This is a genomic window from Acinetobacter sp. ANC_7553 (assembly GCF_056779895.1).
This window is the reverse complement of the sequence record NZ_JBWYIV010000007.1, coordinates 1-170,127: the sequence shown is the minus strand read 5'-3', so window position 1 is coordinate 170,127 and position 170,127 is coordinate 1. Positions and strand designations below refer to the sequence as shown.

139 protein-coding genes, 1 tRNA gene, 1 rRNA gene and 1 riboswitch are annotated in these 170,127 nt (G+C 39.7%); of the genes, 73 read left to right on the top strand and 68 right to left on the bottom strand.

Annotated features, from left to right (window positions below):
- The first annotated feature begins 128 nt into the window (after positions 1-128).
- The 5 genes from rrf to AC1M9I_RS07495 all read left to right on the top strand — a co-directional run bounded on the left by rrf (position 129) and on the right by AC1M9I_RS07495 (position 4,584).
- Positions 129-243: ribosomal RNA gene (gene rrf / locus AC1M9I_RS07515) — 5S ribosomal RNA — on the top strand.
- A gap of 232 nt (positions 244-475) precedes the next feature.
- On the top strand, positions 476-1,726 hold the full coding sequence (locus AC1M9I_RS07510) for an esterase-like activity of phytase family protein (protein WP_481610870.1): 1,251 nt from the start codon (positions 476-478) through the stop codon (positions 1,724-1,726).
- 372 nt (positions 1,727-2,098) lie between these two features.
- The gene (locus AC1M9I_RS07505; protein WP_092767403.1) at positions 2,099-3,448 is read left to right on the top strand and encodes an aromatic acid/H+ symport family MFS transporter; all 1,350 of its coding nucleotides are present in this window, start codon (positions 2,099-2,101) and stop codon (positions 3,446-3,448) included.
- A 93-nt stretch (positions 3,449-3,541) separates the two neighbouring features.
- Positions 3,542-4,216 (top strand): hypothetical protein, encoded by a 675-nt coding sequence (locus AC1M9I_RS07500; protein WP_481594788.1) that lies wholly within the window; start codon positions 3,542-3,544, stop codon positions 4,214-4,216.
- 56 nt (positions 4,217-4,272) lie between these two features.
- Positions 4,273-4,584, top strand: coding sequence for an ankyrin repeat domain-containing protein (locus AC1M9I_RS07495; protein WP_481594787.1), 312 nt, complete (start codon positions 4,273-4,275; stop codon positions 4,582-4,584).
- A 40-nt stretch (positions 4,585-4,624) separates the two neighbouring features.
- On the opposite strand, the gene AC1M9I_RS07490 is transcribed toward AC1M9I_RS07495, so the two are convergent.
- Both AC1M9I_RS07490 and AC1M9I_RS07485 read right to left on the bottom strand, forming a co-directional pair.
- Complete coding sequence (locus tag AC1M9I_RS07490) at positions 4,625-5,167, bottom strand: type 1 glutamine amidotransferase domain-containing protein (protein WP_481594786.1); 543 nt, start codon at positions 5,165-5,167, stop codon at positions 4,625-4,627.
- A gap of 489 nt (positions 5,168-5,656) precedes the next feature.
- Positions 5,657-6,682 (bottom strand): alpha/beta fold hydrolase, encoded by a 1,026-nt coding sequence (locus AC1M9I_RS07485; protein WP_481593210.1) that lies wholly within the window; start codon positions 6,680-6,682, stop codon positions 5,657-5,659.
- Between the two features lie 326 nt (positions 6,683-7,008).
- Here AC1M9I_RS07485 and AC1M9I_RS07480 point away from each other — a divergent pair, with 326 nt between their 5' ends.
- Together AC1M9I_RS07480 and AC1M9I_RS07475 are read left to right on the top strand one after the other, a co-directional pair.
- Positions 7,009-9,405 (top strand): YgiQ family radical SAM protein, encoded by a 2,397-nt coding sequence (locus AC1M9I_RS07480; protein WP_481594791.1) that lies wholly within the window; start codon positions 7,009-7,011, stop codon positions 9,403-9,405.
- 428 nt (positions 9,406-9,833) lie between these two features.
- Positions 9,834-10,379, top strand: coding sequence for a DUF2726 domain-containing protein (locus AC1M9I_RS07475; RefSeq protein WP_092767397.1), 546 nt, complete (start codon positions 9,834-9,836; stop codon positions 10,377-10,379).
- Positions 10,380-10,423: 44 nt separating this feature from the next.
- Here AC1M9I_RS07475 and AC1M9I_RS07470 read toward each other — a convergent pair whose 3' ends face one another.
- From AC1M9I_RS07470 to mdtD, 5 genes are all read right to left on the bottom strand, one after another.
- The gene (locus AC1M9I_RS07470; RefSeq protein ID WP_481589192.1) at positions 10,424-10,777 is read right to left on the bottom strand and encodes a RidA family protein; all 354 of its coding nucleotides are present in this window, start codon (positions 10,775-10,777) and stop codon (positions 10,424-10,426) included.
- Between the two features lie 364 nt (positions 10,778-11,141).
- Positions 11,142-12,203: a DNA polymerase IV gene (dinB, locus tag AC1M9I_RS07465; protein ID WP_481610869.1), complete on the bottom strand. Its 1,062-nt coding sequence runs from the start codon at positions 12,201-12,203 to the stop codon at positions 11,142-11,144.
- Positions 12,204-12,245: 42 nt separating this feature from the next.
- Positions 12,246-13,256, bottom strand: coding sequence for an MBL fold metallo-hydrolase (locus tag AC1M9I_RS07460; RefSeq protein ID WP_481610868.1), 1,011 nt, complete (start codon positions 13,254-13,256; stop codon positions 12,246-12,248).
- Positions 13,257-13,355: 99 nt separating this feature from the next.
- Positions 13,356-14,120 carry a glycoside hydrolase family 25 protein gene (locus AC1M9I_RS07455; protein WP_481589189.1) on the bottom strand — a complete coding sequence of 255 codons (765 nt, stop codon included), beginning with the start codon at positions 14,118-14,120 and terminating at the stop codon, positions 13,356-13,358.
- A gap of 88 nt (positions 14,121-14,208) precedes the next feature.
- The gene (mdtD, locus tag AC1M9I_RS07450) at positions 14,209-15,600 is read right to left on the bottom strand and encodes a multidrug transporter subunit MdtD (protein ID WP_179998909.1); all 1,392 of its coding nucleotides are present in this window, start codon (positions 15,598-15,600) and stop codon (positions 14,209-14,211) included.
- A 163-nt stretch (positions 15,601-15,763) separates the two neighbouring features.
- Between mdtD and AC1M9I_RS07445 the strand changes: the two genes are divergently transcribed.
- Positions 15,764-17,605, top strand: a complete 1,842-nt coding sequence (locus AC1M9I_RS07445; RefSeq protein ID WP_481589188.1) for a choice-of-anchor I family protein — start codon at positions 15,764-15,766, stop codon at positions 17,603-17,605.
- Between the two features lie 89 nt (positions 17,606-17,694).
- Here AC1M9I_RS07445 and AC1M9I_RS07440 read toward each other — a convergent pair whose 3' ends face one another.
- Positions 17,695-18,321, bottom strand: coding sequence for an LOG family protein (locus tag AC1M9I_RS07440; protein WP_481589187.1), 627 nt, complete (start codon positions 18,319-18,321; stop codon positions 17,695-17,697).
- A gap of 349 nt (positions 18,322-18,670) precedes the next feature.
- On the opposite strand from AC1M9I_RS07440, the gene AC1M9I_RS07435 reads away from it, so the two are divergent.
- The 4 genes from AC1M9I_RS07435 to niaP all read left to right on the top strand — a co-directional run bounded on the left by AC1M9I_RS07435 (position 18,671) and on the right by niaP (position 22,949).
- A complete protein-coding gene (locus tag AC1M9I_RS07435) occupies positions 18,671-20,257 on the top strand; it encodes a TerC family protein (protein ID WP_035268121.1) in 1,587 nt (528 codons plus the stop codon).
- A gap of 51 nt (positions 20,258-20,308) precedes the next feature.
- The gene (locus AC1M9I_RS07430) at positions 20,309-20,779 is read left to right on the top strand and encodes a YchJ family protein (RefSeq protein ID WP_481593217.1); all 471 of its coding nucleotides are present in this window, start codon (positions 20,309-20,311) and stop codon (positions 20,777-20,779) included.
- Between the two features lie 61 nt (positions 20,780-20,840).
- Positions 20,841-21,485: a trimeric intracellular cation channel family protein gene (locus AC1M9I_RS07425; protein ID WP_035268119.1), complete on the top strand. Its 645-nt coding sequence runs from the start codon at positions 20,841-20,843 to the stop codon at positions 21,483-21,485.
- A 144-nt stretch (positions 21,486-21,629) separates the two neighbouring features.
- On the top strand, positions 21,630-22,949 hold the full coding sequence (gene niaP / locus AC1M9I_RS07420; RefSeq protein WP_481593218.1) for a niacin transporter NiaP: 1,320 nt from the start codon (positions 21,630-21,632) through the stop codon (positions 22,947-22,949).
- A 34-nt stretch (positions 22,950-22,983) separates the two neighbouring features.
- Here niaP and AC1M9I_RS07415 read toward each other — a convergent pair whose 3' ends face one another.
- Positions 22,984-24,714 carry a hypothetical protein gene (locus AC1M9I_RS07415; protein WP_481593219.1) on the bottom strand — a complete coding sequence of 577 codons (1,731 nt, stop codon included), beginning with the start codon at positions 24,712-24,714 and terminating at the stop codon, positions 22,984-22,986.
- A gap of 244 nt (positions 24,715-24,958) precedes the next feature.
- On the opposite strand from AC1M9I_RS07415, the gene parC reads away from it, so the two are divergent.
- Positions 24,959-27,175, top strand: a complete 2,217-nt coding sequence (parC, locus tag AC1M9I_RS07410) for a DNA topoisomerase IV subunit A (RefSeq protein WP_481594782.1) — start codon at positions 24,959-24,961, stop codon at positions 27,173-27,175.
- 150 nt (positions 27,176-27,325) lie between these two features.
- Positions 27,326-28,999, top strand: coding sequence for a long-chain-fatty-acid--CoA ligase (locus AC1M9I_RS07405; protein WP_035268112.1), 1,674 nt, complete (start codon positions 27,326-27,328; stop codon positions 28,997-28,999).
- Between the two features lie 39 nt (positions 29,000-29,038).
- On the opposite strand, the gene AC1M9I_RS07400 is transcribed toward AC1M9I_RS07405, so the two are convergent.
- Positions 29,039-29,422 carry a hypothetical protein gene (locus tag AC1M9I_RS07400; protein ID WP_035268065.1) on the bottom strand — a complete coding sequence of 128 codons (384 nt, stop codon included), beginning with the start codon at positions 29,420-29,422 and terminating at the stop codon, positions 29,039-29,041.
- A 100-nt stretch (positions 29,423-29,522) separates the two neighbouring features.
- Between AC1M9I_RS07400 and AC1M9I_RS07395 the strand changes: the two genes are divergently transcribed.
- Complete coding sequence (locus AC1M9I_RS07395) at positions 29,523-29,921, top strand: MAPEG family protein (RefSeq protein ID WP_035268067.1); 399 nt, start codon at positions 29,523-29,525, stop codon at positions 29,919-29,921.
- Between the two features lie 121 nt (positions 29,922-30,042).
- The gene (gene ppa, locus AC1M9I_RS07390) at positions 30,043-30,579 is read left to right on the top strand and encodes an inorganic diphosphatase (RefSeq protein ID WP_005233448.1); all 537 of its coding nucleotides are present in this window, start codon (positions 30,043-30,045) and stop codon (positions 30,577-30,579) included.
- A gap of 101 nt (positions 30,580-30,680) precedes the next feature.
- Here ppa and AC1M9I_RS07385 read toward each other — a convergent pair whose 3' ends face one another.
- A complete protein-coding gene (locus AC1M9I_RS07385) occupies positions 30,681-32,003 on the bottom strand; it encodes an OprD family outer membrane porin (RefSeq protein ID WP_092767367.1) in 1,323 nt (440 codons plus the stop codon).
- Between the two features lie 688 nt (positions 32,004-32,691).
- On the opposite strand from AC1M9I_RS07385, the gene AC1M9I_RS07380 reads away from it, so the two are divergent.
- Entirely contained in the window at positions 32,692-33,432 is a 741-nt protein-coding gene (locus tag AC1M9I_RS07380; RefSeq protein ID WP_180028850.1) for a TorF family putative porin, read from the top strand.
- A 43-nt stretch (positions 33,433-33,475) separates the two neighbouring features.
- On the opposite strand, the gene AC1M9I_RS07375 is transcribed toward AC1M9I_RS07380, so the two are convergent.
- Positions 33,476-34,960, bottom strand: a complete 1,485-nt coding sequence (locus AC1M9I_RS07375; RefSeq protein WP_481610867.1) for a YifB family Mg chelatase-like AAA ATPase — start codon at positions 34,958-34,960, stop codon at positions 33,476-33,478.
- Between the two features lie 89 nt (positions 34,961-35,049).
- Positions 35,050-35,277, bottom strand: coding sequence for an accessory factor UbiK family protein (locus AC1M9I_RS07370; RefSeq protein WP_035264082.1), 228 nt, complete (start codon positions 35,275-35,277; stop codon positions 35,050-35,052).
- A gap of 272 nt (positions 35,278-35,549) precedes the next feature.
- Here AC1M9I_RS07370 and glnK point away from each other — a divergent pair, with 272 nt between their 5' ends.
- The 7 genes from glnK (at position 35,550) to AC1M9I_RS07335 (ending at position 41,711) form a co-directional block, all read left to right on the top strand.
- Entirely contained in the window at positions 35,550-35,888 is a 339-nt protein-coding gene (glnK, locus tag AC1M9I_RS07365; RefSeq protein ID WP_004650081.1) for a P-II family nitrogen regulator, read from the top strand.
- A 59-nt stretch (positions 35,889-35,947) separates the two neighbouring features.
- A complete protein-coding gene (locus tag AC1M9I_RS07360; protein ID WP_035263878.1) occupies positions 35,948-37,342 on the top strand; it encodes an ammonium transporter in 1,395 nt (464 codons plus the stop codon).
- 138 nt (positions 37,343-37,480) lie between these two features.
- On the top strand, positions 37,481-37,945 hold the full coding sequence (nrdR, locus tag AC1M9I_RS07355; protein ID WP_035263879.1) for a transcriptional regulator NrdR: 465 nt from the start codon (positions 37,481-37,483) through the stop codon (positions 37,943-37,945).
- A gap of 31 nt (positions 37,946-37,976) precedes the next feature.
- Entirely contained in the window at positions 37,977-39,074 is a 1,098-nt protein-coding gene (gene ribD, locus AC1M9I_RS07350; RefSeq protein ID WP_481594780.1) for a bifunctional diaminohydroxyphosphoribosylaminopyrimidine deaminase/5-amino-6-(5-phosphoribosylamino)uracil reductase RibD, read from the top strand.
- Positions 39,071-40,363 (top strand): DNA adenine methylase, encoded by a 1,293-nt coding sequence (locus AC1M9I_RS07345; RefSeq protein ID WP_180028158.1) that lies wholly within the window; start codon positions 39,071-39,073, stop codon positions 40,361-40,363. The genes ribD and AC1M9I_RS07345 overlap by 4 nt, the downstream gene beginning before the upstream one ends.
- 28 nt (positions 40,364-40,391) lie before the next feature.
- Positions 40,392-41,051, top strand: coding sequence for a riboflavin synthase (locus AC1M9I_RS07340; protein ID WP_092767353.1), 660 nt, complete (start codon positions 40,392-40,394; stop codon positions 41,049-41,051).
- Positions 41,052-41,162: 111 nt separating this feature from the next.
- Positions 41,163-41,711 (top strand): VTT domain-containing protein, encoded by a 549-nt coding sequence (locus tag AC1M9I_RS07335; RefSeq protein ID WP_481593222.1) that lies wholly within the window; start codon positions 41,163-41,165, stop codon positions 41,709-41,711.
- Between the two features lie 44 nt (positions 41,712-41,755).
- Here the strand turns inward: AC1M9I_RS07335 and AC1M9I_RS07330 are convergent, their stop codons facing one another.
- The 4 genes from AC1M9I_RS07330 to AC1M9I_RS07315 all read right to left on the bottom strand — a co-directional run bounded on the left by AC1M9I_RS07330 (position 41,756) and on the right by AC1M9I_RS07315 (position 44,569).
- Positions 41,756-41,974, bottom strand: a complete 219-nt coding sequence (locus tag AC1M9I_RS07330; protein WP_481593223.1) for a hypothetical protein — start codon at positions 41,972-41,974, stop codon at positions 41,756-41,758.
- 109 nt (positions 41,975-42,083) lie between these two features.
- A complete protein-coding gene (gene blhA, locus AC1M9I_RS07325; RefSeq protein ID WP_481594779.1) occupies positions 42,084-42,692 on the bottom strand; it encodes a cell division protein BlhA in 609 nt (202 codons plus the stop codon).
- A 30-nt stretch (positions 42,693-42,722) separates the two neighbouring features.
- Complete coding sequence (locus tag AC1M9I_RS07320; protein WP_092767347.1) at positions 42,723-43,130, bottom strand: DNA polymerase III subunit chi; 408 nt, start codon at positions 43,128-43,130, stop codon at positions 42,723-42,725.
- On the bottom strand, positions 43,130-44,569 hold the full coding sequence (locus AC1M9I_RS07315; RefSeq protein WP_481593225.1) for a leucyl aminopeptidase: 1,440 nt from the start codon (positions 44,567-44,569) through the stop codon (positions 43,130-43,132). Before AC1M9I_RS07315 ends, AC1M9I_RS07320 begins: the two co-directional genes overlap by 1 nt.
- Positions 44,570-44,712: 143 nt before the next feature.
- Here AC1M9I_RS07315 and lptF point away from each other — a divergent pair, with 143 nt between their 5' ends.
- From lptF to AC1M9I_RS07295, 4 genes are all read left to right on the top strand, one after another.
- Complete coding sequence (gene lptF, locus AC1M9I_RS07310) at positions 44,713-45,813, top strand: LPS export ABC transporter permease LptF (RefSeq protein WP_035263893.1); 1,101 nt, start codon at positions 44,713-44,715, stop codon at positions 45,811-45,813.
- Complete coding sequence (lptG, locus tag AC1M9I_RS07305; RefSeq protein WP_481593226.1) at positions 45,813-46,883, top strand: LPS export ABC transporter permease LptG; 1,071 nt, start codon at positions 45,813-45,815, stop codon at positions 46,881-46,883. Before lptF ends, lptG begins: the two co-directional genes overlap by 1 nt.
- A gap of 123 nt (positions 46,884-47,006) precedes the next feature.
- Positions 47,007-48,551 (top strand): 2,3-bisphosphoglycerate-independent phosphoglycerate mutase, encoded by a 1,545-nt coding sequence (gene gpmI / locus AC1M9I_RS07300; protein ID WP_035263895.1) that lies wholly within the window; start codon positions 47,007-47,009, stop codon positions 48,549-48,551.
- A gap of 20 nt (positions 48,552-48,571) precedes the next feature.
- Entirely contained in the window at positions 48,572-49,747 is a 1,176-nt protein-coding gene (locus tag AC1M9I_RS07295; protein WP_228143113.1) for a S41 family peptidase, read from the top strand.
- Positions 49,748-49,775: 28 nt separating this feature from the next.
- On the opposite strand, the gene AC1M9I_RS07290 is transcribed toward AC1M9I_RS07295, so the two are convergent.
- The 3 genes from AC1M9I_RS07290 to gacA are packed head-to-tail and all read right to left on the bottom strand — an operon-like array spanning position 49,776 to position 53,434.
- A complete protein-coding gene (locus AC1M9I_RS07290) occupies positions 49,776-51,191 on the bottom strand; it encodes a sigma-54-dependent transcriptional regulator (RefSeq protein WP_481593227.1) in 1,416 nt (471 codons plus the stop codon).
- A 17-nt stretch (positions 51,192-51,208) separates the two neighbouring features.
- Positions 51,209-52,780: a sensor histidine kinase gene (locus tag AC1M9I_RS07285; protein WP_481593228.1), complete on the bottom strand. Its 1,572-nt coding sequence runs from the start codon at positions 52,778-52,780 to the stop codon at positions 51,209-51,211.
- Between the two features lie 18 nt (positions 52,781-52,798).
- Complete coding sequence (gene gacA / locus AC1M9I_RS07280) at positions 52,799-53,434, bottom strand: response regulator transcription factor GacA (protein ID WP_092767334.1); 636 nt, start codon at positions 53,432-53,434, stop codon at positions 52,799-52,801.
- 217 nt (positions 53,435-53,651) lie between these two features.
- Here gacA and AC1M9I_RS07275 point away from each other — a divergent pair, with 217 nt between their 5' ends.
- Positions 53,652-54,713 carry a serine hydrolase gene (locus AC1M9I_RS07275; RefSeq protein ID WP_481593229.1) on the top strand — a complete coding sequence of 354 codons (1,062 nt, stop codon included), beginning with the start codon at positions 53,652-53,654 and terminating at the stop codon, positions 54,711-54,713.
- Positions 54,714-54,761: 48 nt separating this feature from the next.
- Here the strand turns inward: AC1M9I_RS07275 and thrC are convergent, their stop codons facing one another.
- From thrC to xerD, 4 genes are all read right to left on the bottom strand, one after another.
- Positions 54,762-55,901 carry a threonine synthase gene (gene thrC / locus AC1M9I_RS07270; protein ID WP_092767330.1) on the bottom strand — a complete coding sequence of 380 codons (1,140 nt, stop codon included), beginning with the start codon at positions 55,899-55,901 and terminating at the stop codon, positions 54,762-54,764.
- Between the two features lie 60 nt (positions 55,902-55,961).
- The gene (locus AC1M9I_RS07265) at positions 55,962-57,266 is read right to left on the bottom strand and encodes a homoserine dehydrogenase (protein WP_035263907.1); all 1,305 of its coding nucleotides are present in this window, start codon (positions 57,264-57,266) and stop codon (positions 55,962-55,964) included.
- Positions 57,267-57,390: 124 nt separating this feature from the next.
- Positions 57,391-58,206, bottom strand: coding sequence for a DsbC family protein (locus AC1M9I_RS07260; protein ID WP_481593230.1), 816 nt, complete (start codon positions 58,204-58,206; stop codon positions 57,391-57,393).
- 109 nt (positions 58,207-58,315) lie between these two features.
- A complete protein-coding gene (gene xerD / locus AC1M9I_RS07255; RefSeq protein ID WP_092767326.1) occupies positions 58,316-59,233 on the bottom strand; it encodes a site-specific tyrosine recombinase XerD in 918 nt (305 codons plus the stop codon).
- Positions 59,234-59,403: 170 nt separating this feature from the next.
- Here xerD and AC1M9I_RS07250 point away from each other — a divergent pair, with 170 nt between their 5' ends.
- The 5 genes from AC1M9I_RS07250 to ftsW all read left to right on the top strand — a co-directional run bounded on the left by AC1M9I_RS07250 (position 59,404) and on the right by ftsW (position 64,494).
- Positions 59,404-59,655, top strand: coding sequence for a FeoA family protein (locus tag AC1M9I_RS07250; RefSeq protein WP_092767423.1), 252 nt, complete (start codon positions 59,404-59,406; stop codon positions 59,653-59,655).
- A complete protein-coding gene (feoB, locus tag AC1M9I_RS07245; protein WP_092767324.1) occupies positions 59,652-61,508 on the top strand; it encodes a ferrous iron transport protein B in 1,857 nt (618 codons plus the stop codon). Before AC1M9I_RS07250 ends, feoB begins: the two co-directional genes overlap by 4 nt.
- Positions 61,509-61,532: 24 nt before the next feature.
- On the top strand, positions 61,533-61,781 hold the full coding sequence (locus AC1M9I_RS07240; RefSeq protein WP_481589173.1) for a DUF6587 family protein: 249 nt from the start codon (positions 61,533-61,535) through the stop codon (positions 61,779-61,781).
- 150 nt (positions 61,782-61,931) lie between these two features.
- On the top strand, positions 61,932-63,287 hold the full coding sequence (gene murD / locus AC1M9I_RS07235; RefSeq protein WP_481610866.1) for a UDP-N-acetylmuramoyl-L-alanine--D-glutamate ligase: 1,356 nt from the start codon (positions 61,932-61,934) through the stop codon (positions 63,285-63,287).
- A 10-nt stretch (positions 63,288-63,297) separates the two neighbouring features.
- Positions 63,298-64,494, top strand: a complete 1,197-nt coding sequence (gene ftsW / locus AC1M9I_RS07230; protein ID WP_035263915.1) for a putative lipid II flippase FtsW — start codon at positions 63,298-63,300, stop codon at positions 64,492-64,494.
- Between the two features lie 16 nt (positions 64,495-64,510).
- On the opposite strand, the gene AC1M9I_RS07225 is transcribed toward ftsW, so the two are convergent.
- From AC1M9I_RS07225 to AC1M9I_RS07195, 7 genes are all read right to left on the bottom strand, one after another.
- Positions 64,511-64,765 (bottom strand): zinc-ribbon domain-containing protein, encoded by a 255-nt coding sequence (locus AC1M9I_RS07225; RefSeq protein WP_035263916.1) that lies wholly within the window; start codon positions 64,763-64,765, stop codon positions 64,511-64,513.
- Positions 64,766-64,844: 79 nt separating this feature from the next.
- A complete protein-coding gene (gluQRS, locus tag AC1M9I_RS07220) occupies positions 64,845-65,708 on the bottom strand; it encodes a tRNA glutamyl-Q(34) synthetase GluQRS (protein WP_481610865.1) in 864 nt (287 codons plus the stop codon).
- A 59-nt stretch (positions 65,709-65,767) separates the two neighbouring features.
- Complete coding sequence (dksA, locus tag AC1M9I_RS07215; protein ID WP_035263919.1) at positions 65,768-66,289, bottom strand: RNA polymerase-binding protein DksA; 522 nt, start codon at positions 66,287-66,289, stop codon at positions 65,768-65,770.
- A gap of 206 nt (positions 66,290-66,495) precedes the next feature.
- Positions 66,496-67,302: a 3',5'-cyclic-AMP phosphodiesterase gene (gene cpdA, locus AC1M9I_RS07210; RefSeq protein WP_481610864.1), complete on the bottom strand. Its 807-nt coding sequence runs from the start codon at positions 67,300-67,302 to the stop codon at positions 66,496-66,498.
- Between the two features lie 3 nt (positions 67,303-67,305).
- The gene (locus tag AC1M9I_RS07205) at positions 67,306-67,932 is read right to left on the bottom strand and encodes an NUDIX domain-containing protein (RefSeq protein WP_035263922.1); all 627 of its coding nucleotides are present in this window, start codon (positions 67,930-67,932) and stop codon (positions 67,306-67,308) included.
- Between the two features lie 73 nt (positions 67,933-68,005).
- A complete protein-coding gene (thiC, locus tag AC1M9I_RS07200) occupies positions 68,006-69,901 on the bottom strand; it encodes a phosphomethylpyrimidine synthase ThiC (RefSeq protein ID WP_035263924.1) in 1,896 nt (631 codons plus the stop codon).
- Between the two features lie 87 nt (positions 69,902-69,988).
- Positions 69,989-70,108: riboswitch (TPP riboswitch) on the bottom strand.
- A 40-nt stretch (positions 70,109-70,148) separates the two neighbouring features.
- A complete protein-coding gene (locus tag AC1M9I_RS07195) occupies positions 70,149-71,201 on the bottom strand; it encodes a hypothetical protein (RefSeq protein WP_481594775.1) in 1,053 nt (350 codons plus the stop codon).
- 279 nt (positions 71,202-71,480) lie between these two features.
- Between AC1M9I_RS07195 and abuO the strand changes: the two genes are divergently transcribed.
- The gene (gene abuO / locus AC1M9I_RS07190; RefSeq protein WP_092767312.1) at positions 71,481-72,821 is read left to right on the top strand and encodes a multidrug efflux outer membrane protein AbuO; all 1,341 of its coding nucleotides are present in this window, start codon (positions 71,481-71,483) and stop codon (positions 72,819-72,821) included.
- A 96-nt stretch (positions 72,822-72,917) separates the two neighbouring features.
- Positions 72,918-73,643, top strand: coding sequence for a phosphate signaling complex protein PhoU (phoU, locus tag AC1M9I_RS07185; protein WP_035263928.1), 726 nt, complete (start codon positions 72,918-72,920; stop codon positions 73,641-73,643).
- Positions 73,644-74,033: 390 nt separating this feature from the next.
- On the opposite strand, the gene AC1M9I_RS07180 is transcribed toward phoU, so the two are convergent.
- From AC1M9I_RS07180 to ompR, 3 genes are all read right to left on the bottom strand, one after another.
- Positions 74,034-75,551, bottom strand: a complete 1,518-nt coding sequence (locus tag AC1M9I_RS07180) for an acetyl-CoA hydrolase/transferase family protein (protein ID WP_092767310.1) — start codon at positions 75,549-75,551, stop codon at positions 74,034-74,036.
- A gap of 208 nt (positions 75,552-75,759) precedes the next feature.
- On the bottom strand, positions 75,760-77,220 hold the full coding sequence (locus AC1M9I_RS07175) for an ATP-binding protein (RefSeq protein WP_481610863.1): 1,461 nt from the start codon (positions 77,218-77,220) through the stop codon (positions 75,760-75,762).
- 108 nt (positions 77,221-77,328) lie between these two features.
- Entirely contained in the window at positions 77,329-78,093 is a 765-nt protein-coding gene (ompR, locus tag AC1M9I_RS07170; protein ID WP_035263934.1) for an osmolarity response regulator transcription factor OmpR, read from the bottom strand.
- 482 nt (positions 78,094-78,575) lie between these two features.
- On the opposite strand from ompR, the gene AC1M9I_RS07165 reads away from it, so the two are divergent.
- Both AC1M9I_RS07165 and AC1M9I_RS07160 read left to right on the top strand, forming a co-directional pair.
- Complete coding sequence (locus AC1M9I_RS07165) at positions 78,576-80,942, top strand: Tex family protein (protein ID WP_481597459.1); 2,367 nt, start codon at positions 78,576-78,578, stop codon at positions 80,940-80,942.
- 195 nt (positions 80,943-81,137) lie between these two features.
- Complete coding sequence (locus AC1M9I_RS07160) at positions 81,138-83,333, top strand: bifunctional SulP family inorganic anion transporter/carbonic anhydrase (protein WP_481593242.1); 2,196 nt, start codon at positions 81,138-81,140, stop codon at positions 83,331-83,333.
- A gap of 58 nt (positions 83,334-83,391) precedes the next feature.
- On the opposite strand, the gene AC1M9I_RS07155 is transcribed toward AC1M9I_RS07160, so the two are convergent.
- The 4 genes from AC1M9I_RS07155 to AC1M9I_RS07140 all read right to left on the bottom strand — a co-directional run bounded on the left by AC1M9I_RS07155 (position 83,392) and on the right by AC1M9I_RS07140 (position 86,645).
- Positions 83,392-83,709 (bottom strand): hypothetical protein, encoded by a 318-nt coding sequence (locus AC1M9I_RS07155; RefSeq protein WP_092767300.1) that lies wholly within the window; start codon positions 83,707-83,709, stop codon positions 83,392-83,394.
- 113 nt (positions 83,710-83,822) lie between these two features.
- Positions 83,823-84,122: a hypothetical protein gene (locus AC1M9I_RS07150; RefSeq protein ID WP_481594771.1), complete on the bottom strand. Its 300-nt coding sequence runs from the start codon at positions 84,120-84,122 to the stop codon at positions 83,823-83,825.
- A 116-nt stretch (positions 84,123-84,238) separates the two neighbouring features.
- On the bottom strand, positions 84,239-85,126 hold the full coding sequence (locus AC1M9I_RS07145) for an SDR family NAD(P)-dependent oxidoreductase (RefSeq protein ID WP_092767298.1): 888 nt from the start codon (positions 85,124-85,126) through the stop codon (positions 84,239-84,241).
- Positions 85,127-85,367: 241 nt separating this feature from the next.
- On the bottom strand, positions 85,368-86,645 hold the full coding sequence (locus AC1M9I_RS07140) for an O-acetylhomoserine aminocarboxypropyltransferase/cysteine synthase family protein (RefSeq protein WP_035263942.1): 1,278 nt from the start codon (positions 86,643-86,645) through the stop codon (positions 85,368-85,370).
- Positions 86,646-86,943: 298 nt separating this feature from the next.
- Between AC1M9I_RS07140 and ettA the strand changes: the two genes are divergently transcribed.
- Positions 86,944-88,605, top strand: a complete 1,662-nt coding sequence (ettA, locus tag AC1M9I_RS07135; RefSeq protein WP_035263944.1) for an energy-dependent translational throttle protein EttA — start codon at positions 86,944-86,946, stop codon at positions 88,603-88,605.
- A gap of 51 nt (positions 88,606-88,656) precedes the next feature.
- On the opposite strand, the gene AC1M9I_RS07130 is transcribed toward ettA, so the two are convergent.
- The 5 genes from AC1M9I_RS07130 to AC1M9I_RS07110 form a co-directional block, all read right to left on the bottom strand.
- Positions 88,657-88,962 carry an SEL1-like repeat protein gene (locus AC1M9I_RS07130; protein ID WP_051586493.1) on the bottom strand — a complete coding sequence of 102 codons (306 nt, stop codon included), beginning with the start codon at positions 88,960-88,962 and terminating at the stop codon, positions 88,657-88,659.
- 158 nt (positions 88,963-89,120) lie between these two features.
- Positions 89,121-89,462 (bottom strand): zinc-ribbon domain-containing protein, encoded by a 342-nt coding sequence (locus AC1M9I_RS07125; RefSeq protein WP_481593244.1) that lies wholly within the window; start codon positions 89,460-89,462, stop codon positions 89,121-89,123.
- A gap of 105 nt (positions 89,463-89,567) precedes the next feature.
- A tRNA-Glu gene (locus tag AC1M9I_RS07120) sits at positions 89,568-89,643 on the bottom strand.
- A gap of 114 nt (positions 89,644-89,757) precedes the next feature.
- The gene (gltX, locus tag AC1M9I_RS07115; RefSeq protein ID WP_481589160.1) at positions 89,758-91,266 is read right to left on the bottom strand and encodes a glutamate--tRNA ligase; all 1,509 of its coding nucleotides are present in this window, start codon (positions 91,264-91,266) and stop codon (positions 89,758-89,760) included.
- A gap of 127 nt (positions 91,267-91,393) precedes the next feature.
- A complete protein-coding gene (locus tag AC1M9I_RS07110; RefSeq protein WP_481610862.1) occupies positions 91,394-91,708 on the bottom strand; it encodes a DUF4179 domain-containing protein in 315 nt (104 codons plus the stop codon).
- 404 nt (positions 91,709-92,112) lie between these two features.
- Between AC1M9I_RS07110 and AC1M9I_RS07105 the strand changes: the two genes are divergently transcribed.
- From AC1M9I_RS07105 to AC1M9I_RS07065, 9 genes are all read left to right on the top strand, one after another.
- Positions 92,113-93,087, top strand: a complete 975-nt coding sequence (locus tag AC1M9I_RS07105; RefSeq protein WP_481591513.1) for a sulfate ABC transporter substrate-binding protein — start codon at positions 92,113-92,115, stop codon at positions 93,085-93,087.
- A gap of 239 nt (positions 93,088-93,326) precedes the next feature.
- Positions 93,327-94,343: a sulfate ABC transporter substrate-binding protein gene (locus tag AC1M9I_RS07100; RefSeq protein ID WP_481589159.1), complete on the top strand. Its 1,017-nt coding sequence runs from the start codon at positions 93,327-93,329 to the stop codon at positions 94,341-94,343.
- A 184-nt stretch (positions 94,344-94,527) separates the two neighbouring features.
- Positions 94,528-95,451, top strand: coding sequence for a 16S rRNA (cytosine(1402)-N(4))-methyltransferase RsmH (gene rsmH / locus AC1M9I_RS07095; RefSeq protein ID WP_481591473.1), 924 nt, complete (start codon positions 94,528-94,530; stop codon positions 95,449-95,451).
- The gene (gene ftsL / locus AC1M9I_RS07090; protein WP_035263955.1) at positions 95,451-95,795 is read left to right on the top strand and encodes a cell division protein FtsL; all 345 of its coding nucleotides are present in this window, start codon (positions 95,451-95,453) and stop codon (positions 95,793-95,795) included. The genes rsmH and ftsL overlap by 1 nt, the downstream gene beginning before the upstream one ends.
- Positions 95,796-95,804: 9 nt before the next feature.
- Positions 95,805-97,634: a penicillin-binding protein PBP3 gene (gene ftsI / locus AC1M9I_RS07085; RefSeq protein ID WP_481593246.1), complete on the top strand. Its 1,830-nt coding sequence runs from the start codon at positions 95,805-95,807 to the stop codon at positions 97,632-97,634.
- Positions 97,635-97,641: 7 nt separating this feature from the next.
- Complete coding sequence (locus AC1M9I_RS07080; RefSeq protein ID WP_481610861.1) at positions 97,642-99,138, top strand: UDP-N-acetylmuramoyl-L-alanyl-D-glutamate--2,6-diaminopimelate ligase; 1,497 nt, start codon at positions 97,642-97,644, stop codon at positions 99,136-99,138.
- Between the two features lie 9 nt (positions 99,139-99,147).
- Complete coding sequence (locus tag AC1M9I_RS07075; RefSeq protein ID WP_481593248.1) at positions 99,148-100,551, top strand: UDP-N-acetylmuramoyl-tripeptide--D-alanyl-D-alanine ligase; 1,404 nt, start codon at positions 99,148-99,150, stop codon at positions 100,549-100,551.
- On the top strand, positions 100,552-101,670 hold the full coding sequence (gene mraY / locus AC1M9I_RS07070; protein ID WP_092767279.1) for a phospho-N-acetylmuramoyl-pentapeptide-transferase: 1,119 nt from the start codon (positions 100,552-100,554) through the stop codon (positions 101,668-101,670).
- A gap of 70 nt (positions 101,671-101,740) precedes the next feature.
- Entirely contained in the window at positions 101,741-102,547 is an 807-nt protein-coding gene (locus AC1M9I_RS07065; RefSeq protein WP_179998864.1) for a putative RNA methyltransferase, read from the top strand.
- 31 nt (positions 102,548-102,578) lie between these two features.
- Here the strand turns inward: AC1M9I_RS07065 and ponA are convergent, their stop codons facing one another.
- Positions 102,579-105,104, bottom strand: a complete 2,526-nt coding sequence (gene ponA, locus AC1M9I_RS07060; RefSeq protein ID WP_481610860.1) for a penicillin-binding protein PBP1a — start codon at positions 105,102-105,104, stop codon at positions 102,579-102,581.
- A gap of 168 nt (positions 105,105-105,272) precedes the next feature.
- Here ponA and AC1M9I_RS07055 point away from each other — a divergent pair, with 168 nt between their 5' ends.
- The 11 genes from AC1M9I_RS07055 (at position 105,273) to AC1M9I_RS07005 (ending at position 120,815) form a co-directional block, all read left to right on the top strand.
- Entirely contained in the window at positions 105,273-106,331 is a 1,059-nt protein-coding gene (locus tag AC1M9I_RS07055; RefSeq protein ID WP_035263966.1) for a pilus assembly protein PilM, read from the top strand.
- Entirely contained in the window at positions 106,331-106,957 is a 627-nt protein-coding gene (locus AC1M9I_RS07050; protein ID WP_035263969.1) for a PilN domain-containing protein, read from the top strand. The genes AC1M9I_RS07055 and AC1M9I_RS07050 overlap by 1 nt, the downstream gene beginning before the upstream one ends.
- Positions 106,954-107,682 (top strand): type IV pilus inner membrane component PilO, encoded by a 729-nt coding sequence (locus tag AC1M9I_RS07045; protein ID WP_481610859.1) that lies wholly within the window; start codon positions 106,954-106,956, stop codon positions 107,680-107,682. Before AC1M9I_RS07050 ends, AC1M9I_RS07045 begins: the two co-directional genes overlap by 4 nt.
- On the top strand, positions 107,682-108,209 hold the full coding sequence (locus tag AC1M9I_RS07040) for a pilus assembly protein PilP (protein WP_481589152.1): 528 nt from the start codon (positions 107,682-107,684) through the stop codon (positions 108,207-108,209). Before AC1M9I_RS07045 ends, AC1M9I_RS07040 begins: the two co-directional genes overlap by 1 nt.
- Positions 108,210-108,228: 19 nt before the next feature.
- Complete coding sequence (locus AC1M9I_RS07035; RefSeq protein ID WP_481610858.1) at positions 108,229-110,718, top strand: type IV pilus secretin PilQ; 2,490 nt, start codon at positions 108,229-108,231, stop codon at positions 110,716-110,718.
- Between the two features lie 36 nt (positions 110,719-110,754).
- Positions 110,755-111,294, top strand: coding sequence for a shikimate kinase AroK (gene aroK / locus AC1M9I_RS07030; RefSeq protein WP_481610857.1), 540 nt, complete (start codon positions 110,755-110,757; stop codon positions 111,292-111,294).
- Positions 111,295-111,319: 25 nt separating this feature from the next.
- The gene (aroB, locus tag AC1M9I_RS07025) at positions 111,320-112,399 is read left to right on the top strand and encodes a 3-dehydroquinate synthase (protein ID WP_035263978.1); all 1,080 of its coding nucleotides are present in this window, start codon (positions 111,320-111,322) and stop codon (positions 112,397-112,399) included.
- A 14-nt stretch (positions 112,400-112,413) separates the two neighbouring features.
- A complete protein-coding gene (locus AC1M9I_RS07020; RefSeq protein WP_481596119.1) occupies positions 112,414-113,259 on the top strand; it encodes a hypothetical protein in 846 nt (281 codons plus the stop codon).
- Positions 113,260-113,673: 414 nt separating this feature from the next.
- Positions 113,674-118,149, top strand: coding sequence for a glutamate synthase large subunit (gene gltB, locus AC1M9I_RS07015; RefSeq protein WP_481610872.1), 4,476 nt, complete (start codon positions 113,674-113,676; stop codon positions 118,147-118,149).
- A 72-nt stretch (positions 118,150-118,221) separates the two neighbouring features.
- The gene (locus AC1M9I_RS07010; protein WP_481594764.1) at positions 118,222-119,643 is read left to right on the top strand and encodes an FAD-dependent oxidoreductase; all 1,422 of its coding nucleotides are present in this window, start codon (positions 118,222-118,224) and stop codon (positions 119,641-119,643) included.
- Between the two features lie 281 nt (positions 119,644-119,924).
- Positions 119,925-120,815 (top strand): metal-dependent hydrolase, encoded by an 891-nt coding sequence (locus AC1M9I_RS07005; RefSeq protein ID WP_481589148.1) that lies wholly within the window; start codon positions 119,925-119,927, stop codon positions 120,813-120,815.
- A gap of 31 nt (positions 120,816-120,846) precedes the next feature.
- On the opposite strand, the gene AC1M9I_RS07000 is transcribed toward AC1M9I_RS07005, so the two are convergent.
- From AC1M9I_RS07000 to AC1M9I_RS06935, 14 genes are all read right to left on the bottom strand, one after another.
- Positions 120,847-121,233 (bottom strand): Na+/H+ antiporter subunit G, encoded by a 387-nt coding sequence (locus AC1M9I_RS07000; RefSeq protein WP_092767413.1) that lies wholly within the window; start codon positions 121,231-121,233, stop codon positions 120,847-120,849.
- Positions 121,234-121,248: 15 nt separating this feature from the next.
- Positions 121,249-121,524 (bottom strand): monovalent cation/H+ antiporter subunit F, encoded by a 276-nt coding sequence (locus tag AC1M9I_RS06995; RefSeq protein ID WP_092767266.1) that lies wholly within the window; start codon positions 121,522-121,524, stop codon positions 121,249-121,251.
- The gene (locus AC1M9I_RS06990) at positions 121,521-122,045 is read right to left on the bottom strand and encodes a Na+/H+ antiporter subunit E (protein WP_481610871.1); all 525 of its coding nucleotides are present in this window, start codon (positions 122,043-122,045) and stop codon (positions 121,521-121,523) included. The genes AC1M9I_RS06995 and AC1M9I_RS06990 overlap by 4 nt, the downstream gene beginning before the upstream one ends.
- Before the next feature lie 3 nt (positions 122,046-122,048).
- Complete coding sequence (locus tag AC1M9I_RS06985) at positions 122,049-123,860, bottom strand: monovalent cation/H+ antiporter subunit D (protein WP_481610856.1); 1,812 nt, start codon at positions 123,858-123,860, stop codon at positions 122,049-122,051.
- Positions 123,860-124,225 carry a Na+/H+ antiporter subunit C gene (locus tag AC1M9I_RS06980; RefSeq protein WP_092767259.1) on the bottom strand — a complete coding sequence of 122 codons (366 nt, stop codon included), beginning with the start codon at positions 124,223-124,225 and terminating at the stop codon, positions 123,860-123,862. Before AC1M9I_RS06980 ends, AC1M9I_RS06985 begins: the two co-directional genes overlap by 1 nt.
- Positions 124,226-124,228: 3 nt before the next feature.
- A complete protein-coding gene (locus AC1M9I_RS06975) occupies positions 124,229-127,066 on the bottom strand; it encodes a monovalent cation/H+ antiporter subunit A (RefSeq protein WP_481610855.1) in 2,838 nt (945 codons plus the stop codon).
- A gap of 314 nt (positions 127,067-127,380) precedes the next feature.
- The gene (locus AC1M9I_RS06970; RefSeq protein WP_481610854.1) at positions 127,381-128,748 is read right to left on the bottom strand and encodes an AAA family ATPase; all 1,368 of its coding nucleotides are present in this window, start codon (positions 128,746-128,748) and stop codon (positions 127,381-127,383) included.
- Positions 128,749-128,775: 27 nt separating this feature from the next.
- Positions 128,776-130,269, bottom strand: a complete 1,494-nt coding sequence (locus tag AC1M9I_RS06965; RefSeq protein ID WP_481610853.1) for a UvrD-helicase domain-containing protein — start codon at positions 130,267-130,269, stop codon at positions 128,776-128,778.
- 164 nt (positions 130,270-130,433) lie between these two features.
- Positions 130,434-131,216 (bottom strand): bifunctional phosphoribosyl-AMP cyclohydrolase/phosphoribosyl-ATP diphosphatase HisIE, encoded by a 783-nt coding sequence (gene hisIE / locus AC1M9I_RS06960; RefSeq protein WP_092767251.1) that lies wholly within the window; start codon positions 131,214-131,216, stop codon positions 130,434-130,436.
- A gap of 91 nt (positions 131,217-131,307) precedes the next feature.
- Complete coding sequence (locus AC1M9I_RS06955; RefSeq protein ID WP_481593255.1) at positions 131,308-132,393, bottom strand: patatin-like phospholipase domain-containing protein; 1,086 nt, start codon at positions 132,391-132,393, stop codon at positions 131,308-131,310.
- A gap of 58 nt (positions 132,394-132,451) precedes the next feature.
- Positions 132,452-134,071: an ABC1 kinase family protein gene (locus tag AC1M9I_RS06950; RefSeq protein ID WP_481593256.1), complete on the bottom strand. Its 1,620-nt coding sequence runs from the start codon at positions 134,069-134,071 to the stop codon at positions 132,452-132,454.
- A gap of 19 nt (positions 134,072-134,090) precedes the next feature.
- The gene (locus AC1M9I_RS06945; protein ID WP_092767245.1) at positions 134,091-134,747 is read right to left on the bottom strand and encodes a ubiquinone biosynthesis accessory factor UbiJ; all 657 of its coding nucleotides are present in this window, start codon (positions 134,745-134,747) and stop codon (positions 134,091-134,093) included.
- A 19-nt stretch (positions 134,748-134,766) separates the two neighbouring features.
- Positions 134,767-135,711, bottom strand: coding sequence for a bifunctional demethylmenaquinone methyltransferase/2-methoxy-6-polyprenyl-1,4-benzoquinol methylase UbiE (gene ubiE, locus AC1M9I_RS06940; protein WP_481593257.1), 945 nt, complete (start codon positions 135,709-135,711; stop codon positions 134,767-134,769).
- A 224-nt stretch (positions 135,712-135,935) separates the two neighbouring features.
- The gene (locus AC1M9I_RS06935; RefSeq protein ID WP_481594758.1) at positions 135,936-136,646 is read right to left on the bottom strand and encodes a DUF8198 family protein; all 711 of its coding nucleotides are present in this window, start codon (positions 136,644-136,646) and stop codon (positions 135,936-135,938) included.
- Between the two features lie 195 nt (positions 136,647-136,841).
- On the opposite strand from AC1M9I_RS06935, the gene pap reads away from it, so the two are divergent.
- Positions 136,842-138,296, top strand: coding sequence for a polyphosphate:AMP phosphotransferase (pap, locus tag AC1M9I_RS06930; protein WP_481593259.1), 1,455 nt, complete (start codon positions 136,842-136,844; stop codon positions 138,294-138,296).
- A gap of 64 nt (positions 138,297-138,360) precedes the next feature.
- Here the strand turns inward: pap and AC1M9I_RS06925 are convergent, their stop codons facing one another.
- Positions 138,361-138,873, bottom strand: a complete 513-nt coding sequence (locus AC1M9I_RS06925) for a hypothetical protein (protein ID WP_092767239.1) — start codon at positions 138,871-138,873, stop codon at positions 138,361-138,363.
- A 187-nt stretch (positions 138,874-139,060) separates the two neighbouring features.
- On the opposite strand from AC1M9I_RS06925, the gene AC1M9I_RS06920 reads away from it, so the two are divergent.
- The 5 genes from AC1M9I_RS06920 to AC1M9I_RS06900 all read left to right on the top strand — a co-directional run bounded on the left by AC1M9I_RS06920 (position 139,061) and on the right by AC1M9I_RS06900 (position 150,701).
- Positions 139,061-142,729 (top strand): exodeoxyribonuclease V subunit gamma, encoded by a 3,669-nt coding sequence (locus AC1M9I_RS06920; RefSeq protein WP_481610852.1) that lies wholly within the window; start codon positions 139,061-139,063, stop codon positions 142,727-142,729.
- Positions 142,726-146,445 carry a UvrD-helicase domain-containing protein gene (locus AC1M9I_RS06915; protein ID WP_481610851.1) on the top strand — a complete coding sequence of 1,240 codons (3,720 nt, stop codon included), beginning with the start codon at positions 142,726-142,728 and terminating at the stop codon, positions 146,443-146,445. Before AC1M9I_RS06920 ends, AC1M9I_RS06915 begins: the two co-directional genes overlap by 4 nt.
- An 87-nt stretch (positions 146,446-146,532) precedes the next feature.
- The gene (recD, locus tag AC1M9I_RS06910; RefSeq protein ID WP_481593262.1) at positions 146,533-148,302 is read left to right on the top strand and encodes an exodeoxyribonuclease V subunit alpha; all 1,770 of its coding nucleotides are present in this window, start codon (positions 146,533-146,535) and stop codon (positions 148,300-148,302) included.
- A gap of 607 nt (positions 148,303-148,909) precedes the next feature.
- A complete protein-coding gene (locus AC1M9I_RS06905; RefSeq protein WP_481593263.1) occupies positions 148,910-149,197 on the top strand; it encodes a hypothetical protein in 288 nt (95 codons plus the stop codon).
- 43 nt (positions 149,198-149,240) lie between these two features.
- A complete protein-coding gene (locus tag AC1M9I_RS06900; RefSeq protein ID WP_481593264.1) occupies positions 149,241-150,701 on the top strand; it encodes a S8 family peptidase in 1,461 nt (486 codons plus the stop codon).
- Between the two features lie 64 nt (positions 150,702-150,765).
- Here the strand turns inward: AC1M9I_RS06900 and AC1M9I_RS06895 are convergent, their stop codons facing one another.
- Positions 150,766-152,061, bottom strand: a complete 1,296-nt coding sequence (locus AC1M9I_RS06895) for a serine hydrolase domain-containing protein (RefSeq protein WP_092767411.1) — start codon at positions 152,059-152,061, stop codon at positions 150,766-150,768.
- 249 nt (positions 152,062-152,310) lie between these two features.
- On the opposite strand from AC1M9I_RS06895, the gene rpsO reads away from it, so the two are divergent.
- From rpsO to AC1M9I_RS06880, 3 genes are all read left to right on the top strand, one after another.
- Positions 152,311-152,580: a 30S ribosomal protein S15 gene (gene rpsO / locus AC1M9I_RS06890; RefSeq protein WP_035264047.1), complete on the top strand. Its 270-nt coding sequence runs from the start codon at positions 152,311-152,313 to the stop codon at positions 152,578-152,580.
- Positions 152,581-152,822: 242 nt separating this feature from the next.
- Positions 152,823-154,910, top strand: coding sequence for a polyribonucleotide nucleotidyltransferase (gene pnp / locus AC1M9I_RS06885; RefSeq protein ID WP_180028184.1), 2,088 nt, complete (start codon positions 152,823-152,825; stop codon positions 154,908-154,910).
- A gap of 106 nt (positions 154,911-155,016) precedes the next feature.
- A complete protein-coding gene (locus tag AC1M9I_RS06880; protein ID WP_481593265.1) occupies positions 155,017-156,249 on the top strand; it encodes a magnesium transporter CorA family protein in 1,233 nt (410 codons plus the stop codon).
- An 82-nt stretch (positions 156,250-156,331) separates the two neighbouring features.
- On the opposite strand, the gene AC1M9I_RS06875 is transcribed toward AC1M9I_RS06880, so the two are convergent.
- From AC1M9I_RS06875 to AC1M9I_RS06850, 6 genes are all read right to left on the bottom strand, one after another.
- The gene (locus AC1M9I_RS06875; RefSeq protein ID WP_035264053.1) at positions 156,332-156,595 is read right to left on the bottom strand and encodes an HP1242/YdcH family protein; all 264 of its coding nucleotides are present in this window, start codon (positions 156,593-156,595) and stop codon (positions 156,332-156,334) included.
- Positions 156,596-156,671: 76 nt separating this feature from the next.
- On the bottom strand, positions 156,672-156,998 hold the full coding sequence (locus AC1M9I_RS06870; protein ID WP_179998835.1) for a chaperone modulator CbpM: 327 nt from the start codon (positions 156,996-156,998) through the stop codon (positions 156,672-156,674).
- Complete coding sequence (locus AC1M9I_RS06865; protein ID WP_481593266.1) at positions 156,995-157,918, bottom strand: DnaJ C-terminal domain-containing protein; 924 nt, start codon at positions 157,916-157,918, stop codon at positions 156,995-156,997. Before AC1M9I_RS06865 ends, AC1M9I_RS06870 begins: the two co-directional genes overlap by 4 nt.
- 154 nt (positions 157,919-158,072) lie before the next feature.
- On the bottom strand, positions 158,073-158,948 hold the full coding sequence (gene hslO / locus AC1M9I_RS06860) for an Hsp33 family molecular chaperone HslO (protein ID WP_092767221.1): 876 nt from the start codon (positions 158,946-158,948) through the stop codon (positions 158,073-158,075).
- A gap of 50 nt (positions 158,949-158,998) precedes the next feature.
- Entirely contained in the window at positions 158,999-160,879 is a 1,881-nt protein-coding gene (locus tag AC1M9I_RS06855) for a monovalent cation:proton antiporter-2 (CPA2) family protein (RefSeq protein WP_481610850.1), read from the bottom strand.
- Between the two features lie 110 nt (positions 160,880-160,989).
- Positions 160,990-163,212: a primosomal protein N' gene (locus tag AC1M9I_RS06850; protein ID WP_481610849.1), complete on the bottom strand. Its 2,223-nt coding sequence runs from the start codon at positions 163,210-163,212 to the stop codon at positions 160,990-160,992.
- A 152-nt stretch (positions 163,213-163,364) separates the two neighbouring features.
- On the opposite strand from AC1M9I_RS06850, the gene gspF reads away from it, so the two are divergent.
- The 3 genes from gspF (at position 163,365) to AC1M9I_RS06835 (ending at position 165,668) form a co-directional block, all read left to right on the top strand.
- Positions 163,365-164,570: a type II secretion system inner membrane protein GspF gene (gene gspF, locus AC1M9I_RS06845; protein WP_481610848.1), complete on the top strand. Its 1,206-nt coding sequence runs from the start codon at positions 163,365-163,367 to the stop codon at positions 164,568-164,570.
- A 58-nt stretch (positions 164,571-164,628) separates the two neighbouring features.
- Positions 164,629-165,054, top strand: coding sequence for a type II secretion system major pseudopilin GspG (gspG, locus tag AC1M9I_RS06840; RefSeq protein WP_228143111.1), 426 nt, complete (start codon positions 164,629-164,631; stop codon positions 165,052-165,054).
- A 281-nt stretch (positions 165,055-165,335) separates the two neighbouring features.
- Positions 165,336-165,668: a hypothetical protein gene (locus AC1M9I_RS06835; RefSeq protein WP_481591450.1), complete on the top strand. Its 333-nt coding sequence runs from the start codon at positions 165,336-165,338 to the stop codon at positions 165,666-165,668.
- 63 nt (positions 165,669-165,731) lie between these two features.
- On the opposite strand, the gene lnt is transcribed toward AC1M9I_RS06835, so the two are convergent.
- Positions 165,732-167,291 carry an apolipoprotein N-acyltransferase gene (gene lnt / locus AC1M9I_RS06830; protein ID WP_481610847.1) on the bottom strand — a complete coding sequence of 520 codons (1,560 nt, stop codon included), beginning with the start codon at positions 167,289-167,291 and terminating at the stop codon, positions 165,732-165,734.
- Complete coding sequence (locus AC1M9I_RS06825) at positions 167,288-168,127, bottom strand: HlyC/CorC family transporter (RefSeq protein WP_035264074.1); 840 nt, start codon at positions 168,125-168,127, stop codon at positions 167,288-167,290. Before AC1M9I_RS06825 ends, lnt begins: the two co-directional genes overlap by 4 nt.
- Positions 168,128-168,327: 200 nt before the next feature.
- Here AC1M9I_RS06825 and tusA point away from each other — a divergent pair, with 200 nt between their 5' ends.
- Complete coding sequence (gene tusA / locus AC1M9I_RS06820; protein WP_035264077.1) at positions 168,328-168,585, top strand: sulfurtransferase TusA; 258 nt, start codon at positions 168,328-168,330, stop codon at positions 168,583-168,585.
- A gap of 107 nt (positions 168,586-168,692) precedes the next feature.
- On the top strand, positions 168,693-170,127 hold a 1,435-nt coding region (locus tag AC1M9I_RS06815), incomplete at its 3' end, for a type VI secretion system Vgr family protein (RefSeq protein WP_481610846.1).

The following is a 170,127-nucleotide window of genomic DNA, read 5'->3' as shown; positions in this document are numbered from 1 at the left end:
TTAGTTAGATAAAACGCTAAACTGCACAAATTAAAGAAACTCAAATAGCTGTTAATAACTTCTTTGACCAAGCAAAGGCACGCAAACAATACATGCGAATAAGACCTAAGCAAAGTCACAACAGTTGTGCTGGCGACAATAGCAAGAGTGAACCACCTGATCCCTTCCCGAACTCAGAAGTGAAACCTCTTAGCGCTGATGGTAGTGTGGGGTTACCCATGTGAGAGTAAGTCATCGCCAGCTCATTATTCTAAACACCCCCTTCAATAGAAGGGGGTGTTTTTTTATGCAGTAAAGAAAAAAATAAAGAATTAAATATAAAGGGAAATGTATCTTAGAACTCACTGATAAAGATTTTTATATAGTGAGGAACTAATAATAAAAGCCTTCATCAAATCTTCATTGATCTGTCAGAGGAATGACACCATCATGCCGTTTAATCATGAGTCCTTAATTAAGTGATACATATGGATTTATGAACAAGACACTTTTAAGCACAGTGCTATTGTCATTTTTAGCCCTTAGCGGTTGTAATGATTCTGATGATAAGATCACCTCAGATCAACAAAATCAAATAAATGAACCTACACTTGTTTCATTTGCAAAGCTTGATGTGGCTACCTATGCCGATGGACCAGATTCAGGACTTTATGTTAAAGGTGCAAATGGTATTTATCCACCATTTAAAGGTCAGCCAGTTCAAGGATTTTCTGGGGCATTAAAAAATGCTGATGGAACGTATCTTGTAATGTCTGATAATGGATTTGGTGCACAAGATAACTCAGCAGACTATCTATTACGTCTTTATAATATTTCAGTAGATTTTAGAACTACTAAGACCAACTCAAATAACGTTAAAGTACTGTCTCATATACAGCTTCGTGATCCGAATAAGTTAGTACCATTCAAAATTGTCAATGAGAGTACGCCAGAACGACTTTTAACAGGTGCTGATTTTGATCCGGAATCTATACAGCGTGATAAAAATGGCGATATTTGGATCGGAGATGAATTCGGTCCATTTTTACTGCATTTTAGTGCTGATGGTGTCTTAAAGAGTGCTCCGATTGCATTGCCTCATCCTGAAAAAGAAGGAGAAGAGCTTCGATCTCCACAAAATCAACTTCATCAAAGTGCGGCTGAAATAGAAAATGCGCTCGTGCAAAGAAGTGGTGGATTTGAAGGTATGGCTATTTCTCTAGATGGTCAATATTTATATCCAATGCTGGAAAAACCATTAAGCAAGAATGCGCAAAGACATTTATTAATTTCAAAATTTGATATTGCTAAAAAAGCGTATACAAATGACCATTACTATTTTGAGCTCGATCCTAAAGCAACAGCAATTGGTGATTTCCAGTTATTTAGTCAAAATGAAGGTGTTGTGATTGAGCGCGATGATTCTGAAAATAATATTGGTGGTTTCAAGAAATTAGTTCGCATACAACTGAATGAACCGAAGAGGTTGGTTAATAAGACTGACTTGGTCAATTTAATGGATATTGCGAATCCAAATCTATTATATGGTACGCCACGTGAGGGCGATATTATGACGGGTGAGCGTTTCGGTTTTCCATTCTTTACCATTGAAGATATTGTGATTGAAGGACCTGATTTAATCACAGTTCTGAATGACAATAATTTCCCGGGTTCGAGTGGACGTAATGCAAAACTTGCAGATGATAATGAAATTATTCAGATTAAATTAGACAAAAAGTTATATTAATTGTTCGAGACCTCATGGATTTTGATCTATGAGGTTTTTTATTAAATTAAGTGAAAAATATCATAATGAAATAAGTAATTTAATAAATTCGTATTTGAGCGAGATATCATCATTACTCACCAATAAAATGATGGAAACACTGATTTTCATAAGTCAAACCAACTTTGGTCTAATGCGATATTTAGATAAAAAACCTAATTTTGATTGGATTTTAGACTAACGTTCAATTTTTATTAACACAGAATTATGTGAAATTTACCTCACAGACTTTAAGCACACAATTTTGATGCGTCGCTCACAACAATTAAATTCAAAGTTGGTTGGATCGTGCTTAAAGATTATTGAAATACGATCTCTCACAGGAGGTGAGGAATGTCACAGCAAGCAATGAACGTCAATAAAATTATTGACCATGCTAAATTCACACCATTTCACTTCAATGTTGTCGCTTGGTGTTTACTCATTATCCTGTTTGATGGTTATGACTTAGCAATTAATGGCGTAGTTTTACCATTATTGATGGATGAATGGGGTTTAAGTGCTGTTCAAGCAGGCATGCTCGCAAGTACTGCACTTGCAGGGATGATGTTTGGCGCAATGATTTTTGGTTCTTTAGCAGATAAGATTGGCCGTAAAAAAGTCATTATGATCTGTATTATTTTATTCAGTGGATTAACCTTTGCGGGTGGTTTTGCATCCAATCCAACTGAGTTCGGTATTTTGCGTTTCTTGGCAGGTTTAGGGATTGGTGGTGTTATGCCAAACCTTGTGGCTTTGACCTCAGAATATGCACCTCAAAAAATGCGTAGCACCTTGGTAACTACTATGTTTAGTGGTTATGCGGTAGGTGGTGTGATGGCTGCATTATTAGGTTCTTGGTTTACACCAAGTTTTGGTTGGGAAATCATGTTCTTTATCGCAGGTATTCCATTACTTTTACTTCCAATTATTTGGAAATTCTTACCTGAGTCTTTAACTTTCATCGTAAAAGAAAATCGTCAGGAAGAAGCTCGTCAAATTGTGGCGAAGATTGAACCTAAAGTAAAAGTTGAGAAAGATACAACTTTCGAGCTTGATCAAGTAGATGAGCCTGAATCGGCAACTGTTGTCAGCTTGTTCCGTCGTGGTCGCGCTGTAAATACATTGTTGTTCTGGGTTGCATTCTTTACATGCTTATTAACCATGTACGCTCTCAGCAGCTGGTTACCGAAATTGATGATGGCTGCGGGCTACTCAATGGATAATAGCTTGATGTTCATGATGGTCATGAATGTTGGTGCGGTAGTGGGGATCGTTGGCGGTGGTATCTTGGCAGACCGTTACCATTTAAAACCTGTATTAATGTTCTTAGGTTTAATGGGTGCGATTGTGATGAGCTTAATGGGCTTCCAGTCGAATATGCTGTTACTTTACATTTTGGTGTTCTTGGCAGGTGCTGCATCGATTGGTTCACAGATGTTGTTATACAGCTACGTAGCTCAGTACTATCCATTGGCAGTTCGTTCAACAGGGATTGGCTGGTCATCTGCGATTGGTCGTATGGGAGCAATTGTTGGTCCAATCTTGATTGGTGGCTTATTAGGGATGAACTTACCAGCGCATTTTAACTTTATGGCAGTAGGTTTACCTGTGTTAATTACCGCAATTGCAGTGGCTCTGATTATGAATGAAAGTGAATCTGAAAAGATTGGTTCAAGTCAGCCAAGTATTGCCAAAGCTTAAATAAATGAATGTTTTAAAAGCCTCCGTAAGGGGGCTTTTTATTTTATTAATATCGAATAAAATAAGATCTAATTTTCAATGATTTAATGATAATTGGATAATACAAAAAAAGGGGTACACTGGTTAATCAGCTTCATAATTTTCTTTGCTGCTTTAGGTTACATCTATGAATTTAGCTATTTTTATGAACTCAATGTAAAAGTTGCGGATGTTTTAAATTTTAGACATTACCTTATGAGTGGTTTTTATCATATTGGTATACCACTAATCTTTATAAGCGCAATAAATCAACTCATTAAATTTTTTAGTAAAGATATAAGTAGAAGTGAGTGGGATGTAATTGAAGAAAGAATTAAAAATGAAGATATAAACTCTGTAATCTGGTTTGCAAGAGGAGGCTTAATACTGGCAGTGATTTTCTGGTTACTTACAAAATATGAAAATCATTTTTTTATGCAGCCTACTATCTTTTCCGCATATCTTTATATATTAATGTGGGTATCTGGTCTTTTTTTGCTTCCTATGCTAAAAGCATCAAAGTCAGCTCTTAGTTCAATAATATTTTGTTTTCTAGTATCTTTGGGATTAGTATTTTCTGCAGCAGGCATAGGCTACAGTAGAACTGATTTACTACGAATAAATACAGAAAACATTATTAGAGACGATGCAATTGTATTAATAAAGAAACTTGATGACGGAACATATCAATGTGTTGCAAAAGATATTAAGTTCCCTAGATTTTTAGAGAAAGTTTTAGAAAATTTTTGAGTAGTTCTAATTTTAAGATTAAGGCAATATATCTTATTCATCAAGAGAGCAAGAAAATGAACTTTAATTCCATCTCCCCACTCCCTGACGATGATAGCGAACTTCATCTTCCTGAACTCATCTATTGGGCTTCATTAGGCGAAATCACAGAAGTTGAAACAGCTTTAAACAACGGAGCTGATGTAAACCAAATTGATGATGAAGGTTATAGCGCACTTCAAGCAGCCGCAGAGAATGGGTACTTAGATGTAGTACAACTGCTAGTCGCAAAAGGTGCAAATGTGGCTTACAAAGGTCAATTTACGGCCTTAGAACTTGCTGAAATGGCAGGCGAGCAAGAAATCGTAGATTACTTAAAAAGTCTGTAAAACATGCAAAATAAAACCCCTAAAAAGGGGTTTTAATCTTTTAAGACTGCGTCAATTCTTTATAAATGGCTTCATTAAATGCAGGAATATCATCAGGGCAACGAGATGTAATGAGCGGCCAGCCGCCAGTATTACAACGATGCACCTCTTCATCAACCCATTTACCGCCTGCATTTTCTAAATCAATTTTTACTGACTTATAAGACGTCAAATTTTTATCTTTGATACGTTGTGCATCAATTAACGTCCAAGGCGCATGACAAATAGCTGCGATTGGTTTTTGATGGTCAGCAAAACTTTGAATCAATTTTTGAACCTGTGGATGAATTCGCAAGTTATCCGCATTCACCGTTCCCCCAGGAATAATCAGGATGTCATAATCGTCTGCGATGACTTCCTCGAAGCTTAAATCAGGTTGAACTTGATCAGAAGGCTCTTGATCCCCAACCACAGTCTGAACAGATTTCTTTTCTTCAGCAGCATGATAGGTTTCAATCCCTTTTGATTTTAAAAATGCTAAGGGTTTGATTAATTCATCTTTTTCAACACCAAAATTTGCAGTAATAAATAAAGCTTTTGCCATGTTCACATCCTCAATCTTTAAAATTTTGTATGTAAGCGGTTTGCTCTAGGCTATTCCGTGTTGTAGGAACAGGATAAGTCGCTTGCACTTTGGAAATTACAGTAAGAGTTGTTGCGTGACACACTTTAAAGCTAACAAATAGAATGCATGAAAGTGTTGTGAAAGCGAAAAAGCATGATGCATAATTGTTTTACAAGCGTGACAACGTGTAGTGTGCTTAAAAAATTTTATGTGTAAGAAAAAGAAAAGCCCATCTTCCTGATGGGCTTTTCTTCGTATCGGCTGCTTTTAGGTATAACTCCTGTCGTACCTCACGTCCTGATGCTCAAACTTATTATTGTTGTTTTTTGTTTGGGAAACTTCCTGTTTCCTGATGGTTTAAGAATAGTCCAGTGTCGTTGATATGCATAGCCGACAATGGAAGAGATGATTGTAGGAAAATGCTTACAAAACAATCTAAGTGATTCATTTATCGTTCAATAGATCAATTTAGCGTTTTATATTTTCACGAATGAATTGATCACTGTATTTTACCAGCTGATCTAATGCAGGTTGCTCAACAGGGTAGTGCCCACCATTTTGTAAACTCATCACACGATAAGGTACTTTCAACTGTGTCAAAACAGGTTGACTCAATTTTAAAGGAGTCCATTGATCCTGTTCAGGTTGAGTCAGTAACACAGGTGCTTGATTAAACTGAGTCAAAGGATATGGTTTTTGGTAATGCATATAGCTGTTTAAAAACTCCACGCTCATACTATTACCTGCAGATGTTTTGTCAGCCAGCATGATGCGTAGGGCTTCAGGGTCATTGGTGAGTTTTGACATCTTTGAGACCAAGGACATAGGTAAGGTGATTTGCTTCAAAGGGGTATGTGCAACTGCTTTCATACTTGGCAAAAGAACAGGGCTTAGAGCACTAAAACGCATGGTTCCTTTTTGAACGTCTTTAAACTCTTGATCGAGAAAGGTCATTCCGATGATGCCATCGACATGTTTATTCTGCATGGCCACATGTAGCGTGAGCATTCCACCTGCTGAGAGTCCGTAAAGGAAAATAGGACGATCATCTTTTTGCGCTTGTTCGTTCACAAAATCATTGACCAATTTCACCCAATGATCATAACGAATTTCTTTTTTTGAAGGATATTGTGTCAGACCATAACCGGGTAAATCCAATGCGAAGGTTTCATATCCTTTTTGGGCAAGTGGACGCCCAAGAATTAAACTCATCTGACGACCATTTGTACCTACGCCATGTAATAAAATGACTTTGGCTGGCGCTTTAGTATTGGGATAAGCATCGACATGTACACGGTAATCATTCCAACTCCAGTAGTACTCATGTGGTTTGTTTTGGTCGTTGATACGAAACTTCAAAGGGAGGCTTTGTTGTAATTGTTGCCAAGCTGCTTGTTGCTGGTAAGACTGTGGAATTTTAGATTGAGTCCAAGCCAAATTAGAAAGTAATAAAGCCATCATAGTGGCAACGGTTGTGAGTATTATTTTGAGCACGCTTAAACGCCTTTCATTTTTTTCAAACACTATAAAAATGAAAAGCAACTTTGTTTATTACCCAAATCATCAGTCGTAAAAGAATTGAGTCAATTGTTAAGCTTAAGTTGCTGAAATTAAATGCATATTATTTTTTGTTTAGATTTGGTTGTATGTTAAATGTACAAAAATAGGTCTTAGGTCATCAGTGATGAATAGAAAATTTAAGCAGTTGTATTTGATTGTTTTTTAATCAAGCAAGTTGAGTTGAATTCATGGTAAAATTATCGGCTTTCATCTTTGATCTAATTTTTGATCTTCCATCTGCCAGCCGAGAATTGCTAGCCATGTCTACTGCTTATACCGCTCAGACTGCGCCAAAAGCGTTGTTTGATTACGACAAATATTGGGCGTCTTGTTTTGAACCCGCGCCTTTTTTGCCGATGTCACGCGAGGAAATGGACCAACTCGGTTGGGATAGTTGTGACTTTATTTTTGTTTGTGGTGATGCTTATATCGATCATCCATCATTTGTAACCGGTATCATTGGCCGTGTGCTTGAAGCGCAAGGTTTCCGTGTTGGTATTATTGCCCAACCAGACTGGACGAATGTTGAAGCATTCCGTGTACTTGGTAAACCAAATATTGCTTGGGGCGTATCGGCAGGTAACATGGACTCTATGATCAACCGTTATACGGCTGACCGTAAGATCCGTTCAGATGATGCTTATTCTCCAGATAACCAACCGAATAAACGTCCTGACCGTGCAGCAACAGTCTATTGTCAACGTTGTCGTGAAGCGTTCCCTGATGTTCCTGTTCTGCTAGGCGGTATCGAAGGTTCATTACGTCGTATCGCGCATTATGACTATTGGTCTGACAAAGTTCGTCGTTCTATTTTAATGGATTCAAAAGCAGATCTATTAATGTATGGTAATGGTGAACGCTCAATCATTGAAGTGATGCACCGTCTAGCCAAAGGCGAAAAAATTACAGACATTACTGATGTTCGTGGTACTGCATTTATTATTAATAAGCATAACCGTGCAGCAAAAGCCAAGTTTGTTGAGATCGCATCAAATGATGTCGATACCATAGGCCGTGTTGATCCAATCATCAATCCATATGTGATGACCGAAGATATTGATGGCTGTGAAATTGAGAAAGACAAAGGCAACAGCTTAACGCAGTATCAGAATTTCCAAAAAGAAGTGGTCAGTAATCCGATTGTTCGTGAAGGCGACAATTTGGATGCAGATACGCAAATCGTGCAGTTACAGCCATCATCTAAGGCGATTAAGCATAAGTTGCCACCACGTGAATTGGCTGTGATTCGTCTACCTTCTTTTGAAGAAGTTGCCAATGATCCTGTGCTGTATGCCCATGCAAACCGTATTTTGCATCTAGAAACCAATCCAGGGAATGCGCGCGCACTCGTGCAGAAGCATGGTGAGCGTGATGTCTGGATTAATCCACCGCCAATTCCATTAACCACAGAAGAAATGGATTATGTGTTCGACTTGCCTTATGCACGTCTACCACATCCATCTTATGGCGATGCGCGTTTCCCAGCGTTTGACATGATCAAGTTCTCTGTGAACATCATGCGTGGTTGTTTCGGTGGTTGTACCTTCTGTTCGATTACGGAGCATGAAGGTCGAATTATTCAAAACCGTTCTGAAGAATCGATCTTACGTGAAGTTGAAAAGATTCGTGATACGGCGCCGGGCTTTACAGGCATTATTTCGGACTTAGGTGGTCCAACAGCCAATATGTATCATTTGGCATGTAAAGATCCAGAAATTGAAAAGAACTGTCGTAAGCCATCGTGCGTGTTCCCGGGTGTTTGTCAAAACTTGCATACTGATCACGCACCTCTTACGCAGTTATATCGTAAAGCTCGTGCTTTACCAGGTATTAAAAAGATTTTGATCGGTTCGGGTCTACGTTATGACCTTGCAGTATTGAACCCTGAATATGTCAAAGAATTAGTCACGCATCATGTCGGTGGCTACTTAAAGATTGCACCTGAACATACCGAAAAAGGCCCTCTCAATAAAATGATGAAGCCGGGTATTGGGACGTATGACCGCTTTAAGCAAATGTTTGATCGTTTTAGTAAAGAAGCAGGTAAGGAACAATATCTTATTCCTTACTTTATTGCGGCGCATCCGGGTACAACCGATTACGACATGATGAACCTTGCAATTTGGTTGAAAAAGAATGGTTTCCGTGCTGACCAAGTACAAACCTTCTATCCATCACCAATGGCAACTGCGACCACCATGTACTACACCGGTAAAAATCCGCTTGCGAAAGTGGCACGTTATACTGAAGATGTCGACATTGTAAAAGGTGAAAAACGCCGCCGTTTACATAAAGCTTTCTTACGTTACCATGATCCAAATAACTGGCCTTTACTGCGTGAAGCTTTGAAAGAAATGGGTCGTCAGGACTTAATTGGTAATTCTAAGCAACATTTGATTCCGACGTATCAGCCTCAGGGCACGGATGGTCAATATCAATCTGCACGTAAGAAAAATTCAACTGTTGCAGGTGATTCACAAAAACGTACGGGTCAAACCGCTAATCGTGGTCAATCACAAGGACAAAATAATCGTCCGAAGAAAGGCCAAATCTTGACACAGCACACTGGTTTGCCACCACGTGAGACTGGAGATCGCAAAAAACCTTTTGGCGAGGGGAAACCTAAGGGTAAATCCAAACCCAAGTCTCGTGCATAAATGATAATTTCTTTCAAAAGGACGCTGCGGCGTCCTTTTTTGAACATTTTCTATACAATATTTTCGATGATGCTCATTTTATCGGAATATTGGGCTTGATTTGGGTAAGTCTCTTTTTTATTTTAAAATAATCATTTAAATTAGTGGTTTAGTGAGGTTTTGAGTTTTTCATTTCAGGTGATATTGTATTATCTTCAAATGAAATTTTCATCATTGTCCAACAATTATGTAATAGTGTGATGTGGTTCATGTTTTAAACTATAGCCAATAAGTGCAGAACATGTTTAATATAAGCTTGGTCTGGAGCGCTTTTCACTTGGACTATGCGATGTTTAACATCAGCATAATGAAACAATAATAAAAGTTGTGTTTTTTGAAGTAGTTTAAAAAAGAAATTAACGATAAGAATTCAAATAAGGATACTAGTCATGGATATCATGATCATCGCGAGTGTGATCATACTCGCTGTGGTGTTGTTCATTGCTTATAAAGGATTAAAGCATCAACAACCCTCTGATAGCATGCTCCGTCAAAGAGCAGTGTTTAGCCCCTATCAGCAAGTAACTTTCAATCGTCTTAAAGAAATCATGCCAAATGCGCATATTTTGGCACATGTCTCTTTTGACGCCTTACTGACCACAAAGTTACCGCGTACACGCCGTAAATATGAGTCAATGTTTGCTGATTTTGTGGTGATGAATAAGGATTGTAAAGTTCTTGCCATTGTCAGTTTAGAAGATAAATTTTCATTCAAGCGTGGACATACTTTACAGTTTCAAAATGCATTACTTGAAACCGCGGGATACAAAGTGATCTCTTACCATGCTGTCCCAGAATATGTGCAGTTAAGACGTGATTTTTTGGATGAATACACTGAGGATATGCCAATTGAATGGGGAGATGAATCCGTGATTGAGCATAAATTAGAAAAGTATAGTGCTGGGCGATTGGCAGATATTCGCGCATTTAGCTAATCATCTTTGAAATAAAAAAGCATGCTCAGGCATGCTTTTTTTTATCAAGGTTTCGCGGCAATTACCGTTAGCTCAACAAGAACATCGGGATGATACAGTTTAGCCTCTACGCATGTACGCGGTAGAGCTTGAATATCAGAAACCCATGCATCCCAAACTTCATTGAATGCTGCATAATCTTTTTCAATATCTTTTAGATAAATTGTCACAGACATGATATGGCTTTTATCTGTACCTGCTTCAGCCAATAAACGGTCAATAATGTCAAAGGTTTGTTGTGACTGTCCACGAATGTCGAGCGACGTGTCTTCTGCTAACTGACCTGCCAGATGAACGAAGTGACCAAAAATAGCGACCTCAGAAAAACGTTTTTGAACGTGTAAACGTTGAACAGACATAAAACTCATCCCTTATAGATATAAATATAGATTATGAAACGCAGTATAGGATTCAGAAAGTATAGGGGAATTGGAACTATGAATTCGGTTTAATTGCTGTATCTCTGAAAGTTTATTTTTATGGGAGGAGATCAGAAATATTTGGAGGAAAAAGACATTGTACCCATTCAGATTAGAGTGCCCTGTAATATTCGGATGGATTGTCACGCCAATCACAGGACAAATGTGTTAGATATAGGTCTTCTAACAACATCTCAGCAGACACATGGGTAAATGTATTGCGCGATTAGATTACTCTAAAAAGGAAAAAAAGGCGAAAAAAATTGACTTAATTTTGTTCTTTTGCATGAAAACTAGACGAAATTTACAATCCGAATAAATTGAGTTGCGTGTCTTGTTGTTTTTCTGAAAGTTGATACACCCCAACACCAATGAGTCTAAACTGATATTCATCAGGAATATTCATTTTCATTAACAATAATTTGAGTGCCAGTTGCAAATCCTCTATGTGATTGAAAGGTTGTTTAAAGCTTTTAGAGTGTTGTAAAACTTGAAAATTTTTAAGTTTGAGTTTGACGCTGATACCTCTAGCGATCATTTCCTTGTTTTGAAGGTTTTGCCAAACACGAGAAAGCAGTGAAGTCCAAAATTGATCACATTGGTTTAAAAAAAGATCTTCATCAAACGTGGTTTCTTTAGAAATTTGCTGTCTTTGGCGTTCGCTTTGAACAGGTCGCTCATCAATCCCTTGAGCATAGAGAAATAATTGTTTGCCATATTTTCCGAAATGATGAGTGAGAAATTTTTCTTCCACCTGCTGTAAATCCCCAAGTGTTTCGAGTTGCAAAGCTTTTAATTTTTCCTGTGTGACCTTTCCTACACCAGGGATTTTTTTGAGTGGAAGATCATAGATAAACTGTTGCACCTGATTGGGTTTGATCACACAAATGCCATTCGGTTTATTCCAATCAGATGCAATTTTGGCTAAAAACTTATTTGGTGCAACGCCTGCTGAGGCGGTCAATCCAGTAAGCTGAAATATTTCATCACGAATATGCATCGCAACTTCAGTAGCGCTTGGGATCTGCTGTAAATTTTCAGTGACATCCAGATATGCTTCATCCAGCGATAAGGGTTCGATGATGCTGGTATATTTTTGAAATATCTCATGAATTTGGGCTGACACATGTTGGTATTTAGAAAAATTTGGCTCAATGACGATCACTTGTGGGCAAAGTTTTTTGGCTTGTGTCATCGACATGGCCGAACGTAAGTCATACTCACGAGCTGGGTATGATGCTGCTGCAACGACGGCCCGTGGGTGATGAGATGCAATGACCACAGGTAAGTGTTGTAATTCTGGACGCTCTCTAAGCTCCACAGAAGCGTAAAAAGCATCCATATCGATATGAATTATCTTTCGCAAAATGTTCAATCAATCATGAGATGCCTTAATTTTAACCCATAATTAAGGCATCGTTGAGCTGATTATTGGGTATGCGTAAGGCTCCGTCAGTAAAGTCACCTTTCGACCTTGATGCTGTGCATGATCAATCACGAGTTGTAGGCTTTTCGGAGAATGATCTGCTATTCGTGGTAGAAACTCTAAAGGTTGTGAAAGTGGTTTAAAGAAATTGTCCCAATGAATTGGTATGACTTCTTTCGGTTGTAACTGATCAATGGTTTCAGCGAGATACTGTTGTTGAAACTCGGGTGATTGTTTTGAAAGCTGAGCAATTCCTAAAAACAAGACATCTACATTTAACTTCTGAAATTGATTAGGAAGTGCACCTGTGCTGGCTTTAACTAAAATTTTGTGATTATTGTGCTCAATCAAGTAGTCAAAGCTACCGCCTTCTTTAAACTCATAAAAACGTGCTGGCTGAGGCAGTGGATGCAGAATCTCTTCACCTAAATCATTGTTCACTGCTGTAGGTGGCGTATGTTGTGAGGGAATCGGCGTAATACGAAATGCACCCAATTGTAGTGCTTGAAAAGGCACAGCCAGTTTCAATTGATGCTCAGGCACTTTGCCGCCTCGTGCTATATTTAATGTACTCAACGAACCAATGATGTGAGTTTTGGGGAGTGAACTTCCGAGTACTGAGATATCCAAAGCATGATCATAGTGACTGTGGGTCACCAATATGGCTTTGAGGCGTTTAAGCTCATGGTCCTGAATCATATTGTGAAGCAGTGTTTGATCACTGGAAAGGCGTTGTAAAGCAATGGTCATGAGAGACGGTCGACTAAAAAAACCATCAATTAGAATTTGTGAATTACCATCATCAAATAGCAATGTGGAAACGCCAAAAAAACGAACATTTAATTTTTGTTCACTGACGGGTTGGTCTATTTTAGCCTTCCATTGATTAAATTCGGAGAGCTTTCCTGATGGTTGCCATAAATAAAAAAACGCAGCCATGAGCGTGACAGCCAAAAGACTAACCACCGTTAAAATCCCTTTTTTAAGCGACATCATGTCATCCTTATAAAGCGTAACTCGCTTGCTTGAGCCAAGTTGCACTCTATTTTTTAGTTAGATCTCTTTAGTTGTAACGTACTGACTGCTTAAGATTTATGGCTCAATTTGATTTAATTTTAGAAATTTTATCCAGTCGTTTTGATCGCCATTAAATACATTCAAATCCACTGGTGTAGAAATACCCTTAATTTTACCTTTATTGGTGTATTGCCAAAAGATCCAATCTGGATTGTCTTTTAATTCAGGTTGAGAGGTGTATTCACGTACCCAGAGTGGGGTATTCGTAAAAGCACCCGCAAGTACGATGTTATAGAAGGCTTTAGAAACATAAAAGATAGGTTGTTTGCCATAATGTTGATGCAGCAAATCGTGCATAACATCGATTTCATGTAACAGTTGTTCTTTGCTATAGGTATTGATGCAATTGCTGTCGTATTCCAAATCAATGACTGGGGGAAGGGCATCTTCTTTACGTGGCACAGAATCAATGAAATTTAATGCCTGAACTTTTCCATCACGGCAAAGTCGATAGAAATGATACGCTCCGACTTTAAAACCATGCTCGCGTGCTTTAAGCCAATGATCCTGAAATTTTCGATCTTTAAAGTCGCCACCTTCTGTTGCTTTGAGGTAGACAAATTGATATTCCTTTTTTGGAATTTGCGACCAGCGAATCTCTTTTTGATGATGTGAGACATCAAATCCTTTGATTGGATACTCTTGAGCTGTTGCTGGTTGAAACGGCAAAAAGAAAAAGCTCAATAATCCGACCATGAGTGCGATCAGGGCTGCACCTAAAAGGGAGGTCCACAAGATAATCTTCTGCGAATAGATATGCTGCTTATTTTTTGAATTCATGAGCACTTAAAGATTGGTGCGAAATATGATTAATATCATAACGCGAATAAACGTAAATGATAGCGACAGTATCTAGAATCCATATTCATTAGTCATCATCCATTTCTTTCGGAATTTTCCAAAAAATAAACATGGTAATAATATTAATTGAGCCCATTAAAATTAATGTCCATTGGAAGGCCTGTTGCATTTGTGCAGTACCAAGATAAGCGGTGAATACATTGACCAGTGTACCTGCAAGCGCTACACCAATACTCATGGACACCATCATAATCATCGAGAGAAAACTGTTACCACTACTAGCATCTTGTTGAGGCAAATCCTTTAAGGTTAGCGTATTCATAGAAACAAATTGCAGTGAGTTCAACATACCAAAAATGAAGAAATGTAATGTTCTTAGCCATAAAGGTGTTTCGGCTGAGGTGAGGGCAAAACTTGCAATACATAAGCCAATAAGGCAGGTATTGACTAATAACACCCGACGATACCCAAATCGTTGAATAATTTGGCGAATGATCGGTTTTGATGCCAGTGAACCCAATACCGTTGGAATCATAAGTAAACCGGTAATAAATGGTTCAAAACCAAAAGCAACTTGTAGCATTAAGGGGATAAGAAAAGGCATCGCATTGCCGCCTAAGCGGGCAAAAAAGTTGCCTACAATACCAATCGCGAAAATTTGATTTTTGAATAGTTTCCCACGAAATAGAGCATTTTGGTGGGTATGGGCATGCACCATGTACCAAGCACTTGCAGATAAACCAAACACAATAAGAACAATACTCCACCATAGTGGAAGATAGGGGCTAGCAAAATTTTCAATCCCTAAACTTAAGCCAACCATCGCGATGACTAATAACAAGAAGCCAAAAAAATCAAATTTAGCAACATGGGTCTCGGTCACATTTGGCATGGCTTTAAATGTGAGAAAAACTCCAATGAGTCCAATAGGAATATTAATTAAGAAAATCCACTCCCAAGTCACGTACTCCACTAGCCATCCGCCAAGAGTAGGACCGATTAAGGGGCCAATCAGACCTGCAAGACTCATCAGAGACATGGCTGCAAGGAATTGGGTTCTAGGAATGATTTTCAACATTGCAAGACGCCCAACTGGAAGCAGTAAAGCACCTCCAATCCCTTGAATCACTCGGAAAAATAAAAGCTCATTTAAATTAGAAGAAAATGCACATCCGAGCGATGCCAAAGTGAAAATGATAATTGCAGAAAAATAAACATTTCGGACACCAAATCGGTCAGCCAGCCAACCACTGAGTGGAATACAGGCTGCGACTGACAATACATAAGCCACCACGACACTATGCATGTGTAGAGGATCTTCATTGAGGTGATGAGCGATTGCAGGAATCGCAGTATTGATGATAGTTGTGTCTAGACCTTGCATAAAAAAGCCGATCGAAACCAAAAACACCAATAATCTAAACTCAGGCTGTAAGGGTTGGTGTGCTGTGCTGCTCATCTTGTAGGATCATATTAGTAAGTTAATATTTTAAAACAGTTTCTCAGTATCACTTGTGGTTTATTTACGAAGGATTTGCAACAAAATTGCAATCTAATGGTCACAGCATTGTCATCGCATGGTCATAGAGTTGTTGCCAACAACATCATAAGACGATTAAAAAATGAAGCTAAAGTCTAACGCACTTGTGATCGCAATGTGTGCATTGGGGCTAGGGGCATGCAATGATGACACTAACAATATCACATCAGTACCAGATATTACGCCTGAATCGATTGAACTCACCTATCTCAGTCGTACAGACAGTCGTGGTTTTGCGGTCAGCGCAGCAGAGATACCTGCCTATGATGCACAAAGCCAAAGATTGTTTGTTGTAAACGCAAAAGAAGGCGTGGTTGATATTTTTGATTATCGCCAACCTCAGCAACCTAAATGGATTGGCTCTTTAGATGCTAAATCATATTTAACAGACTCAGAAGTAAATAGTGTTGCTGTAAAAAATGGAATTGTTGCCTTGGCTGTACAAGCCAAAGATAAAACAGATCCAGGAATCGTGGCACTTTTTAATGCCAATGATTCGAGCTTTATTGCCCAAGTTCCAGTGGGTTCTCTACCCGATATGCTGACCTTTAGTGCAGATGGTAAAACCTTATTGGTGGCGAATGAAGGAGAGCCATCTCATGATTATGCGATTGATCCCGAAGGTTCGATTTCAATCATTGATCTCTCAAATTTGAACAAACCAGTTGCAAAAACAGCTGACTTCAAAGCCTTTAACAGTCAAGCACAGCTATTACGTAATCAAGGTGTGCGAATTTATGGTCCAAATGCAACAGTAGCGCAAGATTTTGAACCTGAATACATCACACTCAGCGCAGATGGCAAAATTGCATGGGTCGCATTACAGGAAAATAATGCCTTAGCTAAGGTGGATGTTTTAAATGCCAAAGTCATGGCTGTTTATCCGCTCGGTTTTAAAGATCATGGCTTACAAGGTCATGGTTTAGATGTCAGTGATGCCGATGGTGAAAATGGTCTTGCGAAGATCAATATTCAAACTTGGCAGCATGTTCGTGGCTTATATATGCCAGATGCGATCTCAAGTTACGAAGTCAATGGTAAAACGTATATTGTCACTGCCAATGAAGGGGATGCTCGTGCTTGGGGTGAAGATGATCCTGAATATTGGGGAGAAAAATTAAAGGATAATCCGAGTGCTCAAGGTAATATTAAAAAGGGTTTTGTTGAAGAATGGCGTGTGAAGCATCTAGTCCATAAAGATGGTTTCGATAGACGACAAGGGGAAGATCTGCCACCACAATTAAGAGCACTGGCGAAAGGTGCTGAATTGAATCCTCTGCATTTTGCATATTGTGGAGCGATCGATGGAGATGCTAAAGGATGCCGTGAAGACAAGATGCTTGGTCGTTTGAATATCACTTGGACTGAAGGTTATCAAAAGAATACTAATGGCACACCTAAACTCAATGCTCGAGGCAATTTGGTTTATGATCATTTATATAGCTTCGGGGCACGATCTGTCAGTATTTGGACAGAAAATGATGCACAAACAGGATTAGAGCTGGTTTGGGATTCGGGTGATGATTTTGAACAATATATTGCTCAGCACCATCCTGAGATCTTTAATGCAAACCATGAAGAAGCAGGGATCGATAATCGTAGTGACAATAAAGGCCCAGAGCCAGAAGGCGTGGTGATAGGTCAAATCGGTCAGAAAACTTATGCATTTATTGGTTTAGAACGAGCTGGAGGCGTGATGGTATATGACATCTCCAATCCTGCCCAACCCCAATTTGTGCAATATATTCATTCACGAAAACTTGATGCAACCACTGCCGATATCGAGGCAGGTCAGGCAGGAGACTTAGGTCCTGAAGGATTAACCTTTGTTTCAGCAAAAGAATCTCCAACGGGTATGCCTTTACTGATTGTAGGGAATGAAGTCAGTGGTACTACAGCAACGTATCAGATCACGTTGAAATAGAGCCTGATCGTGTAGATGTATGATAAAAGAGCCATATGGCTCTTTTATTTTTTACTCGTCATGCGTAATGCTTTAAAGTCTTGTTGAATTTAGACCACGAATTGTTCAGGGCATTTCAAGTTTGCGATGGCATTGATGATTTGATGTGAATGCTCGCATACGATGATTTTTGCACGATGTTGAGCAGGTAGAAAACCTTCTTGTACTGCATGATCGAGTTGTGCAATCAAGGCATTATAGAATCCATTGACGTTATAAATAATCATTGGTTTTTGGTGTTGATTTAACTGTCCCCAAGTTGCGATTTCTAAGATTTCTTCAAATGTACCTAAACCTCCCGGGAGCGCAACAAAAGCACTAGCACGTTCAGCCATCATGGCTTTGCGTTCATGCATTGTTCTTACCACGTGAAGTTCTGTTAACTGATTATGGGCAACCTCGTAATCAAGCATAAATTCAGGAATAACACCAACAACTTCACCATGGTTTTCAATGACTGTATCTGCGACTTGTCCCATTAATCCGATACTTGCACCACCATATACGATGCCAAATCCTTGCCTTGCAATTTTTTCAGCCAAAGCAATGGCTTTTTGTTGGTAAATAGGATTATTGCCAAAACGAGAACCACAATAAAGTGCAATAAGGCATTGAGTTGCTTTTGATTTAACTGATGTATCGGTCTCTAAGGTGTTATTAAGAATGCTTGTATTCATATTTATTTACTCACCTTTTTTAAATTAACTTCATCATGTAGTTTAATCTAAGCAAGAAAGGTGACAACTGTATAGATAAATAAGATTTTTTTGAAATATTTTGTAGTTTCATTCCAAAATGATTGATAAAGCCAATCTTGATTCACCGAAAAAATAGTGAATTGCAATAAAATCTTTTCTATACTGAAAATCTGTTCGGCAACCAATACATCAATATGAGTAGTGATCGACATCGCTCAATAGAACAAAATATTATTTATTTTCTAAATTTAAATACTGCATTTATAACTTTGCCTCATCACTTTGGTTTAAATGAATCCCATCTTCCTGAAACGTGGGAGTGTAACTCATGATTTTTGAATGGATGTCTGATCCTTCCGCATGGGTGGGACTCTTAACTTTAATTATTTTAGAAATTGTTCTCGGGATTGATAATCTCGTCTTTATCGCGATTTTGGCGGAAAAACTGCCGCCTGAGCAACGCAATAAAGCCAGAATTTTAGGCTTAACGCTCGCGCTTGGCATGCGCCTAATCCTTTTGGCGTCAATCGCTTGGATTATCACGTTAACGAATCCATTATTCCATATCTTTGATCATCCGTTTTCAGCCCGAGATCTTATTTTGATTTTTGGCGGTATTTTCTTGTTAATGAAGGGAACTTTAGAACTACATGAACGTCTAGAAAGTAAAGTTCATGTTAAAGAAGAAAATCCTGTTCATGCTGCATTTTGGATGGTCATTGTACAGATCGTGGTATTGGATGCAGTGTTCTCACTCGACAGTGTGATTACAGCAGTCGGTATGGTCAAAGATCTTTCGGTCATGATGATCGCCGTAATTATTGCGATAGGAATCATGCTATGGGCCTCTAAAGCCCTCATGGACTTTGTGAATAAGCATCCAACTGTGGTGATTCTGTGTCTATGTTTCTTGATGATGATCGGTTTCTCATTGGTTGTCGAAGGCCTAGGCTTCCACATTCCGAAGGGTTATCTATACGCTGCAATTGGTTTCTCTGTCCTGATTGAGTTTTTAAATCAATTGATGCGCCGTAACCAAGAAAAAACGGTAACAACGACTGATTTACGTTTCAAAACAGCATCTGCCGTCATTCGTATGCTTGGTGGTAAGTCAAAAACGGCAGATGCTCAATCGGCAAATACGGATGATGTTTTGGCTACCCAAGCGTTGGTAGAGGAAATGTTCTCGGATGAGAATGCTGTATACCAAAGCGTGATGTTGCAAGGAGTATTAGGTTTATCTGAGCGACCAGTCAAATCATTAATGACCCCACGTCCAGAACTCGAATGGATCGATTTAGATGACGATCCTGAAAGTATTAAACATCAAGTGCTTTCTATGAAACATTCACGTTTGATCGTTGCACATGGCGAGCTAGACAATATTGCTGGGGTGGTGCTCACGCATAACGTTTTGAATGACTATATTGAATCAGGCGATTTTAATTTCGAAAAACACATTCGAGAGCCTGTCATTGTCCATGAAAGCGCTCAAGTCTTAATGGTGATGGATCAATTGCGTCAGGCACCCTTACAAATGGCGATTGTGCTCAATGAATATGGTTCCATTGAGGGTATTGCAACACCGATTGATATTTTAGAAGCGATTGCCGGTGAGTTCCCGAACGAAAATGAAATAGAAACTGCAGTTGAAAGCTTAGAGGATGGTTCACTCATGCTCGAGGGTTCAACTGATATTCGTCATATTTCATTATTGCTTGATCGTGATTTAGTTGATGAGTCAGAACAGTATTCTACGCTGTCTGGTTATATCTTATTCCATTTAGGACATTTACCTGAAAATGGAGAAACCTTTGAAGCAGAAGGATATCTATTTGAGGTGGTTACAATGGATGGTCATAAAATCGAAAAAGTACATATTGTACCCATCGTAAAACAAGACCCATCAGAATGATTTAAACTCAGTTAAAATAGCATCTGATTAGGTGCTATTTTTTTTGGAATATTGATGTCCGAACTCAATTGTCCTTGCGGGCGTGGAATTTATACACACTGTTGTGAACCTTTACATCGTGGTCAGCGTGATGCAGAAAGTGCTGAACAGCTCATGCGTTCTCGCTATAGTGCATTCGCTAAACATGAAATCGACTATATTGTGAGTACCACAGCATCAGGTCAGCAAAGTCATTTAGACATTGCTGCCATTCGGGATTGGGCGATGAGCAATCAGTGGTTAAAATTAGAGGTTATTCAGCATTTACCTCGTCTGGATAAAACCCATGCTCAAGTTGAATTCAAAGCACATTACCAACATGTCGATCAGGTACATGTCCATCATGAAACCTCAAATTTCGTATTCATCAATAGACAGTGGCATTTTTTAGACCCAACGACAGATCAAACTGTGACGATGAAGCAGCCTTGTATTTGTGGATCAGGAAAAAAATTTAAGCAATGTTGTGCGCGATTTCTCTAGAATTAATTTTTAATTAACTTAGAATATTGCGCATTAAAAACCCTCATTTGGAAGTAGGGCAATGTTACTCACCGTTATTTATATTATTGCGATTACTGCGGAAGCGATGACAGGCGCCTTGTCTGCAGGTCGACGAAGTATGGATTGGTTTGGTGTCATTATTATTGCCTGTGTGACTGCTTTGGGCGGAGGATCAGTTCGTGATGTTTTGCTAGGGCACTATCCTTTAACTTGGGTGAAACATCCTGAATATCTAGTACTTACATGTTGTGCAGCATTATTTACGATTTTTATCGCAAAATGGATGCGACATCTACGTTCGGTATTCTTACTTCTAGATGCCTTAGGTCTGATAGGTTTTACCATTATTGGTTGTCAAATTGCGATTCAAATGGAACAGGGTTTCGTGGTTTGTGCAGTGGCAGGTGTATTGACAGGCGTTTCAGGGGGTATTTTACGAGATATCTTATGTAACGATGTGCCTTTAGTCTTCCGTCGCGAACTTTATGCCAGTATTTCTTTTGTTGCGGTCATTTTCTATTGGGGCTGTATCGAAGTCGGTTTTTCACAAGATATCACCATTATTTCTACTCTTGTTTTTGGTTTCACATTGCGTTGTATCGCAATTTACTTTGGCCTTGAAATGCCAAAATTTATTTATAAAGATGATGATGAACAGTCGGCGTCATCAAAAGATGTAAATTAAACTTTTTACACTCATCTTTCAAAATGGCCGATAATGTGATCGGTCATTTTTATATGGTTCTTTAGAAAATAAAAAAAAAGCAGTGTTGAGAAAACAGCGATTGTCATTGGTTGTATTTAAATCACTCCTCACAGAGAGCATGCTATGGATTTAATCTCACGAATACAGCGTTTACCTATTGGTAAATTTCACTACACCTTGTTGTGGGTGATTGGATTAGGCTGGATGTTTGATGCAATGGATACTGGACTAATTTCCTTTATCTTGGCGAAGATGGCTGAAGACTGGCAAATGACGCCTGCTGAAAAAGGTTGGGTTGTATCCATCGGCTTTGTGGGAATGGCGATAGGTGCAGTATTCTCTGGTGGACTGGCGGATCGAATCGGGCGTAAAGCAGTATTTGCTACAACTTTGGTCATCTATAGTATAGCAACAGCTCTTTGTGCTTTCGCACCAAATTTAACATGGTTATTAATCTTTAGATTTATTGTAGGTTTAGGCTTAGGCGGACAGTTACCAGTTGCCGTGACTTTAGTGAGTGAATACATTCCAGCCCATGTTCGTGGTCGCTTTATTGTGTTACTTGAAAGCTTCTGGGGGCTAGGCTGGTTATGTGCTGCACTGGTTTCGTATTTCGTCATCCCTAAATTTGATTGGCATGTTGTATTTTTATTGGGTGGTTTGCCTGCACTTTATGTCTTCGTTATTCTAAAAAAAGTTCCGGAATCTATTCCTTACTTGATCAATCGAGGTCGTATTGATCAAGCGCACGCGATTGTACAAAAAATCGAGCGGCAGTGTGGTGTTGAAGTCATCGACAAAATTGAAGTGAAACCAGTTTCAACACATTCAAATGTCAGTTTTGGTCAGTTATGGTCAACCGGTTTCGCAAAGCGCAGTTTAATGTTGTGGTTAATTTGGTTTGGGATTGTTTATTCGTATTACGGTATTTTCACGTGGTTACCAAGTCTTTTAGTCAAAGAGGGATATACCATTGTGCAGTCTTTTGAATATGTTCTCGGGATGATTTTAGCACAATTGCCAGGTTATATTGTCGCGGCATGGCTCGTCGAAAAGTTAGGGCGTAAAGCGACGCTTTCAGGCTTTATTGCAATGTGTGCAGTATCAGCATATTTCTTTGGGCAGGCTGATACCGTAGCGATGATCATGTTCTGGGGATGCTTGATGTCATTCTTTAATCTTGGTGCATGGGGCGTTTTATATACCTACACGCCTGAACAATATCCTGCAAATATTCGTGCTTTCGGATCAGGTTGGGCAGCAGCAATTGGGCGTATTGGTGGGATTGTTGCACCTTTAGTGGTTACCCATATGATGGTGGCTTCAAATGGATTTAGCCAAGTATTTATGATGTTTACCGCTGTATTATTGGCAGTTGCAGCCGTGATCTTGGTGCTCGGTGAGGAAACCAAAGGTAAGACACTTGAGTCTATGGGGATGTAAATCTGTGAAAAAAGAGGAGCTAAGCTCCTCTTTTTTAGACCCATTTTTGACGTGCTTTAGTTAAGTCAAAATGTAATGTGTTCGACACTTGCTGAAGATTGAATTTTTCTTTATCTTCAGGGAGTTGAATTAAAATAGGCAAGGCTGATACCCCATTGTCGCCATTGACAAAAGCATAGTGACGCTCAGTCTGATTAATTGAAATCAAACTTTCAAACTCAAGGTACACCGTCGTTTCATCATGTTTTTTAGGCACTTTCACGAGATCTAAATATGCAATTCGTCGATTATTAATTCCAGCCAATTTAAGCGCTTCAAGCTCCGATTTTAACTTTTCAGTTTTATCAAACATTTTTTGAAAGAATCCTTTGTTTGATTGGCTTTCGAGTTCTCTTTTTTTCTGATTGAAAGCAATTTGATTGACTTTATGTTGGTCTAGAGCATCGGCAATAATCGTTTTGACTTGCTCAATCGCTGCTTGAGATTTGCTATGACTTGCCGCATAAGACTCTGCATCTAAACTCACAAAAATGGTATGACGGCGTTTTTCCATCAATTTTAAATAGGATAAAATTTTATATTCGAAAATTTGAGCTTGAGTATTGAAGGCAATAATGGGTTCACTTGAAAAGTCTTTATAAAAACTCGCAATATCAGAGAACAGACGATGCATACTGATAAAACAATAATCAAACTCATCAGGGTGACGAATTGAATGACGCAGTGCATATTGAAAAGGTTGCAAGATCTCAAGAGTTAAAGCTTTTTCGAAATCTAAAAGGCGCTCGTTAATGACTTGTTCGACTGAAAATCCAGAAGCATCGAGCGGTTTTTTGAGTAACGGTAATAACAGATCAAAATTGACGTTATGAAATTTTTCCATCAGATCCAAAATAGGAGTCGTGATCTGTCGTTGAATCGTAATAATTCGACTGACTTGCCATTTAAATTGTTCTAAATAACTTGGATCATTTAAACGTTTCTTATCCAACACCACGCCATTTAGGTAAACACGATCTTCAAGACCTAGCTTTTCTTCCATTAAAAAGCGGCGGATAGAATATGGGTTCTGTCTAAAGTCATGAATGGTCGCGACCAGATATAAATACTGACTGCTTTCAATCACATCAAAATCACGAATTTTTTGTTCTTGAATAATAAAGTCCTGGAATAATGGATGGCTAATTTGCTTCAGTTGTCTCGGGAGGATGGTTTTGAACCAATAGCCTAAAATTTGATGTTTAATATGAACTTCAAGAATAAAAGTACGAATTTCTTCAGCTGTTAAATGTCGGCAATTATCAGGAACATTTAAGTCGAGTGTTTTGATGATATTTGCAGCATCATATAAAAAAGTTTTTCGTAGGAGTTGTTTGTCTCTAAGAAAACTTTGATCTTCTTCTGTTTCAATACGATCAATTTGATTTTGTACAGTTTCTAAGTAATCGGCGATTTTAATTACGTCTTGATATGATTTAAGCGTTTCTAAAGTGGCTGCGATCTTTTCAGCCAAAGTTCGCATTTTCGGTGAGATTAAATGACTGCTTAAATCCTGAAGACCAACAATGCCCTTAAAAGTGAATGATTGTCGATGTTGATCCCAGTAAATATTCTTCGCAGTCAGGAATTGTTCCTGGATCAGACCTTGTATTGGTGCGGGAACACTATTAAAAATATTTTTTAAACGCGTTTGCCAATGAACATCTAGATTAGGGTCAATTTGAAATAATTTTGAGCGAAGATCATAAGGAATGTAATTATGCATGTTTGTTCCGTTCATACGATGAGCGTATGTAAAAGCATTCGTTATAAAGTTGTGTTTTGATTATTGTATATTCAATAAAATTAATTGGATACAAGAAAAAAGTCCAATTTAAAATGAAATAAAACCAACTGGCCTTTTTTTTGTTATTTTATCTTTACAAAGTGTCCAACCTTGCTTGTTCTTCGCAGTTTGGGAGACTAGCATACACCCTTAAACTATTCATTCATTAGGATTTCACGATTCAATGACAAGCCTTGCGCACCAAGCGACAGAGAATCGTTCTGTAGCAGAATTTACAGAACAAGCTTACCTAAACTATGCGATGTACGTGATTATGGATCGTGCATTGCCTCATATTAGTGACGGATTAAAACCTGTACAACGCCGTATCGTATATGCGATGAGCGAGCTTGGTCTAAAGCATAGTGGTAAACCCAAAAAATCAGCACGTACAGTTGGTGATGTTTTAGGTAAATATCATCCGCATGGTGATTCTGCTTGTTATGAAGCAATGGTCTTAATGGCACAGCCATTTAGTTATCGTTATCCATTTATTGAAGGGCAGGGCAACTGGGGGTCACCAGATGATCCAAAGTCGTTTGCTGCAATGCGATATACCGAGGCCAAACTATCACAATATAGTGAAGTCCTGCTCTCTGAGTTAGGTCAAGGAACTGTCGACTGGCAAGATAACTTTGATGGTTCATTAAAAGAGCCTGTAAATTTACCAGCACGCGTACCGAATATTCTTTTAAATGGTACGACGGGAATTGCGGTGGGAATGGCAACAGATATTCCACCACACAATTTACGGGAAGTTGTTAAGGGTACCATTGCACTGATTCGTAACCCGAATTTGTCTGATGAAAAAGTTGCTGAATATATTCCTGGTCCAGACTTACCGACTCAAGCAGAAATTATTACACCTGCTGATGAATTACTGAAATTACAAAGCACTGGGCGCGGCAGTTATCGCATGCGTGCGGTATATTCGGTTGAAAAAAATGAAATTGTCATCAGTGAATTACCATATCAGGTTTCTGGCTCTAAAATTATCAGCCAAATTGCTGATCAAATGCAGGCAAAAAAATTACCGTTGGTAAGTGATGTACGAGATGAATCAGATCATCAATGTCCAACACGTTTGGTAATTGTCTTGCGTTCAAATCGTATCGATGCAGATGCGGTCATGAGCCATTTATTTGCCACGACCGATCTTGAGTCGAGCTACCGCGTCAATATGAACATGATTGGTGCTGATGGTCGTCCACAAGTAAAATCAATCCGTCGTATTTTATTGGAATGGATTGAAATTCGTAAAACGACTGTGACGAGACGTTTGCAATACCATTTGAATAAAATTGAAAAACGTCTACATATTCTGGCGGGACTTTTAATTGCGTATTTAGATATTGATACGGTAATTCGCATTATTCGTGAGGAAGATCATCCGAAAGAAGTGTTAATGTCACATTTCGGTATTGATGAAATTCAAGCCGAAGCCATTCTAGAGCTTAAATTACGTCATTTGGCGCGTCTCGAAGAAATGGAAATTCGCCGTGAACAAGAAGAGCTTGAAGGTCGAGCAGCCGTGATTCGAGAGCAATTGGCGAATCCTGAATCTTTAAAAAATCTGATCATTTCAGAATTAAAAGAAGATGCGAAAAAGTTTGGTGATGATCGCCGATCTCCAATTGTTCAGCGTGAAGAAGCGACCGCGATTAGTGAACAAGATTTGATGCCAGCTGATCCTGTCACTGTCATTTTATCGGAAGCGGGTTGGATTCGTTGTGCGAAAGGACATGAGATCGATCTAGATAAAGTCAATTTCCGTGCAGGAGATCAATATTTAAGTCATGCACAAGGTAAATCTAATCAAAAAGTGTATGTATTAGATCAATCTGGTCGAAGTTACGCATTACCAATTACAGGATTACCTTCAGCGCGCGGCTTAGGTGAACCATTAAGCTCGAAATTATCGCCAGCAAATGGAGTAAATTTCCAACAAATTCTGATTGCTGAAGATGAGGTGGAAATATTAGCGATCAGCTCCAAAGGATATGGTTTTAAAACACAAGCGAAACAATTGGACACCAATGCTAAAGCGGGTAAAGCGTTTTTAACGCTTGCAGATGATGCAAGCGCAATGCCATTGCAACAAATTGATGGTACACATATCGCTGTACTCAGCAGTTCTGGACGATTATTACTGACAGAGCTGACAGAATTACCAATGCTCAATAAAGGAAAAGGTAATAAATTGATGCAGTTGGATGCAAAGGAACGCATTGTGTCTATGACAACACTTAACTTGGATGATGTGCTTCAGGTCGTTGCTGGACAACAACAATTGAAATTAAAAGGTGATGATCTGCTGAAATACATCGGTAAACGTGCTTCAAAAGGGCAGGTATTACCACGAGGTTATCAAAAAGCAAATAGACTCTTCATTCAAAGATAAAGCTAGCATCTAGTCGACAAAATACGTTATATATGAAATGTATTTATGGCTATGGATGCTTTATTGAGCAATAAATTAAATAAGATGCTCAATACATTATCGAAAATAAGAGTTTAAAACCAAGTATTACTAATTGGAGAATATGGCATTATGGAAAAGATTTGGTTCGCTGAATACCAAAAAACTGGAATTCCACAAACAGTAGAATTACCACCAGAAAATACCTCTCTTGTTGATATTTTTGAGAGAAACTTCCAGAAATTTGGTTCGCGTGATGCTTTTATCTTTATGGATAAAACATTAACGTTCAATGAACTTGATACGGCGAGCCGTCAATTTGCAGCCTATCTTCAAAGCCTTGGTTTAGCAAAAGGTTCTCGCGTAGCGGTCATGATGCCAAACGTACTGCAATATCCAGTGGTAGCACTTGGTGTATTCCGTGCGGGCTTAGTTCTTGTAAACGTGAACCCACTTTACACAGCTCGTGAACTTGAGCATCAATTGAATGACTCAGGCACTGAAGCGCTTGTGATTATTGAAAACTTCGCTTCTGTTTATCAATCAATTCTTGGTAAAACGCCAGTTAAGCATGTGATCGTGGCGACAGTAGGTGATATGTTAGGTACCTTAAAAGGTACACTCGTGAATTTTGTTTTACGTAAAGTGCGTAAGCAAATTCCAGCTTGGAGTATCCCAGGACATGTTAAATTTACGACTGCGATGTCTAAAGGCAGTTCTGCACATTATAAGCGTCCAGCAACAACGTTGAGCGACACTGCTGTATTGCAATATACAGGTGGTACAACAGGCGTATCAAAAGGTGCGGAATTAACACATCGCAACCTTGTGGCAAACTTAATGCAAGCAGATGGTATTTTCCAATCTAAATTTGGTGCTCAAGATGGTGCGAGCGACGATCGCATTTTCTGTGCATTACCGCTCTATCATATCTTTGCATTCATGGTTTGTGCACTTTATGGTATGTACAAGGGTCAAGCAAACGTATTGATTCCTAACCCTCGTGATCTCCCTGCAGTCATTAAAGAGCTACGCAAATATCAGCCTGGTTTCTTCCCAGCTGTGAATACTTTATTCAACGCACTCGTTCATAATGAAGAATTCAAACAACTTGACCATAGCAAATTAAAAATGGCGATGGGAGGTGGTATGGCTGTATTACCTTCAACTGCTGCAGCTTGGAAAAAAATCACAGGTACAAATATTATTGAAGGCTATGGTCTTTCTGAAACTTCACCTATTGCAACGGCAAACCCACCGGCATCTGAAGAGTTTAGCGGTACGATTGGTATCCCATTACCTTTAACGGATGTCGCTGTATTGGATGACGATGGCAATGAAGTTCCACAAGGTGAGCAAGGTGAGATTTCAATTCGTGGTCCTCAAGTCATGAAAGGCTATTGGAACCGACCAGATGAAACAGCTAAGGTGATGACCGCAGATGGTTTCTTCCGTACTGGTGATATCGGTATCATGGATGCTCGTGGTTACTTCAAGATTGTTGATCGTAAGAAAGATATGATCTTGGTATCAGGCTTTAACGTATACCCATCTGAAATCGAGGAAGTAATTGCAACACATCCTAAAGTACTCGAGGTTGCAGCGATTGGTGTGGCTGATGAAAAATCAGGTGAAGTGCCTAAGTTGTTTGTTGTGAAGAAAGATCCATCACTAACAACAGAAGAAGTGTTAGCTTTTGCGAAAGAAAACTTAACAGGATATAAGCGTCCTCGTTATGTTGAATTCATGGATGAATTGCCAAAATCGAATGTCGGTAAAATCCTTCGTAAAGATTTACGCAAATAATTCAAATAAAAAAAGCGCCGTAAGGCGCTTTTTTTTATTTTATTCTTTCATTAGCCAACGGTCGATATAAGGTCGCGCTGTTGCAATAATAAATGTGAATGTCAGCATTGTACCTAAATGACGTCCTACAGCAGAACTCGGTAACTGTCCTGAATAACTGAAGTAAATATCAACTAAGCTATATACTGAAATAATGCTCAGCCAGATCCATTTATTTGCTCGTTTAATCCCTACCGCGATAAAGGCGATGATGAGAACCAGCAATGTGCCGAGAGTCGATTGCCAATTCATATTGGCACAAATTACGCTGATCAAGAAAGCCATAATCGGAAGAACGATATAAAGCACACGATCGACACGTTTTTGATGTTGCTTTTGTAACTCGAGAACATCAAATAACTTTTTTTGGTCAGAATTGGTCATGCCATTACTCAGAATTTTAATAAACAAAATAATTTAACTAAAATTATCGCACAAACATCATGCTAAGATAAAACCAGCTTAAATCATTGGACTGAAATCCATGCACGGTATTGAAGGTGTTATTTACCTTATTTTAATTGCTTGTTTACTCCCTTATTTATTTACAGTCATTGCTAAAATTGCAGGTGGTTTCAAAGGGCAGGATAATCAAAATCCGCGTGAATTCATGTCTAAAACCACAGGCTTAGCGGCTCGAGCGAATGCTGCGCAGCAAAATAGCTTTGAAAGTTTGCCATTATTTATTGCGGCAGTTTTGATGGCTGAGTATATGGTTGTTCAACAACAATTAGTGATTTTATTAGGTTCGGCGTATATCGTCTTACGAATCATCTATGGGATTTGTTATTTATGTAATTGGGCGACCCTTAGATCAATTGTTTGGTTCTTATCAATGCTTTGTCCGATCTTATTGCTTTTATTAATTATTCGATTGCTCTAAGAAAAACAGACTAACACCATACCTAAAATACATCTTCAGCTTGTATAATCGAATGATGATTGCTGAATAAAGCGTTATAATCAACCCCATTTTAATGAACACTGACAGTAAAGAGTTTGCTATGAGCTACAGTAATATCCCTGCAGGTAAAGATGCACCAAACGATATCTATGTAATTATCGAGATCCCTGCAAATGCAGCACCAATTAAATATGAAATTGATAAAGATTCAGATGCACTTTTCGTAGATCGTTTCATGGGTACTGCAATGTTCTACCCAGCAAACTACGGTTATGTACCAAATACATTATCTCTTGATGGCGATCCATTAGACGTATTAGTTGTTACTCCACATCCTGTAGAACCAGGTTCGGTTATCCGTTGCCGTCCAGTGGGTAAATTAAATATGGAAGATGATGGTGGTGTTGATGCGAAACTTGTCGCTGTACCACACGATAAATTAACGCCAATCTATAAAGATGTTCAAGAATATACTGACCTTCCTCCTTTATTGATTAGTCAAATTGAACATTTCTTCCAACACTACAAAGACTTAGAGCCAGGTAAGTGGGTCAAGTTAAGTGGTTGGGAAGGTGCAGATGTTGCTAAACAAGAAGTGTTAAGCTCAATTGCTGCTTATGCAGAAGCAAACAAATAATTTGCCTGATGTATAAATAAAGCTACAAACTTTGATCTTGTAGCTTTTATAAAAAACCTGCACAAAGTGCAGGTTTTTTTATTGATCTTTTTAGTTGAAAATTAGAATAATTTCACTGGGATGTCTAACCAAATACGCCATTCGTTGGTGTCCCCAATTCCTTCACTTGTGAAATTAGGGTTATTAAATGAGTCACTGCCACGCAAGTATGAATGACGCAAACGTAAACTAGCATCTTTCAAAGCACCTGTTTGGATGGTATATTTAATTTGATTGAAGAATTCATGTTCCTCAGCTTGATCGATAATTTGAGTACGGTTATCTCGATCGGCTAAATCAATGTCCCAACCATACACAAAAGCAGTCGTCCAATTCAGACCAGCTAAACCATGATTTTTGAAATTGTAGTTATATTGAAGACCTATAGATTTCTCATCATTACTATTAAAGTCAGATAAATACGAGTTAGGAACCCAAATACTTTGTAAGCCATCTTTGTTATAAGCATAGTCATAGCCTGTGTTTCCAGCATTGTCTTGATAAGCTATCATGACATTGTGAACATCTTTACTGTAAGTAGCTGAGACACCCCAAATTGTATTTTGACGATCTTTTAGATCATTGGTTAAATGTGATCCAGTAGCTGCTTGAGCAGCCCATTTAGTATGATATCCCATAGCATCGAAAACTAGTGATGAATCATTTTTTAAAGGTTGGGTATAGCTTATATTCGCATAATGGCGGTCTAATTTATTTTTAACATCAACGCCATAATACGAAGTATTTAGTTGATCATTAAACTTATATTTAGCGCCCCAATAGACTGCACGATCTAATTCTTGTTCATCAGAACTAATCTCGTTAGACCACTGATTTTTTGTAAATTTTCCAGCATATAAACTTAAGTTTTCAATTTCGTTACTAACGATGGAGAGACCGGTGTAATATTCAGGAGTTAAACGTGCTGTATTACTTGCGATTACAGGAATTTCAGAAACTTGAGTGCCGTAAGTTGCAGTAGTGTTTGATACTCTAGCTTTTATAAATGCACCACCTCTAGCCCAGTGATCATATGCATCTTTAGTGCCATCTGAATTTAACTGATCTTTAACAGGAATCATTTGATTGCCTGTGTGACCATTTTTTCCTATTTTGAAAGAAGCATCACCAATAACACCAACACCGAAACCAACGATACCTTTCGTGAAACCAGACTCAATTTTAACCATGGCTGTTTGAGCTGCTGAGCTGGTATCTTCGACACCGTTCTTTTTATCACGATGCAAGAAACCTGTACGGAATAATACTGATCCTTCAGCATCTTCTACGAATCCCTTTGATTCACTTTGCTCACTCGCAAATGCAGTAGAAATTAAAGCAGTTTGAATAAGAACTGCTAAGCTTAGTTTTTGGAATTTTTGCATTGGGAGAGAGCCTCATACAAAATGATTATGGTTAATGTTTAGTATTTGTATACGTAATGTATAACAAAATTGGCTCTATTATTCACAATTTCGCACCTAAAGTCATAAGCAAAAAGTATATAAATTAAACTAAGTTGTGAATTATTAAAGATTAAAATTATTATAAAATTAAATTTAACTATTAATAACATATATTTATTTTTAACCTGATATTCTTTTTTTTATTTAATTTAGTCAATCTGGCACGTTTTTTTTTGTAACTCTAGAAGCAGACAAGGATGAATAAAGGATTTTAAATAAGAATGATAGTTATTCAGTTCATTTTTATTTAATTTTAATGTGCTTCAGAGATCACTTGCTTTTTGTGACGCACTAAATTGATACTCCAACTGTAAGGTTGATTAAAAAATAGCCTTAAAATGAGGCAAGTTGTAAATGAATGTGTGATCTAAAAAGATATGTCTTTAACTCAGGTAAATCGTCAAAAAAAATTTCTTTGAATATTTTTAAAAATAAGAAATTTAAACAAATATAATAATAAAATCATTAATTTAAATTATTTTATCTCGTTATTTTAATTCCTTTGTATCTAAACACCTTTAACTTTGGCATAGCTATTGCTAATTCACATATGAGTTCAACAAATAAACCGAAAAAGCATCTAATCATGATGTGGGGGAACATAAATATGAAATTAGCAATTCAAGCATTGGGTCTAGCAGTTGTAGCATCTGCATCAACATTTAGTTTTGCTGAGGTACCAACTTCACCGCATTCTGTATCGGGTAATATCAGTGTTTTATCAAGTTATATATTGCGTGGTAATACGGCAGCTCCTGAAAATACTGAAGCTACATTACAAGGTGGATTAGACTATAGCCATAGTTCTGGATTGTACGCAGGGTGGTGGACATCTACGTTAGGTACAGATGCTTACGGTACTACCAATCCAATGGAAAATAATTTTTATGTGGGTTACAACGGTTCAATCAATGAAAACACTGGTTTTACTGTAGGTACAACTTATTACTATTATTATGACGTTGAAACGTCAGTTTATGATGGCTTTGAATTATTACTTGGTCTGAATTACAAAGATGTTGGAGTAACTGCTCAAACTTTGTTGGAAGATACAGGTTGGGGGAACGCTGGAGACACATATTTAAAAGCTACATATAGTTATCCTCTACCAAACGATTTTAGCTTGGACACAGCTTTGGGTTTATATGTTTATGAAAAAGACGGTAAGTATGTTGCAGAAACACCAGAGTCAGAAAGTTTTAATTTCCGTCACTTTGATATTGGTCTAAGTAAAGCTTTAGGGGAAACAGGTGTCACAGCAAGCATGAATTATATTATTGGTGGTGATGATCGTTATGGAAACAATTTAAAGAATAAAATGGTATTAGCATTGGGTTATAGCTTCTAAACTCAACTCAAATAAAAAAAGCGACTCAACTGAGTCGCTTTTTTTATTCCTGTTTACGATAAGAGAGTGCTTCGGTTAAGTGAGCTGTTTGTATATGTTCAGAACTCGCTAAGTCAGCAATTGTACGAGCGACACGTAAGATTCGGTGGTAAGAACGTGCTGATAAATTCAAACGTTGCTGAGCCATAGCGATAATCTTTTTTGCAGAATCATCTAGTTGAGCCACTTGATCAAGCTGTTGAGAACTTAGATTTTGATTTGTCACACCTTGTCGTTGAATTTGCAACTCATAGGCCTGAATCACCCGTTTTCTGACTGTTTCAGAATTCTCCATCGGTGTAGTGCTTTGCATGTCTTGGGGAGGTAAAGGTGGCACATCAATATGTAAGTCAATCCGATCTAGTAAAGGGCCAGAAATTCGATTTTGATAGCGCTTAATTGATTCAGGTGAACATTGACAACGACTGTCTTGATTGAAGGCATATCCACATGGACATGGATTCATTGCAGCGACAAATTGAAAATTAGCTGGGAAAGTAATTTGTCTTGATGCTCTGGAAATGACGATTTCTTTCGACTCAAGAGGCTGCCTCAATACTTCTAAGACTTTTCGGTCAAACTCAGGTAATTCATCGAGAAAAAGTACACCTAAATGGGCTAAGGTGATCTCACCTGGTCGAGGGTGTGATCCACCACCAACCAAGGCCACAGCGGATGCCGTATGATGTGGCGCTCTAAAGGGGCGATGACCAAATTGATAAGGTGTATTTGCAATGGAGTAAATACTTGCGACCTCTAAGTGTTCTTGATTGGTTAATGGGGGCAAGATGCCAGACAATCTTGAGGCAAGCAGTGTTTTACCAGTGCCTGGCGGGCCTTTAAATAAAATCGAATGTCCACCAGCTGCTGCGATTTCTAAGGCACGTCTTGGACGTAATTGACCTTTGACATCAGCGAGATCAAATCGATTTTTTTGAGGTTGGATCGTTTTATTCGCTAATATGGGTTGAATTGGACTCGACTGATCAAAGTGCTGGCAAACATCTTTTAAAGATTTGGCTGTATACACCTCAAAATTGGGAAGAAGTGCTGCATCATCCAAATTACTCACAGGAATCATTAACTCATGACCTGCGGTTTGACATGCCATTGCGATTGTCAAAGTTCCAGTTACAGGTCTTAACAGACCATCGAGTGCCAATTCACCTATAAATTCAAAACGGTCAATACTTTGATCATGTAGTTGCCCTGAAGCGATTAAAATCCCCAAAGCAATAGGTAAATCAAGCCTTGAACTATCTTTGGGTAAATCAGCAGGGGCTAGATTGATCGTCAGCCGTTTGGTTGGAAATTGAAAACCGCTATTAATGATTGCAGAACGGACACGATCCTTACTTTCTCGAACAGCAGCTTCTGGAAGACCTACAATGGTGAGTGAAGGTAATCCTTGGCTGACATGAACCTCGACTTCAATCAGTGGTGCATGTAAACCAAGAAGACCTCGGGTATAAATTTTTGCAAATGACATAAAACTGAACCATTATTATATTATTTTTAGAATTGCTTTATTTTTAATCACTGACTTTGTGTTTAAGCACTGTATTGGTGCAATGTTGCTTATTTTTGATCGGAAATTAAGCTTTCTAGTGATTTTAATTGCGTTTGAAGTTCTGTTAAACGGGAATTGGCATTGTTTAGTGCAGTTTTCTGACGTTCGATTTCTTCTTTAGAAACCAAATCCATTTTACTAATCGCTTCGTTTAACAACGCTCTCACATTTTTTTCTAAATCTTTTTTGGGTTGGTCAACCTGTTCTAAGATTGCCTGTAATAAAGTTTCAATCATAGTTCTTCCGAATAATAAGTCATCAACATTGAAGTTTAACATCCGTTTTGGATTGACCCTAGTGTTAACTACATTTCATAGGTTAAACCAATAAGAACATAAAAAAAATCCATCAAAATTCCCAATATTTTTAGAACATAAGACCGTGTAGGCGTATAAAATAGGTTATAAATAAGTTCATGCTGGCTGATTAATATCCCCAACCATTATGAAGTTTGGCATGAAATTTGAACATAAAACCTTACTGGTGAAAAAAGCCGAAGGAAAACAACATGAAACTCGTAACAGCAATTGTAAAACCATTCAAATTAGATGACGTGCGTGAAGCACTCTCTGAAATTGGCGTTCAAGGGATCACCGTAACTGAAGTAAAAGGTTTTGGTCGTCAAAAAGGTCATACTGAACTTTATCGTGGTGCTGAATATGTGGTTGATTTTTTACCTAAAGTAAAAATTGAAATCGCAATCAGTGACGAAATGGTTGATTCAGTGATTGAATCAATTACACGTGTAGCTAGTACTGGCAAAATTGGTGACGGAAAAATTTTCGTGACGAATCTAGAACAAGTTATCCGTATCCGTACTGGTGAGACTGGTGCTGACGCAGTTTAATTTGGCATGAAGTTTGCTGAGTAGCGAATAACTCACAAAAACTAGGTTGGGGGATACGAATGAAAAAAATGCTAATGGCGCTGAGCTTGTCTGGCGCACTCTTAGGTGGTTCTGTCGCATGGGCTGAAGAAGCAGTGTCAGAACCAACTTCTACTGAAGTTGCAGTTGTTGAAACTGAGGCTTCATCTACAGATTCTAATTTGGTTGAAACATTACCAGCAGCTCCAGAAGAAGCTCCTGCTGAAGAAGCCGCAGTTCTTGATACGGGTGACACTGCCTGGATTTTAGTTTCAACTGCACTCGTTTTACTCATGACCATTCCTGGTTTAGCGCTGTTCTACGGCGGTATGGTACGTAAAAAAAATGTCTTAAGTACCATGGCACACAGCTTTGTCGCTGCTGCGGTGGTCAGTATCGCTTGGGTAGTGGTTGGCTACACACTTGCTTTTGGTGAAGGTAATGCCTTTATTGGAAGTCTAGATAAATTTATGTTGTCTGGTATCACTACAGAAGCATTGAGTGGAACAATTCCAGAAATTTTATTTGTCATCTTCCAGATGACATTTGCAATCATTACCGTTGCCATTATCAGTGGTTCTATTGCTGAGCGTATGAAATTCAGTGCTTTTGTTGCGTTTATCGCAATTTGGGTGGTGGTTGTCTATGCTCCTATTACACATTGGGTATGGGGTGGTGGTTGGTTAGGTAACGATGGTGCACTTGATTTTGCAGGTGGTACTGTTGTTCATATTAACTCAGGTGTTGCTGGTTTAGTTGCGGCGTATATGCTTGGTAAGCGTATGGGGCTAGGCAAAGAATCAATGGCACCACATAACCTTACATTGACTGTCATTGGTGCGAGTTTAATTTGGGTCGGCTGGTTTGGTTTCAATGGTGGTTCTGCATTAGGTGCAAATGGTTCAGCAGGTTATGCATTAGTTGTAACTCAAGTTGCTGCTGCCGCTGCTGCCATTTCATGGTTAATCACTGAAAAAGTCGTTCGTGGCAAAGCTTCAGTGTTGGGTGCGGCATCAGGTGCGGTAGCTGGTCTGGTTGTGATTACGCCAGCTGCTGGATTCGTGACAGTAGGTGGTGCTTTGGCCATGGGCCTTATTGGTGGTGTTGTGTGCTTCTGGGGTATTACTGCATTAAAACGTGCATTGAAAGCGGATGACTCATTAGATGCCTTTGGACTTCACGGTGTTGGTGGTATCGTCGGTGCAATTCTAACCGCATTCTTTGCAAGTGAGTTCATCATGGGCGATGCAGCACCTACAAACGTATTAAGCCAATTATGGGTACAAGTTGAAGGTGTTCTTGCAACAATCGCTTATTCAGCAATCCTGACATTCATCATCTTAAAAGTCATTGATCTAATCATCGGTATTCGTGTTGAGTCAGACGATGAGCGTATGGGTCTGGATTTAAGTCAACATGGTGAGCGTGTTGAATAACGATTAAACACAAAAATCAATATATAGTGTGAAACAGCCCTTTGGGGCTGTTTTTTTGCTATATATTGATGAAAGCTCAACATGAGCAGAATTTTTTGATACACTTGGTGTAAATAGAATTTGTTCAATTAAACTGCTATGCATTGTCCATTTTGCAACGCCGCTGATAGTAAGGTGATTGATTCACGTTTAGCTGCTGAAGGCTGCCAAATTCGCCGTCGTCGTGAATGTATTAGTTGTAATGAGCGTTTTACAACTTTTGAAAGTTTTGAAGTGGTGATGCCTCGTGTCACTAAGTCCGATGGTAAAAATGAACCTTATGATGAAGCGAAACTTCGTCGTTCACTCATGCATGCTTTACAAAAACGTCCCGTGACACAAGAACAAATTGAAACGGTGGTCAGTGATATTCAACTTCAAATTCGTCGACTAGGTGAACGTGATGTGCGTTCGCGTACTATAGGCGAAATTGTAATGAAGGCTTTATTTGCACTCGATCATGTCGCATACGTACGTTTTGCCTCTGTATATCAAGATTTCCAAGATGTAGAAGCGTTCCGCCGTCAAATCGAACAAATGCAACACCGAGATCAAGAACATTAATCTCGCCCCAAATTCAACTTCAAGGTTATGAATGTCTGAGTTCTCGCAACAAAAGATCGATCAAGATCAAATGTGGATGCGTCGTGCAATAGCATTGGCGAAGCAAGGTCAATATTCGACAAAACCAAATCCTAATGTAGGTTGTGTCATTGTCAAAGACGGACAGATTATTGGTGAAGGCTTTCACCCCCAAGCTGGGCAACCACATGCCGAAGTGTTTGCACTTCGTCAAGCAGGGGAGCAAGCACAGGGTGCAACCGCGTATGTCACATTAGAACCTTGTGCGCATTATGGTCGTACTCCTCCTTGTGCGAAAGGTTTGGTCGAAGCGGGCATTGCAAAAGTGATAGTGGCTTGTTCAGACCCTAATCCATTGGTTGCTGGTAAAGGTGTGGCTATCCTACAACAGGCAGGTATAGACGTTGAAGTCGGGATCTGTGAGTTGGAAGCGCATCCTTTGAACTTAGGCTTCTTTAAAGCTATGTCTAAGGGATTACCTTATGTACGTTTAAAGGTCGCGTCGAGTTTCGATGGTCGTACAGCAATGGCTTCAGGGGAGTCGAAGTGGATTACAGGTGAATTGGCACGTCAGGATGTTCAACATTGGCGTGCAATTTCTGGTGCGGTGATCACGGGTATTGAAACAGTGTTGGCTGATGATTGTCAGTTGAATGTCCGAGCTTTACCGAATATTCAATTAGAACGAGTTGTGCAGCCTAAACGTGTGATTTTAGATCGTCAAGGTCGCTTACCTTTAGATGCTAAAGTGTTAGAGAATCCTGATACTGTCATGGTCATGGGGCCATTTCGAGCAGAGCTTGCACAACTTGGCGTGATTCAACTCGAAGTTCAGCCCTTAGTTGAGTTGCTAAAAGTTTTAAAAGATTTTCAAATCTATGATGTGATGGTGGAAGCTGGTGCAACCCTATCTACTGCATTTTTGCAGGAAAATTTGGTAGATGAATTGATTAGTTATATTGCGCCTACACTATTAGGTCAATCAGCTCGTCCAATGTTTAATGCTGAATTTAAACAAATGACAGAACAACTCCGTTTTAAACTTCAAGATGTAACTCAGTTAGGTGATGACATCCGTTTAAAATTAATCCCTGATCAAGAGTCGCTATGAGTACAGAGTCAACGGTTTATCATAAACGTCGCCATGCAGCACGTACGACAGATGAGTATTTGTTTAATCAACTTGTGCCTTATTTAGGCAACAAGCGTCGTTTATTACATTTGATTCTTGAGGCATTAGAAAGCACTGGAACTTTGAATACGAGTTCAGGTCGAGCGCCTATCTTTGCGGACTTTTTTGCTGGAAGCGGTGTGGTTTCTCGTTTGGCTCGTCAAAATGGCTACCGAGTAATAGCGAACGATTGGGAGCCTTACAGCCACGCACTTAATCATGCCATATTGTCATGTACTGAAGCTCCTGCTTTTAAAGAATTAGGCGGATATCAGAAAGCAATTGATTATCTTAATCGCTTGCCTGAAGTTAAAGGATGGGTAACACACAATCTCTGTCCTCGTAATGATGAGATCTATGATCCTTCACGAGACCGTTTATTCTTCAAACGTCGAAATGGCATGCGGATTGATGCAATTCGTCAACAAATTGCAACTTGGCAAGCTCAAGGTGCAATTGATGATGTGGAAATGAGCGCTTTACTTGCACCTTTATTGTATTCAGCAAGTTTTGTGAGTAATACGTCAGGCGTATTTAAGAGTTTCCATCACGGCTGGGGCGGTAAAACTCAGACGGCTTTAGAGCGAATTGAATCATTACTATGGCTGACCCCAAGTCGTTTTTGTGAAAATTCAAATCTGACAGGCCCAGCAGCTGAAATGTGGTGTGTGGATGCTCAACACTTAGCAAACCAAATGAGTGGTTTCGAAGTCGATGTGGCATATTTGGATCCACCCTATAATCAGCATGCGTATAGTAGCAACTATCATGTATTGAATGCTTTGACTTTATGGGATCAGGTAGATTTACCAAGTCCAGATACTAAGGGTTTCAAGAGCGGAATCGACCGTGCTTGGCGTAAAGAACGACCAAGCCCATACAATTCTTCTAAACATGCCAAAGAAGCGTATGAAAAGCTTTTGCAAACCATTAATGCACGCTATATTTTGACCAGCTATTCAACAGATGGAAATATTGAGGCTGGTGATTTACTTAAAGCGAATTTAGAGCGTGGACGAGTCACCATTTTGACTCAAGATGTTCCAAGATATCGTGTGAGTAAGCAGCGTCAGTCTGAGCGTGCGCGCGTTCTTGAGTTTATCGTGATTACAGACACGCACGCAAAATCAGGACCGCCAATTCGACAGTTACTTGGTCAGTTACACCACTATGCTGAATTGGGTGGTGTTGACACTACAGGCGTCGCTGAACAATTGGATTTATGGTAAAAATAGAACAAATTTAAGAGTACCCATTATGTTTACAGGCATTGTAGAAAGTTTAGGAAAAGTCGAAAGTTTACAAAATGTAGGTGGTGATATCCGCTTGCGTATACAGACTGATCTTGATATGTCTGATGTTCACTTGGGTGATTCTATTGCGACTAATGGCATCTGCTTAACTGTTATTGCATGGGGCAATCAATGGTACGAAGCAGATGTGTCACTTGAAAGTATTCATCGTACAACTTTATCGAGTTGGAAGGTTGGGCAAACCGTCAATGTAGAAAAAGCGATGTTACCAACAACTCGCTTTGGTGGTCATATTGTTAGTGGACATGTAGATGTAGTTGGTGAAATTACGGTGCAACGTCAAGATGCACGTTCACTCTATTTTGAGGTAACGGCCCCGCCTGAAATTGCAAAATATTTAGCGGAGAAAGGTTCCATCACAGTTGATGGAATTAGTCTTACAATCAATCATCTACGTGGCAATGTGTTGAGTTTAAATCTTATTCCTCATACTGCAGAGCGGACCAATATTAGTACGTGGAAAGTTGGGACTAAAGTAAACTTAGAAGTCGATGTACTTGCACGATATATTGAACGTTTATTGCTTGGGGATAAGGCTGCTGAACATAAACCTGAGTCTAAATTGAGCATGGAATTTTTAGCACAGAATGGCTTTTTACGTTAAAAAATGATTAAAATAGAAAACAGCCTAAATTTTTAGGCTGTTTTTTTGTTTAAATAAATTAGGTATACAATCTATCTAAAGGAGAAAGCAACATGCTCAGAGAACTTCAGAATGATTGATTTTTTACTGCATTTGGAGCAGCTTTTACCGAGTTTATTAGAGCAATATGGCGTATGGATTTACGCAATTTTATTTTTAGTGATATTTGCGGAAAATGGTTCCGTTTTCATGTTTTTTTTACCTGGGGACAGTTTGCTCATTGCCATCGGTGCTTTATGTTCGACCACTGAGTTGATTCATTTGCACTATATGGGATTGTTATTATTTATCGCCTCAGTCCTAGGTTATATTCTCAATTTCTATACAGGGCGATGGCTTGGTATTAAATATTTTAGCGAGCACTCACGTTGGTTAAAACCTGAGTATATTGCCAAAACCAATGCTTATTTCGAAAAACATGGTGGTAAGACCATTTTAATGGCGCGCTTTATCCCTTTTGTACGTTCTTTCGCACCATTCGCTGCTGGCTCTGGATATATGAGCTATAGCAGTTTCATGTTTTACAATATTATTGGTGCTTGGATTTGGATCGCACTTTTACTAGGTATGGGGTATGGCATGGGAAATATATTCTCAGCCGTTTTAGATTTTTTTGCTTAAATTGATACTTCAAACCTGATAAAAAAAGCTCTCAGTGGGCTCTTTTAAATTTTATTAATGGTGAGTGATGTGCGATCAAACCAATTCTCTACCAAAGCTTCATCTTGAATTAAAAAGTCGCCTTTTTTTGACTCATGTTTTAAATACACTAAAACCGATTGAAAATCTGCTCGACTAATCAATAGTTCTTGAGCACTGATCGTGACATGTTCGCCAGATTTCAAATGAGTGATTCGTTCAGAGATGTTGCTTAAAAGATCCATGGTGATACTTTCCTCATGTCCGTCAAATCGCAGAGAGCATTTAAATCACATTCATGGTGTGACAAATATGTTTCATTTTGATGACACTAAGCATCCACCGTTCGAGCCTCTAAGAGGGTAGAGATGTATTTTTTAAAATAAGTTCGATCTCTTCTTTTGCTGCTGCTTGGAGTTTTGATTTAAAAATTTGTACGGCATCTTCAATCATGGTTTCAGCTTCAAGCTCGAGACGTAAACGAATCGTATCTAAATCTTGATGAATTGATAAATGCGCGGGAGAGTTTCCTGAAAAGTCCCGATGGGGTGTAGTCACTTTTTGGTATTTTTCAGTATATTCATCGATTTCTGCATCAATCACTTGTCGTAACTGTACGAGCGAATCGGTTTGTTGTTGAAATTTAAGATATTCATCTTGTAGAAGCTTTTGATTATAAGCCTCTTGCAGTGCACGTTTTTCTGCTAATGATTTTTCTAAAGCCATTTGCTTACGAATACGAGCTTCTTCAATTAATCGTGCTTTTTCATCTGCATAAGCCTGTTCAACCTTCAATTGAGCCACTTGCTGGGCACGATTATCATGGTCTAACCATTGCTCTGGTTGAGTTTGAGGTTCGAGTAAATCACTGATGCGATTAAGGTCGTCGATAAAAGCTTGGCGAACCGCTTCTGGCGCTTTCAACCAACGTTTTTTAAAATCTTGACCGACATTAATGGCCACCGTGATTCTCCTTTTTCCAATGACAACGCGCTAAAGTTTATGTGTTTGAGGTGAGATACCTAATTTTCGATAGGTTTTATATTTCTCTCGTCCAATTTCTTTGGCAGCTTCGTTGTTTTCAATAATTTCGATAATGTGACTGAAACGTGAAGGATCTTCAAGTGCATGAATGTGAAAATTAAACACGATCCATTCCTGAGTTTCAGGGAGCTTAGACGAAATACAAATAGCTGCTGATTGATCATCAATGCCATGTGTCAAAAAACTCTGCGGATCGAAACTCCAAAGTAAATCATCGAGTTCGTTTTGAATGCTCAATTCTGGACAATGAATCCATATTTTTGCAGGGTGACGCAGAATTTTTCGACATAAACGACAGGCACTTTGGACCTGTCGTTCTGGACTCTTTTCAAATAAGTAGAAGCTGATTTTAGACATTAATTTACGCGATTTGCGAGAAATTGAACCAATAATGGAACTGGGCGACCAGTTGCACCTTTTGCTGCGCCAGATGTCCAAGCTGTACCAGCAACATCTAAATGTGCCCAACGATATTCACGCGTGAAGCGTTGCAAGAAGCAAGCAGCTGTAACAGCACCAGCTTTTGGACCACCAATATTGGCAATATCGGCAAATGGAGAGTCAAGCTGTTCTTGGTAGTCATCATAGACAGGCATACGCCATACACGGTCAAATGATTGTTCACCAGCTTGAGAAAGTTCATTTGCCAGTTCATCATCTGGTGTGAACATACCTGTTAAAACAGAGCCTAGGGCAACAACACAAGCGCCTGTTAATGTTGCGATATCAATTACAAGTTCTGGGTTAAAGCGTTTGACATAGGTCAGCGTGTCACAGAGGACTAAGCGACCTTCGGCATCTGTATTTAGAATTTCAACAGTTTGACCACTCATCGTGGTGACGATATCACCTGGTCGAGTTGCATGACCTGATGGCATGTTCTCAGCCGCCGCAATTGCACCTACAACATGAATTGGAAGGCGAGCTTCACAGAGTGAGCGCATGGTTCCTAAAACTGAGGCTGCACCACCCATATCGTACTTCATTTCATCCATGCCTAAACCTGGTTTTAATGAAATACCGCCCGTATCGAAAGTGATCCCTTTACCCACGAGGACGATAGGAGCTTGTTCAAGTTGACCTTGATATTCTAGAGTAATGATACGTCCAGGGCGATCTGAACCTTTGCTGACTGCAAGGAATGCATTCATGCCAAGATCAGCAATTTGCTGTTCATCTAGTACGGTTACTTTTAATAAATCTGGGAATTCTGCTGCCAATGCAACTGCATGATCCGCTAAATATTCAGGAAAACAAATATTTCCTGGACGATTTGCTAAATCACGTGCAACGTTTTGACCGCTTTCAATTGCTTGAATTAAGTTGAGTTGATTTGACGTTAGCGTAGAGTTTGATGCAATTAAATGAACTTGTTCGAGTATAAAGTCATTTTTTTTCGACTTAAACTCGTCAAAAGCATAAGCAGATTGAGTGAGTTTAAGTGCAAATAAGTAGTGCAATTCATTCGGCAAAGCTGAAATATCAACACTGATTTGTTTGAATTTTTTTTGTGAAGCTTTGATAATAGTTTGTGCAATTTTTGCTAATTTTGCAGCTTTAACTTCTTGTGCATTACCTAAGCCAAGTAAAATGCTATTCGGTTGATTTTCAATTTGACCCAATAACGATAAAGACTCATTGAAACCTGCTTTGAATTGAGCTGCTTCAGTTAGGCTGTCTAAATTGTTGATTTGATAGTTGCTTTTAACTGCATGGGTGTTTTCAGAGTCGACTAAAATAACCAAATGTTGGCTTTCTGAAATTTGTGCTAATGATGTATTAATTGAAAGTTTCATATGCTTGTTGTGTGCCTATTGAGACCGTTTAAATCATTAAACCATTGAAACACTACCAATGATAGAATTTCAATGAGGTTTTATATTTTTAACATTCGGGTAAACTAGCGCTAGCCGATTTAACCTAATTTTGGAAGATTACTTTGATTATAAGACGTTACCTCGTCAAACAAGTGGTATCTACCTCTGTGGTTGTGATTTCATTGCTTACACTCATCATGTTGGGTGGGCGTTTGATCAAGTATTTTGGCGTGGCAGCTCAGGGTCGAATGGATGCAAGTATTTTATTTAGCATCATTGGCTACCGTCTTCCAGAATTTTTGACATTGATCTTACCTTTAGGTTTTTTCATTGGTCTCATGTTGGTGTTTGGCCGACTGTATGTAGATCATGAAATGGCGGTTCTCAATGGCAGTGGTGTTAGTCGTAATCAATTGGCTCGTTTATTGTTACCTCTCACAGCCATTTATTTGGCCATTCAAACGGTATTAATGGTATGGATGTCTCCATGGGGTATACGTGAATTTGAAAAGCTTACGACGACCCAAGCGGTTCGATCAGGCTTTGATTTGGTACGTCCAAAAGAGTTTATTTCCTCAGGTCCTTATACCATTTATGCTGGTGCACTTTCGGAAGATCGTAAAAACTTAAAAGAAATTTTCTTCTATCAGCGTGCAGATAAGCCTGAAAAACCTGACATCATGATTTTAGCGAAAGAAGCGACACGTGTTGAAATGGTCGGTGAAACAGCGAGTGTTGTTGATTTAACCCAAGGTCGTCGTTACGAAATTTATCAAGATAGTCCGAAATATAGTCATACCGAGTTTGCTTCATATCGTTTGCGTCTTGAAAGTGATAAAGAGGCGAAATTCGAAAGTGGTGATGTAGAAGCGTTACCAATTTCGAAGTTGATTGAAACTCGTGAAGACCCTGTAGTAGCCAGTGAATTGGGCTGGAGAATATTTGTGCCATTTACATTGATTGTGGCATTGATGTTAGCAACGGCATTGTCTGAGGTTACTCCACGCCAAGGACGATATTTAAAATTATTTCCTGCACTCTTAATTTTTGCCAGTTTGATTGTGGCATTAATGGCGATTAAAACCAGAATTAGTAAAGATGAGATTGGTATTTGGGCTTATCCCGCTATCTTGATTGTTTATGCAGTGGGTGCGGCGATTTTCTCGCGTAAACAAAAACTAGCGCCTAAGTTAAAAAAACGAATTGAGCAGGTGAAATCATAATGTTGGCACGTCGAATTGTCGCAAAACATGTGACGAAAACCACAGCGCTGGCGATGTTGGGTGCTACAGCGATTTTATCAGCCCTTCAAATTCTTTTTACCTATATGGGTGAATTAGGCAGCCTCAAAGAAGGGTATGGAGCTTGGCAAGCGCTTCTTCATGTTCTATGGGCTTCACCGCAATATTTATATGAAATTTTACCTATTTCAGCATTGATTGGTGCAGTGCTCGGTTTGGGTTCAATGGCTTCAAATAGTGAGCTGATTGTTATGCGCGCTTCAGGGATTAGCCTGTGGCGTATTGTGGGTTGGGTCATGCGCTCAGCAATGCTCTTGGTATTGCTTTCATTTTTACTCAGTGAATATGTTATTCCTTACACCAATGAGCGGGCGGAAAGTATTAAAGACCGTCGTTCTGTTGCTGAGCTTGGCGAAGTCAAAGGGTATTGGACTAGAGAAGGTCAACGATTTATTTATATTGACTATGCAAATGCGCAAGGGCAGTTACGTCAAGTTGAGATGATGGACTTTGATCAAGATTATCGTCTGAAGTCAGTCTTGACTGCGAATCAAGGTCAATTTGTACAAAATGGACAATGGTCTTTAATTGAAGCCAGTCAGATGGATATTTTTCCTGAAGGCTATTCGAGACTGATTCAAACTCCTCAGCAGGATGTTGCTTTAGCGCTTCAACCTAAATATGTTCATATGGTGACGATTGATCCTGAAGATTTAGCTCCAAGCCAATTGATCAGTTTTATGCGCTATATGGATGAATATAGTCAAGTTCCTAAAACGTATTTACTTGCATTCTGGCAAAAAGTGGCTTCGCCATTTGCATTGTTGGCACTCGTACTGATTGCTTGCTCTTTTATTTTTGGCCCTTTAAGGCAACAGTCTATGGGTTTTCGTTTAGTGATTGCGTTATTTGTAGGGCTTGGTTTTTACTACCTACAAGACTTCTTAGGGTACGCGAGTTTGGTGTATTCACCATCTCCCGCTTGGTTTGTTTTTCTGCCAATTGTGCTTATCTTTGCGGTAGGTAGCTATTTGCTATATCGAGCGCGCTAGAGAATTTTTAAATTGAAAAATAGATGGTCTAGATCAATCAAAGCCATCGTGTTCAGATAGAGTCTTAATGAAAAATTCGTTAAGATACGTTGATTAATTTGTAAACAGAAAAGAGTGTATATCATGACGGATGCAACTGCTGGCAAAATCCCTCACGTTTTAGTCATTATGGATGGTGTGGGTCATCGTGAAGCGGTCGAAGATAATGCTTTTCTTGCAGCGAAAACACCTAATTTAACTGCAATGAAACAGAATCATCCACATGGTCTGATTTCAGGTTCAGGTGAAGATGTTGGTCTTCCAGATGGCCAAATGGGGAATTCAGAAGTTGGTCATATGAATCTTGGTGCTGGACGCGTGTTGTATCAAGATTTCACTCGTATTACCAAAGATATCCGTACTGGTGATTTCTATAAACATGAAGTATTGGTTGATGCTGTAGAAAAAGCAAAAGAAAATCAAAAAGCAGTACATATTTTTGGATTGTTGTCTGAAGGTGGTGTTCACTCTCATGAAGACCATATTGTTGCTATGGCAGAGTTGGCACTAAAAAGAGGTGCTCAAGTCTATTTACATGCTTTTTTAGATGGTCGTGATACTCCGCCAAAAAGTGCACAGCCGTCTTTAGAGAAATTAGATGCACTATTTGCCCAATATCCAGGTCAGGGTCGAATTGCAACGATGATCGGTCGTTATTTCGCAATGGATCGTGACAATCGTTGGGATCGTGTCGAACAAGCATATCGTTTATTAACAGAAGGTGAGGCTGTTCGCGTAGTTGAGTCTGCTGTGGAAGGTCTCGAACAAGCGTATGCTGCTGAAGAGTCAGATGAGTTTGTGAAAGCAACACGTATTGGGGATGTAGCCGCAGTACAAGATGGCGATGCTGTTGTTTTTATGAATTTCCGTGCAGATCGTGCTCGCGAATTGACAAAAGCATTTGTTGAACAAGGCTTCGATGGTTTCGAGCGTAAAGTTGTGCCTCAGCTTGCGAAATTTGTCATGTTAACGCGCTATCAAGCGACAATTAATGCGCCGGTGGCATATATGCCAGAACCGTTGGTCAATTCAATTGGTGAATACCTGTCTAATTTAGGTAAAACTCAATTGCGTATCGCGGAAACTGAGAAATATGCCCATGTGACTTTCTTCTTCAGTGGTGGTCGTGAAGATGAGTATCCAGGTGAAAAACGTATTTTGATTCCATCACCAAATGTTGCAACCTATGATTTAAAACCAGAAATGAGTGCTTATGAAGTCACTGATGAGTTAGTGAATGCAATTAATTCAGGTGAATTTGACTTACTCGTTGTGAACTATGCAAACGGCGATATGGTTGGACATACAGGGGTATTCGATGCTGCCGTTAAAGCAGTAGAAGCAGTGGATGTCAGCTTAGGTCGTGTCTATGATGCAGTGATGGCGAAGAAAGGCCATATGTTGATCACTGCGGATCACGGTAATGTTGAACAAATGCAGGACTATGAAAGTGGTCAAGTCCATACTCAACATACAACTGAGCATGTGCCATTTATTTATGTAGGTCCAACTCAAGCAAAAATTGCAGAGGGTGGGGTGCTTGCAGACGTTGCACCGACATTATTGAATTTAATGCAGTTGCCTGTTCCTGCTGAAATGAAAGGTCGCAATTTAGTGACTTTAGTTTAAAAAATAAGAAGGAATTCAGTATGAATCCATTGTTATTCAAACTCATGTTAGGTCTAGCTTTAAGTTTGAATGGGGTTCATGCTTTCGCTGCTGGATCTAAGGGTCCAGCAGTTGATCCATTAGAAGAAGACTGGTCATCAAACAGTTCAGAAGTTCCGATTGAATCTATACAGCAGTTTGTTCAGATTTACGGTACAGTAAAAGAAAACTATGTCACTGAAGTCACTGACGATCAGTTATTTTTACAAGCGATCCAAGGTTTGGTGAGTGGGCTAGATCGTTACTCTCGCTATTTATCTCCAGAAGATTATCGCCAACTCCTCAAATATACCGAGGAGGATTTAGCGAGTATCGATTTTGATCTTAGCTTTGATACCTCACGAGGTTTATGGCAGATCGAAAATTTAGATCCCGATAGTGACTCGGCAAAATTAGGATTGGCCAACGGCGTTACACTTTACAAAATTGATGGACAAGAGCTTAGATTGTTAAACCAAGATCAAGTCAAAGACTTGCTCAGCGGCTCGATTGGATCAACCATCAGTTTACAAAGATCACCGAACTCATCTCCAATTATTTTAGTGAGAAATCAAAAACTAGATGTTGCCGATATACAAGCACATATGCTGAGTAATCAAGTTTTACTATTAAAGGTGAAAGTTTTTCAGCAAGATACTGCGAATGAAATAAAACGTTATATCGATGAGCATCATAGCCAACAACTCAAAGCTGTTTTAATAGATCTAAGAAATAATCCGGGTGGATTATTATCTTCTGCTGTGGAAACGGCAGATTTATTTTTAAATCAGGGTTTGATTGTATCTACACGTAGCCGTTCAGAAGGTGATCAACAATTCCAAGCTTTACCTGGACATGAATTTACAGGGCTTAAAGTCGGAGTATTGATTAATCAACGTTCGGCTTCTGCAGCAGAAGTATTTACGGCAGCAATGAAAGATCATCAACGCGCCGTAATCATTGGTGAAAAGAGTTATGGTAAAGGTGTTGTGCAAAAACTCTTTCCACTTGAAAATGGTGCGGCACTACAAATGACAGTATCTCATTACTTAACACCGAATGGTGTCGAGATTGATGGGCAAGGCATAGCCCCTAATATCGAATATCCTTGGCCGCAGGATATGAAGGAGGAGGTTTACCTCCAACACGCAGCCGATTTGTTGTTAAGAAGCCGTTAAATATCATCAATATCGGGGTGATGCTAAGTTATTCATCTTCAGTATCTAAACCAAATTTTTTTAAACGATATCGTAATGAGCGGAATGTCATTCCCAATTTTTTGGCGGCCAGGGTTCTGTTCCAATGCGTTGAGTTTAACGCATTAATTAAAACTTCCTTTTCTACTTTCTCAAGGTATTGCTCTAATCCCTCTTCGGGCAAACCTTTGGGTGTCTGAGAAGGTAAATCAGTAGTTGCTTCAATTGGACTATTTGGTTGTTGTGCTAAAGGTGGGGATGTTAAGCTTAATGAAGGGCTTTTTACATGCTCGACTGCGATGAGCTTATCATCGCAAAGTGTAAGTGCACGCTCGATGATATTTTTAAGTTCGCGTACATTCCCTGTAAATGGTTGTTGTTTAAGGAATTTTATCGCCTCTTGAGACAGTTGAGGGGCTTCAATACGCCATTCACTACTGATTTTATCAATAAAATGTTGAGCTAGAACGGGAATATCTTTGGGTCTATCGCGGAGTGGGGTAAGACGTAAATCCATCACATGAATTCTAAAAAATAGATCTTGTCTAAATTTGCCTTGCTGAACCAATTGCTCAAGATTTTGATGGCTTGCACTGACAATTCTAAAATCAACATCAAGCTCTTTATCACTGCCAATCGGACGTATTTTCTTTTCTTGAACTGCTCGTAGCAATTTAGCTTGCATGGCGAGTGAAAGCTCTGCAATTTCATCTAAAAATAATGTTCCACCGTCAGCTGTTTGAATTAACCCTTGTTTGTCTTGGTCAGCACCCACAAAACTGCCTTTGATATGACCAAATAATTCACTTTCCATCAGGTCTTCATTCATCGCACCACAATTGATCGCGACAAAGGCATGATCATGACGATTACTGAGTTGATGAATAAGATTCGCAACGATTTCTTTACCAGTCCCTGATTCACCTGTAATAAAGACGGGTGCTTGTGATCGAGCTATTTTTTTGATTGCTGTACGAAGCTGTTGAGTTTGTTCTGAGACACCAATCAGCAGTTGTTCCTCAAGTGGAAGCTGATTGAGATCATCATCCACTGCAGGGGTATGTAATGCTTTCTTAAGCAATTGATGCAAATGTTGTTGATTAATGGGCTTACTGACGAAATCGAAAGCGCCTGCTTTTAAAGCGGAGATTGCCAACTCCATATTGGCATAGGCGGTCAGTACCGCGATGGGCGTCTTCGGATAGTGCTGGGTGACGTATTTAACTAAATCGATGCCATTGCCATCTGGTAAATTGAAATCGGTGATACACGCATCGTATTTATATTCTCTTAGAAAATGTAGCGCTTGTTTCAAATGATGTGCCATATGCGTTTTAATGCCCATCCGAGAAAGGGTCATTTGCATCAACATACATAAATCAGGTTCATCATCGACTAAAAGTACTAAAGGTTGTTGCTTTACCATAACCTGATCTTATCCATCTAAACGTCTGTCTTATGGCATGTAATACGAAAACATGCACCTTGCTGTTCTTGCTCGATATAACTCAATTTTGCTTGGTTAGCTTCACAAATACTTTGTGATAAATATAATCCTAAACCAGTTCCATTGGTTTCAGTACTAAAAAATGGTTGAAATAATTGAGATAAATCATGTTGTTGGATGCCTTTGCCAAAATCGATAACATCAATAAAAATTTGATTTTCTGAATGACTACTTCTGACAAAAATGTATTCTGCGGTCGGATCGTTATGTCGAATAGCATTACGAATTAAATTAATCAGAACTTGTCGCAGTTGGATTTCATCAAAATAAACTTCAAGATTAGCTTCAAGCTGTAATTGAATATGAGAACTGATATCTGCTAAATCTTGGTGAATAAGATCATGCATAAACTGTTCAAAATGAATTAGTACACCAGCAGTTTTTTTATTCTTTGCCATATCCAATGTGTCTTTGACAATTTTATCAATACGTTTTGCTTGCTTGGCAATCATTTGATTGAGCATACGTTTTTGTTCTTCATCCGAATCATCATTAAGTTCATTAGCTTGTACGATTGCCGCTAAAGGATTACGTATTTCATGTGCAATACTGGCTGATAATTGACCAAGAGAAGCTAATTTCATTTGTTGAACTTTCTGATTAAGCTTTTGCGCATCTTCCAAAATTAATAGCGTGAGCGCTTGTTGAGGTGTAACCAGTTTTTGAATGCGAATATCAACCGTATAGGATGATTGATGCGATTCAAATTGAAAGCGCTCTCCATGAGCAACTAATGTATTTTTGAGAATTTCATAGAGATCTGGTTGAAAATTTGCAAGATTATATTGTTCATGAGCATAGAGTGGCGAAATACCGAGTAGGGAACATGCAGCAGGATTGCAGACGATAATTTTACAGTGATCATCTAAGACCAGATAACCAACTTCGATTTGCTCAAGAATATAACGATTAATATTTTGTAATTTAAAGAGTTCGTTAGCTTGATGTATATTGACCGATTCGAGTACTTGAAATCGTTGTATTGATACTTGACCAATGCCATGAACCACAAAAAATAAAAAAGCAAGAAAGGCACTGTCACCAATATTATTTAGACTTTCAATGGAGAACAAACTACCAAAAAACTGTTGATATACGACCCCAATCACCGCGACCAATGTGATGAATAAGGCTTGGTTTTTACTGAGTAAAAAATTTGCTGCAAAGACGGAAATGACAAACAATAACCCAATTGCGATATTGGGACCACCGAGTGCAAAAGTAAGGGTATTTAGAAAGAGCAGGTCAACTGCAAATAAGGTGATAATTTGTTTAGAAATGGCTTGTGGTAAGTATTTTAAAACGATCGTTTGTACGATGCTGCTTGCAACATAAAGGAGTAAAGCGTAAAAATAGATTGATTCATATTGATAAAAATAACGTTCAGAATCAATCGTCAGTAGGAATATGAGCGTTAAGCTTAGGGCGATAATGACACGATAACTTGAATATAGTGTTCCAAGACGGTAGATCGTTTGGTAAATAGAAATTGAAGCAGCAGACGTCATTGGAATACTCAGATCAAATTAAGGCTTAATCAAACCATAACGAATTGCCAAATGAGTCAGTTTGACATCACTATCGATTCCTAATTTTTCAAATATACGATACCGATAAGTATTCACTGTTTTTACGCTAACGAAAAGTTTGTCTGAAATTTCTTGGGCACTAATACAATTCACAACCATCATCGCGACTTGCATTTCACGTTCAGAAAGTGCGTCAAAAGGAGAGGTTTGTGTATCAGATAAATAAGAACTCGCAAGCTGTTCAGCAATATCTGCACTGAAGTATTTACCACCTTGCATGACTTTATTAATTGCACGCACCATTTCTGTGATCGGAGCTCCCTTCGTGATATAACCACGAGCCCCCGCTTTTAACAGTAGTGATGGATAGGGTTCTTCCGCTAGGCCACTGACGGCGAGAACTTTGGTGTCAGGTGCTGTTTGTAATAAACGGCGAGTGGTTTCTACGCCACCGATACCAGGCATATTCACATCGAGCAAGACGACATTAGGGTGGTGTTGACGAACAAGACTAATGGCTTCTTCACCGGACTCTGCTTGACCAATGACTTGAATATCTGCTTGATCTTCAAGCATACGACAAATACCTGTACGAACTAACTCATGGTCATCTACCACTAATACCGTGATCACAAACACCTCCTCTGAAATCTATTCTTACTTTTTTGTTACATGATGCAAAAATTGCTTGCATTGGACTAACAAAAATAGCAATGCTATTCCTAATCTTTACTAAAATACTGTGCATAATCACGTGGTTTAATATTAATCACGTTTGTACCTAAATGTAAGTCATATTTGAGGTGATTAGCAATGATGCAAAATGCCTCCGTAAGATGAGTAAGTTATCGTGAAAAAACAGAAATTAACGCTAATGCATGTGCTGACTACATCAGTACTACTCTCTATGAGCTCATTGAGCTTTGCAGAATTAATTAATCATGCTAATTCTGCACCGGGGCAGGCGAGCATCAGTTGGTCATCTGAAGATGCAAGCCAATTCTTAAATAATGATAGTCTCAAAGCTTCTACTTCCTCTTCAGAAGAGTATACCCCTCAAGCAACAACCACGATTACAACAACAATTCGTAAATCTACAGGCCCTGCGACCTCAACATCACCAACCTCTCAGATTCTTGATAACAGTCGCTATAGTAATCAACCTTCTGTGAACGCGCGTGCAGCATTGGTCATGGATGCAAATACGGGTGAGGTCTTATTTAGTAAGAACACGAATACTGTTCTACCGATTGCGTCTGTTACAAAATTAATGACAGCTGTTGTGATCGCAGATGCACAATTAAATATGTCTGAAAATATTACGCTGCAAAGCATTGATTTTGCAGGTGCGGGTGGTAAAAACTCAAGCTCGACATTGCGTGTAGGTGACACAATGAATCGTGCTGAAGCCTTATTATTCGCTTTAATGAAATCTGAAAACCCTGCAGCTGCGGCTTTGGCTCGAACATATCCAGGAGGTCGTGCGGCTTTCGTCTCTGCTATGAATAATAAAGCACGTGCCTTAGGGATGCATTCATCTAAATTTACTGAGTCTACAGGTCTAGATCCTCGCAATGTTGCTTCTGCGCGGGACTTGGGCATCTTGGTGAGTACCGCATCACAGTACGGTCTTATTCGTCAATTTTCTACGACGCCAACCTATGATTTTAACCTCGGTTATCGTGTGTTGAAATCGAACAATACGAACTCTCTCGTTCGTAACGGTGGCTGGAATATTAACATTTCAAAGACGGGATTTATTAATGAGGCTGGGCGTTGTGTGGTGATGCATACGACTTTGAATAATCGTCCAGCTGTAGTTGTGCTTTTAGGAGCAAGCAATACTCAAGCTCGTAATGATGATGCTGTTCGCTTAATGCGTTGGACCAGTCAGTTACCACGTGCGATCTAGACCATAAATAAAAAACCCTGCAGATGCAGGGTTTTTTATGATGCAATCTTACATATTAGACAAAATTGAATCGCGTACTTGATCCATCGTTGCATCTATTGAAAGCATGACTGCATCAGAACACTGTTTGATAGCAGTATCAGGATCTTTAAGACCATTACCTGTTACAGTACAAACAATGACTGAGCCTTCAGCAATTTTGCCCGCTTTAATATCGCGGATTGCACCACCAATCGAAGCTGCAGAAGCAGGCTCAACAAATACACCTTCATACATAGAAAGCAAACGTTGAGCTTCTAAGATTTCAGCATCTGTTAATTCATCAAACCAACCTTGAGAGTCACGTACTACCGCTTTCGCATGGTTCCAGCTTTGTGGGTTACCAATACGGATTGCTGTTGCAACAGTTTCAGGGTTTTGAACAGGTGCACCACGTAAGAATGGTGCTGCGCCAGAAGCTTGATAGCCAACCATCGTCGGTAAACCTTCAGGTTTAGGACCAGTGAACTGATCAGTTTCAGCATCATAAATTACTTGCTCAAATTGATCCGCAGGTTGGTTTGCAACAGCTTCAGTATAACCCATCCAGTGTGCAGTGATGTTACCTGCGTTCCCTACTGGTAAGCAGTGATAGTCAGGTGCACGACCTAATTCATCAACGATTTCGTATGCAATCGTTTTTTGACCTTGCAAACGGTAAGGGTTGATTGAGTTTACGATAGTTACAGGTGCTTGGTCAGCAACTTCTTTAACAAGGCGCATACCGTCATCGAAGTTACCACGAATTTGCATTGTGATCGCACCATACATCATTGCTTGAGCCATTTTACCCATTGCAATTTTGCCTTCTGGAATTAAAACAAATGCTTTAATACCAGCGCGAGCAGCATAAGCGGCAGCGGCAGCAGAGGTATTACCTGTAGATGCACAGATAATCGCTTTAGAGCCTTCTTCAACAGCTTTAGTGACTGCCATGGTCATACCACGGTCTTTAAATGAACCAGTCGGGTTTAAGCCTTCGTACTTCACATAAATTTCAACATTTTTGCCAATTAAACGTGGAATATTCGCAAGCTTAATCAGTGGTGTATTACCTTCGCCTAGGGAGATTGCACGAGTAGTTGCAGACACTGGTAAACGGTCGCGATAACGGTCAACTAAACCAGTGTAACGATTGGCATTAGACATGATGATGTTCCAATTGTGTGTAGAGCTGGAGAGGGCAGCAGTACCCTCTACCCGAGATGATTAATTATCAAGCGATTCTAAACGAATTCGTACAATTTCGCCATGGATGACGGGTAATGCTTGAATTTGTGAAAGCGCTTCATCCATTTTTGATTCAACAATAGGATCTGTCAGAATCACGATAGGAATAAGGTCTTTTAAGCGAGGTTGCTGCATAATGGCATCAATACTGATTCCTGCACGACTCAAGATCGTAGTAACTTCAGCAAGTACGCCTGTTTGATCTTCAGCATTAATACGGATGTAGTAACCCGTTGTCATTTCTTCACGACTTAGAATTGGTAAGTCTGTGAGTGCTTCAAATGCTAATTGTGGAATAGTTCCAGCACCGTCTTCAGTATAAGAAATGTCACGAACGATATCGACAACGTCAGCGACTACGGCAGAAGCAGTTGGACCAGCACCAGCACCAGCACCATAATATAAAGTTGGGCCGACTGCGTTCGCTTGTACGAGAACAGCATTTTTAACGCCGTTTACATTTGCGATCAACTGGTCATCTGGAATGAGCGTTGGGTGAACACGTAGTTCAATGCCTTTTTCTGCACGACGTGCAATACCTAAATGCTTAATACGGAAGCCAAGATCTTCGGCGTACTTCACATCTTGAGCAGTAACTTTGCCTATTCCTTCAGTAAAAACTTTATCAAATTGAAGTGGAATACCAAATGCACAAGATGCAAGAATGGTTAACTTGTGAGCAGCATCAATCCCTTCTACATCAAAAGTTGGATCTGCTTCAGCATAGCCAAGTTCTTGCGCTTCTTTCAAAACGTCCGCAAAAGCACGTCCTTTTTCACGCATTTCACTTAGGATAAAGTTGCCTGTACCATTAATGATGCCTGCAAGCCACTCGATTTTATTGGCAGCTAAGCCTTCACGAATTACTTTGATAATTGGAATACCGCCAGCAACAGCTGCTTCATAGGCGATCTGCACAGCATTGTCTTCAGCAAGTTTAAATAATTCGTTACCATGTTCAGCTAAAAGCGCCTTATTGGCAGTGACAACTTGTTTGCCATGAACAATTGCTTCTTTGATGACTTCATAAGCAGGGTGAATACCACCCATGACTTCAACAACAACATCAACATCAGGTTGACGAACGATATCAAGAAGGTCGGCACTTTGTTTAACTGAGTCTGGAAGATTTAAATCTGGGCGAGGGCGACGAGTACCCACATAAGTAATTTGAATTTCACGACCGGTGCGACGTCTAATTTCAGCAGCGTTTTCTTGTAATAGTTTAAGGGCACCACCACCTACGGTTCCTAGACCGAGTATTGCCAGACGAACTGGTTTCACGTCACACTCCAAAAAATATGTAAAATTTTATTGAACCTAGATCATAGCTAAAAAAAGAGGCAGACTCTAGGGTCAATCGAGTTAAATATTGATGTATAAAAAGCAGTAATTTATCTCATAAATATTAGTTATTTAAGCTACTTAGTATTTCATCTGCTGTCATGTATCCACCAAGATAAACACCTTCTGAGCTGTAAATTGCAGGCGTTCCATTGACACCCATTTTTAAACCCATTTGGTACTGATCTTTAACAGGATTTTCACAGTTGGTATTGTTTAATTGTTGACCTGCAATAGCTTGATCAAATGCAGTTTTACGATTTTTACTACACCAGACACTTTCCATTGCTGGGAAATACTGTTCTCCACGTGGCCACGCGATATAACGAACTTCAATTCCTTTAGAATTGATTTCATCCATATGTTCATGCAATTTATGGCAGTAAGGGCAGCTGATATCTGTAAAAACGTAAACGATATGTTTGGTTTTAGATTTAGCTGGATAAATAATGAGATCTTCAGCTTTTAACTGGCTTAGTAACCCTTTACTCAATGCCGACTGGAAGGATTGTCCAATATCTTCAACTTTTTTATTACCTAAACGTAGTAAATCACCTTGGAAAATATATTGACCATCTGCAGTAGTGTATACCGCAGTCATACCCTCTAAATTGACCCAGTAAAGATTTGGTACTTCGGTTGGTTTAATGTCGATAATTTTGGCATTGATATTTGCGGTTTTAAAATTTTTCTCTAACTTTTGAATCAAGCGTTGTTGCGCATTTCGCTCAGTTAAATTTGATGCTTGGCCGGTTGCTGGAGCAGTTGCCGTTAAAGTACCATCTGATTTTTGTGTGTCTTCAGATTTGGAGCATGCACTCATAAAAAGCGTCGTTGCAAGGGTAGAAGCGAATAAAATTTTCGAACGGGTAAATAACATAAACAACCCTTTTAAAGTTTTCAGCATTATTTTTACTGCGCTAAGCATAACAAAAAATATTCTCAAATCGTAAATTATAGCTCAGTGCTACAAAATTCAGATCGATGACTTAGCCACGGGGATGATGCTGAGCATGAAGCTGTTGCATGCGAATTTGTGCAACATGCGTATAAATTTGTGTTGTCGATAAATCACTATGCCCGAGGAGCATTTGTACCACTCGGAGATCTGCACCGTGATTGAGCAGGTGAGTTGCAAAAGCATGTCTTAATGTATGGGGGGATAGCTCTGTCGCTATACCTGCTTGGAGGGCATAACGTTTGATGGCATACCAAAAGTTTTGACGGCTCATAATCCCGCCATGTTGGGTCAGAAATAAGTAATCTGTAGCACTTTTATAGAGTTGTGGACGAGCTTCTGCTAAATATTTTTCAATCCATTCCACAGCAATTTGCCCCAAAGGAACTAAACGTTCTTTATTTCCCTTGCCCAAGATTCGCAAAAAACCCTGATTGAGATTGATGTGATCTATTCTTAAATTAATCAGTTCGCTCACGCGTAAACCACAAGCATAAAGGACTTCAAACATCGTGCGATCACGCAAGCCTAACGCTGTGTTTGTATCTGGTGCTTGAATGAGTGATTCAACATCTTGCTCAGATAAATCTTTAGGTAACGCTCGTCCTAACTTGGGTGTTTTATGTGCGGCTATAGGATTATCTGTTCTTAAATTTTGCTCTCTTAAAAATTTATAGAAAGACCGAAGTGCCGATAAAGTGCGAGCAATTGATCGAGGACTTTTCCCTTGTTTGGTGAGCTCAATCAGTACATCTGAAATATCATCATGTGACCATAAGGTCATGGGGCTGGTTAACAGAGTACTGCATTGGACTAAATCTGTGAGATAGGCATTTCGGGTGTGTGGGCTAACAGACTGAGCGATTAAATAATCTCGAAATCCGTGTAAGAACGAAAGTTGTTCTGGAATTTGAATGGGTGCAGGAACTCGAGGTTTCTTATTAATCATAGGGATATTCAATTGGGAAATTCGATTGATTTAATTGAGATTATCTAATGTAGTGTAATTTTCTATGCATGTCGATGTGTTATAAGAAGATGCGAATCATTCTTGATGAGAGTGCGGTAATAATTCTCATTTGTATGTATACTGTTCAAAATTTTTTAGGGTTAGGTACGGTGCGTTTATCTGATTTGAAAGTCAAACAATCTGCCATCATTACGCAAGTGCATCGCACTGTAGATGGTACTTCTACAGATATGGTGGCAAGTCGTTTAGAAACGCTAGGATTTGTTTCCGGAACTAAAGTACAAGTCATTACGAAAGGACTGTTTGGCGGTGATCCAATTCTCATTCAAGTGGGTTTTACTCGCTTTGCCTTAAGAAAAAATGAAGCACAAAAAATTGAAATAGAAGGAGTGTCGGCATGAGCGATGCGTTGCGTGTTGCCCTTGTTGGTAATCCTAACTGTGGTAAAACTTCATTATTCAATCATTTGACTGGAACACGCCAAAAAGTAGGTAACTATGCAGGTGTAACCGTTGAGCGAAAAATTGGTCACTTCACGCTAAACTCAGGTAAAGCGGTTCGTGTTTTAGACTTGCCAGGAACGTATAGTTTAGACGCAACTAGTCCAGATGAAGAAATCACCCGTGATGTTGTTTATGGGAAAATTGCGGAAGAAGGTCATCAAGATGCATTTTTATGCGTTGTTGATGCAACCAATCTGAAGTTGCACCTTGGTTTAGTTTTGGAGTTGATCCAATTGGGTCGTCCAATGCTACTCGTACTTAACATGATGGATGAAGCTCGTCGTCGTGGAATGCAAATAAACACCCAAAAGCTTTCTGAGCGCTTAGGCATTCCAGTTGTAGAAACGGTTGCTGTGCGTCGCTCAGGTATTGAAAACCTGATGAATGCGCTAGATCATGGCAAATATGCTGTTCCTCAAACTGAGCTGACAGGTTTGAAAGGATCTGATCACGACAAAGTTGAAGCGATTGTCAAAGATGCCGTTCAATTTGTTGAATTTGATGATAAACGTTCAGTTTTTCTCGATAAAATCTTTCTGCACCCAGTACTTGGTCTATTCAGTTTAGCGGTGATGATGTTCATCATTTTCCAAGCAGTTTTTGCTTGGGCGGCACCCTTCATGGATGGTATTGAGACGTTCTTTGGCTGGTTGGGTGAAGTCGTTGGTGAGAATATTGCACATCCATTACTCAATAGTTTAGTGGTTGATGGAATTATCGCGGGTGCAGGTGGTGTAGTTGTCTTTTTGCCTCAGATTCTCATCTTATTCTTCTTTATCTTGGTGCTTGAAGAATCAGGTTATTTACCCCGAGCGGCATTCTTACTTGATAAGTTGATGTATAAAGCAGGTCTTTCGGGACGTGCATTTATTCCATTACTGTCGAGTTTTGCGTGTGCAATTCCTGGAATCATGGCATCACGGACTATTAGTGATCCAAGAGACCGTTTGACCACGATCTTTGTTGCGCCATTGATGACTTGTTCAGCTCGTTTACCCGTCTATGCGTTGTTGATTGCAGCTTTTGTGCCTTCTCAAACGGTTTGGGGACTATTTAACCTTCAAGGTTTAGTGCTGTTCGGTCTATATATGGCAGGGATTGTGAGTGCACTGATCGTATCGTTTGTGTTGAAGTTTTTCCAAAAAGATAAATCTCAACATATGTTATTGATGGAACTTCCAAGCTATCGTTTTCCAGATTTGAAAAACGTGTGGATTGGCTTGCTTGATCGAGCAAAAATCTTTTTGAAGCGAGTCGGTGGAATCATCTTTGCGCTTTCTATTTTATTATGGTTCTTGTGCACATTCCCACAACCACCAGAGGGTGCAACATTACCTGCGATTGATTATTCATTTGCGGGGATGTTAGGTCATTTGATGCAACCAATCTTTGCGCCATTAGGCTTTAATTGGCAGATTTGTATTGCTTTAATTCCAGCCATGGCTGCGCGTGAAGTTGTCGTTGCTGCTTTAGGCACCGTGTATGCTTTGTCTGCTGTTGATGAGGATGCGATGTCGGAAGGCTTGGCATCACTGATTAGTAGTGGTGGGGATTTGGGCTGGTCTTTAGCAACAGGATTATCACTTTTGGTCTGGTTCATTTATGCACCACATTGTTTGGCGACATTAGCGACAGTGAAACGCGAAACAGGTTCTTGGAAGACAGTTGGCTTTATGACCGTCTATTTATTTGGTTTAGCGTATTTTATGTCGTTTTTAACCTATCAAGTCGCGACCAGCGTGTTAGCTTAAATCTGAAGAGTTGAGGAGACTGAGATGATTGAAATTCTAATTATTACGGCATTGGTCCTTTGGAGTGCATTGGTCGTGTTCAAAAAGGTTTTTCCACAGACGTCAAATTCAGCCTTTATGAAACTGTCAGATGCCACGGAAAGAAAAGGGTGGAAGGCACTATCAAAGTGGCTTAAACCCAAAATGACTGCTGGTTGTGGCGGAAATTGCGCTTGTCCTGTTTCAGACAAGGAAACACCCAAGTTAAACCCTCAAGCTGTGAAATGGAAGTAGTTTACTTCAATAAAAGAACCGCCTAAATTGGCGGTTTTTTTACGCATGGACACAAAATAATGTCAAGATTATGAAATCAAAAAAAGCATTCAAAGCAGCAAAGTGCTAACATTTCGGCAGTTTCTAATTAGACTAAAATATGGGGCAGAAATGTTAATACAGCGTGGTGGATTAAAAGTTGTCGCAGGACTCGGAATTTCGGGTGTTGCTGCGGTAAATTTTCTACATGAAAAAGGCTATCACGTTGCAGTAACAGATTCGAGGACCTCTCCACCTGGACATGATCAAATTCCACCTGAAGTCCAAACTAGCTTTGGGAAATTTGACGAAGAAATGTTGTTGTCTGCTGAGGAAATTATTATCAGTCCAGGGCTTGATCCTAAACTGCCAGTGATTCAAACAGCGCTTGCACAAGGCATTCCTGTTGTCAGTGAAATTCAAATTTTAAGACGTGCGACTGAAAAGCCTATTGTTGCAATAACAGGTTCTAATGCAAAAAGTACAGTGACCACCTTGATCGGCTTAATGGCGAAAGATGCAGGCAAAAAAGTCGCTGTAGGGGGGAATTTAGGACGTCCAGCCTTAGATTTAACCAAAGATGATCCAGAGCTATATATCTTAGAACTATCCAGTTTCCAATTAGAAACTACATCGAACTTAAATGCTGAAGTTGCTGTCGTCTTAAATATGAGCGAAGACCATCTCGATCGTCATGGCGATATGATGGGATATCACACGGCCAAACATCGTATTTTTCAAGGTGTCAAGAAAGTGGTCTTCAATCGTGATGACTCTTTGACACGTCCCTTAGTACCTGATGCAACGCCAATGCAGAGTTTTGGGCTCAATGCACCAGATATGAATCAGTATGGTGTACTCAGAGATACTGATGGCACGATGTGGCTAGCAAGGGGGCGTGAACGTTTATTGAAAAGTTCTGAGATGTATATTCAAGGGACACACAATGTCGCAAATGCACTTGCGTGTTTAGCTTTAGGTGAAGCGATAGGTCTACCATTAGAGGTCATGCTGGAAACTTTGAAAACCTTCAAGGGGTTGGAACATCGCTGCGAATTTGTCAAAGAAGTGCAAGGTGTTCGTTATTATAACGACTCAAAAGGTACAAATATTGGGGCAACATTAGCAGCATTAGATGGCTTAGGTGCGGCGATCGCAGTACAGAAAGCTAAAGTTGCCATCATTTTAGGTGGTCAAGGTAAAGGGCAAGATTTTACTGCTTTAAGAAAATCATTAACGGAATTTGCAAAACTCGCGGTACTCATTGGTGAAGATGCGCCAGTGATTGAACAAGCAATTCAAGGCACAACCACAATTCTTCATGCTACATCATTAGAAGAAGCAGTAAAATTATGTCAAGCAAATACACAGCAACATGATGTGGTATTGCTTTCGCCGGCATGTGCAAGTTTTGATATGTTTACTGGCTATCCACAACGCGGACATCAATTTGTTGCTTGTGTGAATGCGCTGCACGAAAAACAATAAGGACGAAGATATGGCTGAGTCAGCTCAGACAACGATTGATAAAGTGAATAAAATTTACCAACGTTGGTTACCACGTATTCCAAGTGAAATTACATCAAGGAATGTTCTAATTTTTTGTGTGATTGCACTGCTCTGTATTGGAACGGTGATGGTTGGTTCAGCTTCTATGCCTTACGCAGAAAGATTGCATGAAAATCCATTCCACTATGTCATCCGCCATGCCATATCCATCGTGGTTGCGTTTGTCGCAGCAATTTTGGTTTATCGTGTTTCGTTAAATACCTGGTTTAATAACACATTTCCGTTATGGATGATGACTATGGCATTGCTTGTCGCGGTGTTATTAGTCGGTTCGGAAGTGAACGGTTCGACGCGTTGGATTCGAATCGCAGGATTTACCTTCCAGCCTACTGAAGCTGCGAAAGTGATGATGGCTATTTTTACTGCAGATTATGTTGTCCGTCGGGCAGAAGAAGTGCGGAATAATGTGAAAGGGCTGGCACGATTAGCAACAGTAATGCTATGTACAGTTGGTTTGATTATTGCTGAACCTGACTTAGGTGCAACGGTAGTGGTTGCCTTAACGATGTTAGGGGTGTTCTTTCTTGCAGGTGCGCCACTAATCCAGTTTGGTATTGCATTGGGTGCCATTATCATGGCATTTGTAGTGCTGGTTGTGTTCGAGCCTTATCGTTTCGAGCGTTTAATGTCTTTTACCAATCCATGGGCAGATCCTTTAGGTTCTGGTTATCAGCTTTCAAATGCGCTTATGGCCTTTGGACGTGGTGAATGGTTAGGGGTAGGCTTAGGCCATAGTATTCAAAAAATGTCTTATCTACCTGAGGCGCATACGGACTTTATGTTGGCTATTTTGGCAGAAGAGTTCGGTTTCATGGGCATTACGGTTGTTCTCGCACTGTCATTTCTTATGGTGGGTGCGTGTATTCGAATAGGGCATCGTGCCATTCAGCATCAATTTTTGAGAGCGGGTTATTTGGCTTACGGGATTAGCATTATTTTTGTTCTGCAAATTATGGTAAATGCTGGCATGAATATGGGGCTGCTCCCAACTAAAGGTTTAACTTTACCATTTATTAGTTATGGTGGTTCATCTCTGATTATGTGTGCTGTCATGGTCAGTTTAATGCTGAAAATTGAAGCAACAACCCAAGAAAAGAATCAGGCCAAGGAAGTATCTAGTTTTTAAAATACACGATTGTATCTTAAGCATTCAAATCTGATGATGGTGGAGTACTATTTTGCTGCAACACCATCGTTGGCATATGTGTGCCACAGTTTAAACAGGTGACTTGACCAGATTTGGGTTTTGATAGTGGAATCAATGGAATAAAAAATAAAGAAAAATAATTGCGTTGTTGTTTAATTTCATAATTGCTATATGTACGACAGACTGGGCATAGAAATTGCCCTTTTTCCGTTTTGATGGTTTTAGGTCCTACCCCAAAAATAAAAAACATAATGAACTCCTGATTAATCTATCTAAATGGAATTCAAAAACATTTTCAGCTGAATAACAAGCATGATTCTGTATGGACACTATTCAAAAACACCTTGTATGGTGGTGCCAACTGGAATTTTCTTACGATCCCATTGTTGAATTGCCTGTAGAAGCATGCGATTTGGTTGATCTAGATCAACTGGATCTTGTCCTAATGCGTGAATAGCTTTGTTCAAGAGTTGGGGGGCTTGGGTGAGATCAAGTGCTACAGCTAAATTTTGCTTAGAAAGCTTTGTACCATCTTTATTCATTGCTAGGGGCAAATGCATATACTGAAGTTCAGGGTAGCCCAATAATCGCCCTAACCAAATTTGTCGTTCAGTGTTATCTAGCAAATCAGCACCACGCACAACATGAGTCATTCCTTGTAGATAATCATCCACAACCACGGCGAGCTGATAATTAATAATACCGTCGCGACGTTTAAGAACAAAATCTCCTAATTCATTGGTCAAATTAGAGCAATGCTGACCTTGTAAAAGATCCTCAAAACAAATCAACTCGTCTGATGTTTTAACCCGAATGGCTTGTTGATCGTGTGGTAGTTTTAAATCGCGGCAAGTACTGCTATAGATATGATTAGAGCCTAAGATTTTGCGTGTACATTGGCAGGCATAGGTGAGGTCACGTTGCTGAAGATCATTTAAGACAGATTCATAGATGTTTAAACGGTCTTTTTGAAAGATAATGTCGTCATCAAACTCGAAACCGAAAGCTTCAATACATGACAAGATATGTTCTTCACTACCAGGATATATGCGAGGGATGTCTGTATCTTCAATTCGTACAACCCATTTGCCTGCATGAGATCTTGCTTCACAATAGCTTGCAACAGCTGTAATGAGTGATCCAAAATGAAGAGGGCCGGTTGGCGATGGCGCAAACCGACCCACATAAGCCATCCTGTTGTCCCCCTCCTTTATCAAAGGAGGGGTTAGGGAAGGATTATTAAATAACATGATTAACCGTTATTTTGTTTCTCTTTAATTTCAGCTAAAGTTTTGCAATCAATGCAAAGCGTCGCTGTTGGACGAGCCTCTAAACGACGTAAGCCAATTTCGATCCCACAGGTTTCACAGAAACCATAGTCATCATTTTTGATTGCTTCGATAGATTGTTCAATTTTGCGAATTAACTTGCGTTCACGGTCACGAGTACGAAGCTCAATCGCAAACTCTTCTTCTTGCGTTGCACGGTCATTTACATCAGGCAATGCAGTATTTTCATCTTGCATTGTATTTAATGTTCGATCCACTTCTGACATTAACTCGTCTTTCCATGCCAATAAAATTTGACGGAAATGCTCAAGTTGACCTTCAGACATGTATTCTTCATTTTTTTTCGGCTGATAAGGCTCGATGCCAAATAGACTCGCTGTAGTACCGCCTTCGGAAGTCTTTGGCTTGGTCTTACGCACGCGTTTTACTTTTTCAGCAACTACGTTGTTTTCTTCCAAGACTTGATTTTGGTTGTCATTCGCCATAAAGGGCATTCCTCATCATATGCGTGTTTGCGTACGCAAAAAATATGGTGATATGCAAGTGTTTTTATCGCTTCCGATAGATTGTTGCTATCGGGGGCGTCATCATATAGATTTTTTATCAAAGATGAAAGCTATGAATATCTGTTTTGGACTGTTCAGATTCCATTCGGACAGATAACTTAATCCAAAACACTTTAAAAGAAAAGCTAATAACCTGAAATTTCTTTATTAATATTTTGCGCAAAATTTTGTAGGCGATGAACACGTGTTTCAAAGCTACCATCAGCTTTCAATAGCAGGCTGCGATAGCCTGGTGCAAGGTCATCAAAGGCAAAATCTTCAGTCTTTGGTTTAAACTGAACAGAGGTAGAAGGCGTTGATAAAAATTGAATATTTTTCCAGTCATTCAACGAATCTTGGTGCACATGTCCAAAGATCACTGCTTGAATGTGTTGATATTCTGCCATGATCTGTGTCAATTGATCTGAATTTTTTAAGATGTGTCGATCAATCCACTTGGAATTCATTTCAAGTGGGTGATGATGACACGCCAAAATGACTGGGTGCTGCTGTGTTTCCTGAAGAATCATTGATAAATGATTCAATTGTTCTGCTTTAATCCAACCATCTACTTTGTGGGGCACAGCACTATTTAATAGGACGATTTTCCACGTTCCGAAAGTTAACACGGCCGGTATAGGGTCAGGCGCTGCAAAAGGAAAATATTCGGCATCATCATGATTGCCTGGAATTTGATAAAACGGAATATTCAAATTTTTCATGAAACTCAAATATCGCTGATAAGTTGCCTCATGTGGTACCTGTGCCAAGTCACCTGTATGAATAATCGCATCAATGTCTTGATAGCGATTTAAAATATCATTGATCACTGCATGAAAACTTTGTTCAGGATTTATCTGAACAAACGGCGTGTCAGGATGATCCATGAGATGGGTATCGGTAATTTGGATAATGAGCTGATCATTTTTATTCTGTTTGATTAAAGGCGTCATAAATTACCTCAGCGCTATAGAGGTAGTGGCAATGTGCTGTTTGAGCCATTGCAGAGCCATGATGACAGGTGCATTACACAATCGTTTGGATGCCAATAATGGTTCAAGATCTGAATAAGCTAAGATATGCAGTTGGATATTCTCACCTTCATCTGGCATACCATGAATACCGCCTTGCTCAGGAAGATCTGCTTCTGCAACATACAAATGAAAAACTTCATCGCACGCACCAGCAGAAGGGTAGAAGGTAAATAAATGTTCCAGATTACGAATTTCACAACCAGATTCTTCTAAACTCTCACGCTGAATACATGTTTCAGGTGATTCATCGCCATCTAATACGCCTGCAATGATTTCTAGTTGCCATGGGGAGATAGGATCATCGATTGCACCAATTCGGAATTGTTCAATCAGTGCAAAGCGCTTGAGCGCATCATTGTAGATGAGTACACCAGCAGCTTCTTTACGATGCACTAATTCACGATGAATTGTTGGGGTATAAGTATTCTCACCAAATAAACGATGTGTGATGCTCACTTTCTCTATACGAATGAATCCTTGATAAAGGGATTCGCGAGAATGGACCTTAAAATCTTTATTATTGTAGGTGGCTTTTTCAAGAATTTTCATTCGTATACGTTAGGACAAAAATTTATTTCATCCTAACTGAGATTGCATTAAAGAAAAACAGGTTTTTTAATTTTTACAGCTTCTGATACAACTTTTGTCCTTGCTTATGATACTCATTTTTCATCGCGTTGAGACCTGATTCAATCTCTTGATTTAACTTGAGATCTAGATTATCAGACTGCTGATTTTGAGCGTATTCACGCACATTTTGGGTAATCTTCATTGAGCAAAATTTAGGTCCACACATCGAACAGAAATGCGCTGATTTATGTGCCTCTTTAGGCATGGTTTCATCATGCATACTACGTGCTGTATCAGGATCTAAACTTAAGTTAAATTGATCTTCCCAACGAAACTCAAAACGTGCTTTTGAAAGCGCATTATCACGGACTTGAGCACCTGGGTGTCCTTTGGCGAGGTCTGCAGCATGTGCTGCAATTTTATAGGTAATAATGCCATCTTTGACGTCCTTTTTATTGGGTAGACCTAAATGCTCTTTAGGTGTTACGTAACAAAGCATCGCTGTTCCATACCAACCGATCATGGCTGCACCAATTGCTGAAGTAATATGATCATAACCAGGTGCAATATCTGTTGTTAATGGTCCTAATGTATAAAAAGGTGCTTCTTTGCAAACCTCAAGTTGTAAATCCATATTTTCTTTAATCATATGCATAGGAACATGACCAGGACCTTCGATCATGACTTGTACATCGTGTTCCCAAGCTCGATGGGTTAATTCTCCTAATGTACGTAGTTCGGAAAATTGGGCTTCGTCATTGGCATCTTGAATGCACCCAGGGCGTAAACCATCACCTAAGCTGAATGAGACATCATAGGCTTTCATGATCTCGCAGATTTCATCAAAATGGGTGTATAAGAAATTTTCTTTATGATGTGCAAGACACCACTGTGCCATGATTGAACCACCGCGTGAAACGATGCCCGTTAAGCGATTGGCTGTGAGAGGAACATAGCGCAATAAAACACCAGCATGAATCGTGAAGTAATCAACCCCTTGCTCAGCTTGTTCGATTAAAGTGTCTTTAAAAATTTCCCATGTAAGATCTTCTGCGATTCCATCCACCTTTTCTAATGCTTGATAAATTGGAACAGTTCCAATAGGTACAGGAGAATTTCGAATAATCCACTCGCGTGTTTCATGAATATTTTTACCTGTAGACAAATCCATGATGGTGTCAGCACCCCAACGTGTTGCCCATGTCATTTTTGCTACTTCTTCATCAATGGATGAACCCAGTGCTGAGTTGCCAATATTGGCATTGATTTTCACTAGGAAATTTCGTCCGATAATCATCGGTTCGAGTTCAGGATGATTGATATTGGCAGGAATAATGGCACGACCTGCAGCGACTTCTTGGCGTACAAATTCAGGTGTAATTTCTAATAAATTTTTTGCACCAAAGTTTTGACCAACATGTTGGCGAGTATCCACACCTTCGCGTTGCTTTTGGTTTTCTCGAATCGCAATGTATTCCATTTCAGGCGTGATAATACCCTGCTTAGCATAATGCATTTGCGTAACGTTATGTCCTGGTTTAGCTCGACGAGGTTTCTGGATATGTGCGAAACGAATGCCAGCTGTACGAATATCTTGAAGACGTTCTCGCCCAAATTTTGAGCTTAATGTCGCGAGTTGTTCTGTATCTGCGCGCTCTTCAATCCATGTATCTCTGAGGTTTGGTAGGCCTCGATTTAAATCAATTTGAATCTCAGGGTCGGTATAAACACCTGAAGTGTCATACACCATGATGGCAGGATTATACTCACCGCCTAAGCCCGTTGGTGTATCGGAGAGTGCAATTTCACGCATGGGTACGCGAATATCTGGACGAGAACCTTGAACATAGACTTTTTTCGACGCTGGTAAAATGCGGGTAAGATCTTGAGCATCTTGCTCATGTTGAGCAGAGAGATCTGTATTTGAAAGATTCGTTAATTGGTTCATTGCAATGATCCTTATGAATGACATCAACGAATCAAGCACGACCAAAAACGGTGGCGGAATTATCCTGAATGAATAATCTAGAACAAAGTTTTTAGATGGCTTGATTCCTACGCAGGTATTAACCTGATCAGGTTCAACGGTACTCACCATCAAAACAATGTTTTAGGTGATCTCAGCGAGTTATTACTCGCGCTCCGTCAAGCGATGCCAAAATATTAACATATAAAGTCAGATTAAAGTCATCAGACTAGGATGCATAACAAATTGCGTCTTTAAAGCAATTACGACGATTTTCAAGATCAACAGTTTTTAAGTTTAAATAGTGACTTAGCTGTATAAGAACTTGCGGATTTTGATCAGTCTGATTTGAAGTTAATTTACTTTTTTGTTGTGAATCCAGTTCGATAAATTTTAAGAAAAGTCTCGCTTGATCTGCTAAGCGACTATTTTTCATATTTGCGAGTTGATCGATTTCAGCTAAAGCATCGGGTGCAATTTCAACACGTCCTTCAAAATCATGAGAAACAGGATCATGTTTGAGACCTTTAAATAATAGATTTGAATAAAAATGATAAAGGTACTCTGCATCTAAACGGAAACTGCTTTGAGGATATTTTTTTAGATAATTTTCCCAATACTGGGCACGTCTAGAAATCTCTTGTGCTTCAAGATGAAAATGAGGATCTTCAAATTGTGCTTGCTGATTTTGTTCAGCAAGTTCTTGCATAAATGCTTGTTCTGCCTCAGGGAAATAGGGGGCAAATACTCGTGCTAAATAGTATGGGTTTCTTTGGTAAGTTGCTTGGTGGTTAATATCGACGAGATCAATATACGCTTGACCCTTATGCCGAAGTAAATATTGATCTCGTGGATGTAATTTTTCAATTTGTGATTGTTGAATCGTCGGAAATTGCGACTGGTCATGAGCATATAAATCAAAAGCTTTCTGCTGATCAGCTGATCGATCTATACTTAAGAAATTTCTATACATGATGTCTGCCAAACCGATCAATTCTTTCTGTTCCTGAAATGGCATTAAGGGAAGACAAAGTCGAATATCTTGATTGATTTGCTCAATGGCGAATGTAGTCCGTTGAGCAGTTATCCCGAGCATTTCTTTTTTGAGTTTTTGACAAATGAGGTTGAGATCAGGTGTGGTGTTCTGGTTTTGGGTTGGGTTTGGAGATTCAGTAGGTATTTCTTCGGAAATCGGTTTTTGACACGCAGTTAAGCCAAGACTTACGACCATAAGAGTCAATAATTGACGAATAGGCTTAAACGTGTGCAAAAATGACTTCATTGAGATATCAAAATACAGTTAAAGTGTGAAATGAGGCGCAAATAGATTTTCACTTATTTTAAAACCGTACAGTGAAATTTATTGTAGTTGCTTCGCAATCAAGCGTTAAAATAATGTATGAAAAACATACATCAATGTGCATAATTCAAAATAATTCTCCGGATTAAATGAAAAAATAATAAAATTGATACGTAAAAAGTTCGATTAAAGATTATATTTGCAACATCCTATTCTAATTACTTGTTATTCAAATGCTTAAGGTACTGTGAAGTCATTATCATGAAAAAAACTCTACTTGCAGTCAGTTTAATTGCGCTTAGCCCGATGAGCTTTGCATTGAACCTCGTTGAAGCCTATGAGCGAGCAAAGCAAACCGATCCAAATTGGCAAGCCAACGTTTTGCAGTATGAGGCTGATCAGTTAAATATAGGTTTAGCAAAAGGTAATTTGCTGCCGACAGTAACTGTTTCAGGAAATGTGACGCGTAAAAACCAAGATGTAAATCGTTCAAGTACAGAATCGAATCCTTTTTTTAATAGTTCTGACCTGTTGGCATCGACATCGACCACTCGTCAAATTGCGATTACTGCACGACAACCCATTTTCAGAATGGATGCTTGGCAGGGATATAAACAGGTAAAAACCTCAGTTCAACTGAGTGAAGTCACTTTAAAACAGCAACAGCAACAACATATATTAAATGTCTCTGAAGCTTATTTTAATGTACTACGTCAACAGGCTTTAACGCTCACTAACGCTCAAGAAGAAAAAGCATTATTCGAGCAGCTCAATATGATGAATGCCAAACTCAAAGAAGGTTTAGTTGCTGAAAGCGATGTCAGCGAAGCGAATGCACAATATCAAAATGCGCGAGCAAATCGAATTGCGACAGGTGTTCAATTAATCTTGGCACAAGAGCAACTTGCTCAGTTGATTGGACCTTACCAAGAAAAGCTCGCTGTTTTAAGTGATGATTTCGAGTATCAAAAGCCTGTACCGAATATCATGAGTGAATGGACCAAATTGGCTCAAGAACAGAATCTTGAAATTCTACAAGCGCGTTTGCAACGTCAATATGCCAATGATCAGCGACGTGTAGAGCAAGCGGCGCTTTATCCTCAAGTCGAAGCAGTAGCCACTTATGGTTATAGTGAACAGTCACCACAAACAGCTATATCAAGTGATGGGAAATTTGATCAGGTGGGTGTAGAAATGAACTGGAATGCCTATACCGGTGGACGAACTAAAATTAATATTGATAAAGCGACAAAAAATGTTGAAAAGTCGGAACGCCAATTAGAAGCTGCGATACGTAAAGCAACCACAGATGCTAAAAAATCTTACCTACAAATTGATATGGATAGTGCTACATTGCAAGCGCGCAAAGCTGCCATGGATTCTTCAGCATTAGTCGCGAAAGCATCCCAAGCTCAGTATGATGAAGGGCTTAAAAGTATGGTTGATGTGTTGCTTGCGCAAAGAAATGCTTTTGCAACACGATTAGATTTTGTGAATGCTCAATATGATTATGTGTTGAATGTGTTGAGGTTGAAGGCTTCTGTGGGTCAATTGAATGAAAATGAGCTTCGTCAAATGAATGCATGGTTAGTTGAAAAATAGAATGAATTGATTGTTTTGTCATCAAACATTCACAATTGATATGCTTTAATATGGCAAAAATTTCAATCCATTCACGCTGTGTGGAGTAATAAGACTTTGAGCTCTAATAATCCTGTACTTAGCCACCATATTTCTTCTCAATTTAACGAAGATTTGCAAGATGTCCATACCAAATTTATGGCAATGGGTGGTTTGGTTGAGCAACAAGTTGCTAATGCCATTCATGCTCTTTTAGATACAAATGTAAATTTAGCTGTAGATGTCCAATTTCAGGATAATACGGTAAATCGCTATGAGCGTGAAATTGATGAAGGTTTGACTTTGATTTTAGTGCGTCGTCATCCTGCTGCAAGTGATCTGCGTATGGTGATTGCAATGAGCAAGGCCAATACCGATTTAGAACGTATTGGTGATGAAGCAGCTAAAATTGCACGTATAGCCCAAAATCTATGTGAAGAAGGTGAATCACCTCGTGGTTATATGGAAACACGTCATATCGGTAATCAAGTGCGAGTAATGATTCATGATGCATTGGATGCATTTGCACGTGTTGATGCAGAGCAAGCACTTAAAGTTTTGTTGGCTGATGCAGATATCGATCGTGAATATCAATCTGCTACACGTACATTAATGACCTACATGATTGAGGATCCTCGTCATATTTCTCGTGTTCTGAATGTCATGTGGGTACTGCGTTCTTTGGAGCGTATTGGTGACCATGCGCGAAATATTTCTGAACAAGTGATTTATATGGCTAAAGGCTATGACGTACGACACACCAGTGTGGAAGAGATTGAAGAAAAAGTTCAAGGTAATCATTAAAATAGAATTCATATCATACACAGGAACCTCGAATATCGAGGTTTTTTTATGTGGACACTAAACTTGAGTTCTGTAAAACATATAGACAAAAAAATTCCTAGATTTTGGGGGAAATCTAGGAAGGAAAACTGATGAAACAGTACGCTGTTATTATTATTTGTTCACTCATAATCTTGCTATGAAATAATAATATTTAAATTATGTGTAAAGTTCAGCTGATAAAGTGTGATTTTGTGTAATTTAATATTTGTAAAATGTAAAACTTATCACACTTTAGTATCCTATCCAATCCTGCCTATTTCATTAGTTTATGTCTATGATGATCTAAAAGTATTTTAGAATCTTTTAAATAAAAAAAGCCCTGATATTCAGGGCTTTTTTAAGTCATACTTATGCAGATTTTGCTTCTGCAGGTGCAGATAACATATGACCTGTTTCTTCGAAATTAGAATGCCAAGAGAGCGCTTCTGTAAGTAGGTGAGGAGTTTGTCCACCTTTAGCACATGCACGATCGAAATAGTCGTTTAATGCATCTTTATACAATGGGTGAACACAGTTATCGATGATTGCACGTGCACGTTCACGCGGTGCAAGACCACGTAAATCAGCAAGACCTTGTTCAGTCACAAGAACGTCTACGTCATGACCTGTGTGATCTACGTGAGATGCCATCGGCACTACAGATGAAATGTCACCGCCTTTAGCGATTGATTTAGTCACGAAGATTGCGATATGTGCATTACGTGCGAAGTCACCTGAACCACCAATACCATTCATCATTTTTGAACCACATACGTGTGTAGAGTTCACATTGCCGTAGATGTCAAATTCAAGCGCAGTATTGATCCCGATAATTCCTAAACGGCGTACCAATTCTGGGTGGTTTGAAATTTCTTGAGGGCGTAATACAAGTTTGTCTTTGTATTGCTCAAGATTATTGAATACTTTTTCACCATAACGTGCAGAAAGTGTAATTGATGAGCCAGAAGCGAATTTCATTTTACCAGCATCAATTAATTCAAAAGTACAGTCTTGAAGTACTTCTGAGTACATGATGAGATCTTCAAAATTCGATTCTTTAAGACCCGTTAATACCGCATTGGCAATTGAACCAATACCTGCTTGTAATGGACCTAAATTTTTAGGAAGACGTTCTTCAGCGACTTCTTTTTCAAAGAATTCGATTAAGTGGTTTGCAATTGCTTGAGTCTCATCATCTGGTGCAGTCACTGTTGATGGAGAATCATGGAATTCGCTGTTAAATACGATGCCAACAATTTTAGCTGGATCGATATTAATTGCATGTGTACCAATACGCTCATCGACTTGAGTGAGTGGAATCGGCTGACGTGTCGGACGATAAGATGGGATATAAATATCGTGCAAGCCTTCGAATGCTGGGCTTAAATTTGTGTTAATTTCAACAATTACTTTTTCTGCAAAGATTGCAAAGCTTGCTGAGTTACCTACTGAAGTCGTTGGAATGATGCCACCATCTTCAGTAATTGCTACAGCTTCGATGACTGCAATATCAGGCTTTTTCAATTGTTTATTACGCATTTGTTCAACAGTTTCTGACAAATGCTGATCAATAAACATTACTTCGCCTTTATTGATCGCCTTACGCAAAGTATTGTCGACTTGGAAAGGTAGACGACGAGCCAATACGCCAGCTTCAGTTAACTGTTTATCTAAGTCATTACCCAAAGACGCACCTGTGATTAAAGTGATCTTTAAAGGGTTTGTATGAGCGCGTTTTACCAATGCCAATGGAACTGCTTTAGCTTCACCAGCACGCGTGAAACCACTCATACCTACGGTCATGCCATCTTCAATAAACGTTGAAGCTTGTTCAGCTGAAATGACTTTTTCATGAAGTGACTCTAAACGAATGCGATCTAAAGACATGGTTTACTCTTCTCTTGATATTCTGGATCTGGCACCGATTGTACCGATCAAGCGAGCCATTTTGCATACCTGTTAGGCTAAGGTCTAATTTTTTCAAAAAATGCGGATATAAAGATATATTATGGTTTATAAGATATTGTTTTTTATATTTAATTTTCATTGTGGTGAATAATTAAACCAATTCAACCGTTCAACTATTCACCATTCATCAAAATCGTTCGGTGATGGTTTGCCTGATTTTATCTAAGGTACTATTGGTTGAAATATCAGCAACTTGAGGTGTTGAAAGGGGCAGTAGAATGACCGCTTCAAGACCTCCTTCAGGACGATTATGAATTTTTAATTCACCTTCATGAATATCGACAATTCGTTTCACAATGGCTAAACCAAGACCACTCCCTTGGATTGTTCGTGCTTCATTACCACGTACAAAAGGTTGCATAAGATCTTCAATTTGATCTTCTGGGATTCCAGCACCGTGATCAGCAACACAAATTTTTAGATGATCTCCCTCGACTTTCGCACTTAGCTCAATGGGTTCAGCACCATAACGCTTAGAATTATTAATTAAGTTACCAATTAAGCGCTTGAGGGAAAGCGAACGAGCAGTAATTAGTGGGAGTTCTTCTGGTTCAAAGCGAATATCCAGGGGTTTAAACTGAATAACTAATTCTTGCAAAAGGGTATTGATATTGGTTTCTTTTAGGTCTTCATCTGAACCATCACGCATGTAAGAAATAAACTGATTAAGAATGGCATCCATATCATCCACATCAAAGATTAAGCCTTCTTTCAAGAAGTCATCATCTGACATCATTTCGGCACTCAGTCGAATTCGAGTGAGCGGGGTTCTTAAATCATGTGAAATACCAGCCAACATAATTTGACGATCACGCTCAGTGAGCTCTAATGTATAAATCATATGATTAAAGGCTTGGTTGACTTGGCGGATTTCCAAAGGTCCGTGGTTCGTCTCAAGATAGGGGGCTTTTCCAGTTTTACTATAGCTATTTGCTGCATTTTGAAGTCGGCGTAGTGGGCGATTGAGCTGTCTCACTAAAGTTAAGATAATCATGGCTGAAATCAGCGGTACGCCAAGAAACCATGCCAAAATCAATTCGGGGCTATAATTTGCATAAGTTTTTAAAGGTTCTTGAACCCAATTCCCGTTCATTTCTGGGGTTTGAATCCAAATACGTGGGCTGGGTTTAAATTGGAAATAGACAGTGACTTCAGGTACATCGAGTTCTTTGGCTAATCGTTTTTCAACTTGATTCGTAAAGAATTCAGCAATGACTTTGTCACGCTGGTTGGGGAACGCAGCAGGGTCTGTAACGTATTCAATTCCAACACGCTGTTTTAACCATGTGTCAACATCAAGTTCAGTGTCACCATGAAAAATTCGAAGGTCAGGGTTGTTGATAATTTCGAGTTCAACCGCAAGGTAGCGTGCATGCTGTTGAATCTCTGGCAAATAGAGGGTTTTCCAAAAAAACCAAAGTGACATAAACAGACTAAAGAACACCACAAAAACAACCAAAACTGTTGTTCTCATTGCAGCGGAGCGCGGCTTGATTTTGTCAAGAAAGCGTTCCCATTTCGTTCGTTTTCGCTCTGAATACGCAACAAACTCATTAAATTTTTGTGGGTCAATAGAATCAAGTTTCACGGTCTAACCTGAGAGTTTGGGCTGAAAAAGAATAAGTGCATGTAATTGTTCAATACATAAAATAAAGACCCCGACATCATTAATGGCGGAGTCCATTGTTTAAAAAAATTATTCTGCACCATCTGGTACGAATACGTATCCCACACCCCACACCGTTTGAATATAGCGTGCGCGCGCTGGATTTTCCTCGATTAAACGACGTAAACGAGAGACTTGAACATCAATAGAACGTTCCATTGCTCCCCATTCACGACCACGTGCCAAATTCATTAATTTATCACGTGTCAACGGTTCACGAGGATGTTGCACCAATGCTTTGAGTACTGCGAATTCACCAGTAGTTAAGGTCACTACTTGACCCTCACGAGTCAATGTTCGAGTCGATAGATCGAGTGACCAAGGACCAAATGAAACCACTTCAACATTCTGGCTTGGTGCCCCAGGAACCTCACGCACTTGTCGACGTAGTACAGCTCGGATACGAGCTAACAATTCATTTGGGTTGAACGGTTTTGGTAGATAGTCATCAGCACCTGCTTCAAGCCCTGCAATACGATCAGAGTCGCTACCACGTGCAGTGAGCATAATAATAGGCGTGTCGATGTTAGACTGCCTTAAACGACGACAAATGCTCAAACCATCTTCTACAGGAAGCATAAAATCTAAAACGATGAGCGAGAAAAGTTCACGTTGTAATAACCGATCCATTTGCGTGGCATCATGTGCGGTTTTAACCACAAAACCTTTATCTTCTAAAAACCGTTGTAAAAGGGTACGAAGACGCACATCATCGTCGACGACCAGAATGCGCTCAACTCTGTCAGTGTCATTGTGTACTACATCAGTATTTTCAGCAGGTACAACTAAACTCATGATGCACTCCCTTAAAAGTTGTATTTATAAATAGTCATTTGTCTCAGTATAATGCCTAAGTTCTTGTTAAGACTATGTATCAAATTGCTCAAAATTACAATTTTAAGTGTGTTCTGAAACCAAATCACAACATGTATTGACCTGTTTTTAAGCAAATAATTTAAAATAAAATCGCTATTCAATATGAAGCTAATTTGAAGTGGTATTGAAAGCAAAAAATTTACATCAAAATCAGAAAAATAAAGTGATTATAAAGAGTTAAATGTTTTAGTTCATTGTCAAAGTGATGACACAATGACGCATTACACTCAAATAATTGATCAGAGATCTCACTAGAAGCTTTTTCTCTGGGAGATAAAACTAGAAAAATTGAGACTTTTATTTAAAATTTCATTGCAAATATTCAAAACAATTGTGGATTTTATAGTCTCGGTCTTTATAATCACTAACTTTTAGTCCTTATCCTTGTGGAATTTAACACGATGACTGACTTAGTTCAGCAGTTGGCAAGTGAACTTGCCGTACGTCCAAACCAAGTAGAAGCTGCCATTAAGCTGATTGATGAAGGTTCTAGTGTTCCATTTATTGCACGTTACCGTAAAGAAGTAACTCAAGGCTTAGACGATACGCAGTTACGTCAACTGGATACCCGATTAACTTACCTTCGTGATTTATTTGAACGCCGTGAAAAGGTCATTGAATCACTGAAAGAACAAAATAAACTCACGGATGATTTGTTAGCTCGCGTCAATGCCGTTGAAACAAAAAATGCATTAGAAGAAATTTACGCACCGTATCGTCCAAAACGTACGAGTAAATCATTTAAAGCAAAAGAGGCTGGTTTAGGCCCAATCGCTGAAAAAATCTATAATGAAAATGTTGAACCTGCAGAAGCTTTAGAAGGATTTAATCATGAAGATTATCCTGATTTAGAGAGTCAATTAGACGCTGTTCAGCATATTCTCATTGATGACTGGGCACAAAATATTGCACTCACGACAGAGCTTAAAGCGATGTTTGCAAAAACAGCAGTGTTAAAAAGCTTAGTTGCTAGTGAAGAGAAAAAAGAAGTTGGTAAAAAATTCCGTGACTACTTCGATTTTTCTGAAAATTTAAACAAAGTTCCATCACATCGCTTATTGGCAATGTTACGTGGACGTCAAGAGAATGTACTCGGTCTAAAAGTTGATGGTGAAAATGATGCTCCTTTGGCGCGCATTGAAACTGAATACAATCTTGATCAAGTTCAACCTCAAGCCCGTCAAGATTTTCTGAAGCAAACTGCAAAATTATTCTGGCTCGGCAAAGTCCGGCCTACAATTGAGCATTCACTTCTGACAGAAAAGCGTTTGGCTGCTGAAGCAGAAGCAATGCAAGTATTTGCAGAAAATTTACGTCATTTACTTTTATCTGCACCAGCAGGTTCACGTACTACTTTAGGTGTGGATCCTGGTATCCGTACAGGTGTGAAATTGGCTGTCGTGAATGCATCTGGAGATGTATTGGCACACAGCACGATTTATCCATTCGCACCTAAAGAAGATAAAGAAGGGTCGATCAATGAATTGGCACGTTTATGCCGTGAATTCAATGTTGAGCTAATTGCTATTGGTAACGGTACCGCGAGTCGTGAAACAGAAGCTGTTGTTGCGGAAATGATGGCTGCCCATGCTGATCTTAAATTAACGCGCGTGTCTGTATCTGAAGCAGGTGCTTCAGTATATTCAGCATCTGAATTGGCTTCACAAGAATTACCAGATTTAGACGTATCGATTCGTGGTGCAGTATCTATTGCGCGTCGTTTACAAGATCCATTGGCTGAACTTGTGAAGATTGATCCTAAATCAATTGGTGTAGGTCAATATCAACATGATGTGAATCAAACAGGCTTGGCAAAAACGCTCGAAGCTGTAGTGGAAGACTGTGTGAACTCAGTCGGTGTAGATGTAAATACAGCATCTTCAGCGATTTTGGGTTACATCGCAGGATTAAACAAATCTATAGCACAGCAAATTGTAGACTACCGTAAAGAGAATGGTCGTTTTGATAATCGTCAAGATTTGAAAAAAGTACCACGCTTAGGTGAGCGTACTTTTGAGCAAGCTGCAGGTTTCTTACGTATTCAAGATGGTTCAGAACCATTGGATGCATCAGCAGTTCATCCTGAGTCTTATGGTTTAGTCAACAAGATTGTTGAAGCGAAAGCGACCACTGTAAAAGATATTATTGGTAATACTGAAATCATTCGTCAGGTTAAACCTGAAGAGTTTGTTGATGACAAATTTGGTTTACCAACGATCCAAGATGTTTTGGCGGAGCTTGAAAAACCAGGTCGTGATCCACGTCCAGAGTTCCGTACAGCGAAGTTCCGTGATGACATTACTGAGGTTTCACAACTGACTGAAGGCTTAGAGCTTGAAGGTGTAGTGACCAATGTAACGAACTTTGGTGCATTTGTTGATGTTGGTGTTCATCAAGATGGTTTAGTTCATATTTCAGAACTAGCGAATGAATTTATTTCTGATCCACATAAGTTTGTGAAACCAGGGCAAATTGTTCAAGTGCGTGTGTTACAAGTTGATGTGGAACGTAATCGTGTTAATTTATCGATGCGCCCTGCAGGATCTGAAGCACCTGCGAAGGCACCGCGCCAGCCACGTCGTGAAACTCATGGCCAGCAAGAGCAACGTGGTGAGCGTAAACCACACGCGAAGCGTCCTCAGCAAGCACGTCCACAGGGTGATCGCCCACAACATGCGAAAAAACCTCAGCAGCAGAAACCACAAGAACAGAAGATTGGTGGTTTAGGTGCATTATTATTACAAGCAGGGGTTAAAGGTTCGAAGTAATCTTTAATCAGGTAAAAAACCTCCCATATGGGAGGTTTTTTTATGCTTATGTTTTTAAATAAATGAAGAACATCAAGGTGATTTATTTTAAATGTAAACTTTAAGATGGTATAAAACAATAAGAAAAACTTAATAATCAATTCACTTCAAAATTATTTTTAACTTTATAAGTCATATAATTAAGAGAAATTAAACATGAGTATATCTCAAAATAAAGAGCTGAAACCTCGATTTTATAGTCGTGATTTGCTCTCAGGTCTGGTTGTTTTCCTTGTTGCACTTCCGCTTTGTTTGGGCATAGCTCATGCATCAGGTGCACCACTCATTTCAGGCATTATTGCTGGCGTGATTGGTGGAATCGTTGTTGGTTTTTTTAGTGGCTCACATATCAGTGTATCTGGTCCCGCTGCAGGCTTAGTGGCGATTGTATTGACCCAAATTGAATTACTACAAGGTAATTATCAAGCCTTTTTGTTCACATTGTTTTTAGCTGGAATTTTACAAATATTATTTGGTATTTTTAGGTTAGGTGTTTTCTCAAATTTCGTACCCACCAATGTGATTTTGGGATTGCTTGCCGCGATTGGTCTGCTACTGATTATCAGTCAATTACCTAAATTGATTGGTTTAGATGTCAAAGGCTTTGTTTTGATTGATCAATGGTCAATTCTATCTGTACTGAGTCATATTGATATTGGCTCAGGATTAATTGGTCTAAGTTGTATTGCGTTAATCCTACTGTGGGATAGTAGTAAATTAAAAAAACTGCCGCTGCCTTCAGCCTTGATTGTGGTGATATTTGCTGGACTTCTTAACTTTATCATGTTGAAAATCGGCTCTCCATATGCAGTAAACCCTCAACAATTGATTAATCTTCCGAATATCTTTTCTGGTTCAGAAACGATTTTCCAGTTTCCAGATTTTTCGTATTGGAATAATAGTTTAATTTATACGGGTGCAATTACATTAGCGGTGGTAGCTTCTCTTGAAACACTATTGAATTTAGAAGCTGCCGATAAGATGGATCCACAAAAGCGCTCATCACCACCGAATCGTGAATTATTTGCACAGGGTGTTGGAAACTCTATGTCAGGATTGATCGGTGGTATGCCGATTACCTCAGTCATTGTTCGTAGTTCAGTGAATGCAACCAGTGGGGCTAAAACCAAATTTTCTGCAATCTTTCATGGTTTTTTACTGATTGTTGCAGTGGTGGCGCTCACCCCATTAATCAATGCGATACCGCTATCTTCATTGGCAGCAATCTTAATCTTGACTGGATTTAAATTGGCAACACCAAGCCTATTTAAACGGATTTATGCGCAAGGTTGGAAACAATTTTTACCTTTTATTGTCACGGTAGTTGCAATCATTGCAACTGATTTACTGAAAGGCATCATGATTGGTCTAGTGATCAGTTTATTGATTATCTTACAGAGTCATTTACACCGTGGTGTACGTGTGATCCATGAAAAACACTTGCATGGTTCACTTACCCGTATTGAATTAGCACCGAATTTAAGTTTTTTAAATCGTGCCGCACTCGTCACCGCTTTAGAAAAAGTTAAACCGCATGAAAATGTGCTAATCGATGCATCCAATACCTATTATATTGATCCAGATATCTATCAAATTATTAAGGACTTTCAAAGTGAAGTGGCGGTAAAGCAGGGGATAAAAGTTAATTTACAAGGTTTTAAAGCACATTATCCTGAAATAAAAGAGGACGAGCTCGATCTTGATGTGAGTACGCAAGAACTCCAAAAACAGCTCAGTCCTGATCAAGTTTTACAGATGCTAAAAGACGGGAACTTGCGTTTTATTAATCATCAGCGTTTACACCATAATATTGCTCGCCAAATTCAAGTTACGTCAAATGCAGGGCAACATCCTATTGCTGCAGTGTTGGGTTGTATGGATTCTAGAGCACCGACAGAGCGCATTTTTGATGTAGGAATCGGTGATTTATTCAGTTTGCGTATTGCTGGAAATATTGCTGGTCAAAAAGTCGTGGGCTCTTTAGAGTTTGCATGTAAAACCAAAGGTTCAAAACTGATCGTGGTATTGGGGCATACGGACTGTGGTGCGGTAGGATCTGCTTGTCATTTATTTGAGCAAAAGGTGGATTTGAGTCAACTAAAAGATACACCGAACGTTCAGCATTTTTTGAAGCCGATTATGCAGGCGGCGGAAACAGTCAAAAATGATATGAGTAATTATCAACTTACAACCAATTTTATTGATGCCGTAACTGTGTTAAATGTGCGAAATAATATTAATTATATTATTAAAAATAGTGACACGTTAAGAGACATGATTGAGCGTAAAGAGATTGGGATTGTTGGCGCAATCTATGATGTGAAATCTGGTCAAGTCAACTTTTTATCTTAAATGATCTCATTTCATCAGTAAGTGATATTAAAAACCTCCCAAATGGGAGGTTTTTAATTTATCCATTAATCATGGGGACAATCCAGCTGGTTAAGATCAATAAAATCCCGAGATGACCTAATTTTCGTGAAATTTTTACGAATTTTGGAACTGATTGTTCGATCTTTTGTGCATAGTCTTGTAGGTTGGCAGCTTTAGTTTGGCGGCTATGCCACAAGAATACGGCAAGATCGATACAGATGAGAATAGTTCCTACATCTGCGACTACGTCTAAAACTTTAAATTCTTGAGTATAAAAACCGAGAGTAACTTGATAAATGAGGAATATCGCAAATGCGATGGCTGCACATTGCAGCACTAAAGCTAAACCACGCATAAGTACAAAGCATAAAATCAATAAGATGCAAGGTTTATAACATAACTCTGCCGCCTAACGAATGATCTCAAAATTTTTTTTACGCCTAGATTTGAACCCAATCATGATTAGCACTAAATAAGATTCGGTAAGATCAAGCTGAATGCAATAGTGCCTAAACCTATTTTTGACAAATGATATGCATAAGACTTTGGTGCTTTGGCATGATTCATCTGCTGTTGATCCAATTCAGTTTTATTTTGAGCATCGGCTGGTTTTATGTTGAATCCCAGCTCAAGCAAAATTAAAAATAAACCTAGCTGTAATAAGGTGTCGAATGAGTAATGTTGCTGAATAATCATGCTCATGATTTGAGTAAAAATCAAAACAGCAACTGCTAGAAAAAATAATTTAAAAAAATAAATTTGAGCCATGACAAACTCCTATTTTATGTTTTGATCATGGCATTTAATTCTTAAAGAATAATTAAAATCACACAGTGAAAATGTAACAAGATCATCTCACAAAGTACTTAAATTAACTTGTTCGATCACCAATGTTCGCCAGGAAATAGTCGGGCATATGCACGCTGTACAATGTTTAATTTCTCTTGGCGACCGACAGAAGCAGTAGAGCTTGGAAATAAATTAAATCCAATCGACATCAATTTATTATTAATATCAGGTGCAATTGCATAAGTAATTGATGCAAGTTTTCCAAGACCAGTCGCTACCTTTTTTGGACGGTTCACAATAGCACCAGCGATTAAATCTGCAGCTTGATTCGGTGAAAGTGCTGGCACGTATTTATATATTTTAGTTGGAGCGATCATCGGCGTTCTGACCAAAGGCATGTAGACCGAGGTGATAGCGATATTATGCGCATGGACTTCAGCTGATAGGCAACGGCTAAATGCATCCAATGCAGCTTTTGAAGCGACATATGCAGAGAAGCGTGTAGCATTGGCTAATACACCAATTGAACTAATATTAATAATATGTCCACGTTCACGGTCTATCATATGTGGAAGGATATTTAAAATGAGGCGAACAGCACCAAAATAGTTGAGTTGCATCGTGCGTTCAAAATCGTGAAAACGGTCGATGGACTCATGGACTGCACGGCGAATCGAACGACCTGCATTATTAATTAAAATATCAATATGTGTGACGCTATTGAAGATTTGTTGCGTTACAGCATCGATTGAACTCATATCATTCAAATCACAAGGAAAAATGTCAGCTTTTCCCCCTTTTTGCTCAATCTCATATTTTACTTGTTGTAAAGTTTCCTCAGTTCGTGCCACCAATAATACATGCGCACCTGCCGCAGCCAATTGATGTGCAACAGTTAAACCGATACCACTGGACGCGCCTGTAATCAGAATATTTTTTCCATGGACACGTTTTTTAAAACGCTGTTCTAATTTTTTATTCACTTCATTCTCCCTGTAAATGCAATGAATTGTGGAACACGTATTTTTAAACGTGTCATACAAATCAGCATAGTGGAAAAATGAAAATAAACCATGGCATAAGTTTATGAATTTATTGTAAAAATTAGAGTAAATGCTCTAATTTTTTATTGTGGTAATACGAATAAAATAATTGAAAAAGACGATATGGTAAATGAGGATAAAGCCCCAGTCATGAGGCTTTATTTCTAATGTATTACCAAGATTAAACTTGAGCGAGCGCTTGTTCTAGGTCGGCGATTAAATCGTCAGCATGTTCGATTCCAATAGATAAGCGAACCATATCCGTAGAAACGCCAGCAGCTTTTAACTCTTCTTCATTCAGTTGGCGATGCGTTGTAGTTGCTGGGTGACATGCTAAGCTTTTTGCGTCACCGATATTCACCAATCGTGTGAATAATTGTAGGGCATCTATAAAGCGAGTTCCGCCTGCTAAGCCATCCTGTACACCAAATGAAAGAATTGCTGAAGGTTTGCCCTTAACGTATTTCTGAGCTAAAGCATGTTGCGGGTGATCAGGTAGTCCTGCGTAATTTACCCATTTTACTTTTGGATGAGCTTGTAAATATTGAGCAACTTTTAAAGCATTTTCAGTATGACGTTCCATACGTAAACTTAATGTTTCTAAACCTTGCAGGATTAAGAAAACATTTTGTGGGCTAATCGCTGCACCTGTGTTGCGTAATGGCACGACACGAGCACGTGCAATATAAGCTGCTTCACCAAGCGCTTCGACATAGTTCACGCCGTGATAGCTTGGATCGGGCGTATTTAATGCTTTAAAACGATCTGGATATTTACCCCAAGGGAATTTACCGCTGTCAACAATGATACCGCCGATCGAATTACCATGTCCGCCGATGTACTTGGTTAGAGAGTGAACAACAATATCTGCACCAAATTCAAAAGATTTTTGAAGCACTGGTGTAGCAACTGTATTGTCCACAATTACAGGAATGCCAAGTTCATGTGCAAGCTTAGAAATCGCTTCTAAATCAATAATATTGCCGAGAGGATTACCAATAGACTCAACGAAGACTAATTTAGTTTTTTCATCAACAAGTGCTCGCAAACTTTCTGGATTTTGATAATCGAAGAAGCGCACTTCGATCCCTTGTTTTGGTAGCGTATGTGCAAATAAATTATATGTACCACCATAAAGTGTAGATACAGAAGCGATATTGTCCCCAGCTTCAGCAATGGTTTGAATGGCATAGGTAATGGCTGCCATACCTGATGCAAGTGCTAATGCGCCGATCCCACCTTCGAGTGCTGCAATACGTTGTTCAAGCACAGCAGTCGTTGGGTTCATAATCCGTGTATAAATATTCCCAGAGACCTTTAAATCGAATAGGTCTGCGCCATGTTGCGTATTATCAAATGAGTAAGACGTCGTTTGATAAATGGGTACCGCAACTGCTTTAGTCGTTGGTTCAGGTGAGTATCCAGCATGGATGGCGAGGGTTTCGTCCTTATATGTCATTTTGAGATCTTCTTGTGGTTTAAAAATTGTTCAATGAGAATATAGCACCCTAATCATATTATAAAATTTATAAAATATTGAAAAAGTTATCTAAAATTCTCATATGTTGCTCATTTAAAAGCCATATTCTTGTGCACTTTGAATGGTGAATTTGATGAAAAAATAATCTTGTAACATTCCTTGCAAGTTCGGGCGTATGGCTTATGTTTTTATCGTATTCATCGTATAATGCTCCCTAATTATTTGTCCGCGATTTGTATTTACAGCGGATTTTGTTTTTTTTATAGAGGAGTCCTACGTGGCCCAATATATTTACACGATGAACCGTGTCTCTAAGATGGTTCCGCCTAAGCGCGAAATCCTTAAAGACATCTCTTTATCATTTTTCCCGGGCGCTAAAATTGGTGTTCTTGGTTTAAACGGTGCAGGTAAATCTACCTTGCTTCGTATTATGGCTGGCGTAGATAAAGATTTCTCTGGTGAAGCTCGTGCACAACCAGGTATCAAGATCGGCTACCTTGAGCAAGAGCCGCCATTAGATGAAACAAAAGACGTTCGTGGCAACGTTGAAGATGGCGTTCGTGAAGCACTTGATGCATTAGCTCGTCTTGATGAAGTTTTCGCTGAATATGCAGCTGAAGATGCCGACTTTGATGCACTTGCAAAAGAGCAAGAAAAGCTTGAAGCAATTATTCAAACTTGGGATGCGCATAACTTAAATAACCAGCTTGAACAAGCAGCGGCAGCTTTAAACTTGCCAGCTTGGGATGCTGATGTCACTAAATTGTCAGGTGGTGAGCGCCGTCGTGTGGCACTTTGCCGTTTGCTCTTGTCTAAACCAGACATGTTGCTTCTTGACGAACCGACGAACCATTTGGATGCATCATCTGTTTCATGGTTGGAACGTTTCTTAAAAGATTTCCCTGGTACAATCGTTGCGATTACGCATGACCGTTATTTCTTGGATAACGTTGCTGAGTGGATTCTTGAGCTTGACCGTGGTATGGGTATCCCTTATCAAGGTAATTATTCTTCTTGGTTAGAGCAGAAAAATGCCCGCTTAGAGCAAGAACAGAAGCAAGAAGAATCTTTTGCTAAAGCATTGAAAAAAGAACTTGAATGGGTTCGTTCTAATGCAAAAGGTCAGCAAAAGAAAAATAAAGCACGTATGGAACGCTTTGAAGAGCTTAACTCTCGTGAATTCCAACAACGTAACGAAACGTCTGAAATCTACATTCCACCTGGTCCACGTCTAGGGAACAAGGTTGTGGAAGTTGAAGGTATCAGCAAATCGTTTGGTGATCGTACGCTTTACAAAGATTTATCTTTTGTTGTTCCACCTTGTGCGATCGTGGGTATCGTGGGTGAGAACGGTGCGGGTAAAACCACACTATTCCGTATGATGACAGGTGAATTACAACCTGATACAGGTACGGTAACGCTAGGTGAGTCAGTTAAAGTGGCTTACGTGGGTCAGATTCGTGACACCTTAGATAACAATAAAACGGTTTGGGAAGAAGTTTCTGGCGGTTTAGATATCTTACGTATTGGTGAATATGAAATCGCATCACGTGCATATATTGGTCGTTTTAACTTTAAAGGCCAAGATCAGCAGAAGCGTGTAGGTCAATTGTCAGGTGGTGAGCGTAACCGTTTACAACTTGCGAAAATTCTACAAATGGGCGCAAACGTTATCCTTCTCGATGAACCATCGAACGACTTGGATATCGAAACTTTACGTGCGCTTGAGGATGCAATTTTAGTATTCCCAGGTACTGTAATGGTCATCTCGCATGACCGTTGGTTCCTAGACCGTATTGCAACGCACATCTTGTCATTCGAAGGTGAAACACCAGAATTCTTCACAGGAAACTATGCTGAGTTCGAAGAATACCGTCGTAAACGCGATGGCGATGATCTAGTGGCTAAGCGCCAAAAATATCGCAAAATTGGTGGTTAATTCCATCTAATAAAAAACCAGCCTTCAGGCTGGTTTTTTTATGAATTAATTTTATGAAAATGCTAAAAGACTATAAGCTTGAAGTAGAGTTCTTTTTGCATTTTCATTTCCAGCATTCGCTGATTGGTTCAGCCATTTTTCAGCAATTTGATAATTTCGATCCAAACCTAGTTCACCATTTAAGTAACTCAGACCTAATTGATATTGTGCTTCAGCATTCCCACGTAATGCATCACGTAGGTATAACCACATTTGATTTCGAGGGTTTAAGGATGTGGATGGCTCGAGATTGGATAAATTAGCCGTTCGAGTACGTTTTAGATCAAAGAATAGTGATTGAAATAGTTTTATTATCATTATGGTTCTCCTTGCTTATCCATGCAAAAATGAGATCTATTTCATTAAATTATGCTCTTTTGAAGGTTTTGTCTACTACTCATATATAAAATTTAAATTTATTTAATTTTAAGTCCTAAAAGCTCAAATGAGCTTTTAGGACTGATGAAAATAAACAATTAATTTTCCCATTCGTGATTACATTCACGGCATTTCCATTTCTTTTGAGATTGCATGAAGGCTTGCATCGAAATTTTGAAATCTGGTAAATCTTTCCAGAACATCACACCCGCTATCACTGCAATTAAAAATACGATCACAGTTGCAATTTGAAGTGTCTCACCAGCACCATTACTAAAAATCATCAATACAAGGCTAATAATGACCAATAATAGGAGTAAAAATAGAGTGGGTACGAGGATAATTAAGCTTTTAGGAACATTTGGTCGTACAGCAGGTGCATTGGCACTTGCTAAAGGAAGAATTTTACGACTTTGACATTTAGGGCATTGGTACTGCATGAGCGCTCCGTATTTCTTTTGCTTAATTCTATAACATCGAAACTAAAATCAAAAATGTATAGATGAAAAAAAACCACTGATCGAGGTCAGTGGTTTTTTAGAATTTGGCGTCCCTACGGGGATTCGAACCCCGGTTACCGCCGTGAAAGGGCGATGTCCTAGGCCTCTAGACGATAGGGACTTATGAGGCAACACAGTTAATGCTATAAAAGCAATCTAGGTATCAAGCTAAGTGCTCAATCTGTGTGAGCGCTATATTAGGGATATAACACTCATGCGTCAATAAAAAATTTAATTAAGCTTCATCAACTGCATCATTTTTCGGCAATTTTAAGCTTTCATTCAATTTTTCCCATACTTTAAGCTCTTTTTTACTTGGACCGCCAACGATTTCGAGTGCATGACGCAGGCGAGCAAAAGTCAAATCAGGACCAATGGTCACCATGGTTTGCATCACTGGCGTTGAAGCAGTAGAACCCGCAATGGCAATAAAGAACGCAGGCATAAAGTCACGTAATTTAATTTCCATTTGTGCAGCTAAATCCATTAGCGTTTGGCTAACAGTGTCATTATTCCAAGTAAATAAGCTTTCTAAGCGCCAAATTGCAAATTGTAGGCTTTGACGAACTTGCTCTTCAGATAACTTTTTACTTTCGAATTGTGCTTTAGACAGTGTAGGGAAGTGATTAAAATAATGTGCTGACCAATTCACTGCTTCAGACAATAGGTTAATACGTGGTTGAATTGCCGCTGCAATTTCTTCTAACTTGGCACGATCTGCCTTCCACGCCAATAAAGTATCTAAAAGCTCAGCAGGGCTAAGTGCTTTGATCCATTGCCCGTTTAACCAATTGAGTTTTTCTACATCGAAAATTGGACCCCCAAGCGATACACGTTGGATGTCAAAATTCTCGATCATCTCAGCCAAATTGAACTTTTCGCGTTCATCTGGCATTGACCAACCCATACGACCCAAATAGTTTAATAATGCTTCTGGTAATACACCGATATCTTTGTAGTAATTGATTGAAGTTGGGTTTTTACGTTTAGATAGTTTTGATTTATCAGGGTTACGTAAAAGTGGCATGTGGCAAAGCACAGGCATTTCCCAACCAAAATATTGATAAAGCAATTGGTGTTTAGGAGCAGATGGAATCCATTCTTCACCACGAATCACGTGAGTGATTTCCATTAAATGGTCATCAACAACGTTTGCTAAGTGGTAAGTTGGTAGGCCATCGGTTTTCAGCAGAATTTGCATATCAACTTGTGCCCATGGGATTTCTACTTCACCACGCAGTAAGTCATTAAATTTACAAATCCCTTCTTCAGGTACTTTCATGCGAATAACATGCGGTTCGCCAGCCGCTAAACGTCTTTCAACTTCTTCTGGCGTATGTTTTAGACCACGACCATCATAACGAGGAGATTCACCACGTGCTTGTTGTTCTGCACGCATTTGATCTAATTCTTCAGCAGTGGCAAAACAATAGAATGCATGACCTTTTTCAACCAGTTCTAACGCATATTTTTTATAAATATCCATACGTTCAGATTGACGATATGGCGCATGAGGGCCACCCACATCTGGACCTTCTGACCAATTTAAACCTAACCAGCGCAATGAATCGAGAATCATTTTTTCTGATTCAGGTGTTGAACGGAGTTGGTCTGTATCTTCAATACGTAAGATAAATTCACCGCCATGCTGTTGAGCAAAGCATAGGTTAAATAATGCGATATAAGCAGTACCTACATGGGGGAAACCTGTAGGAGATGGTGCAATACGAGTACGAACTGTCATAGCCAGAAAAAGTTATCAAATAAAAATTGGTTTTATTATAGCAAAAAGCCCAGTGGCTTAATGATTAATTCATTAAATCGGACTGGGCTAAATTTGGCTCAATTGGGGAGATTGAGAAAAATGGTGCTTAAGATGTGTGCTGAGGAAATAAACTTTGTAAAAAACGCGAAAACTGTTGGTGTTGCGATGCTAGAAAGTTTTGCGTTGGAGCATTCTTAATAGAGGTGATCACTTTAATCTGATCCGTCTCTGAAGAAGGTTTGTTCTCAGCACGTTCACGTTTTTGTTGAGTCAATGCGCGTTCGATAGGTGTTAAAGACTTTTCAGCAACACTAGAGTTTTGTAGTGATTTAGCAGGGTTTTGTAACGCTGCTGCATGTGTCTGGCTCATACCAAAAACACATAAAGTTAAGCTGAACGCTTGTAAATAGCACAAATTCATTTCAATTTTCCCCTATTTTGAATTTATTGTAAGAGTAATTAGGTTTACATTTTAAACATAAAATTCACAAAAGTACAAATGCATCACACTTTCTTACAATTTTTATTCAACAATCCTTAAGTTACTCAACCTGTAGCTGAAATAAATTTTGCCTCTTTTTATCAATAAAATATGGAGATTCGGTGAAGATATGATGTTATGCGGTAAATTTTAAAGAGAGTATAAGTGATAAAAATGCAATTCATATGAAGAAAATGTATATAAAATTTAGATATTTACAATGATTTAATTCGTCTATTGAATACATTGTGACTGAAGTAAATAAAAAATATAGTGCAATTCATAAATGTAATAAAAAAGAGATTTTAATGAATAAGCACTTTTTCAATAAATTATTGGGCACAATGAGTATTGGGGCATTGTTGTTCAGTATGACTGCACAGGCGAATACATCATTTTTAAATGTTTCTTATGATCCCACTCGCGAATTTTATCAAGAATATAACCAAAGTTTCGGTGAGTTTTGGAAAAAACGTACTGGTCAAGACGTGCAATTTAAGCAATCTCATGGTGGATCTGGGAAACAAGCACGTGCTGTAGCAACAGGATTACAAGCAGATGTTGTGACCTTGGCACTTGCAAATGATATTGAAGAAATTGTAAAAGCAGGTTATATCAATAAAAATTGGCAAAAAGAATTTCCCAATAATTCAGCACCCTATACATCTACCATTGTTTTTTTAGTAAAAAAGGGCAATCCAAAAAATATCAAAGACTGGAATGATTTAGTCAAACCAGGTGTTGAGATCATTACCCCGAACCCAAAAACAGGTGGTGCGCCACGATGGATTTATTTATCTGCATGGGGCTATGCACTTAAACAGCCTGCCGGAAATGATGCCAAAGCTCGTGAGTTAGTCAAACGATTATACAAAAATGTCAAAGTGTTAGATTCAGGAGCCCGTGGATCACTCACGACTTTTGCTGAACGTGGAATTGGTGATGTTTTACTGTCTTGGGAAAATGAAGCGCTCTTAGCGACGCAAGGTTTGGGGCAAGATAAATTTGAAATTATTTATCCATCCATTTCAATTCTAGCTGAGCCTTCTGTTGCCATCGTAGATAAAACCGTAGATAGAAATGGGAATCGTAATCTCGCAAAAGGATATCTTAACTATCTGTATTCACCTTTGGGGCAGGAATTAGCTGCTAAACATAATTTTCGACCACGTAATGAAAAAATCGCAGCTAAATACAGTACTAAATTTCCAAAGGTACAATTATTTACCATCGATAAAGTATTTGGTGGTTGGGCGAAAGCGCAGCAAACGCACTTTGTAAATGGCGCTATTTACGACCAAATTTCAGCAGAAAAATAATCTATTTTTAGAACTTATGTGAATGGATAGCGATATGCTATCCATTTTTAATTATAAGAAATCCATAAAATACTATATATTTGAATATAGACTGTATTTAAGATGATTTATGAATTAATTCATAATCTTGAAAGAAAAATGGTAGCAATATAACGTAAATCACATGTCCAAATTAAATTGATGAATATGATTTTATTTCATATATTTAGATTAATTATGTATATCTAGATTTTTTGACTATGAAAACTCAATTTAAAGCCTTGCTTACAGCGGGCTTACTCGCAACAGGTTTATCGTTCAGCGTATCTTCTCAAGCAGCACAACGTGATTTCCTGAATGTATCTTATGATGCGACTCGTGAATTTTATGATGAGTTTAATCAGTCATTTGGTCAATATTGGCAGTCAAGAACTGGAGTGAAAGTCAACTTTAAACAATCTCATGGTGGCTCAGGTAAACAAGCACGCTCTGTGGTTGATGGCTTGAAAGGCGACGTTGTCACTTTGGCTTTGGCAAATGATATTGAAGAGATCGTGAAATCGGGTCAAATCAATAAAGGATGGCAAAAAGAGTTCCCTTATAACTCTGCACCTTATACATCAACCATTGTTTTTATGGTGCGTAAAGGTAACCCTAAAAAAATTCAGGATTGGCAAGATCTTGTTAAGCCGGGTGTAGAAATCATCACACCAAACCCTAAAACAGGTGGACTACCACGCTGGGTATATTTATCAGCTTGGGGTTATGCACTCAAACAACCAGGTGGTAATGAAGCGAAAGCAAAAGACTTTGTCGGCAAGATGTACCATAACGTTAAAGTGATGGACTCTGCGGCGCGCGCTTCTATGACGACATTTGCTGAGCGTAAAATTGGCGATGTGTTGCTCACTTGGGAAAATGAAGCACTGGTCACTCAAAAAGCCTTGGGCAAAGATCAGTTTGATATTGTTTATCCATCTATTTCGATTTTAACAGAGCCTTCTGTTGCCATCGTTGATCGTACTGTAGATAAAAATGGCAATAAATGGTTGGCAACTGGCTATATTAACTATTTATATTCACCATTAGGTCAGGAGATGGCTGCTAAGCATTTCTATCGTCCGCGTAATGCTGAAGTGTTAGCAAAATACTCAAAACAATTTCCTAAGTTAAAAACATTCACCATTGATGAGGTTTTCGGTGGTTGGGCAAAAGCACAACAAGCACATTTTGTGAATGGTGCGATTTTTGATCAGATTTATAACAGCCGTCGTTAATATACCGAAGTAATTGAAATTCAATAAAAAAGCCTCTAAGTGAGGCTTTTTTATTTGAACATTCCAGTGAATGAAACGGTTTTGCCTATAGAAAGTAAAATTTACCTACAAAAAGTCGTTTGGAGCTTTATTAAAACAAGGTAATAATGTGCAGTTAAATTTTTAGATGTTCTGAAACGTTATTATGTCGCATATTTCTGTATTACTTCATGAAACTGTAGATGCTCTATTGGGTGGGCGTAATACAGGGATTTATGTAGATGGCACCTTTGGTCGAGGAGGTCATACTCGGCTTCTCTTGTCTAAATTAGATGAACATTCTCGTGTCTATGCATTTGATAAAGATCCGCAGGCTTTGGCTGTGGCTGCTCAGTTAGAACAAGAAGATCCAAGATTTACCATTATTCATGCAAGTTTTGCAGATATTAAAACAGCCTTAAATCAACGCGGTGTTGAAACTGTGGATGGTGTTATGGCAGATTTGGGTGTGTCATCGCCACAACTTGATCAGGCCGAACGTGGTTTCAGCTTTATGAAAGACGGTCCACTGGATATGCGAATGGACAACTCTCAAGGCTTAACTGCAGCGCAATGGTTGGTTGAAGTTGATGAAGAGCATTTAGCGAATATTATTTTTCAGTATGGTGAAGAACGATATAGCCGCCGCATTGCGAAAGCGATTAAAGCAGCAGGTTATATTGAGACTACAGGTCAATTGGCTGAAATTGTAAAAGTTGCCCATCCGAAATGGGAAAAAAATAAGCATGCTGCGACACGTACATTCCAAGCAATTCGAATTGAAATCAATAAAGAATTAGAAGATGTGCATGCTTTTTTACCTGAAGCACTGGATATGCTTCATAATGGAGGTCGATTAGCGGTCATCAGTTTCCATTCCTTAGAAGATCGAATTATTAAACAATTTATTCAAAAAGAGTCGACTTTAGCTGAGGATGATGGTTGGGGCTTACCTCAGAAACCTAAAGAAACTCGTCGTTTGAAAAAAATTGATCGCGTACGCGCGAGTGAAGAAGAAGTGAAACAAAATCCGCGTTCTAGAAGTGCTTGGTTGCGAGTTGCAGAGCGTATAAATTTTAAAGGCGAATAATGAAAAAGGAAAAAGACGTAGAACAACAGGAACCTGTAGCAACGCCCTTGGTGCGTAAAAAAATACTGATCTATAGCATTTTAACCGCTATGGTCATGGTGAGCGCATTTATGGTGGTCTATCAGGTCTATTCTTATCGTCAAGATTTTCGTGAATTCAATACGCATATGCGTGAGCTTGAAGACATCAATGCTGAATGGGGTCGTCTACTTATTGAGCAACAGACATTTGGAGCGACTGCACAGATTGGGACACGTGCAGTGACACAATTACGTATGTATTCACCACCAACATCACAGACTGTGGTGATTTCACTTCCTGCTGAAACCGCGAAAAATCAATAGGCACGCTGAATGGTTGATAAAATCAAAACAAAACAAACACGTAAAAAACAGCAGCCCATTACACAGAAAAGAACCGTTGCTGTAGATATGTGGCGTTTCTATTTAATGTGGGGCTTAGTCCTGACATTTTTTGTGGTATTGGTTGCACGTGCCTTTTATGTTCAAATTGTGAACAAAGACTTTTTGCAAAATAAAGCCAACGCAAAAATTTTACGTACTGAAAAATTAAGTGCGATGCGAGGGGTTATTAGCGACCGTAATGGTGTGCCATTAGCAATTAGCACACCGATTATGAAGGTGGTGATTGATCCTCAACATTATTTTGAAACTAAAGCAACTTTTGATGAAATCACTGAAGAGTTAAAAAAGAATCCAACCAGTCGTAAATTAAAAAATCAGTTACCACAGGAAAACCTGAATTTAGATGAGCTAGCAGATGCAGTTGGGTTGGATCGAGCTGACCTCAAAAAGCGTGTTCAAGATCGAGCTCGTTCACGTTATTTAGTATTGAAAAAAGAAGTACCACCTGCTCAAGCGGCTCTGTTAGCACAACGCAATTTTGCTGGCGTATATTCTGAAAAATCATATAAACGTTATTACCCACAACCACAACCCAACTCTCAAATCATTGGTTTAACCAATACCGAGGGAACAGGGATTGAAGGTTTGGAGATGCAGCTGAATAAGCGGCTTGCAGGGGTCAATGGCGAACAGAAAATTGTACGTGATAAGCATGGTAACCGTGTTCAAGTTCCAGAAGTTATTAAAGAAGTTGAAGCTGGGGAAAATATTACACTCAGTATTGATTCTCGATTGCAATACATTATGTATCGAGAGCTTACCGCGGTAGGTGTGGCAAATAATGCACGTTCTGCTACAGCAATTGCGGTCGATGTCAAAACCGGTGAAATTCTAGCGATGACCAGTTGGCCGTCGTATAACCCGAATGATAAAAAAAGTTTATCCAATAAAGATGCAATGCGAAATCGCGGTGCAGTTGACTCGTTTGAACCAGGTTCGACGATGAAACCATTAACGGTGGCGATGGCGCTTGAAAGTGGTAAGTACACTGCAAACTCAGTCGTTAATACCACCCCAGGGTCGATGCGTGTCGGTAATCATACAATTCGTGATACGCATAATTATGGAGCGCTTACTTTAGGTGGCATTATTCAAAAATCCTCCAACGTAGGTGTAGCGAAAATTGCCTTATCTTTGCCTTATCCGACTTTACCAACGTTCTATAAGCGTCTTGGTTTTGGACAGCGTTCGGCTGTTAAATTCCCTGGTGAAAGTCCAGGTCTGATCTTACCGCCAAGTAAATGGAATATTTCAGAAGTTGCAACCATGTCCTATGGATATGGTCTCAATGCCACGGTACTGCAATTGGCAGACGCTTATGCCATGCTGGCAAATAAAGGGAAGAAAGTTCCTTTAAGTTTGTACAAGTTGGATGAAGCTCCTGAAGGTGAACAAATGCTTGATCCTAAAATTGCGGATCAAGTCTTGTTAATGATGGAGACAGCAACATTACCAGGCGGTACAGCGACTCGTGCTCAAATACCAGGTTATCGTGTTGCAGGTAAAACGGGTACAGCACACAAATTACGTGCTGACCGTAAAGGTTATTCGACCAATGAATATCGAGCTTTATTTGCAGGTGTTGCACCTGTAAGTGATCCACGTTTGGCGATGGTCGTCGTGGTCGAAAATCCAAAAGGCACATATTATGGTGGAACTGTATCAGCACCTGTTTTCGCAAAAGTAATGCAGGAATCGCTGAGACTATTAAACGTACCGTTGGATAAACCCTTAGATACTCCAAAATCCATTCCATAGGTGATGAATGTCGATTACATTTCAACAAATCTACGCTGTAGATCATCCAGCAGAATGGATGCAACAAGCATTTAATGGCTTCCAGTTGGATAGTCGTAAAGTTGAAGCGGGACAAGTGTTTATTGCTTTGACCAGTCTTTCTCAACCTGAAAAAACTGCAGAATATGCACAGAAGGCACTGGATCTTGGTGCTTTGGCTATTATTTCAGAACAAGATTTAGGTTTAACGCCAAGTTTAATCGTTCCGAATGTGCGTATGCTCATGGGACAATGGCAGAAAGATTATTTGCAACAGACACAGCCAGTAAATCCACTTCGAGTATTGGCTGTCACGGGAACCAATGGTAAAACGACCATTTCAAGGCTTGTTGCAGAGCTATTGGTGTTAAGCAAACACCCATGCGCGGTGATGGGGACGACAGGGAATGGGATTTTACCTCACCTTGAAGCATCTACACATACCACGTTAGATGCGTTGCATATGCAAAATCAATTGCATACTTATGTTCAGCAGGGAGCTGAGTTTGCTGCTATTGAAGCAAGCTCCCATGGTCTTGAACAGGGGCGTCTCAATGGAACGGCAATTGAAATTGCAGCTTACAGTAATTTAAGTCGCGATCATTTGGATTATCACAAGACTTTAGAGGCCTATGCAGAAGCTAAATCACGCTTATTTCAGTTTGAGAGTCTTAAAGTTGCAATCATCAATATCGATGATGCTTACGCAAATATCATGCTTAAAGCGGCGGAGCAAAATTCAGCAAAACCTAAAATTTTGACTTACTCCACCACTCGACCCGCGGATTACCGTGTTGAAAAGATTCAATATAGTTTAGACGGTGTTCATTTTAAATTGGTGACCAAGACCCAAAGCTATTTAGTGCATAGTCCGTTATTGGGTCATTTTAATATTGAAAATGTGGTTGCGAGCTTAATCTCTGTTGAACAGGCAGGTTTAGATTTATCTCAGTTAGTCGCTTTAGTTCCTCAGCTAAAAGGCGCGCCAGGGCGTATGCAAGTATTGCGTGATCAAGATCGTTTGTTTGTCGTGGATTATGCGCACACTCCTGATGCATTAATTCAGGTTCTTCAAACATTAAAACGTCATGTTTCACAGCAATTATGGGCTGTGTTTGGGTGCGGTGGTGATCGTGATCGCGGTAAACGACCATTAATGACACAGGCTGCTTTAGATCATGCAGATGTTGTATTGCTTACCTCAGATAATCCACGTACTGAAAACCCAGAACAAATTTTTGCTGACATGAAGGCTGGAATTGAATTTTCGAACAGAGAGGTTCATGAAATTCATGATCGTCGTGAAGCGATTAAGTTTGTAGTGAAAACAGCAAAAGCAGGTGACATTGTTGTGATTGCAGGCAAAGGCCACGAAAATTATCAAGAGATTGATGGTGTTCGTCATTGGTTTGATGATGTGGTAGAAGTCCAAGCAGCCATTAAAGGTCAGCATGCGACTGAGCCAGCATCTTATCCAGCAGACTAAGGAATCATTATGCACACATCTACTACAAGTACTGCGACACTTGACCCATGGACTTTGTCTGATCTTGTTGCTGCAACTCAAGGGTATTGGTTGAATGATAAAAAACCGACTGGAGAAGTAAAGCGTATTTTGACAGACTCACGTCATGCGGAGTCGGGGGATGCTTTTTTAGCCCTGAAAGGTGAGCGTTTTGATGCGCATGAGTTTGTTCAACAAGTGGCTGAAAGAGGCTGTCAGATTGCGATTGTTGAGCGGCCTTTAGACATTGATATTTGTCAGTTGGTGGTAACAGATACGAGATTAGCATTAGGTATGCTTGGTGCATTTCGTCGCGCTCAACATGCGCAATTAAAAGTTATCGCACTGACTGGTAGTAGCGGCAAAACCACGACTAAAGAAATGCTTGGTAGTATTCTTGCTCGCAAAGCACCGACATTGATCACGCGAGGTAATCTCAATAATGATCTGGGTGTGCCTATGATGCTATTGGAGCTTCGACCAGATCATGAATATGCAGTGATGGAGCTCGGAGCAAGTCATCAAGGAGAAATTGACTATACCTCGAAGCTCGTTCAACCTCATGTTGCGGGTATTATTAATATTGGTACAGCTCATCTTGGTGAGTTCGGTGGGCGTGACGGAATTTGTAAAGCTAAATCTGAAATCTATAGTCATGTTTCAGAAACTTCGATCGTGCCAGCAGCTGATGATTATATAGACCAGATCCGTCAAAGTGTAAAAACAATAAAAATCTTAAGTTTTGGAGAAGGTGGCGATGTCTATGCTTCAGATATTCAGCTGAATCCACAAAGTGCACAATTTAAATTGCATACGCCTGTAGGTGTCCAACCCGTGGATTTACCTTTTGCTGGTGAGCATAATGTTCAAAATGCTTTGGCAGCTGCTGCATTTGCATTGTCATTAAATATCAGCTTGGATGATATTGTCACGGGTTTAGAACAAGCTGTGGGTGCAAAGGGGCGTTTGAATTTTATTCAAAAAAATGATTTTTTATTTATCGATGATACATACAATGCCAATCCGACGTCGATGCGTGCAGCGGGTGAAGTGCTTGCACAGCAAGAAGGTATTCGTGTCATGGTGATTGGGGATATTGGTGAGTTAGGTCCGACTGCTGCTCAACAACATTATTTACTCGGGCGAGATTTGGTTTCGATTCGCGGACTCAACTTTGTCGTTGCTGTTGGTGAGTTTGCACCAGCAACACAGGAAGGCGCACGTAGTACTCAGTACGGGAAAAAGTTACAAGCTTTCCTCAATCAAGAGCAAGCTCTACCATTTTTAATTAGTCTAATCGAAACACATCAACCGCAAAAAATGAGTTTCTTATTCAAAGGTTCTCGTTATACCCATATGGAAACGTTGATGGCAGATTTGATGGAGAAACTCTAAATGCTGTTATGGTTATTTGAACAACTTTCCGGCTATCACAGCTCGTTCCAAGTGGTTCGTTATTTAACATTACGTGCGCTGCTCAGTGTCTTGACAGCACTCACGATAGGCCTAGTTCTTGGTCCTGTTATGATCCGTAAGTTACAAGCTTTAAAATATGGCCAAGCGGTAAGTTCTTTCGCTCCGGAAAACCATGCCAAAAAAATGGGAACACCAACCATGGGTGGTCTCCTTATTTTGCTTTCTATTGGGATTTCAACTTTACTTTGGGCAGACCTTTCAAACCCTTATGTTTGGATTGTGCTTGGCGTGATGGTAATATTTGGTGCCGTAGGTTGGGCTGATGACTGGATTAAAATCCGTTATAAAGACAATGCAGGTTTGCCAGCGCGTAAGAAGTTTTTTTGGACATCTGTCGCTTCTTTGGGTGCAGGGATATCACTCTACGTAATTGCGACTCAGCAAACTAATCCTGTACACACTGCGAATATGTTGGATTTGCTGATCCCTTTCTTTAAAGATCTTACAATTCCTTTATCGGTAATCCCTTTAGGGATCGGTTTTATCATATTCACTTATTTAGTGATTAACGGTGCGTCGAATGCTGTTAACCTGACTGACGGTTTAGATGGTCTTGCAATTATGCCAATTGTATTGGTTGCGGCGGGCCTAGGGGTGTTTGCTTATTTGGCGGGTGATGTTCGTTTTGCAAATTATTTACATATTCCCTATGTGAAATATTCATCTGAACTCGTTGTTATTTGTGCTGCAATGATAGGTGCAGGTTTAGCATTCCTTTGGTATAACGCGCATCCTGCACAAGTATTTATGGGAGATGTTGGTGCCTTGTCGCTTGGAGCGATGTTGGGAACTATTGCGGTGATGGTACGTCAGGAAATTGTATTTGCAATTATGGCGGGTGTATTTGTAGTCGAAGCAGTTTCTGTATTCTTACAAATCGGTTCGCTTCGTATGCGAAATAAACGTGTTTTCCTTATGGCGCCGTTACATCATCACTATGAAAAGAAAGGATGGCGTGAAACACAGGTGGTCATCCGTTTCTGGATTATCACAATTATGCTGGTAGTTTTAGGTCTAATGACCTTAAAATTGCGCTAAGCAAGAATCAAATGAGATCAAGTCGGCTTATGCCGGCTTTTTTCATCGCTAAAATTTTTTGGAGAAAATGATGAATCTGTTGATGTGTCCTGTTTGTCGCGAGGCATTGGCGCTTGAGGGGAAAACATGGCGCTGCAAGAGTAATCATAGTTACGATATTGCAAAGCAAGGTTATGTGAATTTGCATGTCGTACAGCATAAACATAGTAAAAATCCTGGGGATACCCCCGAGTCTGTTCAAGCTAGACGGTCATTTTTATCAGCGGGATTCTATGCGCCATTACAGCAAGCTGTCGTTGCTAAAATACGAGAATTACGTATTGAAAATCTTCTAGATATTGGTTGCGGTGAAGGATATTACACCAATGCAATGGAAGCTGAAGCGATACAAGTTGTAGGGGTAGATATTGCTAAAACTGCAGTTCAGGTAGCAGCAAAATTAAATCAAAATGTCACTTGGGTTGTGGGTACGGGGGCTGTGTTGCCTGTTTTAAGCGAGACCATCGATTTATGTACCAGTTTATTTAGTCCTATTCCCGAGGCGGAAATATTACGTGTATTAAAATCATCGGGGTATTTAATGGTTGTTACCCCAGGTCCACAACATTTATATAAAATGCGAGAAGCACTATTTGAAGAAGTTAAAGCACATGAGCCACATAAATTTGTAGCGCAGTTGAGCGAGCACTTTGAATTAATTGATGAAAGCTTAATCCAAGCACCATTGGTGTTAAACCAAAATGATTTAAAGTCTCTTATCGCAATGACGCCATATGCTTATAAGGCGAAGCCTGAACGGCGTGAGCAATTAGAGCAAGTTGAAAAATTTGAATTGAGTGCAGAGTTTCAGATCTATATTTTAAAAAAGAAAAGTTAAAAGAAGCCCTCTTTTAGAGGGCTTTATTTGGTTATTGAACTTGATTAATCAAATTTTCGATTGAATCTCGTTTAACTTGTGGTGTTGAATTCATATCCGGTGGTATCGACGACGTCGGAGTTAACGGTTGATCGGTATCTGGTAGATCATCAAAATCGCGATCATTCGTTGGTGCTACCACTGGGGCTGGGCGGTAAATCGGACGAGCTAAAGGTGGAGTTTTATCTTTTTGCTCATGGTTTAATGTCTGTACACGACCACGTTGTTCTCGACTTAAAGGAGCTTTTGCATTTTTATCTAAACTTACCCAAGCATATGGTGTATTGGCAAGAGACTTCTCCATAAAGTCACTCCAAATTGGAAGAGCAGCGATACCCCCATATTCACGACGACCTAGCGTAGTCGGTTGGTCGAAACCTACCCATGAAACTGCGACTAGATTGCCGTTAAAGCCAGCGAACCAAGCATCTTTTGCATCATTGGTTGTTCCTGTTTTACCTCCTAAATCACCACGACCAATTTTTAATGCTGCGCGACCAGTACCATGCTGAATTACGTCTCGTAAAATATTCGCCATATCAAATGCTGAACTGGATTTTAAAATTCGATGTGCTTGACGATATTGGCTACGCTCTTCATCGGTTAAAGTGGGTTGCTTATCCTCTAAAGACTGATTGGTAACTTCAATAATTTCGTCGTCTGGTGTTGTTGCTTCAGCAGAGGTTGTATCTTGCTTCTGAGATTTAATACATGAAATACATGCGTATTCTGGATTGGCTTGATAAATCACTTTGCCGTAAGCATCCTCAATACGGCTAATGAAGTGAGGTTGCACGCGGAAACCGCCATTGGCAATTGCGGCATAGCCTGTTGCCATTTGCACAGGGAGTACTTGAGGTGTTCCTAATGCAATCGTGTAGTTACGTGGAATCTGATCATCCTGCAAACCAAAATCCATAAACAATTGGCGAGTACGTTCTAGACCAACTGTTTGTAAAAGGCGAACAGAGACAGTATTACGTGACAAATATAAAGCGCGACGTAATGGAATCATCCCCAAATAGCGCCCATCAGAATTGCGTGGTGACCATTTACCAATGGTAATGGGGTTATCACTAACCATGGTATGCGGCGTCATACCTCGTTCAAGTGCAAGCGAGTAGACAAATGGTTTGATAATAGAGCCAGGTTGACGCCAACCTTGCAGCGCACGGTTAAATTTCGATTGATAAAAATTATATCCACCAACGATCGCGACAATTGAGCCATCATTTGGGTTAAGTGCAATTAACTGACCTTGTACACGAGGCACCTGTACCAAGGACCACATACTACGATTTTGATTTGGACGTAGACGAACAATATCTTTGACTTTTACAATTTGTGAAGCATTGCTAGGTGCACCACCCACACTATTGGCATTGCGATAGCGTCTCGCCCAAGACATGCCAGACCAAGGAACAGTGACTGATGAACCATCTTGTAAAGTTGCTTCAAAAGAATTACTTAAAACTTTAGTGACTTCAGCAGGGTAGGTGTTTGCAAATGGTACAAAGTCTTTTAAGGGTTTGTCATGGGCTTCTGGGCCACGCCATCCATGACGACGGTCATAACTTTCTAAACCAACACGAACTGCTTCTTCGGCAAAGGCTTGACGATTGTAATCAATAGTGGTGTAAACCTTATATCCTGAATCGATCGCGAGATCGCCGAATTTTTTGACGAGTTCCGAACGAACCATTTCACCGACATAAGGGAATTTATTGTTAATACCGCGATCAGGCATGTCCAAAGCGATAGGCTCTGATACAGCATCTTCATATTCAATTTGGCTGATATAACCCAACTGTAGCATACGACCTAAAATCCAATTGCGACGTTCTAACGCACGTTCAGGATTGGCCACAGGATTATACTTAGAGGGTGCTTTAGGTAATCCTGCAATCATTGCCATTTGGGCAATTGAAAGATCGTCTAAATTCTTGTTGTAATAAATTTTTGCTGCTGCGGCGATGCCATAAGCATTTTTACCGAGGAAAATTTTATTGACGTAGAGAGTTAGAATTTCTTCTTTTGATAATTTTTGTTCGATTTTACGTGCTAAGAAAATTTCGGTGAGTTTGCGCTTGAGAGTTCGTTCTGGTGTTAAATAATAGTTTTTAGCCACCTGCATGGTAATTGTAGAACCACCAGTTTGAATGTCAGAACCCGTGATCGATTCACTGACTGCACGTCCTAAACTTTTAAAACTAATACCGCTATGCTCAAAAAAAGAAGAGTCTTCTGCAGCTAAAAAAGCATGAATAAAATCTTGTGGGATTTGCTCATATTCAACTGGAACAGAAAGTTTGCCACCATATTCTGCGATTAATTGGTTATCTGCTGTATAAACTTGCAGCGGTTTTAATAATGGAGCCTTCTTAAAAGCAGTCATCTCTGGCAAAGATGGTGCAATATAGAGATACATTCCATAAAAGCCCATTGGAATTGTGACTAAGATAATGATAATCAGCAAAAAAAAAGGGTGAATCTGTCCACAACAAGATAGCTTTTTCATAACAAGTAAGTTTTAATAGGTGCTAAAGGCAAACTAATAGAAGGTCAGTATAGCTTCTCATTTAACAGAATGTTAGTTGAGTTATTATATCCGCAAAAAAATTAGACCAAGTGTAGTTAGTTTGTATTGTGCTGTTGTTGGGGACAAAAAAATAATAGGAATTGCATTGTGCTTAGACTATATCGTAAGCCAAATAAGGGGTTAGTGGGGGTAGATGTTAGTTCGACCTCTGTTAAGCTATTAGAGCTATCAGTTAAAAACGGTCGCTATTGGGTTGAAAGTTACGGGTTAAGTCCATTGGTTGATGGGAGTGTTGTTGAAAAAAACATCCTCAATCAGGATAACGTGGCTGATGCTTTAGAGCGCGCGATTAATATTGCAAATCCGCAATCGACGAATGCTGCTTTTGCGGTACCTACATCTATGGTGATTCACAAGGTCATCGAGATGGATGCCGACATGAGCGATGATGAGCGTGAAGTTCAGATTCGTATGGATGCTGAGCAATATATCCCATTCCCACTTGACGAAGTCAGTTTAGACTTTGAAGTGCTTCCTGAGCGATTAAACAATCCAAACAGAGTGAACGTTCTACTCGTTGCGACACGTACTGAAAACGTGGACTCTCGTATTGAAGTATTGGATTTGGTCGGCCTTACCCCAAAAGTTGCCGATGTTGAAAGCTATGCACTGGAACGTAGTTTTGAAGTCTTTGCAGATACATTGCCGATTGGTGCAAATCTTGTTGGTGTTCTTGATATTGGTCATACCATGACGACTTTATCAGTTATGCAAAATGGCAAAATTATTTACACGCGCGAACAAGTGTTTGGCGGTAAGCAATTGACTCAAGATGTGCAAAATCGTTATGGCTTATCTTATGATGAAGCTGGGCGTGCTAAAAAAGACAACACCTTACCAGATGACTTTGAAACAGAAGTTTTAATGCCATTCCTTGATGCAGTGATTCAACAAGCAGCGCGTTCATTACAGTTCTTTTTCTCTTCTTCTCAATTTAACGAGATTGATCATATTTTATTGGCGGGTGGTAATGCCAATATCCCAGGTCTTGCAAAAATGATGCAACAAAAATTGGGATATCGCGTCACTATTGCTAATCCATTTTTACAAATGGGCTTTTCTCCTCAAATCGACCTGAAAAAAATAGAAAATGATGCACCATCATTATTGGTGGCGTGTGGCTTGGCATTGAGGAGTTTTGATTAATGGCTAAAATTAATTTACTCCCTTGGCGCGAAGAGCTAAGAGAACAGCGAAAAAAGCAATTTGTTTATATCTGTATCGCAGTGGTATTACTTGCGATTTTATCGGTTTTAGCAGCTTGGTTCTTCTTGAATCATAAATTGCAAGACCAAGAACAAGCAAACCAACTTATTGTAAGCACCAATCAAAGTTTAGACGTTCAATTAAAATCCTTGGAAGGATTGCAAGAACGTCGAAATGCAGTGATTGAGCGGATGAAACTGATTCAAGGTCTTGAAGGTCAACGACCTGTTACTGTGCGTTTAGTAGATGAATTGGTACGTGTTGTTCCTGAAACGGTGTATCTGACGAAATTTACCCGTACTGGTAATAAATTTACCATCGAAGGTAAAGCTGAAAGTCCGAATGCGGTAGCAGAGTTATTACGTGGTTTAGAAGCTTCCCAGTGGTACCGAAATGCATTTATGAATTCATTCTTGGCTGCGCCAGAAGTGAAGGAAAAAGCACCTAGTTCGGTAATCCCTCGAGTTGAAGAGTCTTACGGTACATTTATCGTAACTGTCGACTTGGGTGCAATTGCTCAACCGACATCAGAGATGGACGCGAATAATGTGGGAGGCGCACCATGAGTCGTAATGATTTAAATGATTTTGATTCAGATGCCACTGCACCTAAAAAGAAGTCCATGACTGTTGAAAAGTTCTTTCAGCAATTTAATACTTTGGACTCCAATAACTACGGTAGTTGGCCACTGTCTGTAAAAATTACCTGTTGGATTTTTATTTTCCTATTTGTTTGTGCTATTGGTTACTTTTTGGTGATTAAACCAAAACTTGAATCCATTGATCTTGCTAAAGCACAAGAGGCAAATTTACTGACAGAGTTTAAAGAAAAGGATTCTAAGCTCCGTAATTTGCAACAATACCAAGCACAGTTGCAACAAATGGAAATGAATTTCAATGAGCAATTACAACAATTGCCAAAAGAAACAGAAATTCCAAGTTTAGTTGAGGACATCAACTTAACAGGTGTGAATTCAGGACTCAAATTTAAAAATATCCGTCTCGAAAATGAAGTGGCTCAAGAATTCTTCATTGAGCAGCCAATTTCGATAGAAACGACAGGTGATTATCATTCATTTGGGCGTTTTGTGAGTGGAATTGCGTCTTTACCGCGTATCGTGACCTTACATGATTTTGTGATTACAGCGACGCCAAGTACAGATAAAAAATCTGATATTCCACTGATCAATTATTCATTAAAAGCCAAAACATATCGTTATGTTGCATCGACTGAAGATACGGTAGGTTCAGCGGTTGTTCCACCAGCTGATATGCCACCAGGAGGACAATAATGAAATCATTTAAGCTTTTGTGCGGATTAATTATTGCAACGACTTTGGTGGGATGTGATTCGCGTATTGATGCGGTCAATCAAGAAATGGCGAATATTCGTAGCCAGCCGCCTTTACCCATAGAACCGGCACCTGTATTTAATCCAGTTCCAAATTTTCTTTACTCGGCACATCAACTTCGAAGTCCATTCTTGCCAAACTCATTGGCAACAGAGCTAAGAATCATGTCGGGTAAACGTGTTTATCCTAATTTTAATCGTCAACCACAGCCTTTAGAAAGCTATGCATTGGAAACGTTAAACTTCAAAGGAAGTTTAAAACGTAACAATGGCCAGATTCTCGCTTTGATTCAAACCCCTGATGGTGAGATTGAGCGTGTGCAACGTGGTAATTACATGGGGATGAACCAAGGGCGCATCGTGAAGATAACGCCGACTCAAATCGATCTGATTGAAATTGTTTCAGATGGTCGAGATGGTTATATCGAAAGACCAAGAAGCTTAGTGTTGCTTGGGCCTGTTGGTTAAGACGAGTTAAGGAATAACAATGAAAAAGAGTATGCAAAATTTCTGGGGTGGGGATCGACAGTATATGAACCGTTTTCTTCGTCAATTCGCTATGACCACTGTTTCTATAGCTGTTATGCAGGCAGCGGCGGCTAAAACTACGATGACCAATATTGTGCCTTTGCAGGTGCCAGGTCAAGGAACAGAAATCCGTGTCATGTTTAACGGATTACCTCCACAGCCACAGTCATATCAATTGGAAAATCCATCTCGACTGGTTTTGGATTTTATGCAGGCAGGTCAAACACTGGCGAATACTAAAATACCTGTGTCGACCACTGAAGCAAACTCAGTTGAAGTCATTTCTAATGATCAGCGTTCACGGTTAACTGTCAATTTAACGCAGAAAGGTAGCTACACGACACGTGTTGAAGGCAATACCTTTATTTTAAAAATAAATAACCCGAACTCTGTGAAAGTGGCAACACCAGCGGTGCCAGTGGTTACACAAGCCAAAGCAGTAGAACCAGCGACTAAACCAGGTGTTTTAAAGCCAGTCATACGTCCTAATCTGACGAATAACGTTACACCTGTTGCGGCTACAGCTGTGGCAGAGACACCAGTAACGCCAACACCTGTGATTCCTGTTGCAGCACAGCAGGTATTGAAACCAACTGCACCAACGCCTACGGTTTTAAGACCTGCCGCTCCACCTGCACCAGTGGTTCGTCAGCAAGTTACAGCACCTGTACCACCTCCAGTAGCTCCTGTTTATCAGCAGCCTGTTGCGTATACACCGCCAGCACCTGTCGCTTATCAAGCAGTACAACAAGGACTGCAAGATATTGGTTTTGAGCGCGGTAGTGCAGGTGAGGGACAAGTTGTACTGAATTTAAAAACAGCAGATACACCAGTAGATGTACAACAGCAAGGTAGCAAAGTTGTGGTGCGTTTCCTCGGTAACAAAATTCCATCGCATTTGGTGCGCCGTTTAAACGTTAATGATTTTGCCACGCCAGTCTCTACAGTAGACGCTTATAATGATAAGTCGAATGGTGTAATTTCCATTCAGTCGAGTGGTAGCTTTGAATATATGGCTTATCAAACAGATGGTAAGTTAACGATCAGTCTAAAACGCCCAGAAGAGAAAAAAGGCTTAAGCAGCCAAAATCGTACACCGAAATATACAGGTAATAAGATTTCTCTCGACTTCCAAGACATTGAAGTGCGCCGCGTATTACAATTGTTGGCTGATTTTACCGGCATTAATATGGTGACTTCGGATTCAGTTCAAGGGAATATTACATTACGCTTAAAAGATGTGCCTTGGGATCAAGCGCTTGATATTGTAATGAAAACCAAGAACTTGGATAAGCGTCGCAACGGAAACGTGATTTGGATTGCACCTGTTCCAGAATTGATTAAAGCCGAAGAAGAAGAGGCGAAAGCCATTGCACAAAGTGTGAAATTAGCACCATTACAAACCGAATATATTCAATTGAGCTATGCCAAAGTTGAAGATATTGAAAAGTTGATTACTGAAGGTCGTAACAGTCGTTCATCTAATGGTAATAATACAAACTCAACAACTGACCCATTGGGGGACAGTGTCGGGTCATTATTAAGTCCACGTGGTACAGTTTCAATTGATCCACGTACCAATACATTGATTATTAACGATACAGTTCAAAAAATTGATCAAATTCGCAAGATGATTGATTTACTGGATGTTTCTGTAAAACAAGTCATGATCGAAGCTCGTATTGTACGCGCGACAACAGATTTCACAAAAGAAATGGGTGTGAAATGGGGTGTAGTATCGAAAGGTGTTGCAACCAATAATGATCTTTTGGTTGGTGGTAGTGATCAAACGCTGTGGGATTTAAAATCACCAAGTGAGGATGGTCGTTATAATATTCAACGTCCTGATAACTTAAATGTGGATTTAGGTGTGGCTGGGGCTGCAGGTAAAATTGCATTTGGTTTAATCAATATGTCTGATTTTATGCTGGACCTTGAGTTGTCGGCACTACAAGCTGATGGCTACGGTGAAGTTATTTCTACCCCAAAAGTTCTCACTGCTGATAAGCAACAAGCGAAAGTTGCTTCAGGTCAGGAAATCCCTTACCAAACCACTGAAACTGCAGGTGGTGCTGCAACGGCGACGACTTCCTTTAAAGAAGCGTTGTTAAGCTTAGAGGTAACACCAAGTATTACGCCTGATGGTAAAATTCAAATGAAATTGAACATTACCAGTGATTCACCAGCAGGTTATGCACAGAATGGGGAAATCATTTTGAACAAAAATCAAATTGATACCAATGTGCTTGTGAACAACGGTGAAACTGTGGTGCTAGGTGGTATTTTCGAGCAAGAAACGATTTTTAACCAAACCAAGGTGCCTTTCTTTGGTGATATTCCTGCTGTTGGTCGTCTATTCCGTAAAGACAGTAAAACAGAGAATAAGCGTGAGTTATTAATCTTTGTGACACCAAGAATTGTTAATGACAGGCAAACTAGAAACAATTAATATAGTTTCAATGAAAGCAATTCAATAGGTGACTCCTTGCCAAGCAAAGAGTTTGAAACCCTACCGAATATTTATTTGGTAGGGCCCATGGGAGCTGGTAAAACAACCGTTGGTCGACATCTTGCAGATTTACTTCATCGAGAGTTTCTTGATAGTGATCATGAGATAGAAAGAAAAACTGGGGCGACCATCCCATGGATTTTTGAGAAAGAGGGTGAACAGGGATTCAGACATCGTGAATCACTGGTAATTGATGATTTAACATCAAAACAAAATTTAGTTGTTGCGACGGGTGGCGGTGCAGTTACTCAGTCGATTAATCGATCTTATCTAAAAGATCGAGGTATTGTGATTTATCTTTATACTCCCGTAGAAATACAACTTCAAAGAACCTACCGTGATAAAAATCGACCTTTATTACAAGTCGAAAATCCTGAACAGAAATTACGTGAATTATTGAATATTCGTGATCCGCTGTATCGTGAAGTTGCACATCATATTATTGAAACGAATCAAGGTGCTGCGCGTGATTTGGCACAACGTATTCTTAATGTGATTGTCGCAAAAGAATTTTAAATTTGTTTTATTGGCTTATAACATCATGCAAACCTTATTCGTTGAACTCGGTGAACGCCGTTATCCTATTTTCATTGGTAGTGATTTAGATCCGCAACAATTACTTGAACCCTATATTCATGGGCAACAGGTCATGATTGTCACCAATGAAACGGTTAAACCGTTGTATTTAAATCACTATGTATCAGCTGTGGAAGGTTTAGGTAAAAAAGTTGAGACATGTGTTCTACCTGATGGTGAATGTTATAAAAATATTGAACATTTGAATTTAATTTTTGATGCCTTGCTTGAGGCAGGATTTAACCGAGATTGTACAGTGCTTGCCTTGGGTGGAGGGGTGATTGGTGACATGGCTGGATTTGCATCAGCTTGTTTCCAACGCGGAGTGTATTTTATTCAAGTCCCGACTACGCTGCTATCGCAAGTCGATTCGAGCGTTGGCGGTAAAACTGGAATCAACCACTCATTAGGCAAAAACATGATTGGCGCATTCCAGCAGCCACAGGTCGTACTTGCGGATATGGCGCAACTTAAAACATTGCCTGAGCGTGAGTTATCAGCAGGTTTGGCTGAAGTCATTAAGTATGCCCTATTAGGAGATGTTGATTTTCTTGCATGGCTTGAGGAAAACATGGATGGTCTGGTTGCACAACATCCAGAATTACTTGCTGAAGCAGTGTACCGCTCTTGTGCACATAAAGCGCGAATTGTGGCCAATGACGAGAAAGAACAGGGTGAGCGTGCATTACTGAATTTAGGTCATACCTTTGGACATGCGATTGAATCTTATCTGGGATATGGTGAGTGGTTACATGGTGAGGCTGTGGCGACGGGAATGGTGATGGCGGCAGATTTATCTTATTTAATGGGGTGGATCACAGAAGCTGACCTTGAACGTACAAAAATTATCATTCAACGTGCGAAATTACCGATAAAATGTCCTCAAATTCCACTTGATGAATTTTTGGCATATATGTCTCATGACAAAAAAGTCCTGAATGGTCAATTACGTTTAGTGCTCTTGAAGTCGCTAGGGCAAGCAGTAATTACCAAAGAGTTTGATGTGGAATTAATGAAACAAGCGATTTTACGTAATCAAGCATAATCTTAGGTTTTCTCATGACGGTACGCCACTCATCCCCACGCACAGCGCAACAATATATTTGGTTGATCGGTGGCATACTGTTTTTAGTCGCATCTTTTGTATTCTGGATTTTGACTGATAGTAAAGAGTTGGTTACTCAGTCTAAGCAAATTGAAGAAACTCAAGTCCAGATTCAACCTGAAAAGGTGGCAGCAACAAATTATTTGGGCGGGCTGACTGATCAAGTGCGACCTTTGGAATTAACTGCGCGTAAAGTGGCTTCAGGAAACCATTTGCCTGAATTTAGAGGCACAAAGTTTATTCAAGACAATAAAAATAATTATTTTATCGAACTATTTCGCGTTACCAATGAAGATGTAATTAAAAGTTTTCTTAATAAGCAAACTGATCGTAAACCATACATTTATTTTCGTTTGAGTGGTGAGGATCAAGTTGAACAGTACATTTTGGGTTATGGGCTGTTTATGGGGGAAGGTGCTGCCAAGACAACTTTAAATGGATTGGATTTAAAGTTACCACCTTCTGTAGCGCCTAAAGTTGCTGGCTTTAATCAGTTTGTGGGTCAAGTCAATGACATGGGTTCTGAAGAACTAACAACTGCAAAATTATACGAAATTAAATTACGACCTGCAGCGGTACCATTGATTGATGAGTCATTGCTGGTTCGTCCTAAGCCAACCCCTGTGGTTGATCCTGCTAAGGCAACAACCAATGTGACTATTACAAGAAAAGATCAGTCAGGAAATGTGGTTGATGTGAGACGTTCGCAATCGAATGTTGACCCTATTTCGAGCGATAATTCAAAGAATAATACGGATAAGCGGAATCAAGAGGCTCAAATTAGTGATCCATTTAATTAAAATGTTATAAAATGGCGCAAAATTAAACGAAAGCATAATAAATTTGCACATCATTGGTGCGATAAAGTGGTTCTAATTTGGTGCCTTTTCGGTTAATAATGACAAAATAATTGAAATAAAACGCTTGCACGGAATAAATAAATATTGGCATAGATTTTGCTTTTATTGGTGCACTGATTAAGTAAATTGTCCCTATTTTGGAGCGAAGACCTTAATTTAGTGTGCGATTTAGTCAAATTGATCTGCTTTAAATGGGTGCAAATCGTCTCGTACATTTGTGAAATTAAATCAGAAAAGACGTTCAATAACGAAAGACATACAGAATCATGTCTTTGTTTTATAAAGAAATCGTATTTGAAGAATAGATAAGTTTTGCCCAATGAGGGCCATGTTGATGAAGGGTACGCTATGCACATGCCATCGCCTAATACTGTAGCTCCCGCTAAAGGTCTATACCAACCGGATGAGTTTAAAGATAACTGTGGTTTCGGATTAATCGCCCATATGCAAGGTGATGCGAGTCATGACTTGGTCAAGACCGCGATTCATAGTTTAAGTTGTATGACGCACCGCGGTGGTATTGCTGCAGATGGTAAGACGGGTGATGGATGTGGTCTACTGTTGGCTATGCCTAAGCAATTCTTCCGTGAAGAAGCAAAACGTTTAAGTGATATTACACTCAGTGAAATTTTTGCAGTAGGTACAGTTTTTCTTAGCCTAGATCCTGCAATTGCTGCACATGCAAAACAAGTGCTGACTAAAGAAATTGAATCAGAAGGTTTGCGTGTAATTGCATGGCGCTTAGTGCCAACCAATAATGAAGCATTAGGCTCAATTGCGATGCAGTCTTTGCCAGCATTTGAACAAGTAATTGTTAACTGTCCAATGGGTGTTGAAGAAGTTGAGTTTAACCGTAAGTTATTCTTGGCTCGACGTCGTGCTGAACAAAAATTAAGTCAAGATAGTTCATTCTACGTTACAACACTTTGTTCAACTGTGATCTCTTATAAAGGCTTAATGATGCCTGAAGCGATTGCAGATTTTTATACAGATTTGGCTGATCCACGTTTGGAATCACACATTGTAGTGTTCCATCAGCGTTTCTCAACCAATACATTGCCACGTTGGCCATTGGCACAACCTTTCCGTTACTTAGCGCACAATGGTGAAATTAATACCATTACAGCAAACCGTAACTGGGCGATGGCACGTACACCAAAGTTTGAAAACCCGCTCTTACCTGGTTTAACTGAGCTCAACCCAATCGTAAACCGTACTGGCTCTGACTCTTCAAGTTTAGACAACATGCTCGAGATCTTGGTTGGTGGAGGTATGGATTTATTCCGTGCACTACGCATGCTCGTTCCACCAGCATGGCAAAACGTTGAAACTTTAGATGCTGATTTACGTGCATTCTATGAGTTCAACTCTAAACATATGGAAGCATGGGACGGGCCAGCAGGTCTTGTGATTCAAGATGGTCGTCATGCGATTTGTATGCTTGACCGTAATGGCTTACGTCCTGCACGTTGGGTAATTACTAAAAATGGTTACATCACACTTGCATCAGAAATTGGTGTCTGGGGTTATGAACCAGAAGATGTGGTCTCTAAAGGTCGTGTTGGACCAGGTCAGATCTTAGTCATTGACACTTTCACTGGTAAATTGCTGGATACTAAAGACGTCAGTAATCATCTGAAAAAAATGCGTCCTTATCGTCAATGGTTGCGTGAAAATTCAGTGCGTATCCAAGGCAGCCCTGAGTTAGAAGAATATCTATGTGATCAAGGCTTAAAAGGCGATGCTTTAAAAGCAGCGCAAAAAATGTTTATGGTGACATTTGAAGAGCGAGATCAGTTATTACGTCCAATCGCTGAAAGTGGTCAAGAAGCAGTAGGTTCGATGGGCGATGATACGCCGATGGCAGTATTGTCTCGTCAAGTACGCCATGTAACAGATTACTTCCGTCAACAGTTTGCTCAAGTAACTAACCCACCAATCGATCCATTACGTGAATCGATCGTAATGTCTTTAGAAACATGTTTGGGTCGTGAACAAAATGTATTTGAACAAGGTCCAGAGCATGCGGATCGATTAATTATTTCAAGTCCTGTACTGTCAAACTCTAAAATGCATCAAATTCGCACTTTAGGTCGTAAGGGCTATGAGATTACAGATATTGATCTAAACTATGCAGAGACTGAAGGTCTAGAAGCCGCGATTACACGTATTTGTGAAGAAGCAGCGCAAGCAATTCGTGATGGCAAAACCCTATTGGTGATTTCCGATAAGAAAATCCGTGAAGGGTTCTTACCAGCCAATGCAGCGATGGTAACGGGTGCTATCCACCATTACCTCATCCATGCAGGTTTACGTACAGATGCAAACATTATTGTTGAAACAGCTTTAGCGCGTGATCCACACCAGTTTGCCGTAATGCTTGGCTTTGGCGCAACAGCAATTTACCCATATCTTGCATATGACGTCATTAATGATTTAATTGCGAAAGGTGAGTTGTTAGGTGATCCGATTCATGCACAAGCGAATTTCCGTAAAGGGATTGAAAAAGGATTGCTGAAAGTCCTTTCAAAAATGGGTATTTCGACTGTTGCTTCATATCGTGGTGGGCAGTTATTTGAAGCTGTCGGTTTATCTGAAGAAGTTGTTAATAAATGCTTCACAGGTGTTCCAAGCCGTATTAAAGGTGCTACTTTTGTTGATCTTGAAAATGATTTGAAAAAATTAGCAGAAACCGCTTGGAAATCACGTAAGCCAATTGAGCAAGGTGGTTTGCTGAAATTTGTATTTGATAAGGAATATCACGCTTTTAATCCTGATGTAATTAATGCTCTACATAAATCTGTACGTTCTGGGAAATATGAAGATTTCAAAGAATATGCTGAGCTTGTAAATAATCGTCCAGTGGCAACCATTCGTGATTTATTTAAACTCAAAACAGAAAATTCAATTCCACTGGATCAAGTTGAATCTGTAGAAGCGATTCTTCCGCGTTTTGACTCTGCAGGGATGTCTTTAGGGGCATTATCACCAGAAGCACATGAAGCGATTGCCATTGCAATGAATACAATTGGTGGTCGTTCGAACTCAGGTGAGGGTGGTGAAGATCCAGCGCGTTACGGCACAATCCGGAACTCAAAAATCAAACAAATCGCATCAGGTCGTTTTGGTGTAACGCCTGCTTACTTAACTTCTGCAGAAGTACTGCAAATTAAAGTGGCACAAGGTGCAAAACCGGGTGAAGGTGGTCAGTTGCCAGGTGGTAAAGTGAATGGCTTAATTGCACGTTTACGCTACTCTGTACCGGGTGTGACATTAATTTCTCCACCACCGCACCACGATATTTATTCAATCGAAGATTTATCGCAGTTAATTTTTGATTTAAAACAAGTTAACCCTCAAGCGATGGTCTCTGTAAAACTGGTATCCGAGCCAGGTGTGGGTACGATTGCTGCGGGTGTTGCAAAAGCCTATGCTGACTTTATTACCATCTCTGGTTATGACGGTGGTACAGCAGCATCGCCATTGTCTTCGATTCATCATGCGGGTTCGCCATGGGAGCTTGGTCTTTCTGAAGCGCATCAAGCCCTTCGTGTAAATGATTTGCGTGGTAAAGTTCGCGTTCAAACGGATGGTGGTTTAAAAACGGGTCTAGATGTCGTGAAAGCAGCTATTTTAGGTGCGGAAAGCTTCGGTTTTGGTTCTACACCAATGATTGCGTTGGGTTGTAAATACCTCCGTATCTGCCACTTAAATAACTGTGCGACTGGTGTAGCGACTCAGCAAGATCATTTGCGTCAAGAGCACTATATCGGTGAACCACAAATGCTCATTAACTTCTTCACCTTTATTGCTGAAGAAACACGTGAGTGGTTGGCTGCATTAGGTGTATCAAGTTTGAAAGACTTGATTGGTCGTACCGATTTACTAGAAATGCTACCTGGTGAAACAGATAAGCATGCTCACCTAGATTTAAGTGCTTTACTTGAATCACATCCAGCTGCTGAAGGCAAAGCTCAATATTGCGAAGTCGAAGGAAATGCACCATTTGATAAAGGTGTTTTGGCTGAGTCTATGATCGCAGAAATATTGCCTGCGATTGAAGCTGGTACAGGTGGTGAATACAGTTTTAGCATTGGTAACTGTGACCGTTCTATTGGGGCACGTGTTTCAGGTGAGATCGCTCGTCGCTATGGTAACTTAAGTATGGAAGCACACCCTGTTAAAGTGAATTTGACAGGTACTGCTGGACAATCACTTGGTGTATGGAATGCGGGTGGTCTGCATATCAAGCTTGAGGGTGATGCGAATGACTATGTGGGTAAAGGTATGGCGGGTGGTCGTATCTCAATTTTCCCACCGAAGGGTTCTCCATTCCAAACACAAGAAACAGCGATCATTGGTAACACATGTTTATATGGTGCAACAGGCGGTAAATTATTTGCTGCAGGTACAGCTGGTGAACGTTTTGCTGTTCGTAACTCAGGTGCGTTCGCGGTGATTGAGGGTGCTGGAGATCACTGTTGTGAATACATGACAGGTGGTATTGTGACGGTACTGGGTAAAGTTGGTCATAACTTCGGTGCAGGTATGACAGGTGGTTTTGCTTATGTACTTGATTTAGATAATGACTTTGTTGATCATTATAACCACGAGTTGATCGAGCTTAATCGTATTTCGACCGAATCAATGGAAGAACATAAAGAGTTCTTAAGCCGCATTTTAGATGAGCATATTAAGGAAACTGGTAGTGCTTGGGCGTACAAGATCCGTAACGAGTTTGATTTCTACAGCCGTAAATTCTGGTTGGTGAAACCAAAAGCTGCAAACTTGCAGACTTTATTAAAAACAACTCAAGCTGATCCTCAATAATTCCACTACTGCAGATATATAGGCAGATGCAGCTGAACTAACAATAGACTGCATCTACCCACGGAGAGAGACATGGCAGAACGCCTTAATAATGACTTTCAATTCCTGGATGTCGCACGCCAAGATCCAGAGAAAAAAGATCTCAACGTCCGCAAAGCTGAGTTTGTGGAAATTTATAAACCCTTTACAGCTGAAGTTGCGAAAAACCAAACACATCGCTGTTTAGGTTGTGGTAACCCTTACTGTGAATGGAAATGTCCAGTACATAACTATATTCCAAACTGGTTAAAACTGATTGCTGAAGGTCGTATTTTTCAAGCAGCAGAGCTTTGCCACCAAACCAATACACTACCGGAGGTGTGTGGTCGAGTTTGTCCTCAAGACCGTTTGTGTGAAGGTGCATGTACACTAAATGATGGGTTTGGTGCGGTGACCATTGGAAATGCTGAAAAGTATATTAATGATACGGCATTTGCATTGGGCTGGCGTCCTGACATGTCTCATGTCAAATGGACAGATAAAAAAGTCGCGATTATTGGTGCAGGCCCTGCAGGTCTAGGTTGTGCGGACATTTTGGTGCGCAATGGTGTTAAACCTGTCGTATTTGATAAGCGCCCAGAAATTGGTGGTTTGCTGACCTTTGGTATTCCTGAATTTAAGATGGAAAAGGACGTGATGAAACGTCGTCGTGAAATCTTTACAGGCATGGGGATTGAATTCCGTTTAAATACAGAAATTGGCACAGACATCACTATTGATCAATTGCTTGCTGATTATGACGCTGTCTTCATGGGTATGGGAACATACACATACATGAAAGGTGGTTTCGCAGGTGAAGATTTGGAAGGTGTTTATGATGCGCTTGATTTCTTAATTGCCAATGTGAATCGTTGCCAAGGTTGGGAGAAAGATCCTTCAGAATTTATCAGTGTGGAAGGTAAGAAAGTTATTGTACTCGGTGGCGGTGATACTGCTATGGACTGTAACCGTACTTCAATCCGCCAAGGTGCAGCATCTGTCACTTGTGCATACCGCCGCGATGAAGAAAACATGCCAGGTTCACGCCGTGAAGTTAAAAATGCGCGAGAAGAAGGTGTTGAATTTCAGTTCAATCGTCAGCCGATCGAAATCGTGGGTGAGAATGGAAAGGTCACAGGTGTTAAATTTGTGACGACTCAACTCAGTGAGCCTGATAGTCGTGGTCGTCGCAGTCCTGAACCGATCCCAGGTTCAGAGGAAATCTTACCTGCTGATGCAGTGCTGTTGGCCTTTGGTTTCCGTACAAGCCCTGCAGAATGGTTTAATGATGTAAGTATTAATTTAGATGGTTCAGGTCGTGTCGTTGCTCCTGAGCAGCAACAATACAAGTTCCAAACTTCTAATCCGAAAATCTTTGCCGGTGGAGATATGGTGCGTGGTTCTGACTTGGTCGTAACTGCGATTTGGGAAGGACGTCAAGCTGCTGAAGGTATTTTAGATTATCTTGATGTTTAAACGAGAACACGTCTTACAAAAAATCCTACTTCGGTAGGATTTTTCATTTATATGCATGACTTGTTTGACAATCACTTGTTGAATATTCGAAAGTATCCAATTTAAGAACTATCTTAAGAATCATGTAATTAAATTAAAAAAGAGAATGGAGTTGTAATTGAATTTGCGACTCTATTGGCAAAAAATATAATTTATTTGTCTGTGTGGTTATTTTTGCAATATTAAATCTGATTTATTCTGACAGTATGAGTAAGAAATGCTATATCCATATAGGCTCTAAAATGACAACTACACAAATCGCCAAAGATAAATCTTATTTAAATCGTCCAAAAGCGATTGGGATTACCGTACGACGTTTAAATTATAATCCTAAAGCCATTCGACGCCATTTTTTCGCGAATTCTCCAGTCATGTCACATTTGTTGACAGCACTTTCTTCTACCTTTCCAATTGGTGAACAATTTTTTGTTCATAGTGTTCGTAATGTACGAGATAAAGTGAAAGATGAAAAATTACAAGCGCAGATTGCAGCCTTTATTGGTCAAGAGGCGATGCATTCAAAAGCACATGCGGAATTTAATGACGCTTGGCGCCGTGATGATTATCAACTTGATAACTTTCAAGCATGGTTAGCGCGACGCGATGAATTTATTCGTACTACCCATCCAAAATTGCAGTTAGCAATTACCTGTGCTTTTGAGCATTTTACAGCGTTATTGGGTGGTTATATTCTTCGTCATCCTGAAGTGCTGTCGACCTTAGATGAAGATGCAACTAAGCTTTGGGTGTGGCATGCAATTGAGGAAATCGAGCATCGAGCAGTTGCATTTGATGTCTACCAAGCGGTATATAAAGATACCAAAGTGCGCCGCAATATTATGCGTAGCGTAACCACAGGTTTTGCGAGTCTTACATTTTATTCAGCAACTCGATTATTTTGGCAAGATCGTCGAAAAAGCTTACCGAAGGTCAGTGGAAACTTATATGGTATTTACTTAATTTCTAAAATGATGATCGAGCTAATTCCAGAATATTTATCATATTACAAAGAAGATTTTCATCCTTCTGAAATTGACTATACGGATATCGTGAATCATTGGAAGGCAAAATTAGCTGAAGAATATCAAGTGGAAGGCTTCCAAGAGCATCCCCAACCTGTACTATATAGCTAACAAAAAAACCTAGCGAAAGCTAGGTTTTTTATTACTTAGATGAGTCTTGATTAAACTGACGCATTCTTCTTTGGCGCTGCCAAGGGAGAGGGCGGTCTAGTGCTTCGGGAACATCACCTGATGTAGAGCGTAAACGTAAATGTAATGCAGCTTGTGCAATTAAATTTGCCGATACAGGCGCCGTAATAAAGGCAAGTAATGTAATCAGTAGTTCAGCAAACCCTAAGCGACTATGAAAGGCTGAATAAATCATAGCTGCTATTAAAAAACTACCTAAGCCTAATGTGCTCGACTTTGTAGGGGCATGCAGACGCATGAATAGGTCAGGCAATTTCACCATTCCAATTCCACCTACAAGTGTAAAAAAGGCACCATTGATCAGGAAGAAGGAAACTAAGATTTCCATAATCAGCTGAATATTCATAGTTTTCTCCTAGTCCACCACATGGCCTGTCGTAAAATAGCGAGCTAATGCTGCTGTCGATACGAAACCGAGCATGGCTACCAATAGTGCACCTTCAAATAAAGAGGTGCTAGCCCAATAAATTCCTAGAACCACAACTAAACACGTAGCATTCAGAAATAAAGTATCTAATGCAAGTAGTCGATCAACCATTGAAGGACCGATTACAAGACGGATTAGACAGAGCAACATTGAAATCGTAATTCCAATTAAGCTAATTCCCAATACATAAGGAAGAATGATCATTGAGAATCTCCTTGCTGTTTTACATGGAAAATTGCGATGAGAGGCGCTTCGTAGCGCTGTTTGATTTCTAAAATATCAGCCTCTGGATTGTCTGTATTAATCGAGTGAACAAGAATATCTCCACGTTCTTGGTCGATTCCAGCACTGACTGTACCAGGAGTAGTCGTAATGATCATTGCCAGTAAACTGTTTACTTGGTCATGATCCGTATCTAGAGGTACCCGATACCACTTAGGGTGTAGACGATCAGTAGGTCCTAGGACTTGTTTAGCAACACGAATATTACTGATGATAATGTCCCATAACACAACAAAAACCAGTTTAACTGCTAAATCCCAATGAATATTGGGTGTACGAACGATAAAAGGTTGTACTAGCTTAGGAATGACTAAACCAATAAGAATAGCAACCAATATATCAAACAATGCTGTGCTGTTAGCCAACATCAGCCAACTGATAGCCACGATAACTGAAACAAAAGGATGTGGCATGATTCGATCAAATAGAGAGCTCTTTTGTATCATTTACTGCTCCATCGGTTGAAGCTTAGATTGGGCTTCTTCAGGTTGTCGCTGGTTCAATTCTTGTTCTTTGATTTGACGGCGCTTGAACTCTGAGATGTGGTCGCCCTCAAGTGATTTTTCACTTATAACATGTGGAATATAATGTGCATTTGGGTCTGCAAACTCTCCGCCGTATTTTGTTTCTGGAAGATAATTGGGATCAAATGGTTGTACACTAATTACTTCACCACGTTCATCCATTTTTAAAACAGCAGTAATATATTGTTCTGAATCATTTAACTGATTTGCAGTTTGTTGAATATACTGTGTGACTGGATGAGCAAATATCACATAAGCGATTAAACTTATAATAAAGACAAAAATTGTGGTGTCATTACGTGGAGGTGCCTTGCTTGGTAACTTTTGATATTCATGATAAGACTCTTGATTAGGGTCATTTTCTGGTACAGTTGAACGCCATAAAATAACGAATCCTAAACGAGTGAAAGCTATGATACTAAGCAAGCTCACAATCAGAATGACAATAATAATGAGCAATTGATAGCTAGATACAGAGGCCGCTTGAAGGATAAATACTTTTCCAAAGAATCCACTGAAGGGTGGAAGCCCTGCCATCATGAGTGCAATAATGAAGAAGCAAATCGAAACTAGCGTCTGCTGTTTCATGATTGGTGCGATTTTTAGATGATCTTTGAATGCACCACGCTGCGAAGTAATCCAACCGCATAGCAAGTAGAATGCAGCGGCAATAATCGTACTATGCACGAGGTAATATAGCGCTGCAGCCCAAGCATCTGCAGTCATCAGAGAAAGGGCGATTGCAATCGTTCCTATAGACGATAGGATCATGAAACCAACAAAACGACGCATTCGCTCTGCACCAATCGCACCAATTACACCATAAATAGTCGTAATTAAACCAATTGGAAGCAGCCAAGTGCTGAGAATTTCTCGCGAAAGCTCATCGGTGAATACGGTTCCATTCACACGTAAAATGGCATAGATACCCACTTTGGTCATGATGGTGAATAATGCGGCTACAGGGGTCGTGGCGACGGCATAAGTTTTAGGTAGCCATAGCCCGACAGGGAGGATTGCAGCCTTGATACCAAAGACTACAAACAGCATTAATCCACCTGCAACTGCCATATTGTACTGATCACCTTCAAGTGTACGTACAATTCGACCCACATCAGCCATATTCAGGCTACCAGTATTACCATAAATCATCCCTAAGCCAATCAAAAAGAATGCAGAGGCTAATAGGTTGATCGTTACATAGTGAATACCAAGCTGGAAACGTGCTTTGCCTTGACCATGTAGAAGCAATACATATGAAGCCATCAACAGCACTTCAAAGAAAACAAACAGGTTGAATAAGTCGCCTGTTAGAAATGCACCACATAATCCCATGAGTAAAAAATGGCTCATCGCATGGAAATAGCGTCCACGTTCGTCCCATTCTTTACTTGCAAACCAAATAATGGGTGTCGCAAGGGCATAGGTGAGCACGAGCATAAAAGCTGCCAAACGATCTAGTACAAGTACAATGCCAAAAGGAGCTGACCACTCGCTTAAACTATATACAAAGATTTGACCAGAGTTCGCCTGAATTAAGTAAATGATTGCAGTCGCTAAACCAAGGAAAACTGATGTTAAACTGATTCCACGACGCCAAGGTTGACGCCAGTCATGCGCTAAAGATCCTGAACCTGGATTACCCAATAGCACTAAAATAAATGCAGTAAATGTCGGAATTAAAATACTTAAAATTGGCGAGTGAGTGAGCCATAAATCATAAAAATTCATCATTAAGGCTCATCCTCTCTTGGGTCTGTATTAATTATTTCTTCTTTAGAGTCAACATGATCAGTACCCGATTCATAACGACTTCTCAATGCTAGTTGCACGATAAAAGCAGTTGTGGCAAAACCGATTACAATTGCCGTTAATACAAGTGCTTGAGGTAAAGGATCAGTGACTTGTGTGGCATTGGTTAAAATCGCAGGTGAATTTAATTGAATCCGCCCCATTGCGAAGAGAAATAAATTGACTGCATACCCTATCATGGCCAAGCCTAGTACGACAGGGAAAGTGCGGGCACGTAAAATCAGATAAATACCAGTGGCAACCAATAATCCAATAGCGGAGGCGAGTAAAAATTCTAAACTAATCATTCTTTACTCCTTCGGTACAGGGCCGGTGATGCTTGAGTTGCGTGAGTCACCTAAAACGGAAATCATGAGCATTGTTGCACCAACGACTGTGACATAGACACCAACATCAAATGCTGCCGCAGATGGCAAATGCATTTTTCCAAGAATGATCGGCTCTACATAAATATGAGCGCTGGTCAGGAATGGTCGACCCCAGAACCACGCAGCGACCCCAGTCAGACCAGCAACAGTTAAGCCAGTACCAATCCAAATTTCATAAAGACGCCCAGACTTTGCTCGTAAGAGTTGTTCTGTGTGATCTTGACCTAGCGCAATGTACTGAATCACAAGTGCCATGGATGTAATAAGACCTGCGATAAAGCCACCCCCTGGAAGATTATGTCCGCGTAAGAAAATATATAAGCTGACGACTAAGGCAATCGGAAGGACCCAAGATGCGGTCATTCGGAACATTAACGGTGACGGATTAAAGCGATAGGTTAAACCTTGTGTAATGGTCGTACCATGTGCCCGCATTCCATCCATTAAACACAATGTTCCAATTGCGGCAATACCCAGTACTGTGATTTCACCAAAGGTATCAAATCCACGGAAATCGACTAAAATTACGTTCACAATATTTGAACCACCACCGAGCGGTAGAGATTGTTGAACAAAGAACCATGAGATTGAATTGTGATCACGCGTTAGAATCATCCAAGTGATCCAACCGATTCCTAGGCCTCCGATGATTGCAATCACCGCATCTCTCCAACGACGAGTGCGTGAAGATTCATAAGGCGTAAGTTGTGGTAAGAGGGATAGACTCATCAGAAGTAAAACAGTTGTGACAACATCGACTGTGATTTGTGTGAGTGCCAGGTCTGGTGCTGACATCGTAACAAAGACCATCGTCACGACAAGACCGATTGCTCCACTGATAAGAACGGCTTTAATGCGTTCATGGTGAAACCAAAGCATCATCCAGCACGCTGAAAACAGTAATAACCAAAGCACGATTGCAACCAATGGTGCATGCGTCAGTTCGCGTGTACCTGCATAAATACCTTGACCAATGAGAGGCATGGAGACTAAAGCAACAGCAAAAATTAATATCCACAATAAATAGTTTTGTAGAGAACCTGTTTCTGTTGCTCTTTTTAATTTGCGCGAATTTAAGAGCAAATGTTTGAGAAATAGATCAAACAGGACTTTACCTTGAAGTTTGCCAAGTATTGGATCAAGGTCAATGTCACGAATTCTACTGTTCTTCGCAAGACTAAAATAAAAAATAATACCGCCAATCAATGCAATCGCACTCATCAATAAAGGCACGTTAAAGCCGTGCCAGATTGCTAGATGTACGCCTTCAAAAGCTGGAAGGTTGGTGCTTGCTCGTGCACCAGCATTGACGATATCGCCTACTAAGAGCGCTGGTAATAGACCCACTGCAATACATAATGTAGCTAATAAAATTGCAGGTGCACGCATACCAATTGGTGGTTCATGCGCATCTTTATTTGGAATCGCTTTGCCTAAATCACCATCAAAAAATACGCCATGAACTAAACGAACAGAATACGCGACAGCAAACAGACCTGCGAGTGTTGCAATAATTGCTGCGAAGATACCAACACCACCCGAGAGATTCGCTAATAGTTCAGTAAAGAACATTTCTTTGGATAAGAATCCATTGGTCAGTGGTACACCAGCCATTGATGCTGCGGTGATCATGGTTAAAGTCGCTGTAAATGGAAGTAACTGCCATACTCCACTGAGTTTTCGTAAATCACGTGTACCTGTTTCATGGTCGATAATACCAGCGACCATGAATAATGCGGCTTTAAAGGTCGCATGGTTAATGATGTGAAAAATAGCTGCAGCCACAGCGAGTGGTGAACCAATCCCCAGTAAGCAAACGATCAAGCCTAAATGACTAATGGTGGAGTAGGCGAGCAAACCTTTTAGATCTTCCTTAAAAATGGCAAAGAACGCGGCCATACATAAGGTAAATAAACCAATGAATGTGACGAGGTTATGATACAAAGCAGAACCAACAAAGATGGGCATTAAGCGCGCCAGTAAGAAAATTCCGGCTTTCACCATTGTCGCTGAATGCAAATAAGCTGACACGGGTGTTGGAGCAGCCATTGCATTTGGCAACCAAAAATGGAAAGGGAATTGAGCACTTTTGGTGAATGCACCTAAAAGAATAAGGAGCAAGGCTGGCACAAATAAATGACTCGATTGAATCTGCGCCGTCATATTGAGGATTTGATCAATTTGATATGTGCCAGTGATTTGACCTAAGAGAATAAAACCACCGAGCATGGCTAAACCACCCATACCCGTGATGGTTAAGGCCATTCTTGAGCCACGCTGTGCTGCTTCGTAGTTACTCCAATAACCCACTAAAAGAAATGACGAAATACTGGTCATTTCCCAAAAGACAAGAAGAATAAGTAAATTATTAGAAAGTGAAATGCCGAGCATGGCGGCCATGAACAGCATCAGTAAGAAATATAGCTTACTTAGAGAGTTTTTATGATTTAAATAATAATAAGCATAAATATAAATGAGCGTCCCAATCCCTGTAATAAGGAGGGAGAAGATCAAGCCTAATGCATCAAGTCTAAAGCTTAAGTCGATACCAAACTGTGGTAACCATGACCAATGTTCAGAGAGGACTTGACCTTGAAAGACGTCTTTGGCTTGAGTCAGCAACAAGATAAAACTTGTTAAGCTGACTCCAATTGCCCCTAATGCTGTCGCCCCGCGAGAGATTTTTTGCAGCCAGAGGACAAGAAAAGTGCCAAGTATTAATGGTAACAATATAATAATCGGTAGCACACTCGTATCCATAGAGTTGTAGGCCGGAACCTATGATGAGTTTTATCTTTCAAAAGCTTGAGGATGGCAAAGAGTCATCCAACTACTTAAACTTTGAAAGCCGAACGAATTTTAAAAACAAAAACAAGTTGTGTTGCGCAACTTGGAAAGCTAATGCAAAGAAATAGACATTTTTTGATTAAAAAATGAATGAGTAGATTTTATTACATGTATAAAATTACATCAAACTTTTTAGCTACACAATTCAGAATTATAGCGAAAAAAAGCTTAAATTTCTGTTTAAATTGAGTGAGTCATACCCGATTAATTCATCTAATTCCAATCAATTAGGGTGATGAAATACTTGATAAATCTCCAGCTTGGAGATACTCAATAAAGCGCTGTTTTTCTGACACTGATAAATTTTTGAAGTATTCAAACAAACGCAAGCCATCAAGCGTATCAGTAGATCGACTCACTTCAGTGATTTGATCATTTTGTAAATCATTAGCCATGAGTTGAGCAAATAGTTCATCATATTGTTCCCTGATTTGGTTTTGTTCTACTTCAACAATTTTTCGATTTTCTAACTTAAAATGTTGTACATCTACTTCATTGTTTAAAATCAATTCAGAGCATGCAGATGCGATAATTTGAATTTGTGGGAATGCTTCATGCAAACGGCTGAGTACGTTTTGCACAAAATCTTCATCTACTTGAGCATCAATATTGTCAATTAATAGAATGCCTTCACCATCAAGGCATGGGTCAATACTATGAGGATTCAGGAGACAAAGTCGTCTGACAATATCACCTACTAAACACAACCATTGACGATACGAATTAGATAATTGCGAAAAAGGAATTTCTTGACCATTTTGTACCAGCATCAATTGGATCTTGGGCGTGTATTCAATATAAATGTCACTGATCGATGGGAATAATGTCTGGATGGCTTTCTTGAGTGCTTTGAGTGATGGTAGTTGCATCTCTGCTTCAAGATTCAATAATTTTGCAACTAAATCCTCTTGGTCATGATGAGAGGATAATTTTTGATTGGTTTGAATTTTTTGAAAAACTTGTGCTAATCGTGCATTTTCGATGTCGCTAATTTCACGAAACCATTCGAAGAACCGAGCAAAGGTTGTATAAGGGAGTGCTGCAAGTTCATAGGCTGCGTGTGTTTGTAATACAGCAGGATTATTTTTGCTTAGCAAATTCATTTCGTTGATAAAGCGATCAGAAGGATAGTAGGCCACCATAGGCATGCCTTGAGCAGGATCTTGTTTGATCGCTTGTTGATAAAGATGAACGAGTGATTCTAATTGAGTCGTTAGCGCTTTACTATGACCTACACCTTTACTGGTTAATGTTTTATAGAGTTGCCATTCGCACAAACCCTCTTCATTGTGTTGCACGGTCGCAGCCTGTTCAATAGATCCAATATCAGTGGGATATTGAACACAAATATCTATTTTGGCTTGAATGTGTTTGTGCTTAATATCCGAATCAAGCATGACTACACCAGCAGTTCTTAAATCTTTGGCACGTGCAGCAAACCATGTTAAAGCTTGATAAATATTTTTAATAATCGCAGTTTTACCAGAGGCCTGATCACCTAAAATAATAGATATTGGTCGTTGAGTTGGATCAAATTTAATTTTTATATCTGAAAAATGATAACAGTGACGTAACTGAATAGATTGAACTTTCATATTTTGCCTGCAACTTATCGTAGGGGATTATGCTGTTGCTTTCGTTTTAATCGTGGATTTAAGTTTGAGTTGTTGTATTAAATCATAAATATGATGAATATTTAAGCTGCTTTTTGCTCGTGTACATGCAACATAAAGTAAACGTAATTCTTCATCGCTAATTTTATGTTCTAGTCCATTAATTTTAAATTGGTAATCATCTTCTAAATGCACGCGATTCCACTCTAAACCTTTGGCTTTATGAGCGGTTGAGATTACATAGTCCGCTTGTTCAATGGGTGTGATTTTGGCAAGTGCTCGTTTGAGTGGGTCTGTACCATGTTCATCGACCAATTTAACCAAAGGCTTGATATCACTACCATCATTTGTTTCACAATATTCATGCACATCATGCCAAGAGTTGAACCAAGCTAACTCAGGAACGTCCGTTACTCTTTTACCTTGTTTAAGTAAGCTTGCAGCGTCAACAAAGCGATTTAATTTCGCATGATCGGCTTGCAGGCTCACTTTGTCTCCTTGAACTAATCCTGAGAGTAAAAGTTCCATCGCGCGTGCGTTAGTACGGCATAAAATCGCATCTCGCATTTTGGTATGAGGCTTGTTGACGACTTTTGATTGGAGTTCGGGATTGCCAATCAATGGAACAGTCTCATTGAGTGCGCCTAATAAGTGATTAGCAACTTCAGCAATATCATCACCAAAACGGAATGAAGTGGTTAGGCGCGATTCGGGTAAAGGCATTTGTTGCATCGCATTGACTGCCCCACGCCATGCATAAATTTGTTGATGTGCATCGCCGACATAGATGACTTGCGTACTTTTTTGTTTGAGTAAAATCCCCAGCATTAGGGGGTCAGCATCCTGTGCTTCATCAAACAATACATAGTCTGCGGGTATAAAAGGATCTGATAAAGCCCATAATTTGAGATAGATGTCATGCCCAATGCCAGCCTGATGATTAGGGTCGATTGATTCTAACCAACGACGTTCGACTGCAGGATAAAGGTGTTGCTGTAATACCGTAATATCGTCAGCATGTAGCCAACTTGGTGCTTGAATATGGCGGGGTGCAGGATATTGCGAGCTTGTTGAACAGAAATAACTGACAGCATTTGCAACTAAGCCCGCCAAACGACTAGGCATAAGCGCATATTTTTCGTAACGCCCCCCCATGAGTCGGCGTAATGTGATGGGTTGCAAACGGTATTCTTTGGCAATAAAGCTCGGGCTCAAGCGTGGGAGTCTAAGTTTATCTGTAACTCCACGTGGAACGCTTCGAAATGCTAAAGAGTGGAATGTACGACAATCCACGCGCTGATGAAATTTTTGTTGAGCCTCGCTGGCAATCGCTTTGTTAAAGGCAAGATACATACCGCGACGCTGTTGCATCGCATCACTGACTAATTTAAGCGTTGTTGTTTTACCTGTACCTGCATAGGCAATCACTTTGAAGGATTGACCAGATTGCGCTTGTTGAATCGCAATTTCTTGTTCTAAGGTAGGTTTGACAATGACAGACACAGGTTGATAAATCTTCAATGGTTTTAAAAATGATCAGTGAGTATAGCAAGAATTTACAAAGGGGAGAGTTCAATCTTCTTCTTTTTGGATGGGGAGTCTTCGGCGACTTAAAAAGCCGAATTAAATAAAAAAGCCATGTTTGAACATGGCTTTATAAGAGTAAATTAATGCGTGCGATTCGCTTTTTCAACAAGTCCTGACAGACCCTGACGTCGTGCAAGCTCATTTAAAACGAGTTGAATATCAAGATCGAAGTAACCCAGCATCACTATGGTATGGAACCAAACATCAGCAACTTCATAAATTAAATCATTTTGGTGATCCAGCGTCGCTTCTTGTTTGAAATCTTTAGCAGCAATTACCGTTTCAAAACTTTCTTCACCAATTTTTTCTAGTATTTTATTGAGACCTTTATGATAAAGCTTTGCCACATAAGAAGAGTCAGGATCTGCAGATTTACGTTCTGCCATCATTTGACCAAGATAATGTAATACATCGACTTGCTCAGCTTGAGCTGTTGATGCATTCATTACTTTACTATGTGCATTCTCAGACTTTTCGCCATAAATTTGGTTCGGATCTTTCAATTGAGCGTCTACAATTTCCCAACCGTTTGATGTTAAGCGGCGATAAAAACATGATTCACGTCCTGTATGGCAAGCAATGCCACCATGTTGCTCAATTTGAAGAACGATCACATCAGCATCACAATCTAAACGAATTTCATGGACAGTTTGGAAGTGACCTGATTCTTCGCCTTTATGCCACAATTTGCTGCGTGAACGAGAGTAGTAAACAGCTTGATTTTTTTCTGCTGTAAGTGCCAAAGACTCACGATTCATCCAAGCCACCATCAACACTCGACCTGTTTGATGATGCTGAGCAATGGCAGGGATTAAACCTTGTTCGTTAAATTTTACTTCATCGAGCCATTGCGTATTGTTCATAAGGATTTCACCAGAATTAAATGAGACACTACAAAATTGTAGGTCATTAGTTTAAGCGAATAAATCTTTGTAGGGGAGAGTAGAAATTAATTTATTTAAGATCTTGCATGTATTCTTCAAAGTTTTGCTTATGGATCATTTCTAGGAATGCATCCCCTAATCGTTGACTTTCAGCTACAGACTGTTTCCAAAGCTCGATTCGTTTTTTTTGATCAAGCCCTTTCAGTGTGAAATCTTTGCGATCAGGAAGACGTCCTAAAGGAAGTGATCTTAAATAAGACTCAGAGGGTGAAATCAATACGGTTCGTGCTTGATATTCAGCATTAGATCTACGTTTTTTGAGGAACTTATCGAACCAACCTGGTGTTATTTGATCTGTAAAATGAGGGTAGAGGACAATCCCATTACTCGGTAAAGGTAGATCAATATGATAATCGATTAGCCCGCCATCACGATAAGCAGCGACATCTGCACCTTCGATATTTCTGACCGCCGGCATCACAAATGGAATGGATGCAGATGCCATTAACCAATCTTCTAAATTTTTTTCAGTCAACGCATAATCAAGGTGTTCGAATTCATTTTTGATGAGTGAAAGTCGTGAAGCGTTGTGTGGTTGAGCAATTGTACGTTGCATGAAGTGCCCAATTTTAGCTCTCGAAAAAGTATTGAGACCTATAATGCCAGCGACTGCGCGGGCAAGCATAAGAGGATGATCGCTTTGAAATTTTTTCGATGACTTTACTGCCAAAATAGCCAGATGGTAGTCGGGATGATCAATAATTGGATTAGTTTTACCTTGAAGGAGGGCTTTAAGCATGCCGCGACAGACGTCTCCAACTTCAATAATATTCATCTTAGGTCGAAATTCAAGATGGGTATATAAGTCTGCTAATTTGGATGTGCCTGCTTGTGCACCATGCGCTGCAATACTTGCAAAACGCCAACTCCCAATGGATGAGCCTATTAAAGTTCGCTTTTTCGGTGCTTGAGCAAAGAACTCACCAAAAACAGCTTGGTCCAATCCTTGAATTCCAATACCTTTGGGACCACCTGCTGCTCCAGGAACAAAATCAACCGCACTGGCTTGTAGACCTTGTTCTTGAATGATCTGTTTTGCTTTATAACCTACATGAATATTCAAGCAAGGTTGAGTGGTCTTGAGGATATGTGTCATAAGCAATTCAGCGACTAAAACCTATTGAAGTAGTAAGTTTTGACATGAGATAGTGAACTTATTTCACCATACGCCACATAGCAATGAAGGATGCTAACACAATTAAAATCATGGAGATGAACCATGGTGCAATCACAGCGATTGAGAGCAAAATTGCGATTACACTTCCGAAAATCCAACTACGCTTTTGCTGATGTTCCATTTGCAAGCGCAGCGTTTGAAGTTCATTCAATTGTTTAGCATGCCATGCTGACTGATTTTTTAAACCGTTAAGACTGTCAATCAGTAAAGTTGGTAAATCCTGAGCACCTAATAATAAGTCGGGAATTTTTTGTCCTAATTCTTTAATATTTTTTTGAGGATTCATTTGGGCTTTAACCCAATCCGTTAGAATTGGCTTTGCTAACTTCCAAATATCTAATTCAGGATAAAGGTCTGTACCTAAGCCTTCAACATGTACTAAGGTTTTAAGCAATAACATCAGTTGTGGTGGAATTTCTAGATGAAAACGTCGAGCGATGTCCATCACTTGGATCAATATGCCTGCGAAATCTAACTCATGCATCGGTTTCGAAACCATAGGTCCTACTGTACGACGCATTTCACGTGCTAAAGCATCTTGATCCGTGCCTGGTGGAATCCAACCTGCTTGATGCACAATCTGAATCAATTGCATGAAATCACTGTTCATGACTGCTAGCAACATACGTGCTATCGTCATTTGATCGTGCTTGGAAAGCTCGCCCATGATGGCGCAATCGAGCGCAATAAATCTTGGATTTTGCGGATTAATCGTTTCTACGAAAACATTACCCGGATGCATATCTGCATGGAAAAAATTATCGCGAAACACTTGAGTAAAGAAGATTGTTAAGCCTTTTTCTGCTAAGTCGGCACGATTCATTCCTAAACGATCAAAGGTCGCAGTATCTGAGATAGGCACACCAGTGATACGCTCTGCCACCATTACATCCGGACTATCCATATACACTTCAGGCACATACATCATACTTGAGCCAGTAAAATAATGGCGCATACGTCGTGTATTTTCGGCTTCAAGAGTCAAGTCGAGTTCATTTAAAATGATTTGACGATAATCTTGAATAATTTCTGATAGATGTAAAGCACGGGCAGCTTCTAGCCTTTTTTCTAAATAGTGACCAAGCCATTCTAAAATTTCAAAATCTTGAATAATTTGAGCACGTATATTCGGGCGAGTTACTTTCACGACAACTTCACGACCATCGTGAAGAGCAGCGGTATGTACTTGAGCAATTGAAGCAGCAGCTAGCGGCTTATCATCGAAGCGCGTAAATAATGTGGAAACATCTGCTTTAAGCGAATCTTGAATTCTTTGCTTAGCCACTCCAAAATCGAAAGGTTTAACACGATCTTGTAATAACACCAATTGTTGTAATATTTCTGGTGGAATTAGATCGCGACGCGTAGAGAGGAGCTGCCCTAATTTAATTGCGAGTGGCCCCATTTCTTCTAAAGCTTCTTTAAGCTTTAAAGGATTTTTACGTTCTCGACTAGAAAGTGCAGCAGGATGCAAACGTATAAGATTCAGCAGGGGGCGAACCTTTGCAGGAATATCTTCCGCAGGAACCAACGTGTCGAGTCTATAGTGCGCAGCTATACGCCAAAGTTCGATTAAACGTCTAATGTGCGGAATCATATATGCAATTACCTGAAATCTACGAAGGGTTAAATTTTGATTTTAAAAGCTGAATTTTTGCTTCTAGTCGATCAATATCTTGATTAAGCTGGCGAGTTCCATGGAGAAGATCGTCCATTTGCCAACGTGGTGCGAATAGTCCGGTATCTTCTTTTAAAAAGTCTTCCGCAAAAAAAAGATGAGATTGAAGTGACTTAATTAAATGTTGTGGTGCTAATTGAACCTTGCCGATTTGACTTGCAAGATTAGGTCCGATCCAATCACTCAACTGTGAAGCGAGATCTGGCTCAGCATTTTGTATAATTTTTTGAATGTCTTGCAGAAGGCGATAGTCACCTTGAACGGGAATATTGCCAATGTCATCTGCTAGAAATAGTTTGCACAGGTCGACCACATTATTAACATGCAATGTGGAATCTGCTTCAGTAATCGTGTGAGCTTGCTCCCAAGGCCGCTGTTCGAAAATAGAGGGTTGAGTGCTATGACCTGTTATTGTTGGTTCTAAACGAATTTTATTTTCATCAAAAAACACATCAACAGAAAGTTGTGGTGTATCAATCACAACACGAAGCATTTTCCCTTGTAATTGGTTAAATTGGATACGAGTAATCGCATCCAAATTAATCCAATGATGTATGGTTTTTTCAACTGCACCCAGTGCTAAGATTGACCACATGACGAAGTGCTACCTGCGGTTAGAGTTTAAAACCACGGTGAACTGCAACAATACCACCTGTTAAATTGTGATAATCGCAGTTTTGGAAGCCCGCATTTTCCATCATGCTTTTCAATGTGCGTTGGTCTGGGTGCATACGAATTGATTCAGCAAGATATTTATAGCTTTCAGCATCATTTGCCACAATTTTACCCATGATTGGTAAAGCAGTGAATGAGTACAAATCATAGAGTTTTGAGAAAGGCTCAAAGACTGGTTTTGAAAACTCTAATACAAGTAAGCGACCACCTGGTTTAAGTACACGATACATTGCTGCAAGCGCTGCATCTTTGTCTGTTACATTGCGCAGACCAAAACTGATGGTGAGTAAATCAAAACTGTTATCTTCGAAAGGCTCGAGGGTTTCAGCATTCGCCAGTACAAAATCAACGTTGGTACAACCCGCGTCGATCAGACGGTCGCGACCTACATTCAGCATGGATTCATTAATATCAGATAATACAACATGCCCAGTAGGACCAACTTCACGGCTAAATACTTTCGCTAAATCACCAGTACCACCAGCGATATCTAAAACGCGTTGCCCACGGCGAACGCCAGACATATTAATGGCAAAACGTTTCCACAAACGATGAATACCAAATGACATTAAGTCATTCATGATGTCGTATTTCGCGGCAACTGAATGGAAAACTTCAGCGACTTTTTGCGCTTTCTCTTCAGAATTTACGGTTTTATAACCGAAGTGTGTCGTTGGTCCAACGTTTCCAGTATTCGCACCACGTGGCAAATTATATTTCGGTACTGAAGAATGTACTGGCGTATCTGTCAGTTGCTCTTGTAGCGATTGTTGCTGGCCTTGAGGTGCGCCAGTTGGTAATGGATCTGTTAAAAAAGGACTCACGTTGTCTTTATTATTTGCCGGCTCAACCCGAGCATGAGGCTGTTGATTTTCATTAGACATTCGAGTCACTCCTGAACACAAATAATATTAAATCTGAATTAAACTGCATAATGACAGATTCTTCAGTTTTTTTCAGTCTAGATTATGCAATTGATATGAATAATATACAGAATTAAAGCGAAGTTTCATCCATGAAATGAGAAGATGTTCTTTTATTTTCGATATTCTGACCAGACGCTTTTACGCTTTTTCGGCTGATCAGAATCTTGGCTGATGAATTTTAATTAAGCGATTTGGAAGGGATTTTCTTTCCCTGAGTGTACATTATTTACAATGATTCGCTCTTTTTCAGTAAAATTCCGAATGAAGGTCGCAGCCGATTTCATTGGTTTCATAGCGACAAAGCCTTCACCAATAAAGTCATACATCAGCTCAAAATTATATTTGCTTGCTGCACCTTTACACATTTTAAACGCTGTGTGCATGATGAATGAACGCATGTATTTGTCCAGACTCAGACCGAGCTCATCCAACAGATTGAGTTGTTCATGGCGCGCTTGCTCTTGATCTAAAGCCACTAAAGTTTCACGCATCATTTCATCAGTAATTGGTTGGTCTTTTGGATAATGTTGGAGTAAATACTGTGCAACTTGTTCATCCAATTGCATCGCCAAGACTGCTAGTCCTACAGATTTTAACCCAGTTTTAATGGCATTTTCTGGAATGATTTTTTCAGCTTTGTGTGCGTATTTTAGTAAACGTTCGATTTGCAATGCTAGGTCATCAAATTCTGGGCCACCATAAAGACGGTTAATAAAATATTGAGCCATCGGCTTATTTTTGTCTTCAGCGAATAACTCAGCATGTGTGTGAAGTATGCGCTGTTTTAGCCAATTTTGAGCATCATTTAACCTTTGTTTAAGTGCCGGATCCTGATGATAATTGAGTTGTTTGTATTGTTCTAAAAGTTGATCTAATGCAGCAAGTTTGGACATGTTCTAGCTCAATTAAAAGGACTGAAAAAAGCATAATAGGTTGGATTGCGCTCGACTATGACTGTTGAAATCTAAAATAAAACCTTTCAGGTCAGTCATGGATGAAAAGACAATTGCAATAAATTGTACCTGAAGATTTAAGTTGATACTGTTCCTTGAGTATACTGTCGAAAATACAATAATTTTGAGTGGGCTATGTCTGAACCAAAACAACAATCTGATAAAAATACTGATCAACCCGAAGATAAGAACAAAACGTTTGATGCAGATCAGATCAATTTGGACTTAATTGAAGCACAATATGCACTCAAAGATACACGCGGTAAGAAAAATGCCAAAAGCTTAGTGGTGCTGGTAAGTGGCATTGAGTTAGCAGGTAAAGGAGAATCGGTTAAGCAATTAAGAGAATGGGTTGATCCACGATATTTGAAAGTCAAAGCTGACCCTCCTCATCTTATTCAGCCAAATATCCCATATTGGCAACCTTATGCACGTTATATTCCTGCTGAAGGGCAAATGATCGTCATGTTTGGGAATTGGTATAGTGATCTCTTAGCCACATCCTTACATGTTTCGAAACCATTTGATGAAACCATGTTCGAAAATTATTTGCAGCAAATGCAAAGTTTTGAGCAGGATTTAAAAAATAATCATGTTGATGTCGTGAAAGTTTGGTTTGATTTATCGTGGAAATCATTACAGAAGCGTTTAGATAAAATTGAACCTTCGGAGCAGCGTTGGCATAAATTGCATGGGCTGGATTGGCGCAATAAAAAACAATATGAAAATGTACAACGATTGCGTCAAAAATTTACCCAAGACTGGGTCATTATCGATTGTGAAGATGAAGTATGTCGTGATCAGCAATTCGCAGAAGTTGTATTAGCGCGACTGAAAGATTTGCCAAATCATCCTCAAAAAATGCGCCAAAAATGGCATCAAGCGGATATCCCAGAAATTTTAACGTCCCCCAATGAAGCAGCACTTGAAAAAGATCAGTATAAGGCTGAACTCAAGAAACTGACCAAGAAGGTCGCTCAAGCATTACGCGCAGAAGGACAAAAAACGGTGATCGTTTTTGAGGGGATGGATGCCGCAGGTAAAGGTGGTGCGATCAAGCGTATTGTGAAAAAGCTCGATCCAAGAGAATATGGGATTTATAACATTTCTGCGCCCGAAAAGTATGAATTGGCCCGGCCTTATCTCTGGCGTTTTTGGAATAAACTGCTTGAAGATGAAAAAATCTCGATTTTCGATCGCTCTTGGTACGGTCGTGTATTGGTGGAAAGAGTTGAAGGTTTTGCAACGGATGTAGCGTGGAAACGTGCATATGATGAGATTAATCGCTTTGAAAAAGATCTAGTAGATACGCAAACAGTCGTTATTAAGTTTTGGTTGGCCATCAGTCAAGAAGAGCAAGCCAATCGTTTCAAAGCACGAGAGGAAACACCGCATAAGCGTTTTAAAATTACGGCTGAAGATTGGCGTAATCGCAAACGTTGGGATGATTATTTATTGGCTGCAGCAGACATGCTCCACCGAACAAATACCGAAGATGCGCCGTGGTATATCATTGCTACCAATGATAAATATACTGCACGCCTTGAGATTTTGAAGGCAATTTTGAAACAATTAAAAGTAGACGCCTAGAACTGGTGAGAGGTATAAATAAAGCCCTGTAAGGGCTTTATTTATACGTCTAAGGTTTTATGTGTTAAGCGTATTTCACAACATTTGCTTGTTGTTTTTGTTGAATGCTTTTGGCAAGTTTATAGCTTTCTTCAACATGAGCCTCAGCCACTTTTTTCATGACAATATAACCCAAGCTAGCTGCAATAATTGAACCGCCCAATGGAATAAACTTAGTTACTTGCTTGGTCAACACTTTGGCTGCCATATTGTTCAGCGAAGCTTTAGCGGCAGTACGAGCCACGACTAGACCAGAAAACTCGAAACCGCGTTTGCGTAGTTCGTTCCAATGGATTTTTTTGGTTTGAGGATCAAAAACGCTGATTTGTTCAGGAGCTAAGCCAAAGCGAGCATTAATTTCTGGAATTAAAATTGACAACATACCTACGTCAATCACAACATCTAAAAAGGGCACAGGAATGACAGCAACACCTGCTGAAACATAAGAGCGTTTTTTGACGAGATCAAGACATTCATCTCGAATTTGTTCTAAATTTAAATTTGGGTCGATTGTTTCTGGAATTTTATCAATTTTCATTTATTTATCACCTAATCAAAGTCTATGGTTCTCGATCCATCACATGATGAACATAGCGCGAGATGAAAGTTTTATTAAAGTCATAAAGTAAAAGTGACATAGTCAGATTAAGATGTATAGTAATTTATGTTTATGATTTTGTTCACACAACTTCATAACGTGTTCGTTGTATGGTGAAAGGGACCTTATGGGAATTCATGTAATTCAAAGTCAGCGCATTGAAGTTTTGGTACAAGGCATCATCACGACTCAAAAGCGTCCCACGAACAACCCATTTGCAGTCCTACAGCAACAACATTTTGTGGTGCCTTCTGCGGCAATGCAAGAGTGGTTAACCCAACGGTTATCTGAGCACCAAGGCATCAGTGCAAATACATTTTTCCATCAACGTATTCGTGGCTTTCAATGGTATGCCTACCAGCAAATTTTGAGTGACAAAGATAAAGTACGTAAAGCGAATATTCCACGTCTGATTATGAAGTGGCGTATTTTCCAAGCACTCAAACCTTTTATACAGCGTGCGCATAATCAGCTTGAGGTTGAACATCCTTTATTCCCATTAATCACACGTATCTATGACAGCGCAGCACGTATTGAACAGTCAAATGAACAATATCGAAAAAAAATGAGCATGTTGTATTGGGTGTCTGATCAAGTGTCAAAATTGTTCAGCAATTACATGATTTATCGAGCAGATTGTCGCCGAGCATGTGAATATGATTGTCGTTGTCCTGAAAATTGGATTCAGGTATGGGGGCGTAATGAAGCACTCAATATTGAACAACAATTACAATATTTAAACGATCAAGCTTCCAGTTTTAAATTTTCGCAGGCACAACAATTAGAGGCTTGGCAACGTTGGTTATGGCTCAATATTTTTCATGAAGACTTTGTTGAAATGCAAAGTATTGATCATGATTTTTGGGCTGTACTTCGTGATGAACAGCAACAGAAAATAGCCCTCAAAAAACTACCACAGCAACTGATCGTTTTTACACTCTTGGATTTACCACCAAGTCAATTACAGTTTTTGCGCCGTTTGGGTCAGTACATTGATGTGTTGATTTTGCATTACAATCCCTCACAAGAATATTGGGCGGATAGTGTCGATCCGAATTGGAAAAAACAATATGACTTAAAGCTTAAAGAGCGATATATCGAAAAGTTTCAGCAAAAGCATCAAAGAAAACCAGCTGATAATGAAATTGAGCAGTTTTTTGAGAATTTTAGTCTGAGCTTTAATGGGCTGGCACGTGAGTCCAGACATCCCTTATTAACACGAATGGGCAAGCAGGCACGTGATCACTTTTCTCTGTTGTCTAACCTTTCCTCTGGTGATGAGGGGCAATGGATAGATGCTTTTGTGGATGAAGCACCGCAGCATTTACTGAGCCAATTGCAATCAGATATTTTACATTTGGTTGAACCTCAAGCTCAAAGTTATGTATTAGATCCAGCAGACGATTCAATCCACATTCATGTTTGTCATTCCGCTGTACGACAGCTTGAAGTCTTAAAAGATCAATTGACCCGATGGCTTGCTCAGTCAACAGCAGAAGCACCACGCCGTCCGAGTGATATTTTAGTTCTTGCGCCTGATCTGAAACAAATTGAGCCTTTGATACGGAGTGTGTTTCCGCAAAAAAATACTGCAACAGGTGTTTATCTGCCAGTAAAGCTAGCTGGTATCACGCAGTTAGATACAGTATTGGCATGGCGTTCAGTGTTAGGGCGAATTGAACTGATACAAAGTCGATTTACCATTGATGATTTTGCTGATTGGTTGAACTTAGCAGCGACCCAAGTGAGATATTGCTTAGACATTAATGGTACTGAGCGCATCTTATTTTTGTTAAGACAAGCGGGATTTCGACGAGGTTTGGATAAACAACATCTGCAAAAAACATTGGCGGAGTATGATCAAGACTATCGGTTTAGTTTTAAGTATGCCTTAGATCGTTTGGCGCTGGGTGTGGCTGTTCCAGTTCATGCGATGTTTCAGGAGACCTTAAGTTCTCATCTAGTGGGCTCGGGTGATTTTCACTTAATCGCCACGCTCATTGAAATATATAAGCACTTTACAGAGCGTCGAGATTGGCTCACGACGATTGAAATCGAAAGTGAACAAGAGACGTCAGAGCATGTTGAATTTTGGCTCAATCGTTTAATTTTAGAAGTTAATGAGTTTGAAAGCGCTGGTGTAAGCTCGTTAGAGATGATTAAAGAGATTATTCAAAAGCAAATAAGAATGCTAACGCTGGCAAATTTCTATGAAGAACATGATCAAGCCATTCTTAAAAACATACGTTTGCCTTTGAGCTATATTCTGACTGAAATCCAAAGCACCCTTGAATCGCAACTTGATTATGCATTGCCAACTGGACAAATTACATTTAGTCAAATTGGTTTGATTCGGCCAATACCGTATAAGTTAATCGTCATGATGAATTTAGATGGGGGGAAGTTCCCAAATCGTGAGAGTCATTTACCTTTTGATTTAATGGATTTACTCAAGCCCATGATCGGTGATCGATCACGTTTAGACGATGATCAAGGTGCTTTTTTAGACGCTTTGTTATTGGCCAAAGATAATCTCTGGCTATTCTATAATGGTTTTGATGTAGCCGATGGTGAAGTACGAGATCCATCGAGTAGTGTTCAGGAATTACTCCAACATCTCGCGTGGATCATAAAAACATCAGATCAATCTTCCTCGAATCCTCTCATTGATATTGATGGCATTCAAGTTCATCAGAATTTGAGCACACTCTACACGGTACATCCTTTGCAACCCTTTGATCCTGATGGTTTTCAGCAACAGCATCAGCGCTATGAAGATGAATGGTATGCCGTGGCTTCTAACCTCAATCATCAGGATCAACGTGGTCATAGAGAGGCTTGGATTAATACCACGCTTGAATTGAATCAGGACATCATGGTCTTGGATGCTGAACAATGGATCAAAGATATTTGTTTTCCTGCGCGTCTTTATTTAAAAACCTTAGGCGTATCTAATTTAAAGGATCAGGATTTACCTGAGGTGAATGAGCCGTTGTTATTAGATGGATTGGCGCGATACTCTATTCGTGACTTTTTACAACAGCAGCCAAATGTTTCGAAGCTTCAGACTGAATTACTCAGTGACCAGCTTCCTGTCGGCAAATTACAAGAAGTCAGTTTGAAAATGAGTCTGTTAGAACATCAACAGTTATTAAAAAGGCAAATGTACTATATTGATGAGCCGACCAAAATCACTCAGCGCGTCATAGCAATAGATGATATACAGCTTCAAGTGACCGTTCCTCAAGGGAATGAGATGAGCTGGGTGAGTGTTTCAACATCCAGTGCACGCGCACAACGACGAGCACATGTATGGTTAGAATACTTACTTTGGTTAAGTTATCGAGACTTACCAGATCACCTTGCAACTGAAATGCAGCGCATCCAAATCTTTAGCGATAAAACCATCATGTGTACTGGCCTGACGACGAAACAAGCTCAGGATATGCTTTCCCAATGGATTCAGGCATATAAACAAGCTCAGATAGAGCCTCTCGTTTTACCTGCAGCATTGCTGATGAAACTTGCAGTAGATGGAAAAGCATTAGAATGGGTCACTGATGAAGAGGGTCATCAGCAGTTAAATAACTTCGATAAGCTATTAAATGAATGGAATAAAAGCGATGCCTTTCTGAGTTATAGTTTAAATGACAGTGAAGAAAGTCATTTGCACCGAGATTGGCAGTATATTTTACAGGATTTAGATGCTGAGTACCTATTAAAACAAGCGTGTGGTCAGTTTGCTTATGTCTTATATCAGCCGATATATATGTATCAATCGGAGGCTGAAATATGAGTCAAAAGCCTACAGTCTCGTATCAGCCAATTGTGGATATGCATTTCACTGGATTGCATTGGATTGAGGCTTCTGCGGGGACTGGAAAAACGTATACGCTCTCCAGCCTCATGGTCAGAATTCTATTAGAAGAATATTTACCAAAGCAGATTATTGCGACGACATTTACACGCAAAGCAGCGGCTGAATTGAAAAGTCGAATTCGTGCACGTTTAATCGAGGTACTCGGACTTTTAGAGTCATGTCGTGAGTTAACTCAAGATCAAGTTCAAGCGCGTGCAAAATTAGAATCAGATATTTTATATCAAGTGATTTTAAATCAATTTTCTGGCTTGATTGCATATGCGTGTGCACGTTTAAAACTGGTAATAGATCAGCTTGAAGAGCTCTTTGTTGGGACCTTGGATAGCTTTAGCCAAAAGCTTCTTCGTGAATTTGCATTTGAGAGCGGTAAAATTGAACGAATGCAAATCACCAATGATGCAAAACAATATACGGTTCAGTTAATTCATGATGAATTACGGGCATGGATTCAACAGCAGCCTCAATCAACTGTAGATTATTTGCTGCTTAAGAAAAAAATTAAGTCACAAGATGCTTATATCGATTTAATTGAAACGAGTTTGAATTTTTCCTCTGCTTATTTCAAAGCAGTGCCAGCGCCGACCATAGATGTAGACGCTTTCAGAACTCATGCAGAGCGCTTCATACAGATCGAGCTTGAAACGCTAGATTCATTAACAGACTTTTATGATACTGAAGGGCAGTATTATGCTGTAGTCGCAAAGAAGTGGCGCGATCAAGATAAATTAAAAATTACACTCACGCAGTTGTTGCCTGAATTCCTTGATCAAGTTAAATCCCAAGGCATTGAAGTCATTTTTGCGTCGCATCTCAGCACTCATCTTACTCAGTTGAATGAATTAAGAAAAAAAGTTCTCAATAAATGTCCCGTCGATGTTTTGGCGGCATTTGAGCAACATCCTATTATTGTTGAACTTGCTGAGTTTTTTAAACAGTTTGACAAGCTCAATCAACAACTCGAGCATTTGGAGAGTTATTTACAATATTATTTAGCACAACAAGTAAAACAACGTTTGCCAGAGTTGTTACAGCAAAAATCAGAAACCACATTTTCACAGCAAATTCGAACTTTGGCCGAAGCACTGCAGGGAGCGCAAGGTCAGGAGTTTGCAAAGTACGTTCACGCGCGTTACCCACTTATTTTAGTGGATGAGTTTCAGGATACCAACCAAGATCAAGATGATATGTTGGCGCAGATTTGGAGACATCCAAGTCGTGTGAAGCAGGGTTGTATGATTATGGTGGGAGACCGTAAGCAAGCGATCTACGGTTTCCGCGGTGGAGACATGCTCACGTTCCTAAAAGCATATCAAGATGTTGAAACTAAAGCAGGGCGTTTTTACCAACTTGTGCATAATCATCGCTCAGTGAAACCATTGGTCGAAGTCGTCGATGCTTTGTTTCAACAACAAATGGATTTTGGTGAACAAGTTGAATATACGCCTGTTACAGCAGGTACTCGATCGCATCCATTATTGATCCAATCCGGTTTAGAAAATTATGCTCCGCTTCGTTGGGTTCAAGTAAATGATAAGGAACACGAGTTAGAGCAGGTTGCTTGGAAGATACGGGATTTGCTCAATCAGGCTGCCCAAAGTCAGCTATATTTCAAAAAGCAGGGGCAACGTATTGAACTTCAGGCAGATGATATTGCGGTTTTGTCTCGTAACAATCCTGATTTAGAAAAAGTTCATCATCACTTATTGATGTTAGGCATTCCTGTGAATCGACCTTCACGAAAAAGTGTCTTCAAAAGTGGAATTGCTCGAGATGTTGGTGCAATTTTGGCAGCGATCATGAATCCATTTGATGAAGCTAAATTAAAGAGAGCTTTACTTACACGATTGATGGGTTTTAATTTACATCGCTTTTTGCAACTTCAAATTCAAGCAGATGGCTTAAGTTTATTTATCACGAAATTTGAAGAAATTCGTGAAATGTGGATGGGCCAAGGCTTTTTAACAGCATGGCAAAGTTTCCTCACAGAATTCAAAGTTTGGACAAACTTGGTTGAGCAATTCAGCTATGACAATGAACGCGAAGTGGTCAATCTGCGACACATTTCAGAGTTGTTGAGCCAAAACAGTGATGAGTTAAGAGGTATGCATACCCTTTATCATTGGTATATGCGACAGCTTTCAAATCCGATGGAAAGAGAGTGGGAAATTGAAAGACAATTGAGTAATCAAGCAGGCGTTCAACTTTTAACTATTCACCAATCTAAAGGATTGGAGTTTAAGATTGTATTCTTGCTTGGCGCAGATCGTAAACTGTCAGATCGAAGCGAACTTAACTTTTCAATTCGTGAAGTGCAGGATCATGGAACTGGAAAGTCCGTCGCACAACGTGTCGTGGCGTTAAAGCGTGAAGAATTATTGGAACCATTAGAGGTTGAGCAACATGACCAACGTGCTTTGGCAGAGCATCGACGATTATGGTATGTGGCCTTAACTCGAGCACAACACCGCGTTTATGCAATGATGAGTGATCAAAAAGGGCAATCTATTTATGGTTTGGCGTATTGGCGTGGTCATGGTGCGAACCAATTTCAGCATGCTTTCAGTTTAGATGAGCCATGTTTAGAGAAATGCCCTGAGAAAATAATCGCAAAAAAAGAACATCATACTGTTCAAATGATTGCGCAGAAATATCCTCAAGTCCATTTTTATCCTAGAGCCAAAACCAGTTTTAGTTATCTCGCACAACATTTGAGTCATCAACAAATTAAAGATCGTATGGCGGCTCAAGATATGATCGAACATCATGCGAGTGATGAGGTCAATACTGTGACGCTCGTGACTCCATATCAATTTGAGGATTTGGATCATCAACAACCTTTGAGTTGGATTCGTGCTCATTTTCCGATGGGAACAATAGCTGGAAATTTCCTACATGAAATTTTTGAACATATCGATTTTCAAGATCGCCGAGATTGGACATTAGAAATTCGCCGCCGTTTTAAAAATGCCTATTCAGGTTTATGGGAGCTATTATTCGCTAAATTTCAATCAGATTTTCCTCAACATCATGATGCCGAGCAACATCTTTTAGAAATGATGGCTGAATGGTTAGCAGAGGTTTTAGAGACACCTATTCAACCTGAATTTCGACTCAAACAATTAGTACCTGAAGCACATTTGGCTGAATTTCCATTCTATTTGGCTTTAGCAGACCGAATATTTGGTATTCAGCGTATTCAGCAATTATTTTTAGAGTTTGGGTTTAATATGCCCGAATTCAATGCTGCAAATTCAGCACGTTACCTCAATGGTTCAATTGACTTGGTTTATTATGATGGGATGCGCTATCACATTGCCGACTATAAGAGTAATTATCTCGGAAATCATGTGGAAGACTATTCAGCTCAAGCTATTCAGCTGAGCATGACGCATGCAAGTTATTGGCTACAAGCAGCCCTATATTTGGTGGCATTACATCGCTATTTAAGTATTCATATTGATGACTACAACATCGATCGAGATCTTGGTGGTGCCAGTTATTTATATTTACGTGGGATGAATGGCACTGACCAATATGGATTTAATTATTGGCGTCCTAGTTCAGAATTTATTCTAAGATTAGATGCAATATTGGGCTATTTTGCTGAGGATAAAAACAGCAAAATAGCATGAATATTTAAATGAATTTATTATTAATCATTAATTTATCTTGTGGATAATATTGATGATAAATGTGTAGATAACTATGAGGATAACTGTGTGGAAATTAATCAGAATGAAAAAGTTGATGTTCCTCAATGGGTAACAACTTGGGCTGAATATATCCTAAATCAGTATCTTTCATCAGATGATTTAAATGAACAATCCATTAACACCATTGAACAAGTTCTGATGGCATCTACTATCGGCGATAGTTGTATTGATTTGAAAGGGAATGTTATCCAAGATCTGAGTAAGCTACTCGTGAGCGCAGAGCTTGCAGAGCAACAGGTCGCGCCTTTTGTTTATGATCAGAACTATTTGTATTTATATCGCTATTGGCAATTAGAGCAGCGTTTAGCTCAACAAGTTTATCGTTTAAAGCAGCAAACGATAGTGCCTGCAGATTGCACAAAATATGAAAAATTATTAACCGATCCATTTCAAAAGCAAGCTCTGGAAATGGTATCAAGGCAAGCGCTGAGTATGATTACGGGTGGTCCAGGTACAGGGAAAACGTATACTCTAGCGCGTATTATTGCTGTATTAAATGAGTCGAATCATCAGTTAAGAATCGCAATGGCTGCACCGACAGGGAAAGCTGCACAGCGAATGAAAGAAGCATTGCAAAACTCATTAAATGACGATGCAATGCTCAATATGGGTTTGGATATTGCCCACTTAAAGCAGCAAAATACGTTAACGATTCACCGTCTTCTAGGTTTAGGGCATAGCGCTCAACCTAAATACAGTCTGAAAAAGCCATTACCCTATGATGTGGTGGTGATTGATGAAGCCTCAATGCTTGATCTCAATCTCGCGACGATGCTTTTTGAAGCGATTCCAGACCAATGTCGTTTGATCTTGTTAGGGGATGCACAGCAGTTGGCCTCGGTTGATGTGGGGATGGTATTGGCAGATTTACAACAAGTAAAAGCGCTTAAAGACCATCACGTCAATTTAGTGACCAGTAGAAGATTCAAAGCAGGTGCAAAAATCGGTGATTTGGCAAGGTTCATCCAATCACATGAATGCTCACCACAAAGCTCGAAAGTTGATGTATTGGCTAAATTTGAGAAGGAGATTTGTAGAGCGTCTGAAATCCAACAGATTAATTTAGCTGAGCTTCAAGAGGATCTTGTTCAACTAGAATATTTGAATAAAGCATATTCAGATCAAGATTTAAAAGCCTATTACCTTAAATTAAGTTCGGGGTTTACGGATTACTTTAAAGCACTCAACCTTTATGTCAGAAATGGATATCAGCAGCAGGATGTGACTGAAATTATCCAAAAATTTGATGATTATAGGATCTTAGCTGCAGTGAGACATGGACATTTGGGATTGAATCGTTTGAATGATGAAATTGAGAGGGAGCTATTTCAGTATATGAGGATATCACGACACGACCTTTGGTATATTGGTCGCCCTGTCATGATGACATATAACGATTATCAACTCGGGCTTTCTAATGGTGATATTGGGATATGTCTCAGACATCGCCAGTTTGCTGATCAATTTGAAGTATATTTTCCAAGTCTTGACCAATGGTTTCCAGCATCACGTTTACCAAAGTCAATGCAAACCTGTTATGCGCTGAGCATTCATAAGTCGCAAGGTTCTGAATTTAAACACACTGCAGTTGTGTTAGATGAGTTTGCGTCACGTCTATTGAGCCAAGAATTATTGTATACCGCGATTACGAGGGCAAAAAAAGCAGTCAGTTTATTGGTGGATACTGATGCTTTATTTGAGGCAATAAATGTTAAAACAATAAGAAAAACAGGTTTGTTGAATAAATTAAACACTTTATTTATATCTAATATTTAACGATTGGTTGAAAATAGAAAACCTTTGTAGGAAATATCTTACAAGGATTCGAGAAATTGGCGCATAGAGCTTCGTACAATTTTTTGCGATGATTGCTTGCATAAAAGGTTCAACACGGAAAGTTGAGCAATATCGCATAATTACAATAATTTATAGTCGAGAGACTGCGAACTTACAATGATGTAAGTGATAAAAGAGGAAACTTACAGCCGCTAAGCCTTGTAGTTTTGGGAGAGACTACAGGGCTTTTTTATATACATATAAGATTAAATTGATTACATAATGTACGCAATTTCTTACATAAAGATCAGAAAACTGCGACTTGTGTTGCATAATGAATCTGGCAAAATAGTCGTATAAGGAAATGAAAACCTTAAGAACAAGGACCGTATTAATAATAAATGTGTGTGCAGCACTTACAATAAAAATATAAATAACAGAATCATAATTAAAATATAAGAATCTACAGCGCAAAAAAGGCCCTATGACTTGTCATAGGGCCTTTTTTAACCGTTTATCTCAATCTTAATTTTTAGGCATCTTTATACTTGTTTTGACTTAACGATTCTATTAAAGTGCGTAAAAATTATCACTTTACAAAAAAACCATGAAAAAATTCATAATTTTAATCATTTTGGTGAGTGTTGTTTTGTTTGGGTTGTATAAATGTTTTAAGCCTGCAGATCAAAATACTTCCTCAGGCACTCAGATTGATTCTCTATCTGCTTCTGAGAGTGGACAGCAAACGCCAATAGCCCTTAATGAAGATCAAGTCGAAGATTTAAACGAGTCTGAGAAGATGCCTGTTACTGATTCTCCAGATTTAGTGGATCCGAAGAGCGATTTTTCGATTAAGCCTATTGATCCAGAAACTGATCCAGCCAATCAAGTGTAATTTTTTACCCTGCGCACTAAAAACATAACAACGGAGAACAATTATGTTTAAAACTTTATCATTAAGCGCATGTTTGAGTGTTTTGATGGTCGGTACTGCAATGGCTCAAATGAGCCCTGTAGCAGCTAACGCTAAATTGAACAATCAGGCAAAACAAAAAGTGTCGAAAGGTGGTATTAATCTGTCGGCATTATTGAACAACAGTTCAAATGATCTAATCGTTGAATATCATATTGACACTAATCATTTAGAAAATAATCGCGCTCAACTTCGTGAACATCTTGCTCAAAAGAAGCAATCGATTCAATCGAACTTTAAGCGTTTAGGTGGTATTCAATTACTACGTGATTATAATGCTTTACCATTCAGTTTTCATCGCGTTCAAAAGCGTGACACGCTTGTAAGCTTATTGAATGACCCGAATGTAAAAGCTGTTTATCCAAATAATATTTCTTATACGACAGCATCTGAAAGTCTACCCTTAATTGGGCAAGTACCTGCGGCTGCGCAAGGTTATACTGGTGCAGGGACAACAATTGCTATCTTAGATACAGGTATTAATTACCGCCATTCAGACTTTGGTAATTGTACAGCACCAGGTGTACCATCATCTACTTGTAAAGTTTCGGATACTATTGAAATTGCTCGAGAAGACTATCAGTTAGATGTTAATGGGCATGGAACTAACGTTGCTGCAATTGCTTCTAAAGTTGCACCAGGTGCAAAAATTGTGATGCTCGATGTATTCACTGGCAGTACTACTAAAAATGGTGGTGGTGCATCCGATTATGACATGATTGGTGCCCTGAACTGGGTAGCGAATCGTGCTCAAAGCAAAAATATTAAATCAGTGAACTTGAGTATTGGTAATGGCAGAAGTAACTCATCTACTTGTACGTCGTCTGCACTTACACAATCTTTTGAAAACTTAAGACGCTTGGGTGTGTTACCAGTCGTTGCATCTGGCAATGATAGACATCTGAGTGGTATATCCTATCCAGCATGTACTGCGGGTGCAGTCAGTGTAGGGGCGGTTTATGATGCTAACGTAGGTTCGATTGCATTTAGCAATTGCTCTGACATTGCAACTTATAGCGACAAAGTAACGTGTTTCAGTAACTCTAGTCGTAATTTAACTTTATTGGCGCCTGGTTCACGTATTACCGCTGGCGGATATACAATGGATGGTACTTCAATGGCTGCACCTCACATTGCAGGTGCTGTTGCTGTGTTACGTGCGAATAATGCTTTCCCGAATGAATCGCTGGATCAAATTGTTGCACGTATGACGTCTACGGGAACTTTGGTTACGGATCACCGTAACTCAATTCGAACACCTCGTTTGAATTTAATTGCTGCGTTAAATGGTGCTCCATCTACTCCAGCACCACAACCCCCTGTTGTTGAGCCACCTGTAGTGACGCCAACTCCTACGCCAACACCAACTCCAGCACCACAACGTAACTGTCGTACTTTCTTATTTGTGACAATCTGCAGTGGTTAATTAATAGCTAATAGATGAAAACTTTAAAAAAAGGCATCTAAATGATGCCTTTTTTACATTGATATTAAACACGTTCAGTTTCAGATTGATCAGTTCCAAATAAAGCGCGTCTTTTTTCCTTAGGAATACTTGGGCATTGGTTGGATATTTGATATAGCACTTTTGCTAAAGCGGCTAAATGTGTGCCTAATACAGATTTCCCTGTATTTAAGAACGATACACTGATATCCCGTTGAGGGTCTGCCCAACATAAAATATTCGAGAAACCTAGATGACCAAAAGCTTGTCCAGTATTTGGGCCAAATACACCGATTGGATTACTGCCTAACATCGGACCAAGTGCATAACGCATAGGTGCTAAAAGGTTACGGTCTATTGTTGTATTGGATGTAGGGAGTGTTGCTCTGAAGACCGTTTCTGAATTGATAATTTGCTGATCTTGATAACGACCACCATTAAGTAACATTTCAAAAAAACGATTGGCTTGTTCAGCACTGGTATAAATATTTCCTGCAGGACAGACGGTATCCATAAAACGGGGATCATTGGTGACATCCACTGCCAGTTGCAGTCCTCCGCCTAATACACGATTGAGATATAGGTCAGTCCCCAAAACAGGGTGAATCCCAGTTGGATAATTTTTTGCAACTAAATGACGTAGTTCTGGTTTTAAACCATAGTTGAAGAAAGGTAAATTCATTGGTTTTTCAATATGTTCGTGCAAGTAATCACGAATATCTTGTCCTGTTACACGTTCAACCAATTCTCCTAAAATATATCCAGCAGTTACAGCATGATAAGAGAGTTGCGAGCCTACGGGTGCAATCGGTTTTGCTGCATAAAGATGCTCTAGGATCCCTTGACGATCAAATAAAAGCTCTGGAGTGACCTCAGTTTCAATTTTAGGAATACCGCCACGGTGTGATAACAAATGAAATATGGTGGCGCGTCGTTTACCGTTAACGCCAAACTCTGGAATATAGCGACTCACTGGATCAAGTAAGTTAATTTTCCCTTGTTGATCTAACAAATGCACTAACATTGCATTAACGATTTTAGAGGCAGAAAACATACAGACCGGTGTTTCTGGTGTCGCAACTTTAGAAGGGTCTGTTTGATAGTTTGGACCAAGTTCTGTGTAACCAATACTGCGATTAATTAATATCTGACCCTTGCGACGTAAACACATACTGATCATTGGATGATTGCCAGTACGATAAAGTGCTTCAACACTGTGCCAAATTTTATCAATTTGCTGTTGCGTCATTCCCCCAAGTTCTGGCGCAACTTCGTCTTTATGACGAGTGATCGTAGTTAAGTCTTTTGGTGCTATGCACGTATTTGTAGAGAGTAATTTCACGTTCATTCCATGTTTCATTGTTTTTATAACAGGCAAGTTTGCCCTGCCCAAAAACAAAAGTCAGTATCTTTAACGACATGAATTGATGATTGTTTCTGCCAGAAGTTATTGAGCGGATAATTTTGCTTTTTGAGGGGGGTTCCTTTAAAATAGCACGCTGCTGTAGTGATGCACGGCAGTCAATTCCGCTTTGAAGAGCGTCGTTGATTTGTATCAAATACTTTTAAATAAGCATCTCGGAGAAATCGAATGGCTTTAACAAACGCGGATCGCGCAGAGATCATTGCTAAATTTGCTCGCGCTGAAAACGACACTGGTTCACCAGAAGTTCAAGTAGCTCTTTTATCTGCTCAAATCAATGACTTACAAGGTCACTTCAAAGAGCACAAACACGACCACCATAGCCGTCGCGGTCTTATCCGTATGGTTAACCAACGTCGTAAGCTTCTTGACTACCTTAAAGGTAAAGATGCTACTCGTTACAGCGATTTGATTGCTGCTTTAGGTTTACGTCGTTAATTCGATTTAAACTTTATTTTCGGATTATTGCATGTTGAATGCTGTATTGCTGAAAACTAAAGGCGATCTAGTTTCGACTAGATCATGGGGAAGGGGCGAATAGTTTCGCTCCTTCTTTGTGTTTAAAAATAGTGTTTCTAGTGAGGTCGGCTTCTAAGCTTTGTCATTTAAAACCTGTGTTGTGAATGCCAAACCTTAGGGGTCTCCACTAGAATAAAATCAGGAAAAAATAGAACATGTCGATGTTTAATATTATTCGTAAAGAATTCCAATTCGGTCAGCACCAAGTTGTGCTTGAAACAGGCCGTGTGGCGCGTCAAGCAAATACTGTTGTGATTACCATGGGTGGTGTGACTGTATTGGTTGCTGTTGTTGCTCAACCAACTGCGAAAGCAGGTCAAGACTTTTTCCCACTGACTGTTAACTACCAAGAAAAACAATATGCTGCAGGTCGTATCCCAGGTGGTTATGGTAAGCGTGAAGGCCGTGCATCTGAAGCTGAAACTTTAATTTCACGTTTGATCGACCGCCCAATTCGTCCGTTGTTCCCAGAAGGTTATTACAACGAAATCCAAGTGACTGCAACAGTTGTATCATCTGACAAAACTATGGAAGCTGATATTGCTGCAATGTTAGGTACCTCTGCTGCACTCGCAATTGCAGGTACACCATTCCGTGGTCCAATTGGTGCTGCACGCGTTGGTTTAATTAACGGTGAATACGTTCTTAACCCAAGTCATGAACAACTTGCTCAATCTGATCTTGATCTTGTTGTTGCAGGTACTGAAGCTGCTGTACTTATGGTTGAATCAGAAGCTAAAGAACTCTCTGAAGACCAAATGTTGGGTGCAGTTCTTTTTGGTCACGATGAAATGCAAATTGCAATTCAAGCAATCAAAGAATTCGCAGCAGCAGCGGGTGCAACAGAGTCTACTTGGACTGCACCAACTAAAAATGAAGAACTTCAAGCAAAATTAAAAGAAGCATTTGAAGCGAAAATCTCTGAAGCATACACGATTGCGGTTAAGCAAGACCGTTATGCAGCACTTGATGCACTTCATGCTGAAGCAATTGCGCAATTCGTTCCTGAAAATGATGAAACAGGTATTGCTGACGAAGTTAACGAATTATTTGAAGACCTTAAATATCGTACAGTTCGTGACAATATCTTGTCTGGTAAACCACGTATTGATGGTCGTGATACTAAAACTGTTCGTGCAATCGACGTACAAGTTGGTGTGTTAGATCGTGCGCACGGTTCTGCATTGTTCACACGTGGTGAAACTCAAGCGTTAGTAACGACGACTTTAGGTAATACACGTGATGCGTTGATGGTAGATACCTTAGCGGGTACAAAAACTGATAACTTCATGCTTCACTACAACTTCCCTGCATACTCTGTAGGTGAAACTGGTCGTGAATCTGGTCCTAAACGTCGTGAAATTGGTCATGGTCGTTTGGCACGCCGTGGTGTTCAAGCAGTTCTTCCACCAGCTGATCGCTTCCCGTACGTGATTCGTATCGTATCTGACATCACTGAATCGAATGGTTCGTCTTCAATGGCGTCTGTGTGTGGTGCTTCTTTATCACTTATGGATGCAGGTGTTCCACTTAAAGCGCCAGTTGCAGGTATTGCAATGGGTCTAGTGAAAGAAGGTGAACGTTTCGCAGTTCTTTCAGACATTCTAGGCGACGAAGATCACCTTGGCGACATGGACTTTAAAGTAGCAGGTTCTGCAAACGGTATTACTGCACTTCAAATGGACATCAAGATCGAAGGTATTACTGAAGAGATCATGGAAGTTGCATTGAATCAAGCGTATGCAGGTCGTATGCATATCTTGAATGAGATGAATCAAGTGATTTCACGTGCTCGTCCTGAAATCTCAATGCACGCACCAACATTCCAAGTGATCAGCATCAATCCTGATAAGATCCGTGACGTGATTGGTAAAGGCGGCGCAACTATTCGTCAAATCACTGAAGAAACCAAAGCAGCGATCGATATCGAAGATAACGGTACAGTACGTGTATTTGGTGAAACTAAAGCAGCGGCAATGGCTGCAGTAGCGAAAATCCAAGCGCTTACAGCAGAAATTGAACCAGGTACAATTTACACAGGTAAAGTCATTCGTATCGTTGAATTCGGTGCGTTCGTCAATATCCTTCCTGGTACTGATGGCTTGCTTCACATTTCACAAATCTCGAACGAGCGTATTGCGAATGTGACAGACGTTCTTACTGAAGGTCAAGAAGTTAAGGTACAAGTTGCGGATGTTGATAACCGTGGTCGTATCAAACTTACAATGAAAGACATTGAACAAGCTTAATCATTTAAGCTAATTCTAAGCCTTGTGTGGTGCTTCGTTTAAACGAGTGCTACACAAGGCTTTTTTTATGGCATGATCAAAATGTTCTCATTTAAAAATAACTAAAATGCAAAAGTTTAATTATTATTATCATCAAGATGACGGGTATATTTATCTGAGTGAAGCATTATCGACTGATGTTGATGCAGAATTTATATGGTTGAGTTTTGAACGCCACGAATTGATTCAAAATACAGAGACGTGGCAACGATATATTTTTGAGAACACTGGAATTCTGTTGAACGAATTTCATCTTAAAGATATTCAAAACCTTGAGCATCCTTGCGTATTTGATGCATTAGATGATTATGATTTGTTGATCTTTAAAAAATTAATCACCCCAGATGACCACATACAAATTCAGAATGGTCATTCAGCTGAGCAACAAACTGCGGACATTGTTACAACGCCGGTAAGTTTTGTCATGACATCAAATGTTTTAATCACAGTGCATGAACGAGGTAATCGTGTATTTGAAACATATCTTGAAAGAGTACAGGCGATTCAAACACGACCTATAGAGCAACAGAATATTCCACGAAAATTAGCACAGAGCCCTGTAGATATTGCGCTTAGATTACTGAATATGATGGTGGATGGCTATTTAGGTTTACGTGTACCACTAACCAAACGTGTGGAATTTTGGCAAAAAGAACTATTACAAGGAAATCAAAAATTTAATCGATGGAATCAGCTGCTGCAAGAGATCACGGCTTTTCAACAAGTTGAAAATTTGTGTGAAGAACAGGTTGAATGCCTACAAGAATTAAGAGATGAAATTGTCGAAAATTATCATCATATTAAAGCTAAACGTAAGGCAGAGAAGCAAAATTTAATGCTCGTCCGAATGGATGATTTAATTAGCCATATTGAAAGAATACAAAAGCACAGTGTTCGGTTAAACCATGCAGTACAAGCCGCCATCGATTTGCACTTTTCAGCAGTGGCCAATCAAACCAATGAAAATATGAGAATTTTAGCAATTATCACCGCTGTATTTGCACCACTGACTCTTCTTACAGGTATTTACGGAATGAATTTTGAATTTATTCCAGGATTAAACTCACCGCATGGCTTTTGGTATATGCTCACAGCCATGTGTGTGACAACACTTTTGTTAATTTGGTATTTTTATCGTAGACAAATGGTCGGGCGCGGTGAAAAAAGTGTGATGGAATTGTTGGCTCAACAAAACCAGCAGCAACAACTCGGTTTGTTTGCATTTTTGGAGTATGAACCGATTCAAAAAACATTGAAAGGTACGCTCCGAGAAATGGGACGTTGGACTCGATTAAAATAGTCAACGTCATATAAGGCACTTATGCTTTAAGTCAGAATGATAAGTGCCAGATTCACCGTTATTTTATAATATTAAATTGAAATTACTGGGTAAGGTTCGTCTGCGCTTGTTTGAGCAAACGATACATTTCATCTTTTAATTTAAGTTTTTTTCGCTTTAGAAACTCAATATCATCATTAATTACATTAACTGGATTTAGTTCCAAATGCGTAATTTCATGATCTAGCGTTTCATGTTCCTCGAAAATTTTAGCGAAGTGAGGGTTTTCTTCTCTTAAAGGCTGAATAAGTTCACGGAACTCAGGGAAAAGGTTTTTCAGCTTTTTATTGCATTCTTTAACTTTCATTGATGGTTTAATCCTTTCATTCTAATCAATAAAAAATAAATGCATGTAACAGTACATGCATTTATGTGGGCTTGCTTTATTTGAAGTATTTCACTTGCTTGCGCAATTGTTGTACTTCATCTATCAGATCCATCATCATGGCGACGGCAGGGAGACTTGCTTCAAAATCCCGTTGCAAGCGATAAGCTCTCCGTGCTCGAGTAAGTTCTTCACCAAAAAATTGATGGATTTTTTGCTCAGAACGAGCAGGTAGAATCTCATATTCAAGTAATTGCAAAACCCATTCAGGACTTTGTCCACATGCTTGGGCAAAATGCTTTAAATCAAAAATATATTGTTCATCAATGATTTCAGCCTCTAAATATCCATTTTTGTACACTTCTCGGTACTGAATCGTTGTCATGATTCACCTCCTTCATCACGAGGGTTGAAATGTGTAAATGCTTGAGCAAATTGCTCATATGCCTGTTTTTGCTGCGGGGATTCTGCTCTTGGATAAACAATATTCAGGATTAGATAAAGGTGTCCCGGGGGGGAAGATGGAATCCCTTTTTCTTTAATACGGAGTTGTTTGCCATAAATTGTATGTTGAGGAATGCTGACTTTAATCTTTCCAGAGGGGGTTTTTAGCTCGATGTCTTGGCCTAAAGCAGCTTCCCAAGGACTAATGTTAATGTGATAGTAAATGTCTGCCTGATCGACATATATGCTGTCAGTGGTTTGATAATGGATCTGTATATAAAGATCTCCATTTTCACCCCCCGATAAACCAGCTTGTCCTTGACCTTTGAGTCGAATTTGTTGACCGTTTTTCATCCCTTTCGGGATTCTAATTTCAAGGGTTTTTCGCTGAACTTCAGGTTGTCCATATGCATTAAAAGTGGGTATACGCAATTGGATGGATTGAGTGACACCTTCAAAAGCGACTTGTAAGGGCACTTCTATACTGGCATGTTGATCTTCACCACGAATTGGCTGGGATTTATATTGGTGTGAGCGCTGTGCATAACCTCCACCAAAACCTGTTCCAAAACGCCCAAACAAATCTTCAAAGCCAGAAAATTCATGATTTGTATGGTTTTCACTATCCGAGAAAGGAGACTGACTATTCAACTGATCGAGTTGTTGATCGTACTCTTGTTTTTTTAAAGGATCACTTAATGTGTCATACGCAGTATTAATCGCCTGCATTTTTTTTTCGGCATCAGGTGCTTGACTGATATCGGGATGGTATTTCCGAGCCAGTTTTCGATATGATTTTTTTATTTCCTCAGGACTCGCATCGCGATCTAGTCCGAGTTCCTCATAATAATTATTTGCCATTAAGCAAAAATAACCGTTGATTAACTTTTAATCATTATGAGCAGACTTTCGAAGACTACAATATGTTCAGATGGTGAATAATTGTTTCAATTTCTTACAACCAAAAAAAATCAGCAAGTAAAACTTGCTGATTTTCGAAGAGAACTGTTTAGGATTAACTGAGGTGCTCGCCGAATAGACCGAGTGCTTCTTCAGCAGTAAATCTGTATTGAGTGTTACAGAATTGACAGTCCATGGTAATAGGGTTCTGTTGTTCTAAAATTTCACGCACAGATTCAGCACCCACCTGAATTAATGCTGTAGAGCAACGCTCTTTAGAACATGTACAGCCAAATTGAAGTTGTTCAGCTTCAGGTAGTCTGACTTCTTCTTCATTATATAAGCGATACAAAATTTCTTGCGCATCCAGCTCAGTAAGTTCATCTGTTTTTAAAGTTTCGGTGAGCATGGTTAGACGAGGCCAGATATCTTCATCAACCTTTTGCTGCTCTTCATCATTGTTACGCGGTAACAATTGAATCAAAAGACCCCCAGCGCGTTGAGCAGTACTAGCTAAAACGATCTTGGTTGGGATTTGGGCTGATAAATCATAATACTGCATGAGGCATTTAGCTAAATTCGGCTGATCTAAAGGCACGATACCCTGATAGCGTTCGCCAAATTCAGGTTCAATATTAATAAATAAAACTGGACTGACCAAAGTTTTCAGAACGATGCTGCTGTCTGATGCTTCTTCAAAACGTGGATCAGCTTCATATTCAGCTAATCCGCGTACTTCACCGAGGTGATTACATTCAGCCATAGCCCATTTTAAGGTGCCAGAAGCTTGAATTTGGAGGCTAATACGTCCCTTAATTTTAAGTGTGCTGGCCAACAATGCAGTCGCACTGAGCATTTCGCCCAATAAAATTTGAATCGCAGGTGCATAGGCGCGTTGCGCTAAAATTGTTTTAAGCGCATCTTCAAGATGTACGACTTCACCACGAACAGGGCTGTTATCAATAAAAAAACGTTGACGTAAATCAGACATAAAATTCTCCAAATCCCTGTCTAGATGGTGACGATATTGTAAATCACAAGTTAAAATTCTTCATCTCGACAAACATTAATTTGGTTTTGCGAGTGCTTAGCGCGTCGTTCTATAGAACTTACTTCAGAATCAATGGTTTCATCTAAACTTTCTGAAAGTGGTTGATGTTGTTGAGCATCATTTTCAAAAATTTGTTCGAGTTCCGCTAAGAAATTTCGATAGCTTTCAAAGACTTTTTGATCATCCGTATAGATGCGTTGTTGCTCAGCTAATAGACGCTCATCATAGTCTCTAAATATTTCAATACTATGTTGAGCATGTTCTTGACTTAAACCTAACGCGGTTAAGGTACGAAATGCCATACCGAGTGAAGATAGAAAAGTTTCACGCCAAATATGCTCAATGCCTAAGTCTTTAAGTAAATGCATATGATGTCGATCACGGGCACGGACGATGAGTTTGAGCATTGGATAATTCAAACGTAAATGGCGAGCAATATTCATCGACATTTCCACATCGTCTACAGCAAGTACAAATGCCTTAGCATGCTCGATGCCTGCAGATCTCAATAAATCAGGGGAGGAGGCGTCTCCATAATAAATTTTACCACCGTACTTTCTCACAAAATCAATTTTTTCTAAATTATTATCAATGGCTGTAAAGCTGACATGATTGAGATAAGCAACGCGCGCCACTATTTGTCCGACGCGTCCAAAACCTGCAATGATTAATGTTGAATGAGTGTCTGGTAATGGGACATCTTCAGCGCTATCAGTCTTTCGATCAAGATATGGAATGAGCCATCGTTGTGCAAGCCAGAAAATGACAGGGGTGAGTGCCATCGAACTTGCAATGATCAGAATCGTAGGGGATAACACTGCTTGAGTAATTAAACCTTCGGTATTCGCAACAGCTAAGATCACATAAGCAAATTCTCCTCCTTGAGCAAGACAAATGGCAATCAATACACTGGTTTTCCATTGAAATTTAAAATATCGTGCGATTGCAACCATGCTTAATATTTTTATGATGATCAGCACGAATGCCCCACCAAAAATGAATAGCGGCTGATCTACGAGGAGATCAATCGGTGTCATCATGCCTACGCTCATAAAGAATAAACCGAGTAATAAACCTTTGAAGGGTTGAATGCTCGATTCCAGTTCATGGCGAAACTCAGAATCCGCGAGTAACACACCTGTCAGAAAAGCACCGAGCGTGGTGCTTAATCCGAGCATATCCATAAACATAACGACAGCTAAAACAATGAAGAGTCCAGCAGCCGTAATGAGTTCAGTTGCACCGCTCTGTACAATGAATCTAAAAAATGGTCGCATTACATAGCGACTAAATAAAAATAAGCCAGTAAACGTTGCAACAACAGCGGCAAAATAAGCAATACCATGATGTGTAGACTGATTTCCCGCGAGTAGGGGAATCAGGGCGAGTAAAGGAATAGCGGCAATATCTTGAAACAGTAAAATAGAGAAAGATTGCTGACCATGCGCGGTATTCAGCTGCTGCTTTTCTGCAAGTAATTGCATGACAAATGCTGTAGATGATAAAGCAAGGGCAAGACCAATTACGACACTAGCGGCAAGATGCTGTTGGAAGAACAGCCAAATGGTTGCGACAAGAATTATACCTGTGATCAAGACTTGAGCACTTCCAATCACAAATATAGAGTGACGCATATTCCACAAGCGCTGAGGGCGTAATTCTAGGCCGATTAAGAACATCAAAAAAATCACGCCGTACTCAGCTAATTTCATCAATGTTTCGGCATCATTGGTCACATTCAATGCACTTGGACCAAGTAATATTCCTGTAAACAAATAACCTAAGACTGTCGCAATACCAATTTTTTTTCCGAGCGGAACAAAAATTAATGCGGCAGCTAGAAAAATTGTGATTTGTAACAACAATGGCATTGGCCTTCCCTAAAGTGGAATGTTGGACTGATGAAATTGTAATCGTGTCTGCTTTAGCTGTGTAAATTTAATTCAGGTCTTCGACTTTGATAATTTAACTCTATTCATGATTAGCTTAGCTCTTGAGGATCTATATCAATACTGAGCTTCATCGTTGAAGGTTTTTGTTGAAGCACGAATGGCCACCATTCTCGTATATAGAAATGCATTTTTGCACGATCTGATGACAATAAAACCACATGTGCCTGATAACGCCCAGCCTTTCGCTCCATTGGCGCAGGAATTGGACCCCAAATCTCAATCAGCTCACCAGTATGTTGTTGGAGCGATTGTGTCATATTGGTTAAAAAATTGAGATTTTCTTCCTGACTACGCGATTCACAACGTATTAATGCTGCATAGCGCATTGGAGGGAGTAAAGCAGCTTGACGATCATGAAGTGTTTCACGAGCAAAAGCACGATAGTCTTTATTAATGAGCGTGTTGAGTAGAGGGTGATCAGGTCGTAAAGTTTGTAGATAAACCTCACCTTTTTTTTCACCTCGTCCTGCACGACCTGCAACTTGAACAATCAATTGGGCTGTTCGTTCCGTTGCTCTGAAATCAACACTGAGTAGGCCACTATCAATATCTAAGATTGCAACTAAGGTTACATACGGAAAGTGATGACCTTTGGCTAACATTTGCGTACCAAGTAAAATCATCGGTTTACTTTGATGAATTTGCTCGTAAATTTTTTGCCAACTCCCGACACGGCTCGTGGAATCACGATCTACTCTGACCACAGGAAAGTCTGGAAATAAAAGTTGTAAATTCTCTTCAACTTTTGCCGTGCCCATTCCAATAGGCTTCAAGGTGAGTTGCTGACAAGAGGGGCATTGATCAGGCAGTCGATTAATTGTCCCACAGTGATGGCAATGCAGGTGCTCATATGGTTTTTTATGAAGCGTAAAATGTGCATCACAATGGGGACAATTGGCTTGCCATCCACAGCTTTCGCAGATCAGGACAGGTGCATAACCACGTCTGTTTAAAAAGATCAGTACCTGTTCTTCTTGATTGAGTCTTTTTTGAATTTCTTTAATGAGTTGTTCGCTTATACCATGCTGTTTTTGAGCAATCTTTAGATCAATTAAATGAATTTTAGGTAAGCTTGCACCTGCGGCACGTTCATCGAGTTTCAGAATCGTTAATTTTTTTTGCTCCACCAAATGATATGAGTCAATACTTGGTGTTGCTGAGCCAAGGACAATGGGGCATTGCTCTAAATAAGCGCGATAGAGAGCAACATCACGTGCATGGTAGCGAAAACCTTCTTGTTGTTTGAATGACAGGTCATGCTCCTCATCTAAGATAATGAGCCCTAAATTTGGCATGGGGGTGTAAATCGCAGAGCGTGTACCAAGAATAATGGAGGCCTTCCCTGTTTGAGCATATTGCCAAGCTTGGAGGCGCTTTGTGTCATTCAGTCCGGAATGCAACAAGACAATATTGCAGTGAAAGCGAGATTGAAACCGGCTGATAGTTTGAGGGGTTAAGCCAATTTCTGGTACCAGTACCAATACTTGCTGACCTTTTTGTAAAACCTCTTGCATGACTTGCAAATAAACTTCAGTTTTGCCGCTACCAGTTAAACCATCGAGTAAAAATGCTTGATAGCGATTTTGTGCTTTTAAAATGGATTGAATTGCTTTTTTTTGATCATCATTTGCAGTCAATGGCATTTGAGCCAGCTGTACAGGTTCAGGACTAAAGTCCTGCTGAATCAATTTACATTCGACGATTTCTTTCTTTTCAAGCGCTTTTAATGTTGCTGTTTCCACACCACTCAAATTCAGTATCGTCTCGGCAGTCCCTTGAGGGTGTAGCTTTAAAATTTTATAAGCCTCTTGTTGTTTTAAAGATCGAGCCACTTTCTTTTCAGCGTCTAAATTTAAAACTTTCCAAGAGTGAGCTAATAAATTATAGGGTTTACCCTGCCTTAAAAATGTCGGCAAAGTGGTATGCATGACTTCCCCAATGGGGAATTGATAATATTGAGCAGACCACTGCGCGAGCTGAATGATCGTATCATTGAGTATGGGTTGCAGATCCAAGATTTCAGTGATGGGTTTCAGTTTGATTTTCGGATCTAATGGCGTTTCCGGTGCGATCTTTTCGAGTACGATTCCGACTAAGTTTTGACGACCAAACGAAACAAGAACACGGCAACCTATGTGTATAGTTTGGTATTGTTCTGCAGAAACTTCATAATCAAAACAATCATATAGATAAACTGGCACCGCGATGCGCACTCGATAAACAATTTGGCTTAATTCTGAAATATTTGTCATATATAGTCGTCAATCAATATGGTGAAAACTTATCGTGGATAACCAATGCTTATGATAGAGTGTTCAAGTTGTTGCAAGTGATCAATATGAATGAAGAGAACGGTCTAAGGCAACTCTTAAGACATCATAATTAGGAAAATTAGAGCATTATCATGCCCGCATATCAATATACTGCCATCGATGCTTCAGGAAAGCAGCAAAAGGGTGTGCTAGAAGGTGATTCAGCCCGACAGATTCGACAACAGCTTCGGGATAAACAATGGATTCCAGTACAAGTTGATGCTGTAGAACAAAAAGACAAGCATCGAACTGGTGGTTTTTTTCAAAAAAAATTTACAGCTTATGACTTAGCTTTGATGACTCGCCAATTATCCGTATTAGTTGCAGCGGGGATCCCACTTGAGGAAGCATTAAGAGCAGTTGCCAAACAAAGCGAAAAAGCTCACGTGCAAAATTTGATGTTATCTGTAAGATCAAAGGTTTTAGAAGGTCACTCCTTGGCTCAAGGGATGCAACAATCTGGCAGATTCCCTGAACTTTATATTGCAACGATTGCTGCTGGTGAGCGATCAGGACACTTAGATCTTATTCTCGATCAATTGGCTGATTACACTGAAAATCGCTTTGCGATGCAAAAGAAGATTCAAGGTGCAATGATTTATCCTATTATTTTGATGTTGATGTCTTTCGGTATCGTAATGGGACTCATGACCTATGTAGTACCAGACATCATTAAAACTTTTGACCAAAGTAAAGATGCGCTACCTTGGATTACGGTTGCTTTAATGAAAGCCAGTGATTTTATACGTCAAGCTTGGCCATTTGTATTGGTTGCATCGGCGTTGGGATTCTTTCTATTGGTGCGTTTTTTAAGGACTGCCGCAGGGCATTATGCTTTTGATCGTCTCACGTTGAAGTTGCCATTATTTGGAAAACTATCACGAGGTATTAATGCCGCCCGCTTTTCAAGTACCTTATCTATCTTAACGCAATCTGGTGTTCCTTTGGTCGACGCGTTGAAAATTGGTGCAGCAGTAAGTAGCAATTGGGTTATTCGAGATGCAGTCAATGTCGCGGCTGAAAAGGTCACAGAGGGTGGAAATTTGGCGACGCAACTTGAACGCTGTGGTTATTTTCCACCGATGATGGTGCAAATGATCAAAAGTGGTGAAGCCTCGGGTGAGTTGGATCGAATGTTAGAAAGAGCTTCGACGATGCAAGATCGAGAAGTTACCACATTAATTTCGACATTATTGGCGTTGTTGGAGCCACTAATGTTGGTGTTAATGGCTGCGATTGTATTGGTGATCGTGATTGCTGTCATGTTGCCAATCGTCAACATGAACAATATGATTTAAACAGATTCAATAAATTCTAATAATGAATGAAATAGCGAGTGAAAATATGCGAAACAAGATGAAAATGCGAAAACAATCTGGTTTTACCCTGATCGAAGTGATGGTAGTGATTGTGATTTTAGGTGTGCTTGCAGCACTGATTGTGCCTAATGTCATGGGGCGTGGTGAGAAAGCGAAGGTTGATACCACAATCATTACGCTGAAAGGTGTTGCAGGTGCATTAGATCAATACAAATTAGACAATAACCAATATCCATCGATGCAAGATGGGGGCTTGGATGCCTTGGTCAATCAACCAGCTTCAGCAAAAAATTGGTTACCTGGTGGTTATGTGAAGGGTGGTTATCCTAAAGATAGTTGGGATAATGATTTACAATATGTGATTCCCGGTTCGGAAGGTCGTGCATATGATCTTTATTCATTCGGCGCAGATGGAAAGCAGGGTGGTGAAGGAAATGATGCTGATATCTTTTACACACCATAAATAAAAATCATTATTAAAAACCATTCATGGTATTAATCACTTCACTTAATCGAATTAATAAATATTGAGTGAAGTGATAATCTTTATTATTTAGAAATATTAACCCAAATAATTGATAATTATAATGTTTACAAATAAAGGGTTTTTGAGATTTATAATAAGAATTATTCCCATATTTAATGGTTACAAGAAACAGAAAATATGAAGAAAATTAGGCTTTTTATTTTAATTTTTCCCTGCATAATGGAGCCAACAGCTTAGCTTGATAATAAGGGGGAATGATGAAAGCATTAATATTGTCAGATGAAATCAATTTATTTCATTGGACTGTGCTCAAGTCTGCACTGCTTATTTTGAGCTTATTGCCTATCAGTCATCTATTTATTGATCTTTGGTCAAATGCGGATGCAAGCAGTCAAATCATGATCGGATTTATGGCGATTAGTGTATTTAGTGCGATTACGATTTTAAGTTTTTATAGTGCACTTAAAGCATCTGTTTTGACGCTGTCTGATGTATCTTCAACATTTGAAGCGCTGCTCATTAAAATTTATCGATCTATTCCGATGTTGAGTTTGATGGCAATGCTGTCTTACCTCACAACACAAATTTAAAAAAACCGAGCATATTTGCTCGGTTTTTTTGATATAGAACGTATATTTGATTTGAACCAAGTGTTATCGACGAGATTTAAAACTGACATCGACAACACGTGGTCTAAAGAACCAACCCATCACCAATAAAATCAATGACAATCCCAATATTGGCCAATCACTGAATCTCGTATACCAAGTTTGCCCTTCCATTGCAGGTAGATCACCACGAAGAACCGCTTTTTGATCAATTGGGGCTTGGCTGACGATTTCCCCTTTGTGGTTGATAAAAGCAGTTACACCTGTATTGGTTGCACGAATAAACCAGCGTCCATTTTCTTTTGCTCGCATTTGTACCATTTGTAAATGTTGCCACGGACCAGCCGTACCCGTAAACCACGCATCATTTGAAACGGTGACGAGGAAATCACTATTTAGTGCATTGCGTCGGGTTAGGTTCGGATAGGCAACCTCATAACAAATCGCAGCAGCTAATTTGTGGTTGTGAATTGAAAAAGGAGCTTGATCCTGCGGACCACGTGAAAAACCGCTCATTGAAGGATCATTTTGAAGCGCAGGTAACACCCAACTTAACAGGCCAGACAGCGGAATATATTCACCAAAAGGAACGAGACGCTGTTTTTTATATAAGCCTGTAGCTTCATCACCAGATGCTATCATGGAGTTGTAATAACGCGGATAACCCAATGCCTTAGATTCATTTAAATCCCAATAAGGAATGCCTGTTACCCAAGCTGTGTTGGTACTTTTGGCTTGCTGATCCATTGCATCTAAAAATGGTTCAATATCTGATTGAAACATTGGGATAGATGATTCAGGCCAAACCACCAAGTCACGTCCCCATTCTGATCGTGTTAATTGTGCATAGATTTCAAGTGTCTTTACTTGATACTCAGTTAACCACTTTAAATCTTGAGGAATATTACCTTGGATTAAAGAAACGCTCAGCGGTGCTGATTTTTTTTCTTCTACAAAAGTTAAATAGGATGCGCCCCATGCACCTAGCAATACAATTGAAACTGGAATAGCCCAAAAGTAGCGTTTTCGTAGGAGTTCAACAAGTGCAGATGCAATGAGAATGACCACGAAAGAAACTGCAAATACACCAAATAAAGGTGCATAGCTATCTAAGAAACGCTCGGTAAAAGCATAACCTGCAAATAACCAAGGGAAACCAGTAAATACCCAAGTTTTTGCCCATTCAAAGAATACCCATAAAGGGGCAAAAGTAAGTGGTGTTTCTGGAAAGAATCGACGATATATCCAAGTTTGTATTGCTGTAAATAGCCCCATCACCAAGGCCATAATCGCAATCATGATGACACTTAAAAACGCAGATGTATCACCATACACATGGATAGAAGTGTATAACCAGAATGCACCAACAAACCATAAACCAAAACCGTAAGTCCAACCGATGAGGAATGCTTGTTTAGGATTTCGCTTACTGAGTGTGGCATATAGCAATGCTGGCGATAATATTGCCAGCCACCACCAATAAAAAGGTGCAAGTGCGAGACTAAAAGTCGCACCTGCTGTTAAAGCAATAAGGAGTGGATAAATGAAAGGTAATGATTTTTGTTTTTCTGAAGGACTCAATAATTTTTGAAAATAGGCTCTCATTTACGCACAGCTCGAATCAGATGGATAGTACGGACATCTGCTTCCACAATGGTAAATTCCCAATCTCCCAATTCAATCACTTGGCCTTGAAGATCGCTGACTAAACCAATTTCTTGCAGTAATAGTCCACCCACAGTTTCCACTTCATCATCGGAAAATTCAGCATTTAAAACATTGTTAAAATGTTCAATTGGTGTAAGTGCTTGAACTAACCACGTGTTACTACTGTCGCTGGTTTGATCTGGAACGATGAAATTGGCTTCTTCATCGACATTGTCATGTTCATCTTCAATTTCACCCACAATTTCTTCAAGAATATCCTCAAGTGTCACTAAACCCGAAGTAGAACCGTACTCATCAATCACAATCGCAATATGTGTTTGAGTGTTTTTTAGCATTCGGAGCACTTGATCAGAACGCGCGCTTTCAGGCACAAAGATCGGTTGGCGCATCAGCGAATGTACATTTACTTTCGAATCACGATCTTTTAAGAAAGGTAAGAGGTCCTTTGCCAAAAGGATACCAATGACGTTATCAGGTTGATCTGTTGAAAATACAGGGAAACGTGAGTGCGCTGACTCGATGAGAACATCAAGAATATCCAATAACTCATCATCTTCTTGTAAGCTGACCATTGAAGTTCGTGGCGTCATGACTTCACGAATTTTAGTCGCTGGAAGGTCAAAGATTCCCTCGAGCATCGCTACTGTATCTGGTTCGAGTAGTCGACGTGAATCTTGTACAATTTTTAACAGTTCATCTCGGGTTTCTGGGGCTGTGCCTAACCATTTGCGTAAGCCACGCATACCCCACGATGTACCTGATTCCTCTTGCATGATCTTTCCTAAAGACTCTTCAATTGAAAAAATAAGTTTTAATCATACCGAAGAAAATACGCTTGTCTATTGGTAAAATTTTGATTCCTAATGATCTATTTGATCATAGACCACTGTATTTGGAGTCTTTTTCTGAATTTGGGAGTGAAAAGATTGAATTATGATAAAATAATCGCCCAATCTTTTAAGGGCGATATTGAATGTCTGATTCTCAAGTTCAACCTCAAATCCAGTTGAATACACGTGGTTTACGTTGTCCAGAACCGGTGATGATGTTACATCAAGCCATTCGTAAATCTAAGTCTGGTGATGTGGTGGAAGTATTTGCAACAGATAATTCAACTTCTTGGGATATTCCTAAATTCTGTATGCATCTTGGTCATGAATTGCTGTTGCAAGAAGAACGTTTAGATGACAATGGGAACAAAGAATTTCATTATTTGGTAAAAAAAGGTTAGCCCGTCGTGAATTAACGGTTGAAACAATTCATATCGTTTAAAATTGATTTTTTCGTGTACAATTTGGGTTAAGAATATCTAAATAATAATGATTAACTCATTTTGACATGAAGAATTTCATCAATAATATTCAGCGTACGATTGAACAGCTCGGTCTAACTGCCCAAAACAGAGCCCTCCACATCCAATTCAGTCATTCACAACTGAATAGCCAAGTCTTCCTACAACGCATTGATGGCAGCCATGTCCTTAACGAAGGCGTGCAAGCAGAACTCATCTGTCTCTCGACCAATGCCTTAATTCCACTCAAACAATTCATCGGCACACAAGTGGCCGTCGATCAAGTCACCGATCAAGGAACCCTGTTTAGAACCACTGGCATCATTACCGAAGCCTCACAAGGACAAAGCGATGGGGCACTGACCCTCTACAAACTCACGCTCAACGATGCAACAAACTTGTGGCACAAACGCCGCAACAGCCGCGTATTTATGAATAAATCCGTGGTCGAAGTGGTGGAAATCCTCTTTGAAGAATGGCAAAACAAAAGCCCACTCTTTGCCTCGAGCCTCAGCCTAGACCACAGTGGACTACAACAACAATACGACATCCGACCCTTCATCATGCAAAGCAACGAAAGCGACTACGACTTTCTGACTCGCTTACTCCGCAGTGAAGGCATTAACTGGCTCATTGATGAAGCCCAACCGATTGTACCGAGCAACAACAGCCCGATCGAAGCACAAAAGCTCCGCCTGATTGACGACAACAGCCAATACCAAGCCCTTAACCGACGCAACATTCGCTACCACCGCAGTGATGCGACAGAACAATTTGATAGCATCACCAGTTTTATTGGACAACGCAGCCTACAACCCACCGCAGTCCACCTACAACGCTGGCAAGCCACAGCCCTCGAACAAGAAGAAGGCGCAGGCTCAGTCCAAAGCAAACACCAACACAGTGACCACCAAGACAATGCCAGCCTAGGCCTCGAACAAGCATGGCACATCAGCCCTGCATGGATCCAAGACCTCAAAGGCGAAGACCAAGCCACCGCCTCAGGCAACAGCCAAGTCGAAAAACTCAACCAACACCTCAGCGACTACTACGCTGGACAAAGCAAACAATTCATCGCCAAAGCCAGCGTCAGAGACAGCCAAGTCGGCTACTGGTTCAAACTCGATGGACACCCAGAAATCGAACAACACAGCGGAGCTGACCAAGAATTCCTCATTGTAGGCAAACGCTACTACAACCAAAACAACCTACCCAAAGACTTAGACCAACAGGTCCAACAACTGCTACAACGCAGCCAATGGACGCCAAAACACAAGACAGACACCAACCAAGCAACCCACACGGACCAAGAACGCCAAGCCAGCGAACTCATCCTACAACGACGCAACATCAAAACCGTACCCGAATACAACCCACTACAACATCGACCTAGCACCCATCCGCAACGCGCCAAAGTGGTGGGACCTGCAGGAGAAGAAATCCATGTCGATGAATGGGGACGCATCAAAGTACGCTTCCTAT

Excerpts from the sequence above, each read along its gene's own strand:
- pap (WP_481593259.1), top strand. The coding sequence starts at position 136,842 with ATGTCTGAACCAAAACAACAATCTGATAAAAATACTGATCAACCCGAA.
- gpmI (WP_035263895.1), top strand. The coding sequence starts at position 47,007 with ATGACGGATGCAACTGCTGGCAAAATCCCTCACGTTTTAGTCATTATG.
- AC1M9I_RS07160 (WP_481593242.1), top strand. The coding sequence starts at position 81,138 with ATGAGTATATCTCAAAATAAAGAGCTGAAACCTCGATTTTATAGTCGT.
- lnt (WP_481610847.1), bottom strand. The coding sequence starts at position 167,291 with ATGAGAGCCTATTTTCAAAAATTATTGAGTCCTTCAGAAAAACAAAAA.
- aroB (WP_035263978.1), top strand. The coding sequence starts at position 111,320 with ATGCAAACCTTATTCGTTGAACTCGGTGAACGCCGTTATCCTATTTTC.
- AC1M9I_RS07415 (WP_481593219.1), bottom strand. The coding sequence starts at position 24,714 with ATGCATAATTACATTCCTTATGATCTTCGCTCAAAATTATTTCAAATT.
- AC1M9I_RS06825 (WP_035264074.1), bottom strand. The coding sequence starts at position 168,127 with ATGCAAGAGGAATCAGGTACATCGTGGGGTATGCGTGGCTTACGCAAA.
- nrdR (WP_035263879.1), top strand. The coding sequence starts at position 37,481 with ATGCATTGTCCATTTTGCAACGCCGCTGATAGTAAGGTGATTGATTCA.
- AC1M9I_RS07140 (WP_035263942.1), bottom strand. The coding sequence starts at position 86,645 with ATGACATATAAGGACGAAACCCTCGCCATCCATGCTGGATACTCACCT.
- AC1M9I_RS07155 (WP_092767300.1), bottom strand. The coding sequence starts at position 83,709 with ATGCGTGGTTTAGCTTTAGTGCTGCAATGTGCAGCCATCGCATTTGCG.
- mraY (WP_092767279.1), top strand. The coding sequence starts at position 100,552 with ATGCTGTTATGGTTATTTGAACAACTTTCCGGCTATCACAGCTCGTTC.
- thiC (WP_035263924.1), bottom strand. The coding sequence starts at position 69,901 with ATGAACCAATTAACGAATCTTTCAAATACAGATCTCTCTGCTCAACAT.
- ribD (WP_481594780.1), top strand. The coding sequence starts at position 37,977 with ATGTCTGAGTTCTCGCAACAAAAGATCGATCAAGATCAAATGTGGATG.
- AC1M9I_RS07315 (WP_481593225.1), bottom strand. The coding sequence starts at position 44,569 with ATGAAACTTTCAATTAATACATCATTAGCACAAATTTCAGAAAGCCAA.
- AC1M9I_RS06935 (WP_481594758.1), bottom strand. The coding sequence starts at position 136,646 with ATGTCCAAACTTGCTGCATTAGATCAACTTTTAGAACAATACAAACAA.
- niaP (WP_481593218.1), top strand. The coding sequence starts at position 21,630 with ATGGATTTAATCTCACGAATACAGCGTTTACCTATTGGTAAATTTCAC.
- AC1M9I_RS07240 (WP_481589173.1), top strand. The coding sequence starts at position 61,533 with ATGATTGAAATTCTAATTATTACGGCATTGGTCCTTTGGAGTGCATTG.
- AC1M9I_RS07345 (WP_180028158.1), top strand. The coding sequence starts at position 39,071 with ATGAGTACAGAGTCAACGGTTTATCATAAACGTCGCCATGCAGCACGT.
- AC1M9I_RS07125 (WP_481593244.1), bottom strand. The coding sequence starts at position 89,462 with ATGCAGTACCAATGCCCTAAATGTCAAAGTCGTAAAATTCTTCCTTTA.
- AC1M9I_RS07505 (WP_092767403.1), top strand. The coding sequence starts at position 2,099 with ATGTCACAGCAAGCAATGAACGTCAATAAAATTATTGACCATGCTAAA.
- thrC (WP_092767330.1), bottom strand. The coding sequence starts at position 55,901 with ATGTCTAATGCCAATCGTTACACTGGTTTAGTTGACCGTTATCGCGAC.
- AC1M9I_RS07035 (WP_481610858.1), top strand. The coding sequence starts at position 108,229 with ATGAAAAAGAGTATGCAAAATTTCTGGGGTGGGGATCGACAGTATATG.
- AC1M9I_RS07495 (WP_481594787.1), top strand. The coding sequence starts at position 4,273 with ATGAACTTTAATTCCATCTCCCCACTCCCTGACGATGATAGCGAACTT.
- AC1M9I_RS07455 (WP_481589189.1), bottom strand. The coding sequence starts at position 14,120 with ATGAATTCAAAAAATAAGCAGCATATCTATTCGCAGAAGATTATCTTG.
- cpdA (WP_481610864.1), bottom strand. The coding sequence starts at position 67,302 with ATGACGCCTTTAATCAAACAGAATAAAAATGATCAGCTCATTATCCAA.
- hisIE (WP_092767251.1), bottom strand. The coding sequence starts at position 131,216 with ATGAACAATACGCAATGGCTCGATGAAGTAAAATTTAACGAACAAGGT.
- ftsL (WP_035263955.1), top strand. The coding sequence starts at position 95,451 with ATGAAAAAGGAAAAAGACGTAGAACAACAGGAACCTGTAGCAACGCCC.
- gltX (WP_481589160.1), bottom strand. The coding sequence starts at position 91,266 with ATGACAGTTCGTACTCGTATTGCACCATCTCCTACAGGTTTCCCCCAT.
- AC1M9I_RS07335 (WP_481593222.1), top strand. The coding sequence starts at position 41,163 with ATGATTGATTTTTTACTGCATTTGGAGCAGCTTTTACCGAGTTTATTA.
- AC1M9I_RS07065 (WP_179998864.1), top strand. The coding sequence starts at position 101,741 with ATGAATCTGTTGATGTGTCCTGTTTGTCGCGAGGCATTGGCGCTTGAG.
- AC1M9I_RS07110 (WP_481610862.1), bottom strand. The coding sequence starts at position 91,708 with ATGAATTTGTGCTATTTACAAGCGTTCAGCTTAACTTTATGTGTTTTT.
- AC1M9I_RS07385 (WP_092767367.1), bottom strand. The coding sequence starts at position 32,003 with ATGCAAAAATTCCAAAAACTAAGCTTAGCAGTTCTTATTCAAACTGCT.
- AC1M9I_RS07435 (WP_035268121.1), top strand. The coding sequence starts at position 18,671 with ATGATTTTTGAATGGATGTCTGATCCTTCCGCATGGGTGGGACTCTTA.
- AC1M9I_RS07460 (WP_481610868.1), bottom strand. The coding sequence starts at position 13,256 with ATGTCGCTTAAAAAAGGGATTTTAACGGTGGTTAGTCTTTTGGCTGTC.
- AC1M9I_RS07260 (WP_481593230.1), bottom strand. The coding sequence starts at position 58,206 with ATGTTATTTACCCGTTCGAAAATTTTATTCGCTTCTACCCTTGCAACG.
- AC1M9I_RS07490 (WP_481594786.1), bottom strand. The coding sequence starts at position 5,167 with ATGGCAAAAGCTTTATTTATTACTGCAAATTTTGGTGTTGAAAAAGAT.
- hslO (WP_092767221.1), bottom strand. The coding sequence starts at position 158,948 with ATGTCTGATTTACGTCAACGTTTTTTTATTGATAACAGCCCTGTTCGT.
- AC1M9I_RS07005 (WP_481589148.1), top strand. The coding sequence starts at position 119,925 with ATGACAACTACACAAATCGCCAAAGATAAATCTTATTTAAATCGTCCA.
- AC1M9I_RS07475 (WP_092767397.1), top strand. The coding sequence starts at position 9,834 with ATGGATATCATGATCATCGCGAGTGTGATCATACTCGCTGTGGTGTTG.
- AC1M9I_RS06955 (WP_481593255.1), bottom strand. The coding sequence starts at position 132,393 with ATGACACATATCCTCAAGACCACTCAACCTTGCTTGAATATTCATGTA.
- AC1M9I_RS07050 (WP_035263969.1), top strand. The coding sequence starts at position 106,331 with ATGGCTAAAATTAATTTACTCCCTTGGCGCGAAGAGCTAAGAGAACAG.
- AC1M9I_RS07405 (WP_035268112.1), top strand. The coding sequence starts at position 27,326 with ATGGAAAAGATTTGGTTCGCTGAATACCAAAAAACTGGAATTCCACAA.
- AC1M9I_RS07205 (WP_035263922.1), bottom strand. The coding sequence starts at position 67,932 with ATGAAAATTCTTGAAAAAGCCACCTACAATAATAAAGATTTTAAGGTC.
- AC1M9I_RS07375 (WP_481610867.1), bottom strand. The coding sequence starts at position 34,960 with ATGTCATTTGCAAAAATTTATACCCGAGGTCTTCTTGGTTTACATGCA.
- dksA (WP_035263919.1), bottom strand. The coding sequence starts at position 66,289 with ATGGCGAATGACAACCAAAATCAAGTCTTGGAAGAAAACAACGTAGTT.
- AC1M9I_RS06850 (WP_481610849.1), bottom strand. The coding sequence starts at position 163,212 with ATGACAAATATTTCAGAATTAAGCCAAATTGTTTATCGAGTGCGCATC.
- AC1M9I_RS07225 (WP_035263916.1), bottom strand. The coding sequence starts at position 64,765 with ATGTTTTTTATTTTTGGGGTAGGACCTAAAACCATCAAAACGGAAAAA.
- AC1M9I_RS07395 (WP_035268067.1), top strand. The coding sequence starts at position 29,523 with ATGCACGGTATTGAAGGTGTTATTTACCTTATTTTAATTGCTTGTTTA.
- glnK (WP_004650081.1), top strand. The coding sequence starts at position 35,550 with ATGAAACTCGTAACAGCAATTGTAAAACCATTCAAATTAGATGACGTG.
- AC1M9I_RS07010 (WP_481594764.1), top strand. The coding sequence starts at position 118,222 with ATGGCAGAACGCCTTAATAATGACTTTCAATTCCTGGATGTCGCACGC.
- AC1M9I_RS06915 (WP_481610851.1), top strand. The coding sequence starts at position 142,726 with ATGAGTCAAAAGCCTACAGTCTCGTATCAGCCAATTGTGGATATGCAT.
- AC1M9I_RS07445 (WP_481589188.1), top strand. The coding sequence starts at position 15,764 with ATGAAGCTAAAGTCTAACGCACTTGTGATCGCAATGTGTGCATTGGGG.
- mdtD (WP_179998909.1), bottom strand. The coding sequence starts at position 15,600 with ATGAGCAGCACAGCACACCAACCCTTACAGCCTGAGTTTAGATTATTG.
- murD (WP_481610866.1), top strand. The coding sequence starts at position 61,932 with ATGTTAATACAGCGTGGTGGATTAAAAGTTGTCGCAGGACTCGGAATT.
- AC1M9I_RS06880 (WP_481593265.1), top strand. The coding sequence starts at position 155,017 with ATGCAAAAGTTTAATTATTATTATCATCAAGATGACGGGTATATTTAT.
- ubiE (WP_481593257.1), bottom strand. The coding sequence starts at position 135,711 with ATGTCTAATGAAAATCAACAGCCTCATGCTCGGGTTGAGCCGGCAAAT.
- lptG (WP_481593226.1), top strand. The coding sequence starts at position 45,813 with ATGTTGGCACGTCGAATTGTCGCAAAACATGTGACGAAAACCACAGCG.
- gltB (WP_481610872.1), top strand. The coding sequence starts at position 113,674 with ATGCCATCGCCTAATACTGTAGCTCCCGCTAAAGGTCTATACCAACCG.
- AC1M9I_RS06835 (WP_481591450.1), top strand. The coding sequence starts at position 165,336 with ATGAAAGCATTAATATTGTCAGATGAAATCAATTTATTTCATTGGACT.
- AC1M9I_RS07510 (WP_481610870.1), top strand. The coding sequence starts at position 476 with ATGAACAAGACACTTTTAAGCACAGTGCTATTGTCATTTTTAGCCCTT.
- AC1M9I_RS06980 (WP_092767259.1), bottom strand. The coding sequence starts at position 124,225 with ATGATTAGTTTAGAATTTTTACTCGCCTCCGCTATTGGATTATTGGTT.
- AC1M9I_RS07480 (WP_481594791.1), top strand. The coding sequence starts at position 7,009 with ATGTCTACTGCTTATACCGCTCAGACTGCGCCAAAAGCGTTGTTTGAT.
- AC1M9I_RS07040 (WP_481589152.1), top strand. The coding sequence starts at position 107,682 with ATGAAATCATTTAAGCTTTTGTGCGGATTAATTATTGCAACGACTTTG.
- AC1M9I_RS07425 (WP_035268119.1), top strand. The coding sequence starts at position 20,841 with ATGTTACTCACCGTTATTTATATTATTGCGATTACTGCGGAAGCGATG.
- AC1M9I_RS06975 (WP_481610855.1), bottom strand. The coding sequence starts at position 127,066 with ATGGATACGAGTGTGCTACCGATTATTATATTGTTACCATTAATACTT.
- rpsO (WP_035264047.1), top strand. The coding sequence starts at position 152,311 with ATGGCTTTAACAAACGCGGATCGCGCAGAGATCATTGCTAAATTTGCT.
- feoB (WP_092767324.1), top strand. The coding sequence starts at position 59,652 with ATGAGCGATGCGTTGCGTGTTGCCCTTGTTGGTAATCCTAACTGTGGT.
- ponA (WP_481610860.1), bottom strand. The coding sequence starts at position 105,104 with ATGAAAAAGCTATCTTGTTGTGGACAGATTCACCCTTTTTTTTTGCTG.
- pnp (WP_180028184.1), top strand. The coding sequence starts at position 152,823 with ATGTTTAATATTATTCGTAAAGAATTCCAATTCGGTCAGCACCAAGTT.
- AC1M9I_RS07330 (WP_481593223.1), bottom strand. The coding sequence starts at position 41,974 with ATGGATCTTTTAAGCAACATCTCTGAACGAATCACTCATTTGAAATCT.
- tusA (WP_035264077.1), top strand. The coding sequence starts at position 168,328 with ATGTCTGATTCTCAAGTTCAACCTCAAATCCAGTTGAATACACGTGGT.
- xerD (WP_092767326.1), bottom strand. The coding sequence starts at position 59,233 with ATGATTAATAAGAAACCTCGAGTTCCTGCACCCATTCAAATTCCAGAA.
- AC1M9I_RS07080 (WP_481610861.1), top strand. The coding sequence starts at position 97,642 with ATGTCGATTACATTTCAACAAATCTACGCTGTAGATCATCCAGCAGAA.
- AC1M9I_RS07100 (WP_481589159.1), top strand. The coding sequence starts at position 93,327 with ATGAAAACTCAATTTAAAGCCTTGCTTACAGCGGGCTTACTCGCAACA.
- AC1M9I_RS06995 (WP_092767266.1), bottom strand. The coding sequence starts at position 121,524 with ATGATCATTCTTCCTTATGTATTGGGAATTAGCTTAATTGGAATTACG.
- AC1M9I_RS07470 (WP_481589192.1), bottom strand. The coding sequence starts at position 10,777 with ATGTCTGTTCAACGTTTACACGTTCAAAAACGTTTTTCTGAGGTCGCT.
- AC1M9I_RS07020 (WP_481596119.1), top strand. The coding sequence starts at position 112,414 with ATGACGGTACGCCACTCATCCCCACGCACAGCGCAACAATATATTTGG.
- AC1M9I_RS07360 (WP_035263878.1), top strand. The coding sequence starts at position 35,948 with ATGAAAAAAATGCTAATGGCGCTGAGCTTGTCTGGCGCACTCTTAGGT.
- parC (WP_481594782.1), top strand. The coding sequence starts at position 24,959 with ATGACAAGCCTTGCGCACCAAGCGACAGAGAATCGTTCTGTAGCAGAA.
- abuO (WP_092767312.1), top strand. The coding sequence starts at position 71,481 with ATGAAAAAAACTCTACTTGCAGTCAGTTTAATTGCGCTTAGCCCGATG.
- gluQRS (WP_481610865.1), bottom strand. The coding sequence starts at position 65,708 with ATGGCTTATGTGGGTCGGTTTGCGCCATCGCCAACCGGCCCTCTTCAT.
- AC1M9I_RS06900 (WP_481593264.1), top strand. The coding sequence starts at position 149,241 with ATGTTTAAAACTTTATCATTAAGCGCATGTTTGAGTGTTTTGATGGTC.
- ftsI (WP_481593246.1), top strand. The coding sequence starts at position 95,805 with ATGGTTGATAAAATCAAAACAAAACAAACACGTAAAAAACAGCAGCCC.
- AC1M9I_RS07150 (WP_481594771.1), bottom strand. The coding sequence starts at position 84,122 with ATGGCTCAAATTTATTTTTTTAAATTATTTTTTCTAGCAGTTGCTGTT.
- AC1M9I_RS07075 (WP_481593248.1), top strand. The coding sequence starts at position 99,148 with ATGCACACATCTACTACAAGTACTGCGACACTTGACCCATGGACTTTG.
- ppa (WP_005233448.1), top strand. The coding sequence starts at position 30,043 with ATGAGCTACAGTAATATCCCTGCAGGTAAAGATGCACCAAACGATATC.
- gspF (WP_481610848.1), top strand. The coding sequence starts at position 163,365 with ATGCCCGCATATCAATATACTGCCATCGATGCTTCAGGAAAGCAGCAA.
- AC1M9I_RS06950 (WP_481593256.1), bottom strand. The coding sequence starts at position 134,071 with ATGATTCCGCACATTAGACGTTTAATCGAACTTTGGCGTATAGCTGCG.
- AC1M9I_RS07045 (WP_481610859.1), top strand. The coding sequence starts at position 106,954 with ATGAGTCGTAATGATTTAAATGATTTTGATTCAGATGCCACTGCACCT.
- ompR (WP_035263934.1), bottom strand. The coding sequence starts at position 78,093 with ATGAGTTTAGTTGTACCTGCTGAAAATACTGATGTAGTACACAATGAC.
- AC1M9I_RS07130 (WP_051586493.1), bottom strand. The coding sequence starts at position 88,962 with ATGATAATAAAACTATTTCAATCACTATTCTTTGATCTAAAACGTACT.
- AC1M9I_RS06905 (WP_481593263.1), top strand. The coding sequence starts at position 148,910 with ATGAAAAAATTCATAATTTTAATCATTTTGGTGAGTGTTGTTTTGTTT.
- AC1M9I_RS07105 (WP_481591513.1), top strand. The coding sequence starts at position 92,113 with ATGAGTATTGGGGCATTGTTGTTCAGTATGACTGCACAGGCGAATACA.
- AC1M9I_RS07295 (WP_228143113.1), top strand. The coding sequence starts at position 48,572 with ATGAATCCATTGTTATTCAAACTCATGTTAGGTCTAGCTTTAAGTTTG.
- AC1M9I_RS06855 (WP_481610850.1), bottom strand. The coding sequence starts at position 160,879 with ATGCCATTGTTGTTACAAATCACAATTTTTCTAGCTGCCGCATTAATT.
- gspG (WP_228143111.1), top strand. The coding sequence starts at position 164,629 with ATGAAAATGCGAAAACAATCTGGTTTTACCCTGATCGAAGTGATGGTA.
- AC1M9I_RS07440 (WP_481589187.1), bottom strand. The coding sequence starts at position 18,321 with ATGAATACAAGCATTCTTAATAACACCTTAGAGACCGATACATCAGTT.
- AC1M9I_RS07380 (WP_180028850.1), top strand. The coding sequence starts at position 32,692 with ATGAAATTAGCAATTCAAGCATTGGGTCTAGCAGTTGTAGCATCTGCA.
- AC1M9I_RS07400 (WP_035268065.1), bottom strand. The coding sequence starts at position 29,422 with ATGACCAATTCTGACCAAAAAAAGTTATTTGATGTTCTCGAGTTACAA.
- AC1M9I_RS07340 (WP_092767353.1), top strand. The coding sequence starts at position 40,392 with ATGTTTACAGGCATTGTAGAAAGTTTAGGAAAAGTCGAAAGTTTACAA.
- AC1M9I_RS07285 (WP_481593228.1), bottom strand. The coding sequence starts at position 52,780 with ATGACGTCTGCTGCTTCAATTTCTATTTACCAAACGATCTACCGTCTT.
- AC1M9I_RS07180 (WP_092767310.1), bottom strand. The coding sequence starts at position 75,551 with ATGTCTTTAGATCGCATTCGTTTAGAGTCACTTCATGAAAAAGTCATT.
- rsmH (WP_481591473.1), top strand. The coding sequence starts at position 94,528 with ATGTCGCATATTTCTGTATTACTTCATGAAACTGTAGATGCTCTATTG.
- AC1M9I_RS06970 (WP_481610854.1), bottom strand. The coding sequence starts at position 128,748 with ATGAAAGTTCAATCTATTCAGTTACGTCACTGTTATCATTTTTCAGAT.
- AC1M9I_RS07320 (WP_092767347.1), bottom strand. The coding sequence starts at position 43,130 with ATGTCTAAAATCAGCTTCTACTTATTTGAAAAGAGTCCAGAACGACAG.
- AC1M9I_RS06925 (WP_092767239.1), bottom strand. The coding sequence starts at position 138,873 with ATGAAAATTGATAAAATTCCAGAAACAATCGACCCAAATTTAAATTTA.
- AC1M9I_RS06875 (WP_035264053.1), bottom strand. The coding sequence starts at position 156,595 with ATGAAAGTTAAAGAATGCAATAAAAAGCTGAAAAACCTTTTCCCTGAG.
- AC1M9I_RS06985 (WP_481610856.1), bottom strand. The coding sequence starts at position 123,860 with ATGATGAATTTTTATGATTTATGGCTCACTCACTCGCCAATTTTAAGT.
- AC1M9I_RS06865 (WP_481593266.1), bottom strand. The coding sequence starts at position 157,918 with ATGGCAAATAATTATTATGAGGAACTCGGACTAGATCGCGATGCGAGT.
- AC1M9I_RS06920 (WP_481610852.1), top strand. The coding sequence starts at position 139,061 with ATGGGAATTCATGTAATTCAAAGTCAGCGCATTGAAGTTTTGGTACAA.
- AC1M9I_RS07370 (WP_035264082.1), bottom strand. The coding sequence starts at position 35,277 with ATGATTGAAACTTTATTACAGGCAATCTTAGAACAGGTTGACCAACCC.
- ftsW (WP_035263915.1), top strand. The coding sequence starts at position 63,298 with ATGGCTGAGTCAGCTCAGACAACGATTGATAAAGTGAATAAAATTTAC.
- AC1M9I_RS06945 (WP_092767245.1), bottom strand. The coding sequence starts at position 134,747 with ATGTGGTCAATCTTAGCACTGGGTGCAGTTGAAAAAACCATACATCAT.
- AC1M9I_RS07165 (WP_481597459.1), top strand. The coding sequence starts at position 78,576 with ATGACTGACTTAGTTCAGCAGTTGGCAAGTGAACTTGCCGTACGTCCA.
- AC1M9I_RS07195 (WP_481594775.1), bottom strand. The coding sequence starts at position 71,201 with ATGAAGTCATTTTTGCACACGTTTAAGCCTATTCGTCAATTATTGACT.
- AC1M9I_RS06870 (WP_179998835.1), bottom strand. The coding sequence starts at position 156,998 with ATGACAACGATTCAGTACCGAGAAGTGTACAAAAATGGATATTTAGAG.
- AC1M9I_RS07290 (WP_481593227.1), bottom strand. The coding sequence starts at position 51,191 with ATGGTAAAGCAACAACCTTTAGTACTTTTAGTCGATGATGAACCTGAT.